The sequence below is a fragment of the Hydrogenophaga sp. GW823-FHT04C09 genome (assembly GCF_058796355.1).
In genome coordinates, this window is sequence record NZ_JBXAIO010000001.1 from 461,732 (window position 1) to 681,394 (window position 219,663).

The 219,663-nt window shown below is 68.0% G+C and carries 227 protein-coding genes, 2 tRNA genes and 1 pseudogene (1 of these 230 running past the window's edge); 141 read left to right on the top strand and 89 right to left on the bottom strand.

The features are described from left to right. Window positions 1-87: 87 nt before the first annotated feature. The 4 genes from AC1Q9M_RS01975 to AC1Q9M_RS01990 are packed head-to-tail and all read left to right on the top strand — an operon-like array spanning window position 88 to window position 3,576. The gene (locus AC1Q9M_RS01975; RefSeq protein WP_382158542.1) at window positions 88-897 is read left to right on the top strand and encodes an ABC transporter ATP-binding protein; all 810 of its coding nucleotides are present in this window, start codon (window positions 88-90) and stop codon (window positions 895-897) included. Next, on the top strand, window positions 894-1,706 hold the full coding sequence (locus AC1Q9M_RS01980; protein WP_382158544.1) for an ABC transporter permease: 813 nt from the start codon (window positions 894-896) through the stop codon (window positions 1,704-1,706). The genes AC1Q9M_RS01975 and AC1Q9M_RS01980 overlap by 4 nt, the downstream gene beginning before the upstream one ends. Before the next feature lie 26 nt (window positions 1,707-1,732). Beyond that, complete coding sequence (locus AC1Q9M_RS01985; protein WP_492432157.1) at window positions 1,733-3,091, top strand: FAD-binding oxidoreductase; 1,359 nt, start codon at window positions 1,733-1,735, stop codon at window positions 3,089-3,091. Between the two features lie 29 nt (window positions 3,092-3,120). Continuing rightward, window positions 3,121-3,576 (top strand): RidA family protein, encoded by a 456-nt coding sequence (locus AC1Q9M_RS01990; protein WP_382324343.1) that lies wholly within the window; start codon window positions 3,121-3,123, stop codon window positions 3,574-3,576. A 168-nt stretch (window positions 3,577-3,744) separates the two neighbouring features. Here AC1Q9M_RS01990 and AC1Q9M_RS01995 read toward each other — a convergent pair whose 3' ends face one another. Together AC1Q9M_RS01995 and AC1Q9M_RS02000 are read right to left on the bottom strand one after the other, a co-directional pair. Then, complete coding sequence (locus AC1Q9M_RS01995) at window positions 3,745-4,947, bottom strand: HD-GYP domain-containing protein (RefSeq protein ID WP_492432159.1); 1,203 nt, start codon at window positions 4,945-4,947, stop codon at window positions 3,745-3,747. Window positions 4,948-5,049: 102 nt separating this feature from the next. Next, window positions 5,050-5,730: a TetR/AcrR family transcriptional regulator gene (locus AC1Q9M_RS02000; protein ID WP_492432161.1), complete on the bottom strand. Its 681-nt coding sequence runs from the start codon at window positions 5,728-5,730 to the stop codon at window positions 5,050-5,052. A gap of 169 nt (window positions 5,731-5,899) precedes the next feature. Between AC1Q9M_RS02000 and AC1Q9M_RS02005 the strand changes: the two genes are divergently transcribed. From AC1Q9M_RS02005 to AC1Q9M_RS02020, 4 genes are read left to right on the top strand one after another with little or no spacing between them, the layout of a single operon-like run. Further along, window positions 5,900-7,483: a gamma-glutamyltransferase gene (locus AC1Q9M_RS02005; protein ID WP_492432163.1), complete on the top strand. Its 1,584-nt coding sequence runs from the start codon at window positions 5,900-5,902 to the stop codon at window positions 7,481-7,483. Window positions 7,484-7,500: 17 nt separating this feature from the next. Next, window positions 7,501-8,022: a cupin domain-containing protein gene (locus tag AC1Q9M_RS02010; protein ID WP_382326825.1), complete on the top strand. Its 522-nt coding sequence runs from the start codon at window positions 7,501-7,503 to the stop codon at window positions 8,020-8,022. A 36-nt stretch (window positions 8,023-8,058) separates the two neighbouring features. After that, on the top strand, window positions 8,059-9,033 hold the full coding sequence (locus AC1Q9M_RS02015; RefSeq protein WP_382324336.1) for a Bug family tripartite tricarboxylate transporter substrate binding protein: 975 nt from the start codon (window positions 8,059-8,061) through the stop codon (window positions 9,031-9,033). Further along, window positions 9,034-10,368: an amidase gene (locus tag AC1Q9M_RS02020; RefSeq protein ID WP_492432166.1), complete on the top strand. Its 1,335-nt coding sequence runs from the start codon at window positions 9,034-9,036 to the stop codon at window positions 10,366-10,368. It abuts the gene before it with no gap. A 59-nt stretch (window positions 10,369-10,427) separates the two neighbouring features. Here the strand turns inward: AC1Q9M_RS02020 and AC1Q9M_RS02025 are convergent. From AC1Q9M_RS02025 to AC1Q9M_RS02075, 11 genes are all read right to left on the bottom strand, one after another. Next, a tRNA-Val gene (locus tag AC1Q9M_RS02025) sits at window positions 10,428-10,502 on the bottom strand. A 56-nt stretch (window positions 10,503-10,558) separates the two neighbouring features. After that, complete coding sequence (gene dnaQ / locus AC1Q9M_RS02030; protein ID WP_382158552.1) at window positions 10,559-11,266, bottom strand: DNA polymerase III subunit epsilon; 708 nt, start codon at window positions 11,264-11,266, stop codon at window positions 10,559-10,561. Next, entirely contained in the window at window positions 11,266-11,604 is a 339-nt protein-coding gene (gene fdx / locus AC1Q9M_RS02035; RefSeq protein WP_382158553.1) for an ISC system 2Fe-2S type ferredoxin, read from the bottom strand. Before fdx ends, dnaQ begins: the two co-directional genes overlap by 1 nt. Window positions 11,605-11,618: 14 nt before the next feature. Further along, window positions 11,619-13,490 (bottom strand): Fe-S protein assembly chaperone HscA, encoded by a 1,872-nt coding sequence (gene hscA, locus AC1Q9M_RS02040; RefSeq protein WP_492432168.1) that lies wholly within the window; start codon window positions 13,488-13,490, stop codon window positions 11,619-11,621. Window positions 13,491-13,521: 31 nt separating this feature from the next. Further along, complete coding sequence (gene hscB, locus AC1Q9M_RS02045; RefSeq protein WP_492432688.1) at window positions 13,522-14,040, bottom strand: Fe-S protein assembly co-chaperone HscB; 519 nt, start codon at window positions 14,038-14,040, stop codon at window positions 13,522-13,524. Window positions 14,041-14,104: 64 nt separating this feature from the next. Then, window positions 14,105-14,428: an iron-sulfur cluster assembly protein IscA gene (gene iscA / locus AC1Q9M_RS02050; protein ID WP_066272849.1), complete on the bottom strand. Its 324-nt coding sequence runs from the start codon at window positions 14,426-14,428 to the stop codon at window positions 14,105-14,107. Between the two features lie 16 nt (window positions 14,429-14,444). Then, window positions 14,445-14,831, bottom strand: a complete 387-nt coding sequence (iscU, locus tag AC1Q9M_RS02055; protein WP_382324333.1) for a Fe-S cluster assembly scaffold IscU — start codon at window positions 14,829-14,831, stop codon at window positions 14,445-14,447. Window positions 14,832-14,844: 13 nt separating this feature from the next. Continuing rightward, window positions 14,845-16,062, bottom strand: coding sequence for an IscS subfamily cysteine desulfurase (locus AC1Q9M_RS02060; protein ID WP_382158559.1), 1,218 nt, complete (start codon window positions 16,060-16,062; stop codon window positions 14,845-14,847). A 71-nt stretch (window positions 16,063-16,133) separates the two neighbouring features. Further along, window positions 16,134-16,670 (bottom strand): Fe-S cluster assembly transcriptional regulator IscR, encoded by a 537-nt coding sequence (iscR, locus tag AC1Q9M_RS02065; protein ID WP_066272853.1) that lies wholly within the window; start codon window positions 16,668-16,670, stop codon window positions 16,134-16,136. Window positions 16,671-16,887: 217 nt separating this feature from the next. Continuing rightward, the gene (uvrB, locus tag AC1Q9M_RS02070; protein ID WP_444691235.1) at window positions 16,888-19,008 is read right to left on the bottom strand and encodes an excinuclease ABC subunit UvrB; all 2,121 of its coding nucleotides are present in this window, start codon (window positions 19,006-19,008) and stop codon (window positions 16,888-16,890) included. Then, complete coding sequence (locus AC1Q9M_RS02075) at window positions 18,962-19,336, bottom strand: DUF6172 family protein (protein ID WP_444686384.1); 375 nt, start codon at window positions 19,334-19,336, stop codon at window positions 18,962-18,964. Before AC1Q9M_RS02075 ends, uvrB begins: the two co-directional genes overlap by 47 nt. Before the next feature lie 40 nt (window positions 19,337-19,376). Between AC1Q9M_RS02075 and AC1Q9M_RS02080 the strand changes: the two genes are divergently transcribed. Then, window positions 19,377-19,979, top strand: a complete 603-nt coding sequence (locus tag AC1Q9M_RS02080; RefSeq protein WP_382324328.1) for a 3'-5' exonuclease — start codon at window positions 19,377-19,379, stop codon at window positions 19,977-19,979. A 3-nt stretch (window positions 19,980-19,982) separates the two neighbouring features. Here AC1Q9M_RS02080 and AC1Q9M_RS02085 read toward each other — a convergent pair whose 3' ends face one another. Together AC1Q9M_RS02085 and AC1Q9M_RS02090 are read right to left on the bottom strand one after the other, a co-directional pair. Next, complete coding sequence (locus AC1Q9M_RS02085) at window positions 19,983-20,195, bottom strand: DUF3820 family protein (protein ID WP_291118552.1); 213 nt, start codon at window positions 20,193-20,195, stop codon at window positions 19,983-19,985. Continuing rightward, window positions 20,192-21,019, bottom strand: a complete 828-nt coding sequence (locus AC1Q9M_RS02090; RefSeq protein WP_382326831.1) for an alpha/beta fold hydrolase — start codon at window positions 21,017-21,019, stop codon at window positions 20,192-20,194. Before AC1Q9M_RS02090 ends, AC1Q9M_RS02085 begins: the two co-directional genes overlap by 4 nt. A gap of 155 nt (window positions 21,020-21,174) precedes the next feature. Here AC1Q9M_RS02090 and AC1Q9M_RS02095 point away from each other — a divergent pair, with 155 nt between their 5' ends. Further along, complete coding sequence (locus tag AC1Q9M_RS02095; protein ID WP_382326833.1) at window positions 21,175-22,878, top strand: AMP-binding protein; 1,704 nt, start codon at window positions 21,175-21,177, stop codon at window positions 22,876-22,878. Here the strand turns inward: AC1Q9M_RS02095 and chrA are convergent, their stop codons facing one another. Further along, on the bottom strand, window positions 22,879-24,222 hold the full coding sequence (chrA, locus tag AC1Q9M_RS02100; protein WP_492432174.1) for a chromate efflux transporter: 1,344 nt from the start codon (window positions 24,220-24,222) through the stop codon (window positions 22,879-22,881). It abuts the gene before it with no gap. 68 nt (window positions 24,223-24,290) lie between these two features. Next, the gene (locus AC1Q9M_RS02105; RefSeq protein WP_492432176.1) at window positions 24,291-24,416 is read right to left on the bottom strand and encodes a hypothetical protein; all 126 of its coding nucleotides are present in this window, start codon (window positions 24,414-24,416) and stop codon (window positions 24,291-24,293) included. Between the two features lie 339 nt (window positions 24,417-24,755). Between AC1Q9M_RS02105 and AC1Q9M_RS02110 the strand changes: the two genes are divergently transcribed. The 4 genes from AC1Q9M_RS02110 to AC1Q9M_RS02125 all read left to right on the top strand — a co-directional run bounded on the left by AC1Q9M_RS02110 (window position 24,756) and on the right by AC1Q9M_RS02125 (window position 29,188). Beyond that, window positions 24,756-26,840, top strand: coding sequence for a PAS domain S-box protein (locus AC1Q9M_RS02110; RefSeq protein WP_492432178.1), 2,085 nt, complete (start codon window positions 24,756-24,758; stop codon window positions 26,838-26,840). Between the two features lie 21 nt (window positions 26,841-26,861). Further along, window positions 26,862-27,503: a response regulator gene (locus AC1Q9M_RS02115; protein ID WP_382158573.1), complete on the top strand. Its 642-nt coding sequence runs from the start codon at window positions 26,862-26,864 to the stop codon at window positions 27,501-27,503. A 142-nt stretch (window positions 27,504-27,645) separates the two neighbouring features. Next, complete coding sequence (locus tag AC1Q9M_RS02120; protein ID WP_382158574.1) at window positions 27,646-28,044, top strand: response regulator; 399 nt, start codon at window positions 27,646-27,648, stop codon at window positions 28,042-28,044. 25 nt (window positions 28,045-28,069) lie between these two features. Further along, entirely contained in the window at window positions 28,070-29,188 is a 1,119-nt protein-coding gene (locus AC1Q9M_RS02125) for a saccharopine dehydrogenase family protein (protein ID WP_492432181.1), read from the top strand. A gap of 11 nt (window positions 29,189-29,199) precedes the next feature. Here the strand turns inward: AC1Q9M_RS02125 and AC1Q9M_RS02130 are convergent, their stop codons facing one another. Further along, a complete protein-coding gene (locus AC1Q9M_RS02130) occupies window positions 29,200-30,744 on the bottom strand; it encodes a methyl-accepting chemotaxis protein (RefSeq protein WP_382324318.1) in 1,545 nt (514 codons plus the stop codon). Between the two features lie 161 nt (window positions 30,745-30,905). Between AC1Q9M_RS02130 and AC1Q9M_RS02135 the strand changes: the two genes are divergently transcribed. Together AC1Q9M_RS02135 and AC1Q9M_RS02140 are read left to right on the top strand one after the other, a co-directional pair. Next, entirely contained in the window at window positions 30,906-31,157 is a 252-nt protein-coding gene (locus tag AC1Q9M_RS02135; RefSeq protein ID WP_382324316.1) for a hypothetical protein, read from the top strand. A 29-nt stretch (window positions 31,158-31,186) separates the two neighbouring features. Then, window positions 31,187-31,813, top strand: coding sequence for a LysE family translocator (locus tag AC1Q9M_RS02140; protein ID WP_492432184.1), 627 nt, complete (start codon window positions 31,187-31,189; stop codon window positions 31,811-31,813). Between the two features lie 30 nt (window positions 31,814-31,843). Here the strand turns inward: AC1Q9M_RS02140 and AC1Q9M_RS02145 are convergent, their stop codons facing one another. Next, on the bottom strand, window positions 31,844-32,260 hold the full coding sequence (locus AC1Q9M_RS02145) for an NYN domain-containing protein (protein WP_382324315.1): 417 nt from the start codon (window positions 32,258-32,260) through the stop codon (window positions 31,844-31,846). A 500-nt stretch (window positions 32,261-32,760) separates the two neighbouring features. On the opposite strand from AC1Q9M_RS02145, the gene AC1Q9M_RS02150 reads away from it, so the two are divergent. Next, window positions 32,761-33,477, top strand: coding sequence for a hypothetical protein (locus AC1Q9M_RS02150; RefSeq protein WP_492432186.1), 717 nt, complete (start codon window positions 32,761-32,763; stop codon window positions 33,475-33,477). A 447-nt stretch (window positions 33,478-33,924) separates the two neighbouring features. Here the strand turns inward: AC1Q9M_RS02150 and AC1Q9M_RS02155 are convergent, their stop codons facing one another. After that, window positions 33,925-34,737 carry a hypothetical protein gene (locus AC1Q9M_RS02155; RefSeq protein ID WP_492432188.1) on the bottom strand — a complete coding sequence of 271 codons (813 nt, stop codon included), beginning with the start codon at window positions 34,735-34,737 and terminating at the stop codon, window positions 33,925-33,927. Here AC1Q9M_RS02155 and AC1Q9M_RS02160 point away from each other — a divergent pair. Both AC1Q9M_RS02160 and AC1Q9M_RS02165 read left to right on the top strand, forming a co-directional pair. Beyond that, on the top strand, window positions 34,736-35,749 hold the full coding sequence (locus AC1Q9M_RS02160) for a phosphotransferase enzyme family protein (RefSeq protein ID WP_492432190.1): 1,014 nt from the start codon (window positions 34,736-34,738) through the stop codon (window positions 35,747-35,749). The genes AC1Q9M_RS02155 and AC1Q9M_RS02160 overlap by 2 nt on opposite strands. Window positions 35,750-35,885: 136 nt before the next feature. Further along, a complete protein-coding gene (locus AC1Q9M_RS02165; RefSeq protein WP_492432192.1) occupies window positions 35,886-36,881 on the top strand; it encodes an alpha/beta hydrolase family protein in 996 nt (331 codons plus the stop codon). A gap of 24 nt (window positions 36,882-36,905) precedes the next feature. Here the strand turns inward: AC1Q9M_RS02165 and AC1Q9M_RS02170 are convergent, their stop codons facing one another. From AC1Q9M_RS02170 to AC1Q9M_RS02190, 5 genes are all read right to left on the bottom strand, one after another. Further along, complete coding sequence (locus tag AC1Q9M_RS02170; protein ID WP_382158590.1) at window positions 36,906-37,487, bottom strand: malonic semialdehyde reductase; 582 nt, start codon at window positions 37,485-37,487, stop codon at window positions 36,906-36,908. Between the two features lie 31 nt (window positions 37,488-37,518). Next, window positions 37,519-38,538 (bottom strand): Bug family tripartite tricarboxylate transporter substrate binding protein, encoded by a 1,020-nt coding sequence (locus AC1Q9M_RS02175; RefSeq protein WP_492432194.1) that lies wholly within the window; start codon window positions 38,536-38,538, stop codon window positions 37,519-37,521. Between the two features lie 64 nt (window positions 38,539-38,602). Beyond that, the gene (locus tag AC1Q9M_RS02180; RefSeq protein ID WP_492432196.1) at window positions 38,603-39,238 is read right to left on the bottom strand and encodes a nuclear transport factor 2 family protein; all 636 of its coding nucleotides are present in this window, start codon (window positions 39,236-39,238) and stop codon (window positions 38,603-38,605) included. Between the two features lie 29 nt (window positions 39,239-39,267). After that, window positions 39,268-39,570 carry a Dabb family protein gene (locus tag AC1Q9M_RS02185; protein WP_382158596.1) on the bottom strand — a complete coding sequence of 101 codons (303 nt, stop codon included), beginning with the start codon at window positions 39,568-39,570 and terminating at the stop codon, window positions 39,268-39,270. Further along, window positions 39,567-40,421, bottom strand: a complete 855-nt coding sequence (locus tag AC1Q9M_RS02190; protein ID WP_492432198.1) for an intradiol ring-cleavage dioxygenase — start codon at window positions 40,419-40,421, stop codon at window positions 39,567-39,569. Before AC1Q9M_RS02190 ends, AC1Q9M_RS02185 begins: the two co-directional genes overlap by 4 nt. Window positions 40,422-40,524: 103 nt before the next feature. On the opposite strand from AC1Q9M_RS02190, the gene AC1Q9M_RS02195 reads away from it, so the two are divergent. The 3 genes from AC1Q9M_RS02195 to AC1Q9M_RS02205 are packed head-to-tail and all read left to right on the top strand — an operon-like array spanning window position 40,525 to window position 42,503. Next, window positions 40,525-41,454, top strand: coding sequence for a LysR family transcriptional regulator (locus AC1Q9M_RS02195; protein WP_382158600.1), 930 nt, complete (start codon window positions 40,525-40,527; stop codon window positions 41,452-41,454). Window positions 41,455-41,479: 25 nt separating this feature from the next. Next, on the top strand, window positions 41,480-41,962 hold the full coding sequence (locus tag AC1Q9M_RS02200; protein ID WP_492432200.1) for a GNAT family N-acetyltransferase: 483 nt from the start codon (window positions 41,480-41,482) through the stop codon (window positions 41,960-41,962). A gap of 22 nt (window positions 41,963-41,984) precedes the next feature. Further along, window positions 41,985-42,503, top strand: a complete 519-nt coding sequence (locus tag AC1Q9M_RS02205; RefSeq protein ID WP_492432202.1) for a class IV adenylate cyclase — start codon at window positions 41,985-41,987, stop codon at window positions 42,501-42,503. A gap of 2 nt (window positions 42,504-42,505) precedes the next feature. Here AC1Q9M_RS02205 and AC1Q9M_RS02210 read toward each other — a convergent pair whose 3' ends face one another. Continuing rightward, entirely contained in the window at window positions 42,506-43,564 is a 1,059-nt protein-coding gene (locus AC1Q9M_RS02210) for a maleylacetate reductase (RefSeq protein WP_492432204.1), read from the bottom strand. A gap of 172 nt (window positions 43,565-43,736) precedes the next feature. On the opposite strand from AC1Q9M_RS02210, the gene AC1Q9M_RS02215 reads away from it, so the two are divergent. Both AC1Q9M_RS02215 and AC1Q9M_RS02220 read left to right on the top strand, forming a co-directional pair. Next, on the top strand, window positions 43,737-44,453 hold the full coding sequence (locus AC1Q9M_RS02215) for a 3-oxoacid CoA-transferase subunit A (RefSeq protein ID WP_444686366.1): 717 nt from the start codon (window positions 43,737-43,739) through the stop codon (window positions 44,451-44,453). Then, window positions 44,450-45,094, top strand: coding sequence for a 3-oxoacid CoA-transferase subunit B (locus tag AC1Q9M_RS02220; protein WP_382326845.1), 645 nt, complete (start codon window positions 44,450-44,452; stop codon window positions 45,092-45,094). The genes AC1Q9M_RS02215 and AC1Q9M_RS02220 overlap by 4 nt, the downstream gene beginning before the upstream one ends. 7 nt (window positions 45,095-45,101) lie before the next feature. On the opposite strand, the gene AC1Q9M_RS02225 is transcribed toward AC1Q9M_RS02220, so the two are convergent. Further along, window positions 45,102-46,025, bottom strand: a complete 924-nt coding sequence (locus AC1Q9M_RS02225; protein ID WP_382324293.1) for a LysR family transcriptional regulator — start codon at window positions 46,023-46,025, stop codon at window positions 45,102-45,104. A gap of 131 nt (window positions 46,026-46,156) precedes the next feature. Between AC1Q9M_RS02225 and AC1Q9M_RS02230 the strand changes: the two genes are divergently transcribed. Together AC1Q9M_RS02230 and AC1Q9M_RS02235 are read left to right on the top strand one after the other, a co-directional pair. Beyond that, entirely contained in the window at window positions 46,157-47,149 is a 993-nt protein-coding gene (locus tag AC1Q9M_RS02230) for a tripartite tricarboxylate transporter substrate-binding protein (RefSeq protein ID WP_492432207.1), read from the top strand. Window positions 47,150-47,151: 2 nt separating this feature from the next. Then, a complete protein-coding gene (locus AC1Q9M_RS02235) occupies window positions 47,152-48,789 on the top strand; it encodes an FAD-dependent oxidoreductase (RefSeq protein ID WP_492432209.1) in 1,638 nt (545 codons plus the stop codon). A gap of 10 nt (window positions 48,790-48,799) precedes the next feature. On the opposite strand, the gene AC1Q9M_RS02240 is transcribed toward AC1Q9M_RS02235, so the two are convergent. Genes AC1Q9M_RS02240 through AC1Q9M_RS02250 form a run of 3 tightly spaced genes read right to left on the bottom strand, consistent with a single transcriptional unit; the run spans window position 48,800 to window position 51,959 of the window. Beyond that, window positions 48,800-49,636 (bottom strand): shikimate dehydrogenase family protein, encoded by an 837-nt coding sequence (locus AC1Q9M_RS02240; RefSeq protein WP_492432690.1) that lies wholly within the window; start codon window positions 49,634-49,636, stop codon window positions 48,800-48,802. A 2-nt stretch (window positions 49,637-49,638) separates the two neighbouring features. Next, the gene (locus tag AC1Q9M_RS02245) at window positions 49,639-50,943 is read right to left on the bottom strand and encodes an FAD-dependent oxidoreductase (RefSeq protein WP_382324287.1); all 1,305 of its coding nucleotides are present in this window, start codon (window positions 50,941-50,943) and stop codon (window positions 49,639-49,641) included. 2 nt (window positions 50,944-50,945) lie between these two features. Beyond that, window positions 50,946-51,959, bottom strand: coding sequence for a Bug family tripartite tricarboxylate transporter substrate binding protein (locus AC1Q9M_RS02250; protein ID WP_444686362.1), 1,014 nt, complete (start codon window positions 51,957-51,959; stop codon window positions 50,946-50,948). 115 nt (window positions 51,960-52,074) lie between these two features. Here AC1Q9M_RS02250 and AC1Q9M_RS02255 point away from each other — a divergent pair, with 115 nt between their 5' ends. From AC1Q9M_RS02255 to AC1Q9M_RS02355, 21 genes are all read left to right on the top strand, one after another. Continuing rightward, complete coding sequence (locus AC1Q9M_RS02255) at window positions 52,075-52,998, top strand: LysR family transcriptional regulator (protein ID WP_444686361.1); 924 nt, start codon at window positions 52,075-52,077, stop codon at window positions 52,996-52,998. Window positions 52,999-53,089: 91 nt separating this feature from the next. Next, on the top strand, window positions 53,090-54,103 hold the full coding sequence (locus AC1Q9M_RS02260; RefSeq protein WP_382324281.1) for a sulfate ABC transporter substrate-binding protein: 1,014 nt from the start codon (window positions 53,090-53,092) through the stop codon (window positions 54,101-54,103). 57 nt (window positions 54,104-54,160) lie between these two features. Next, complete coding sequence (gene ssuE / locus AC1Q9M_RS02265; RefSeq protein ID WP_444686360.1) at window positions 54,161-54,745, top strand: NADPH-dependent FMN reductase; 585 nt, start codon at window positions 54,161-54,163, stop codon at window positions 54,743-54,745. Between the two features lie 123 nt (window positions 54,746-54,868). Continuing rightward, complete coding sequence (locus AC1Q9M_RS02270; RefSeq protein ID WP_382158630.1) at window positions 54,869-55,903, top strand: sulfonate ABC transporter substrate-binding protein; 1,035 nt, start codon at window positions 54,869-54,871, stop codon at window positions 55,901-55,903. A gap of 142 nt (window positions 55,904-56,045) precedes the next feature. After that, complete coding sequence (locus AC1Q9M_RS02275; RefSeq protein ID WP_382325576.1) at window positions 56,046-57,008, top strand: sulfonate ABC transporter substrate-binding protein; 963 nt, start codon at window positions 56,046-56,048, stop codon at window positions 57,006-57,008. A 14-nt stretch (window positions 57,009-57,022) separates the two neighbouring features. After that, window positions 57,023-58,288: an FMNH2-dependent alkanesulfonate monooxygenase gene (ssuD, locus tag AC1Q9M_RS02280; RefSeq protein ID WP_382326854.1), complete on the top strand. Its 1,266-nt coding sequence runs from the start codon at window positions 57,023-57,025 to the stop codon at window positions 58,286-58,288. Then, entirely contained in the window at window positions 58,285-58,665 is a 381-nt protein-coding gene (locus AC1Q9M_RS02285) for a VOC family protein (RefSeq protein WP_382324279.1), read from the top strand. The genes ssuD and AC1Q9M_RS02285 overlap by 4 nt, the downstream gene beginning before the upstream one ends. Then, window positions 58,662-59,552 (top strand): aliphatic sulfonate ABC transporter permease SsuC, encoded by an 891-nt coding sequence (gene ssuC / locus AC1Q9M_RS02290; protein ID WP_291115351.1) that lies wholly within the window; start codon window positions 58,662-58,664, stop codon window positions 59,550-59,552. Before AC1Q9M_RS02285 ends, ssuC begins: the two co-directional genes overlap by 4 nt. Window positions 59,553-59,577: 25 nt before the next feature. Next, window positions 59,578-60,540 carry an aliphatic sulfonate ABC transporter substrate-binding protein gene (locus AC1Q9M_RS02295; protein WP_382324276.1) on the top strand — a complete coding sequence of 321 codons (963 nt, stop codon included), beginning with the start codon at window positions 59,578-59,580 and terminating at the stop codon, window positions 60,538-60,540. Window positions 60,541-60,544: 4 nt separating this feature from the next. Further along, window positions 60,545-61,381: an ATP-binding cassette domain-containing protein gene (locus AC1Q9M_RS02300; protein WP_382324274.1), complete on the top strand. Its 837-nt coding sequence runs from the start codon at window positions 60,545-60,547 to the stop codon at window positions 61,379-61,381. A gap of 34 nt (window positions 61,382-61,415) precedes the next feature. Continuing rightward, window positions 61,416-61,631, top strand: a complete 216-nt coding sequence (locus AC1Q9M_RS02305) for a TOBE domain-containing protein (protein WP_382158642.1) — start codon at window positions 61,416-61,418, stop codon at window positions 61,629-61,631. Between the two features lie 14 nt (window positions 61,632-61,645). After that, the gene (locus tag AC1Q9M_RS02310) at window positions 61,646-62,686 is read left to right on the top strand and encodes a methionine ABC transporter ATP-binding protein (protein ID WP_382324272.1); all 1,041 of its coding nucleotides are present in this window, start codon (window positions 61,646-61,648) and stop codon (window positions 62,684-62,686) included. Continuing rightward, window positions 62,679-63,356 (top strand): methionine ABC transporter permease, encoded by a 678-nt coding sequence (locus tag AC1Q9M_RS02315; RefSeq protein ID WP_382324270.1) that lies wholly within the window; start codon window positions 62,679-62,681, stop codon window positions 63,354-63,356. The genes AC1Q9M_RS02310 and AC1Q9M_RS02315 overlap by 8 nt, the downstream gene beginning before the upstream one ends. 166 nt (window positions 63,357-63,522) lie before the next feature. Continuing rightward, a complete protein-coding gene (locus AC1Q9M_RS02320; RefSeq protein WP_492432215.1) occupies window positions 63,523-64,320 on the top strand; it encodes a MetQ/NlpA family ABC transporter substrate-binding protein in 798 nt (265 codons plus the stop codon). A gap of 1 nt (window position 64,321) precedes the next feature. Beyond that, on the top strand, window positions 64,322-65,683 hold the full coding sequence (locus tag AC1Q9M_RS02325; protein WP_492432217.1) for an LLM class flavin-dependent oxidoreductase: 1,362 nt from the start codon (window positions 64,322-64,324) through the stop codon (window positions 65,681-65,683). A 26-nt stretch (window positions 65,684-65,709) separates the two neighbouring features. Then, window positions 65,710-67,005, top strand: coding sequence for an O-acetylhomoserine aminocarboxypropyltransferase/cysteine synthase family protein (locus AC1Q9M_RS02330; protein ID WP_382324264.1), 1,296 nt, complete (start codon window positions 65,710-65,712; stop codon window positions 67,003-67,005). Window positions 67,006-67,040: 35 nt separating this feature from the next. Continuing rightward, window positions 67,041-67,349, top strand: a complete 309-nt coding sequence (locus AC1Q9M_RS02335; RefSeq protein ID WP_492432219.1) for a c-type cytochrome — start codon at window positions 67,041-67,043, stop codon at window positions 67,347-67,349. 30 nt (window positions 67,350-67,379) lie between these two features. Next, window positions 67,380-68,648, top strand: a complete 1,269-nt coding sequence (locus AC1Q9M_RS02340) for an FCSD flavin-binding domain-containing protein (protein ID WP_492432692.1) — start codon at window positions 67,380-67,382, stop codon at window positions 68,646-68,648. A gap of 10 nt (window positions 68,649-68,658) precedes the next feature. Then, entirely contained in the window at window positions 68,659-69,597 is a 939-nt protein-coding gene (locus AC1Q9M_RS02345) for a CysB family HTH-type transcriptional regulator (RefSeq protein ID WP_382158650.1), read from the top strand. Between the two features lie 70 nt (window positions 69,598-69,667). After that, complete coding sequence (locus tag AC1Q9M_RS02350; protein ID WP_492432221.1) at window positions 69,668-70,510, top strand: phosphodiesterase; 843 nt, start codon at window positions 69,668-69,670, stop codon at window positions 70,508-70,510. 29 nt (window positions 70,511-70,539) lie between these two features. Next, entirely contained in the window at window positions 70,540-70,683 is a 144-nt protein-coding gene (locus AC1Q9M_RS02355) for a hypothetical protein (RefSeq protein WP_492432223.1), read from the top strand. A gap of 189 nt (window positions 70,684-70,872) precedes the next feature. On the opposite strand, the gene AC1Q9M_RS02360 is transcribed toward AC1Q9M_RS02355, so the two are convergent. The 5 genes from AC1Q9M_RS02360 to AC1Q9M_RS02380 all read right to left on the bottom strand — a co-directional run bounded on the left by AC1Q9M_RS02360 (window position 70,873) and on the right by AC1Q9M_RS02380 (window position 77,136). Further along, window positions 70,873-72,045: a reverse transcriptase family protein gene (locus AC1Q9M_RS02360; RefSeq protein WP_492432225.1), complete on the bottom strand. Its 1,173-nt coding sequence runs from the start codon at window positions 72,043-72,045 to the stop codon at window positions 70,873-70,875. Between the two features lie 171 nt (window positions 72,046-72,216). Next, window positions 72,217-73,449 carry a phosphoribosyltransferase-like protein gene (locus AC1Q9M_RS02365; RefSeq protein ID WP_492432694.1) on the bottom strand — a complete coding sequence of 411 codons (1,233 nt, stop codon included), beginning with the start codon at window positions 73,447-73,449 and terminating at the stop codon, window positions 72,217-72,219. Window positions 73,450-73,475: 26 nt separating this feature from the next. After that, window positions 73,476-75,440: a DUF3732 domain-containing protein gene (locus AC1Q9M_RS02370; protein WP_492432227.1), complete on the bottom strand. Its 1,965-nt coding sequence runs from the start codon at window positions 75,438-75,440 to the stop codon at window positions 73,476-73,478. Next, window positions 75,437-75,925, bottom strand: coding sequence for a three component ABC system middle component (locus AC1Q9M_RS02375; protein WP_492432229.1), 489 nt, complete (start codon window positions 75,923-75,925; stop codon window positions 75,437-75,439). Before AC1Q9M_RS02375 ends, AC1Q9M_RS02370 begins: the two co-directional genes overlap by 4 nt. Further along, the gene (locus AC1Q9M_RS02380) at window positions 75,922-77,136 is read right to left on the bottom strand and encodes an ABC-three component system protein (protein ID WP_492432231.1); all 1,215 of its coding nucleotides are present in this window, start codon (window positions 77,134-77,136) and stop codon (window positions 75,922-75,924) included. The genes AC1Q9M_RS02375 and AC1Q9M_RS02380 overlap by 4 nt, the downstream gene beginning before the upstream one ends. 906 nt (window positions 77,137-78,042) lie before the next feature. On the opposite strand from AC1Q9M_RS02380, the gene AC1Q9M_RS02385 reads away from it, so the two are divergent. The 4 genes from AC1Q9M_RS02385 (at window position 78,043) to AC1Q9M_RS02400 (ending at window position 79,419) form a co-directional block, all read left to right on the top strand. Then, a complete protein-coding gene (locus tag AC1Q9M_RS02385) occupies window positions 78,043-78,321 on the top strand; it encodes a hypothetical protein (protein WP_382324250.1) in 279 nt (92 codons plus the stop codon). Window positions 78,322-78,347: 26 nt separating this feature from the next. Beyond that, window positions 78,348-78,710, top strand: a complete 363-nt coding sequence (locus tag AC1Q9M_RS02390; RefSeq protein ID WP_382324248.1) for a hypothetical protein — start codon at window positions 78,348-78,350, stop codon at window positions 78,708-78,710. A 22-nt stretch (window positions 78,711-78,732) separates the two neighbouring features. Further along, window positions 78,733-79,095: a hypothetical protein gene (locus tag AC1Q9M_RS02395; protein ID WP_382326864.1), complete on the top strand. Its 363-nt coding sequence runs from the start codon at window positions 78,733-78,735 to the stop codon at window positions 79,093-79,095. 153 nt (window positions 79,096-79,248) lie between these two features. Then, entirely contained in the window at window positions 79,249-79,419 is a 171-nt protein-coding gene (locus tag AC1Q9M_RS02400) for a hypothetical protein (RefSeq protein WP_382324246.1), read from the top strand. A gap of 12 nt (window positions 79,420-79,431) precedes the next feature. Here AC1Q9M_RS02400 and AC1Q9M_RS02405 read toward each other — a convergent pair whose 3' ends face one another. From AC1Q9M_RS02405 to AC1Q9M_RS02415, 3 genes are read right to left on the bottom strand one after another with little or no spacing between them, the layout of a single operon-like run. Then, window positions 79,432-80,376, bottom strand: coding sequence for a hydroxyacid dehydrogenase (locus AC1Q9M_RS02405; RefSeq protein ID WP_382324244.1), 945 nt, complete (start codon window positions 80,374-80,376; stop codon window positions 79,432-79,434). After that, window positions 80,373-81,059, bottom strand: a complete 687-nt coding sequence (locus AC1Q9M_RS02410; RefSeq protein WP_382158670.1) for an RraA family protein — start codon at window positions 81,057-81,059, stop codon at window positions 80,373-80,375. The genes AC1Q9M_RS02405 and AC1Q9M_RS02410 overlap by 4 nt, the downstream gene beginning before the upstream one ends. Window positions 81,060-81,082: 23 nt before the next feature. Continuing rightward, window positions 81,083-82,054, bottom strand: coding sequence for a Bug family tripartite tricarboxylate transporter substrate binding protein (locus tag AC1Q9M_RS02415; protein ID WP_382324242.1), 972 nt, complete (start codon window positions 82,052-82,054; stop codon window positions 81,083-81,085). 105 nt (window positions 82,055-82,159) lie between these two features. On the opposite strand from AC1Q9M_RS02415, the gene AC1Q9M_RS02420 reads away from it, so the two are divergent. Both AC1Q9M_RS02420 and AC1Q9M_RS02425 read left to right on the top strand, forming a co-directional pair. Next, on the top strand, window positions 82,160-82,918 hold the full coding sequence (locus AC1Q9M_RS02420) for an IclR family transcriptional regulator (protein ID WP_382324240.1): 759 nt from the start codon (window positions 82,160-82,162) through the stop codon (window positions 82,916-82,918). Further along, entirely contained in the window at window positions 82,918-84,093 is a 1,176-nt protein-coding gene (locus AC1Q9M_RS02425) for a putative sulfate/molybdate transporter (RefSeq protein WP_444686346.1), read from the top strand. The genes AC1Q9M_RS02420 and AC1Q9M_RS02425 overlap by 1 nt, the downstream gene beginning before the upstream one ends. Before the next feature lie 10 nt (window positions 84,094-84,103). On the opposite strand, the gene AC1Q9M_RS02430 is transcribed toward AC1Q9M_RS02425, so the two are convergent. Continuing rightward, window positions 84,104-84,742 (bottom strand): response regulator transcription factor, encoded by a 639-nt coding sequence (locus AC1Q9M_RS02430; RefSeq protein WP_382324236.1) that lies wholly within the window; start codon window positions 84,740-84,742, stop codon window positions 84,104-84,106. A 90-nt stretch (window positions 84,743-84,832) separates the two neighbouring features. Then, a complete protein-coding gene (locus tag AC1Q9M_RS02435; RefSeq protein ID WP_382324234.1) occupies window positions 84,833-85,729 on the bottom strand; it encodes a LysR family transcriptional regulator ArgP in 897 nt (298 codons plus the stop codon). 72 nt (window positions 85,730-85,801) lie between these two features. Here AC1Q9M_RS02435 and AC1Q9M_RS02440 point away from each other — a divergent pair, with 72 nt between their 5' ends. The 3 genes from AC1Q9M_RS02440 to AC1Q9M_RS02450 all read left to right on the top strand — a co-directional run bounded on the left by AC1Q9M_RS02440 (window position 85,802) and on the right by AC1Q9M_RS02450 (window position 87,431). Then, a complete protein-coding gene (locus tag AC1Q9M_RS02440; RefSeq protein ID WP_382324232.1) occupies window positions 85,802-86,422 on the top strand; it encodes a LysE/ArgO family amino acid transporter in 621 nt (206 codons plus the stop codon). A gap of 9 nt (window positions 86,423-86,431) precedes the next feature. Beyond that, complete coding sequence (locus AC1Q9M_RS02445; protein WP_382324230.1) at window positions 86,432-87,073, top strand: FMN-binding negative transcriptional regulator; 642 nt, start codon at window positions 86,432-86,434, stop codon at window positions 87,071-87,073. A gap of 64 nt (window positions 87,074-87,137) precedes the next feature. Further along, a complete protein-coding gene (locus AC1Q9M_RS02450; protein WP_382158686.1) occupies window positions 87,138-87,431 on the top strand; it encodes a DUF1330 domain-containing protein in 294 nt (97 codons plus the stop codon). 15 nt (window positions 87,432-87,446) lie between these two features. Here the strand turns inward: AC1Q9M_RS02450 and AC1Q9M_RS02455 are convergent, their stop codons facing one another. Next, complete coding sequence (locus AC1Q9M_RS02455; protein WP_382324226.1) at window positions 87,447-88,316, bottom strand: hypothetical protein; 870 nt, start codon at window positions 88,314-88,316, stop codon at window positions 87,447-87,449. A 414-nt stretch (window positions 88,317-88,730) separates the two neighbouring features. Between AC1Q9M_RS02455 and AC1Q9M_RS02460 the strand changes: the two genes are divergently transcribed. The 13 genes from AC1Q9M_RS02460 (at window position 88,731) to AC1Q9M_RS02520 (ending at window position 104,463) form a co-directional block, all read left to right on the top strand. Next, window positions 88,731-90,245, top strand: a complete 1,515-nt coding sequence (locus tag AC1Q9M_RS02460) for an ATPase domain-containing protein (protein WP_492432238.1) — start codon at window positions 88,731-88,733, stop codon at window positions 90,243-90,245. After that, window positions 90,242-91,789 (top strand): ATP-binding response regulator, encoded by a 1,548-nt coding sequence (locus tag AC1Q9M_RS02465; protein WP_492432240.1) that lies wholly within the window; start codon window positions 90,242-90,244, stop codon window positions 91,787-91,789. The genes AC1Q9M_RS02460 and AC1Q9M_RS02465 overlap by 4 nt, the downstream gene beginning before the upstream one ends. A gap of 81 nt (window positions 91,790-91,870) precedes the next feature. Further along, the gene (locus AC1Q9M_RS02470; protein ID WP_492432242.1) at window positions 91,871-92,914 is read left to right on the top strand and encodes a phospholipase D-like domain-containing protein; all 1,044 of its coding nucleotides are present in this window, start codon (window positions 91,871-91,873) and stop codon (window positions 92,912-92,914) included. Window positions 92,915-92,974: 60 nt separating this feature from the next. Beyond that, window positions 92,975-93,211, top strand: coding sequence for a hypothetical protein (locus AC1Q9M_RS02475; protein WP_382324217.1), 237 nt, complete (start codon window positions 92,975-92,977; stop codon window positions 93,209-93,211). Between the two features lie 31 nt (window positions 93,212-93,242). Continuing rightward, a complete protein-coding gene (locus AC1Q9M_RS02480; RefSeq protein ID WP_492432244.1) occupies window positions 93,243-94,526 on the top strand; it encodes a PQQ-dependent sugar dehydrogenase in 1,284 nt (427 codons plus the stop codon). Window positions 94,527-94,546: 20 nt separating this feature from the next. Then, complete coding sequence (locus AC1Q9M_RS02485) at window positions 94,547-96,025, top strand: superoxide dismutase family protein (RefSeq protein ID WP_492432246.1); 1,479 nt, start codon at window positions 94,547-94,549, stop codon at window positions 96,023-96,025. After that, window positions 96,016-98,484, top strand: a complete 2,469-nt coding sequence (locus AC1Q9M_RS02490) for a ligase-associated DNA damage response DEXH box helicase (protein WP_492432248.1) — start codon at window positions 96,016-96,018, stop codon at window positions 98,482-98,484. The genes AC1Q9M_RS02485 and AC1Q9M_RS02490 overlap by 10 nt, the downstream gene beginning before the upstream one ends. Beyond that, window positions 98,477-99,142, top strand: coding sequence for a ligase-associated DNA damage response endonuclease PdeM (gene pdeM, locus AC1Q9M_RS02495; protein ID WP_492432250.1), 666 nt, complete (start codon window positions 98,477-98,479; stop codon window positions 99,140-99,142). Before AC1Q9M_RS02490 ends, pdeM begins: the two co-directional genes overlap by 8 nt. 130 nt (window positions 99,143-99,272) lie before the next feature. After that, window positions 99,273-100,154 carry a TauD/TfdA dioxygenase family protein gene (locus AC1Q9M_RS02500; protein WP_382324207.1) on the top strand — a complete coding sequence of 294 codons (882 nt, stop codon included), beginning with the start codon at window positions 99,273-99,275 and terminating at the stop codon, window positions 100,152-100,154. A gap of 11 nt (window positions 100,155-100,165) precedes the next feature. Further along, window positions 100,166-101,173 carry an ABC transporter substrate-binding protein gene (locus AC1Q9M_RS02505; RefSeq protein ID WP_492432252.1) on the top strand — a complete coding sequence of 336 codons (1,008 nt, stop codon included), beginning with the start codon at window positions 100,166-100,168 and terminating at the stop codon, window positions 101,171-101,173. A 1-nt stretch (window position 101,174) separates the two neighbouring features. Further along, window positions 101,175-102,071 carry an ABC transporter ATP-binding protein gene (locus AC1Q9M_RS02510; protein ID WP_492432254.1) on the top strand — a complete coding sequence of 299 codons (897 nt, stop codon included), beginning with the start codon at window positions 101,175-101,177 and terminating at the stop codon, window positions 102,069-102,071. Next, entirely contained in the window at window positions 102,068-102,943 is an 876-nt protein-coding gene (locus AC1Q9M_RS02515; protein ID WP_444686325.1) for an ABC transporter permease, read from the top strand. The genes AC1Q9M_RS02510 and AC1Q9M_RS02515 overlap by 4 nt, the downstream gene beginning before the upstream one ends. Continuing rightward, window positions 102,940-104,463 (top strand): FAD/NAD(P)-binding protein, encoded by a 1,524-nt coding sequence (locus tag AC1Q9M_RS02520; protein ID WP_492432256.1) that lies wholly within the window; start codon window positions 102,940-102,942, stop codon window positions 104,461-104,463. The genes AC1Q9M_RS02515 and AC1Q9M_RS02520 overlap by 4 nt, the downstream gene beginning before the upstream one ends. Here AC1Q9M_RS02520 and AC1Q9M_RS02525 read toward each other — a convergent pair. From AC1Q9M_RS02525 to AC1Q9M_RS02540, 4 genes are read right to left on the bottom strand one after another with little or no spacing between them, the layout of a single operon-like run. Continuing rightward, window positions 104,382-104,816 carry a tetratricopeptide repeat protein gene (locus tag AC1Q9M_RS02525; RefSeq protein WP_444686323.1) on the bottom strand — a complete coding sequence of 145 codons (435 nt, stop codon included), beginning with the start codon at window positions 104,814-104,816 and terminating at the stop codon, window positions 104,382-104,384. The two genes, AC1Q9M_RS02520 and AC1Q9M_RS02525, sit on opposite strands and share 82 nt — an antisense overlap. Then, window positions 104,817-105,611 carry an ABC transporter ATP-binding protein gene (locus AC1Q9M_RS02530; protein ID WP_492432259.1) on the bottom strand — a complete coding sequence of 265 codons (795 nt, stop codon included), beginning with the start codon at window positions 105,609-105,611 and terminating at the stop codon, window positions 104,817-104,819. 5 nt (window positions 105,612-105,616) lie between these two features. Next, window positions 105,617-106,456, bottom strand: coding sequence for an ABC transporter permease (locus AC1Q9M_RS02535; protein WP_492432261.1), 840 nt, complete (start codon window positions 106,454-106,456; stop codon window positions 105,617-105,619). Between the two features lie 7 nt (window positions 106,457-106,463). Continuing rightward, on the bottom strand, window positions 106,464-107,555 hold the full coding sequence (locus tag AC1Q9M_RS02540) for an ABC transporter substrate-binding protein (protein ID WP_382324195.1): 1,092 nt from the start codon (window positions 107,553-107,555) through the stop codon (window positions 106,464-106,466). Window positions 107,556-107,730: 175 nt separating this feature from the next. Between AC1Q9M_RS02540 and AC1Q9M_RS02545 the strand changes: the two genes are divergently transcribed. The 4 genes from AC1Q9M_RS02545 (at window position 107,731) to AC1Q9M_RS02560 (ending at window position 111,522) form a co-directional block, all read left to right on the top strand. After that, complete coding sequence (locus AC1Q9M_RS02545; RefSeq protein WP_444686321.1) at window positions 107,731-108,576, top strand: amino acid ABC transporter substrate-binding protein; 846 nt, start codon at window positions 107,731-107,733, stop codon at window positions 108,574-108,576. Continuing rightward, complete coding sequence (locus AC1Q9M_RS02550; RefSeq protein ID WP_492432264.1) at window positions 108,573-109,583, top strand: cytochrome-c peroxidase; 1,011 nt, start codon at window positions 108,573-108,575, stop codon at window positions 109,581-109,583. The genes AC1Q9M_RS02545 and AC1Q9M_RS02550 overlap by 4 nt, the downstream gene beginning before the upstream one ends. Before the next feature lie 117 nt (window positions 109,584-109,700). Next, entirely contained in the window at window positions 109,701-110,474 is a 774-nt protein-coding gene (locus AC1Q9M_RS02555) for an SDR family oxidoreductase (RefSeq protein WP_382324189.1), read from the top strand. A 148-nt stretch (window positions 110,475-110,622) separates the two neighbouring features. Further along, entirely contained in the window at window positions 110,623-111,522 is a 900-nt protein-coding gene (locus AC1Q9M_RS02560; protein ID WP_492432266.1) for a LysR family transcriptional regulator, read from the top strand. On the opposite strand, the gene AC1Q9M_RS02565 is transcribed toward AC1Q9M_RS02560, so the two are convergent. After that, window positions 111,523-112,875 carry an LLM class flavin-dependent oxidoreductase gene (locus AC1Q9M_RS02565; protein WP_382324185.1) on the bottom strand — a complete coding sequence of 451 codons (1,353 nt, stop codon included), beginning with the start codon at window positions 112,873-112,875 and terminating at the stop codon, window positions 111,523-111,525. A 339-nt stretch (window positions 112,876-113,214) separates the two neighbouring features. Between AC1Q9M_RS02565 and AC1Q9M_RS02570 the strand changes: the two genes are divergently transcribed. The 4 genes from AC1Q9M_RS02570 to AC1Q9M_RS02585 all read left to right on the top strand — a co-directional run bounded on the left by AC1Q9M_RS02570 (window position 113,215) and on the right by AC1Q9M_RS02585 (window position 117,429). Next, window positions 113,215-113,682 (top strand): rhodanese-like domain-containing protein, encoded by a 468-nt coding sequence (locus tag AC1Q9M_RS02570; protein ID WP_291112364.1) that lies wholly within the window; start codon window positions 113,215-113,217, stop codon window positions 113,680-113,682. Next, window positions 113,667-114,602: a serine O-acetyltransferase EpsC gene (epsC, locus tag AC1Q9M_RS02575; protein WP_492432269.1), complete on the top strand. Its 936-nt coding sequence runs from the start codon at window positions 113,667-113,669 to the stop codon at window positions 114,600-114,602. The genes AC1Q9M_RS02570 and epsC overlap by 16 nt, the downstream gene beginning before the upstream one ends. Before the next feature lie 108 nt (window positions 114,603-114,710). Beyond that, entirely contained in the window at window positions 114,711-115,640 is a 930-nt protein-coding gene (locus AC1Q9M_RS02580) for a family 2A encapsulin nanocompartment shell protein (protein WP_291112362.1), read from the top strand. Then, window positions 115,615-117,429, top strand: a complete 1,815-nt coding sequence (locus AC1Q9M_RS02585; protein ID WP_492432271.1) for a family 2A encapsulin nanocompartment cargo protein cysteine desulfurase — start codon at window positions 115,615-115,617, stop codon at window positions 117,427-117,429. The genes AC1Q9M_RS02580 and AC1Q9M_RS02585 overlap by 26 nt, the downstream gene beginning before the upstream one ends. A gap of 9 nt (window positions 117,430-117,438) precedes the next feature. Here AC1Q9M_RS02585 and tam read toward each other — a convergent pair whose 3' ends face one another. After that, window positions 117,439-118,203 carry a trans-aconitate 2-methyltransferase gene (gene tam / locus AC1Q9M_RS02590; protein ID WP_492432273.1) on the bottom strand — a complete coding sequence of 255 codons (765 nt, stop codon included), beginning with the start codon at window positions 118,201-118,203 and terminating at the stop codon, window positions 117,439-117,441. Between the two features lie 169 nt (window positions 118,204-118,372). Here tam and AC1Q9M_RS02595 point away from each other — a divergent pair, with 169 nt between their 5' ends. Next, window positions 118,373-119,335 (top strand): tripartite tricarboxylate transporter substrate-binding protein, encoded by a 963-nt coding sequence (locus tag AC1Q9M_RS02595; RefSeq protein WP_382324176.1) that lies wholly within the window; start codon window positions 118,373-118,375, stop codon window positions 119,333-119,335. A gap of 3 nt (window positions 119,336-119,338) precedes the next feature. Here AC1Q9M_RS02595 and AC1Q9M_RS02600 read toward each other — a convergent pair whose 3' ends face one another. The 3 genes from AC1Q9M_RS02600 to AC1Q9M_RS02610 form a co-directional block, all read right to left on the bottom strand. Continuing rightward, window positions 119,339-120,259 (bottom strand): MBL fold metallo-hydrolase, encoded by a 921-nt coding sequence (locus tag AC1Q9M_RS02600; protein ID WP_492432275.1) that lies wholly within the window; start codon window positions 120,257-120,259, stop codon window positions 119,339-119,341. A gap of 82 nt (window positions 120,260-120,341) precedes the next feature. Beyond that, the gene (locus AC1Q9M_RS02605; RefSeq protein WP_492432277.1) at window positions 120,342-121,679 is read right to left on the bottom strand and encodes an LLM class flavin-dependent oxidoreductase; all 1,338 of its coding nucleotides are present in this window, start codon (window positions 121,677-121,679) and stop codon (window positions 120,342-120,344) included. After that, the gene (locus AC1Q9M_RS02610; protein WP_492432279.1) at window positions 121,676-122,242 is read right to left on the bottom strand and encodes a cupin domain-containing protein; all 567 of its coding nucleotides are present in this window, start codon (window positions 122,240-122,242) and stop codon (window positions 121,676-121,678) included. The genes AC1Q9M_RS02605 and AC1Q9M_RS02610 overlap by 4 nt, the downstream gene beginning before the upstream one ends. A 183-nt stretch (window positions 122,243-122,425) precedes the next feature. On the opposite strand from AC1Q9M_RS02610, the gene AC1Q9M_RS02615 reads away from it, so the two are divergent. Together AC1Q9M_RS02615 and AC1Q9M_RS02620 are read left to right on the top strand one after the other, a co-directional pair. Continuing rightward, complete coding sequence (locus tag AC1Q9M_RS02615; RefSeq protein ID WP_382158746.1) at window positions 122,426-123,073, top strand: peroxiredoxin; 648 nt, start codon at window positions 122,426-122,428, stop codon at window positions 123,071-123,073. A gap of 11 nt (window positions 123,074-123,084) precedes the next feature. After that, a complete protein-coding gene (locus AC1Q9M_RS02620) occupies window positions 123,085-123,651 on the top strand; it encodes an RBBP9/YdeN family alpha/beta hydrolase (RefSeq protein ID WP_492432281.1) in 567 nt (188 codons plus the stop codon). A 66-nt stretch (window positions 123,652-123,717) separates the two neighbouring features. Here AC1Q9M_RS02620 and AC1Q9M_RS02625 read toward each other — a convergent pair. The 3 genes and pseudogenes from AC1Q9M_RS02625 to AC1Q9M_RS02635 all read right to left on the bottom strand — a co-directional run. Beyond that, a pseudogene (locus AC1Q9M_RS02625) lies at window positions 123,718-124,047 on the bottom strand (hemagglutinin repeat-containing protein); the annotation flags it as partial. 111 nt (window positions 124,048-124,158) lie between these two features. Next, entirely contained in the window at window positions 124,159-125,460 is a 1,302-nt protein-coding gene (locus tag AC1Q9M_RS02630) for a hemagglutinin repeat-containing protein (RefSeq protein ID WP_492432283.1), read from the bottom strand. Continuing rightward, entirely contained in the window at window positions 125,405-125,908 is a 504-nt protein-coding gene (locus AC1Q9M_RS02635; protein ID WP_492432285.1) for a response regulator, read from the bottom strand. The genes AC1Q9M_RS02630 and AC1Q9M_RS02635 overlap by 56 nt, the downstream gene beginning before the upstream one ends. On the opposite strand from AC1Q9M_RS02635, the gene AC1Q9M_RS02640 reads away from it, so the two are divergent. The 6 genes from AC1Q9M_RS02640 to AC1Q9M_RS02665 all read left to right on the top strand — a co-directional run bounded on the left by AC1Q9M_RS02640 (window position 125,889) and on the right by AC1Q9M_RS02665 (window position 131,239). Further along, on the top strand, window positions 125,889-126,521 hold the full coding sequence (locus AC1Q9M_RS02640) for a hemagglutinin repeat-containing protein (protein WP_492432287.1): 633 nt from the start codon (window positions 125,889-125,891) through the stop codon (window positions 126,519-126,521). The genes AC1Q9M_RS02635 and AC1Q9M_RS02640 overlap by 20 nt on opposite strands. A gap of 53 nt (window positions 126,522-126,574) precedes the next feature. Further along, window positions 126,575-127,105 carry a hypothetical protein gene (locus tag AC1Q9M_RS02645; RefSeq protein WP_492432289.1) on the top strand — a complete coding sequence of 177 codons (531 nt, stop codon included), beginning with the start codon at window positions 126,575-126,577 and terminating at the stop codon, window positions 127,103-127,105. A 125-nt stretch (window positions 127,106-127,230) separates the two neighbouring features. Beyond that, window positions 127,231-128,229: a sulfate ABC transporter substrate-binding protein gene (locus AC1Q9M_RS02650; protein ID WP_382324166.1), complete on the top strand. Its 999-nt coding sequence runs from the start codon at window positions 127,231-127,233 to the stop codon at window positions 128,227-128,229. A gap of 129 nt (window positions 128,230-128,358) precedes the next feature. Beyond that, window positions 128,359-129,240 carry a sulfate ABC transporter permease subunit CysT gene (gene cysT / locus AC1Q9M_RS02655; protein WP_382158758.1) on the top strand — a complete coding sequence of 294 codons (882 nt, stop codon included), beginning with the start codon at window positions 128,359-128,361 and terminating at the stop codon, window positions 129,238-129,240. After that, window positions 129,237-130,154, top strand: a complete 918-nt coding sequence (cysW, locus tag AC1Q9M_RS02660; RefSeq protein ID WP_382158760.1) for a sulfate ABC transporter permease subunit CysW — start codon at window positions 129,237-129,239, stop codon at window positions 130,152-130,154. The genes cysT and cysW overlap by 4 nt, the downstream gene beginning before the upstream one ends. Next, a complete protein-coding gene (locus AC1Q9M_RS02665; RefSeq protein ID WP_492432291.1) occupies window positions 130,151-131,239 on the top strand; it encodes a sulfate/molybdate ABC transporter ATP-binding protein in 1,089 nt (362 codons plus the stop codon). Before cysW ends, AC1Q9M_RS02665 begins: the two co-directional genes overlap by 4 nt. Before the next feature lie 60 nt (window positions 131,240-131,299). On the opposite strand, the gene AC1Q9M_RS02670 is transcribed toward AC1Q9M_RS02665, so the two are convergent. After that, complete coding sequence (locus AC1Q9M_RS02670; protein ID WP_382158764.1) at window positions 131,300-131,512, bottom strand: hypothetical protein; 213 nt, start codon at window positions 131,510-131,512, stop codon at window positions 131,300-131,302. Window positions 131,513-131,675: 163 nt separating this feature from the next. On the opposite strand from AC1Q9M_RS02670, the gene AC1Q9M_RS02675 reads away from it, so the two are divergent. Next, window positions 131,676-131,924, top strand: a complete 249-nt coding sequence (locus AC1Q9M_RS02675; protein ID WP_382324164.1) for a hypothetical protein — start codon at window positions 131,676-131,678, stop codon at window positions 131,922-131,924. 71 nt (window positions 131,925-131,995) lie between these two features. Then, window positions 131,996-132,769 carry a hypothetical protein gene (locus tag AC1Q9M_RS02680; protein WP_382324162.1) on the top strand — a complete coding sequence of 258 codons (774 nt, stop codon included), beginning with the start codon at window positions 131,996-131,998 and terminating at the stop codon, window positions 132,767-132,769. On the opposite strand, the gene AC1Q9M_RS02685 is transcribed toward AC1Q9M_RS02680, so the two are convergent. From AC1Q9M_RS02685 to cadR, 3 genes are all read right to left on the bottom strand, one after another. Then, window positions 132,744-133,508: a Crp/Fnr family transcriptional regulator gene (locus AC1Q9M_RS02685; RefSeq protein WP_382158768.1), complete on the bottom strand. Its 765-nt coding sequence runs from the start codon at window positions 133,506-133,508 to the stop codon at window positions 132,744-132,746. The two genes, AC1Q9M_RS02680 and AC1Q9M_RS02685, sit on opposite strands and share 26 nt — an antisense overlap. A 133-nt stretch (window positions 133,509-133,641) precedes the next feature. Continuing rightward, entirely contained in the window at window positions 133,642-133,974 is a 333-nt protein-coding gene (locus tag AC1Q9M_RS02690) for a YnfA family protein (RefSeq protein ID WP_382158770.1), read from the bottom strand. 35 nt (window positions 133,975-134,009) lie between these two features. Beyond that, complete coding sequence (gene cadR, locus AC1Q9M_RS02695) at window positions 134,010-134,441, bottom strand: Cd(II)/Pb(II)-responsive transcriptional regulator (RefSeq protein ID WP_382324160.1); 432 nt, start codon at window positions 134,439-134,441, stop codon at window positions 134,010-134,012. 67 nt (window positions 134,442-134,508) lie between these two features. Here cadR and AC1Q9M_RS02700 point away from each other — a divergent pair, with 67 nt between their 5' ends. The 6 genes from AC1Q9M_RS02700 to AC1Q9M_RS02725 all read left to right on the top strand — a co-directional run bounded on the left by AC1Q9M_RS02700 (window position 134,509) and on the right by AC1Q9M_RS02725 (window position 137,589). Beyond that, entirely contained in the window at window positions 134,509-135,165 is a 657-nt protein-coding gene (locus AC1Q9M_RS02700) for a cation efflux transmembrane domain-containing protein (RefSeq protein WP_492432294.1), read from the top strand. After that, a complete protein-coding gene (locus AC1Q9M_RS02705; RefSeq protein ID WP_492432296.1) occupies window positions 135,155-135,532 on the top strand; it encodes a DUF3703 domain-containing protein in 378 nt (125 codons plus the stop codon). Before AC1Q9M_RS02700 ends, AC1Q9M_RS02705 begins: the two co-directional genes overlap by 11 nt. Further along, window positions 135,532-135,867: a hypothetical protein gene (locus AC1Q9M_RS02710; RefSeq protein WP_444686308.1), complete on the top strand. Its 336-nt coding sequence runs from the start codon at window positions 135,532-135,534 to the stop codon at window positions 135,865-135,867. Before AC1Q9M_RS02705 ends, AC1Q9M_RS02710 begins: the two co-directional genes overlap by 1 nt. Before the next feature lie 140 nt (window positions 135,868-136,007). Continuing rightward, window positions 136,008-136,523 carry a signal peptidase II gene (lspA, locus tag AC1Q9M_RS02715; protein WP_492432299.1) on the top strand — a complete coding sequence of 172 codons (516 nt, stop codon included), beginning with the start codon at window positions 136,008-136,010 and terminating at the stop codon, window positions 136,521-136,523. Next, window positions 136,520-136,936: a disulfide bond formation protein B gene (locus AC1Q9M_RS02720; RefSeq protein ID WP_492432301.1), complete on the top strand. Its 417-nt coding sequence runs from the start codon at window positions 136,520-136,522 to the stop codon at window positions 136,934-136,936. The genes lspA and AC1Q9M_RS02720 overlap by 4 nt, the downstream gene beginning before the upstream one ends. After that, window positions 136,933-137,589 carry a DsbA family protein gene (locus AC1Q9M_RS02725; protein WP_492432303.1) on the top strand — a complete coding sequence of 219 codons (657 nt, stop codon included), beginning with the start codon at window positions 136,933-136,935 and terminating at the stop codon, window positions 137,587-137,589. The genes AC1Q9M_RS02720 and AC1Q9M_RS02725 overlap by 4 nt, the downstream gene beginning before the upstream one ends. A gap of 18 nt (window positions 137,590-137,607) precedes the next feature. Here the strand turns inward: AC1Q9M_RS02725 and AC1Q9M_RS02730 are convergent, their stop codons facing one another. Continuing rightward, a complete protein-coding gene (locus AC1Q9M_RS02730; protein WP_492432305.1) occupies window positions 137,608-137,919 on the bottom strand; it encodes a high-potential iron-sulfur protein in 312 nt (103 codons plus the stop codon). A 95-nt stretch (window positions 137,920-138,014) separates the two neighbouring features. Here AC1Q9M_RS02730 and hpnD point away from each other — a divergent pair, with 95 nt between their 5' ends. The 3 genes from hpnD (at window position 138,015) to AC1Q9M_RS02745 (ending at window position 140,828) form a co-directional block, all read left to right on the top strand. Beyond that, window positions 138,015-138,881, top strand: coding sequence for a presqualene diphosphate synthase HpnD (hpnD, locus tag AC1Q9M_RS02735; protein WP_382158787.1), 867 nt, complete (start codon window positions 138,015-138,017; stop codon window positions 138,879-138,881). A 37-nt stretch (window positions 138,882-138,918) separates the two neighbouring features. Beyond that, window positions 138,919-140,280: a hydroxysqualene dehydroxylase HpnE gene (gene hpnE, locus AC1Q9M_RS02740; RefSeq protein WP_492432307.1), complete on the top strand. Its 1,362-nt coding sequence runs from the start codon at window positions 138,919-138,921 to the stop codon at window positions 140,278-140,280. Window positions 140,281-140,366: 86 nt separating this feature from the next. Further along, a complete protein-coding gene (locus AC1Q9M_RS02745) occupies window positions 140,367-140,828 on the top strand; it encodes an SH3 domain-containing protein (RefSeq protein WP_382324147.1) in 462 nt (153 codons plus the stop codon). 10 nt (window positions 140,829-140,838) lie between these two features. Here the strand turns inward: AC1Q9M_RS02745 and AC1Q9M_RS02750 are convergent, their stop codons facing one another. Then, window positions 140,839-141,489: a glutathione S-transferase family protein gene (locus AC1Q9M_RS02750; protein ID WP_382326902.1), complete on the bottom strand. Its 651-nt coding sequence runs from the start codon at window positions 141,487-141,489 to the stop codon at window positions 140,839-140,841. Window positions 141,490-141,491: 2 nt separating this feature from the next. Then, window positions 141,492-142,208 (bottom strand): HAD family hydrolase, encoded by a 717-nt coding sequence (locus AC1Q9M_RS02755; RefSeq protein ID WP_382324145.1) that lies wholly within the window; start codon window positions 142,206-142,208, stop codon window positions 141,492-141,494. 19 nt (window positions 142,209-142,227) lie between these two features. Between AC1Q9M_RS02755 and hemH the strand changes: the two genes are divergently transcribed. The 3 genes from hemH to AC1Q9M_RS02770 all read left to right on the top strand — a co-directional run bounded on the left by hemH (window position 142,228) and on the right by AC1Q9M_RS02770 (window position 144,067). Then, a complete protein-coding gene (hemH, locus tag AC1Q9M_RS02760) occupies window positions 142,228-143,319 on the top strand; it encodes a ferrochelatase (protein ID WP_382158797.1) in 1,092 nt (363 codons plus the stop codon). A gap of 27 nt (window positions 143,320-143,346) precedes the next feature. Next, complete coding sequence (locus AC1Q9M_RS02765) at window positions 143,347-143,697, top strand: DUF2200 domain-containing protein (protein WP_382324143.1); 351 nt, start codon at window positions 143,347-143,349, stop codon at window positions 143,695-143,697. 109 nt (window positions 143,698-143,806) lie between these two features. Next, window positions 143,807-144,067, top strand: coding sequence for a hypothetical protein (locus tag AC1Q9M_RS02770; protein ID WP_444691233.1), 261 nt, complete (start codon window positions 143,807-143,809; stop codon window positions 144,065-144,067). Here the strand turns inward: AC1Q9M_RS02770 and AC1Q9M_RS02775 are convergent. Continuing rightward, entirely contained in the window at window positions 144,064-144,957 is an 894-nt protein-coding gene (locus AC1Q9M_RS02775) for a YihY/virulence factor BrkB family protein (protein ID WP_492432311.1), read from the bottom strand. The genes AC1Q9M_RS02770 and AC1Q9M_RS02775 overlap by 4 nt on opposite strands. Before the next feature lie 134 nt (window positions 144,958-145,091). Between AC1Q9M_RS02775 and AC1Q9M_RS02780 the strand changes: the two genes are divergently transcribed. Then, window positions 145,092-145,550 (top strand): nuclear transport factor 2 family protein, encoded by a 459-nt coding sequence (locus AC1Q9M_RS02780; RefSeq protein WP_492432313.1) that lies wholly within the window; start codon window positions 145,092-145,094, stop codon window positions 145,548-145,550. Window positions 145,551-145,559: 9 nt separating this feature from the next. On the opposite strand, the gene AC1Q9M_RS02785 is transcribed toward AC1Q9M_RS02780, so the two are convergent. The 7 genes from AC1Q9M_RS02785 to AC1Q9M_RS02815 all read right to left on the bottom strand — a co-directional run bounded on the left by AC1Q9M_RS02785 (window position 145,560) and on the right by AC1Q9M_RS02815 (window position 153,046). Continuing rightward, on the bottom strand, window positions 145,560-146,447 hold the full coding sequence (locus AC1Q9M_RS02785) for an alpha/beta fold hydrolase (RefSeq protein ID WP_492432315.1): 888 nt from the start codon (window positions 146,445-146,447) through the stop codon (window positions 145,560-145,562). Then, window positions 146,444-147,547, bottom strand: a complete 1,104-nt coding sequence (locus AC1Q9M_RS02790) for a branched-chain amino acid ABC transporter permease (protein WP_291112288.1) — start codon at window positions 147,545-147,547, stop codon at window positions 146,444-146,446. The genes AC1Q9M_RS02785 and AC1Q9M_RS02790 overlap by 4 nt, the downstream gene beginning before the upstream one ends. Before the next feature lie 14 nt (window positions 147,548-147,561). Continuing rightward, the gene (locus AC1Q9M_RS02795; RefSeq protein WP_382158812.1) at window positions 147,562-148,548 is read right to left on the bottom strand and encodes a branched-chain amino acid ABC transporter permease; all 987 of its coding nucleotides are present in this window, start codon (window positions 148,546-148,548) and stop codon (window positions 147,562-147,564) included. Continuing rightward, entirely contained in the window at window positions 148,545-149,282 is a 738-nt protein-coding gene (locus AC1Q9M_RS02800) for an ABC transporter ATP-binding protein (RefSeq protein ID WP_382158814.1), read from the bottom strand. The genes AC1Q9M_RS02795 and AC1Q9M_RS02800 overlap by 4 nt, the downstream gene beginning before the upstream one ends. Continuing rightward, window positions 149,279-150,040 (bottom strand): ABC transporter ATP-binding protein, encoded by a 762-nt coding sequence (locus AC1Q9M_RS02805; RefSeq protein WP_382158816.1) that lies wholly within the window; start codon window positions 150,038-150,040, stop codon window positions 149,279-149,281. The genes AC1Q9M_RS02800 and AC1Q9M_RS02805 overlap by 4 nt, the downstream gene beginning before the upstream one ends. Window positions 150,041-150,182: 142 nt before the next feature. Next, the gene (locus AC1Q9M_RS02810; protein ID WP_382158817.1) at window positions 150,183-151,391 is read right to left on the bottom strand and encodes a substrate-binding domain-containing protein; all 1,209 of its coding nucleotides are present in this window, start codon (window positions 151,389-151,391) and stop codon (window positions 150,183-150,185) included. Between the two features lie 167 nt (window positions 151,392-151,558). After that, a complete protein-coding gene (locus AC1Q9M_RS02815; RefSeq protein WP_382158819.1) occupies window positions 151,559-153,046 on the bottom strand; it encodes a sigma-54 interaction domain-containing protein in 1,488 nt (495 codons plus the stop codon). A gap of 300 nt (window positions 153,047-153,346) precedes the next feature. On the opposite strand from AC1Q9M_RS02815, the gene AC1Q9M_RS02820 reads away from it, so the two are divergent. Next, window positions 153,347-154,561: a hypothetical protein gene (locus AC1Q9M_RS02820; RefSeq protein WP_492432319.1), complete on the top strand. Its 1,215-nt coding sequence runs from the start codon at window positions 153,347-153,349 to the stop codon at window positions 154,559-154,561. A gap of 19 nt (window positions 154,562-154,580) precedes the next feature. Here AC1Q9M_RS02820 and AC1Q9M_RS02825 read toward each other — a convergent pair whose 3' ends face one another. From AC1Q9M_RS02825 to AC1Q9M_RS02845, 5 genes are all read right to left on the bottom strand, one after another. Beyond that, window positions 154,581-155,450 carry a DUF6882 domain-containing protein gene (locus AC1Q9M_RS02825; RefSeq protein ID WP_492432321.1) on the bottom strand — a complete coding sequence of 290 codons (870 nt, stop codon included), beginning with the start codon at window positions 155,448-155,450 and terminating at the stop codon, window positions 154,581-154,583. A gap of 348 nt (window positions 155,451-155,798) precedes the next feature. Further along, window positions 155,799-157,298: a tripartite tricarboxylate transporter permease gene (locus AC1Q9M_RS02830; protein ID WP_382164011.1), complete on the bottom strand. Its 1,500-nt coding sequence runs from the start codon at window positions 157,296-157,298 to the stop codon at window positions 155,799-155,801. A gap of 22 nt (window positions 157,299-157,320) precedes the next feature. Further along, window positions 157,321-157,851, bottom strand: a complete 531-nt coding sequence (locus AC1Q9M_RS02835; RefSeq protein ID WP_291112259.1) for a tripartite tricarboxylate transporter TctB family protein — start codon at window positions 157,849-157,851, stop codon at window positions 157,321-157,323. 93 nt (window positions 157,852-157,944) lie between these two features. Continuing rightward, window positions 157,945-158,904 (bottom strand): tripartite tricarboxylate transporter substrate binding protein, encoded by a 960-nt coding sequence (locus tag AC1Q9M_RS02840; protein WP_382158825.1) that lies wholly within the window; start codon window positions 158,902-158,904, stop codon window positions 157,945-157,947. A gap of 116 nt (window positions 158,905-159,020) precedes the next feature. Continuing rightward, window positions 159,021-160,037, bottom strand: a complete 1,017-nt coding sequence (locus AC1Q9M_RS02845; protein WP_444686299.1) for a porin — start codon at window positions 160,035-160,037, stop codon at window positions 159,021-159,023. A gap of 140 nt (window positions 160,038-160,177) precedes the next feature. Between AC1Q9M_RS02845 and AC1Q9M_RS02850 the strand changes: the two genes are divergently transcribed. From AC1Q9M_RS02850 to AC1Q9M_RS02860, 3 genes are read left to right on the top strand one after another with little or no spacing between them, the layout of a single operon-like run. Further along, a complete protein-coding gene (locus tag AC1Q9M_RS02850; protein ID WP_382158829.1) occupies window positions 160,178-160,852 on the top strand; it encodes a response regulator transcription factor in 675 nt (224 codons plus the stop codon). A 56-nt stretch (window positions 160,853-160,908) separates the two neighbouring features. Beyond that, complete coding sequence (locus tag AC1Q9M_RS02855) at window positions 160,909-162,300, top strand: sensor histidine kinase (protein WP_444687464.1); 1,392 nt, start codon at window positions 160,909-160,911, stop codon at window positions 162,298-162,300. Then, window positions 162,297-162,755 (top strand): RNA-binding S4 domain-containing protein, encoded by a 459-nt coding sequence (locus AC1Q9M_RS02860; RefSeq protein ID WP_444686298.1) that lies wholly within the window; start codon window positions 162,297-162,299, stop codon window positions 162,753-162,755. The genes AC1Q9M_RS02855 and AC1Q9M_RS02860 overlap by 4 nt, the downstream gene beginning before the upstream one ends. Window positions 162,756-162,758: 3 nt before the next feature. Here the strand turns inward: AC1Q9M_RS02860 and AC1Q9M_RS02865 are convergent, their stop codons facing one another. From AC1Q9M_RS02865 to cysS, 8 genes are all read right to left on the bottom strand, one after another. After that, window positions 162,759-163,673: a DMT family transporter gene (locus AC1Q9M_RS02865; protein ID WP_382158833.1), complete on the bottom strand. Its 915-nt coding sequence runs from the start codon at window positions 163,671-163,673 to the stop codon at window positions 162,759-162,761. 28 nt (window positions 163,674-163,701) lie between these two features. Continuing rightward, a complete protein-coding gene (locus AC1Q9M_RS02870; RefSeq protein WP_492432324.1) occupies window positions 163,702-165,453 on the bottom strand; it encodes a tetratricopeptide repeat protein in 1,752 nt (583 codons plus the stop codon). Between the two features lie 121 nt (window positions 165,454-165,574). Continuing rightward, window positions 165,575-165,667 (bottom strand) — tRNA-Ser (locus AC1Q9M_RS02875). A 53-nt stretch (window positions 165,668-165,720) separates the two neighbouring features. Then, the gene (locus tag AC1Q9M_RS02880; protein WP_444686296.1) at window positions 165,721-167,001 is read right to left on the bottom strand and encodes an aspartate kinase; all 1,281 of its coding nucleotides are present in this window, start codon (window positions 166,999-167,001) and stop codon (window positions 165,721-165,723) included. A gap of 92 nt (window positions 167,002-167,093) precedes the next feature. After that, the gene (gene tilS / locus AC1Q9M_RS02885; protein WP_492432697.1) at window positions 167,094-167,984 is read right to left on the bottom strand and encodes a tRNA lysidine(34) synthetase TilS; all 891 of its coding nucleotides are present in this window, start codon (window positions 167,982-167,984) and stop codon (window positions 167,094-167,096) included. Between the two features lie 91 nt (window positions 167,985-168,075). Further along, window positions 168,076-169,062 (bottom strand): acetyl-CoA carboxylase carboxyltransferase subunit alpha, encoded by a 987-nt coding sequence (locus AC1Q9M_RS02890; RefSeq protein ID WP_382324119.1) that lies wholly within the window; start codon window positions 169,060-169,062, stop codon window positions 168,076-168,078. 52 nt (window positions 169,063-169,114) lie between these two features. Continuing rightward, window positions 169,115-169,765, bottom strand: a complete 651-nt coding sequence (locus AC1Q9M_RS02895; protein ID WP_382158841.1) for a DNA-3-methyladenine glycosylase family protein — start codon at window positions 169,763-169,765, stop codon at window positions 169,115-169,117. Beyond that, on the bottom strand, window positions 169,765-171,150 hold the full coding sequence (cysS, locus tag AC1Q9M_RS02900) for a cysteine--tRNA ligase (protein ID WP_492432327.1): 1,386 nt from the start codon (window positions 171,148-171,150) through the stop codon (window positions 169,765-169,767). The genes AC1Q9M_RS02895 and cysS overlap by 1 nt, the downstream gene beginning before the upstream one ends. Before the next feature lie 340 nt (window positions 171,151-171,490). Between cysS and AC1Q9M_RS02905 the strand changes: the two genes are divergently transcribed. The 6 genes from AC1Q9M_RS02905 (at window position 171,491) to AC1Q9M_RS02930 (ending at window position 176,843) form a co-directional block, all read left to right on the top strand. Beyond that, entirely contained in the window at window positions 171,491-172,528 is a 1,038-nt protein-coding gene (locus tag AC1Q9M_RS02905; RefSeq protein WP_492432329.1) for a tetratricopeptide repeat protein, read from the top strand. Window positions 172,529-172,611: 83 nt separating this feature from the next. Beyond that, window positions 172,612-174,012 carry a L,D-transpeptidase family protein gene (locus tag AC1Q9M_RS02910; protein ID WP_492432331.1) on the top strand — a complete coding sequence of 467 codons (1,401 nt, stop codon included), beginning with the start codon at window positions 172,612-172,614 and terminating at the stop codon, window positions 174,010-174,012. Continuing rightward, window positions 174,012-174,614, top strand: coding sequence for a peptidylprolyl isomerase (locus AC1Q9M_RS02915; RefSeq protein WP_291112228.1), 603 nt, complete (start codon window positions 174,012-174,014; stop codon window positions 174,612-174,614). Before AC1Q9M_RS02910 ends, AC1Q9M_RS02915 begins: the two co-directional genes overlap by 1 nt. A gap of 2 nt (window positions 174,615-174,616) precedes the next feature. Continuing rightward, window positions 174,617-175,123, top strand: a complete 507-nt coding sequence (locus AC1Q9M_RS02920) for a peptidylprolyl isomerase (protein WP_291112226.1) — start codon at window positions 174,617-174,619, stop codon at window positions 175,121-175,123. Between the two features lie 30 nt (window positions 175,124-175,153). Then, window positions 175,154-175,972 (top strand): UDP-2,3-diacylglucosamine diphosphatase, encoded by an 819-nt coding sequence (locus AC1Q9M_RS02925; protein ID WP_444686292.1) that lies wholly within the window; start codon window positions 175,154-175,156, stop codon window positions 175,970-175,972. Window positions 175,973-175,994: 22 nt separating this feature from the next. Then, window positions 175,995-176,843 carry a M90 family metallopeptidase gene (locus AC1Q9M_RS02930; RefSeq protein WP_382324107.1) on the top strand — a complete coding sequence of 283 codons (849 nt, stop codon included), beginning with the start codon at window positions 175,995-175,997 and terminating at the stop codon, window positions 176,841-176,843. Window positions 176,844-176,846: 3 nt separating this feature from the next. Here the strand turns inward: AC1Q9M_RS02930 and AC1Q9M_RS02935 are convergent, their stop codons facing one another. Together AC1Q9M_RS02935 and AC1Q9M_RS02940 are read right to left on the bottom strand one after the other, a co-directional pair. Next, on the bottom strand, window positions 176,847-179,579 hold the full coding sequence (locus AC1Q9M_RS02935) for a DUF349 domain-containing protein (RefSeq protein WP_492432334.1): 2,733 nt from the start codon (window positions 179,577-179,579) through the stop codon (window positions 176,847-176,849). A 112-nt stretch (window positions 179,580-179,691) separates the two neighbouring features. Further along, window positions 179,692-183,384: a DUF748 domain-containing protein gene (locus AC1Q9M_RS02940; protein WP_492432336.1), complete on the bottom strand. Its 3,693-nt coding sequence runs from the start codon at window positions 183,382-183,384 to the stop codon at window positions 179,692-179,694. 709 nt (window positions 183,385-184,093) lie between these two features. Between AC1Q9M_RS02940 and AC1Q9M_RS02945 the strand changes: the two genes are divergently transcribed. From AC1Q9M_RS02945 to tolA, 25 genes are all read left to right on the top strand, one after another. Further along, window positions 184,094-184,990 (top strand): transglycosylase SLT domain-containing protein, encoded by an 897-nt coding sequence (locus tag AC1Q9M_RS02945; RefSeq protein ID WP_382324103.1) that lies wholly within the window; start codon window positions 184,094-184,096, stop codon window positions 184,988-184,990. 242 nt (window positions 184,991-185,232) lie between these two features. Then, window positions 185,233-186,477 (top strand): serine hydroxymethyltransferase, encoded by a 1,245-nt coding sequence (glyA, locus tag AC1Q9M_RS02950; protein ID WP_492432338.1) that lies wholly within the window; start codon window positions 185,233-185,235, stop codon window positions 186,475-186,477. Between the two features lie 34 nt (window positions 186,478-186,511). Then, a complete protein-coding gene (gene nrdR, locus AC1Q9M_RS02955) occupies window positions 186,512-186,961 on the top strand; it encodes a transcriptional regulator NrdR (RefSeq protein WP_291112203.1) in 450 nt (149 codons plus the stop codon). Window positions 186,962-187,070: 109 nt separating this feature from the next. Next, complete coding sequence (locus tag AC1Q9M_RS02960) at window positions 187,071-187,640, top strand: GspH/FimT family pseudopilin (protein WP_382326926.1); 570 nt, start codon at window positions 187,071-187,073, stop codon at window positions 187,638-187,640. Window positions 187,641-187,667: 27 nt separating this feature from the next. Next, window positions 187,668-188,252 carry a type IV pilus modification protein PilV gene (pilV, locus tag AC1Q9M_RS02965; protein ID WP_382324099.1) on the top strand — a complete coding sequence of 195 codons (585 nt, stop codon included), beginning with the start codon at window positions 187,668-187,670 and terminating at the stop codon, window positions 188,250-188,252. An 11-nt stretch (window positions 188,253-188,263) separates the two neighbouring features. After that, window positions 188,264-189,058: a PilW family protein gene (locus AC1Q9M_RS02970; RefSeq protein ID WP_444691505.1), complete on the top strand. Its 795-nt coding sequence runs from the start codon at window positions 188,264-188,266 to the stop codon at window positions 189,056-189,058. Then, window positions 189,055-189,816 (top strand): pilus assembly PilX family protein, encoded by a 762-nt coding sequence (locus AC1Q9M_RS02975; RefSeq protein WP_382158869.1) that lies wholly within the window; start codon window positions 189,055-189,057, stop codon window positions 189,814-189,816. Before AC1Q9M_RS02970 ends, AC1Q9M_RS02975 begins: the two co-directional genes overlap by 4 nt. 17 nt (window positions 189,817-189,833) lie before the next feature. Continuing rightward, window positions 189,834-193,142: a pilus assembly protein gene (locus tag AC1Q9M_RS02980; protein WP_492432342.1), complete on the top strand. Its 3,309-nt coding sequence runs from the start codon at window positions 189,834-189,836 to the stop codon at window positions 193,140-193,142. 8 nt (window positions 193,143-193,150) lie between these two features. Continuing rightward, a complete protein-coding gene (locus AC1Q9M_RS02985) occupies window positions 193,151-193,609 on the top strand; it encodes a type IV pilin protein (protein ID WP_444686285.1) in 459 nt (152 codons plus the stop codon). Between the two features lie 12 nt (window positions 193,610-193,621). Further along, complete coding sequence (ribD, locus tag AC1Q9M_RS02990; protein WP_492432344.1) at window positions 193,622-194,779, top strand: bifunctional diaminohydroxyphosphoribosylaminopyrimidine deaminase/5-amino-6-(5-phosphoribosylamino)uracil reductase RibD; 1,158 nt, start codon at window positions 193,622-193,624, stop codon at window positions 194,777-194,779. A gap of 107 nt (window positions 194,780-194,886) precedes the next feature. After that, a complete protein-coding gene (locus AC1Q9M_RS02995; RefSeq protein WP_382324089.1) occupies window positions 194,887-195,462 on the top strand; it encodes a GspH/FimT family pseudopilin in 576 nt (191 codons plus the stop codon). Next, a complete protein-coding gene (pilV, locus tag AC1Q9M_RS03000) occupies window positions 195,462-196,046 on the top strand; it encodes a type IV pilus modification protein PilV (RefSeq protein ID WP_382326934.1) in 585 nt (194 codons plus the stop codon). The genes AC1Q9M_RS02995 and pilV (AC1Q9M_RS03000) overlap by 1 nt, the downstream gene beginning before the upstream one ends. Continuing rightward, window positions 196,043-196,831 (top strand): PilW family protein, encoded by a 789-nt coding sequence (locus AC1Q9M_RS03005; protein WP_492432347.1) that lies wholly within the window; start codon window positions 196,043-196,045, stop codon window positions 196,829-196,831. Before pilV (AC1Q9M_RS03000) ends, AC1Q9M_RS03005 begins: the two co-directional genes overlap by 4 nt. Next, a complete protein-coding gene (locus AC1Q9M_RS03010; RefSeq protein WP_444686283.1) occupies window positions 196,828-197,595 on the top strand; it encodes a pilus assembly PilX family protein in 768 nt (255 codons plus the stop codon). The genes AC1Q9M_RS03005 and AC1Q9M_RS03010 overlap by 4 nt, the downstream gene beginning before the upstream one ends. A 20-nt stretch (window positions 197,596-197,615) precedes the next feature. After that, the gene (locus AC1Q9M_RS03015; protein WP_444692118.1) at window positions 197,616-200,918 is read left to right on the top strand and encodes a PilC/PilY family type IV pilus protein; all 3,303 of its coding nucleotides are present in this window, start codon (window positions 197,616-197,618) and stop codon (window positions 200,916-200,918) included. Then, window positions 200,915-201,367 (top strand): type IV pilin protein, encoded by a 453-nt coding sequence (locus AC1Q9M_RS03020; RefSeq protein WP_382324083.1) that lies wholly within the window; start codon window positions 200,915-200,917, stop codon window positions 201,365-201,367. The genes AC1Q9M_RS03015 and AC1Q9M_RS03020 overlap by 4 nt, the downstream gene beginning before the upstream one ends. A 61-nt stretch (window positions 201,368-201,428) precedes the next feature. Next, entirely contained in the window at window positions 201,429-202,073 is a 645-nt protein-coding gene (locus AC1Q9M_RS03025; protein ID WP_382324081.1) for a riboflavin synthase, read from the top strand. Next, the gene (gene ribBA, locus AC1Q9M_RS03030; RefSeq protein WP_291112133.1) at window positions 202,070-203,200 is read left to right on the top strand and encodes a bifunctional 3,4-dihydroxy-2-butanone-4-phosphate synthase/GTP cyclohydrolase II; all 1,131 of its coding nucleotides are present in this window, start codon (window positions 202,070-202,072) and stop codon (window positions 203,198-203,200) included. The genes AC1Q9M_RS03025 and ribBA overlap by 4 nt, the downstream gene beginning before the upstream one ends. Before the next feature lie 47 nt (window positions 203,201-203,247). Further along, a complete protein-coding gene (gene ribH / locus AC1Q9M_RS03035) occupies window positions 203,248-203,712 on the top strand; it encodes a 6,7-dimethyl-8-ribityllumazine synthase (protein WP_291112129.1) in 465 nt (154 codons plus the stop codon). A gap of 5 nt (window positions 203,713-203,717) precedes the next feature. Continuing rightward, entirely contained in the window at window positions 203,718-204,236 is a 519-nt protein-coding gene (gene nusB / locus AC1Q9M_RS03040; RefSeq protein ID WP_382158889.1) for a transcription antitermination factor NusB, read from the top strand. Continuing rightward, window positions 204,233-205,453, top strand: coding sequence for a pyridoxal phosphate-dependent aminotransferase (locus tag AC1Q9M_RS03045; protein WP_492432351.1), 1,221 nt, complete (start codon window positions 204,233-204,235; stop codon window positions 205,451-205,453). The genes nusB and AC1Q9M_RS03045 overlap by 4 nt, the downstream gene beginning before the upstream one ends. A 95-nt stretch (window positions 205,454-205,548) precedes the next feature. After that, window positions 205,549-205,977 (top strand): tol-pal system-associated acyl-CoA thioesterase, encoded by a 429-nt coding sequence (gene ybgC, locus AC1Q9M_RS03050; protein WP_382324075.1) that lies wholly within the window; start codon window positions 205,549-205,551, stop codon window positions 205,975-205,977. Window positions 205,978-206,025: 48 nt separating this feature from the next. Continuing rightward, window positions 206,026-206,724: a protein TolQ gene (gene tolQ / locus AC1Q9M_RS03055; protein ID WP_291112121.1), complete on the top strand. Its 699-nt coding sequence runs from the start codon at window positions 206,026-206,028 to the stop codon at window positions 206,722-206,724. 1 nt (window position 206,725) lies between these two features. Continuing rightward, window positions 206,726-207,169 carry an ExbD/TolR family protein gene (locus AC1Q9M_RS03060; RefSeq protein WP_291112118.1) on the top strand — a complete coding sequence of 148 codons (444 nt, stop codon included), beginning with the start codon at window positions 206,726-206,728 and terminating at the stop codon, window positions 207,167-207,169. A 16-nt stretch (window positions 207,170-207,185) separates the two neighbouring features. Next, entirely contained in the window at window positions 207,186-208,085 is a 900-nt protein-coding gene (tolA, locus tag AC1Q9M_RS03065) for a cell envelope integrity protein TolA (protein WP_492432353.1), read from the top strand. Here tolA and dnaE read toward each other — a convergent pair. The 5 genes from dnaE to AC1Q9M_RS03090 all read right to left on the bottom strand — a co-directional run bounded on the left by dnaE (window position 208,082) and on the right by AC1Q9M_RS03090 (window position 214,324). Beyond that, window positions 208,082-211,645, bottom strand: coding sequence for a DNA polymerase III subunit alpha (gene dnaE, locus AC1Q9M_RS03070; protein ID WP_492432355.1), 3,564 nt, complete (start codon window positions 211,643-211,645; stop codon window positions 208,082-208,084). The two genes, tolA and dnaE, sit on opposite strands and share 4 nt — an antisense overlap. Before the next feature lie 35 nt (window positions 211,646-211,680). After that, window positions 211,681-212,394, bottom strand: coding sequence for a DUF599 domain-containing protein (locus tag AC1Q9M_RS03075; protein WP_444686277.1), 714 nt, complete (start codon window positions 212,392-212,394; stop codon window positions 211,681-211,683). A 158-nt stretch (window positions 212,395-212,552) separates the two neighbouring features. After that, on the bottom strand, window positions 212,553-213,107 hold the full coding sequence (locus tag AC1Q9M_RS03080; RefSeq protein ID WP_382326940.1) for a flavodoxin family protein: 555 nt from the start codon (window positions 213,105-213,107) through the stop codon (window positions 212,553-212,555). Window positions 213,108-213,166: 59 nt separating this feature from the next. Then, entirely contained in the window at window positions 213,167-213,577 is a 411-nt protein-coding gene (locus tag AC1Q9M_RS03085; RefSeq protein ID WP_382324069.1) for a DoxX family protein, read from the bottom strand. Window positions 213,578-213,622: 45 nt separating this feature from the next. After that, window positions 213,623-214,324 carry a pirin family protein gene (locus AC1Q9M_RS03090; RefSeq protein ID WP_382158905.1) on the bottom strand — a complete coding sequence of 234 codons (702 nt, stop codon included), beginning with the start codon at window positions 214,322-214,324 and terminating at the stop codon, window positions 213,623-213,625. A gap of 137 nt (window positions 214,325-214,461) precedes the next feature. Between AC1Q9M_RS03090 and AC1Q9M_RS03095 the strand changes: the two genes are divergently transcribed. From AC1Q9M_RS03095 to AC1Q9M_RS03115, 5 genes are all read left to right on the top strand, one after another. Beyond that, window positions 214,462-215,409, top strand: coding sequence for a LysR family transcriptional regulator (locus AC1Q9M_RS03095; RefSeq protein ID WP_444686276.1), 948 nt, complete (start codon window positions 214,462-214,464; stop codon window positions 215,407-215,409). A gap of 77 nt (window positions 215,410-215,486) precedes the next feature. Continuing rightward, window positions 215,487-216,623, top strand: a complete 1,137-nt coding sequence (locus tag AC1Q9M_RS03100; RefSeq protein WP_444686275.1) for an NAD(P)/FAD-dependent oxidoreductase — start codon at window positions 215,487-215,489, stop codon at window positions 216,621-216,623. 20 nt (window positions 216,624-216,643) lie between these two features. Continuing rightward, complete coding sequence (gene gluQRS / locus AC1Q9M_RS03105; protein ID WP_444686274.1) at window positions 216,644-217,525, top strand: tRNA glutamyl-Q(34) synthetase GluQRS; 882 nt, start codon at window positions 216,644-216,646, stop codon at window positions 217,523-217,525. Window positions 217,526-217,556: 31 nt separating this feature from the next. Further along, window positions 217,557-218,285, top strand: a complete 729-nt coding sequence (gene trmB, locus AC1Q9M_RS03110; RefSeq protein WP_492432358.1) for a tRNA (guanosine(46)-N7)-methyltransferase TrmB — start codon at window positions 217,557-217,559, stop codon at window positions 218,283-218,285. Window positions 218,286-218,301: 16 nt separating this feature from the next. Next, window positions 218,302-219,255, top strand: coding sequence for a pseudouridine synthase (locus AC1Q9M_RS03115; protein WP_492432360.1), 954 nt, complete (start codon window positions 218,302-218,304; stop codon window positions 219,253-219,255). On the opposite strand, the gene AC1Q9M_RS03120 is transcribed toward AC1Q9M_RS03115, so the two are convergent. Further along, a protein-coding gene (locus AC1Q9M_RS03120; protein WP_492432362.1) for a transglutaminase-like domain-containing protein crosses the window boundary here: on the bottom strand, window positions 219,245-219,663 show its 3' portion. 706 nt of this gene lie beyond the right edge of the window; only the last 419 of its 1,125 coding nucleotides appear in the window; its start codon lies beyond the right edge, outside the window — the gene reads right to left on this strand; it ends in the stop codon at window positions 219,245-219,247. The genes AC1Q9M_RS03115 and AC1Q9M_RS03120 overlap by 11 nt on opposite strands.

The following is a 219,663-nucleotide window of genomic DNA, read 5'->3' on the forward strand; positions in this document are numbered from 1 at the left end:
CGCCCACCGCGGCGCCCCCACACCACGCGCACCAATGCGAGTTCCACGCCCGCATCGGCCCGCCCCGCCTTCACCCACAAGTACCCCATGAAGACTGACCAACCGTCCGCCACCCTGGCCATTGACATCCAGGGCGTCCAGAAAACCTACCCCAACGGCACCGTGGCCTTGCAGCCGGTGGACCTGACGGTGCGCGAAGGCGAATTCGTCACGCTGCTCGGCCCCTCGGGCTGCGGCAAGAGCACGCTGCTGAAAATGGTGGCCGGCCTGCTCGAACCCAGCAGCGGCAGCCTCAAGCTCTGGGGCCAGGGGGTCAGCCAGCTAGAGAAGTCGGGCCACCGCCTGGCCTTCGTGTTCCAGTCGCCCACGCTGATGCCCTGGGCCAGCGTGCAGACCAATGTGCGCCTGCCGCTGGACCTGGCCGGCGTGCCGCGCGCCGAGGCCGACGCCCGCGTGGCCGATGCGCTGGCCCTGGTGGGCCTGTCCAGGTTCGCCAAGGCCCTGCCGCGCGCCCTCTCCGGCGGCATGCAGATGCGCGTGTCGATCGCGCGCGGCCTGGTGGTCGAGCCCACGCTGCTGCTCATGGACGAGCCCTTCGGCGCGCTCGATGAGATCACCCGCCACAAGCTCGACGCCGACCTGCTCGAACTCTGGCAGAAGAAGAACCTCAGCGTCGTCTTCGTCACCCACTCCATCCACGAGGCGGTGTTCCTCTCCAGCCGCGTGGTCATGATGGCCGCGCGCCCGGGCCGCATCGTCGAGGAATTCCAGATCGACCAGCCCTACCCGCGCACGCCGGACTTCATGGTCTCCACCGAATTCAGCCACTACGCCAAGCAACTGCAGGACAGCCTGCTGCGCGCCAGCCGCGACACGACCGAAAGCGCACACGCATGAACCCCACCGTCAACACCCCCTTCCTGAAACAGCCTCGCGTGCAGCGCGTGCTGTACCCGGCCCTGGTCGCCATCGTGCTGGTCGCGCTCTGGCACGGCCTGGTGGTCGGCCTCGAACTGCCGCCCTACCTGGTGCCCTCGCCCGGCCTGATGATGGAGACGCTGGTCAAGGACTGGTCCACGCTCTTCAACTCGCTGGTGATCACCATGAAGATCACCGTGCTGTCCTTCGTGGTGGCCGTGGTGGTCGGCGTGCTGATCTCCTTCCTGTTCGTGCAGAGCCGGCTGATCGAGACCGCGCTGTTCCCGTACGCCGTGCTGCTGCAGGTCACGCCCATCGTGGCCATCGCCCCGCTGATCATCATCTGGGTCAAGCAGCCCACCGCCTCGCTGGTGGTGTGCGCGGCCCTGGTGGCCCTGTTCCCCATCATCTCCAACACCACGCTGGGCCTGCGCAGCGTCGACCCCGACCTGCAGAGCTACTTCAAGATGAACCGCGCCACGCGCGGCCAGATGCTCTGGCGCCTGCGCATCCCCAGCGCGCTGCCCTACTTCTTCGGCGGCCTGCGCATCTCCTCGGGCCTGGCGCTGATCGGTGCCGTGGTGGCCGAGTTCGTCGCCGGCACCGGCGGCACCAACACCGGCCTGGCCTACCAGATCCTGATGGCCGGCTACCAGCTCGACATCCCGCGCATGTTCGCCGCGCTGCTGCTGATCTCGCTCGCCGGCGTCTTCCTGTTCGTGCTCATGGCCTGGCTGACCAAGGTGTCGCTGGGCTCCTGGCACGCCAGCGAAATCGCGCAGGACTGAACCGCATTGAAAGAAGACCACACGCCATGACCGTTTCCAGCACCTCCATCGAACAAATCCAGCAGGAACTGCCCGGCCTCGACTGGATCACCGATCCCCTCAAGATCGGCCGCCTCTCGCAGGACTTCTCCTGGTTCAGCCCGGTGCTCAAGCGCCAGCTGCTCGGCAAGCGCGCCGACATCGTCGTCAAGCCCCGCACCGAGGACGAGATCCGACAGGTGGCCTCGGCCTGCGCGCGCCACCGCATCCCGCTCACCGTGCGCGGCAGTGGCACCGGCAACTACGGCCAGTCCACCCCGCTGCACGGCGGCGTGATCCTCGACATGAGCGGCTACAACGCCTTCCTGTGGTCGCGCCCCGGCGTGGGCCGCGCGCAGGCCGGCATCCGCCTGGCCGAGTTCGACAACGCCGCGCGCCCCACCGGCTGGGAGCTGCGCTGCATCCCCTCGACCTTCCGCAGCGCCTCGCTCGGCGGCCTGTTCAGCGGCGGCTTCGGCGGCGTGGGCTCGATCAACTACGGCCCGATCGGCGCGGCCGGCAACATCCTCGGCATCCGCGCGATGAGCATCGAGGCCGAGCCGCAGGTGGTGGAACTGCGCGGCCCCGAAGCCCTGCTGATGCACCACCTCTGGGGCACCAACGGCCTGGTGCTGGAAGTGGAGATGGCGCTGGCGCCCGCCCACGACTGGATGGAAATGATCGTCACCTTCGACGACGCCGACCGCGCGCTGGACTTCGGCAACGCGCTGGCGCACGCGCCCGGCATCGTGAAGAAGAACATCGCCCTGCTGGCCGACCCCATCCCCGCCTACATGGTGCCGCTGGCCGAATATCTGCCCAAGGGCTGCCACGCCGCGCTGCTGCTGGTGGCCGAGTTCTCGGAAGCCGCGGCCCTGCAGGTGATCACCGCCCACGGCGGCCAGGTCACCTACCGCCGCACGGCCGACGAGGTGCGGGCCCAGCACCACACGCTGGCCGAGTACTGCTGGAACCACACCACGCTCAACGCCCTCAAGGTGGACAAGGGCCTGACCTACCTGCAGACCACGTTCACGCCGGGCAAGCACCTGGACCAGGTGCGCCGCATCCGCGAGCTGTTCGGCGACGAGGTGCTGATGCACGTCGAGTTCCTGCGCAGCATGGACGGCTTCACCACCTGCACTTCGCTGCCGCTGGTGCGCTTCACGACGGAAGAACGCCTCAACGAGATCATCCAGATCTTCCGCGACAACGGCATCCGCGTGAACAACCCGCACACCTTCATCATCGAGGAAGGCAAGGTCGGAGGCGACCTGCCGCAGAACGTGATCGACATGAAAAAGCGCTTCGATCCGGCCGGCCTTCTCAACCCCGGGAAGATGCGCGCCTGGGGCCTGCCCGACTGAGCCACCCACCCTTGCACCGGAGACACCACATGAGCACAGGCAAACCCATGGCCCACTACGCCGCCGCCAAACGCGTCGGCGACTTCGTGTTCATGAGCGGCGTCGTGGCCGTGGACCCGGCCAAGCGACGCACCGTGAGCAGCTACGAGGACATCCCCACCAAGGCGCTGGCCGCCCTGCGCAAGCAGGGCTTCGTCACCGGCCAGATGTCGGTGGACGTGTTCGAGGCGCCCATCGTGTCGCAGAGCTGGTTCGTGCTGGACCGCATCCGCCAGCTCGCCGAGGAACACGGCGGGAAGATGTCCGACGTGGTCAAGCTGGTGCAGTACTTCCGCCACCTGCCCCACTACGCGCCCTACAACCGGGTGCGCGGCCTGTTCTTTCCGGGGGAGCCGCCGGTGAGCACGGTGGTCGAGGTCTCGCGCTTCCTGCCCGGCGACGAGGTGCTCGTCGAGGTGGAGGCCACGATGTACCTGCCGCAGTGATATGAAACACCCCCCTGCGCCGCTGCGCGGCTTCCCCCCTCCGTGGCGCGCCTTCGGCGCTTCGAGGGGGAACGGCATCTCGGGCCGGCGCAGCCGGACCCTTGATGCCTCTGGAGGGTGCACTTCTTTCGTTGCGGGTCGCGCTGCGACGCGTTGAGGAACTGATCCCTAGCGTCTGCTCAGCAGGCGCGGCACGTTCACCACCACCCGCACGTCGCCCGGCGGCAGGCTGGCCTTGATCTCGTGGGCCGGGTCCTGCGTGTCGCGCCAGGTCGGCTCGCCCAGCGGCATGCCCTGGCGCCCGACGATGGCGAACACCTGCGGCGCATTCGCCTTGGCGCCGCGCCGCGTCACCACGGCCACCTCGCCGCTGGCCAGGCGCACATAGCTGCCCGGCGGATAGAACCCGATGTGTTTGACGAACAGCGCGCCCAGCGCGTCGGGTTGCTGATCGGGCCCGAGGTACAGCTCGCGCGCCACCTGCTGCGAGAGCAGGCCGCCCCGGCCCATGCGCGGGCTGATGCAGGCCACGTACACGTCGGCCATCTGCAGCAGGCGCTGCGCGAGGTCGGCCACCGGTTTGCCCGCCGGGTAACCGCTGCCGTCGGGCCGCTCGTGCTGCTCTTCCACCAGGCGCAGCCACAGCGCGTCCGCCACACCCAGTTCGCGCAACATCGCCGCGCTGCGCAAGGGGTGCTCGCGCACCGTCTGGCGCTGGGCGTCGGTCAGGGGACCGGTCTGGCGGGCCATCGCGTCGTGCGTGCGCGTCATGCCCATGTTCATGGTCAGCGCGGCGCGGAACAGCGTGGCCTGCTCGGCGGGCGACACCCCCGTGGAGGGCGACACCAGCGCGCACAGGCCCGCGGAAAGCAGCGCGTGCGTCGCGCTGTAGCCCATGCGGGCATCGAAGAGCAATTGCACCAACACCAACAGGCAGTCGTCCGGCGCCGAGTGCCACAGGCGCTGCGCACGCGCGGCCAGCCGCTCGAGCTTGTCGTTGAACTGGGTGGCGGCCGTGCCCTGGTGCAACAGGCTGTTGAGCGACGCGTGCAGGTCGGCCCAGAGCTCCACCGGCCCGGCCTCCTCGCGTGCCTCAACATGGGGCACCTCCACCGCGTGGCTCACACCCGCGATGCGGTTGAGCGGCGCGTTGTCGCGCACCATGCGGTCGAGTTCGGTGGTGTAGCTGTACGACCAGGCGCGCCAGTCGGCCTCCAGCACCACGGGCGAGTGCAGCATCAGCAGCCCCCGGTGCTGTTCCGAGGTGATCGCTTCGCCCTTGCGCAGCAACAGCACGCCCTTCGGGTCCCACACGTTCACGGGAACCGGCTGCTGCAGGGCGATGGCGTCCAGAGGAAGCGACTTGTACATTCCGATGAATCTACGCCTCGCCCGGGCCGCCAAAGCCGGGAATAAACGCAGAAAAGCCCGCAAGTTCGGGCGCTCGCCAGGGGCACCGGCGCGCCGTGGCCCTCAGCGCCGCAGACCGGCCAGGACGAATTCAACGACATGCCGGCGGCGCTCGGCCACCGCCTCTGGCGTTGAAAAATCCCGGTCGAACACCGCGCTCAGGGTGTGGTTGTTCGAGAAGAACAGAAAGATGAGCGAGGTCATCGAGATGTAGAACTGATAGGGATCCACGCCCGAGCGGAACAGGCCCGCGCGCTCGCCCCGCTCAAGCATGGCCGCGACCTTCTCGATGAGGGGCGTGTACAGCGCCCGCAGCTTGGTGGACTGCTGGATGTGGCGCCCGTTGTGCATGTTCTCGTCGGACAGCAGCCGGATGAGCTCCTGGTGTTTCTGCACATGGTCGAAGGTGCTCAAAACCAGATGCTCCACCGCCTCGACCGGCCCGCCGCTGGAGAGCTCCACGTCTTCGTCGTGCATCCGGAAGGACAGATAGGCCCGCTCCAGCACCTCGACAAACAGGGCCTCCTTCGACCCGAAATGGTGGGCGAGCATCTGCTTGCTGACGCCCGCGCGTTTGCAGATGGCGTCCACCCGGGCGCCCTGGAAACCGTTCTCGGAGAACTCCACGTAGGCAGCGTTCAGCAGATTGCTCTTGGTTCGCTCCGCGTTCCGCTTGCCATCGGAGGGTTCGCGCGACCGGCTCGCCGAGATGAGCGGTGCTGGGGACTTGTTGGGGCTCTCCATGGTTTCGATTATGCAGATTCGACATCTTGGTTTTTAACCAACCATCCGGATGGTTGACTAAATGGATTTTGTTTTCTAGACTGCGCGTGCCGCGGGTGCTGACCCGTGGCGCTGTCTGCAACTCAACGGGAAGTGTCGAATGTCCAAACGGCGGCTGGAAATCGGTGAAATGAATCAGCACTGGGTGCTGAACAAGCAGGTCAACACCTCGCGCAAGGGCATCGTGGTGGCGGCCAGCGCCCGCGCGGCGGAGATTGGCGCGACCGTGCTCGCGGAAGGCGGCAACGCGGTCGATGCGGCCGTCGCGGCCGCCTGTGCGCTGCATGTGGTCGAGCCCTGGTCCAGCGGGCTGGGCGGCGGTGGCTGCATGCTCGTCCACCAGGTCAGCGAGAACCGCTGCCACGCGATCGACTTCTCGATGAAATCGGCGTCCGACATCGATGCCCGCGACTACCCCCTCCTCCCGGGCAAGGAGCGCTTCGGCACCTTCCGCTGGCCTCGGGTCGAGGGCGGCCGCAACATGTCGGGGCCCACGTCGATGCTCATCCCCGGGGCGGTCGATGGGCTCGGGCAGGCGCTGGAGCGTTTCGGCACCTGGGAATGGCGCCGCGCCCTGGCGCCGGCGGTTGAACTGGCCGAGCGGGGCTGGCCGGTGAACTGGTACACGACCCTGGCCATCGGCACGGAAGCCCGTGGCCTGGCGCGCTTCCCCGGCACCCGGGACGTGTTCCTGCGCGACGGGCACTACGCACCGACGGTGGAGGAAGCCGATGGCGTCGACGCCATCCGCAACCCGCGCGACGCCGCGATGCTGCGGCGCCTGGCCGAGCGCGGCTACCGCGACTTCTACGAAGGCGAAACCGCCCGCGACCTCCTGGCCGACGTGGCCGCCTGCGGTCGGACCTGGACGGCGGCGGAACTCGCGGCCTACCGCGCGCGCGTGGCCGAACCGATGGCGCTCGACCACGCCGGCGTGCGCCTGATGGTGGTGCCCGGCCTTAATGGCGGACCGACCGCGCTGCGCTTCTTCGAACGCCATCTTCACGATCACGCGCCCGGGCTCGGCCAGCCCACGCCGGACGACTACCTGCGCATCGCCTCGGTGATGCGCGACTGCTGGGCCGAACGCTACGCCAGCCTGGGCGACACCGGCCCGCGCGACAAATGCACCACGCACCTCAACGTCGTCGACGCGCAGGGCAACATGGTCTCGCTGACCAACACCCTGGGTGCACGATTCGGCTCACGCGTCATGCTCGAACGCCTCGGGCTCCTGATGAACAACGGCATGTTCTGGTTCGACCCCGAACCAGGCAAGCCCAACTCCATCGGCCCGGGCAAATGGCCGCTGACCAACGCCTGTCCCATGATGGTGGCGCGCGACGGCCAGCCCTGGCTGGCACTCGGCGCCTCGGGCGGGCGGCACATTCCCCCCGCCGTGGTCCAGTTGCTGTCCTTCATGGTCCACCACGGCCTGAGCCTCGCGCAGGCGTTCAACACGCCCCGGATCGATGCCTCGGACCCGGCGCAGGTGCTCTGCGACCACCGCCTCAGCCCAGCGGTGATCGAGCGCATCGCCGGGCACCACGAGGTCACCCTGCTCGAACACACCGCGTACCCCATGCCTTTCGCCGTGCCCTCGGCCGTCATGCGCGTCGACGGCCAGAACAGCGGCATGGCGTCCATCGACGTGCCCTACAGCGTGGCGATCAGCGAAGAACAGCTCGCACGCCCCTCCAACGCAGCAACCTGAAAAGGAAACCAGCCATCATGAGCCACCCCATCGTCACCCGCGAGCAGATGCTCAAACGCGTGGCCTTCTTCAACCAGCTGGTGCCGAGCACGATGCCGCTGATCGACGCGGTGCTGCCCGAGTACCAGCGGGAGAACTACAACATCATCGGCATGGGCGTGTGCGAAGACGCGTCCATGGAGATCCCGATCACCGACGTGGAGAACTTCCATGTCACCCTGGTGAAGGCCCAGCCGGGCAAAGGCTCGGGCCTGCACCTTCACCAGACCGTCGAAGTCTTCATCCCGCTCTCGGGCACCTGGACGCTCATCTGGGGCGACACCGGCGAGCACGAGATGACCCTGGGCCAATGGGATGCCGTGTCGGTGCCGCCGCACATCATGCGCGGCTTCCGCAACGACGGCGACCAGGAGGCCTACATCCTCGCGATCCTCAGTGGCACGGACCCCGGCAAGGTGGAGTGGGCCAAAAACGTGCTCGACACCGCCCGCCAGGCCGGCTTCGAGCTGGACGCGCAGGGCCACATCACCCGCACCTGACGCACAGACCCTCTTTCGTCGAAAGGACATCCCATCATGATCCAGCTGCTTCTCTCCAAGATCCTCGTGGTGGCCTTGACCGCCGCTGCCGCCCATGGCGCGGCGGCGCAGTCGGCCTACCCCAGCAAGCCCATCCGCATCGTCACGCCGATCGCCCCGGGGGGTTATGAGTGGATCGCGCGGCTTCTCGCGCCCAAGCTCATGGCCAGCCTCGGCCAGCCCATCGTCATCGAGAACCGGGTCGGCGCGAACGGCAACATCGCGATGGACCTCGTGGCCAAGGCACCCGCCGACGGCCACACCCTGCTGTTCGCCTCGACGGGCGCACTCACGATCAACTCGTCCATCTACGAGCGCATGCCGATGGACCCGATGAAGGATCTGGAGCCGGTGGCGCTCGCGGGCACGACGGCCATGCTGTGGGTCGCGAACCCCAATGGGCCGATCCGCACGCTGGGCGACTTCGTTCAACAGGCCAAGGCCGCCCCGGGCAAGCTCGATCTGTCGATGGGCGCCAGCGGATCGCTCAACCACCTGGTCTTCGAAGGCATGCGCCAGCGCCATCGCCTCGACGTGACCGTCGTCCCCCACAAGACCGCGCCCGAGGCGCAGCTGGCGGTCATCAGCGGCATGCTCCCCATCATGGTCGATGCGGTGTCCACCGGTGCGCCGCACGTCAAATCGGGCAAGCTGCTGCCGCTGGCGGTGACCTCCGCGACCCGGGTGGAGGCCCTGCCCAACGTGCCGACCGCGAAGGAGCTGGGGCTGGACGATCGGGAGTACCTCGGCTGGTACGCGTTCATGGCGCCCCGCGGCACGCCGCCCCAGGTCATCGCGCAGCTGAACCAGGCCATCAACGAGGCCTTGAAAGCGCCCGACGTGCAGGAAAAGATGCGCGGCGCCGGCACCGAACCCACGCAGCGCACGCCCGAGGAGTTCCGCCACTTCATGGTGGACGAGCAGAAGAAATGGGGCGGCATTGCCAAGGCCGGCAACGTGAAGGTGCAATGAGTGGACGCATTCGCCCAGGGCATCAAGGGGTTCGGCGAGGCATTGCGGCGCGGCGCGGTCACGAGTGAGCAGGCGACGCAGCAGTACCTTGCCCGCATCGCCCAAAGCCAGCCGAAACTCGCGGCATTCCGCCGCGTGAGGGCCGAGGAGGCGCTGGCGGAAGCCCGTGCCCTGGATGCGGCGCTGTCCGAGGGAGACGACCGTGGCCCCCTGATGGGTGTGCCCATCGCCATCAAGGAGATCATCGCCGTCCAGGGACTGGGCTGCAGCGTCAACTCGTCGCTAGCCGTCGCCGACCTGCTGCCGGCGGAGGGCCCTCTCGTCCGCGCGCTTCGCGCCGCGGGCTGCGTCATCCTGGGCACGACGGTCTCCACGGAATTCGCCCTGGCGACGATCAACTGGAACGACCCGGGCCCCTGGAACCCGGTGGATGCCGCCACGCGCCGCCTGTGCGGCGGGTCCAGCCATGGTTCGGCGGTGGCCGTGGCGGCGCGCCTGTGCGCCTTCGCCGTGGGCACGGACACCGGCGGATCGGTCCGGGTGCCGGCGGCGCTGTGCGGCGTGGCCGGGTACAAGAGCACCCGGGGCACCTGGTCGACCGAGGGTGTTTTTCCAGCGGCACCGTCCCTGGACTCGATGGGCGTGCTGGCCACGAGCGTGGCCGATTGCGCCACGGTGGCGAACGCGATCAAGCCTTCGCCACGCGCTCTGGCCATCCCTCTGCTCGGCTTGCGCCTGGGTCTGCTGCGCGAGCGCGATGGCGAGCCCTTGGACGCAGCGGTCCAGGAAGCGCTCGACGACACCATCGAGTGGCTGCAGAAGGCCGGTGTGGTCGTGTCGCCCATCGAGCCTCCGGGAGCGGAGGACGTCGCGGCACTGTTCTCACGGCTCATGCCGGCGGAGTTCGCGCGGGTGTTGGGCAAAGAGCGGTTGCGCGCCGGCCTCGGCTCGCTCGACCCGGTGACCGCCGCTCGCGCCGCGGCCGAAATCGACATGGACCCTGCGGAGCTGGACGCCTTGCGGCGACACACCGCGCAATGGCGGCGCCAGGCGCAAGCACAGATGGGGGGATTCGACGCCTGGATGGGTGCCACGACCCCGATGTTGCCCGGCCCCCGCAACGCGTTGCGCTCGCTGGAGGAGGCCTTGCAATGGAACCGGCGCGTCGGGCGCCACACCCGGCCCGTCAACCTGTTCGATCAATGCGCGATCAGCATGCCCATCCCGACGCGGGAAGGCTTCCCGGCCGGCTTGCAACTGATTGGCAGGCACGGTGAAGACCCGCACTTGCTGGCCATCGCCCACGCCATCGAAAAGCTGCTCCACCCTGGCTGACAGGCAAGAAAAAAGGACTGGCGATTTCTCGCAAGTCCTTGTTTCTCCAGCGTCTTGTCTGGTGGGCGGTGCAGGGTTCGAACCTGCGACCCCTGCCGTGTGAAGGCAGTGCTCTACCACTGAGCTAACCGCCCGATTGATCTGACCGATCTCTCGGAAGCCTCAAATTATAGCCGGTTTTTGGGCCGTTTCAGGCGGCTTGCACCGAACGCCACAAGGTTTTGCCTTTGCTCGCCTTGTCCAGTTCGGCCAGCACCCCTTCGTGGGCCTGGCTTTCCTGCTCGTTGGCCAGCAGCACCGGCAGCTCGAAGCGGCTCAGGTCCAGCGCCTCGGTCTGCCCGTCCTCGCCCGGCGCATCGCCCAGGTCCATGAGCAGCGCGTCCTGGCCGCGCGTCATGTTGATGTAGACGTCGGCCAGCAACTCGGCATCGAGCAAGGCGCCGTGCAGCGTGCGGCCCGAGTTGTCCACGCCCAGGCGGTCGCACAGGGCGTCGAGGCCGTTGCGCTTGCCAGGGAACATTTCCTTGGCCATCACCAGGCTGTCGGTCACCTGGCCCAGGATGGTGGTGATGGGCGGGTGGCCCAGGCGCTCCATTTCCTTGTTGAGGAAGCTGATGTCGAACGGCGCGTTGTGGATGATCACTTCCGCGTCGCGCAGGTAGTCCAGCAACTGGTCGGAAATGGCCGCGAACTTGGGCTTGTCGCGCAGGAACTCGTTGCTGATGCCGTGCACCTTGAGCGCGTCCTCGTGGCTGTCGCGCTCGGGGTTCACGTAGAAGTGCAGGTTGTTGCCGGTGAGCTTGCGGTTGAGCAGCTCGACGCAACCGATCTCGATGATGCGGTCGCCGTTCTCGGCCGACAGGCCCGTGGTTTCCGTGTCGAGGACGATCTGGCGCATCAGTGGTTTTCCTTCGCGTGGTTGATCGAGTACTTCGGGATCTCCACCGTGAGGTCCTTCTGCGCCACGATGGCCTGGCACGACAGGCGCGAGTTGGGCTCCAGGCCCCAAGCGCGGTCGAGCAGGTCTTCCTCGGTCTCTTCCAGCTCGTTGAGGCTGTTGAAGCCTTCGCGCACGATCACGTGGCAGGTGGTGCAGGCCGCGCTCATGTCGCAGGCGTGTTCGATGTTGATCTTGTTGTCCAGCAGGGCTTCGCAGATCGAGGTGCCCGCGGGCGCCGTGATGCTGGCGCCCTGGGGACAGTATTCGGGATGGGGCAGGATCTTGATCGTGGGCATGGGACGTTGTGTTTTCAGACTTCTTCGAGTTTCTTGCCAGACAGGGCCTGCTGGATGCCCCGGTTCATGCGCAGCGCGGCGAAGGGCTCGGTGGCCTTGGCGAGTTCGGTCGTGGCGTTCTCGATCGCGTTGGCGTCGTCGCCCTGCGCGGTGGCCGCCAGCGCCGCCATGAGGTCGTCGATCTGTTGGCGTTCGGTGGGCTGCAGCAGGTCGGCGTCGGCGGCCAGCGCGGTGCGCGTGGCGGCGATCATGCGGTCGGCGTCCACGCGGGCCTCGACCAGCGCGCGCGCCTGGATGTCCTGTTGCGCGGTGGCGAAGCTGTCCTGCAGCATGGCGGCGATCTGCTCGTCGCTCAGGCCGTAGGCGGGCTTCACGTCCACGCGGGCTTCCACGCCGCTGCCCTGCTCTTTCGCGCTCACCGACAGCAGGCCGTCGGCGTCCACGGTGAAGGTCACGCGGATGCGCGCAGCACCGGCCACCATGGGCGGGATGCCGCGCAGCTCGAAGCGCGCGAGGCTGCGGCAGTCGGCCACCAGGTCGCGTTCGCCCTGCACCACGTGCAATGCCAATGCGGTCTGGCCGTCCTGGTAGGTGGTGAAGTCCTGCGCCAGCGCGGTAGGGATGGCGCTGTTGCGCGGCACGATGCGCTCGACCAGGCCGCCCATGGTCTCGATGCCCAGCGACAGCGGGATCACGTCCAGCAGCAGCAGGTCGCCGTCGCGGCTGTTGCCGGCAAGCGCGTTGGCCTGGATGGCGGCGCCCAGCGCCACCACTTCGTCCGGGTTGAGGTTGGTCAGCGGCTCGGTGCCGAAGAACTCGCCCACCGTGCGGCGGATCACCGGCATGCGGGTCGAACCACCGACCATCACCACACCTTGCACCTCGTCCTTGGCCGTGCCCGCGTCGCGCAGCACCTTGCGCACCGCGGTCATCGTGCGCGCGGTGAGCGCGGCGGTGCAGGCCTCGAAATCGCCCGGCGTGACCGCTTGTTCGATGGCCTGGCCCGCCACGCTGGCGCGGAAGGTCTCGCTCGCGGCCGACGACAGTGCCTCTTTCACGCGGCGCGCCTCGGCATGCACGGCGGCCCGCTCGGAGGCATTGAGCTCGGCACTCACGCCCTGCTGGGCCAGCACCCAGGCGGCCAGCGCCTGGTCGTAGTCGTCACCGCCCAGGGCCGAATCGCCGCCGGTGGCCATCACCTCGAACACGCCCTTGGTCAGGCGCAGGATGGAGATGTCGAAGGTGCCGCCGCCCAGGTCGTAGATGGCGTAGACGCCTTCGGAGCCGTTGTCCAGGCCATAGGCGATCGCGGCGGCGGTGGGCTCGTTGATCAGGCGCAGCACGTTGATGCCCGCGAGCTGGGCCGCGTCCTTGGTGGCCTGGCGCTGCGCATCGTCGAAGTACGCGGGCACGGTGATCACCGCGCCATACAGGTCGTCGTCGAAGCTGTCCTCGGCGCGAAAGCGCAGCGTGGCCAGGATCTCGGCGCTGACTTCCATCGGCGTCTTGCGGCCGGCCACGGTCTCCACCACGGCCATGCCGTCCTGCTCGACCACGGTGTAGGACAGCTTGTCCACGTCGGCCACCTGCGCACGGCGGCGGCCCATGAGGCGCTTGACCGAACTCACGGTGTTCGCCGGGTCCTGCACCTGCGCGGCCAGTGCCTCGAAGCCGATCTGCCGGCCCGAGCCGCCCTGCGCGGGATCGAGGTAACGCACCACGCTGGGCAGGATCACGCGGCCATCGGCCGCCGGCAGGCATTCGGAGACGCCGTGGCGCACAGCGGCCACCAGCGAATGCGTGGTGCCCAGGTCGATGCCCACCGCCACGCGCCGCTGGTGCGGGTCGAGCGACTGGCCGGGTTCGGAGATCTGCAGAAGCGCCATGGGTCAACGGTCATTCATAAGGGGGAACCGGCTATTGTCCCAGCAGATCGAGCCGGTTCTCCACATCGCTGGCAAAGCGCTCAACGAACATAAGGGCTCTGACCTGTTGGGCCAGCGCGGGCCAGTCCCGCAGGTCGTCGGCCGTGGTCTGCACTTCCTGCAGCATCGCGCGCCGCGCGGTGGCCACGTCGTCGGCCATGCGCTCCAGATCGTCCTGGCCTTGGGCCTCGTCCAGGTCTTCGCGCCACTGCATCTGCTGCATCAGGAAGGCGGCGGGCATGGCGGTGTTGTTCTCGGCCTGGATCGGCGCGCCGTGCAGTTCACACAGGTAGGCCGCGCGCTTGAGCGGGTCCTTCAGGCGCTGGTAGGCCTCGTTGATGCGCACCGACCACTGCATCGCCTGGCGCTGGGTCTGGGCATCGGCGGTGGCGAAGCGGTCCGGATGGGCTTCGCGCTGCAGGTCTTTCCAGCGCGCGTCGAGCGCGGCGCAGTCCACCGCGAAGCGCGGGCTCAGGCCGAAGATCTCGAAGTCGGTCGATTGCAAATTCAGGTTCATCGCGTGAAAAAGCCGCCAGCACTGGACAGCACGGGCGGCTTGGTGGGGGAACGCAGCATCAGATGCGGAAACTTTCGCCGCAGCCGCAACGGTCGCGCTCGTTCGGGTTGTTGAAGCGGAAGCCCTCGTTGAGGCCTTCGCGCACGAAATCGAGCTGCGTGCCGTCGATGTAGGCCAGGGCCTTGGGATCAACCAGCACCTTCACGCCGTTGTCCTCGAACACCACGTCTTCCGGCGCGATCTCGTCGGCGTACTCCAGCTTGTAGGCCATGCCGGAGCAGCCGGTCGTCTTCACGCCCAGGCGCACACCCACGCCCTTGCCGCGTTTGGCGATGTAGCGGTTGACGTGCCTGGCGGCGGCTTCAGAAATCGAGATGGCCATGGGAACGCGGTGCTCCTCAGTTGACGTGTTTCTTGCGGTAGTCGTCCACCGCGGCCTTGATGGCGTCTTCGGCCAGGATCGAGCAGTGGATCTTCACCGGCGGCAGGGCCAGTTCTTCGGCGATCTGGCTGTTCTTGAGCGCGGCAGCCTGGTCGAGCGTCTTGCCCTTGACCCACTCGGTCACCAGCGACGACGAGGCGATCGCCGAGCCGCAGCCGTAGGTCTTGAAGCGTGCGTCCTCGATCACGCCCGTGGTCGGGTTGACCTTGATCTGCAGCTTCATCACGTCGCCGCAGGCAGGGGCCCCCACCATGCCGGTGCCCACCGAGTCGTCGCCCTTTTCGAAGGAGCCGACGTTGCGGGGGTTTTCGTAGTGGTCAACAACTTTTTCTGAATAAGCCATGGTGTCTTCTCCTTCAATGCGCTGACCACTGGATGGTGGACAGGTCGATACCGTCTTTGAACATTTCCCACAGCGGGGACAACTCGCGCAGCTTGGCCACGTTTTCCTTGATGGTGGCGATCGCGTAGTCGATTTCTTCTTCGGTCGTCCAGCGGCCGATGGTCATGCGCAGGCTGCTGTGCGCCAGTTCGTCGCTGCGGCCCAGGGCGCGCAGCACGTAGCTGGGCTCCAGGCTGGCCGAGGTGCAGGCCGAGCCCGACGACACCGCCAGACCCTTGATGCCCATGATGAGCGACTCGCCTTCGACGTAGTTGAAGCTCATGTTGAGGTTGTGCGGCACACGGCGCGTTTCATGGCCGTTGATGAACACCTCTTCCACGTCCTTGAGACCCGCGACCATGCGGTCGTGCAGGGCCTTGATGCGCTGGTTCTCTTCGTGCATCTCGGCCTTGGCGATGCGGTAGGCCTCACCCATGCCCACGATCTGGTGGGTGGGCAGCGTGCCCGAGCGCATGCCGCGCTCATGGCCACCGCCGTGCATCTGCGCCTCGATGCGGATGCGCGGCTTGCGGCGCACGTAAAGGGCACCGATGCCCTTGGGGCCGTAGGTCTTGTGCGAGGTCAGGCTCATCAGGTCGACGGGCAGCGTCTGGAGGTCGATGTCGACCCGGCCGGTGGCCTGCGCGGCGTCCACGTGGAAGACCACGCCCTTCTCGCGGCAGATCGCGCCCAGGGCCGCGATGTCCTGGATCACGCCGATCTCGTTGTTCACGAACATGACCGAGGCCAGGATGGTGTCGGGGCGGATCGCGGCCTTGAAGGCTTCCAGGTCGACCAGGCCATCGGCCTGCACGTCGAGGTAAGTGACTTCGAAGCCCTGGCGCTCCAGCTCGCGCATGGTGTCGAGCACGGCCTTGTGCTCGGTCTTCACCGTGATGAGGTGCTTGCCCTTGGTCTTGTAGAACTGCGCCGCGCCCTTGAGCGCGAGGTTGTTGGACTCGGTCGCGCCGCTGGTCCAGACGATTTCGCGCGGGTCGGCGTTGATGAGGGCGGCGACCTGCTCGCGCGCGGTCTCCACGGCCTTCTCGGCCTCCCAGCCCCAGGCATGGCTGCGCGACGCCGGGTTGCCGAAATGTTCACGCAGCCAGGGAATCATGGCGTCCACCACCCGCGGATCGCAGGGGTTGGTGGCGCTGTAGTCCATGTAGATGGGGAAGTGCGGAGTGCTCATGGAAGGACGGTTCGTGGGCTTGTCGGTGAAAAGAGGTGGCGGCGGGGTCGAGCGCCCCGGTCAGGCCGGGTTCATTTCGAGAACGCGGCGCCTCCGAGGGCAAAGACCGAGTTGGGGGCGTTCACGCGGATCGGCTTGACCACCGGCGCGCTGGAAATCGCCCGCTTGATCAGGGGTGCGTTCTCCACCACCACGCCCTTGGCGAGCTGCTCGTCCACCAGCGACTGCAGGGACACCGAGTCGAGGAAATCGACCATCTTGGCGTTGAGCTGCGCCCACAGTTCGTGCGTCATGCAGCGGTGGCCTTCGCCCAGGCAGTTTTCCTTGCCGCCGCACTGGGTGGCGTCGATGGGCTCGTCCACGGACACGATGATGTCGGCCACGGTGATGTCGGCCGCCTTGCGGCCCAGCGTGTAGCCGCCGCCGGGGCCACGGGTGGATTCCACCAGTTCGTGGCGGCGCAGCTTGCCGAACAGCTGTTCCAGATAGGACAGCGAAATCTGTTGCCGCTGGCTGATAGCCGCGAGCGTGACGGGACCATTGTTCTGGCGCAGGGCCAGATCGATCATGGCGGTGACCGCGAAGCGGCCTTTGGTCGTGAGGCGCATATTCAAGCTCCTTGAGATGTTGGCTTGACCGTCGTGGCATGGTCCAACGGGTAAGAACCCCCCTGAACCCCTTCTCCACCCACCCCGATCCGTTGCGGATCTGTTATCGAAGGCTTTCCCGACTGTTTTCGTCGAGTATACCTCAAAAGCCTAGTGTTTTGCTCAGCATTTTACTGGTAAACCCTTCCCCCGTTCCCCGGGGGCACCAGTTCGGTGCTCAGGGAATGTTGTCGGTACCCGGGGCACCGAACACCTGGGCCTTGAGGTGGGCGAGTTGGTCGCGCACGCCGGCGGCCTTTTCGAACTCCAGGTTGCGGGCGTGTTCGAGCATGAGCTTTTCCAGCCGCTTGATCTCGCGCGCCACGTCCTTTTCGCTCATCTCCTCGACGCTGGCGCGCTGGGCGCTCTCGGCAGCCAGGCGATCGGCCTCCCGGCCCGCCTTCTCGCTGTAGACCCCGTCGATCAGGTCCTTGATGCGCTTGTTGATGCTGCGCGGCTCGATGCCCATGGCCAGGTTGTGGGCGATCTGCTTGTCGCGCCGGCGCTGGGTCTCGTCCATCGCCCGCTTCATCGAGTCGGTGATGCGGTCGGCGTACAGGATGGCCTTGCCGCCCAGGTTGCGCGCGGCGCGGCCGATGGTCTGGATCAGGCTGCGCTCCGAGCGCAGGAAACCTTCCTTGTCGGCGTCCAGGATGGCCACCAGCGACACCTCGGGAATGTCCAGCCCTTCGCGCAGCAGGTTGATGCCCACCAGCACGTCGAAGGCGCCCAGGCGCAGGTCGCGGATGATCTCCACACGCTCCACGGTATCGACATCGCTGTGCAGATAGCGAACCTTGACGCCGTTTTCCGTCAGGTAGTCGGTGAGCTGCTCGGCCATGCGCTTGGTCAGCGTGGTGATCAGCACGCGTTCGTTTTTCTCGACGCGGATGCGGATCTCCTGCAGCACGTCGTCCACCTGGTGGGTGGCCGGGCGCACCTCCAGCTCCGGGTCCACCAGACCGGTGGGGCGCACCAGTTGCTCCACCACCTGACCGGCGTGGGTTTTCTCGTAGTCGGCCGGCGTGGCGGAGACGAACACCACCTGCCGCATGCGCTGTTCGAACTCCTCCAGCTTGAGCGGGCGGTTGTCCAGCGCGCTGGGCAGGCGGAAACCGTATTCCACCAGTGTGGTCTTGCGAGCGCGGTCGCCGTTGTACATGCCGCCGAACTGGCCCATGAGCACGTGGCTCTCGTCCAGGAACATCACCGCGTCCTTGGGCAGGTAGTCGGTCAGGGTGGACGGCGGCTCGCCCGGGGCGCTGCCCGCGAGGTGGCGCGAGTAGTTCTCGATGCCCTTGCAATGGCCCACCTCGCTGAGCATCTCCACGTCGAAACGGGTGCGCTGCTCCAGCCGCTGGGCCTCCACCAGCTTGCCCTCGCCCACCAGCTGCTTGAGCCGGTCGGCCAGCTCCAGCTTGATGGCCTCTACCGCGTGCAGCACCTGCTCGCGCGGCGTCACGTAGTGGCTGCTGGGGTAGACGGTGAAGCGCGGGATCTTCTGGCGCACCTTGCCGGTGAGCGGGTCGAACAGCTGCAGCGTCTCCACCTCGTCGTCGAACAGCTCGATGCGGATCGCCATTTCCGAGTGCTCGGCGGGAAACACGTCGATGGTGTCGCCGCGCACGCGGAACTTGCCGCGCGAGAAGTCCTGCTCGTTGCGCGCGTACTGCATGCGCACCAGCTGGGCGATCAGGTCGCGCTGGCCGATCTTGTCGCCGGTGCGCAGCGTCATCACCATCTGGTGGTAGCTCTCGGGCTTGCCGATGCCGTAGATGGCCGAGACCGTGGCGACGATCACCACGTCGCGCCGCTCCAGGATGCTCTTGGTGCAGCTGAGCCGCATCTGCTCGATGTGCTCGTTGATCGCGCTGTCCTTCTCGATGAACAGGTCGCGCTGCGGCACATAGGCCTCGGGCTGGTAGTAGTCGTAGTAGCTGACGAAGTACTCCACCGCGTTCTTCGGGAAGAACTCCCGGAACTCGCTGTAGAGCTGCGCGGCCAGCGTCTTGTTGGGCGCGAACACGATCGCCGGGCGGCCCAGCCGCGCGATCACGTTGGCCATGGTGAAGGTCTTGCCCGAGCCGGTCACGCCCAGCAGGGTCTGGAACACCTCGCCGTCGTTCACCCCCTCCACCAGCTGGCGGATGGCCTCGGGCTGGTCACCCGCTGGCGGGTAGGGCAGGAAGAGCTCGAACGGGGAACCGGGAAACGTGAGGAACTCGCCCTCGGGGGGCGCGTCGCTCACCCCTTCAATCAGCGGGTCTTTCGGCGTCGGAGGCAGGGTCGTCTGGGGCATCGGACGATTGTGCCGGATGGTCGCTTTCGGCGCTGGCGCCCGGGGGGCGCGGGCGGCGCACGCCGGGTTTGGCCAGGATTTCCACGTAGGCCTGCGCCCCACCCTCGCGCGCCACGGCGTCCAGCTGGCCGATCAGGGCGGAGAGGTGCACCACCTCGGCGGTTTCCTTGGTGGCGCCGAGGCGGCAGTCGAAGTCCAGGAAATCGGCACCCTCGGGCAACTCGCGGCGGCGCTCGCGCTTGAGGTATTTGCGGATCTCGTGCTTCACGGCTTCCAGCACGCGATCGCGGTGACGGCCTTCTTGGGTCAGGGGGAAGATTTTTCTCATGGAGGGCGCGATTATGCGCGCCGGGGTATCCTGCCCCGCGATGACCTCCCGAGAACACCACCCCACCCCCAGCAAGGACGAGATCGCCCTGCTCGCCCCGTTCGAGCAGTTGCGGCTCGACCGCATCACATTGGTGAACACCGCCGCCCAGGCCCGAGAGGCCTGCGCCGCCCTGCGCGACCACCGCGCCTGGGGCTTCGACACCGAGTCCAAGCCCACCTTCTTCAAGGACCAGGTGTCCGACGGGCCGCACATCGTGCAGCTCGCCACGATGCAGCACGCCTGGGTGTTCCAGCTGCACGAACCCGACTGCCGCGCCCAGGTGGCCGCGCTGCTGGCCGACGGCGGCCACACCAAGGCCGGCTTCGGCCTGGGCGACGACACCCGGCGCATCGTGGCCAAGCTCGGCGTGGAGCCCGGCGGCGTGCTGGAACTCAACACCGTGTTCCGCGAACGCGGCTACCGCAAGGACATGGGCGTCAAAGGCGCGATCGCGGTGCTGTTCAACCAGCGCTTCATCAAATCCAAGAAGGCGGCCACGTCCAACTGGGCCAACCCGCGGCTGACGGAAGCCCAACTCATCTACGCCGCCAACGACGCCTGGGGCGCCATGCGCGTGCACCACGCGCTGGGTCTGGGCTGAGTTTCAGCGCCGCCGCAATGGCGTGAGCAGCTCGCTCAGCCCGTTGTGGTCGATCTCCCGCATCAGCGCCAGCAGGCGGCCGATCTCGCCGGGCGGAAAGCCTTCGCGCGCGAACCAGTGCAGGTAGTTGCCCGGCAGGTCCGCGATCACGTGGCCCTTGTATTTGCCAAAGGGCATTTCCACGGTGACGAGGCGTTCGAGGTCTTCGGGTTTCATACCAGGGAAGTGGATCGGTCCAGCCAGGCGCGCACGCAGGCGTTGAATTCGGCCGGCTTCTGGCGCATCACCCAGTGGCCGGTGTCCAGCGCGAGCACCTCGCAACCCGGCGCGCGGGTGAGCTGGTCCAGCCAGCGCTCGGAATGGAACATGAAGGGCTTGCGCCGCCCATAGATGAACAGCGCGGGCATGCCCACGCCCAGCAGCTTGTCCACACGGCCCACGCCGCGCAGGCCGCCATGGGCGCCGAACCAGCCCATGGCATACGGGTAGTTCATCTGCCAGCCGATCCGGGACGGTTCGTTGCGGCAGCCGATGGTGCGCGCCATGTAGCGCGTCATGCGGTTCGCCAGCCAGGGCCACCACGGCCCGATCTTCCAGGCCACCGCGAGCCAGATCTGGTAGCCCGCGATCATCCGTTTTTCCTTGCCACTCAAGCCCCTGAGGTAGGCGCCCGAGCTGGTGTCGCCGATGTCCACGCCCACCACGCGGGCGACCCGGTCCGGGTGGCGCGCGGCGAACTCGTAGCCGAAGAAACAGCCCCAATCGTGCACCAGCAGCGTGACCGACTGGTGCGGGCTGACCGCGTCGACGATCTTGCGGATCAGGCCGGTCATGGCGTCCACCGACGCCGCCCTGGGCGGTTTGGCCAGGTCGTAGCCCGGCAGGCAGAAGCGCACACAGCGGTAGCCCTCGCGCAAGGCCACCACGGTGCTGTCCCACAGGGCCGGGGTGTCGGGCCAGCCGTGCAGCATCACCACCGTGTGCGGGCCCTCGCCTTCCACCACCACATCCACGTCATCGATCTGCAAAGCTTCCTTCATGAGCGAGAGCCTCCGGCGGTTGGGTGATGAATGGGCAGCGCGCATCGTACTGGAATGGAACACATGGCGTCAGGGAAATCCCGGGCGTGCGGGCGGCGCGGCGGGCGTTCATGATGGCCGGCGAACCTTTGCACCCCCGCACCGCCGAGACCGACATGAACCCAGCATCCGCCCCCACCTCTTCCTACGCCCAGGGCCCGCAGAGCCCGGCCCTGCACGACATCACCATCGGCGAGGCGCTGGCCCGCGCCGCCCACCAGTGGGGCGAGCGCGAAGCCCTGGTGATCCCGCACCAGAACGTGCGCTGGAGCTGGCGCGAGCTGCTGCAACGCAGCGACGCCGTGGCCGCCGGCCTGCTCGCGCTGGACCTGCAACCCGGCGACCGCGTGGGCATCTGGGCACCCAACTGCGCCGAATGGACGCTGATGCAGTTCGCCACCGCGCGCGCCGGCCTGATCCTGGTCAACATCAACCCCGCCTACCGCGCCAGCGAACTGGCCTACGCGCTCAACAAGGTCTCGTGCAAGGCCCTGGTGCTCGCGCCCGCGCTCAAGACCAGCAACTACATCGAGATCCTGCGCAGCCTCGCCCCCGAGCTCGACGCCGCCGCCCCCGGCCAGCTCCATGCCCAGGCCCTGCCGCACCTGCGCTGGGCGATCCGGCTCGGCCAGGAAAAAACCGCGGGCATGCTCAATTTCGACGACCTGCCCGCGAAAGCCGGCGACGCCCAGCGCGAGCAACTCGCGGCCATCGGCCCCCGGCTCGCGCCCACCGACCCGATCAACATCCAGTTCACCTCGGGCACCACTGGCTTCCCCAAAGGTGCCACGCTGACCCACCGCAACATCCTGAACAACGGCTTCTTCGTCGGCGAGGCCATCCGCCTCACGCCGGAAGACCGCCTGTGCATCCCCGTGCCGCTGTACCACTGCTTCGGCATGGTCATGGGCAACCTCGCCTGCGTCACGCACGGCTGCGCCATGGTCTACCCCTCCGAGGCCTTCGACCCCGCCGCCGTGCTGCAGGCCGTGCAGGCCGAGCGCTGCACCGCGCTCTATGGCGTGCCCACCATGTTCATCGCCGTGCTCGACCACCCGCAGTTCGGCGCCACCAACCTCTCCAGCCTGCGCACCGGCATCATGGCCGGCTCGCCCTGCCCCATCGAGGTCATGAAGCGCGTGCAATCGCTGATGAACATGCGCGAAGTCACCATCGCCTACGGCATGACGGAAACCTCCCCGGTCTCCACCCAGAGCGCGGTGGACGACCCGGTGGACCGCCGCGTGTCCACCGTGGGACGGGTACAGCCCCACCTGGAGGTGCAGATCGTCGACACCGACAACCGCGCCGTGGCGCGCGGCCTGGTGGGCGAACTCTGCACGCGCGGCTACTCGGTGATGCAGGGCTACTGGGACGACGCCGAAAAAACCCGCGAAGCGATCGACCCCGAGGGCTGGATGCACACCGGCGACCTCGCCACCATGGACGCCGAGGGCTACGTCAACATCGTCGGCCGCCTGAAAGACATGGTGATCCGCGGCGGCGAGAACGTGTACCCGCGCGAGATCGAGGAGTTCTACTACCGCCACCCCAAGGTGCAGGACGTGCAGGTGGTCGGCGTGCCCGACCCGCGCTTTGGCGAGGTGCTCTGTGCCTGCGTGGTGCTCAAGGCCGGCGAGAAGGCCACGGTGCAGGAACTGCAGGACTTCGCGCGCGGCCAGATCGCCCACTACAAGGTGCCGGCCTACATCGAGTTCGTCGACGCCTTCCCCATGACCATCACCGGCAAGATCCAGAAGTTCCTGCTGCGCGAGGCCATGGTCAAGAAACTCGGCCTCAAGGCGGCAGCAACGGCCTGACTAGCGCAGCAGGGTCAGCGCCAGCCCGGCCAAGGCGCACACCCCCAGCAGCGGCATCACGCCCCACTTGAGGCGGAACAGCGCCACCAGCGCCAGCAGCGTGATGACCGCCGAAGCAAGGTCGAACGGCCCGCCGAAGCCCTTGGGCCACCACACGTGGTACGCGAAGAACAGCGCGAGGTTGAGGATCACCCCCACCACGGCGGCGGTGATGGCCGAGAGCGGCGCGGTGAAGCCCAGCCTGCCGTGCGTGGCCTCCACCAGCGGGCCACCCGCCAGGATGAACACGAACGACGGCAGGAAGGTGAAGAAGGTCACCACCGTCGCCGCGAGCGCCGCGCCGAGGAACAGCGCGTCCGGCCCCAGCACGGACTTTGTCCATCCACCGACAAACCCCACGAAGGCCACCACCATGATGAGCGGGCCGGGCGTGGTCTCGCCCAATGCGAGGCCATCGATCATCTGCGCGCCGGTGAGCCACTGGTGCGTGTCCACCGCGCCTTGGTACACGTAGGGCAGCACCGCGTAGGCCCCGCCAAAGGTGAGCAGCGCCGCCTTGGTGAAGAACCAGCCCATCCGGGCCAGCGTGCCCTCCCAACCCTGCGTGGCCACCAGCGCAGCCATGCCCAGCAGCCACAGCGCCAGCCCCACGCCAAGCACGTTCGCCAGATGGCGTTTCGAGAAACGCGCGTGCGCCGGCGTGGGCGTGTGGTCGTCGATCAAGGCCGGCCCATGGCCCGCCGCCTGGGCACCGTGGCCACCGCCCAGCGCGAAGACCTGGGGCCAGCGCCGCGCGCCGAAGTGGCCGATCAGGCCGGCGGCCAGCACGATGGCGGGGAACGGTGTGTCGAACCCGAAGATGGCCACGAAGGCGGCGGCGGCGATGCCCCACATCCAGGGGTTGCGCAACGCGCGCGTGCCGATGCGGTGCGCCGCGTGCAACACCAGCGCCGTCACGGCCGGCTTGATGCCGTAGAAAATGCCCGCCACCACCGGCACGTCGCCAAAGCGCAGGTACACCCAGGACAGGCCGATCAGGATGAACAGGGAGGGCAGCACGAACAGCGCGCCGGCCACGATGCCGCCCCAGGTGCGGTGCATCAGCCAGCCGATGTAGGTGGCGAGCTGCTGCGCCTCGGGGCCGGGCAGCAGCATGCAGTAGTTCAGCGCGTGCAGGAAGCGGCGTTCGCTGATCCAGCGGCGGCGCTCCACCAGCTCGGTGTGCATGATCGCGATCTGCCCGGCCGGCCCGCCGAAGCTGATGAAACCCAGCTTGAGCCAGAAGCGCAGGGCCTCGCCAAAGCCGACGGCGGCGGGGGGTTCGGGGGTGGCGGGTTCGGGCATGGGAACTGGGGTGAAGCAACCGCCCGCAATGTAGCCCATCCCCTTGAAACCGCGGTGACGGCCCGCCTCTATTTCGCCAGCATCCACGCCACCGTCTGGCCCACCACCTCGGCCTCGATGCCGTTGAAGCCGTGGTGGCTCTGCGTCCGGCCCCTGGGGCGCGGCCAGGCGATGACGGCCTGAACATCGACCACATGGTCAGCTTGCTGGCGAAACCCGCTCAGGTACGGAGGGCGCTGCTTCTCCGAAGGCGCGTCCACCACCGCGACCGTCACGCCCTGCTGCGTAAACAGCGCGCGAGATCGCACCAGGGAGTTGCCGCCACCCCAACCACCCGCTCGACCACCTGCGCATGCAAATCTGTGTGCCACAGAACAGCGCCAATGATCAACAAGGGGATGCGCATGAAGGGCCTCGTGCAAGTGAAGTCATATTCGCCACGGACAGGCCCGTTGTCGAGTGATATTTCACACGAAAGACCTCGCAAGCTCTGATACGCTGGCAGGGCGCCACCCAAAAGAAGAGGGAGCCCCTTGACGACCGCTGCACCCCGCGACCGAGTTCTGACCTGGATACTGCCGCTGCTGCCCGCGGTGGTGGCCTTGGTGTTGCTGGTTCTCTCGCTGCTGCTGGCCGAGATCATCGTGGCCAAGGAACTGGAACAGCGCGCGGGCACCCGTGTCGAGCAATCCGCCCAGCTGTACGCGGACCAGATTTCGCGCTCGCTGGCCCGCCGCACCGTCGAACTCCAGCTGCTCGGCGAAATGGCCCGGGCCGACATCCACACCGACACCTGGCGCGATCAGATACAGCGCCTGAAGATCAGCACCAACAGCTACGTGTGGATCGGTGTGACCAATGAGCACGGCGAAGTGGAAGTGGCCAGCGATCGCCTGCTCGAAGGCACTTCGATCGCCCATCGCGGGGTGTTCACCAACGGCCGGGACGGCCTGTGGTTCGGCAGCCTGCACCCGCCGGTGGCGCTGCGCGACCCCCTGAGCAAACGGGGTCTGCAGGTGCCGGAAGAGCTCGCCGACATCGCCATGCCCGTTTACGACACCCAGGGGCTGACCCGTGGGGTGATCGCCGCGCACCTCGACGCCCGCTTCTTCGACCAGTTGCGCCAGCAGGTGCTGGGGCCGCCAGAGGTCCGCCGGTCCCTGAACCTGGCCCTGGTCGACGCCGACGGGCGCGTGCTGATCGGGGAGCGGCCGACGGTGACCGACAGCGAATGGAACGTTCTGCTGACCGGCCCTGAAGAAGACGCCCACACCGTGCAGGACGACAAAGGCAGGCACTACCTCCTCTCGCACGTGGCCATTCAGCCCCGGGACTCGGAACTGCGCACCCCATGGCAGGTGGTCGGCTACCAGCCGCTGAGCGCCGCGGTCGAGCCCGTGCGCCAGCTCGAGCGCAGCCTGCTGACCTGGGGCGGCATCACCACGCTGCTGCTGGGCCTGGCCGGTTTCGCGATCTCGCGCCACCTGGCGCGGCCTTACAGCCAGTCCGAGCAGCACCTGCGCGAACAGGGCGAGGTGCTGAGCGCGGTGATCAACTCCGCGAGCGATGCGGTGATCAGCGTGGATCTGCAGGGGCGCATCAGCCTCTTCAACCCCGCCGCCGCCCGCATCTTCGGCCACCCCGAGAGCAGCATGATCGGGCAGCCACTGGACGTCCTGCTGCCGGAGATGCAACGCGCCCAGCACCTCGGCCACCTGCAGCGTTTTGCGGAATCCCACACCACCACACGCCCCATGGGTGTGGGGCGCGTGACCGGCCTGCGGGCCGACGGCCAGACGCTGAATCTCGAAGCCTCGATCTCGCAGATCACCGTGCGCGGCAACAAGGTGCTCACCGCCATCCTGCGCGACGTGACCGAGCGCGTGCGCGCCGAGCGCGCCGTGGCGCAGTACCAGCTCGAGCTCTCCGAACTCACGCGCCGCCTGCTGCATCAGGAAAAACAGACCACGCGCCGGCTGGCCCAGATCCTGCACGACCAGCTCGGACAGACGCTGGGCGCGATCCGGCTGTCGTTCGACGCGCTCACGGGCATGATCCCGCTCGGCCTGCCCGACAAGGCCAAAGAGCGCGCCTTCAAGCTGGGCAACATGATCGACACCGCCAACACCGAGGTGCGCCAGGTGCTGGTGGAGCTGCGTCCACCGCTGCTGGATGAACTCGGCCTGCAGGCGGCGCTGGAAAACGAGGTGCACACGCGCACCCCCGATGCCGAGCCGGTGGCGCTGCTGCTGAAAATCTCGCCCACCGCAAGCGACGTGCGCTGGCCCGCCGACGTGGAATACGCCGCCTTCATGGTGGCCCGGGAAGCCCTGGCCAACGCCGTGATGCACGCCAACGCGAGCCAGGTGGTGGTGCGTGTCGATGGCGAAGCCGAGTGGTTGCACCTTCAGGTGACCGACGATGGCAAAGGCCTGACGCCCAAGATGGCCGCTGGCCGGCCCGGGCACCTCGGCATCGTGGGCATGCGCGAACGCGCGCTGGCCATCGGTGCGCGCATGGAAGCCAAGGGCCTGCCCAAAGGCGGCACCGTCATCTCTCTCACCTGGGGAACCCCACCGGCCATCCCCCCCGGAGAACTGTCACCCGCAAGACCCTGATTGCGCCACCTTGAGACTGCCATGAGCGACATATACCTGGTAGACGACCACGCGATGATGAGGGACGGCCTGCGCGCGGTGCTCGAAGGCGCCGGGCACCACGTGGTCGGCGAATCGGATCAGCCCACCCCCGCGCTCGCGGACATCGTGCGCCTGGTGCCCACCGTGCTGCTGCTCGACCTGCACCTGTCCCACCGCTCCGGCTTCGAACTGCTCGAACAGCTGCAGCGGCGCAAACTCAGCACCCGCACCATCCTGCTGACCATGTCGGCCCAGCCCAGGCACGTGGCCGAAGCGATGCGCCTGGGCGCCTTCGGCTACGTGCTCAAGGGCTCGCCTTCGCGGGACGTGATCGACGCGGTGGCGGCGGTGAGCGAGGGCCGCAAGTACCTGGGCATCGGCGTGGCCGAACTGGCGGTCGAAGGGCTCATGGGCGACGCCCCGCCCAGCAGCATCGAATCGCTCTCGGCGCGCGAACAGCAGGTCATCCTGCTCGTGGTGCGCGGCCTGACCAGCGTGGCCATCGGCGAACAGCTGCACCTCTCGCCCAAGACGGTCGAGTCCTACCGCAGCCGGCTCATGGCCAAGCTCGGCGTGAGCGACCTGCCCGCGCTCGTGCGCCTGGCCATCCGCGAAGGCCTGATCAGCGCCGAAGACGACTGAGGACTTTCGCACAGGCGCCCTGGGCTTGCGGGTGATTCCGCCCCGCACCGTCCAGTTTTCCCCGCAGGCACGCGCCCCCGATGCGCTGCACAGTCTCTGCATGGCGGCGCGGCTTCTCGCGTCCAGCCGACAGGAGCCTGAGATGACCGTTTCCCTCCCCGCGCCGCTCGACACCCAGCCCCTGCAGGTGCTGGTGGTCTGCCCGCGTGGCGAATACCTGGACACGGTGCGGGGCCTCGTCGGCGACTGGGTGCGCAGCACCCAGATCTACTGGACGGTTGACCCCGTCGCCGCCCTGCGGCGCGCGCAGCAATCGCCCCCGGCCCTGGCCATCCTGGACGCCCGCATCGACCGCGCCAGCGGCTGCATGCTCAGCCGCGAACTCGCGCTCGCCCACACCGACTTCGACGTGTTGAGCTTCGACGACCCCGGCGCCAACTGCGTGCAGTGCCAGCCCAGCACCTGGCACTGGTCCGAACTGCCCCGCGCCATCGGCTGGTGGGTGCAACGCCACCTGGTGCTCGCGCCCCCGGCCCACTGAACCTGCGCCCGCACTAGACTCCGGTATGCACAGCGGCTACCGGGTGTTGGTGACAGGGGGATACGGCTTCTTCGGCAGCCGCCTCGTCGAGCGCCTGGCGCGGCTTGAAGGCCTGAGCATCGTGGTCGCTGGCCGGCACGCGGCCTCCGCGCAAGCCCTGGTTCAAACGCTCCAGGCCTCCGCCGCCGCGGAGCTTCATGCCGCGGCGCTGGACGTCCATACCCCCTCTCTCGAACAGACCCTGGCGCAGTGGACCCCGGATGTGGTGGTGCACACCTCGGGCCCCTTCCAGGGCCAGAACCACCACGTGGCCGAGACCTGCATCCGCCACGGCACGCACTACATCGATCTGGCCGACGGCCGTGACTTCGTCGCCGGCATCGGCGCCCTGGACGCCTCGGCCAAAGCGGCCGGTGTGCTGGTGCTCAGCGGCGCCAGCTCCGTCCCCGCGCTGTCGGCTGCGGCCGCGGACCACCTCAGCCGAGGCATGGCGCTGGTGCGCTCCATCGACATCGGCATCAGCCCGGGCAACCGCACCGAGCGTGGGCTCTCCACCGTGCAAGGCATCCTGAGCTATTGCGGGCAAACCATCGCGCACGCCGACGGCCGCAGCGAACTCGGCTGGGGGCGGTCGTACCGCCATCGGTATGGCGCACCGGTCGGGGCGCGGCTGCTCTCACCCTGTGAGGTGCCCGACCTGAGCCTCCTCCCCGCGCGCTACCCGGGCGCACCCACGGTGCGGTTCGGCGCGGGCCTGGAACTGGCCTTCCTGCACCGGGGCATGAACCTCATGGCGCTGGCCCGGCGACTGAGCCTGGTGCGCGACTGGTCGGCCCACGCCAGGCTGCTCACCCGCGCGGCGGACCTGTTCAAGACCTGGGGCAGCGATGCCGGGGCCATGCACGTGCGGGCCAAAGGGGTGGACCACCGCGACCAACCCATCGCGCGCACCTGGGAACTGATCGCTACCGAGGGCCACGGGCCCTATGTGCCCACCCTCGCGGCCTGGGCCCTGGTGAAGAAACTGGCGGCCGGCGAGCCCTTGCCGAGCGGCGCCCGGCCGTGCACCGGCCTGCTGTCCCTGGAGGACTTTGATGAAGCCGCCACCGGCCTGCGCATCACCACGCGGGTCGAGGAGGCATGACGGCGCCGGTTTCAGCGGAACACGCTCACCGCCTCCACCAGCCGCTTCGTCTGCTGCTGCAGGCTTTGTGAGGCGGCGGCACCCTGCTCCACCAGGGCCGAGTTCTGCTGCGTCACCTGGTCGAGGTGGCCCACGGCCTGGCTCACCTGCTGGATGCCGCCGCTCTGCTCGATCGTGGCCGCGCTGATCTCGCTGATGAGGTCCGACACGCGCTGCACCTGCTGCACGATCTCGTCCATCGTCTTGCCCGCGTCGTCCACCAGTCGCGTGCCGGCCTCCACCTTGCCCGCGCTGGCGCCGATCAGCTGCTTGATTTCCTTGGCCGCCTCGGCGCTGCGCTGCGCCAGGCTGCGCACCTCACCGGCCACCACCGCGAAGCCCCGACCCTGCTCACCGGCCCGAGCGGCTTCCACCGCCGCGTTCAACGCCAGGATGTTGGTCTGGAAGGCGATGCCGTCGATCACGCCGATGATGTCGCTGATCTTGCGCGAGCTCTCGGTGATCTCGCTCATGGTGTGCACCACCTGGGACACCGCATGGCCGCCGCGCGAAGCCGCGTCGCTGGCCGTGCCCGAGAGCTGGTTGGCCTGGCTGGAGGTCTCGGCGTTCTGGCGCACGGTGGCGGTCATCTGCTCCATGGACGCCGCCGTCTGCTGCAGGCTGGACGCCGCCTGCTCGGTGCGCTGGCTCAGGTCGTTGTTGCCCTGGGCGATCTCCGTCACCGCCGTCTGCACCGTCAGCACCTGCTGGCTCACGTCGTCGATCAACCAGCGGAACATCAGGCCCAGCTGGCTGATGGTGCGCATGGTCATGCCGATTTCGTCCACCCGGTCCATATGCGCCACCTTGTGGGTGTCGCCCGTGGCCACGCGCAGGGCCTGCTCGCGCAGGTACTCCAGCGGGCCGGCCAGCTGTGATTCGAGGAACCAGCCCGCCAGGCCCACGCCCACGGCGGACAGGCCGGCGAACTGCGCCCACTCCATGCCATGCAGCCCCAGCGCCCAGGCGCCGCCAGCAAGAGCGGCCAGCAACACCGCCAGCGGCAGGCGGATGCGGCTGCGCACGCCCATGGTCTTGAACACGGTCGTCAGCCCCATCAGCCCGGTGCGCAGCAGCAGGCCCTTGTGCAGCTTCAGGTGGCGGGCGCGGCCCTCGCGCATGTCGGCGTAGAGCCGCTCGGCGCCGGCAATCTCTTCGCGGCTGGCCTTGGTGCGCACCGACATGTAGCCCACGGTCTGGCCGTTGCGGATCACCGGCGTGGCGTTGGCCCGCACCCAGTAATGGTCACCGTTCTTGCGGCGGTTCTTCACCAGGGCCGTCCAGGGCTCACCGCCCTTGAGCGTGGCCCACATGTCGGCGAACGCCTCCTTGGGCATGTCCGGGTGCCGCACCAGGTTGTGCGGCTGGCGCTGGATCTCCTCCAGCGTGAAACCGCTCACGTCCACGAACGCTGCGTTGGCGTAGGTGATGTGGCTCTGGGTGTCGGTGGTCGACATCAGCGTGGCATTGTCGGGGAACTCGTATTCACGCTGGGTAACGGGAGAGTTGACGCGCATGGCGGATACCTTGAATGTGTGGACAGATGTCTGCTGTATCGACGCCCCCGGGGCCGTCTTGTGTGGGGAAACCATGTCTTTTTTGCTCACCCCGGCCCGCCCGCTTGCGCTAAGCTCCCGTTCATCGGCCCCCCAAAGCCAGCCAGCCCAAGGAGACACCCATGAGCCCATCGAGCTTGCGCACGGTCCTGGTGTTCAGCGCGGAAGACCAGGCCTGGATCCGCCGCACCCCCATCACCGTGCCCGCCTTCTGGCAAGGCCACTCGGTGCAACCGGCCCAGGGCGACCTGGTCCGCCTGGGTGGCCGGCAATTCCTCATCCGTGGCCGCGTGTGGGAACACGACGGCGAAGGCCCCATCCTCAAGCTCTACATGGGCGACGCCCACGCCCAGAGCGACACCACCCTCGGCTAAACCACGCTCGGACCAACCGGAACGCTTCCATGCCCATCGAACTCTGGCTCGCCTTCGTCGCCGCATCGGCCGTCATGCTGATCATTCCCGGCCCGACCATCCTCACCGTCATCAGCTACTCCATGGCCCACGGCCGGCGCGCCAACGTGCCGCTGGTGGCGGCCGTGGCGCTGGGCGACTCCACCGCGCTGGCGGTCTCGCTGCTCGGCCTGGGCGCGCTGCTCGCCACCTCGGCCTTCTGGTTCACCCTCATCAAATGGGCCGGCGGCCTGTACCTCATCTACCTGGGCGTCAAGCTGCTGCGCGCGGGCATCTCGTCCACCGAACTGGCCGCCCCACCCGCGCCGCAATCGCGCTGGCGCCTGTTCGCCAACACCTACCTGGTGACCGCGCTCAACCCCAAAGGCATCGTGTTCTTCGTGGCCTTCCTGCCCCAGTTCATCAGCCCCTCGGTGCCGGTGGCCCCGCAGCTGTGGGTGCTGGCCATCACCTTCGTGGTGCTGGCCACGCTCAACGCCACGCTGTACGCCGTGTTCGCGGCCTCGGCGCGCCGGGTGCTCACCTCGCCGCGCGCGCAGCGGCGCTTTCACCTCGCGGGCGGCTCGCTGCTGACGGCGGCGGGCGTGTGGGCCCTGATGGCCCGGCGCGCGGCCTGAATCAACGAACGAACGAACGAGCGGGCAGGCTCAGGCCGCGATGGCGATCGACTCCGTGTAGATGAAGCTGTTGCACGCCGCCACGAAGGCCCGCGGCGTCTGGCGCGCGCCAAAGCCGTAAACGCGCAGACCCTCGCGCCGCAGGCAGAAGGCCAGTGGTGTGAGGTCGCTGTCCGACGACGCGAGGCACACCCCGTCGAACTGGCCCGTGTTCGCCAGCGACATCGCGTCCAGGCTGAGCACGATGTCGGCGGCGTTCTTGCCCATGGCGTAGGGAAAGAGTTGCACCGGCTCGATCGCGTTGTGCAGCAGCACGTTCTTGCAGCGGCTCATGCCCGGCCGGGACCAGTCCGCATACGCGCGCTTGACCGCCAGCACGCCATAACTCGCGGCGCGCAGCAGGATGGGACGGGTGAGTGTGTAGGAGACGTTTTCCGCGTCAAACAAGACGGCGAGTCTCTGTTGCTTGTGCTGCAGCCGGGGCATGTGGTGGCTTCCCTGTTCGTTGGTGAACAGCCGCCGCCCTGGATAAGGGCGGCGGCCTGAACGGGGTGAGAACCGGGATCCACGGAAAACCGGTAGGCCTCGCGGCCTCCCGTCCAGGCCGCCAAAAAAACATCGGTCTGGATCGACAGAGGCCGCATTCCTTGTCGGTATTTACGGCCTCTGCCGTGGATATACAGGTTCTCACACCCGGCTCACCTTTTTCGTGAGCGGAAAAGACTTTATGCCAATCCCCGCAGGTGCAGCGGACTGTTTCATTGTCAGATCAGCTGCAACTGGACGTTCGACGAGCGGTCCGCAGCAAGCCCTTTCTTCCGGGCCGCAGACCAGGACATACGCCTGCGCAGCAACGCAGGACTCCTTCGAACACAGGCCGCCTGCATAGAATGGCCGCCATCGGCCACACCCCGGAGAACCTTTCTCCTTTCTACCCCTTCTCTACCATGCGCCTGCTTCGTGCCCTGCTGATCGCGGCCCTTTTCGCCACCTCCTTCGTGGCCCGCGCGGCCGACACCTTTCCGGTGCGCAGCGTCGCCCTCGTTCCCGCTGCCGATCCCATCGAGTACACGCTCACCAGCCGCACAGCCGCCGTCTTCATCTTCCCGATAGCCTCTGCGGGCGCATGGGCCGACTCACGCGACAAGACCCGCGCTTTCACCGCCCTCACGAAGTCTCGCCAGCCCGCTTACGGGGCCTACCTCAGCAAGCTGGTGGCCGACCGGCTGCGCGCGGCGGGCTACCAGGTTCGGCTGATCGAGCCTGAACACCGCGACCCGGCCGACCCGGATGGGGTGGACCTCGAAGCCCTGGTGTTCGATGAAGACATCGGCATGCAACTGCAGTTCGACACCATGGGCTTCTTCTCCGACATGGGGACCATGGGCTTCGCGCCCAAGGTCAACGTCGACGCGCACTCCTTTCTGCGCAGCGGTGCCGAAAACCCGTTCAGCACCACGATCTACTACGGGGTGGATGCCCGACCCAACAAGGACTGGGCGATCATGGCCCCCGACACCGCGAACATCCCCTCGTTCGAGGTCTTGATGGGCGAGCCCGAGCGTGTCGACGCGGTCTACCGCGGCGCCTTGAACCTGCTGGCCGAACGCATCGCCACCCAGTTCATGGCGTCCTCCCCGCTCAAGGCCGCTGCAGCGCCCTGACACAGGCACGCCGATTGCGCCCTGCGGCCTCCGTTTCCAGGACATGCCTGCCACAGCGGACGAGCGTGTTCGGTTTCATTCGAGCAACAGCGCAATGCCGAAGACGATGGCAGCCAAACCGGCGATACAGAAAACAATCGCCATCAGTTGCGCGAGCGATGAGCCTTGAATCAGCGCTCGGGTTCTAGCGTAGTGCTCCGCCTGCTCGGACAGATCTGGAGCACCCGGTCCGAACACCCTCTCCGCCACTTCACGTCTCGTCAACTGGCGAGTGACAAGTGACCCGAGAGCATCCCATCCAACCCATGGGAGGGAAGCGCCGAGCACGATCCAAAACCACCCCATAAACGTTCTCCACGAATGCCTGCTTATGGCAGAAAAGAGCCATCGTTGCCCCGCAGGAACGGCCTAAAAAAGCCTGTCGCCGACCAACCACTGCCATCGGAATCACTTCGCGCACTGCCTGAGTTTCTCAATCACCGCCGCGCCGCCCGTCCATTGAATGCCCATCAGCGTTTTCCCATCCAACGACAGTTTGAAGCTCTGTTGATCGCGCATGCCATCGAGCGCCGCAGCCAGCCCGGGCACAGCGAACATCACCGTGCCCACCTCCCTGGACTCCCTGTAATTGAATACCTGAAGGGTCTGGGCAGGTTCGTCGTCTTGCTGAAGGGTGATTCTCAATTTCTCGACTTTCTGGGGTTTGGGCAGCCCTGCACCCTGAAAAATCAGCCATGCATCGGTCTTGGGCTTCTGGAACCCCACGATGGTCACGACGCCACCTTCGTCGAGCTTGTATTTGGAAAACACCGCCGCGCACAGGTTGCCCTCGGGCGTGGCTTTCGTCTCCACATGCCATAGGCCTTTGGCATGCGCCCGCCGTTTTTCCTGTTGCTCTTTTTCCTGCTCCGCCAGTCCTTTTTGCAAGGCGCGGCTTTCCTCCAGCGTGAGGCCTTGAGCGGGAGGCCCCTTCGGCCCGAGGGAATCCACGTAGTCTCTTTGCTGACGGATCCAGTCGTCCATGCTGTATTGGTACGGCGGACTGCAGCCATTCCCGTTGAACTGCATACCAATCGGGCAAGCCGTTGCGGTGAGCGGCAACGAAAGTGCAAGGAAAAACAGGATCGCTGGTGTTTTCATGGGGTGTTCTCCCGCATCGGCAAGCTGGTGAAGTGCTGACTGCTCTGGCGCCTTGCATTCTGCTTCATCGTGCAGCGACGGGTGCTTGCGAGGCGCCGCCCCGCGCAGACAATGCGCCATGGCCCACGATCCCGACCTGATCCCCACCCACACGACCACAGCCCCCTCCTCCATCGCGCGCTGGGTGGCGCGGCACCACGGGCTGGAGGTGCGGCAATGCCACCTGATCCGCCGGGGCCTGAACGACAACTACGCCCTGCGGTCCACCGACGGCAGCCGCTGCGTGGCGCGCCTCTATTCCATCCGCCCGCGCGGCGACTTCAACGTCGAATTCGAAGCCTCGCTGCTCATGCACCTGAACGCCCAAGGCGTGGGCGTGGCCGCGCCGATGCTCACGGCGGACGGGCAAACGCACATCCCGCTTCAGTTCCCGGAAGGGCCGCGCGCGCTGGCGCTGTTCCGCCATGCCGAAGGCACCGTCCCCGACACACTGGAAGACATCGAGCTGACCGGCCGCACGCTGGCCCACATCCACGGGGTGGCTCGCGAATACGCAGGCCCGCCCAGCCGCTATACGCTGGACGGCCACCACCTCGCCGGCCGAACCCTGGGCTACCTGCAGGCCTACCCGGACCTGGACGCCGGTTTGCTCGAAACCTACAGCCAGCTGGTGCACCGCCTGCTGGACGAGCTGGCCGCCGCCGAAGGCGGGCTCACGCGCGTCGTCTGCCACGGCGACACGCACGGCTTCAACAACCACGTGCACACCGACGCGGCCGGCACCCGCAAGACGGTGTTCTTCGACTTCGACGATGCCGGCCCCGGCTTCCTGGCCTACGACCTGAGCGTGCTGCCCTGGTCGCACATGGTCCGCAAAAACCTCAAGGAGCCCGACGACACCCTGCGCGAGCGCTGGACGCACTACCTGCGCGGCTACCGCGAAGGCGGCGGCGAGGTGAGCGAGGCGGACCTGGCGGCATTGCCGCTGTTCCTGCAGCTGCGGCACCTCTGGAACCTGGGCGAGGCCGCCGGGCGGCTGCACCACTGGGGAACGAATTCGATGCCGGTGGACTGGATGCAGAAGCAGGGAGAGGTGTTCGAGGCCTGGCGAGGGCTGGACATGCGCACCTGATGGACTGCGCTGGTTCCGCTGGCGCAGCACCGAGGGTGTTTGGCGAAGAGAATCCGCACTTCGTCGCAAGACGCGAGACCCGTGGACGCCCCGTCCAGATAATCGCGAACGTCATTCCAACCGAGGCTCGCGCCACATGAAAACGCTCAACACAAAACGGTTCTCCGTGGTCCTCACCCTGGCGCTGACCGGTGCCTGCGCCCACGCCGCCGGTTTTCAGCATGGATTTGCCGCGGACCCGGACGGCAAGCCACTCGAAATCGGCATCTGGTACCCGAGTTCGGCCGCGGTCCTGCCCGTGGCGATGGGCCCGACAACGATGAGCGTGGCCGTCAAAGGGCCGGTGCAAGGCAAGGCACTGCCGCTGGTGTTGATCTCGCATGGCACTGGCGGCTCGTTTCTCGGGCACTTCGATACGGCCATGGCGCTGGCCGACGCCGGCTTCGTGGTGGCGGCCGTCACGCACACGGGCGACAACTACGCCGATCAGAGTCGCGCCGTCGACATCATGGACCGCCCCCGGCAGATCAGCCAGGTGATCAACCACATGCTGGCGAGCTGGGATGGTCGTGCGGCGATCGACCCGGCGCGCGTCGGCATGTTTGGCTTCTCCGCCGGCGGCTTCACCACGCTCGCGAACATCGGTGGGGTGCCCGACTTTTCAAAGATCGAGCCGGTGTGCCGCCAATACCCCGGCGACTTTGTATGCCAGCTCCTGGCGAAGAACGGCGGCAGCAACGTCTCCCCGCCCACCGCGTCCGCCATCGCCAACGCGGCAGACCCTCGGATCAAGGCCGCTGTGGTGGCCGCGCCTGCGCTCGGCTTCAGCTTCGCACCCGATGGGCTCAAGAACGTCAAGGTGCCCGTACAGCTCTGGCGCGCCGAGGACGACGCCATCCTTCCACATCCGCGCTACGCCGAAGCGGTCCGGCTCGCATTGCCGCAGGCACCGGAGTACCACCTCGTCCCCAAGGCCGGCCACTTTGACTTCCTGGCACCGTGCAGCAGCGCGCTGGCGTCGATCGCACCCCCCATTTGCACCAGCGCTCCTGGTTTCGATCGGGTCGAATTTCATGCACGCTTCAATGCAGCGGTCGTCGGTTTTTTCAGCAAGACACTGCGGGCACATTGATTCCGTGCGCGACGACCGCCGCGCTCAAAGCACCTGACAAGCCTGCTCGAAACTCAACCTCGCATTGCGGTCGAACACCTTGCCATCCCCGTACCCGAGGTTGATCAGGAAGTTCGCGCGCCAGCGCCCGTCGGGGAAGAACTCGGCGTTCACCTTGGCCAGGTCCACGCCGCTCATGGGTCCGCAGTCCAGACCCAGCGCGCGCGCCGCGATGATGAAGTACGCCCCGCCCAGCGTGCTGTTGCGGGTGGCCGTGGCTTCGCTCAGCGCGGGGTTGCTCTCGAAGTTTTCCTTCGCGCCTTCACGGTGCCACACCTGGGGCATGAACTCGTGGAAGCGGGTGTCGGCACACACGATGACCGTGACCGGCGCCACGCGCGTCTTGTCCAGGTTGCCCGGCGAGAGCGCGGGCAGCAGGCGCGCGCGCGCCTCGGGCGTCTTGAGGAACACGTAGCGCGCCGGCTGCGTGTTCATCGAGGTGGGCCCCATGCGGGCAATGTCGTACACCTGCTTGAGCAGCTCGTCGGGCACGGGCTTGTCGAGGAAGGTGTTGGCGGTGCGCGCCTTGAGGAAGATCTGGTCGAGGGCTAACGCGTCGAGGGTCATGGTGTGAGGCAGAAAGTAGAAGAAGAAAAACTCAGTCCAAACTGATGTTGGCGGCTTTGATGAGGCCGGTCCAGCGCTGCACGTCCCGTGCCAGCATGGTCTTGGTGTCGGCCACGCTGATTTTCATGGGCGAACCGCCCGCCTTGCGGAAGGTGTCCTGAAGCTCAGGCGTGGCGATGATTTTCGCCAGTTCCGTGCGCAGCCGCGCCAGCACCTCGGGCGGGGTCTTGCTGGGCGCGAAGTAGCCGAACCACGATTCCAGTTCGAGCTTGACGGTGCCGGACTCGTTGATGGTCTGCACCGTGGGCTGCATGGGGTTGCGTTCGGCGCTGGAGACCGCGATGGCCTTGAGCTTGCCGGTGTCCACGTGCGCGCGGGTGGTGGGCGTGAGGTCGAAGAACAGGTCCACGCGGTCGCCGAGCAGGTCGGCGTACGCCGGCTGCGCGCCCCGGTAGGGCACGTGCACGATGTCCACGCCCGCCAGGCTCCACAGCGCCGCGGCGATGACGTGCTGGCCCGAGCCGTTGCCGGCCGAGGCGTAGGTGAGCTTGCCGGGGTTGGCCTTGGCATAGGCCACCAGGCCGGCCAGGTTGTTGAACGGCAGGCTGTTGCGGCCGAGCAGCGTGTAGCTGTAGCTCACGGCCAGGCCCACGGGTTCGAAGTCCTTGAGGCTGTCGTACGAGAGGTTCTTGTACAGGCCCATGTTCAGGACCATGTTCGACACCGAGCCGGTGAGCAAGGTGTAGCCGTCGGGCGCGGCCTTGGCGGCGGCGTCGGTGCCCACCACGGTGCCCGAGCCGGTGCGGTTCTCCACCACCACGGGCTGGCCGAGCGGCTGGGCGAGGCGATCGGCGAGCGCGCGGCCCACGAAGTCGAAGCCACCACCGGGCGGTTGCGGCACGATCACGCGCAGGGGCCGGTTGGGGTAGTCGGCCTGCGCCCAGGCGGCGGCCGGGGCCAGGGAAGCGAGGGCGGCGGCCGGCACGGCGGCGAGCAGTTGGCGGCGAAGCGGCGAAGCCGGTCCCCCGCACGTCGGATCGAGTGCGTTCATGTCTTGTCTCCTTGTTGTGGTGTCTGACGCGGTTGGACAGCGGCCCGCGCCCGCCGCATGAAACTCAGCCCGGGTTCACTTCGCGCTCCAGCTCGCCGCCGGCCAGCCAGCGCGCGCCACGGCGGTAGAGCTCGTCCACCTCGTGGCCCTTGAGCATGGGCATGTCCATCTTCACCGTGTAGCCGATGCGGGTCTGGATGTAGGCCAGGTGGCGGTAGCCCTCGGGCATCCTGGCCAGGGCTTCCTGGTCGAGCGCGAGCACGGCGGTGGAATCGATCGGGTCGATGCGGTCTTTTTCGTAGATGGGCTGGCGGTGCAGCAGCTTCCACTCGCCTTTTTCGCGCACCACGAAGTCGTAGAAGCGGCCGGTGCAGACCACGTCGCACATCACGGGGCCGTTGGCGCCGTCGACCATGCCGCGCTGCGAGATGGTCATCTTGGTCTGGGCGATGGCGCGGTCGCCCGCCACCTCGATCGCCGAGCCGCCCAGGAAGTGCAGGATGCTCACGCCCTTGGCCCAGCCTTCCTGCGTGACGCGGATGAAGTCGGCGAACGGTCCCTGGAACCAGGTGGCCATCATCACGCCCCGGGGGTGCCACACGGTGGCGAAGCGCTCCCAGTCGCCGGCGTCGCGCCACACGGCCCAGCGCTCCACCATCTGCCGGATCAGCAGTTCGTCTTTGAGTTGTTGTTCGATCATGGCTTGTCTCCTCGGGGGGTTGCGGTGATTCAAAGGGTTTCGAAGTCGACCTGGTGGCGCGCGGTGCGCACGCCCTCCAGTTCGTGGCGCACGCGGGTGTGCGCGGGGTGGTGGGCGTAGTCGTCGAGCGCCTGGCGCGACTCGAATTCGGCGTAGAGCACGGCGTCGCAGGCGTAGTCCACGCCGCTTTCGTCCAGGCCGATCTCCAGCCGCAGCAGGCCGGGGATCTGCTCGCGCAGGCCCTCGAAGGCCCGTTTGAGCCGCTGCGCGTTGTGCGCCTTGGCCACGGCGGTCTCGCCGTGCACGTTCCACATGACGATGTGTTTGATCATGTGGCGCGTGCGGCGGTGGCGGGCTGGGCCCGGTTGAGCACGAAGTCGAAGTCCAGCGTGTGGGTGCCATCGGGCTGCCGCACCCAGTCGGCCACCAGGGACTGGCGCACGCCGAACACCACATCCGAGTCGAGGTACTCGCCCCCGTCGCGGAACACGTGCGTCACCAGCGTTTCGTAGCCGGGCGCCTGGATCATGAAATGCAGGTGCGCCGGGCGCCAGGGGTGGCGGCCGGTGGCGCGCAGCATGTCGCCCACCGGGCCGTCGTCGGGAATCGGGTACGGCTCGGCCACCACGCTCTGGAAGTGGAAACGCCCGTCGGGGCCGCTGCGCAGCACGCCCCGGCCCTGGGCCTCGGGCAGGTCGGTGCGCTGCACGTCGTACATGCCATCGGCGTCGGCCTGCCACACGTCGATCACGGCATCGGCCACCGGCGCGCCGTCGAGCCCGCGCACGCTGCCGCGCACCAGGCAGGGCGTGCCGGCCGCGCCGTTGGCCACGTCGGCGCCATGCTCGTAGTGCGGCGCGCCTTCCACGTGGAAGGGCCCGAACACCGTGGCCTCGGTGCAGCCGGCGGGCTTGTCGTTGTTCTGCGCCACCGTCAGCATGGACAGGCCGAGCACGTCCGAGAGCAGGATGAATTCCTGCCGCTGGTTGGTGCATTTGTGGCCGGTGGCGGTGAGGAAGTCGATGCCGGCCTTCCACTCGGCCTCGGTCAGCTTCACTTCGCGCGCGAAGGCGTGCAGGTGCTGCACCAGGCTGGTCATGATCTGTTTGAGGCGCGGGTCTGGCGTGTTCGCCATGCGCGCGAGCACCGCCTGGGTGATGTTGTACTGGTCAAGGTTTCTCAAGCGTGGTCTCCGGGAGTGCCGGCACAATGTACGGCCTTGGGAGACCCCGAAAAAGACCTGAGACAAAAATGACTTTTTCGTCAGGCGCAACAAAGAGGAGACCATGGACCGCTGGACCGAGATCGAACTGTTCGTGCAGGTGGCCGAGACCGGCAGCCTGAGCCGCGCGGCCGAGCTGCTCAATTTGTCCAACGCCAGCGCGAGCCGCCACCTGGCCGCGCTGGAGACGCGCCTGGGCGTGCGCCTGGTGGAGCGCAACACGCGCCGCCTCTACCTCACCGACACGGGGCAGGAGTTCTTCCAGCGCTCGCGCGCCATCCTGGCCGACCTGCGCGACGCCGAGTCCACCGTGAACGCGGCCGCGCTCAACCCCACCGGCGTGCTGCGCGTCACCGCCTCGCTCTCGTTCTCCATGCACCACATCGCGCCGCTGCTGCGCGAGTACACCGAGCGCTACCCCAATGTGTCGGTGCACGTGGAAGCGGCCAACCGCTACCTGGACATCATCGACAACAACATCGACGTGGCGATCCGCAACCGCGAATACGAGCCCGACTCCAACATCACCATCCGCCGGCTCGCGGGCACGCGGCGCATCCTCACGGCGTCGCCAGCCTACCTGTCGCGCCACGGCGTGCCGCGCACCATCGACGACCTGCACCGGCACAAGCTGCTGATCTACACGCACGCCAACAACCCCAACGAACTGCGCTTCACGCGCGGCGACGAGCAGCAGACCGTCAACGTGAAGGGCCTGCTGGAGAGCAACGACGGCCAGATCCTGCGCGCCGCCGCGCTCGACGGCATGGGCATCCTGGTCCAGCCCAGCTACATCGTCTACGACGACATCGTCGCCGGCCGCCTGGTGCCCATGCTCGACGACTGGGATCTGCCCCGCCTCACCGTCAACCTGGCCTACCCCAGCCGCAAGCACCTCAGCGCCAAGGTGCGCACCTTCATCGACTTCATGGCCGCGCACTTCGAGAAGATGGACTACGAGCGCAAGTGGACGGGCCGCTTCTCCGTCTACTGACCGTCTCGCAGAGCGCCATCGCACGATGAACATCCGCCCTTTCCAGCCCGGCGACGAAGCGGCCCTCTACCGCGTGCACCGCGAGGCCATCCACCGCGTGGCTTCGCGCGACTACACGCCCGAGCAGGTCCAGGCCTGGGCGCCGGACCGGCAGGACCCGGGGCCGTGGGCCATCAAGATGCGCCACCTTCGGCCCTTCGTGGCCGAGGTCGATGGCGTGATCGCCGGTTATGCGGACCTGCAACCCAGCGGCTACATCGATCACTTCTTCGTGTCCGCCGACTTTCCTCGCCAGGGGGTGGGCCGCCGCCTCATGGCGCGCATTCACGAAGAGGCGGCCCGCCAGGGCATCACCGAACTCACGGCGGACGTCAGCCGAACCGCACAGCCCTTCTTCGCCCGCTTCGGGTTCGAGGTCGTGGAGCAGCGCTTTCCCGTGCGCGCGGGTGTCATCATCCCGAACGCCTTGATGCGCAAACTCCTTGCACCACCCCAGGCCGCGGCCTGACCACCCCGCCATCGCCCCCACCATGCCGAGAAACGTCGAGATCAAAGCCCGCCTGGACAACTTCAGCGCCGTCGCCGCCAAAGCCGCCGCCATGGCCGACCATGGCCCCATCGCCATCGCGCAGGACGACACCTTCTTCCGCTGCGACAACGGCCGCCTCAAGCTGCGCGTGTTTTCAGAAACGGAGGGTGAGCTGATCTTCTACCGCCGCACCGACCGGCAAGGCCCCAAGGAATCGTTCTACGTGCGCTCACCCACCGCCAGCCCGGCCAGCCTGCGCGAAGCCCTCACGCTGGCGCACGGCGAGATCGGCCGCGTCATCAAGGACCGCACGCTGTACCTGCTGGGGCGCACCCGCATCCACCTCGACAAGGTGCAAGGCCTGGGCGACTTCCTCGAACTGGAGGTGGTGCTCGAAGACGGCGAAGCGCTGGAAGCGGGTGTGCAGGAGGCGCACCGCCTGATGAAGGAACTGGGCGTGGCGCCGTCGCAGTTGGTGGGCGGGGCGTATGTGGATCTGCTGGCGCAGGGCCAGCGCTAGCCTCAGGAAGGCCGCGTGCCCTCGAACGCATCCTGCAACAAGCGCCGGATCGCCCCCGCCTCCAGCGGCCTCGGGTTCGGGTACTGGTTGCTCATCGCGATCTCGCAGGCCTTGTCCAGGTCCTCGGCTTTCATGCCGATGTCCTTCAGCGCCACCGGCGCACCGTTGGCCTTGGCGAGGTCGTGCACGGCCTGCGCCGCGCTCGCGCCGCCCAGGGCGCGGCGGATGCGTTCCATCGCTTGCGGGGCCGCCGCCGCGTTGTAGGCCAGGGCGTGCGGCAGCACGATGGTGTGCGTCTCGGCGTGCGGCAGGTTGAAGCTGCCGCCCAGGGTGTGGCAGAGCTTGTGGTGCAGGGCCATGCCCACCGCGCCGAGCACGGTGCCGCAGAGCCAGGCGCCGTACAGGGCGTCGGACCGCGCCTCGGCGTCCGCCGGCTGCGCGCGGATGCGCGGCAGCGCACGGCCCAGTGCGGCGATGCCCTCTTCGGCCATGAGGTCGATGATGGGGTTGGCGTCGGTCGCGTACAGGCCTTCGGCCGCGTGCGCGATGGCGTTGATGCCGCTGGTCACGCTCATTGCCACGGGCAGGCCCAGGGACAGCTCGGGGTCGTAGATCACCGTGCGCGGCAGCACGCGCGGGTCCTTGCCGGTTTTCTTCAGGCCGGCTTCGGTGATGCCGTAGATGGGCGTCATCTCCGAACCCGCGTAGGTGGTGGGGATGGCGACGATGGGCAGGCCCGAGTCGAGCGCGATGGCCTTGCCCAGGCCGGTGGTGGAGCCGCCGCCGATGGCCACGGCGCAGTCCGCGCCCAGCTGGCGCGCCACCTCGCGGGCTTCGCGCGCGGTCTCGATCGGCACGTGCATCACCGCGCGGTCGAAGATGCCGGCGGCGCGCGCGCCGAGCAGTTCGGCCACGCGTTCGGCCGAGGCGCGTTGCTCGGGCGTGCTGAGCACCAGCGCGCGCGCCGCCCCCAGGGCGTCCATTTCGCGCGGCAGCTGGGCCAGCGAGCCGGCACCGAAGACCACGCGCGCCGGCAGGTTCTGGTAGACGAATGATTTCATGCCTTTTTGTCCCTATCTTGATGCGTCGTTCCCCGCGATGATCGCAGCCTATCCGGGCCCGGGTGCCTTTCGGGTCACCTGAAAATCAGTTTTCCGCAGAGGGAAATGTGGACACGAAATGGCGGGCCTTTCGCTGACAAAATGCGCGGGCACCCCCTGAAGGAGAACTTCCGTGATCAACAAGATCGCCGCCTCGGTCGCCGAGGCGCTCACCGGCATCGAAGACGGCGCCACCGTGCTCATCGGTGGTTTCGGCACCGCCGGCATTCCCGGTGAACTCATCGACGGCCTGATCGACCAGGGCGCGCGCGAGCTCACCGTGGTCAACAACAACGCCGGCAACGGCGACACCGGCCTGGCCGCGCTGCTCAAGGCCGGGCGCGTGCGCAAGGTCATCTGCAGCTTCCCGCGCCAGGCCGACAGCCATGTGTTCGACGCGCTCTACCGCAGCGGCCAGCTCGAACTCGAGCTGGTGCCGCAAGGCAACCTGGCCGAGCGCCTGCGCGCCGCCGGCGCCGGCATCGGCGCCTTCTTCACGCCAACGGGCTTCGGCACCGAACTCGCGAAGAACGCCGACGGCAGCGCGAAGGAAACGCGCGTGATCAACGGCAAGCCCTATGTGCTGGAGTACCCGATCTTCGGCGACGTGGCGCTCATCAAGGCCGAGCGCGGCGACCGCTGGGGCAACCTCACTTACCGAAAGGCCGCGCGCAACTTCGGCCCGGTGATGGCCACCGCCGCGAAGCGCACCATCGCCAGCGTCTACGGGATCGCCGAACTCGGCAGCTTCGACCCCGAAGCGGTGGTGACGCCCGGCATCCACGTGAGCGCCATCGTGCAGATCCCCCGCGTGGCCACGCAGGCCGGTGGTTTCAAGGAGGCCGCATGAGCTACACGAGAAGAACCAAAGACGAACTCGCGCGCCGCGTGGCGCAGGACATCCACGACGGCGCCTACGTGAACCTGGGCATCGGCCAGCCCACGCTGGTGGCCAACCACCTGCCCCCGGGCATCGAGGTGGTGCTGCACAGCGAGAACGGCATCCTGGGCATGGGCCCGGCGCCGGCCGCGGGCGAGGAAGACTACGACCTGATCAACGCCGGCAAGCAGCCGGTGACGCTGCTGCCCGGCGGCGTGTTCTTCCACCACGCCGACAGCTTCGCCATGATGCGTGGCGGCCACCTGGACATCTGCGTGCTCGGCGCCTTCCAGGTCTCGGCCACCGGCGACCTGGCCAACTGGAGCACCGGCGAAGCGGGCTCCATTCCGGCCGTGGGCGGCGCGATGGACCTGGCCATCGGCGCCAAGCAGACCTGGGTGATGATGGACCTGCTCACCAAGCAGGGCGCGAGCAAGGTGGTGGCGCAGTGCAGCTACCCGCTCACCGGCATCGGCTGCGTCAAGCGCATCTACAGCGACCTCGCCACGCTGGCGTGCACGCCGCAAGGTCTGAAGCTGATCGACAAGGTCGAGGGCCTGGACCACGCCGAACTCGAAAAGCTCGTGGGCCTGCCGATCGCGGCGGCCTGAACGTCCTTCAGCGCAGCGCGGCCTTGTGCAACGGCAGGGGCGCCGCGCGCAGGGCCTCCAGCTGCTCGCGCGCGATCTGCAGGAACGCGGTGCCCAGGCGCGAGAGCGGACGGTGCCGGTTGCGCACCGCGAAGATCGGAAACGTGGGTGAACCCGGCAGCGCCGTGAACACCAGGCCTTCGGGCCGGTGGGCGCGGGCCGAGAGGTCGTCCACGAAGGCCACGGCCGCGCCGGTGGCCGCCACCGAACACGCGGCCAGGCCCGAGCGCACCTCGGCCGCCACGTTGCGCGCCACGCCGTGCGATTCGATCCAGTGGTCGATCACCGCGCTTTGCGGTGCCTCCGGGCTGTAGACCACGAGGCGGCCGGCCAGCACCTCGGCCAACGACGGCTTGGCCCTCTTCAGCAGCGCATGGTCGGCGGGCAAGGCGCAGAGCAGCTCCCAGCGGCCGATCTCCTCGATGTCCAGCGCCGGGTGGTCCAGCGGCGCGCTGGAGATGGCCACGTCGGCCTCCTCCGTCACCAGCAGCTTGACGATCTCGCGCGTGGGCAGCGACTCGAACAGCACGCGCGCGGTGGTGGCCTGGCCGACCAGCGCGGCGATGCAGCGCGGCACCAGCTGCAGTGCGGTGTTGGCGCTGGAGAGCACGCGCAACGTGGTGCGCGTGCCGAAGCGCAGGTGAGCCGCCACGTCGCGCACGTGCTGCACGCCCCGGTAGACCTTCTCGATTTCCTCCTGCAACTCGCGCGCCTCGGCCGTGGGCACCAGCCGGCCGCTGCGGCGCTCGAACAGGGCCACGCCCAGCTGCAGCTCCAGGTGGCGCACCAGGCGGCTGATGCCCGGCTGCGAGACGTGCAGCAGCCGCGCGGCCTCGGTGGTGGAGCCGGTGGTCATGACGGCGCGGAACACCTCGATCTGACGCAGGTTCATGGGTCGCATTGTCGCCCACGCATAACCCCGTGTTATTCAGAACTGGCGGAAAAGTATTGGATCGTATGGAGCGGCCCTCCTAGCATCCCCCCACTCGGCCCGAACACCGGGATTCATTCAGGAGACAAGACATGTTCAAGCTTCACCGGCGCGCCCTGGCGCGCACCGCCCTCGCCGCCGCGCTGTGCTCGACCGCCCTGCTGGCCCAGGCCCAGGCACCGGCGGCCTGGCCCAGCAAGCCCGTCACCCTCACCGTGGGCTTCGCCGCCGGCGGCTCGGCCGACATCCTGGCGCGCGCCATCTCGCAGAAACTCACCGGCGCGCTCGGCCAGCCCGTGGTCGTCGACAACAAGCCCGGCGCGGGCGGCACCATCGCCGCCGCCGCGGTCGCCTCGGCCACGCCCGACGGCCACACCCTGCTGCTGGTGACCAGCGGCCACGCCGGCAGCGGCGCGCTCTACCCCACGCTGCGCTACGACCCGATCAAGGCCTTCACCCCGGTGATCAAGCTCGCGGCCACGCCGGTGGTGGTCGTGGTCCCGGCCGCCCAGCCCTGGAAATCGCTCAGCGAACTGCTCGACGCCGCGCGCAAGGCGCCCGGCACGCTGAACTACGCCGCCGGCGGCGGTGGCGCGACCACCACCGCGCTGGCGGCCGAGTTCCTGAAGAAGGACACCGGCACCGACATGGTCCAGGTGCCCTACCGAGGCTCCGGCCCGGCGCTCACCGCGCTGCTCTCGGGCGAGGTGCAGGTCGGCTTCGAGATTCCCTCCAGCGCCCTGCCCCACATCCAGTCGGGCAAGCTGCGCGCGCTGGCCGTGACCACCCGCACCCGCAGCACCGCGCTGCCGGACGTGCCCACGGTGATCGAACAAGGCATCCGCGACTTCGAGGTGATCGGCTGGTTCGGCGTGCTGGCGCCGGCGGGCACCCCCGCCGCCGTGGTGGAGCGCCTGAACCGCGAGCTCAACGCCGCGCTGCAACAGCCCGAGCTGCGCGAGCGCCTGAGCGGCCTGGGCCTGGAATCCGGCGGCGGCACACCCGCCGAGTTCCAGAAACTGATCGGCTCGGACACGCAGCGCTACGGCGAAGCGATCCGCCGCATGGGCATCAAGGTGGAATGAGCATGGCGGTGGTGGCAGGCGGTTGGACAACGGAGGTCGCCATCGTCGGTGGTGGCCTGGGTGGGGTGTCGGCGGCGCTGGCCGCGCTGCGGCTGGGCCGGCGCGTGGTGCTGGTGGAGGCGCTGCAGTGGCTCGGCGGGCAGCTCACGGCCCAGGCCGTGCCGCCCGACGAGTACCCCTGGATCGAATCGCTGCAGGCCTCGCAGAGCTACGCGCAGCTGCGCCTCGCCATCCGCGAGCACTACCGCCTGCACCTGCCCCTCACCCCCGAGGCCCGGCGCGCGCTGTGCCTCAACCCCGGTCAGGGCAATGTGAGCACCCTGTGCCACGAGCCCTGGGTGGCCGCGAAGGTGATCGACGAACTGCTCGCGCCCTGGGAACACGATGGCCGGTTGCGCGTGCTGCGCCAGCACCGCGTGCAACGCGCGCACAGCGAAGGCGACCGGCTCAGGGCGCTGGAACTGCGCAACCTGCGAACGGGCCGCGAGAGCGTGCTGCAGGCGCCGCTGTTCATCGACGCCACCGAAACCGGCGAGCTGCTGCAACAGGCCGGCGTGGAACACGTGCTGGGCGCCGAGGCGCAGTCGGCCACGCAGGAGCCCCATGCCCTGGCGCAGGCCGACCCCATGGACCAGCAGGCCGTGACCTGGTGCTTCGCCATGGAGCACCGCCCGGGCGAGCACCACGTGATCGACCAACCCGAAGGTTACGAGCGCTTCCGCACCCTGCAGCTCGACTGCTGGCCCAACGCCCAGTACAGCTGGACGCTGTCGGACTTCGTCACCCACCAGCCGCGCACCCGCGCCCTGTTCGCGGGCGACACCGACGCGCCCGGCGTGTACGACCTCTGGCACGCGCGCCGCATCGCCTGGCGCGGCCACTTCCAGCCGGGGGCCTACGAGAGCGACATCACGCTGGCCAACTGGCCGCAGATGGACTATTGGGAGAAGCCGCTGATCGGCGTGTCCGAGGCCGAGGAGCAGCACGCGCTGCGGCAGGCCAAGCAGTTCAGCCTGGGCTTCTTCTACTGGATGCAGACCGAGGCCCCGCGCCACGACGGCGGCGTGGGCTACCCGGGCCTGCGCCTGCGCGGCGACGTGCTGGGCACCGAAGACGGCATGGCCCAGCAGGTCTACTGGCGCGAAGGCCGGCGCATCCAGGCCGAGTTCACCGTGCTCGAACAGCACATCGGCGTGGCCGCGCGGCCGGGGCAGGACGGCGCGGAGCGCTTCTTCGACAGCGTGGGCATCGGTGCCTACCGCATCGACCTGCACCCCAGCACGCGCGGGCGCAACACGGTGGACATCGACGCGTACCCGTTCCAGATCCCGCTGGGCGCCCTGCTGCCGCAGCGGGTGGACAACCTGCTGCCGGCCTGCAAGAACCTCGGCACCACGCGCGTCACCAACGGCGCCTACCGCGAACACGCCACCGAATGGAGCATCGGCGAAGCCGCCGGCTCGCTCGCCGCCTTCGCCTTGCAACGGGCCGAGCCACCGCGCGCGGTGCGCGCCAAGCCGGAGCTGCTGCAGGACTTCCAGCGGCTGCTGCAAGCGCAAGGTGTGCTGCTGGAGTGGCCGCGCTTCGGCGCCCTCACCCCGCTGCTGCGCACCGGCTACCAGCACGCAGCCCGCGCGTGAGCGGCGGGCCTCAGTAGGCCAGCCGCGCGGTCGCGCGCAGCTGGTCCGCCGTCGCCGTGGGCAGGCCGAAGAATTCCAGGTAGGCCGGGATCTGCTCGAACAGCATGTCGGTGCCGATCTGCACCGGGCAGCCCCGGGCCCGCGCGGCCTGCAGCAGCGGCGTCATCTCGGCTTTCATCACCACCTCGCCCACCAGCGTGTCGGGTGAGAGGCGGTCCACGTCCAGCGGCAAGGGGTCGCCCGCGTTCATGCCCAGCGGCGTGGCGTTGACCACGAGGTCGAAGCCTTGGGGGTCCTTGCTGCCCACAAGCACCCGCAGCGCCGGGTGGTGCTGGCGCAAGCGATCGGCCAGGGCCTGGGCCGAGGCGGCGTTCGCGTCGAACAAGGCCAGCGTGGCCACGCCCGCGCCGGCCAGCGAGGCCGCGATGGCGCAGCCCACGCCGCCGCTGCCCACCACCAGCGCGCTCGCGCCCGCCAGCGGCAGACCCTTGCGGCGCACGCCGCGCACGAAGCCTTCGCCGTCGAACATGTCGCCCACCAGACGGCCGTCTTCGGTGCGTTTGACCGCGTTGCAGGAGCCCGCCACCTTCACGGCCACGCTGGCCTCGTCCAGCAGCGCCAGGGTGGCGACCTTGTGCGGCATGGTGATGAGCGCGCCGCGCGTGTTCTCCAGCGCGAACAGGCTGCGCATCAACGCGGCGAAGTGCTCGGGCCGGCAGCCCATGGGCATCACCAGGGCGTTGATGCCGGCTGCTTCGAAATGCGGGTTGTAGATCATCGGCGACTTGACCGTGTGGGTCGGGTGGCCGATGAGGGCGATCAGCTCGGTGCGGCCATCGATGCGCACGCTCAACCGCCCACCAGGGAACCCTGCGCGACCAGGCTGGCGCGCAGCGCCGCCGCGTCCACCGCGCGCACGTCGGGCGCGCCCTCGGCCTGGCAGGCCATGGCGGCGGCGGTGCCGGCCGCCTGGCCGACCGCCATCGAGATCGTCATCACGCGGATCGCGGCCAGCGCCGCGTGCGTGGCCGAGATGCCCCGCCCCGCCACCAGCGCGTTCGACAGGCCGGTGGGGATCAGGCTGCGGTAGGGAATCTGGTACGCGTGGTCTTCGCCCAGGCCCGAATAGATCAGCTCGCCGCCGGCGGCGGGGTGGATGTCGATCGGGTAGGCGCCACAGGCGATGCCGTCGGCGAAGCTCGTGGGCTGCAGCAACTCCTCGGCGGTGAGCACGTGGTCGCCCTGCACGCGCCGCGTCTCGCGGATGCCGACCTGGGTGGCGAAGGCCTGCAGGCGGCCGCCCTCGCAGCCGGGCACGGCGCGGCGCAGGTAGGCCGCGGCCTTCCAGGCCTGGCGGCGGCCGTCGATCTCGGCGCGGCTGAGCGCGCTGGCGTCGGTCGCGTCGATGCCCAGGCGGCTGATGTTGAACCAGCCGTCGTGGGAATACGGGTCGCGCGACGAGTGCAGCGCGGCCCGCGCCAGCTCGCCGCTTTCATAACCCTGGCGCGCCAGGGCCTGCACCTCGGCCGGCGCCAGCGCGTCGAAGCGCGCGAAGTCGATCGGGCCAAAGCGGAACATCATGGTGGCCGGCTGCAGGGCATCGCCCGCGTCCAGCTCCAGGAAGTCCGCGCCCGCGCGGTGCAGCACGTCGATGTCGCCCGAGGTGTCGATCACCACGCGCGGGTTCACCTCGATCACGCCGCTCTTGGTGAGCAGGCGCACGGCCTGGATGCGATCGCCTTCGCGCACCACGTCGCACACCTGGGCGTGCAGCATGGGCTGCACGCCGGCTTCGGTCACGAGGTCGTCGAGCACCAGCTTGAGCACCTCGGGCGCGTACTCCACCCGGTCCATGCGGTGGCCGGTGGACATCACGAAGACCTCGTGCTCGCCGGCCGCCTGGTAGGCGCGCAACCGCTCCACCACCTCGCTGGCCAGCCCGGCGATCACGCGGCGGCCGTTCTCGGTCTGCCAGCTGTTGAACTGGGCCACGGCCCCGCCGGTGGCGTTGCCGCCCAGGAAGCCGTAGCGCTCCACCAGCAGCACCGAAGCGCCCTGGCGCGCCGCGGCCACGGCCGCCATGGTGCCGGCGACACCGCCGCCGCACACCAGCACATCCACCGTCATCGGTGCCCGTCCGTTGGCAGGGCTCACGTTCACTCCGCCTTGATGCCACGCGCCTTGATCACGGCGGCGTAGCGCTCGGTCTCGGCCTTCATGAACTTCACGGTCTCCGCGCGGCTCTGGCTCACCGGCGACACGGCCAGCGTGGCGAAGCGGCTCTTCACCGCGTCCGAGGCCAGCGCCTGGGCCAGCAGCTTCTCGAGCTTGGCCAGGCCGTCGGCGGGGATCGAGTCCTTGGGCGCGAACAGCGCGGCCCAGCCCTGCACTTCCAGGCTGGGCTGGTTGAGCGAGCGGAAGGTGGGCACGCCCGGCAGCTCCGGCACTTCCTTCGGCGAGGACACGGCCAGCGCGCGCAGGCGGCCCGAGCGGATGTTCGCGATCACGCTGGGCAGGTTCAGGAAGCCCAGCGAGACCAGGCCGCCCATCAGGTCGGGCATGAGCGCGCTCTCACCCTTGTAGGGCACGGGGGTGATCGTGGTGCCGGTCTGGCTGGCGAAGATTTCCGAAGCCAGGTGGGCCAGCGTGCCGTTGCCGCTGTTGCCCGCCATGAGCTGGCCGGGCTTGGCCTTCGCTTCGGCGACCACGTCGGCGAAGCTCTTGAGCGGCGAGTTGGCCGGCACCACCAGCACCAGCGGCTGGGCCGAGACCATGCCCACGGCGTCGAAATCGCGCGCCACGTCGTAGCCGATGTTGGGGATCAGCGAGGGATTGATCACCATGCTGTTGCTGCCCATCAGCAGGGTGTGGCCGTCCTTGCTCTGCGCGGCGGCGTTCACGCCCACGGCGCTGCCCGCGCCGGGCTTGTTCTCCACGATCACGCCCTGGCCCAGCTGGGCGGCGAACAGCTCGGCCAGCACGCGCGCCGAGCTGTCGGCACCGCCACCGGGGGCGAAGGGCACGATGATGCGCACGGGGCGCGAAGGCCAGGCCGACTGCGCGAGCACGCCCTGTGGCCAGACGGCGGCGGCACAGCCCAGGGCGGCGGCGCCCGAGAGCAGCGTGCGGCGGCGGACGAGGGGCGAGGAAGAAGCGGAAGGCGAGGTCATGTGTTGTCTCCAGGATCGGTGTCGGAAGCCGGCATCGTAGAAACGGACCCCCTAACAGGCAAATACCAATTCGATGGCATGCAATAACATGCTGTTATCGATTGGAAGGAAGGCCATGAACCTGCGACAGATTGAGGTGTTCCGAGCCACCATGTTGACCGGATCCACCGCCGACGCGGCCCGGCTGCTGCACGTCTCGCAACCCGGCATCAGCCGCATGATCGGCCACATCGAGCTGCAGCTCGGCGTGAGCCTGTTCGAGCGCGGCAAGGGCCGGCTCAAGCCCACGCCCGAGGCCCACGCGCTGTACGCCGAGGTGGAGCAGGTCTACCGGGGCGTGCAGCGCATCGACGCGCGAGCCCAGGCCCTGAAGTCCGGCGGCGGCCTGGCCGTGCGCGTGCTGGCCACGCCCAGCCTGCTGCTGGAAATCATTCCCGAGGCGGTGTCCTCGCTCTCGGCCCGCTACCCGGACTCGCGCTTCTATGTGGAATCGCAGCTGGTGCGCGAGATGGTGCGCCTGCTCTCCATCGGCGAGGCCGACGTGGGCTTCAGCAGCCTGCCCATCGACCACCCGCCCCTGGTCACCGAAGCCATCGGTTCGTGGTCGCTCAGTTGCGTGTTCCAGAAAGGCCACCGCTTCGAGCAGGAAAGCGCGGTCTCGCTGCGCGAGATCGTGAAGGAGCCGCTGATCGCCTTCAGCCCCGACACGCCGCAGGGCCGCATGGTGGCCCAGGCCTACCCGCGCGCGATCGACCCGGGCCGTCAGCGCATCGAGGTGCGCTCGGGCCAGGTGGCCTGCGCGCTGGCGGCGGCCGGCGCGGGCGTGGCGGTGGTCGACAGCCTGACCGCGCGCGCCTGGCCGCACGACCGGCTGGCCTTCCGCCCGGTGCGCAAGGCGCCGTCGACCCAGGTCTTCATGGTGCGCAACCCCCACTTCCCGGCCTCCACGCTGGAGCAGGCCCTGGTCGAGCGCGTCCGCCAGGGCTTTCGCGCGCTCCGGCGCGGCCCGGCGGAAGGAAAAACCGGCTCAGATGTTTAAGTAATAAACAACCAAAAAACCATTCGTTCCTTATCCGTGGCTTTGAAAGGATCATCCGGCATCCCTTCAACGCATCCCCATGAGGAACGACATGACCACCCGCCGCCAACTGATCCAGGCCTTCGCCGCCACCGCCCTCACCGCCAGCGCGCTTTCCGCCGTGGCCCAGCCGGCGCCGGTGACGCTGCTCAACGTGTCGTACGACCCGACGCGCGAGCTCTACGTCGAGTACAACGCCGCCTTCGCCAAGGCCTGGAAGGCCAAGACCGGTCAGGACGTGACCATCAAGCAAAGCCACGGCGGCTCGGGCAAGCAGGCCCGCTCCATCATCGACGGCCTGGACGCCGACGTCGCCACCCTGGCCCTGGCCGGTGACACCGACGCCCTGCACGACAACGGCAACTGGATCCCCAAGGACTGGCAGAAGCGCCTGCCGCTCAACAGCTCGCCCTACACCTCCACCATCGTGCTGGTGACCCGCGCGGGCAACCCCAAGAACATCAAGGACTGGGACGACCTGATCCGCCCCGACGTCAAGGTCATCACCCCCAACCCCAAGACCTCCGGCGGCGCGCGCTGGAACTACCTGGCCGCCTGGGAATTCGCCAAGCGCAAGTACGGCAGCGACGACAAGGCCAAGGAGTTCGTGGGCAAGCTGTACGCCAACGTGCCCGTGCTCGACACCGGCGCGCGCGGCTCGTCCATCACCTTCGCGCAGCGCAACCAGGGCGACGTGTTCATCTCCTGGGAAAACGAGGCCTACCTGCTGGAGAAGGAATTCGGCAACAAGGTGGACTTCGTCTACCCCTCGCTGTCCATCCTGGCCGAGCCCGCCGTGACGGTCGTGGACAAGAACGTGGACAAGAAGGGCACGCGCGCCGTGGCCCAGGCCTACCTGGAGTTCCTGTACACCGAAGAGGCGCAGGACATCATCGGCAAGCACTTCTACCGCCCGACCTCGGCCAAGGCCCAGGCCAAGTACGCCAAGCAGCTGCCCAAGCTCAACCTGTTCAAGATCGAAGACGCCTTCGGCGGCTGGGACAAAGCGGCCAAGGTGCACTTCGCCGACGGTGGCAGCTTCGACCAGATCTACACCAAGAAGTAAGAAGAAGCCTTCGCGCTGCCACCCACAAGAACGAACGACCCTTCAGGGAAACACACCGTGTCCATTCTCTTGATCGCAGGCAGCCCGTCCGAGCACTCGCGCTCGGCGGCGCTGCTCGATGCGGTGTCCCAACGGCTGGGCCTGCGCCACGCGCTGATCGAACGCCTGCACATCCGGGACCTGTCTCCCCAGGCCCTGCTGCTGGCGGACGTGGGCCACAAGTCCATCCGCTCCGCGCTGAGCCAGGTGGAGACCGCGCGCGCCGTGGTCGTGGCCACCCCGGTCTACAAGGCCGCCTACAGCGGCGTGCTCAAGGTCTTCCTGGACCTGCTGCCGCAATCCGCCCTCAAGGGCAAGGTGGTGCTGCCGCTGGCCACCGGCGGCAGCCCGCACCACATGCTCGCGCTCGACTACGCGCTGCGCCCCGTGCTGCAGTCGCTCGCGGCGCGGCACATCCTCCCCGGGGTCTACGCCACCGATGCGCAGATCCCGAAGGACACCGAAGGCCAGTACCACGTCGGCACCGAAATCGGTGACCGGCTGGACGACGCCGTGAACACCCTCCTCCACGAAGGCCTGCGAATGCCGGTCACGGCCGGGTTCGCGCCCGTGCCGTTCGCCCAGGTGCGATGTAGCGTCTGAGCCGCCGCGAGCCGGGACCACCCGGCCGATCTCGCCCGCATCCCCATTCGTTTTTTTCAGCCACCGCGCGGGTGGCCTGGACGGCCGTTGCCTGCGCCTTCGTCACAGACAGAGGAATTGATCATGAGTGAACTGTTTCAACACCACCCCGAGGCCGGCGTGCCGGTCGAGCCCACGCGTTTCAGCCGCCTGAAGCAATGGGCCATCGGCTTCCTGGTCTTCGTCATCGCCGCCTTCGGCCTGGCCCTGCTGTTGCTGCCGGTGCCCGAAGCGAAAGCGCAGACCAAGGGCGAGCTGCGCATCGGCTACCAGAAGTCGGCCAGCCTGTTCGTGCTGCAGAAGGCGCAAGGCACGCTGGAGAAGAAGCTCGCCCCGCTGGGCTTCGGCGTGAAGTGGGTCGAGTTCCCGGCCGGCCCGCAGCTGCTCGAAGGCCTCAACGTCGGCGCGGTGGACGTGGGCTACGTGGGTGAAGCCCCGCCCATCTTCGCGCAGGCCGCCGGCGCGCAGTTCGTCTACTTCGGCTACGACCCGGCCGCGCCGCGCGCCGAAGCCATCCTCGTCACCAAGGACTCGCCCATCAAGTCGGTCGCCGACCTCAAGGGCAAGAAGGTCGCGCTCAACAAGGGCAGCAACGTGCACTACCTGCTGGTGAAGCAACTGGAAAAACACGGCCTGAAGATCACCGACATCACGCCGGTCTACCTCGCCCCGGCCGATGGCCGCGCCGCCTTCGAAAGCAAGAACGTGGACGCCTGGGTGATCTGGGACCCGTTCCAGGCCGCCGCCGAAAAAGCCACCGGCGCCCGCGTGCTGGCCGACGGCACGGGCAACGTGGTCAACAACTACCAGTACTACCTGGGCGCGCGCAACTTCGTCAGCAAGAACCCCAAGGTGATCGAAGCCCTGTTCGAGGACTCCGTGGCGCAAGGCATCTGGCTCAAGAAGAACCTGCGCCAGGCCGCCGAACTCATCGCGCCGCTGCAAGGCCTGCCGGTCGAAGTGGTCGAACTCGCGCTGCAGCGCTACGAGTTCAACGTCAAGCCGATCACGCCCGCCGTGGCCGCCGACCAGCAAAAGATCGCCGACACCTTCTTCGAACTCAAGCTGATCCCCAAGGCGATCAAGGTCAACGAAGCCGTCGTCGTCGCCCAGCCCTGAGACCTGCGCCATGTCCAAGCCCTTCAGTGCGGCCGACCTGCGCCGCCACATCGCCCAGCTGCTGGCCGTCACCGCGGCCTCCTGGAGCATCGCCGCCGCGAAAGCGCGCAGCGTCCTGACCCCTTCAACGAACACCACCGCCATGACCTTCGATGTCTCCAACCGCCGCCGCTTCGTCCTCTCGGGCGTGGGCGCCGCCGCCCTCGCCTCACTGCCCAGCCTGCCCGCGCAGGCCCAGCAGACCAACCGCGTGTTCCGCGTCGGCCACCAGAAAGGTTTCCTCAGCCTGCTCAAAGGCCGGGGCACGCTGGAACAGCGTCTCGCCCCCCTGGGCGTGAAGATCAGCTGGACCGAATTCACCGCCGGCCCGGTGCAGCTCGAAGCGCTCAACGTCGGCTCGATCGACTTCGGCGACGTGGGCGAAGCCCCGCCCATCTTCGCGCAGGCCGCCGGCGCGCCGCTGGCCTACGTGGCCGCCACCGTGCCGCGCCCCGCCACCGAAGCCGTGCTCGTGCCCAAGGACTCGGCCATCAAGAGCGTGGCCGATCTCAAGGGCAAGAAGGTCGCCTACAACAAGGGCTCCAACGTGCACTACTTCCTGGTCAAGCTGCTGGAGAAGAACGGCCTGAAGTACGAGGACGTGCAGTCCGTCTTCCTGCCGCCGGCCGATGCGCGCGCCGCCTTCGAGAAAGGCGCCGTGGACGCCTGGGTGATCTGGGACCCGTTCCTGGCCGCCGCCGAAGTGGGCCTGAACGGCCGCATCCTGGCCGACGCCACCGGCGTGGTGAACAACCGCGCCTACTACTTCTCCACGCTGGACTACGCGGCGAAGAACGCCGACGTGATCAAGATCGTGATCGAGGAGATCAACAAGCTCGACCAGTGGGGCAGCGCCAACCGCGACGCGCTGGCCGCCGAGTTCGCGCCGCTGTGGGGCCTGCCCAAGCCGGTGGTGGACCGCTCGGTGACCCGCCAGGTCTACGGCACCGGCCCGATCACCAAGGCCATCCTGCAGGAACAGCAGGTCATCGCCGACACCTTCTTCAACCTCAAGCTGATCCCCAAAAAGATCAACGTGCTCGAGGCTGCGGTCAACGCAAGTTAAGGAGCAACACGGTCATGGGTCTCAACATCTTCTGGTTCATCCCTACCCACGGCGACAGCCGTTACCTCGGCACGGCGCAGGGCGGGCGGCAGCTCAACCACGACTACCTCAAGCAGGTGGCGCAGGCGGCAGACAGCCTGGGCTACGAAGGCGTGTTGATTCCCACCGGCCGTTCCTGCGAAGACCCCTGGGTCGTCGCCGCCAGCCTGCTGCCGGTGACGCAGCGGCTCAAGTTCCTGGTGGCCGTGCGCCCCGGCCTGCACCAGCCGGCGCTGGCCGCGCGCATGGCCGCCAGCTTCGACCGCCTCTCCAACGGCCGCCTGCTCATCAACCTCGTCACCGGCGGCGACCGCGCCGAGCTCGAAGGCGATGGCGTGTTTCTGGACCACGCGCAGCGCTACGAGCAGTCGGCCGAGTTCATCCGCATCTGGCGCGAGATCCTCACCCGCAGCCACGAAGGCGAGACCTACGACTTCGACGGCCAGCACCTGCAGGTCAAAGGCGCCAAGCTGTTCTTCCCGCCGCTGCAGCACCCCCACCCGCCGGTGTACTTCGGCGGTTCCTCGGAAGCCGCGCACGAACTCGCGGGCGAACAGGTGGACACCTACCTCACCTGGGGCGAGCCGCCGGCCGAGGTGGCGAAGAAGGTGGCCGACGTGCGCGCCCGCGCCGCGAAACACGGCCGCACGGTGAAGTTCGGCATCCGCCTGCACGTGATCGTGCGCGAGACCGACGCCGAGGCCTGGGCCGCCGCCGATGCGCTCATCAGCAAGCTCGACGACGACGTGGTGAACCGCGCGCAGGCCGCGTTCGCCAAGATGGATTCCGAAGGCCAGCGCCGCATGGCCGCATTGCATGCCGGTGGGGCCAAGCGCACCCGCGCCGACCTGGAGATCAGCCCCAACCTGTGGGCCGGCGTAGGCCTGGTGCGCGGCGGTGCCGGCACCGCCCTGGTGGGCGACCCCGAGACCGTGGCCGCGCGCATCCAGGAGTACGCCGAGCTGGGCCTGGAGAACTTCATCTTCTCGGGCTACCCGCACCTCGAAGAAGCCTACCGCTTCGCCGAACTCGTGTTCCCGCTGCTGCCGCGCAAGCTGCGCGAGAAGCTGCCCGGCCCCGCGCTCACCGGCCCGTTCGGCGAAACCGTGGCCAACGTATTCGTTCCCACCCCTGCGGCGCTGCGCGCCACCCCCTCCAGGGGGCAACACCAGCGGCCCGGCGAAGCCGGTTCCGCGGTGTCTCTGGAAGAGACCTCTGCAAGCGTCACGGAGCTGCCATGACCATCCATTCCATCCACCACGTGCAGCTTGGCTTCCCCGCCGGCCAGCAGTCGCTGGTGCGGCACTTCTACGGCGAACTGCTGGGCTTGAAGGAATTCCGCCTGGGCGGCACCGGCAACGCGCTGCGCTTCTACGCCGCCTCGCAGCGCGTGGACCTCGTGCCCGTGCCGAACTGGGCCCCGCCGCCCTCGCCTTCGCGCCTGGCCTTCGAAGTGCAGAACCTGCCCGGCTTTCGCGCCAAGCTGCTCGACGCCGGGCTGGAGCTGGACGAAACCCGTCCGCTGCCCGGCCACCTGCGCTTCTTCGTCAACGACCCCGCGGGCAACCCGCTGGAGTTCCTCGAACCCGACCATTCGCCACAAGGGAGCGCCGCATGACGCAGGCCCAGGCCCAAACCCTCCGCGAGGCCCCGGTGACGCCGGTGCCCGACACCATCGACGCGCCCGGCTGGGGCCTGCTGCCCGGCCGTGGCGCCGGTGCCTTCCTCGGCCCGCTGCTGCGCGGCCTCTGGCAGCGCTTCCTGCCCTGGCTGGTGCCAGTGCTGCTGGTGGTGCTGTGGCAGCTCTCGTCCTCGCTGGGCTGGTTGTCCACGCGCGTGCTGCCCGCGCCGCTGGACGTGGTCGCCGCGTTCTGGACACTGGCCGTCTCGGGCGAACTCTGGACCCATGTGAAGGTGAGCGCCGGCCGCGCCCTGATCGGCCTGGCCGTCGGCGGCGGCCTGGGCCTGGCGCTGGGCCTGCTCACCGGCTCGGTGCGCTTCTTCGAAACGCTGCTGGACTCCAGCATCCAGATGGTGCGCAACATCCCGGCGCTCGCGCTGATCCCGCTGGTGATCCTGTGGTTCGGCATCGACGAGGTGGCCAAGCTCTTCCTCATCGCAGTGGCCGTGTTCTTCCCGATCTACCTCAACACTTTCCACGGCATCCGCAACGTGGACCCGGGCCTGATCGAGATGGGCCGCACCTACGGCCTCTCGCGTTGGGGCCTGTACACGCAGATCATCCTGCCCGGCGCGCTGTCCTCCATCCTGGTCGGCCTGCGCTTCTCGCTCGGCCTGATGTGGGTGATCCTGATCGTGGCCGAGACCATCTCGGCGCAGGCCGGCATCGGCTACCTCACGATGAACGCCCGCGAGTTCCTGCAGACCGACATCGTGCTCGTCGGCATCCTGCTCTACGCCGCGCTCGGCAAGCTGGCCGATGTCTTCGCGCGCGGCCTCGAACGTTACTGGCTGCGCTGGCACCCCGGTTACCAGAACCCCTGAACCCCATCCAACGAGAACGACCACCATGACGCACTCCCTCTTCAACCGCCGCGCCGCGCTGGGCGCCCTGGGTTCCCTCGCCGCCGGTGCCGCCCTGGCCCAGGGCAACGCGCCGCGCGCCGTGCGCCTGGGTTACCAGAAATCGTCCACGCTGATCGCCGTGCTGCGCCTGCAGGGCACGCTGGAACAGCGCCTGGAGCCGCTGGGCGTGAAGCTCAGCTGGCACGAGTTCACCAGCGGCCTGCCGCTGCTCGAAGCGCTCAACCTCGACAACCTGGACTTCAGCGCCGACGTGGCCGACACCGTGCCGGTGTTCGCCCAGGCCGCGGGCGCCCAGCTCACCTTCGTGGCGCAGGAAGCGCCTTCGCCCACGGCCCAGGCCATCGTGGTGCGCGCGGACTCGCCGCTCAAGAGCGTGGCCGAGCTCAAGGGCAAGCGCGTGGCCTTCGCCAAAGCCGCCGGCGCGCACTACCTGCTGATCGCCGCGCTGGAAAAAGCCGGCCTGTCCTTCGCCGACATCGAACCCGCCTACCTCACGCCGGCCGATGGCCGCGCCGCCTTCGAGAAAGGCGCGGTGGACGCCTGGGTGGTCTGGGACCCGTTCCTCTCCGCCGCTCAGAAGCAGGCCGGCGCGCGCGTGCTCGCCGACGGCACGGGCCTGGCCTCGTACCAGCGCTACTACCTGGCCAGCACCCGCTTCGCCCAGGCCCGGCCCGACGTGCTCGGCGTGATCTACGCCGAGCTGGAGAAGACCGGCCGCTGGGTCAAGCAGAACCCCAAGGACGCCGCCGCCCTGCTCGCGCCCTTCTGGGGCCTGGACGCGGCCATCGTCGAACAGGCCAACGGCCGCCGCAGCTACGCGGTGCGCCCGGTCACGCCGCAGAACATCACCGAGCAGCAGAAGATCGCCGACGCCTTCCTGGCCGAGAAGCTGCTGCCGCGCCGCGTCAACGCGGTGGACGTGGCGCTGTTCAAGCCGCAGGGGTGAACGCATGAGCGAGAAGACCGACACCCACGGCGTGCGCGTGCAGCTGCGCCACCTGAGCAAGCGCTACGGCGCGCGCGAGGTGCTGCGCGACAACCAGCTCACCATCGAACCCGGCGAGTTCGTCGCCATCGTGGGCCGCAGCGGCTGCGGCAAGAGCACGCTGCTGCGCCTCATCGCCGGCCTGGAGCCGGCCAGCGGCGGCGAGCTGCTGCTCGACGGCAAGAACGTGGACGGCCTGCACGACGACACCCGCATCATGTTCCAGGACGCGCGCCTGCTGCCCTGGAAGCGCGTGGTCGACAACGTGGCCCTGGGCCTGCCCAAGGACCGCCGGGCCGACGCCGAGGCCGTGCTCGGCCAGGTGGGCCTGGGCGACCGTCTGAACGACTGGCCGGCCAAGCTCTCGGGCGGCCAGCGCCAGCGCGTCTCGCTGGCCCGCGCGCTGGTGCACCGGCCCCAGCTGCTGCTGCTCGACGAGCCGCTGGGCGCGCTCGACGCGCTCACCCGCATCGAGATGCACGAACTCATCGAAGGCCTGTGGAAACGCCACGGCTTCACCGCCCTGCTCGTCACGCACGACGTGCAGGAGGCCGTGGCCCTGGCCGACCGCGTGATCCTGATCGAGGACGGCGCCATCGCGCTCGACGAGCGCGTGCCGCTGGCCCGCCCGCGTTCGCGCGGCGATGCCACCTTCGCCGCGATCGAGAAACGCATCCTCGACCGCGTGTTGAACACAACTCCCCCCCGCGTCGCCTACGGCGCCACCCCCCAAGGGGGGCAACGCCAGCGGCCCGGCGAAGCCGGTTCCGCGGCGTTCCCCGCCTGGCATTGGGCCATCTAAGTCATCTCCTCCACTTCAAACCAAGGAAAACACCATGTCCATCCAAGCCATCAACGTGCGCAACCAGTTCAAGGGCAAAGTCAAGGAAATCATCAAGGGCGATGTCGTCTCCGAAGTCGATGTCGAAACGCCCTGGGGCATCGTCACCTCCGTCATCACCACCCGCTCGGTGAACGACCTGGACCTGCAGATCGGCTCCGAGGTGGTCGCGCTCGTGAAGTCGACCGAAGTGTCGATCGCCAAGCTCTGAAGGCCGGCGCCGACGTGATCCTTCTCGACAACATCCACCAGACCTACCGCGGCCCGAAAGGGCCGGTGCACGCCCTGCGCGGCGTGGACCTGCAGATCCGCGGCGGTGAGGTCTTCGGCGTGATCGGGCGCAGCGGCGCGGGCAAGAGCTCGCTGGTGCGCACCATCAACCTGCTCAACCGGCCCAGCCAGGGCACGGTGACGGTCGCCGGCCGCTCCCTCACCACGCTGAACGCCGCCGGCCTGCGCGAAGCCCGGCGCGACATCGGCATGATCTTCCAGCACTTCAACCTGCTGACCTCGCGCACGGTGTTCGACAACGTGGCGTTGCCGCTCGAACTCGCCGGCCTCTCGCGCCACCAGATCCGCGCGCGCGTGAACCCGCTGCTCGAACTCGTGGGCCTGGGCGCGCTGGCCGACCGCTACCCGGCCCAGATCAGCGGCGGGCAGAAACAGCGCGTGGGCATTGCCCGCGCCCTGGCCAGCCAACCCAAGGTGCTGCTGTCGGACGAAGCCACCTCCGCGCTCGACCCCGAAACCACCCGCTCCATCCTCGCGCTGCTGCAGCAGATCAACCGCGAGCTGGGCCTGACCATCGTGCTCATCACGCACCAGATGCAGGTCATCAAACAGGTCGCCGACCGCCTCGCGGTGATGGAGGCCGGCCAGATCGTCGAACAGGGCGAGGCCCTGCAGGTGTTCAGCCACCCGGCGCACGAGGTCACGCGCAGCCTGCTCGACGATGTGGTGCCGCGCGAACTGCCGGCCAACGTGCTGGAGCGCGTGCGCGCGCTGCTCGGCGCGCCGGGCCAGCCGCCGGCCAGCCTGCTGCGCCTGGTGTTCGCCGGCGTCGAGTCCGACCAGCCCCTGCTCTCCGACCTGGTGCGCCGCTTCGGCCTCGACCTGAACATCGTGCACGGCCAGATCGACGAGGTGCAGGGCCACCCTTTCGGCACCCTCGCCGTGCTCGCCAGCGGAGCGCGCGAACAGCTCACCGCCGCCATCGGCCACCTGCGTGGCGTGGGCGTGCAGGTGCAGGAGGTGGCCTATGCTTGAACAGCTGCAAACCTGGTTCCCGCCGGCCCTGCTCGACCTCTTCGTGCTCTCCTTCTGGGAGACGCTGGTGATGGTCGGCATCTCGGGCTTCGTGGGCGCGCTCATCGGCGTGCCGCTGGGGGTGCTGCTGCGCCTCACCGACCACGGCGGCGTGCTGCAGAACGCGGCCTTCAACCGCACCGTGGGCGGCATCGTCAACGCGGTGCGCTCCACGCCGTTCATCATCCTGCTGGTCGCGATCATCCCGTTCACGCGCCTCATCACCGGCTCGTCCATCGGCACGGCCGCCGCCGTGGTGCCGCTGACGATCGCCGCCGCGCCCTTCATCGCGCGCCTGGTGGAAACCTCGCTGCGCGAGGTGGACAGCGGGCTGGTCGAGGCCGCGCAGGCCATGGGCGCCACCACCTCGCAGATCGTCTTCAAGGTGCTGCTGCCCGAGGCCTTCCCCGGCATCGTGGCCGGTTTCACCATCACCCTCGTCAGCCTCACCGGCTACTCGGCCATGGCCGGCGCCATCGGCGGCGGCGGCCTGGGCGACCTCGGCATCCGCTACGGCTACCAACGCTTCCTGCCCGAGGTGATGCTGGCCGTGGTGCTGCTGCTCATCGTCTTCGTGCAGGCCGTGCAAAGCCTGGGCGACTGGCTGGTGCGCCGCCTGAGCCACAAATGATGAACACCCCCCTGCGCCGCTGCGCGGCTTCCCCCCTCACTTGCGCGCCTTCGGCGCTTGGAGGGGGGACGGCATCTTGGGCCGGCGGAGCCGTCCCTTGATGCCTCTGGATCGAGAGATGCGCTCCGGCGCGATGAACAATTTTTCAACCACAAGGAACCCTGAAATGATCAAACGGCAACTGCTGCAATCCACCCTGGCCCTCACGCTGGCCGCCGCCTTCGCCGCTCCCGCGCTCGCGCAGGACAAGCCGCTCAAGATCGGCGTCACCGCCGGCCCGCACGCGCAGATCTTCGAACAGGTGAAGAAGATCGCCGAGAAGGACGGCCTGAAGATCCAGATCGTCGAGTTCAGCGACTACGTTCAGCCCAACGCTGCGCTCGCCGCCGGCGACCTCGACGCCAACAGCTACCAGCACAAGCCCTACCTGGACAACCAGATCAAGGACCGCGGCTACAAATTCACCGCCGTCGGCTACACGGTGAACTTCCCGATCGGCATCTACAGCAAGAAGGTCAAGAGCCTGAAAGACCTGCCCGAAGGCGGCAAGGTCGGCATCCCGAACGACCCCACCAACGGCGGGCGCGTGCTGCTGGTGCTGCAGGACCAGGGCCTCATCAAGCTCAAGCCCGAAGCCGGCCTGAAGGCCACGCCGCTGGACGTGGTGAGCAACCCCAAGAAGCTCAAGTTCGTGGAGCTCGACGCCGCGCAACTGCCGCGCTCGCTCGATGACCTCGACGCCTCGGCCATCAACACCAACTACGCGCTCTCCGCCGGCCTGAACCCGGGCAAGGACGCCATCGCGCAGGAAAACGCCAAGAGCCCGTACGTGAACCTGATCGCCGTGCGCGAAGCCGACAAGGACAAGCCCTGGGTCGCCAAACTCGTGAAGGCCTACCAGTCGGCCGAGGTCAAGGCTTTCATCCAGACCGAGTTCAAGGGCTCCGTGCTCGCCGGGTTCTGACATGACCGCACCTCGCCAGATGCACCTCGGTGCCTTCTTCTTCGGCGTCGGCCACCACCTGGCCGCCTGGCGGCACCCGGACGTGGTGCCCTCGGCCGGCGGGCAGATCGCCGCGCTCACCGAATGGACGCAGCTGGCCGAGGCGGCGAAGTTCGACGCCATCTTCTTCGCCGACAACGTGGGCCTGCCCGGCCCGCCCGACGAGGTGGTGGCGAAGAACGCGCTCTGGTACCCGCTGGACCCGCTGCTCACCCTGGCCGCGCTGTCGCAGAACACCACGCACATCGGCCTGGTGGCCACGGTCTCCAGCACCTACCTGCCCCCTTACCACCTGGCCCGCAAATACGCCTCGCTCGACCAGCTGAGCGGCGGTCGCGCGGGCTGGAACCTCGTCACCTCCGGCAGCGACTTCGAGGCCCGCAGCTTCGGGCTGGACCAGCAGATCGCCCACGCCCAGCGCTACGAGCGCGCGCGCGAGTACGTGCAGGTCGTCAAAGGCCTGTGGAACACCTGGGAAGACGACGCCTTCATCGAAGACAAGGCCCGCAACCGCTTCTTCGACCCCACCAAGCTGCACCGCGTGGCGCACGACGGCGCGCACTACAAGGTGCACGGCGGCCTGCAGACCCGGCGCTCGCCGCAAGGCCACCCGGTGCTGGTGCAGGCCGGTTCGTCCGGCGACGGGCAGGACCTCGCCGCCGCCAGCGCCGAGGTGGTGTTCACCGCGCAGCAGACGGCCGACGAGGCGCGCAAGTTCTACAACAGCCTCAAGGGCCAGCTGGCCGGGTATGGCCGCTCCACCGACGCGCTGAAGATCCTGCCCGGCATCTCGCCCTTCGTGGGCCGCAGCGAGGCCGAAGCGCGCGAGAAGTTCGAGGAACTGCAATCCCTCATCGACCCGGTGCTCGGCGTCGGCCTGCTCTCCACCTTCCTCGGCAACGTGGACCTCTCGAAGTACCCGGTGGACGGCCCCTTCCCGCAAGACCTGCCGGTGACCGAAGGCTGGCAAAGCCGCCAGGAACTGTTCGCCGGCCTCGCGCGCCGCGAAGGCCTGAGCATCCGCCAGCTCTACGAGCGCGTGGCCGGCGCGCGCGGCCACTGGACGGTGGTGGGCACGCCCGAATCCATCGCCGACCAGCTCGAACACTGGTTCACCACCGGCGCGGCCGACGGCTTCAACGTGCTCGCGCCCACGCTGCCGCACGGCCTGAAGGATTTCGCGCAGCTCGTCGTGCCCGAGCTGCAGCGGCGCGGCCTGTTCCGCACCGAATACACCGGCCGCACCCTGCGCGACCACCTGGGCCTGCCTCGCCCCGCGCACCCGGCCACCGTGCAAGCCTCGCGCGAGCTCGCCACGGCCTGATCAACCACAACAAGGAGAAGACCCTCATGTCCGCCCACTGGAAATTCGAAACCCGCTCGGTGCACGCCGGCTACAAGCCCGACCCGACCACCAAGGCCGTGGCCGTGCCGATCTACCAGACCGCCGCCTACGCCTTCGACAACGCGCAGCACGGCGCCGACCTGTTCGACCTGAAGGTGCCGGGCAACATCTACACGCGCATCATGAACCCGACGCAGGACGTGCTGGAACAGCGCATCGCCTCGCTCGAAGGCGGCATCGCCGCGCTGGCGCTGGCGTCGGGCCAGGCTGCCGTGACCTACGCCATCCAGACCATCGCCGAGTCCGGCGACAACATCGTCTCCAGCACCGCGCTCTACGGCGGCACCTACAACCTCTTCGCGCACACGCTGCCGCAGTTCGGCATCACCACGCGCTTCGCCGACCACCGCGACCCGGCCAGCTTCGAGCCGCTGATCGACGCGCGCACCAAAGCCATCTTCGTCGAGTCCATCGGCAACCCACAGGGCAACATCACCGACATCGCGGCCGTCGCCGCCATCGCGCACAAGCACGGCGTGCCGCTGATCGTGGACAACACCGTCGCCTCGCCCTACCTGTTGCGCCCGATCGAACACGGCGCCGACATCGTGGTGCAGTCGCTCACCAAATACCTCGGCGGCCACGGCACCAGCATCGGCGGCGCCATCATCGATTCCGGCAAGTTCCCCTGGGCGGAGCACAAGGCCCGCTTCAAGCGCCTGAACGAACCCGACCCGAGCTACCACGGCGTGGTCTACACCGAGGCCCTGGGCCCGGCGGCCTACATCGGGCGGGCGCGCGTCGTGCCGCTGCGCAACACCGGCGCGGCCATCTCGCCCTTCAACGCCTTCCTGATCCTGCAAGGCATCGAAACCCTCTCTCTGCGGCTGGACCGCATCAACAGCAACACGCTGCGCGTGGCCAAGCACCTGGAGCAGCACGCCAAGGTGGGCTGGGTGAACTACGCCGGCCTGCCCAACCACCCGGACCACGCGCTCGCCCTGAAATACCTGGGCGGCCACGCCTCGGGCCTGCTCACCTTCGGCGTGAAAGCCGCCGCCGGCGAAGGTCGCGCGGCCGGCGCGCGCTTCCTCGATGCGCTGCAACTCTTCACCCGCCTGGTGAACATCGGCGACGCCAAATCGCTCGCCACCCACCCCGCCTCCACCACGCACCGCCAGCTCTCGCCCGAGGAACTGGCCAAGTCCGGCGTGCCCGAAGACGCGGTGCGCCTGTCCATCGGCATCGAACACATCGACGACCTGCTGGCCGACCTCGACCAGGCCCTGGCCGCCGTCTGAACGAACGAACGAACCCATCACAACAAGAGACCACGATGAACCAGAAGAGACTCCTCGGCATCGCCGCCACCCTGATGCTGGGCGGCGCCGCGCAGGCGCAGACCGCGCCCGACCTCCAGGCCCGCGCCTGGGCCGCCTCGTGCGCGGCCTGCCACGGCACCGATGGCAAGAGCAACAGCGCCATTCCCGCCATCGCCGGGCAGGACAAGGCCGTGCTGCTGCAGAAGCTGCTGGCCTACAAGCAAGGCACGCTGCCCGCCACCGTGATGCACCAGCACGCCAAGGGCTACACCGACGCCGAGCTCGAACGCCTGGCCGCTCACTTCGCGCGCCAACCCAAATAACAACAAGGAGCCCACCCCATGAAGCAACTGCTGCAACGCCGCCACTTCCTCGCCTCCGCCGGCGGCACCGTGGCCGCCCTGGCCCTGCCGGGCTGCGCCTCGGTTTCGTCCGCGCCCAAGGCCCGCGTCGTCGTCATCGGCGGCGGTTTCGGTGGCGCCACCGCCGCCAAGTACATCCGCCAATGGGCGCCCGAGATCGAGGTGGTGCTGGTCGAGCGCGAAGCCGCGTTTGTCTCCTGCCCGCTGAGCAACCTCGTGCTCGGCGGCACAGAAAAGATCGAGAACCTCACCACCGGCTACGACGCGCTGCAGAAAAAGCACGGCGTGCGCGTGGTGCGCGACGAGGCCACCGCCATCGACGCCGCGAAGAAGGAAGTGCGCCTGGCGCGCGGCGACACGCTGAAGTACGACCGCCTCATCGTCTCGCCCGGTGTGGACTTCCAGTTCGACCAGGTGCCCGGCCTGCAAAGCGCCGAAGCGCAAAGCCAGGTGCTGCACGCCTGGAAAGCCGGCCCGCAGACCGTGGCCCTGCGCAAGCAGCTCGAAGCCCTGCCCGACGGCGGCGTGTACGCCCTGCACATCCCCAAGGCGCCCTACCGCTGCCCGCCCGGCCCCTACGAACGCGCCGCGCAAGTGGCCTTCTACTTCAAGCAGCACAAGCCGCGCAGCAAGGTGCTGGTGCTCGACGCCAACCCGGACATCACCTCCAAGAAGGCCCTGTTCCTCAAGGCCTGGAACGAGCTCTACCCCGGCATCGTCGAATACAAGCCCAACAGCGAGATCGTGCGCGTGGACGCGGCCAACCGCACCGTGGAACTGCAGTTCGAAACCGTGCGCGCGGGCGTGCTCAACGTGGTGCCGCCGCAGCAGGCCGGGCGCATCGCGCAAACCGCCGGGCTCATCACCGCCAACAACAAGTGGTGCGGCGTCAACTTCCAGACCTTCGAATCCACCGTGGCCCCGGGCATCCACGTGCTGGGCGACGCCACCCTGTCGGCCCCCGGCATGCCCAAGTCCGGCTTCATGGCCAACAACCACGCTAAGGTGGCGGCCGACGCGGTGATCGCGCTCATCCAGGGCCGGCCGGTGAACGCCGAACCCATCATCGCCAACACCTGCTACAGCTTCGTGAGCGACACCGACGTGGTGCACGTGGCCTCGGTGCACAAATGGAACGCCGAACAGAAAACCCTCGTGGCCGTGAACGGCGCGGGCGGCCTCACGCCCACCGCCAACGCGCTCGAAGGCCAGTACGCCCGGTCCTGGGCCAAAAACATCTGGGCAGACTCCTTGCTCTGACGACAACGCCATGAACTTCCAGCAACTCAGATCGGTTCGAGAGACAGCGCGCAGCGGCTTCAACCTCACCGAGGTTGCCGCCATGCTCTACACCTCGCAACCCGGCGTGAGCCGGCAGATCCGCGAGCTGGAAGACGAGCTGGGCGTGACCATCTTCGCCCGCGCGGGCAAGCGCCTCACCGGCCTCACCGGGCCGGGGCAGACGCTGCTGCCCATCGTGGAACGCCTGCTGCAGGAAGCCGACAACCTCAAGCAGGCCGGCAAGGAATTCGTCTCGCGCCTCGAAGGCGGCCTCTCCATCGCCGCCACCCACTCGCAGGCGCGCTACGCCTTGCCGCACGCCGTGCGCGACTTCCGCGCGCTGTTCCCGCAGGTCACGCTCAACCTGCACCAGGGCTCACCCAAACAGGTGGCCGAAATGCTGATCGCGGGCGAGGCGGACATCGGCATCGCCACCGAAGCGCTGGCCAACTACCCGCAACTCGTCACGCTGCCCTGCTACCGCTGGACGCACAGCGTCGTGGTGCCGCACGGCCACCCGCTGCTGCGCGTGGAGGGCCCGCTGTCGCTGCAACAGCTGGCCGAACACCCCATCATCACCTACGACCAGGGCTACACCGGCCGATCGCACATCGACGACGCGTTCGACAAAGAAGGCGTGCGGCCCAACGTGGTCATCACCGCGATGGACGCGGACGTCATCAAGACCTATGTGGAACTGGGCATGGGCGTGGGCATCGTCGCCAGCATCGCGGTGGACCCCGACCGCGACCGCCACCTGCACGCGCTGGACGCGCGGCACCTGTTCGAAATCAACGTGACCCGCCTTGCGGTGCGGCGCGGCACCTGGCTGCGTGGGTATGCGTACAGCTTCATCGAGAACTTCGCGCCGAGCCTCACGCGGCAGATCGTGGAAGAGGCGCTGAATGATGAGATCGTGACGGTGTAGCCGGGCGTCATCTTGCGTGAGAATGAGCGCGTGTTTCGCCAGCACCGCCACCCCACCCGAGCCCCACGCCATGAACCAGGAAACACCGCGCCTGAACCTTGTGCAACTCTCCGACCCCCATGTGGTGGCGCGGGGCAAGCGCCTGATGGGGCGCATCGACACCGCGAAGTACCTCGCCCAGGCCGTCGAGCGGGTCAACCAGATCACACCACGACCGAGCCATGTGCTAATCACGGGCGACCTCGTGGACCAGGGTTCGCTTGACGAATACCAGCACCTGCGCGAGTTGCTCAAGCCACTGCCCTGCCCCTACTGGCTGATGCCCGGCAACCACGACTCGGTGCCCCAACTGCGGGAAGCGTTTCCCGACCATGCGTACCTGCAAGACAACCCCGAAGACGACGGCACGATCGCGGCGTTCGTGCTCTATGAGGTTGACCTCGGCAGCCATCGCCTGCTCTCAATCGACACGACCGTGCCGGGCAAGCCGTTCGGCACCCTGTGCGCCGCGAGGTTGAACTGGCTGAGCAAGCGCCTGGACGCCCAGCCCGAAACGCCCACCCTCATCGCCCTGCACCACCCGCCCTTCACCACCGGCATCGCCTTCATGGACGGCATGGGTCTGCGCGAAGGCGCCGAGGAACTCGAACGCATCGTCTCGCAGCACCCACAGGTGGAGCGCTTGCTGTGCGGTCATCTGCACCGCACGATCCTGCGGCGCTTCGGCGGCACGCTGGCGATGACCGCGCCCTCCACCGCCCACCAGATCGCCCTGGGGTTGCTGCCGGAAAGCGAACCCGCCTTCATCTTCGAGCCGCCAGGCTTCTACCTTCATGGTGTGCAAGCCGATGGCAGCCTCGTCAGCCACTTGCAGCCGATCGGCAACTACGGCCCTGCGCAGCAGTTCAGCTGAGGCCTGCTACAGCCCGCGCCGGACGCGCCTTGTTCGAAATCAACGTGACCCGCCTCGCGGCGCGGTGCGGGACGTGGCTGCGTGCGTACGCGTACAGCTTCATTCAGAACTTCGCGAGCCTCACGCGGCGGATCGTGGAAGAGGTGCTGAATGATGAGACCGTGACGGTTTGAGCGTCTTCACAAAAGCGGCGCGTCACTAGCCCCCATCGTCATCCGTTCCTATGGGACTGCTACAGACTGGGTGCTGTCGTTCGCTTCTCGGTGGCGAATGTCGGCCCGCGCTGGAACCGGCCATTCATGGCTCCCGTCCTCTTGACATGCATGTAAGGCGCCTCCCATCAAAAGAGGCACTCTGTCCAGCTAGCGGGGTGGCTCGCCAGTCCCCTGCGCACCGCGATCCTCTCCCAGCCAAGGAAGCGCGTCCAGCCTTCCCCTGACGGCTTTTGCGTACTCAGGATCGACCGAGTTCGCATAGTCGATGAGGCCGCGAAGATGCCTGTACAGCCCTCCTGCGGAGTCAAATGACCTGGCCGCCACATGGGCCGCGATGCCCCGCGTCTCTAGGTAGTAGAGATGCTGACGCAGACGGTCTCTGAACGTCTTCGTGAGCCTAGGCTCTATGCCATCTACAAGCAAACCCAGGACCACGCGACGCGCTCCAGGGTGACTCACCGAGGTCTTCTTGCGGTTTAGATAGAGACCGCGCGCCTTCAGCACCTGGGCGACTTCCTCAATTACTTGACTCGCGAGGCGCCGTGAGAATGCTCCGCAAGTCGACAGCGTGATGTCGTCGCTGTACCGGGTATAGGTCAAGCCGTAGCTGCAGGCAATTTTCTCGACTGCTGCATCGATGTCAGCGACCGCAAGATTCGCCAGCATCGGGCTGCTCGGTGCGCCCTGCGGGAGCCGCCCAAGGAAACGCTGCTGGTACCCAGGTATGCGTGGCCACTTGCGCTTTGCCTGCCACGCCTGAAAGCGGTACTTCTCGGACACACGCGGCGTATCGGTACACAGGCGCGCCAGCTCCATGGAAACGAGCCGGTTGTAGCCCATCCTCGTAAACGCACGGAAAACCTCAATCTCCGTGATGCTGCCGAAGAAGTCTGCAATGTCCAGCTTGACCAGCCAACGCGCGCCCGCGTGCTCCTCAGCGCAGGCACGAATGCTGTCGCCAGGGCGGAAGGCTTTGCTGGCAGGGTGAACCGGTACGTGTCGAAGTAGATGAGCCGACAGCCACTTCTGCACCGTGTGCAGCGCCTCGGACGGTACGGAAATCCAGCGTCTCCCGCCAGACCGCTTTCGGATGTGGAAGCGCCGGTACGGGTTCTCGGCACTTCGAGTGATGTAGTTGCGGAGCGTCTCAAGCGGTACCTTAGTACGACGGGCAAGGTGTCCCAAGGTCAACAGCGCAGGCAATGCGACTGGCCGCCTGCGCTGGAAGGTACGAATCTGCCGATAGGCCTCCTGAAGCGCCTCGACGTCCTCTCGACCTCGCGCAAGACCTTCTCTGAGGAAGCGTTGAGAAGACAGCATCAGCAGCTACTTTGACTCCGCGACGCGGAGGGGAGACGCGAGTCGAGCCCGAGGCCCCGATGGTTGCCGAGACTCGCGTCTCTCATCCGCCGAGGCGTTGGCTGATTCGAAGAGCTGCGGAAATCCAGAGCCCCAACCATTGCCGCTGTAAAACATTGGTCTAGGTAAGCACTAACCACTGATGCGGCTTCTCAACGCAACCGGATAATAGACGTCATTCCCAACGGGAGGTACAGGGTTTAGCCTCAGACCTCGCGCATTTATGGCGCCTTTCACCTCTGCGATACCAGCCGAAGTAATTCGCCGCAACGGGCTGATGAAACCAGCGGCGATACAGGTTTCCAGAAGCTCATTGCAATCATTGACGGTCAGCCCAGTGGCGTGAGCCAGTGTCTCCGACCTTCGCCTGCCCTTCCATACGAGCGATAGGACCAGAAGCATCCTTGCGCTCAGCGGCCGGTCCACGACTGAGGAAAGAGCTGCGGCCAGCCGATGCTGACCTGCCGAAATCAAAGCACTGACAGGCGTGCTGGCCTCGAATTCCCCGGGAAATGCTGTGGATGTACCTCCTGCTGTGCTTCGGCCCTCAAAGATTGCTCGCCAGTCTTCAGGTCCCTTTACTGCCTGGCCCCAGAAAATTGAGGGCACGTTATTGGGGCAGCCATGCTCGAAGACCAGAAGGGAGGCGGTCTTCTTGTATCCAAGCGGATACCGAATCCGCCATTGATTTGCGTACTTGTTGCATACCGCAAGAGCAGCTGTCCGTCGTTGAGGCGGCCACGGCAGCGATGAGATGGTCGGGCAGTAGCGGTGCACGTGAACTTGAGGCTGACACCTGTGACGCTGCACAAGTCGAATGGCGTCCTCCGTCCCGGCATAGGCAACTACCGAGAACTTGATGAGCTTGTAGGACCACCAGGACTTGATGGTTGCGTACTTCCAAAGCTGGTCGAGGTAGGCCGAACAGCGGTTCCCCGTGCCCAGGATGTCGTCAATCACGACGATGTGGTCAACGGTCCCGTCGCGCAGCTTAGAAATTGAAGGGTGCACCACGAACTTGGTCGATGCACTTCTCCTAATCTGCCTCGCGATATGTGCGGTCCGCCCCTCGCTTCCTATGTCGCCACCGCGTGGCGTGGCGTCCAGACCGCTCTCGCAGTCGTCATCCTCTCCATCAAAGCTGAGACACTCCTCGAACTCTCGCGCCGAGTAGATCGCCACCGTCCGCGACTCGGCAACCACCTCGAAAACCAACTTGGCCAGTGAGCGCTCAAACTCAGTCAGGGACACAAGGGACAGCGCGCCGGTGAGCTCTCGAATGAGCGGCCTATCGGGTTCATCGAAGAACTCAAGCCACGCTTCCCCCTGTCGGGTGAGCAGCAGATGATGGGCAGATAGTTTCATCTCGGCCAACCTCTCGCTTCTGAAAATTACTGACCGCTCTGCAACGGCAGGTCGGGCCACTCCTCTGGCACCAGGGATGGAGGCTTGCTCCAAGGCTTCTCGACCAAGGCCTTTTGAAACCAATCATCGCGAAGGTTGGCGTGCTCGGTGACGATGATCTGAAACCCCGGCACCTCTTCCTGTGTGAACTGGAGCAGGAAGGCGAACAGCCGACGCACAGCGGTCAGGTCAGCGTCTTCCTCAGTCTTCTCCACAGAGCCGTCGGCAGCTTTGTAGGTGTCCTCCGACGGAAAGTAGACCTGGGTCGGCTGGTCGATGAGTAGGAATCGTGGGATGGGGCATTTGTTCTTGGCTGCAAACCAGTGAAGCGCGAGCAGCGCCGATAGGTGATAGGCCAAGTGGTTCTCGCCACCGCCAGTGCGGCTCATCGGAACGAAGCGTTCCGGTCGGTCGAAAACAACCGTCATCTTCACAAGGTCAAGGCGCACCGGAACCTTCCTGAATTCGGCCTCGAACATATCGATGAACCGGAAGACTTGAGCAGAGATATTGTTCAGGATTGAGGTGAGTCGCTCTTGGCTGCTATCGGCGTCGATTTTCTTCTCAAGACCTTCCACCTTGGCTTTCAGCCGACGGTGCGCTGCCTCACGTTCAAGAAGCTCTTGGTTCGACACTTGGTTCTCAAGGAACAAGCTTATGCGGCCGACGACGCGCGCGGCAGCGTTGTTGCGCGAGCCCATTTGGGCCAGCAGCTCGTTCGCCGAGATGGCAGCGGCAAGCTCAACCTCTTTGTCGCGGATGTCGTTGGTCAGCGCGTCAACCGCTCTCTCCAGATCCACGACGTACGCGTCCAGCTTGGGCTTCTCGCCAACGACCACCTTCAGCTCTTCGTCGAGACTGCGCAGTTCACTCAGCAGTACTTCAGCCAGCGGCGAGTCCATGGCAAGGTTCTGCTCGCAGAACGGCCACTGCCATTCGCCCGTGGCCTTGTTCTTTGGAAATGCCTTGATGGACGCGAGGCGGTCCTTTTGCTCTGCTGCTTCCGTCTCGAACCCCCCCGCCTTCTTGGCGAACTGCCGAGCAGAGTCGATTCGGGTTTGGACTTCGCGGCGCTCACCGCGCTGCTCCCCAATTTCCCTTTCCAGGCGCCCGATGCGGCCGTTGTCGCCGTCTGGAATCGAGGTCGGCTTCCATGTCAATGCCGCACGCAGGGTCTCGACCAAGTCGCCTTGCGGGCCCTCGACCGCTTGGCTGGCCAGCACGCCGACCGCCTTGGCCTCCGAGTAAAGGCCAATTGCCTTTTGCTGAGCGACATCGATGGTTTCACGGGCCTGCTCCAGCAGCTTGGTTGCAACTCGTAAGTCGCGCTGTGCGGCCCGAAGCTTCGCCTCCATTTCGTAGCGTTCGCTGGAGGAGACACCTAGAAGAATTGGCAGCGTGTCGCGGATGGTCTGCGACTGGAAGGTCTCGTTTTGGCGATAGAAGAGCTGGTCCTTGTTCGCAACTAGCGTCTGCTTCTGGAAAAGGTAGAAGTGCGTGTGCTTGATGTTGGCGTCGTAGCTGACGCGCGAGTTGTTGGCCGGCACATCGGTCCGGTTCTCTGGAATACCGAGCAAGCGCGACAGGAGCGACTCGACCGCATCGTCGTCGGACGTAGCGACGAGGTCTTTGAACTCCGGTACGTCAATCGCCACCCCACGCCGGTACATGGCCATGCTGCAGCTTTCACCGCCGTTCGGAGGTGTCGGCTTAGCGACCAGCACCTGTTCGTCGGCGAACTGGAAAATCACAGCGAACCAGGCTACCTTGTCCCGGATGACGCCTTCTGGGACGTTGAAGGTGGACCGTCCCATGCAGTACTCGATGATGTCTGAGATTGCCGACTTCCCGGTTGACGAGCGGCCTGTGATGACATTCAGTCCGTCCAGCTTGAACGCTACGTCACGCCGTTGCCCGTCTCTGCCGTAGAGGTGAATTGATTTGATTTTCATGGCCGAACTCCCAGGGTCGTGTAGACCGTGACACGGTCATCAATGCGCGCAAACTCTTTTCCTATAAACCTCGCGACCCGCTGACAAGAGACTGATTCCGTCGTACCAACATCCGACTTTCGAACGCCTTCTGAGACAGTCTTGATGCGCCCGTCCTTTGAAACCTCGATGCAGCCACGCGCCATCAGCATGCCGAACGCTTCGAGCGCAAATGGCAAGAGGTTTGAAGCTCGCCCAGCGAAGCCAACCAAGATGCCTGGATTGGCTTCGAGTACTCGCAGGAAGTAGCTTCTTTTGCCGCTCTCCAGTGCCTCACGAGAGTCTTTGTGCAGCGACAGCGGGAGGACCAAGAGCGCGAGTGAAAAAGGCATTCCCTTCTCGTCGTGTTCTTCATAGCCGCGCAGCGCCTTGAACAGAACGAGGCCGCAGAAGGCCGGGTTGAAGAGGTTCCGGACCTCGAACGGTCTTTGATTCCAGGCCTTCACTTCTTAGTCTCCAACGCTTGTTCAATGCGCTTCAAAAAATGTGGATGCCAATAGACCTTCGGTACCGGCGCGAAGTTGGCAAGAATGTGGAAGCCACCTCGCACCACATACGGTTCGACGACACGCTCGCGAATGCGAAGCGCAGGAATGTTTCCACTTTCCAGGTCCGCCCAGCGATAGAGTGCCTTCCCCGCACTCAACAGGACGTCTTCGGCACTGGCCACATCCAGCTCCTCGAACACGACGTCGCGATAACGAGACCACTCATCGATAAGCCTGTCTTCGTACTGGTCCAGCTCTCCGGTGACTAGCAGGTTCTCCCTAGCCCAAGATGAGCGCTGCTGCCAGGCCCGGTAGTAGTCAAGAATCGCATTGCGTATGCGGTCCGACGAAATCCCGATGGCCCGCAGTTGACGTACGAACAGTCGGGGGTCGCCTTCTGCATCCACCTCTTCGGCTGGCTCTGCCTGGCGGAACGTGATGGGCAGGTTGTCGGCCTGGTACTCCTCCGCAATCGCGGATAACTTGTCGGAGAGTTCAATCCCGCTGAGCGCCTCGGCTCGGTTTCCGACCAGCAAGCTAACAATCTCCTCGTTCCACCACCCTTCAAGCCGCTCGAACACTGCGTCTCGATACTCGCGGCGAACACTGCGCATCCGGTCCTTGACCAGCGCCGGCAGGTCCTCGATGCGAGGCGTTCCGTCGAACACGACGACTCTGGAGAAGAAATCGTCCCGGTCCTCTTCGGTGAGCTTGCCGAATTCACCCTTGACGAGCTCAGCGAGCTTTGTCGTTCCATACGACAGCGCCTCCATAGCCTGGCTTGGCGCGAGCTGTCTGGCATCAAGGGCGGCGCCGTCCCGAAGGGATGCCACGAAAGAGCTCGGCGAGACAGTTGCGGTCGTGAACATGTAGAAGCTCAGGTTTGACGCCTGACGACCATCCCGGTCGTACCTCGCAAGCCATATCCGAACGGACTTCCAGAAGTCGGTTGACAAGTCGGTGACTCGGTCGCCTTCGGCCTTGTGCTTCAGCGAACCGAGTGTCTTGGCCCCTCTCTTGTCGACGAAGTCCAGATCATCGTCCTTCTCGATGAAGACGGAAGTGCTCTCCGGCGACTCAAATAGGCGAAGTAGGGCGAAGCGAGGCTGAAAGATGTAGCCGAGCCCCTGCTCACCCGCAGCGAACTGGTCCCCTGAACTTCCACTCATCGAGTTCCTCCCTGTGGAAAGCCGGTTTGGCACCAAGGTCTGTTAGCAAGCTGCAGCGGAGGCAAGCGGGACAGAATCCGCGAGATAGCCCGACGTATCGGTTATTGTTGCCCGCCGCGCTGCATGCGGCATGCCTCCATAAGAATTTTCCCTTGACTATAAACGGCTCGCGCTCGGCCGCCGATTGACCGGTGCAAGAGATAGGGCTGCACGAAGGAGTTGGCGCCAGCGCCAAATCAAGATGCGAAAGCGCAGTGCTTCGACAAGGTTGCTCTGCGGCGGGAAGCGTTAAGGCTTCCGACGCAAGATTTGCGCGGTTGGTCGGCGCCGGTGACCTCAGCCGGGCATAAGGGTGTTGGTGCGAATGAAAGTAGACCAAGCTGCTGCCACAAGTATCCAACCTGTCATCCCTGCACACAGAACCGCGAGTCCAACGCCTAGACTGCAATATTCCGGCGGCACCCAGTTTCGGCTTGTGCCCAAAAGACCGACCGTCCTGCCAGTGCTCGCGGGCGCGCTGAGTGGCTGCTTGATAGCGGCCAGCAGGCATCGGGCCAACGGGAGGGACAGACTGCAACCGCTGCAGACTGGACACCCCTGCAACCATGCGATGGCGCAAGGCCAAACTCGGCCATTTGCTTTACATGTCCCTAGCTATACTCCGCCGGACTCGCCAAAAAAAGGCGAGTCCGGGATTGGCGTCCCGTTGAAGTCCTGTGGCGAAAGCCACGGTTATCGCAGCTCTATGCGGTTTCCCGCGTGCCTCCAGATATGGCGGCTCGAATGGGGTGATCGCAAGATCCGCCGATTCCGCGAGGACTTCTCGGTACGCCAACCTGTTCGGGCCGCCGCCCCTCCACAAGAGGGGCGGCGGTTGTAGCAAACCGAATCCGGGGGAGCCCCTACATGGCCATCAACCTTCGTCTCTCTTTCCAACACGCGCTCGCTCGCCTGCGCCCCAAGAGCTTCGCCCACGAAGTCTCCGACCTCACCGCTCAAGCCTTCCACCGGCTCAACCGGCTGGGCCTGTCCCTGGAAAGCCAGGTCGATGACGACATCGTCCATGCCGTCCACGACGAGCGACGCAAGGCGCTTCACGACGAGGCGAGCCGCCGCTATATCGACCTGTTCGACACGTTGCTGGCGCTGCAGGCGCTGGCCGACAAGAACAACGGCCGCCGCTGAAGCGCCTGCCATTCAGGCAAGCCCTCATGGCAGAACAACGCACCATCCCCACCAGAAAGCCGCGCGGCGTGCGCGTTCTTGGCGCTGCCGCATCGGCCGATGCGACCGAGGCGCGGGTCTCGTCGCTCGCGCTGCAGGCGGCCAACCAGGTGACCGAGCTGTCGATCACCTTCAAGGCCTATCAGGCGCTGGAGCGCTTCATCTCGCCGGAGTACGAGCACGAGGTGGACGACGCTGTGCCACCTTCGCGCTCGGAGCTGGGCTCGCTGCTGCACACGCTGAATGCCGAGATGCAGCGGCAGCTCGGCGCGCTGGCGGACACCACCACGGTGCTGCAGGCGCAGGTGGAGAGGAAGTCAGCGGCGGTGTCTTCTTCTTCGCCGCCGTAGCGCCACCTACAATCCGGCGGCCATGTCGATGAACCGTGCGTTCACTGCCGCGCTGCTGTCTTTGCTGGTTCTTCTGGGTGTTTCCCTGGGGAACCCGGCGGCGCGCCTGAGCGAGCACGCGCCCCACACCTACGCCCAGGGCGATGGCACGCCGTTGCGTCAGGCGGTGATGACGGCGGCGGGGCGGTCTGCGATGGCGGCCCTGCGCCCCTTTGCCAAGAAGATGGGGGCGAAGGGGGCCGATGGCGCGCTGCCGGTGGTTAGCGTCACGTTCACCACGCTCGACACCCCCGGGGGCGAGGCCCCCGACCGCCATGGCCCGAGGCTGCCCGAGCCCGCGCCCCACGGCTACCTGGCCCGCGCGCCACCTGCCGCCCTGGCGTGACGCCTGGCGCACCGGTTGGTGCGCCACCCCCCCTCTTCCTCGCCTGACGACGCCGCTGCCGCGTTGCTTCGCCGTGCCCTCCTGGCCCAGGAGGCCGCGCGGCGCGCCGCAGCCGCGCGTGCCCTTCCCTATTTCTCTATCGGACGCATCTTCATGACTTCATTGGATTACGCCTTGACCATCGGCGCCATCGCCGCCCTGCTGCTGTGGCTGGCCTGGAACGAGCGCAAGGCCGACAACGCCCGCGATGCCGGGCTGCTGTTCACGCTCGGCTCCATCGTGGGGGTGGTGGCCGGCGCGGTGGCGCTGTTTCTTCCGGCTTGAACCCGATCGGGCTCAGCGGTCCGCCGAGACCTCTGCCTCGCGCAGCACGGCGAGCAGGTTTTCGCTGGCCGCCAGGCCCATCTTCACGTAGGCGTCAGCCGTGACGCCGCCGATGTGCGGGCTGAGGATGATGCGGTCTTCGTCGCGGAACGGGTGGTCGGCCACCATGGGCTCCATGGCGAAGCTGTCCAGCCCGGCCGAGGCCACGTGGCCCGAGCGCACGGCGTCCAGCAGCGCGGCTTCGTCCACCAGGCCGCCGCGCGCGGTGTTGACGATGAGCACGCCGGGCTTGCAGCGCGCCAGGGTGTCGCGGTTGAGCAGGCCCCGGTTGTCGTCGGTCAATGGGCAGTGCAGCGAGATCGCGTCGGACTCGCGCCAGAGCGTGTCGAGGTCCACCACCTCGATGTCGGCCGGCACCTTGCTGGCGTAAGGGTCGAAGCCGATCACCCGCATGTCCAGCGCCTTGGCCATGCGCGCGAAGCGCTGGCCGATGGCGCCCAGGCCGATGAGGCCGATGGTGCGGCCGGCCAGTTCCACGCTCTTGTGCGTGGCCTTGTCCCAGTGGCCCGAGTGCATGCGGGCGTTCAGGGCCGGCACGGACTTGGCGCAGGCCAGCAGCAGCGCCATGGCCTGCTCGGCCACGGCCGCCGCGTTGGCGCCCACGGCGGCGCGCACTTCCACGTGGCGCGCTGTCGCGGCCACCTTGTCGATGGTGTCGGTGCCGCTGCCGTGCTTGGAGATCACGCGCAGCGAGGGCGCGGCGTGGATGGCCTCTGCCCCCACCTTGCCGTAGCGCACGATGATGGCGACGGGGTCGTGTTGCTGGCAGAGCGAAACGATGTCCTGCTCGCTGGGGGTCTTGCCGGCATAGACGATGTCGAAATCGGTCAGCAGCGCGAGCGCTTGTGGGGCCAGGTCGGCGGCGGTGACGAGGATGGCGGGCCTGGTGGAGCTCACAGCCGCTCCCCTTCCTTGAGCACGCCGGCCGAGCGCAGCGCGGCGTCCAGCCATTTGGCGGCCGTGTCGCCCTGCTGGATGGCGGCGATGCGCGCGGCTTCGTCTTTCACCTTTTTCTCGGCCAGGGGCAGCAGGGCTTCGATCTTCTCGCGCTCGACGATCACCACGCCGTCGGCATCGCCGAGCACGAGGTCGCCGGGGTGCACGGTGACGCCACCGATGGAGATGGGGTGGCCGATGCGGCCGGGCACGAGCTTGGTGGGGCCGTTGGGGTTGGTGCCCACGCTGAACACGGGAAAGCCCATTTCCTCGAGTTCGAGCGAGTCGCGCACGGCGCCGTCGAGCACCACGCCGGCAATGCCGAGTTTCTGGCACGCGGTCATCATGATGGTGCCCATGAGCGCGGCGGTCTGGTCGCCTTTGCCGTCCACCACCAGCACGTCGCCGGGTTGGGCGAGCGACATGGCGGCGTGGATCATGAGGTTGTCGCCGGGACGCACTTCCACGGTGAATGCGGTGCCCACCACTTTCATGCTGGGGCGAAGGGCGGTGATGCGGCCGTGCAGCGCGCCGCGCCGGCCGGCCACGTCGGCCAGGATGGCCGCCTGGTAGGCGCCGGCCTGCTGCACGATGTGCGGGGGAACGCGCTCGAAGTCGCGGAGGATGTCGGGGGTGGTGGTCACGGTGAGGTCCTGAAGGAAGTGAATCAGTCGAGCTTGGCGCCGGAGTCCTTGACGACCTTGCCCCAGCGCACGATGTCGTCGCCGATGAGCTTGGCGAAGGCTTCGGGGGTGCTGCCGGCCACGTCAGCGCCCTGGTCGCTCAGCTGTTTCTGCAGGGCGGGCAGTTGCAGGGCCTTGTTGATCTCGGTGTTGAGGCGGGCCGTGACGTCCTTGGGCAGGTTGGCCGGGCCGAGGATGCCGAACCAGGTGACGGCCTCGAAGCCCTTGTAGCCGGACTCGGCGATGGTGGGCGTCTGCGGCAGGTCGTCCACGCGCTTGAGCGAGGTGACGGCCAGGGCGCGCATCTTGCCGTTCTTGATGTGGCCGATGAGCGTGGGGATGGACGACACATAGACCTCCACGCGCTCGCTGATCACGTCGTTGATGCCCTGGGCCGCGCCTTTGTAGGGCACGTGCATGAGCTTCACGCCGGCTTCTTTCTGGAACATCTCCATGGCCAGGTGGGCCACGGTGCCGTTGCCCGAGGTGGCGAAGTTCAGCGCGCCGGGTTTGGCCTTGGCCGCCGCGACGAGGTCGGCAAACGTCTTGTAGGGCGAGGTGGCCGAGACCACGAGCGCCAGCGGCGCGCTGGCCACCATGGAGATCGGCGTGAGGTCCTTGACGGGGTCGTAGGGCAGCTTGCTGTACAGGCTGAGGTTGATGGCGAGGTTGCTGGTCTGGCCGAGCACCAGGCTGTAGCCGTCGGCGGGCGACTTGGCCACGTTGTCGATGCCGATGTTGCCGCCCGAGCCGGGCTTGTTGTCGATGATGAAGGACCACTTGGTGGTCTCGCTGATCTTCTGCGTGACCTCGCGGCCGATCAGGTCGGTGCCGCCGCCCGCGGGAAAGGGCACGACCAGGCGCACCGGCTTGTTGGGCCAGGCCTGGGCATGGGCGGTGGTGACGAAAACGGATGCCAGCGCGAGGCCGGCGAGGATGCGGCGGGAAATGATCACGGTGCTTGTCTCCAGTTGTTCAGCCAACCACGTTGGCCGTGGGACCGGACTGTAGGGAGGAGTTGCGTTCAGTACAATGCCGTTTCACGGAACGAAACGAGGTGCATGGTGCGCAATCCTCCCAAAGACGATGATGAACCCGCTGCCGGGGGTGTCAACGCGGTGACGCGGGCACTCTCGCTGATGGAGACTTTCCAGGCCGGCGAGGCCACGCTGTCGCTCGCGGAAATGAGCCGGCGCGCGGGCATGCACAAGACCACGGCGCTGCGGCTGGCGCGCACGCTCGCGCTCTCCAGCTACATGGTGCAGGCCGAGGACGGCCAGTGGCGCCTGGGGCCGGCCACGGGCTGGCTGGGCGCGCGCTACCAGCGCGGCTTCGACGTGAACTTCGCGGTCGAGCCGGTGTTGCGCGAACTCGTGCAACTCACCGGCGAGAGCGCGACCTTCTACGTGCGCGAGGGCAACATCCGCGCCTGCATCGCCCGTGTGGAAGGCGCGCAGGCGGTGCGCCACCACGTGCGCATCGGCGAGCGCCTGCCGCTGGACAAGGGCTCGCCCGGCCGCGTGATCCTGGCGTTCAGCGGGCAGCGCGGCGAGCCCTACGAAGAGATCCGCAAGCGCGGCTACCACCTCTCGCTGGGCGAGCGCGAGCCCGAGGTGTCGAGCGTGTCGGCGCCGGTGTTCGGCCTGAACTGGCGGCTGCTGGGTTCCATGTGCATCTCGGGGCCGGGCTCGCGGCTCACGAAGCCCAAGCTGGAGAAATACGCCAAGCACGTGATCCGCGCGGCCAACGAACTGTCGTATGCGCTCGCGGGCAGCCGCTCGGCGAACACGCCACCGGTGGTGTCAAACTGGCACCCCTGATGAGCACCGAACCTTCCGCCAACACCACCGCGCCGCTGGCACGACCGGCCAACCGATTCGACCGCATGGAATGGGCCGGTGCGTTCGGCGACCTGGGCACGCTCATTCCCTTTCTGGCGGCCTACATCGGCGTGCTGAAGATGGACCCGACGGGCGTGCTGTTCGCGTTCGGCGTGGCCATGCTGGTCTGCGGTCTGTACTACCGCACGCCGTTCCCGGTGCAGCCCATGAAGGCCATTGGCGCGGTGGCGGTGGCGCAGGCGGCGCAGACGGCGGTGATCACACCCGGCACCGTGGTGGCGGCGGCGCTGGTGACGGGCGCGGTGTGGCTCGTGCTCGGGCTCACGGGCGCGGCGCGCACCCTCTCGCGCCTGGTGCCGCCCACGGTGGTGGCGGGCATCGTGCTCGGGCTGGGCCTGGGCTTCATGCTCGAAGGCGTGCGCATGATGCAGACGGCCTGGGTGCTGGCCGCCGTGGCGGGCGCCGTCACCCTGGCGCTGATGTGCACCCGGGCCATTCCCGCCATGTTCGTGCTGCTGGCCCTGGGCGCGGCGGTGGGCCTGTACCAGAACCCGGCCCTGGGCTCGGCGCTGGCGAATGCGAGCGTGCAACTGACCACGCCCACCTTCGCACTGGGCTCGCTCTCGTGGAACGACCTGTTCATCGGCGTCGTGTTTCTCGCCTTGCCGCAGATCCCGCTGACGCTGGGCAATGCGGTGATCGCGATCAAGGAGGAGAACAACCGCCTGTTCCCTCACGCGCCGGTGACGGAGAAGAAGGTGGCGGTGTCGACCGGCCTCATGAACGTGTTCAGCTCAACCGTGGGCGGCGTGCCCATGTGCCATGGCGCGGGCGGCATGGCCGGCCACGTGGCCTTCGGCGCGCGCACCGGCGGGGCCGTGGTCATTCTGGGCGCCGTGCTGCTGGCGCTGGCGCTGTTCTTCAGCGACTCGGTGCACGTGCTGTTCCAGCTCTTCCCGCCGGCGGTGCTGGGCGTCATCCTGTTCTTCACCGGCGCGCAGCTGGCCCTGGGCGCGGGCGCGCTGGGCGCGGCCAGAAACGACCGCCTGGTGGTGCTGGCCACGGCCGGCCTGTGCCTGTGGAACGTGGCCATCGGCCTGGCCGTGGGGCTGGTGCTGCACCACCTCGCGCGGCGCGGGTGGTTGCGGTTCTGAGCGCGCAGGCTCAGTCCTCGACGCCGATCAAGCCCTCGCGCACCGCCAGGCGCACCAGGGCGGGCACGTCGTCCACGCCCAGCTTGGCCATGATGCGGGCGCGGTAGGACTCCACGGTCTTGGGCGAGAGGTCCAGCTTCGTGCTGATGACGGCGCTGGTGAGGCCCCGAACCACCATGAGGATGACCTGCCTTTCCCGCGCCGACAGGGAGAGCACGGCGGCCGATCGGGATTCGGCCATCAGGCCTTCCACCGCCAGCGTGGATGCCCGCCGGCAAAGGTACCGGTGGCCGTTGGCGACCACCTCCACGGCGTTGAGCAGCTCGAGGGATGCCGAGTCTTTCAGCACGTAGCCCAGGGCGCCGCGCCGCAAGGCTTCGACCACGTGCCGGGGGTTGGCCGACATGGTGAGCATGACCACGCGCGACGGCAGCTTGCGGCGCTGCACCTCCTCCAGCACGTCAAAGCCCGAGTCGGGCTCGAGGTGCAGATCGAGCAGCACCACCGAAGGCTGGAGGCGGGCGATGTCGGCGATGGCCGCCGCCGGGTGGCCGGCTTCGCCCACGACGCGGTGCCCGGCTTTCTCCAGCACATTGCGCAGGCCTTCACGCAACATCACGTGGTCATCGACCAGGAAGATGTCAGCCATGGTGGCAACCGGTTGAGGCGTCCATCAGACCAGTATTGGCCTGGGTGACCAGGTCGTCTGTTGGGTAGCGAACACAGCCCCAGGGGTTGGTCAGTGGGGCAACAGCGCTGCCGCGGCGGCGCGCGTGAGGTGCCGCGTGAGTTCGTCGAGCAAGGTGGAGGCCGCGCGCGCCTGCTGCCAGTGCAACGGCACATCGAGCGGGGTGCCGGGCACCAGTTCAACGAGGTGGCCGGCCTTGAGATGGGCACGCACCATCACCTCGGGCTGCAGGCCCCAGCCCATGCCCGCGAGGGCCGCCGTGACAAACGCATGCGGCGACGGCAAGGTGTGCCGGGGCAGCTCCACGTGCCGGTGGCACTGGCGGCGCGCCCAGCGCGCCTGCAGCTGGTCCTTGGTGTTGAAGACGAGGCTGGGCGCCTTGCCCAGGCTGCCGGCCCCCACGCCCTGGGGAAAGTGGCGCTGCACGAATGCGGGGCTGGCGGTGGCGAGGTAGCGCATGGTGCCCAGCGGGCGGCTGTTGCAGCCCACGGCCGGGCGCGCGGTGGCCGTGACGGCGGCGAGCACCGCGCCGCTGCGCAGCCAGTCCGAGGTGTGGTCTTCGTCGTCCACGGCCACCTGCATGAGCACGGGCGCCTGGGCCGCGAACGCGGCCACGGCGGGGGCGAACCAGGTGGCCAGGCTGTCGGCGTTCACCGCCACGGGCAGCGCCACGCGCGCGACGCCTTCGGGTGCGAGCGCGGGCAGCGTGCCTTGCAGTTCCTGTTCCAGCAGGCTCACGCGGTCCACGTGCTGGCACAGGCGCCGGCCGGTTTCGGTGGCTTCGCAGGGTTGGCCGCGCACCACCAGCGCGCAGCCCACGCGCTCTTCCAGCAGCCGGATGCGCTGCGAGACGGCCGAGGGCGTCACATGGAGCGCGCGCGCGGCGCGCTCGAAGCTGCCTTCGCGCACGACGGCGGCCAGGGCGGACAAGGAGGCGTAGTCCAGCATGATTCAGTTTTGCTTCATCGGATGTAGTGAAGACAGTTTGCCTTCACAACCCCGCACTGGCAATCTCGGGGCATGACGACAACTTTCATTCAAGGCCTGGTGCTGAGCCTGGGCCTGATCGTGGCGATTGGCGCGCAGAACGCGTTTGTGCTGCGGCAGGGCCTGCGCCGGGAGCACGTGGGCAGCGTGGTGCTGTTCTGCGCCGTGGCGGACGCGGTGCTGATCACGGCCGGTGTGCTGGGCATGGCGCAGGCGCTGGGCGAAAGCCCCGGCCTGGCGCGGGCGCTGGCGCTGGCGGGCGCGGCCTTCCTCGCGGTGTACGGCTGGCGGGCCTTGCGGCGCGCGCGCCTGCCGCAGCAGCTGACTGCCGCCGATGGGGGTGAGGGTTTGAGCCGAGGCGCGGCCGTGGCGCAGGCGGCGGCGTTCACGCTGCTCAACCCGCATGTGTACCTGGACACGGTGCTGCTGGTGGGCAGCATCGGCGCCCAGCAGCCGGCCGCGCTGCGCGGCTGGTTCGTGGCCGGGGCGAGCACGGCCAGCCTGTGCTGGTTCGGGCTGCTGGGCTTTGGCGCGCGCTGGCTGGCGCCCTGGTTCGCGCGGCCGCGCGCGTGGCAGGTGCTGGACGGGCTGATCGGCATCACCATGTGGGTGCTCGCGGCGCTGCTGGTGCGCCATGCATTCACCACTTCCTGAGGATGGACCATGTACGTTTCAAAGCACCACGCCCTCGATGACAGCGAGGCGATCTTCGGCCTGGTGGAGGCACACCCGCTGGGCGCCTGGGTGTGCCATACCGCGGGCGGCCTGGTGGCGAACCATGTGCCCTTCTTGCTGGACCGCAGCCGAGGCGAATTCGGCACGCTGGTGGGCCATGTCTCGCGGGCCAACCCGATCTGGCGCGCGCTGGGCGCGGCCGCGCCTTCGGTGGTGATGTTCCAGGGGCCGCAGGCCTACATCTCGCCCGGGTGGTACCCGGGCAAGGCGGCCCACGGCAAGGTCGTGCCCACCTGGAACTACACAGTGGCGCATGCGCACGGCGTCGCGCGCGCGGTGGACGACCGGGACTGGCTGCTGGACATGCTGAACCGGCTCACGGCCACGCACGAGGCCGACCGGCCCGCACCGTGGCGCGTGGACGATGCGCCCGCGGACTACGTCGACCGCATGCTGCGCGCCATCGTCGGGGTGGAGCTGCCCATCCAACGTCTCGAAGGCAAGCTCAAGGCCAGCCAGGACGAAGACCTGCCCGACCGGCTGGGCACCGTGTGCGCCTTGCGAGCGGACCCGAGCGACGAAGCTCAGGCCCTGGCCGGGCTGGTCGAAAAGGCCCTGGGTGGCATGTGAAAAAGACGCGGCCTGTACATTGCGGGCTTCATCCCTGCTCTCAACAACCACACGAGGAAATCACATGCCCAAGGCTTACTGGATGGCCACCTACCGTTCGATCAGCGACCCCGCCGCCCTGGCGGAATACGCCAAGCTGGCCGGCCCTGCCATTCAGGCGGCGGGCGGGCGCTTCCTGGCGCGCGGCATGCCCGCGCAGGTGTACGAAGCGGCGGTCCACCAGCGCGCCGTGCTGATCGAATTCGACAGCGTGGCGCAGGCCACCGGGGCGCACGACAGCCCGCAGTACCAGCTGGCGCTCAAGGCCCTGGGCAATGGCGCGGAGCGCGACATCCGCATCGTGGAAGCGGTCGAATAAAAAGCCCTGAGCCGGTCAGTGCGTGAGTTGACGAACGCAGCTGACCGCAGTGGGAACGCCTTTGAACATCCCGGCGGAACCACCACCGGGGGGCGCGAACGCATGGAACCAGGCGAGGGCCACCGGGCCCACGCTCCATTGCGTGGAACTCCAGCTCGTGGGAAAGCTGACATGGCCGGGCCTGTGCAGCCTCTCCTGCACCGACTCCCCGCTGGTGCATCCGGTGGAAGCGCTGTCGCTGAGCTCGCAGATGGCGGGCAGGTACCAGTCGGCATAGCCATTGATGGTGGCGCGGCAGGCGCCCGCCGCGTAACCCGTCAAGGGAACACCCACATGCTCGGGTGCCGACACGATCCGCTGCGTGTTGCAGGCGCCGTCGAACTTGCCGTTGCAGAAGGGCAGCGGCCCCGCCGAGTTGTCGGTCACGCCGGGGATTTCGAACACGGCGCCGGGCGCGACGTTGTGCTGGCTCCAGTTGTAGAGCGCGGTGCTGTCGCCGGCAATGGCCACCTTGCCGCCGATGCTCGCGCTGGGGGGCGTGGCGTCGTCGAGGGCAAAGACATGACCACCCTGGTAGACGCTGCCGTAGTCAAGCACATGGACCTGAACCGTTGGCGTGTTGGTGTTGCTGCCCCGCACGGCCATGGACACCGGAACCGGCGCCAGGGCACCGGGCGGCGCGCTGGCCACCGCACCGGGCGTGATGGTGATGGTGCACGTGGCGCCGGGTGCCAGCGTGGCGCAGTGGTTGAGGTAGGTGGTGCCCGCCGGGAACACCACCGCCGGATCGACCTCCACCAGCGTCGCGGGGTGGGCACCGGTGTTCACCACGCTGACGCTGCGCGAGGCGCCAGAGACCTTGAGCGCCAGGACGCTGAGGCTCACGCTCAGGGTGGTCGCGGCGGCGGGCGAGGTGAGAACGGGTGGTGGGGGTGGCGGGGGCACGGGCGGCGGGGCTGCCTCGGGAGAGCCTCCGGAACCACCGCCGCAAGCGGTGAGAAGTGCCAACAGATTCAGGACGCAGAATTTCCGATTCGTGATGGCAGACAGCATGGATGGCTAGGGTGATTGGATTTTGTAACTGGCAGTGGACCTTAGCAGTTTCGGTAGTCGTCCTTCGCACGATCAGGCCATGGAAAACCGGCCATTCCGTTGGTATGGCGCCCAATTCAACTTTCGTTTCTTCAAGGCGTTGTCCGGTGGTGCCACCGCCTGATGGGCGCGGTGGCTTGGTGCATCCGGGCGCCTGTGGGAAGATGGGTTAAGCCCCCCTCCCCCCCTCTCTTCACGCGGCCCGCCATGACCCGACCCTCACTGCCTATCGACGACACCACCACCTCCCCGTTGCTGCGCACCGGCGTGCCCGGCCTGGACGACGTGCTCGGTGGCGGATTGACGCCGGGCCGCCTGTACCTGGCCGAGGGTTCGCCGGGTTCGGGCAAGACCACCATCGCGATGCAGTTCCTCATGGAAGGGGTTCGCATGGGTGAGGCCGTGTTGTACGTCACCCTCTCGGAAACCGCCGACGAACTGCAGGGCGTGGCCCGCTCCCACGGCTGGGATCTCAATGGCGTGGAAATCCGCGAGATGCTGCCCGCGCAGGAATCGCTCTCGCCCGAGGAGCAGTACACGGTGTTCCACCCCTCCGAGGTGGAGCTGGGCGAGACGACCATCCGCATCCTGGAGGACGTCAAGCGCATCAACCCTTCCCGGGTGGTGTTCGACTCCCTGTCCGAACTGCGGCTGCTGGCCGGCAATTCGCTGCGGTATCGGCGACAGATCCTGGCGCTCAAGCAGTTCTTCGCGGGGCGCAACTGCACCGTGGTGCTGCTGGACGACATGACCGCCGTGGAACACGACCTGCAGGTGCAGAGCATTTCGCACGCGGTGCTGCGCCTGGAACAGCTCAACCCCGACTACGGCGACGCCCGGCGCCGGCTGGTGGTGCTCAAGTACCGGGGCCAGTCGTTCCGGGGTGGGTACCACGACTACAAGATCACGCGCGGCGGCCTGATCGTCTTTCCCCGGCTGGTGGCGGCCGAACACGTCGAACCCGTGAGCCAGACCAAGATGCCCAGCGGCCTCAAGGAGCTGGACGACCTGCTGGGCGGCGGCATCGAGCGCGGCACCAGCACGCTGCTGGTGGGCGCACCGGGCACCGGCAAGTCCAGCGTGGCGGTGCAGTTCGCCATGGCGGCGGCCGAGCGCGGCGAGTGCACGGCCCTGTTCATCTTCGACGAGAGCATCGCGACCATGCGCACGCGCTCGGAGGGCATGGGTCTGCCGGTGTCCAAACACATGGCGTCGGGCCGCATCCGCGTGCGGCAGATCGATCCGGCCGAACTCTCGCCCGGCGAGTTCGTGCACGAGATCCGGCAGGCGGTCAAAGAACACGGTGCCAGCGTGGTCGTGATCGACAGCCTCAACGGCTACCTCAACGCCATGCCGGACGAGCGTTTCCTCATCGTGCAACTGCACGAGCTGCTCACCTTCCTCGGTCAGGCCGGCGTGGCCACCTTGCTCATCGGCGCGCAGCACGGTTTGATCGGCATGCAGATGCACTCGCCGGTGGACGCGAGCTACCTGGCCGATGCCGTGGTGCTGCTGCGCTACTTCGAGGCCGAGGGCGAGGTGCGGCAGGCGATTTCCGTGATGAAAAAGCGTGGCGGCCAGCACGAGCGCAGCATCCGCAGTTTCAAGATCACTGCAGAGGGGCTGTCCCTCGGCCCGCCCTTGCGCCAGTTCCGCGGCATTCTCACGGGCGTTCCGATTCCCCTGGAAGGCGTGGTCGCACCCGACACGCCCACTGCATGACCGAGGTGTCAACGCGGTCGCACGATGTGCGTGTGCTGCTCAGGATGGTCACGGCGAAGGACGCCGCGATGACCATCCAGCTCCTGGAGCGCGCTGGCATCGCGGCCGAATCCTGCGCGGATGCCGCCGAGTTGGCGAAAGAGATGGCGGTGGGCGCCGGGGCCGTGCTGATCGCGGAGGAGGTCCTGGCCGACCAGGGCTTCGGGCGCGTCATGCTGGCCTTGCGGGCACAGCCCGCCTGGTCCGACATGCCGATCATCGTGCTGGCACGCTCGGGCCTGGATTCGGTGGCGATCACCGAGGCCCTGGAGCAGTTGGCGAACCTCACGGTGCTGGAGCGGCCGATGCGGGTGTCTTCGCTGGTGAGTTCGGTGCGCACGGCGCTGGCCGCGCGCAGGCGGCAGTACCAGCTGAGGACCACGCTGGAAGGCCTGCGCGAGGCGGACCAGCGGAAAACCGAATTCCTGGCCACGCTCGCGCACGAGCTGCGCAACCCCCTGGCGCCGCTGCGCACGTCCTTGAGCATCCTCACGGAAAAGCAACCGGACGAAGCCACCGCCCAGCGCCTCTACGCCATGATGGACCGGCAGGTGACGCACATGGTGCGGCTGATCGACGACCTCATGGAGGTGTCGCGCATCACGCGCGGCAAGATCGAGTTGCGCCTGGCGCCCATCTCGCTGGACCGTGTGGTGCGCGATGCCGCCGAACTCAGCAAACCCCTGCTCGCGGCGGGCCGCCACGAGCTGGAGCTGGACCTGCCCCCGATGCCCTGCACCGTGCAGGGCGACGGCGTGCGACTGACCCAGGTGTTCGCCAACCTGCTCAACAACGCCGCCAAATTCACCCCGCCGCAAGGCCGCATCGTGGTGAGCCTGCGGTCGGACGGGCGCACCGCGCGCGTGCAGGTCCGCGATTCGGGCGTGGGCATTCCGCCGGCCATGCTGGGCTCGGTGTTCGACATGTTCGTGCAGATCAGCGACACGTCCCGCGTGGCGCAGGGCGGCCTGGGCATCGGTCTCACGCTGGTGCGCAGCCTGGTCGAACTGCATGGCGGGCGGGTGACGGCGAGCAGCCCTGGCGTCAACGAGGGGACCACGATGATGGTCGAACTCCCGTTGGTGTCCGATGAAGCACAGCAGGTGACCGCCGATACCCTGGCGGCCCATCGGCGCGCCGGCCAGGGCCACCGCGTCCTGGTGGTGGACGACAACCGCGACGCGGCCGACTCCCTGGCGGAGCTGCTCGGTCTGATGGGCGCGAGCACCTCGGTGGCCTATGGCGTCGACGAGGCTCTGGCCGCGATGGAGGCGTGTCCACCGACCATCGCGTTCGTCGACATCGGCATGCCCGTGCGCGACGGGTACGAGCTGGCTGGCCTGGTGCGCGCGGACAGCGCGCTGGCCGACACGGTGCTGGTCGCGCTCACCGGCTGGGGACAGGCCACGGACCGCGAACGCATCATGGCCGCGGGCTTCGACCACCACCTCATCAAACCTGCGGACCTTGAACAGCTGACCGAGCTGCTGGCCACCCGCCGCTGAAGAGGCGGTCGGGAACGCCGCTTGCCCTGGGGGGGCATGAAACAGCCTGCCTTCACGCCATTTGGCCCTGAGCGTGCCTCCGTGGCCGCCACCGACGCGGACGACGAGCCGGGCGAGCGGCTGCTGGAGGGCAACCAGGCCGACCTCTTCGACCACACCGAAGACGTCCGGGCCGCGCTGATCGGCACGCTGGAGCGCGCGGTGGACCACATCAACCTGGACGCCGCGCTGCTGCACACACCCGGGCTGGGCGCCGACATCATCGGCTGCCTGGGCGAACAATGCCGCAAGGGCGTGCGCGTGCAGGTCATCGCGCACACGCTGGACATGGCGCGCGCGACCGACGAGCTCTCTCGCCTGTGCGAGGCGGGCATCACCCTGAACGAAGACCACCCCCGGCGCGGCTGGCGCGGCTGGCTGGACCGCCGTCTGCGCGCCACGCACCGCCAGCTGGCGGTGGTGGATGGCGAGGTAGCCTGGTGCGGGCCGGGCATCCGCTCCCCGGACCTCTGCAGTTTCGGTCCCCACGTGCGGATGCGCGGGCCGGTGGTGCAGCGCCTGCAGCGGCTCTTTCTGGAGGCCTGGCACGCCTCCAGCTCCGCCGCCCGCCTGCCCCAGGCGAACTACTTTCCGCCCTTGATCGCGGTCGGGCGCGCGCACATGGGTCTGTCGGCCGCGCCCGCCACGGGCGGTGTGCCGCTGCAGGCAGGCCACTCCCTCGTCGAGCAGATCGAGAAAGCGCGCGCCCAGGTGTTCGTGAGCATGGTCGAGCGAGCGCCCTCGCGCCGCCTGATGAAGGCCCTGCTCGCGGCGAGCGCCAGCGGCGTGGGTGTGACCGTCGTGGTGCACCGGCATGCGCTGGGTTGGCGGTGGCAGGAACGCTGCGCCGACCTTCTGAGCGTCGGGGCCCGCGTGTACCGTGTGGACGACAGCTGCCCCTTCCCCTGCCACGCCGTCGTGGATGGCCACTGGTCGAGCCTGGCGGTCGACGGGCCGCGCGCCAAGGTGGGCGAAGGCGCCGAGCTGATCGTGATGGACACCGAGTTCGCCGCGTCGCTGGAAGCGGTCTTCCACCAGGCGACGGGGCACGCGGTGCAACTGCACGAAGCGACCGTGCCCGCTTGAAGGCACGGCGCGGGTACGCGCCTTGCCCCCGCCTTTGCACACCAACGGAAAGGACCGACCATGACCCGACTCGAAGACAGCAAGCGCCCCGCCGCCGTGCGGGCCTCCTCGCGCCAGCCCCAGGGCGACTTTGGCCGGGGCCGCGACCACGCGCCGCTGGGCAGCAGCGACGCCCCCCACCTCGAACAGAACCAGCGCGGCGCCTACCGCGACGCGGAAAAGCCCGAAGAAGACCACGCGCCGGCCGAGGTGCCGTACCGCCCCGCGCCCGACAAGCCAGAGCCGAGCGGCGACTGATGCCCCCTGGCGCAACCCTTTGGAGATTTTCATGAACCCTTGGCGCTCCGCCGTGCTGACAGTGACCCTGGGCGGCGCGCTGCCCGCCCTTCTGCTGGCCCCGTCGATGGTCCACGCGCAGCTGCCACCAGGCGATGGCCCCCTCACCACGACGGTGACGGTGCTCGAGCCCAGCCCGGTGAAGTTCCAGGACGAGCTGCTCTCGCGGCTCACGGTGCCGCCGGGTTTCCGCATCACGGTTTTCGCCAAGGACCTGCAGAACGTGCGCTGGCTCCTGCCCATGCCCAATGGCGATGTGTACGCCAGCCGCCGCGAACAGGGCGACGTGCTGCTGCTGCGCGACAGCAACCGCGATGGCACGGTGGATGAGCGAAAGATCGTCGCGCAGAACCTCAAGGCCGCGCACGGCCTGGCGCTGCGGGGCAACCAGCTCTACATCACCGCCGACAAGAAGGTGCTGGTGGCCGACATCCAGCCCGACGGCTCGCTCTCGACCCCGCGCGTGCTCATCGACGACCTGCCCGACGCGGGCCAGCACCCGAACCGCACGCTGGCCTTCGGGCCGGACGGCATGCTCTACATCACCGTGGGCTCCACCTGCAACGACTGCCGCGACGCCAACCCGGAAAACGCCACACTGCTGCGCGCCCTGCCCGATGGCAGCGCGCGCGCCGTGTACGCGAGCGGCCTGCGCAACACCATCGGCTTCGGCTGGCACCCGGGCAGCGGCCTGCTTTACGGCTTCGACCACGGCTCGGACTACCACGGCGACGACACGCCGCCCGAGGAGCTCAACCAGCTGCGGGCCAACAAGCACTACGGCTGGCCGTACTGCTACGGCACCCGCCAACCCGACCCCCAGGTGTTCAACGATCCGCCGGGCACCACCAAGGCCGACTTCTGCCCGGGCACCGAAGCCCCCGTGCTCACCTACACGGCGCACGCCGCCCCGATCGGCTTCGCGTTCTACACCGGCAGCCAGTTCCCGGCGGAGTTCCGCAACGACGCCTTCGTCGCGTTTCGCGGTTCGTGGAACCGCGCCCAGCCCAGCGGCTACCGCGTCGCGCGCGTGCGCTTCGACGCGGCCGGGCACGCCACCGCGGTGCAGGACTTCGCCACCGGCTGGCTCATGGACACGCCGCCGCCCAGCTTCACGCAAGTGGGCCCGAACGCGCCGCCTTCCGAGCAGAACCGGGCCAGGCGCCCGGCGCAGTTCGGCCGGCTGGCCGGGCTGGCCATGGCGGCCGACGGCTCGCTGCTGGTGGCGGAAGACCAGAACGGGGTGATCTACCGCATCACCCACACCGGCCGTTGAACCCTTTGAAGGATCCCTCCATGCCACGCCATTTGTCTTCCTGTGTGTCGCTCGCCGCCGTCCTTGTGCTGGGCGCCGTGGCGGGCTGCAGGACCACCCCCTCGCCCGCCGATCCGGGCGGGCCCACGCAGAGCGGGCCTGAGCGCCAACCCGCCGTGGCCCAGCTGGTCACGGCCTCGGGCCAGTCAGCGGGCCGGGCCGAGCTCGTGCAGACACCCGCCGGGGTGGAGATCGCCATCACCGTGCAGGGCCTCACACCCGGCCTGCATGGTTTCCACATCCACGCCCACGGCGCCTGCGCCCCGGGACCGGACCCGGCCACAGGCCAGACCGTGGCCTTCGGCGCGGCGGGCGGCCATTTCGACCCTGGCCAGTCGCACAACCATGGGCAGCCGGGGCAACCCGCGCACCAGGCGCACGCCGGTGAACTGCCCAACATCACCGTGGGCGCGGACGGCACGGGATCGCTGCGTTACCTGAACCCCAACGTCACCCTCTCGCGCGGGCCCGACTCGGCGTTCGGCCGCGCGCTGGTGGTGCACCAGAACCCCGACGACCACGCCACCGACCCGGCCGGCAACTCCGGCGCGCGCGTGTTGTGCGGCGTGATCCAGGCGGCCCGGCCCAGTGCCGCGACCGCTCGCACCACCTTCGATGGCGCGAGCGTGTTTCCCGAAGGCATCGCCATCGATCAGCGCACGGGCGATGCCTACGTGGGCTCGACCAACGACGGCAACATCTGGCGCCTGCCAGCGGGCGCGAACAAGGCGGAGCTGTTCCAGGCCGGTGGCGCCGTGGGGCGGCAGGCGGCGTTCGGCATGAAGGTGGACGTGGCCGGGCGCCTGTGGGTGGCGGGCGGGCCGCAGGGCAACGTGGCGGTGATCGACCTCAACACCGGCATGACCGTGGTCAACCTCAAGAGCCCGAAGGACTCGCACACCTTCCTCAACGACCTGGTGCTCGCGCCCGACAACCATGTCTATGTGACCGACTCGTTCCGCCCCGTGCTGTTCCGCGCCCGGCAGGTGATGGACGGGCCGCCCCTGCTCGACCCCTGGCTGGACCTCTCCACCACGCCCATCCGCTACCAGCCCAACCAGATCAACCTCAACGGCATCGTCGCCTCGCCCGATGGCCGCTGGCTGATGGTGGTGCAGCTGATCACGGGACAGCTCTGGCGCATCGACATCGCCTCCAAGGCGGTCACGCCGGTGGCGGTGGACGGCGGCGACCTGCGCTACGGCGACGGCCTGGCGCTGCGGGGGGCGAATGAACTCTACGTGGTGCGCAACCAGGCCAACGAGGTCGCCCGGCTCACCCTCAGCGACGACTGGAGCCGCGCGCGCGTGACGCAGCGCATCGCCGAGCCTGGCTTCAACTTCCCCACCACCGCCGCCGTGGGCCCGCGCGGGCTGATGGTGGTGAACGCGCAGCTGGACAAGGTGAAGCAGCCGCCGCCGTTGCTGCCGTTCGACGTCCTGACGATCGGGTGGCCCTGACCCAGCGGGTTCCGGTTGCTCGCGCCCGCGCGGCGGACGCGGCGCTGCTCGCGTGGTTCGCTGCCCAGGGTTGGTCCCCCGCCCCCTTCCAGCGGCAGGTGTGGCGCCATTGGCAGCGCGGAGAGTCGGGCCTGCTCGTCACGCCCACCGGCAGCGGCAAGACCTTGGCGGCGCTGGGCGGCGCCTTGCTCGACGGCCTGCGCGAGGCGGCCCCCGCGTCCCCCACCTCGCGCCTGCGCCTGCTCTGGGTGACGCCGCTGCGCGCGCTGGCCACCGACACCACCCAGGCCCTGAGCGCGCCACTGGAAGCCCTGGGCCTGCCCTGGACGGTGGCCAAGCGCACGGGCGACGCCAGCTCGCGCGACCGGCGCCTGGCCCGCCAGGGCCTGGCCGAGGTGCTGGTGATCACGCCCGAGTCGCTGGCCCTGATGCTGTCCTATCCCGAGACGGCGGCCCTGCTCGCGGGGCTGCGGGGCGTGATCGTGGACGAGTGGCACGAGCTGCTGGGCAACAAGCGCGGCGTGCTGCTGCAACTCACGCTGGCGCGCATCCGCGCGCTGGCGCCCACGGCCGTGACCTGGGGCCTCTCGGCCACGCTGGGCAACCTGGACGAGGCGCGCGACGTGCTGCTGCCGCACCGGCCCGGCGCGCCGGTGGTGCGCGGCGCGCGGCGCCGGGGCCTGGTGCTCCAGACGCTGCTGCCCGAGCACGGCGAGCGCTTCGCCTGGGCCGGCCACCTGGGCCTGTCGCAGCTGGAGCGGGTGATGCAGCTGATTGCCGGCGCGCGCAGCGCCATTCTGTTCACCAACACGCGCGCGCAGGCCGAGCTGTGGCACCGCGCGCTGTCGTCGATCTGGCTGGAAGCGCCGGGCACCCTGGCCCTGCACCACGGCTCGCTGGACACGGCACTGCGCCTGGCCGCCGAGCAGGGCTTGCGCGACGGCAGCGTGCGTTGCGTGGTGGCCACCTCCAGCCTGGACCTGGGCGTGGACTTTCCCGCCGTGGAGCTGGTGATGCAGGTGGGCAGCCCCAAGGGCCTGGCGCGCCTGCTGCAGCGCGCCGGCCGCGCCAACCACCGGCCCGGCGAGGCCGGCGTGGTCCACGGCGTGCCCACGCACGCGCTGGAACTGGCCGAGTTCGCCGCCGCACGCAAAGCCATCGCGGCCGGGGAGATCGAGGCCCGGCGGCCGCCACGCCTGTCGCTGGACGTGCTGTCGCAGCACTGCGTGACGCTGGCGCTGGGCGGCGGCTTCGAGCCGGACGCGCTGCTCGCCGAGGTGCGCGGCACACACGCCTTCGCCGCCTTGAGCGACACGCAATGGGCCGGCGTGCTGCGCTTCATCGAACGCGGCGGCCAGGCGCTGGAGAACTACCCCGACTTCCACCGCGCCGTGCGCGGCGACGACGGCGTGTACCGCGTGACGGACCGGCGCGTGGCGCTGCGCCACCGGCTCTCCATCGGCACCATCACGGCCGACGGCGCGGTGGCGGTGCGCTTTCTGCGCGGCGCCTCGCTGGGTTCGGTGGAGGAGAGCTTCATCAGCCGGCTGCGCCCGCGCGACCGTTTCCAGTTCGCCGGCCGCACGCTGGAGCTGGTGGCGGTGGACCAGATGACGGCCTATGTGCGCAAGGCCAAGGGCCTGAGCGCCGCCGTGCCGCGCTGGCAGGGTGGGCGCATGCCGCTGTCCACCGAACTGGGCGCGGCCATGGAGGCGGTGCTCGACGGCCCGCGCGACAGCCCGGAACTGCGCGCCCTGGCCCCCTTGCTGGACCTGCAGGCGCGCGTCTCGGCCCTGCCCACGCCGCGGACCCTGTTGGTGGAGACGGTGCGCACGCGCGGGCGCGCGTCGCTGTTCGTCTACCCCTTCGCCGGGCGCACCGTGCACGAAGGCATGGCCGCGCTGTTTGCCCTGCGCTGGGGGCGCCTGGCGCCCAACACCTTCCTGTACGCGGTCAACGACTACGGCTTCGTGCTCAACGCCTCGCAGCCCGCGCCGGTGGACCCGGACCTCATCGCCCGGCTGCTCGCACCGGCGGATCTGCTGGACGACCTGCACGAAGGCCTGAACCTCACCGAGATGGCGCGCCGCCAGTTCCGCGAGATCGCGCGCGTGGCCGGCATGCTGGTGCCTTCGCTGCCCGGCGGCGCGCAGCGCAGCGCGCGGCAGCTGCAGGCTTCCAGCGGCCTGCTGTTCGACGTGCTCCAGCGCTACGACCCCGATCACCTGCTGCTGGCCCAGGCGGTGCGCGAGGTGTTCGAGGCGCAGATGGACGTGCAGGCCCTCACGGCCGCGTTCAAGCGCTGCGCGGCGCGCACGATCGACCTGCGCCAGCCCCGCACGCTGACCCCGCTGTCGTTTCCGCTGTGGGCGGAGACGGTGCGCGGCGAGCTGAGCACGGAAGACTGGTCGGCCCGGGTGCGGCGCGCGGCCGAGCAACTGCAGGCGCGCCATGGCTGAGGCCATCGACCTGGTGCTGGCCGGCGAGCCCGTTCGCCTGTTCGCCGACCGCGCGCTGTACTGGCCGGCGCGGCGGCGCCTGCTGGTGGCCGACGTGCACCTGGGCAAGGACGACGCGTTCCGCGCCGCCGGCATCGCCCTGCCCACCGGCGGCACGCGCCACGACCTGGAGCGACTGACGGCGCTCATCGAACGCAGCGGCGCGGATTCGCTGTGGGTGCTGGGCGACCTGCTGCATGGCCCGCGCGTGGATGCGCGCTGGCGCGAGGAATGGGCGCGCTTTCGCGCTCGCCACGCGGGCGTGCGCATGCTGCTGGTGGAGGGCAACCACGACCGCGCGGCGGCGCGCGCGGGGCTGGACATCGAGCACCGCCGCGAGCCCGTGGACGAAGGCCCCTTCGGCTTCGCGCACGCGCCGCGCCCCGCACCCGAAACCACCGGTGCCCGGTTCGTCGTCTGCGGCCATGTGCACCCGGTGGTGAGCGTGCCGGGCTTCCGGGGCCGTTTTCCGGCCTTCGCCCTGACGGAACGGCAGCTGGTGCTGCCCGCCTTCTCCCTCTTCACCGGCGGCTGGCTGGTGCGGGAGGCGCAGGCGCGCTTCGCCTGCATGGGTCCGCAGCTGCTGGACATGGGGCCCACACCCACCGGGAATCGGTAAAAACGTCGGTCAGATTCACCAGGGGGCGGCGGTTTTTCCCTCCACCGGGTGCCGATATCCGTTTTCCGCATATCGCTGCTCGATAAGGATCGTTCCCTGCGCGCGATGGGCTGCCTAGCATGGGCGGACCATGATTCTTGTAGAGCTTCCCCCCGTGCGGCAGGACTTTCACATCCAGCCCCTGAGCGACGCGCTCGGCGCCGAGGTGCTGGGCCTGGACCTCGCCGCGCCCCTGTCCGACGAGGACTTCGCCCGCCTGCACCGCGCCCACCTCAGGCACCACGTGCTGGTGTTCCGCGACCAGCGCATCACCCCCGCGCAACAGGTCGCCTTCAGCGCGCGCTGGGGCCCGCTGCAGCGCCATGTGCTGCACCAGTTCGCCCACCCCGAACAGCCCGAGGTGCTGATCGTCAGCAACATCGTGGAGAACGGCAAACCCATCGGCCTGGGCGATGCGGGTGTGTTCTGGCACTCGGACCTGTCGTACAAGGAGCGGCCCAGCCTGGGCTCCTTCCTGCACGCGCAGGAACTGCCCGCCGAGGGCGGTGACACCCTGTTCGCCAACCAGCACCTGGCCTGGGACGAACTGCCCGAGCGGCTGCGCGGCGCGGTGCAGGGCGAGCGCGCCGAGCACAGCTACCTCAAGGTGTACGCCGAGCTGCAACGCCGCAGCCCCTGGCGGCCCAACCTCTCGCCCGAGCAGATCGCCGCCGTGCCCACCGTGAGCCACCCCATCGTGCGCACGCACCCGGAAACCGGCCGCCAGGCGCTGTTCGTCAGCGAACACTTCACCACCCGCGTGGTCGGCCTGCCCGACGACGAAAGTGAGGCGCTGCTGCAGGCCCTGTACGCCCACAGCACGCAGGAGCGCTACATCTACCGCCACCGCTGGCTGCCAGGCGACATGGTGTTCTGGGACAACCGCTCGGTGCTGCACCTGGCCGCGGGTTGCCCGCCCGACCAGCGCCGCCGCCTGTTCCGCACCACGATCGAAGGCCACGTGCCGTTCTAGAAGGAAACACCATGAAAAAACACACGTTCATCCACGGCCTGCTGGCCGCCGCGCTGACCGCTGGCGCGTCGCTCGCGGCCCACGCCGAAGGCCAGATCCGCATCGCCCAGCAGTTCGGCGTGGTCTACCTGCTGCTCAACGTGGCGGAAGAACAGAAACTGATCGAGAAACACGGCAAGGCCGCCGGGCTGGACGTGAAGGTGGAATTCGTGCGCCTCTCGGGCGGCAGCGCGGTGAACGACGCGCTGCTCTCGGGCCAGATCGACATCGCCGGCGCGGGCGTGGGCCCGCTGCTGACCATCTGGGACCGCACCAAGGACAAGCAGAACGTGCGCGGCGTCGCCTCGCTGGGCAACTTCCCGTATTACCTGGTGAGCAACAACCCGGCCGTGAAGACGATTGCCGACTTCAGCGACAAGGACCGCATCGCCCTGCCCGCCGTGGGCGTGTCGGTGCAGTCGCGCGTGCTGCAGCTGGCCTCGGCCCAGCGCTGGGGCAACGACCAGTACAACAAGCTCGACAAGCTGCAGGTGGCCGTGCCCCACCCGGACGCGACGGCCGCGATCATCAAGGGCGGCACCGAGATCACGGCGCACTTCGGCAACCCGCCGTTCCAGAACCAGGCGCTGGCCGGCAACCCGAACGCGCGCATCGTGCTCAACAGCTACGACGTGCTCGGCGGCCCCTCGTCGGCCACGGTGCTGTACGCGACCGAGAAATTCCGCAACGACAACCCCAAGACCTACCGCGCCTTCACCGCCGCGCTGCAGGAAGCCGCGCAGTACATCACCGCCAACCCCGAGGGCGCGGCCGACATCTACCTGCGCACCGGCCAGGGCGCGATCGACCGCCAGCTGCTGCTCTCCATCATCAAGAACCCCGAAGTGCAGTTCAAGCTCGCGCCACAGAACACCTTCAAGCTCGCGACCTTCATGCACGGCATCGGCGCGATCAAGAACAAGCCCGCCTCGGCGAAGGACTACTTCTTCGACGACGCCCACAGCGCGGCCGCGAACTGACATGAACCCGGCCCACGTGCTGCAGCGCCACGCCATCGGCACGCCGATGCAGGACCTGCTGCGCGCCACGCGCGAGCAGGAGGGCGGCGCGGTGTTCGGCCCCGAGAAAGTGCCCACGGCCGCCCTGCCCCGGCCGCTGCTGGACTTCGATGGCGTCTCGCTGGAGTACGCGACCGACCAGCAGGTGGTGCGCGCCACGCACCGCGTGAGCCTGTCGGTGTTCGAGGCCGAGCGCTATGTGCTGCTCGGGCCTTCGGGCTGCGGCAAGAGCACGCTGCTGAAGGCGGCGGCCGGTTTCATCGCACCGCGCGAGGGCCAGATCCGGCTCGACGGCCAGGCCATCACCGGCCCGGGGCCGGACCGCATCGTGGTGTTCCAGGAATTCGACCAGTTGCCGCCCTGGAAGACGGTGCTGGGCAATGTGATGTTCCCGCTGCGCGCCACCGGGCGCCTGGCCCGCGCCGAGGCGCTGGAGCGCGCGCACGCGGTGCTCGAACAGGTGGGCCTGGCCGATTTCGCGAACGCCTACCCGCACCAGCTCTCGGGCGGCATGAAGCAGCGCGTGGCGATCGCCCGCGCCCTGGCCATGCAGCCGCGCGTGCTGCTGATGGACGAGCCCTTCGCCTCGCTGGACGCCCTCACGCGCCGGCGCATGCAGGAAGAGCTGCTCGCGCTGTGGGAGACGGTGCGCTTCACGCTGCTGTTCGTCACGCACTCCATTGAAGAAGCCCTGGTGGTGGGCAGCCGCATCGGTGTGCTCTCGCCGCACCCGGGCCGCCTGCGCGCCGAGATCCAGGCGCACGAATTCGGCCTGGGCAGCAGCGGCGGCCCCGCCTTCCAGGCCGCCACCCAACGCATCCACGGCCTGCTGTTCGGGCCCGAGACCCTCCACCCATGAGCCTGGCCGACGCCCTGCCCCCGATCCGGCCCGAGGCCGAATACCCGCTGCCCGCGCTGGGCGACACCCCGGCCGAGCGCCCCCTGCCCTGGCAGCGCCGCGTGTGGCAGCAGGCCTGGGTGCGAAAAACCCTGATCCTGCTCGCGCTGGCACTGCTGTGGGAAGTGCTCGCGCGCTGGCAGGACAACGACCTGCTGCTGCCCACCTTCGCGCAGACCGCGCGCGCCTTCGCCGAGGGCCTGGCGGGCGGCGAGCTGCTGCTGCGCGCCCGCGCTTCCTTGGCCGTGCTGCTGCAGGGCTACCTGCTCGGCATCGTGGCTGCCTTCGTGCTCACCACGCTGGCCGTGTCCACCCAGATCGGGCGCGACCTGCTGGCCACGCTCACCTCCATGTTCAACCCGCTGCCGGCGATCGCGCTGCTGCCGCTGGCGCTGCTCTGGTTCGGTCTGGGCAACGGCAGCCTCGTGTTCGTGCTGGTGCATTCGGTGCTGTGGCCGCTGGCCCTGGCCACCTTCGCGGGCTTCCAGGCCGTGCCCGAGACCCTGCGCATGGCCGGGCGCAACTACGGGCTGCGCGGTGTGCGCTACGTGCTGCTGATCCTGGTGCCCTCGGCCCTGCCGGCCATCCTCTCGGGCCTGAAGATCGGCTGGGCTTTCGCCTGGCGCACCCTGATCGCCGCCGAGCTGGTGTTCGGCGTGTCCTCCGGCAAGGGCGGCCTGGGCTGGTACATCTTCCAGAACCGCAACGAGCTCTACACCGACAAGGTGTTCGCCGGCCTGGTGATGGTGATCCTCATCGGCCTGCTGGTGGAGAACGTGGTGTTCCAGACGGTCGAAAAACTCACCATCCGCCGCTGGGGTGTGGCGCGATGAGCGCGCCGCGCCGCATCACCATCGTCGGCGGTGGTTTCTCGGGCGTGAGCGCGGCCGTGCAGCTGGTGCGCCACAGCCCGGTGCCGCTGGCGGTCACGCTGATCGAATCGCGCGACCGCGTCGGCCCCGGCCTGGCCTATGCCACGCACGACCCCGACCACCGCCTCAACGGACCGACCTGGGTGCACGCGGTCGACCCCGTCGACGGCGAGCACTTCACGCGCTGGTGCGAAACGCACGGCGTGTTCGAGGCCGACCCGCAGGCCGTGCAGGCCAATGGCACGGCCTTCGTGCGCCGCGCGGTGCTGGGCGCCTACCTCGAAGCCATGGTGCGCGGCCACGCCAGCTGGGCGGCCACGGGCTCGACCATCCGCACCCTGCAGGACCGCGCCGTGCACGCCTGGGAGGCCGACGGCGAGGTCACCACCGTCACCGAACACGGGCAGACGCTGACGGCCGACCTGCTGGTGCTCGCCACCGGCAACGCCGAGCCGCGCCTGCAGGCCCCGCTGGACCCGGCGCTGGCGCAACACCCAGGCGTGATCGAGAACCCGCTGGTGACCGCTCGGCTGCTGGGCATTCCGCGCGAGGCGCGCGTGCTCATCATCGGCAGCGGCCTGACCTCGCTGGACGTGGTCTCCACGCTGCAGCGGCAAGGCCACGCGGGTGGCGTCACGGTGGTTTCGCGCCGGGGCCTGCGCCCACGCGCGCAACCGCTGGCCAGCGGCGTGGTGGCCCACCCGGTCGGGCGCCAGAACCTGGACCGCCTGCTCGGCCCCGCGCCCGCTTTCCTCACCGAGGTGAAGCCCGAGCTGCGCACCTGGATCAAGACCCTGCGCGCGCGCATCCGCGACAGCGTGGCGCGCGGCGAGAACTGGAATGTGCCCTTCGACGAGCTGCGCGACGCCGTGTGGCAGCTCTGGCCCACGCTGCCGCCGGCGCAGCAGCGCCGCTTCCTGCGCAGCGTGCGCCCCTGGTACGACGTGCACCGCTTCCGTTCGCCACCGCAGACGGAAGCCATCCACCGCGAAGCCCTGGCCGCCGGCCGGGTGGTGCACCTGGCGGCGCGGCTGCGCTCGCTGGCGGTACAGGCGGGCACGCACCGCATCGACGCCGTGCTGCAGCCCTCGGGCGGCGGCGCGCCGCGCACCGAGGCCTTCGACGTGGTGGTGAACTGCACCGGGCTGGACGCCACCGGGCGCACCGCCGGCAACCCCCTGCTGCAGGCCCTGGTGTCGCACGGCACGCTGCGCGCCGACGCCTGCGGCATCGGCTACGCGGTGGATCCGAACTGCCGCGTGATCGACAGCGAAGGCGAAGCGCTGTCGCGCATCCGACTGATCGGCCCGCCCACGCTGGGCACCTTCGGCGACCCGGGCGGGGCCATGTTCATCGCGGCGCAGATCCACCGCATGCTGCCGGACGTGTTCGGGACGCTTCAGCGCCCGGCCTTGTCGACCGCCTTCTTGAGCAGCTCGTATTCCGCGCAGGGCTTGGCGGTGCAGAGCAATTCCAGGTAACGCAGGTTCTTGCGCGCGCCGGCCACGTCGCCCAGCGCCAGGAACAGCTCGCCCTGGTACTCCAGCGCGGGCCGGTGCTCGGGGTCGTACAGCAGGGCTTCGCGGTACCAGCGCCCCGCTTCCTCGTAGCGCTTGAGCTGGCGCAGGCTGTAGCCGAGCAGGTTGTAGACCTCGGCGTGCTGCACGGTCTCGCTCAGCGCCGTGAGCCGCTGCACTGCCTTCGTGTACTCGCCGGCGTACACCAGCGCGCGCACGGCGGAGAGGTCGGGCAGGTCGGACGACGGCGGAGCGCCCGCCGCGCCCAGCGCCAGCGGCGCGGCCGCCAGGGCGGCGGTGATGAGCCACCGCCTCATTCAGACCTCCGCCAGTTGCGCGGCCGCGTGCGGCACCACCTCGCCCATGGCCACCAGGATCTCGCGCTTGAGCGCCGCGAACGCCGGGCTCACGCGGTCGCGCGGGCCGGGTGGCAGGTCCACCTTCACCTGTTTGACGATGCGGCCGGGGTTGGCGTTCATCACGATCACGGTGTCGCTCAGGAAGATGGCCTCGTCCACGTCGTGCGTCACCAGGATCATGGTCACGCCCTCGGCGCGCCAGATGCGCAGCAGCTCTTCCTGCAGTCGCACGCGCGTGAGCGCGTCCAGCGCGCCCAGGGGTTCGTCGAGCAGCAGGATCTCGGGCTGGCCGACCAGGCCGCGCGCGATCGCGCCGCGCTGCGCCATGCCGCCCGAGAGCTCGTGCGGGTAGGCCTTCTCGAAGCCCTGCAGGCCCACCAGATCGATGTGCGACTGGATGGTGCGGCGCTGCTGCTCGGGCGGGAGCGTGGAATTGGTCAGCGCCAGGCCGATGTTCTGCTCCAGCGTCATCCAGGGCAGCAGGCGGTGGTCCTGGAACACGATGCCGCGCGAGAGGCTGGTGCCGGCGATCCGCTCGCCGTGCAGCAGGATGTCGCCCTCGTAGTCCCTGTCCAGACCGAGGATGAGCCGCAGCAGCGTGGACTTGCCGCAGCCGCTGGGGCCGACCAGCGTCACGAAGGCGCCGGGCTCGACGTCGAAGCTGGCGTTGACCAGCGCGTCCAGGCGCGGGCGGCCTGGCACGGCATAGCTTTTGGAGACGGCCTTGACTTCAAGGCGACCGGGTTCTGCCATGGTGTTTATCCTTCAAAGCCTTGTTTCCAGCGCAGCACGCGGCGCTGCAGCAGGTACATGGTGCGGTCGATGCCGAAGCCCACCAGGCCGATGATCACCATGCAGACCAGCAGCTGGTCGGTGAGCAGCAGGCCCTGCGCGCGAAAGATCAGGAAGCCCAGGCCTTCGAGGCCGCTCAGGCCTTCGGCCACCACCACCAGCGCCCAGGCCAGGCCGGCCGCGTAGCGCAGCGAGACCATGATGGTCGGCGTGGCGGCGGGCAGGATGATCTTGCGCACCAGCTGCCAGCGGGTGAGCGTCATCACCTCGGCCAGCTCGATGTAGCTCTTGTCCACGCTGCGGATGCCCTGCAGCGTGTTGAGAAAGACCGGGAAGAACACGGTCTTGGCGATCACCAGGATCTTGGCCGGCGCGCCCAGGCCCAGCCACAGCACGATCAGCGGAAACCAGGCGATGCCGGGGATGTGGCGGATGGTGTCGAAGGTGGGCGAGAGGAATTGTTCGAAGCGCTTGGAGAGGCCCGCGCCGACGCCCAGCACCACGGCGGCGAAGGCGCCGTACAGGAAACCCTGCGCGACGAGGGACAGGCTGACGGCGAAGTCCCAGAGCAGCTTCTGCTCCGTCAGCATCTTGAAGAAGGCCTCCACCACCTTGATGGGGGCGGGCAGGAAGACCGGGTCGATCCATTCCAGGCTGGCCGCCGTCTGCCACAGCAGCAGCACCCCGGCCGGCAGCAGGAAGCCGATCGCGCGGCTGGGCGCCAGCCATTGCTGGAGCTTCGTCGCGAAGGACGAAGCTTCCGACGCTGGCGCCGTGGAGGGAAGGGTTTGCGTCAGCGTGTTCATGGCGCACTCAGTGGTAGATCGAGTGCGAGCCGCCGGCGAAGAAGCGGCCGTCCACGAAGGCGTCCACCTGCGCGTCGGTCAGGCGGCGTTCGCTCAGGATGTCGTCGCCCTGCTTCACGTACCAGTCGATGAAGGTCTTGATGGAGTTGCGCGCGCGCTGGGCATTGGGCTCGCCGGCCATGAACTCCCATTGGCCCAGGTGGGTGATCTGGAACTTGGCCACTTCCACCGGCACGCGGGTTTCGCGCGAGACGATCTTGGCGGCCTCGTCCACGTTGTCCAGCGTCCAGGCCATGGCGCGTTCGCGCGAGGCCAGGAAGGCTTTGACCGCGTCGGGGTACTTGTTGACGAACTCGCGCTTGGCGAAGTAGGTCACGCGGCCGGCGTGGTTCACGTACACGCCGTCGTCCGGCACGTGGCCGATCACCTTGAGCTTGCCCGAGAGCCAGGCGCCGGTGGCGTTGCCCGCGGCCAGGTGGGTGGTGGTGGCATCGAGCGCGCCGGAGATCACCGCGGAGATCGCCACGGTGGGGTTGTCGATCGATTCGTAGCGCACGCGGCCCTTGGTCTGGCGCGTGTCCAGCGGCAGGCCCACCGAGTTCAAGGCCTCGGTGGGGGCGGACCAGTAGCAGCTGATGCGGCTGCTGCCGAACTTCTTGCCGTCCAGATCGGCCAGCGTGTTCACCGACTTGTTCGACACGGCGGCGAGCACCGGCGCGCGGTAGCGGTTGGAGGTCTCGGAGGCCCAGATGATCACGCCGTCCAGGCCGTTGGCGCGGTGCACCGTGGCCGGGTAGATCATGCGCTGCGCGATCGAGATCGCGCCCTTGCTGAGGGCGCCCGTTTCGGCGCCCACCAGCTCCGCACCGCCCGAGGCGATGAGGTTGACTTCCTTGGTGCCCACCTTGCTGAACTCTTCCTTGAAGATGCCCTTCTCGCGGGCGATCACCGTCCACGGTGTGAGCTGCAGGTTGATCGCCGGCAGCACCTCGGCGGCGGCGGTGCCGGCCTGGCCGATCAGGCCCAGGGCCAGGGCGGCGGCGCTGCTCAGGGCGCGCAAGCGGTTGCGGGGGCTTCTGTGTTTCGTCACGACGGTCATGAGGTTCTCCAAGGTTCGTCTGTCAGGTGGTGTGAATGACGCGCCGATTCTTGGGGCGCGGCGCGCGCCGGCCAACGAAGGAAAACGGACACCGATATGCGGCCGCAAATGGCGCAGATGCTTATGCGCATTTCGAGCCACACGAACGCGGGGGCGCGCCCAGAATGCCCTTCCCATGAGTTCCCTCGACGCTTCCCCCGAACGCCCGCTGCGCCCGCTGGCCTGGCTCACCGCGCTGGGCATCGGCGCGCTGTGCGCGGCGGTGTTCATGGCGATCGAATCGCGCGCCGCCGCGGCCGCGCCCTTGCCGCTGAAGCAGCTGCGCATCGGCGTGGCGCCCACCACCCTGCCCGTGAGCACCGGCGAGCGCGACTACACCAACGCCGGCTTCGAGGCGGTCTACGCGCAGGAACTGGCGCGGCACCTGGGCGTGGACGCGCTCATCGTGCCGCTGCCGCCCGGCGCGCAGGCGCAGGCCTTGCGCCAGGGCGACGTGGACCTGGTGCTGACGCGCGCCGACGAGGCGCGCCAGAAGGAAGACGGTCTGCGCGTGCTGGCCACGGGCTACCAGTCGGGCCTGAGCGTTTCGATGCGCTCGGACACCGACGTGCGCGCCTGGACCGACTTGGCCGGGCGCGTGGTGTGCGTGACGGCCGACAATCCGCGCGCCCACGCGCAGGCGGCGCGCATCCAGGGACAACTCAAGGTCTTCGACGCGCCGGCCCAGGCCCTGGTGCAGGTGCGCACCGGCGAGTGCGCGGCGGCCATCCTCGACGGCTCGCAGCTGGAGCCGCTGCTGGCGCAGAAGGAATGGCGCAAGTTCTCCGCCACCCTGCCCGCCACGCGCGACAGCGCGCTGCAAGCCTGGCTGGCCGAGGGCCGCGACGAGCTGGCCGCGCCCATCCGCGCCGCGGTGCAGGAGATCGGCTCGACGGCCGCCTGGGCGCAGCGGCGCCAGAAGTGGGCGGCCAACGTCGCGTTCGAGGTCTATTTCGACCAGACGGGGCCGGACTGCCATTGAGCCGGCGGTGGCTCACGGCGCTGGCGATCGCGCTCGGCCTGAGCGGCCCGGCGGTGGCGGGCGATCCGCTGCGCGCCTTGTACGAGAAACCGGCCAGCCAATGGCCCGCACCCTGGGTCGATGAAGGCGTGGCCTTCGTGGAGCTGGGGGCCTTGCCGCCACCGCCCGCGCCACCCAACCACCTCGTGCAGCTGGGCCAGCGCCTGTTCTTCGACGCCCGCCTCTCCGCGAGCGGCCACGTGGCCTGCGCCAGCTGCCACCGGCCCGACCAGGGCTGGACCGTGCGCACGCCCACGGCCACCGGTGTGAGGGGCGCGCCGGGCCGGCGCAACCCGCCCGGCCTGCAGGACGTGGCCACGCGGGCGCACTGGGCCTGGGACGGCGCGGCCCGCTCGCTCGCGGAACAATCGCTGCGGCCCCTGACCGACCCGCGCGAGATGGCCAACGCCTCTCTCCACGCAGTCGGCCGGCGCATGGCCCTGTCACCCGCCCGGATCGGCGAGGCCCTCGCGGCCTTCCAGCACACGCTGCACGAACGCAGCCGCTTCGACCGCTTCGCGCAGGGCGAACACCGCGCGCTGACCGACCTGGAACTCCAGGGCCTGCACCTGTTCCGCACCAGCGCGCGCTGCGCCAACTGCCACTTCGGCCCCAACCTGAGCGACGGCCGCTTCCACAACCTCGGCATCGCCTTCTTCGGCGAGCCTTCGCAGGACCTCGGCCGCTTCGAGGTGACGCGGCGGTGCGAGGACGTGGGCCGCTTTCGCACCGCCAGCCTGCGCGGGGTCTCGCGCACCGCGCCCTACATGCACCACGGCCTGTTCGATTCGCTGCAAGGCGTGTTGAACCTCTATGCTCGCGGCGGCGGCAACCCGCGCAATGGCCGCGCGGGCGTGGCGGCCGACCCGCTGTACGCCTGCGCGCAGCGCCGCTCGCCCCACCTGAAGCCGCTGCCGCTGAGCGCGGCGGACATCGCCGCGCTGCAGGCCTTTCTGCGGACCCTGTGACCCCGGCATTGGACCGGTTTCCTGAACAATGCATCCAGCCCGCACGGGCTGATCTCCCGCCTGCGGCTGCCTAGACTGGGTGTTCCTTCCATCCATCCTTCACAGGGAAACATGACCATGGCACAGCACTCCATCGACGGCAAGGTGGTCCTCATCGCCGGCGGCGCCAAGAACCTTGGCGGCCTGATCGCCCGCGACCTCGCCCAGCACGGCGCCCGCGCGGTCGCCATCCACTACAACAGCGCCGCGAGCAAGGCCGATGCCGACGCCACGGTGGGCGCCATCCGCGCCGCGGGCGCGCAGGCGGTCGCGATCCAGGCGGACCTCACCACGGCCGGTGCGGTCGAGAAACTGTTCGCCGACACCATCGCGGCCGTGGGCCGGCCCGACATCGCCATCAACACGGTGGGCAAGGTGCTCAAGAAGCCGTTCGCCGAGATCAGCGAGGCCGAGTACGACGAGATGGCCGCCGTCAACGCCAAGTCCGCCTTTTTCTTCCTCAAGGAAGCGGGCCGGCACGTCAACGACAACGGCAAGGTCTGCACCCTGGTGACCTCGCTGCTGGGGGCCTTCACGCCCTTCTACGCGGCGTACGCGGGCACCAAGGCACCGGTGGAGCACTACACCCGCGCGGCGGCCAAGGAGTTCGGCGCGCGCGGTATCTCGGTGACGGCCGTGGGCCCGGGCCCGATGGACACGCCCTTCTTCTACGGCCAGGAAGGCAGCGACGCGGTGGCGTACCACAGGACCGCCGCCGCCCTCTCGCCCCGTTCGAAGACGGGCCTGACCGACATCGAGGACGTGGTGCCCTTCATCCGCCATCTCGTGAGCGACGGCTGGTGGATCACGGGCCAGACGATCCTGATCAACGGCGGCTACACCACGAAGTAATGACACCCCCCTGCGCCGCTGCGCGGCTTCCCCCCTCCGTGGCGCGCCTTCGGCGCTTCGAGGGGGGACGGCATCTCGGGCCGGCGCAGCCGGACCCTGGATGCCTCTGGACGATACCAACCCCGCTGCCGTGGGCTAAATTCGGTCCATGGACAAGCTTGAGCAGTACCGGGTGTTCGTTCAGGTCGCGGAGATGAGCAGCTTCATCAAGGCCGCGCACGCGCTGGAGCTGCCGCGCGCCTCGGTGTCGGCGGCCGTCCAGCAGCTCGAGGCCACCCTGGGCACGCGCCTGCTGCACCGCACGACCCGGCAGGTGCGGCCCACGGCCGATGGCCTGCAGCTGCTGGAGCGTGCGCGCGCGCTGCTGGCCGAGGCCGAGGACATCGACCAGCTGTTCCAGGCCGGCCAGCGCAAGGTCTCGGGGCGGCTCAAGGTGGATGTGCCCAGCCGCATCGCGCGCCGGCTGGTCGCGCCGGCCCTGCCGGGCTTCCTGCGCCGCTACCCCCGGCTGCAGGTGGCGCTGGGTTCGACCGACCGCGCCATCGATCTGGTGCAGGAAGGGGTGGACTGCGCGGTGCGCTTCGGCACCCTGCAGGACAGCAGCCTCGTGGTGCGCCCGCTCGGGCAAGTGGCGCTGATCAACTGCGCCAGCCCCGACTACCTGGCCGAGCATGGCGTGCCGGCGCAGCCCGACGATCTGGCGCGAGGGCACTGGGCGGTGGGCTACGCCTCCGCCTCCAACGGGCGCGAGCTGGCCTGGGAGCTCCCGCCCTCGGCCCGGGCGCTGCAGGTGCCCAGCCGCGTGCTCGTCAACAACGCCGAGAGCTACATCGCCTGCTGCGCGGCGGGCCTGGGCCTGATCCAGATCCCGCGCTTCGACGTGCAGCACCTGCTGGACCGGGGCCAGCTGGTCGAGGTGCTGCCCGGGTTCCGCGCGGCGGCCATGCCGGTGTCGCTGGTCTACCCGCACCGGCGGCAGCGCTCGCGCCGGCTCATCGCGTTCATCGAGTGGTTCGAGGGGCTGATGCAGCCGCACCTCGACCGCTGATCAGGCCGCCAGGCGCGCGGCCGCCGCGTGGCGGCCGACCGGCCGCTCCAGGCCGAGGTTCTCGCGCAGCGTGCGGCCTTCGTAGGCGGTGCGGAACAGGCCACGGCGCTGCAGCTCGGGCACCACCAGGTCCACGAACTCGTTGAGCGAGGCGGGCAGCACCGGCGGCATCACGTTGAAGCCGTCGGCCGCGCCGTTCTCGAACCATTCCTGCATGCGGTCGGCGATGGTCTGTGGCGTGCCGATCACCACCCAGTGCCCGCGCGCACCCGCCAGGTATTCGTAGAGCTGGCGCACGGTGAAGCGCTCGCGGCGCGCGAGCTCGATCACCACGTGCGCGCGGCTGTTGATGCCCTTGGGCGGCTCGGGGTAGTACGGCGGCGGCGCATCCAGGTTCCAGCGGCGCAGGTCTTCGCCGGGCCAGAACGGCACCAGGGTGGAGAGGCCCACCGAGGGGTGGATCAGCGCCTGCAGCTCGGCCCATTTGGCCTGCGCCTCGGCCTCGGTGCGGCCGATCACGGGCGAGATGCCGGGCAGCACCAGCAGCTGCTCGGGCCGGCGGCCGTACTTGGCCATGCGGCCCTTCACGTCCTGGTAGAAGGCCTGGGCTTCGGCCAGGCTGGTCCAGGCGGTGAAGATGGCCTCGGCGGTGGCGGCCGCGAGTTCCTTGCCGTCTTCGGACGAACCGGCCTGCACGATCACCGGGTGGCCCTGCGGCGAGCGCTCCAGGTTGAGCGGCCCCTTGACCTTGAGGTGCTTGCCGATGTGGTTGAGCTCGTGCAGCTTGGCCGGGTCGAAGTACACGCCGGACTCGCGGTCGCGCACGAAGGCGTCGTCCTCGAAGCTGTCCCACAGGCCCTTGACCACGTCCACGAACTCGGTGGCCTTGGCGTAGCGCTCGCCGGGCGAGGGGTGCGCGTCCAGGCCGAAGTTGCCGTGCACGCTGTCGTTGCTGGTGGTCACCACGTTCCAGGCCGCGCGGCCCTTGCTGATGTGATCCAGCGAGGCGAACTTGCGCGCGAGCAGGTAGGGGTCTTCGTAGGTGGTGGACGCGGTGGCGACGAAGCCGATGTGTTTCGTCACCGCCGAGAGCGCGGCCCACAGCGTGACCGGTTCGAAGTGCGAGATGCGGCCCTGGCGGCTGAAGGACTCGTCGTCGCCCGTGCCCCAGATGCCCGGGCTGTCGGCGACGAAGACCTGGTCGAACAGGCCGCGCTCGGCCGTCTGCGCGACCTCGATGTAGTGGTCGATGTTGGTGCCCGAGTCGATCTGCGAGCCCGGGTGGCGCCAGGCGGCGACGTGGTGGCCGGTGGCCATGATGAAGGCGCCAAGGCGCAGTTGTCGTTTGCTCATGCGGGTGTGCTCCCAGTGGATCGAGCCCGCCAATCTAGGCGCGCATGCGGCCCCGAGGAAGGAAACAAACCGCATATCCATAGCCGTTCTGATTCGTTGCGGCAACGCAGCATGCGGCCTAGCATTCATGCACCGGTGTTGGAAACGACTGGTCCGGCCGATGCGGGGATGCAGAGAACCCTGGTTGTCTCCTGGGGGGAGGATTGCATCGGCCGGTTTTTTTTTGGAGCGTGACCCTGGCTCAGATGTTTGGGCAATTAAGAAACAAAAAAACAATGGTTTGTGTGTTGAAGCGGCGCTTTTAGAGTGCATTCCAACTTCACACCAAGGGTCTCCAACATGACGGTTGCCATCGAATCCCCCACGCTGCTCGACGCCCTGGACGCCATCGGGCGCGACGCCCAGGCCCGGGGCCTGCCCTACGCGGGCGGCATCCCGCCCGAACTCGCCTGGTCGCTGGTCTCGGCCGGCGAAGCCCGGCTGGTGGACGTGCGCAGCGCGGAAGAGCGCAAGTTCGTGGGCCATGTGCCCGACAGCCTGCACGTGCCCTGGGCCACGGGCACCAGCCTCACGCGCAACCCGCGCTTCGTGCGCGAGCTCGAAGCCAAGGTGGGCAAGGAAGCGCGCGTGCTGCTGCTGTGCCGCAGCGGCAAGCGCTCGGCGCTGGCGGCCGAGGCCGCCACCAAGGCCGGCTTCACGCAGGTGTTCAACGTGCTCGAAGGTTTCGAGGGCGAGATCGACGCGCAGCAGCACCGCGGCGGTCAGGACGGCTGGCGCTTCCACGGATTGCCATGGGTGCAGGACTGATGGCCGACGCGCACCTGTTCGACCTGCAGCAGGTCGTGCGCGACCTCGCCGACGTGCGCCAGCGCTGGCGCACCGCGCAGAAGCGCTCGCGCGAACCGGGCGGGCGCGAGCTGCCTTCGCGCGACGCGCTTGGCAATATCCTCGACGGGCTGCGCGGCGCGCTGTTCCCGATGCGACTGGGCCCGCCCGACCTGCGCCAGGAGAGCGAGGACTTCTACATCGGCCACACGCTGGATGCCACGCTGCATGCGCTGCTGGGCCAGGTGCGGCTGGAGCTGCGCTACCAGCACCGCCACGCGGGCGGCACCGACGAAGCGGCCACCGAACAGCAGGCGCGCGAACTGGTGCGCGACTTCGCGCACTCGCTGCCCCGGCTGCGCGAGCTGCTCGACAGCGACGTGGTGGCGGCCTACGAGGGCGACCCCGCCGCGCGCAGTGTGGACGAGGTGCTGCTGTGTTACCCCGGCATCCAGGCCATGATCCACCACCGTGTGGCGCACCGCTTCTACCAGCTGGGTGTGCCGCTGCTCGCGCGCATCGTGGCCGAACTCGCGCACGGCGCGACCGGCATCGACATCCACCCCGGCGCGTCCATCGGCGCGGGCTTCTTCATCGACCACGGCACCGGCGTCGTGATCGGCGAGACCGCCGTCATCGGCCAGCGCGTGCGCGTGTACCAGGCGGTCACGCTGGGCGCCAAGCGTTTCCCCACCGATGAGAACGGCCACCTGAGCAAGGGCCTGGCGCGCCACCCCGTGGTGGAGGACGACGTGGTGATCTACGCCGGCGCCACCGTGCTCGGGCGCGTGACCATCGGCCGCGGCGCCACCATCGGCGGCAACCTGTGGGTCACGCACGACGTGGCCGCCGGCGCCAACCTGAGCCAGGCCCGATCGCGGGAGGTCACCGCCAGCCCCTGATCGACCGCCACCGAGCTTTCCCCGCCCTTCCCCCTTCGCCGCGTCGCTTCGGCCGCACGCGTGGGGCCTTCTTTTGCCTTTTTTCAACCACCGAGCCACGGAGCCTTCATGTCTGACCCAACCCCCTCGCAACTGGCGCTGAGCGACAACGCCGCGCGCCAACTGGCCAATGCCACCAAGACGGCCCCCGTGCTGTCGACCATCAGCCCGCGCTGGCTCACGCATCTGCTGCAATGGCAGCCGGTGGAGGCCGGCATCTACCGCCTCAACAAGGTGAAGAACCCGCAGGACGTGGAGGTGCTGTGCGCCAAGCGCGACGAGAGCGAGCTGCCCTCGACCTACGTGGACTACGAAGACCAGCCGCGCGAGTACTTCCTGAACGCCGTCTCCACGGTGCTGGACGTGCACACCCGCGTGTCCGACCTCTACAGCAGCCCGCACGACCAGATCAAGGAACAGCTGCGCCTGACCATCGAGACCATCAAGGAAAAGCAGGAAAGCGAGCTGATCAACAACGCCGACTACGGCCTGCTGGCCAGCGTGCACCCGGACCAGATCGTCTACCCGCTCACCGGCGCGCCCACGCCCGACGACCTGGACGAACTGCTCACCAAGGTGTGGAAGGAGCCGGCCTTCTTCCTCACGCACCCGCTGGCCATCGCCGCCTTCGGCCGCGAGTGCACGCGCCGGGGCGTGCCGCCGCCCACCGTGAGCCTGTTCGGCTCGCAGTTCCTCACCTGGCGCGGCATCCCGCTGATTCCGAGCGACAAGGTGCCCGTGGCCGATGGCAAGACCAAGATCCTGCTGCTGCGCGTGGGCGACAAGCGCCAGGGCGTGGTGGGCCTGTACCAGCCGGGTCTGGCCGGCGAGCAGAGCCCGGGCCTGTCGGTGCGCTTCATGGGCATCAACCGCAGCGCCATCGCCTCGTACCTGATCTCGCTGTACTGCTCGCTCGCGGTGCAGACCGAGGACGCACTGGCCGTGCTGGAAGACGTTGAAGTGGGCAAGTTCCATGACTATCCAGACACCTACAAGTGAGCGGCCGCCGGCCGGCCTGCCCGACCTGGCGGCGCTGAACCAGCTCGCGGGCGCGTTCTTCGCCGCCCTGCCCGGCTCGCCGCCCACGCTGCCCACCACCCCATTGGGTGGCGTGCCGGCACCGGTGAACGTGTTGCCTGGCGGCAGCTCGCTCGGGCCTTTGGCCCAGGGCCCGCAGCTGCCCGGCACGCTGGCGCCCGGCGCGAACCTGGCGCCCACCTCGCCACAGAGCGTGCTCTCGCTGGGCGCGTCCGCGCCTTCGCTGGTGCCGCACTCGACCGCGCCCAACGGCCTTCCCGACCACGCCGCGATCGTGCCGCCCGCACTCGACGGCCGCGTGGGCACGCAGGCCCTGGGCGTGCCGCCCTCGGACCGCGTGACCGCGCAGTCCTTCGGTCTGCCGGGCGCGGACGACCTGCGCGAGCTGCTCGCCACGCCACCGCGCCACAGCGCGGCACCGGGCCACGCCCCCACCGACACAGCGGGCGCGTTCTACTTCACGCAGGGCCTGCAGACGCCGCAAGGCTTCGCCACCCAGGCGCCGCAGGCCGACGCGGCGCGCCACCCGCCGTTCGACGTGAACGCGGTGCGGCGTGACTTCCCCATCCTGCAGGAGCGCGTGAACGGCCGGCAGCTGGTGTGGTTCGACAACGCGGCCACCACGCACAAGCCGCAGTCGGTGATCGACCGCATCGCCCACTTCTACGAGCACGAGAACTCCAACATCCACCGCGCCGCGCACGCGCTGGCGGCCCGCGCGACCGACGCCTACGAGAGCGCGCGCGAGAAGGTGCGCGCCTTCCTGGGCGCGTCGTCGGTGGAGGAACTCATCTTCGTGCGCGGCGCCACCGAGGCCATCAATCTGGTGGCGAAAACCTGGGGCGCGAAAAACGTGGGCGCAGGCGACGAGATCATCGTCTCGCACCTGGAGCACCACGCCAACATCGTGCCCTGGCAGCAGCTCGCTGCCGAGAAGGGCGCGGTGATCCGCGTGATCCCGGTGGACGACAGCGGCCAGGTGCGGCTGGACGAGTACCAGAAGCTGCTCAACAGCCGCACGAAGATCGTGGCCGTCACCCAGGTCTCGAACGCGCTGGGCACGGTGGTGCCGGTGCGGGAGATCGTGGCGCTGGCGCACCGCGCGGGCGCGAAAGCGCTGGTGGACGGCGCGCAGTCGGTGAGCCACCTGCGCGTGGACGTGCAGGCGATCGACGCCGACTTCTTCGTGTTCTCCGGCCACAAGGTGTTCGGCCCGACCGGCATCGGCGTGGTCTACGGCAAGCGCGAACTGCTGGACGACATGCCGCCCTGGCAAGGCGGCGGCAACATGATCGCGGACGTCACCTTCGAGCGCACCGTGTTCCAGCCGCCGCCCAACAAGTTCGAGGCCGGCACCGGCAACATCGCCGACGCGGTGGGCCTGGGCGCGGCGATCGACTACGTGCAGCGCATCGGGCTGGAGAACATCGCGCGCTACGAGCACGACCTGCTGGCCTACGCCACGCACCACCTGCAACCCATTCCGGGCGTGCGCCTGATCGGCACCGCGCGGGACAAGGCCAGCGTGCTGTCCTTCGTGCTGCAGGGTTACAGCACGGAGGAAGTGGGCCAGGCGCTGAACGAGGAAGGCATCGCGGTGCGTTCGGGCCACCACTGCGCGCAACCCATCCTGCGGCGCTTCGGCGTGGAGGCCACGGTGCGGCCCTCGCTGGCGTTCTACAACACCTGCGAAGAGGTGGACCGCTTCATCGCGGTGGTGCGGCGGCTCAGCTCGGGCCGGCGGCGGTAGCCCGAAGCCTCAGCGGCTGGCCACGATGAACAGCCGCGGGAAGGGCAGCAGCACCGTGCCATCGGCCAGCGCGGGGTAGGCCTCGGTGATGGCGGCGAGGTAGCGGGCGAGGAAGGCCGCTTTCTCGCCGCCGTCCAGCGGTGCCAGGTAGGGCCGCAGGGCCGAGCCCTTGAACCACTCCACCACCGCCTCGGGGCCGCCCGAGAGCGGGTGGAAGTAGGTGGTGCGCCAGACATCGACCGCCGCGCAGCGCGGCTTGAGCAACTGGTAATAGAACGCGGCGTCGTGCCGCGCGGGGTGCTTCACGCTCCCGATCTTGCTCGCCCAGGGCCCTTGCGCCGCGACCTCGCGCGCGAGGCGGTGCGCCGGCTCTTCAAGGTTGTCGGGCGTCTGCACGGCCAGGCTGCCGCCGGGCGCCAGCCGGCTCAGCAGGCGCGGGTAGAGCGTGGCGTGGTCGGGCAGCCATTGCAGCGAGGCGTTGGCCAGGATCACGTCGAACGACTCGACCGGGCTCCAGGCCTCGATGTCGGCGAGTTCGAAGCGGATGCCGGGCAGGCGCTCGCGCGCCGCGGCCAGCATGTCGTCGGAGCTGTCCAGGCCCGTCACCCGGGCCTGCGGAAACCGGTCGGCCAGCACCTCGGTGGAATTGCCCGGGCCGCAGCCCAGGTCGATCGCGACCTGCACGCCGCGCGCCGGCAAGGCGGCCACCAGGTCGCGCACCGGGCGCGTGCGCTCTTGTTCAAAGGCCGAGTAGGTGCGGGCGGACCACGTCATCGTGTGTGCTCTCCATGGGTGGGATCGGCCTCCATTGTGCGCAGGAAGCCATGCCCCTGGCGAAGACCGAGTATCGATCTGCGAAAAGCGCATTGGCGCGGATGCGGGCGCCTGCCTACGCTGCCGGGTTCGCCGTCATTCGACGGCCTTTCAACCCAAGGATGTTTGCATGAACTCGAAGGTGCTCCAAGTCACCGCCCTCTCGCTGGTTTCCCTGGTCGCCGCGGTGGCCCCCGCCCTGGCGCAGACGCCGGCCTACCCCACCAAGCCCATCACCCTGGTGGTGCCCTACCCGCCCGGCGGGCCGAACGACACGATCGCCCGCGCCCTCGGGCCGGAGCTGGCCAAGGCGCTCGCGGTGCCGGTGGTGATCGAGAACAAGCCGGGCGCCGCCGGCAACATCGGCACCGGCCACACCGCCCGCGCCGCGGCGGACGGCTACACCATCGCCCTGCCCGGCTCCGCGCTGTCGATCAACACCGTGATCTTCGACAACGCGCCTTACAAGATCGGCGACTTCCGCGCGGTCGGCATGGTGGCGCAGGGCCCGGTGGTGGCCGTGGCCCACCCGTCGCTGAACATCAAGACCATCGCGCAGCTGGTGGCCCACGCCAAGGCGAACCCGGGCAAGCTGTCTTTCCCCTCGGGTGGCAAGGGCACCTCACCCTACCTGGCGGGCGAGCTGCTCAAGAACACCGCGAACATCGACATGGTGCACGTGCCCTACAAGGGCACGGGCGAGTTCATTCCCGACCTGCTCGCGGGCCGGGTGCCGGTGGCCTTCGTGAGCCCGCTGATCGCGCGCCAGCACGTGGACACGGGCGCCCTGGTGCCACTGGCCACCACCGGCACCAAGCGCCTGCGCGGCTGGGAGACCCTGCCCACGGTCGAAGAAGCGGGCGTCGCCGGGTTCCGCGTGCTGCCCTGGTACGCCGTGGTCGTGCCCGCGGCCACGCCCACCCCCGTGGTGAACAAGCTCAACGCCGCGCTGCAGCAGGCCCTGGCCTCGGCCGAGATCCAGAAGAAGCTGGTGGACCTGGGCCTGGACGCGCTGCCCGGCACCGCCGACGACGCGCAGGCCGTGGTGGTGCAGGAAGTGCAGCTCTGGAAGAACGTGAAACTCAGCGACTGACCGTCAACGCCGGACCACCTGGCCGCCCGGCAGCACCGAGAAGGTCTCGAAATGCCGGGGCAGCACCTGCGCCGCCGCGGGTGCCACCCGGCGCACCTCTTCCTGGAAGATCTCGGCGTGCGCCAGCGCGCTGCTCTGGTCCGCGCCGTAGGGAAAGGTCTGCACGTCCCAGTGCGTGGCCACCACCACCTTGGGCAGGCCGGTGGCGCGCAGCAGGCGCTCGGTGTAGCGGAAGATCTGCAGACGCGGCCGGGCCGAGGGCACCAGCACGATGGACGGTGTGAGGCCCTGCACCTCGCGCTCGATGTAGTTCATGGAGCCGAACATCAGGATCTCGTGGTGCCGGAAACGCACCAGGTAGCCGAAGGTGCCGCCTTCGGAAAACGCCTTCAGCGGCAGCGGCCCCTGCAGGCCCTCGGGCACGATGCCGGCGTCGAAATAGCACTTGTCGCACAGGGCGGAATGCAAGCTGGGAATGACGCGGATCGAGAGCTCGCCGAAGTCGTAGTCCTCGCCACCGCGCACCGGCACCAGCTGCGGTTCGGCCACGCCGTAGGCGCGGGCGATGTTGGTGGCGCTGTAGGAGCCGACCACGTGCGCGCCGGTCTTCTTCGCGATGTGCGGCATGTCCATGCAGTGGTTGAAGTGCGCATGCGACAGCAGGATGTGCGTGGCTTCCTGGATGTGCCGGTCGATGGTCTCGGTGTCGCTGGGCACGATCTCGTCGAAGCTGTAGGCGGGGCGCTCGTCGCCCGGCGCGGCGTTCGCGGGCAGCATGCCGAAGCGGTTGCCGCTGTAGCGCAGGCGGGTGAAGTACGGGTCCAGCAAGACGGTGTGTTTGCCGTCGGTGATCTTCCAGGCCGCTGATCCGTAGTGGGTCAGCTCGATTCTTCCATCCTCGAAATAGGTGCGGTCAACGCTCACGAACAATCCTCGGCTTCTTGGGTTAAACCGGCCATCATGCGAGGCCTGCCCCTCGGTGCGCAAAGAAGGTTTTCGCGATTGCTTATGCGTTCGACGGCGATGGGAAGAAGCGGTTGTCGGGCCGGGGCAGGCCGAGGTTCTCGCGCAGGGTGCTGCCTTCGTACTCGCGGCGCAGCAGGCCGCGCTGCTGCAGCTCGGGCACCACGTGGTCCACGAAGGCGTCCAGCCCGCCGGGCAGCCAGGGGAACATCACGTTGAAGCCGTCGCTGCCCTCGGTGTCCAGCCATTCCTGCATCTCGTCGGCAATGGTCTGCGCCGTGCCCACGAAGGCCAGGCCGGCGTAGCCGCCCAGCCGCTGCGCCAGCTGGCGCACGGTGAGGTTTTCGCGCCGGGCCAGGTCGATGGTGCGCTCGCGCGTGCTCTGGCTCGCGTTGGTGGGCGGCACCTCGGGCAGCGGCGCATCGAGATCAAAACCCGAAACATCGTGGCCCAGCGCGATGGACAACGAGGCGATCGCGCTGTCGATGTGGACCAGGCCGTCGAGCCGCGCGCGGATCGCTTTCGCCTCGGCCACGGAATCGGCCACCACCACGAAGGCCCCGGGCAGCACCTTGAGGTGGTCGCGGTCGCGACCGATCTTTTCCATGCGGCCTTTCACGTCCGCATAGAAGCGCCGCGCGTTGTCCAGCGTGCCCGGGGCGGAGAACACCACTTCGGCCGTTTCGGCCGCGAGCTGGCGCCCGGCTTCGGAGGCGCCGGCCTGCACGATCACCGGCCAGCCCTGCACCGGCCGCGCGATGTGCAGCGGGCCGCGCACCGAGAAATACGGCCCCTTGTGGTTGAGCACGTGCAGGCGCTCGGGGTCGAAGAAGCGACCACTCTGCGCATCACGGACAAAGGCGTCGTCGGCCCAGCTGTCCCACAGGCCGGTGACCACGTCGTGGAACTCGCGGGCGCGCACGTAGCGCTGGTCGTGCTCCATGTGATCTTCAAGACCGAAGTTGCGCGCCGCGTCCGGGTTGCTGGTGGTCACGATGTTCCAGCCCGCGCGGCCGTGGCTCAGGTGGTCCAGCGACGCGAAACGGCGCGCGATGTGAAACGGTTCCTCGAACGTGGTGGACGCCGTGGCCACCAGCCCGATGTGGCGCGTGTGCTGCGCCAGGGCCGAGAGCAGCGTGAAGGGCTCGAACGATGTCACCGTGTGGCTGCGCTGCAGGGCCTCGATCGGCATGTTCAGCACGGCCAGGTGATCGGCCATGAAGAAGGCGTCGAAGCGCGCGGCCTCCAGGCGCTTGATGAGGTACTTCAACCGCTCGAAGTTGAAGTTCGCGTCGGCCCAGGCGCCGGGGTAGCGCCAGGCACCGGTGTGAATGCTGACGGGGCGCATGAACGCGCCCAGCCGCAGCTGGCGCCGGCTCATGCCTCGCTGCCTTCGATGTCCTCGCCCAGCTCGTGCAGCAGGTGTTCGACGAAGGCCTCCATCGGCGGCAGGCTCGGTGGCAACGAGCGGCCGGTGTGCAGCGGAAACCAGCCGCGCCGGCCCGCGCTCAGCCGCAGGAAGACCACGTCGGGCGACTCGCCCGCGTCGAACACATGCGGCACGCCCGCCGGCAGCCACACCCAGTCCCCAGCCTCGCACAACACACCGGTGAAGCCGGCCGAGGTGCGCACGCTCAGCAGCGCCGTGCCCTTCAGGAAGACGCAGGCCACGGCGTCCTCGCTGGTGAGTTCCTGAGGGCGCGGGTGCGCGCCGTCGTAACCCGGGTGGCTGAAGCGCACGCGCTCCGACACGTGCGCGCCGAGTTGTCGCCGCAACTCGACCAGCGCTTTCGCATGATCCACCACGGCATCGCCCGGCTCGGGCCCGTCCACCCAGCGCCCCCAGCGCACGCCCACCGACGCGGCGGCCGGGCAGGCAGCGCCTTCGCACACCGAAGTGGACAACCAGAGACCGTCGGCATCGAACGTCGCAACAGCAGCCATGCGGGCCAGTGTCCGCGCGCTCCGCCACCCACACAACGACGCATTCGGACTTAGCTCATGCGCTCAGCGTCTATGCGCACCCATATGCCCACAAGCCATAAACAAACTACTTCATAGTCGTTTGGTTATTTGGACGGCGTCAACAGAATGCAGTTTTGCATTTGAACAACCAGGAGCCTTCTCATGAGCAACACCACCCTTCGACTCGGCGACACCGCTCCCGACTTCACGCAAGACTCCACCGCCGGCCCCATCCACTTCCACGACTGGGCGGGCGACAGCTGGGTCGTGCTCTTCTCGCACCCGGCCGACTTCACACCCGTGTGCACCACCGAACTCGGCAAGACCGCCGCGCTCTCGGGCGAATTCGCCAAGCGCAACGTCAAACCCATCGCCGTCAGCGTCGACCCGCTGGACTCGCACGGCAAATGGGTGCTCGACATCAACGAGACCCAGAACACCACGGTGAACTTTCCCATCCTCGCCGATGCGGACAAGAAAGTCGCCACGCTCTACGACATGATCCACCCCAACGCATCGGCCACCGCCACCGTGCGCAGCGTGTTCATCATCGACCCCAAGAAAGTGATCCGCACCACGCTGACCTACCCCGCCAGCACCGGCCGCAACTTCGACGAGATCCTGCGCGTCATCGACTCGCTGCAACTCACCGACAGCCACAAGGTGGCCACGCCCGCCAACTGGAAAGACGGCGACGATGTGGTGATCGTGCCCAGCCTGCAAGACCCGGCCGAGATCGCACAACGCTTCCCCAAGGGCTTCAAGGCCGTGCGGCCCTACCTGCGCCTCACCCCGCAGCCCAACCGCTGAGGGTTCGCCGCATGTCGTCCTCACCCACCGTCATCATCATTCCCGGCTGGCGCAACTCCGGCCCGGGCCACTGGCAGACGCTGTGGTCCGACAGCCTGCCCTCGGTGCTGCGGGTGGAGCAGGACGACTGGGTGGCGCCGGTGCGCCAGTCGTGGGTGGCGCGGCTGAGCGAAACCATCGAACGCGCGCCCGGCCCGGTGGTCGTGGTCGCGCACAGCCTGGGCTGCATCACCACCACCCACCTGCCGCCCAAGATCGCGCAGCGCATCCAGGGCGCGCTGCTCGTGGCCCCGGCCGACCCGGAGCGCCGAGGCGTGCTCGCCGACTTCGCGCCCGTGCCCTACCAGCGCCTGCCGTACCGCAGCATCCTCGTGGCCAGCAACAACGACCCGTATTGCCCGGTGCGCACGGCCGGCGCGTATGCCCGGGCCTGGGGCAGCGAATTCGTGCGGCTCAACGACGCGGGACACATCAACGTGGACTCGGGCCATGGGGCATGGCCGCTGGGGTTGGCGTTGTTGCAGTCGTTGGGGGCGGAGGTGCCGGTGGGGGTTCGGCAGGTGTCTGAGGCGGCTTGACGAGATCGAACCGCCCCGGTTGTTGATATCCCGCTGAGCAACCACCAGCGTGCTCTGCCCGCCGGCCGCGACCGTGATGCTCACGTTGCCGGTGATCGCCCCCACGGTGCTGGCCGCCGCGCCCATGCCCTGGCTTTGCTGGTCCTTGCTCCGGTCCTGGCTGCCCCAGGCGACGCTGCCGTCTCCGAAGGAGAGGCCGCTAGTCTCCACCTCCTTGAAATCGCTCTGGCTGAAGCGGGTCTGTGCGGCCTGGATGCTCACGTCGCCCACGGCCGAGATGTCCACGCCCTGGTCGCCGATGACGCTGGAGCCCACAAGGGTGGCATCCTGGTCGCTTCGGATTTTCACCGTCTGGCCAAGGATGCGCCGGCCGGCGACTTGATCACCATGGTCGATGGCCCTTCGGCGTGATCTCGGTAGCTATGCCGCTCTCCACATCCAGCCGATACCACTGAGTTCCGATGCCCAGGTTCACCAAATCTACTTGGCACCCCGGTATCCACTCGATCAAATCAACCGGGTTGCCTTCCGGGTAGCGCGTCCCATCGGGCAGTCGCAGCACGAACTCAATGAACGGCTCGATACATCCAGGCAATCCATCTTCACGCGCAGCAGCTCGATGTCCCCTTCGGCGTTCAGGCTGGCGGTGTGCCCCGCGTTGACCTCGCTGCCCCGGATGACGATATCGCTGTCTTTCCCCTTACCGCTGGCGGTGATGCTCACGCTGCCGCCCGCGCTCACGGTGCTGCCCCTCGCCGTATCGCTGGTCTCCAGCGTATTGCTTTCGCTGGAGCTTGCCCCGATGCTGATGGAGAAGTTGACCCCACCGGCTTGTTGGGCGTTGCTGGCGTCCGGCTTGCTCGAGCCCTCCGCAGCCTGGTTCAACGCGTTGTTGACCGCAAAGACACTGTTGGCCACCGCCAGGCCCTGCATGCGGCCGTCCTTGGTGTCGTTGGCGGCCTCCATCTGGCCCGCGACACTCTGCATGGCCGTGAGCAGCGGCGTGCTTACACCCAGCGTGATGCCGCTTTGCTCGAGGGTTTCTTTGGTTTCCGTGCGACGGGTCTCTCGCGCTTCCGCGATCCGCACTTCCTGCGCATTGATGGTGATGTCTCCGCCCGGGGCCATCACGTCGGAGCCGACTTGGGTGTAGGTCTGCCCGGCGGTGATGTTCACATTCCCCGCAATGGCGCCCACCGTGCTGGCTGCGGCGCCCGTGCCCTGGCTTTGCTGGTCGCGGCCCTGGTTCTGGGTGCCCCAGGACACGCTGCCCTCGCCCAACGAGAAGCCGCTGGTCTCCACCTCCTTGTAGTCGCTCTGGCTGAAGCGGGTTTGTGCGGCCACGATGTTCACGTCACCCACCGCCTGCACGGTGACACCCTGGTCGCCAATGACGTTAGAGCCGACGATGCCCACGTCCTGGTCGCTGCGGATGCTCACGGTCTGCCCGCCCAGGCTGCTGGCCAGGGCGTCGGTGGTGCTGGCGGCGTTGCGTGTGGTGCTGCTGGAGCTGGAGAGCCAGCCGCTGCTCTCAACATGGTGGGCCTCGTCGTGGGCCTGGGTGCGTTCACCCGCTTCAATGAGCACGGAACCACCGGCCTGCAGGGCCAGGTCGCCATCGGCCTGCAGGTTGGCCGCGCGGGCGGTGATGCCACCGCCGGCTTGCAGGATGATCTGGCCCGCCGCTGTCACGGTGCTGCCGATCTCGATGCGTTCGGTCAGGCTGAGGTGGTTCTCCTCGTCCCAACGGGCTTCATCCCGGGCCTCGGTGTTGAGCGTGCTCAGGGCGATATCGCCCAGGGCTTGCAAGGTCGGGCATGTGAATGTCCGTGATCATCGCATCGACATGCATCGAGGCATCGTTCAAAAAACTCAAGGCGATCTGTCCGTTGGGGGCCTCAAGCACCTGGAACCCCTGCGTCATCAACACCGTGCGCACGTACTTGCGGCTGAAGTCCTCGTCGTCGACCAGCAGGATGGTCTTGCCTGAGTGCTTCGCGCAAGCCTCCATGGTTTTCGACTGGCTTTTCGACGAGGCGTGGGCGCGACACAGCACCTCGATCAACTCCTCTGGCGAGCACCCTTTCGAAAGAAATTCCTTCACCCCGATCCGGTCCAGCCTGACCCTGGCCGCATGGGGAGACTCCGATGAATGGGCCACGATGGTCAGGTTCTCCAACCCGGGGATGGCACCACGGCGCACCTTCTCGGCCGTGGCGTAGCCGTCCAGCTCGGGCATGCACAGGTCCAGCAGCATCGCGTCGTACTGCTGGGCGGCCACCTTTGCACAAGCCTTCCAGCTGCGCCCGGGCATTGCGCTGTCCGCCGCGCAGGTGGCCCGGCTCACCAGCGACATCGTCTGGCTAGTCGAACGCCCGGTCCTGATGCCCGACGGCAGCACCGTCATGGCCCTGGTGCCCCAGGTCTACCTCATGCCCCGAGAGGGCGACCTGACTCCCACAGGCAGCCTGCTGGGCGGGGCACAGGTCCAACTCGACCTCAGCGGCGACCTCATCCACGCCGGCACCATCGCCGGTCGCGACGTGGTTCAGATCACCGCCCAGAACATCCATCTGCTTGGTGGGCGCACCAGCGGCGAAACCGTCAACCTCAGCGCCCGAGAAAACCTCAACGTCATCGGTGGGCAGGTTGTCGCGCAAGAACAGTTGGGCCTGCAGGCCGATGGCGGCATCAACATCCGCAGCACTACCCAGACCACGGGCAACGCCTCTACGTCCTCCAGCCGCACCAAGCTGGACCGCGTGGCCGCGCTGTACGTCACCAACCCCGGCGGCACGCTGGTGGCGATGGCCGGTGGCAACCTCACCGCGCAGGGCGCGACCATTCGTTCCGAAGCCAACGTGACCTGAGCGGGATCGAGATCGCACACACCCTGCGTGCACGCCCCCGCCCTCGGGGCACCATGCCCGTGATCGCGCTGAGCGCCCGTTCCGATGAGGCCATGATGTCGGAGGCACGCGAGGCGGGCATCAACGACTTTCTCATCAAGCCGGTGCAGTCGATAAAACTCCTTGAGTCGCTGAGCCGGCAACTGGGTATCGCCATCAAGGATGTGAGGGTGGATGCCTTGCCGACCCCACAGGCGTCAGCGGCGGTGCACGCGCTCATCGATGTCGCCAGGCTGGACAGCTTGCGCCGGCTGGGCCTGATCAAGGCGGATCTCGCCCATGCGCTGGAGGACATGCGCACCAAGTTTGGCCAGTTGGCCGGCTATGTCGCGGCCAACGACATGGGGCGGGCGAAGACGTTGATGCATGCTTTGATGGGTCTGGCCGGGCATTTGGGGGCCAGGGCGTTTCATGATGAATTGCGGGCGAGGTACGCCCTGATGGTGGAGACGGGGCAGTGGCCAGCAGATGGGGACTGGCTGCTCAAGCTGCGCCAGATTTTCACCGACACGGACCGGCTGCTGCGAGCCCGCACGGGCGTCTGAACGCGAGAAAGGTCCGAGCCGTCTTTATTCCCATCTGGAATAAAGAAACAAGAACAAAGTCGTTTGGATTCTCAGGGTGGGCGCCCAGAATCTGACACATCCTGTTTCTTGCTTGGAGCTTTCCCATGAAAAACACCTTGCGCGCGGCGCTTGCCGCCGTCGCCCTGTCCACTTCTGCCCTGGCGGGCGCACAGACCACGCTGCTGAACGTCTCTTACGACGTGGCCCGTGAGTTCTACAAGGACATCAACGTGGCGTTCGCCGCGAGCTACAAGAAATCGACCGGCAAGGACATCAAGGTGGACCAGTCGCACGCCGGCTCGAGCGCCCAGGCGCGTGCCGTGGCCGATGGCCTGGAAGCGGATGTGGTGACCTTCAACACGACGACGGACGTGGACTTCCTGGCGGAAAAGGGTGTGGTGGCCAAGGACTGGCGCCAGAAATTCCCGAATGGCGCAGCCCCCACGACCTCGACCATGCTGTTCCTGGTGCGCAACGGCAACCCTAAGGGCATCAAGGACTGGGACGATCTGATCAAGCCTGGTGTGCAGGTGGTGGTGGTCAACCCCAAGACCGGTGGCAATGGCCGCCTGGCTTACCTGGCCGCCTGGGGCTATGTGCGCAGCAAGGGCGGCAGCGATGCCGACGCCGCCGAGTTCGTGGGCAAGCTTTACAAGAACGTGCCGGTGCTGGCGCGTGGTGGCCGTGACGCCACGGGCGTGTTCCTGCAACGCAATATTGGTGACGTGCTGATCACCTTCGAATCCGAGGTCGTGTCGGTGGACGCCGAGTTCGGCGCCGGCAAGGTCGATGCGATCCACCCGAGCGCGTCCATCGTGGCGGAGAACCCGGTGGCGATCGTGGAGCGCACGGTGAACAAGAAGGGCTCGGCCGCCGAGGCCAAGGCCTACCTCGATTTCCTCTACAGCCCGGAAGGCCAGGAGATCGCGGCCAAGCACAACATCCGCCCGCGCAACGAAGCGGTGCTGAAGAAGTACGCCTCGGCTTTCAAGCCGATCAAGCTGTTCAACGTGAGCGACTATTTCGGTTCGCTGGCTGAGGCGCAGAAGGTGCACTTCAACGACGGCGGTCAGTTCGACAAGCTGTACACGGTCGGCAAGTAACAAGGAAACACCCCCGCCACGCTGCGCGCGTCCCCCTCGAGGGGGCGGTGCCTGCGGCCCGGCAAAGCCGGTTCCGCGGCACCTCTTGAAAAAGCCACTTCTCGCGTTGCAGCGACCTGGACCCACGACATGACCACCGCCACGCTGCCAACCGCAGCCGCTCCAACTGAAACCCGTCGCCGCACGCGCCGCCGCGTGCTGCCGGGCTTCAACATCACGCTGGGTTTCACGGTTTTCTACCTGAGCCTGATCGTGCTGATCCCGTTGTCGGCCCTGTTCTTCAAGACGTTTTCGCTGACCTGGCCGCAGTTCTGGGAAGCCGTTACCGCGCCTCGCGTGCTGGCGTCGTACAAGCTGACCTTCGGCGCTTCGCTGATCGCCGCCACGGTGAATGCCGTGTTCGGCCTGCTGGTGGCCTGGGTGCTGGTGCGCTACAGCTTCCCCGGCAAGAAGATCGTGGACGCCTTGGTGGACTTGCCGTTTGCGCTGCCCACCGCTGTGGCGGGCATCTCGCTCACCGCGATCCTGGCGGGCAACGGCTGGATCGGCCAGTACACGGAGCCGCTGGGCCTCCAGCTGGCCTTCAACCCGAATGGCGTGGTGATCGCGCTGATCTTCATCGGCCTGCCCTTCGTGGTGCGCACGGTGCAGCCGGTGCTCGAAGACTCCGAAAAGGAACTCGAAGAGGCCGCCACCTGCCTGGGCGCCACGCGCTGGCAGACCTTCAGCCGCGTGATCTTCCCGAGCATCGCGCCCGCCCTGCTCACCGGTTTCGCGATGGCGTTCGCCCGCGCGGTGGGTGAGTACGGTTCGGTGATCTTCATCGCGGGCAACATGCCCATGGTGTCGGAGATCACGCCGCTGATCATCATCAGCAAGCTGGAACAGTACGACTACGCGGGTGCCACCGCCGTGGCGCTGGTGATGCTGCTGTTCTCGTTCGTGCTGCTGTTGCTCATCAACGGCCTGCAGACCTGGCAACGCAAGCGCTCCGGGGGGAACCTGCAATGAGCACCGCCACCTCTCCGCGCACCGCGCGCAAGGGCACGACCGAAGCGGCCTGGGTGCGCCGCACGCTGATCGGCATCGCGCTGCTGTTCATGGCGCTGTTCCTGGTGTTGCCGCTGGCCGCGGTGTTCACCGAGGCGCTGCGCAAGGGCTTCGACGCCTATTGGGAAGCGCTGAAGGACCCGGACGCGTGGTCGGCCATTCGCCTGACGCTGCTCACGGCCGCGATCGCCGTGCCGCTGAACCTGGTGTTCGGCGTGGCGGCGGCCTGGGCCGTGGCGAAGTACGAGTTCCGGGGCAAGTCCTTCCTCACGACGCTGATCGATCTGCCGTTCTCGGTGTCGCCGGTGGTGGCGGGCCTGATCTACGTGCTGGTGTTCGGCGCGCAGGGCTGGCTGGGCCCCTGGCTGGCCGAGCACGATATCAAGATCGTGTTCGCCGTGCCCGGCATCATCCTGGCCACGATTTTCGTCACCTTCCCCTTCATCGCGCGCGAACTCATTCCGCTGATGCAGGCGCAGGGCAATGACGAGGAGCAGGCCGCGATCGTGCTCGGCGCCTCGGGTTGGCAGACCTTCTGGCACGTGACCCTGCCCAACATCAAGTGGGGCCTGATCTACGGCGTGATTCTCTGCAACGCGCGCGCCATGGGCGAGTTCGGCGCGGTGTCGGTGGTGTCGGGCCACATCCGGGGCCAGACCAACACCATGCCGCTGCACGTGGAGATTCTCTACAACGAGTACCAGTCCGTCGCCGCCTTCGCCGTGGCGTCGCTGCTGGCTTTGCTGGCCCTGGTCACGCTGGTGATCAAGTCGGTCGCCGAATGGCAGATGGAGCGCGAACTGAAGGCGCTGGCCGAGCTGCCTCCCGAACGGCCCACGCCCGCCCACCCAACCCTGCTGGGACAGACACCATGAGCATTGAGATCCGCGACATCAACAAGAACTTCGGCACCTTCCAGGCGCTGAAGAACGTCAACCTGGACATCCACTCGGGCGAGCTGCTGGCCCTGCTCGGCCCTTCGGGCTGCGGCAAGACCACGCTGCTGCGCATCATCGCGGGGCTGGAGACGCCGGACACGGGCAGCATCCTGTTCAGCGGCGAGGACACCACCGACGTGCACGTGCGCGAGCGCAACGTGGGCTTCGTGTTCCAGCACTACGCGCTGTTCCGCCACATGACGGTGTTCGAGAACGTGGCCTTCGGCCTGCGCGTGAAGCCGCGCGGCCAGCGCCCGAGCGACGCGCAGATCAAGACCAAGGTGCTCGATCTGCTCAAGCTGGTGCAGCTGGATTGGCTGGCGGACCGCTACCCTTCGCAGCTCTCGGGCGGCCAGCGCCAGCGCATCGCCCTGGCGCGCGCGCTCGCGGTGGAGCCCAAGGTGCTGCTGCTCGACGAGCCTTTCGGCGCGCTCGATGCCAAGGTGCGCAAGGAACTGCGCCGCTGGCTGCGCCGCCTGCACGACGAGCTGCACGTGACCAGCGTGTTCGTCACCCACGACCAGGAAGAGGCCCTGGAAGTGGCCGACCGCGTGGTGCTGATGAACCAGGGCCAGGTGGAACAGATCGGCGCGCCGCAGGAGGTGTGGGAACACCCGGCGAGCCCGTTCGTGTACGGCTTCCTGGGCGACGTGAACCTGTTCCATGGCCGCGCCAACGAAGGCCAGTTGCACCTGCAAGGCGTGTCCATCGATTCACCCGAACACGCCGGTGCCCAGGACGCGAAGGCCTTTGCCTATGTGCGCCCGCATGACCTGGACGTGCAGCGTTATGCGGCCGGCCTGCCTGGCATCGTGGCCAAGCTGGAGCGTGCGGTGGTGGTGGGCCCGATCGCCCGGCTCGAACTGCTGCCGGTGGACGCACAGGCCCCGGGTGGGTACGACCCGCTGATCGAGGCGCGCATGTCGTCGGAGCGTTTCCGGGAACTGGGTTTCGAGGAGGGCGATACGCTGGTGGTCTCGCCGAAGAAGGCCCGGGTGTTCCTGCAGCCGCAGGCGGCCTGAAGCACAAGATTTACGCCGCTTACATCGGGTATCACAGCCCGGTGCAGGCGGCGTTTTTCATCATGCGGCGAGCTTGATCTTGCCCTCCGTCACGTAGCGCTTGAAGTCGGTCAGCGGCATGGCCGCCGAGCCGCGCACTTCCTCGTCCACCCAGCTGAGAGTGGCGTCGTTCAAACCCGTTTCCACCTTCACGGGACCGGGGCGAATGACGATGTTGGGGCCATCGCCTTCGCGGTACTCGACCTTGCCAACAATGTGTGCGGTTTGTGCCATGGCGTGCTCCTCGATATGGAGTCTTCAGGATCGCGGGCATGCGCCCAGGGGTCTGTGCGTTGACGTACAGAACTTCGCCCACGTGAGGCTTAGTCTGGACTCAGCCGCTTTTTCCGGCTGTTGTCTCCCCCCTGCCCCGTGCAGCTTTCCAAAGGACCCCATCATGAAGACTTCCAAACTCCTCACCACCTCCGTGGCCGCGCTGACCGTCGTTGGCGCTGGCCTCGTGTACGCGCAGACCACCACCCCGAGCACGCCAGCGCCCATGACGCAGGACTCGACCACCCAGGCACAGCCTGCCACGCCCACCGCGCCCGCACCGTCGACCACGATGCCTGCGACGCCCAGCCAGGACACCACGCAACGCAGCACCGTGCCGATGACCACGGATGCCCAGGCTGATCGCAACTGACCCTTGATGAAACAGGCCCCCATGAGCCCGATGAGGCTCCGGGTGCCGCCCATTTCCAGAACACGACCGTCATGCGCATCCCCTCTTCCCTCGCGCAGGACATCCGCAACGGCGTGCTGATCGGCGCGGCGGTGCTCACCTTGCTCATGCCGCCGGCCAAGCTGGTGCAGGGCCCCGACGGCCCACAGGCTGGTGCCGCCATCGCGGTGCCGCTCGCGCCCCTGTCTGCGCCGGAGCCGGACTTCGGCGGCGTCGAGGCCACCGCCAACGCGCACGAACTCGTGCAGTGGATCGCCCGCACGGGCGACAACGCGGGCATGCCTTTCGTGCTGGTGGACAAGCCAGCCGCCCGGTTGCATGTTTTCAATGCCAACGCGAGCCTGCGAGACAGCACCCCGGTGCTGCTCGGATTTGCGCCTGGCGACGACACCGTGCCAGGCATCGGCAACAGGCCGGTGGAACAAGTGAAACCGCATGAGCGCACGACACCAGCCGGCCGCTTTGTCGGGCATCTGGGCCACAACCTCACGGGCGAAGACGTGGTGTGGGTCGACTACGACGCCGCCGTGTCGATGCACCGCGTGCGGCCCACGCTGCAGCCCAAGGAACGGCGCGCCGAGCGGCTCGCGTCAGCGACCATCGACGACAACCGGATTTCCTATGGGTGCATCAATGTGCCGGCCGCGTTCTACGAAGCGCAGCTGAAGCCGGTGTTCTCGACCATGTCGGCCGTGGTGTACGTGTTGCCCGAGCACAAGAGCCTGAGCGAAGTGTTCGGCCTGACCACGGCGCCCGCACCGTTGCCGCAGGAGGCGCGGGTCAGGCGCTCTGCAGGGTCCGTTTGACGATCCGCGTGGGAAGCGAAGGTGTGCCGTGGCCGCAGGAGAGCTTGTCGTACGCGCGGCGCACCACACCGTAGCATTCGCAGCTGCGCGCTTCGAGCCCGTCGCGGTCCAGGATGGAGATATGACCCCGGTGGTACTCGATCAAACCGGCTTTCTGCAGCTTCAGCGCGCCGCTGGTGACGCCTTCGCGCCGCACGCCGAGCAGGCTGGCGATGCGCTCCTGCGTGGCCTGCATGTCGCTGTTGTCCTGCCGGTCCAGGTGCTGGAGCAGCCAGCGGCAGAGTTGCTGGTCGAGCGCGTGGTGGCGGTTGCAGGCCGACGACTGCGCCATGTGCGTGAACAGCGCCTGGGTGTAGGCCAGCAGGTGCTGCAGCAGTTCGGGCGAGCGGCGAGTGTGGTGCAGCAGCGCCTGCACACCCATGCGGCCAGCGTGGCCGGGGCGTTGCACGACGGCGTCGCACAGGGCGCTGGTGTCGCCCATGAAGGCGCACACACCCACCATGCCCTCGTTGCCGACCACCGCCACTTCGGACGATGCGCCGTCTTCCAGCGAGGACACCAGCGACACGGTGGCGCTGACGGGAAAGTACACGTGCCGCACTTCGGCGCCGGCCTGGTGCAGCAAGGCGCCGGCCCGCAGCTCTTCCCATTCGAGGTCGGGCTCCAGAAGCTCCCATTCGGCGCTCGACAGCATGGCCAGCAAGTGGTTGCTGGGCAGCGGAGACGGATTGGTGGTCATGGCAGTTCCCTTTCAACAGGTCGTTCGATTCGCGGGCCCACCCGGGGGGTGAGCCGAGCCCAAATTAGGCCGGGGATCGCACGAACACCGTGTCAGACGAAGTGCCCTTTTCGCCGTAGGAGAACGAGAGGGATCAGGCGCCCTGAGGCTGCAGTGCGATCACCGCCATCCCGGTCAGGGCAATTACCGCTCCCGCCACGTCCCAGCGGGTGAGGGAGACGCCGTCCACCAGCCGCAGCCAGACCAGGGCCACGGCGATGTACATGCCGCCATAGGCCGCGTAGGTGCGGCCGGCGGCGGCGGGATGCAGGGTGAGCAGCCAGGCGAACAGGCCCAGCGCCAGCGCCGCCGGCAGCAGAAGCCAGGCGACTTTTTCCTGTTTGAACACCAGCCAGGTGAGGTAACAACCCACGATCTCGGCGAGCGCGGTGACGGCGAAGAGGAAGGTGATGCGCAGGGCGTCCATGGGAGTGAACCGGTAAAAAACGGCGTCAAAAGGCATCAATGGCCGGGATGGCAGGCGCAGGCTTCCCCGTGCGCGGCCGAGACCAGCTCGGTCAGGATGCCGCAGGGCGCCCCGCCCTCGTGCTCGCCGTCGCAGCGCGAACGAAGTTGCAGCAATTGTTTCTCCAACGCCCGCATGCTCTTGAGGCGGGCGCGCACGCGGCTGAGCTGCTCGTCCACCAGTTGGTCCACATTGAGGCAATGGCCCTCGGGGTCGTCCACGAAGCCGAGCAGGCGTTTCACGTCGGCCAGGGGCATGTCCAGCGCGCGGCAATGGCGGATGAACGACAGCCGCTCCAGGTGCGGCTGGTCGTAGTTGCGGTAGCCGTTGTCCAGCCGCGCGGGCTCGGGCAGCAGGCCTTCCTTCTCGTAGAAGCGGATGGTTTCCACGTCCACGCCCGTGGCACGGGCCAGCTCCTTGATCTGCATGGTTTTTCTCCTTGTTGACACTGTAGCCGCTTTAGGGTTTTCAATACAGGCATCGAAAGGAAAAACCATGTCAGCCCATTGCCATACGCACGACACCCCTAAGCCCACCGAGGTCGCCAACCTGGACCGCTACCGCCGCATTCTCTGGATCGCACTGCTGGTCAACGCGGCCATGTTCCTGGTCGAGATCGTCGCCGGCTGGCGCGCCGGCTCGCTCGCGCTGCTGGCCGACGCGATCGACTTCGCGGGCGACGCGCTGAACTACGCCATCTCGCTCGCGGTGCTCGCCTCCGCGCTGGCCTGGCGGGCCCGCGCGGCCGTGCTCAAGGCGGTGAGCATGATCGGCTTCGGCCTGTACATCCTGGGCAGCGCGGCGTGGGCGGCCTGGAACGGCCAGGTGCCCGATGCCACCACCATGGGCGTGATCGGGGTGCTGGCGCTGGTGTCCAACGTGGCCGTGGCCTGGATGCTCTACGCCTTCCGCGAGGGCGACGCCAACATGCGCAGCGTGTGGCTGTGCTCGCGCAACGATGCCATCGGCAACGTGGCCGTGATGCTGGCCGCGCTCGGCGTGTTCGGCACCGGCAGCGCCTGGCCCGACCTGATGGTGGCCAGCCTGATGGCCGCGCTGGCCCTGCACGGCGGCTGGCAGGTGCTGCGCCAGGCGCGCGGCGAGCTCGCCGGTGAAAGCGAAGCCCACGGGCACCACGACCATGCGCACTGAGCCCACCGCCGTGCCGGGCTTCGACCCGGTGACCTACGCCCGCCTGCTGTCGCGCTTGCACGCCCTGCCCACCACCGCGACCCGCGAGCGCTGGCTGCTGCTGGAGGCGGCCCATGTGGTCGGCCAGACCCGTTTCCGGCCCCACCTGGAGACCCATTGCCTGATGCTCGGCCAGGCCTGGCGCACTCGGGACGCGCGCGAGATGGCCGGGCAGGTGCTGCGGCTGCTGCTCGTGCCCCTGGGCCACCTCACAGGGCGCCTGCCGATCGGCAACCCGGGCCGGTCGCAGGTCAGCGCCTTCCGGCCCATGGCCGTGCGCGCGGACATCGCCGAGGCCATCGCCCAGGCCACTCCTACAATCCCCTGATGCGTTCGTGGCTCGCCGTCTTCCTGTTGGTGCTCTTGCCGTTGCAGTTCTCCTGGGCTGCGATGGGCACGCCCGCCCCGCATGAACGCGAGCCTCAGGTGGGGGTGCACTGCCCCCATCCCCATTGCGCCACCCGCACGCCGGGGCTGGATGCCAGCACGGCGCACCACGCCGATTGCGGCACCTGCCACAACGGTTGCCCCCTGGCCTTGTTCCACGAACCGCGCCGCCCCTTCGCGAGCGCACCGGCCTTCCCGCTGACGGGGGCCGCCGTGGTGCCGGCGTCGAGACCGGCCGACCTGCCCGACCGGCCTCAGTGGAGCGCCCGGGGCTGACCCCGGGCAGCGGCCTCATCCGCCTGTGGCAGCGCCGTTCGGCGCCGCGCCCGCGTCTCCCCCTCCTCACGCAGCGGCGAGCGGCCTTCCGGGTCGCCCGCTCTTCTCTCATTCTTGCGCTCTTCGAAGAGGTGCACCCCATGCCACTCCATTGGCTCCGCCGATCCCCCCGTTGGGCCTGGCTGGTTCTCGTCGTCGCGCTGGTGGGCGCGGACCAGGCCACCAAGGCCCACTTCGCCGCCACGATCCCGCTGGGCACGGGCATCGAACTCACCCCCTGGCTGAACCTGGTCCATGTGCTCAACACCGGCGCGGCGTTTTCGCTGCTGGCCGATGCCGACGGCTGGCAGCGCCCGTTCCTCATCGCCGTCGGCCTGATCGTGGTCGTGGCCATCAGCTTCGTGAGCATGACGCGCCACGTCGAGCCGATGGAGCGCTGGCTCGGCGCGGTGATCGTGGCCGGCGGCGCGGGCAACCTCATCGACCGCGTGCAGACCGGCGCGGTGGTGGACTTTCTCGACCTCCACTGGCGCGGCCTGCATTGGCCGGCCTTCAACCTGGCCGACGTGTTCGTCGTGACCGCCGTCATCGCCTGGGCCCTGCTCTCGCTGCGGCGGCCTGCCGCGCCCGTCGCCACACCGGACGCCCGCCCATGAAGAACCCCTGGACGCTTCTGCTCCTGGCCTGGCTGGTGGCGATCGCCGCGACGGCCGGCGCGCTGTTCATCGGCGAGGTCATGTTGATGGTGCCCTGCCAGCTCTGCTGGTACCAGCGCATCTTCATGTTCCCCCTGGCCCTCATCCTGGGCATGGCCTGCTTCGCCGAAGACCGGCGCGGCGCGGTCTACGCGCTGCCGCTGGCACTGGGCGGCACCGCCATGGCGGGGTACCACACGCTGCTGGTGGCCGGCCTCATCCCCAAGGCCTGGCTGCCGTGCAGCGCCGGTGTCTCGTGCGCGGACCAGCGGCTCGAGATCCTCAACGGCCTCCAGATTCCCTGGCTCTCCCTGGCCGCCTTCGCGGCCATCAGCCTTCTGCTCACCCTGTTCCTTCGAAAGACCTCCCGATGACCTCCAAGAAAATCACCGTGATCGCGCTCGTCGCCGTCGTGCTCGCCGCGTTCGGCCTGGGCGCCTACCTGTACCAGCAGCGCGTGCAGAACTCGCAGATGGACAAGGTCACCCAGCAACAGGCGCGCCTCGTGCGCATGCATTCGCCGGTGTTCGGCCCGCAGGGCGCGCCGGTGACCATCGTCGAGTTCTTCGACCCGGCCTGCGAGACCTGCCGCGCCTTCCACCCCGTGGTCAAGGGCCTGCTGGCGCAGTACCCCAACGAGGTGCGTGTGGTGATCCGCTATGCGCCCTTCCACCAGGGCTCGGACCAGATCGTCCTGCTGCTGGAAGCGGCCAAGCGGCAGAACAAGTACGCGTCCGTGCTCGACGCCGTGCTGGCGGCGCAACCGCAGTGGGCCGACCATGCCCAGCCCAACTTGCGCGTGGCCTTCCAGGCCGCCGAACAGGCCGGGCTGGACATCAACCAGGCCATCGAGGACGCCCAGCGGCCCGAACTCGCGGCCGCGCTGCGGCAGGACATCGAAGACCTCACCGCGCTGGAAGTGACCAAGACGCCCACCTTCTTCGTCAATGGCCGGGGCCTGCCCAGCTTCGGGCGCGAGCAGCTCCTCGCACTGGTGGCCGAGGAAGTGGCCAAGGCCCGCAAGTGAGCCCGGGCGGTGCCCGCGTCAACCCTTGGGCACGTGGGCGCTGCACCAGCCGTTGGCCACCACCATCTTGCCGGTGAAGATGGTGCAGCCCCCCACCGCGTCACCGGGCTTGCCGGTGTAGAGCTGGCAGTTGCGGCAGGTCTGCGCCGGGGTGTGCCTGGGGAACTTGCGCGGATCCACCTTCTGGGTGTCGGGCGTGTAGCCCAGGGCCAGGGCGGTGGGGTCCTTGTCGCTCACCATGGCGGGCTGGGCCGCCGCCGAGGCGGCCCAGCCGGCCGCGCCGGTGGCGGCCGCTCGCAAGAGAAAGACGCGACGGTTCGAATCGTTCATGGGGCACCTCGTGGGGACGGGCTGGATCGCCAGCCCATCCTACCCGCAGGCGATGGCCCCGGGTGCGTACACTTGGGCCCCGGATCGCACCACGCATGAGCCCTCAAGACTACGTCCAGCAAAAAGCCGCTGCCTCAGGCAGCAGCTTCTACTACGCCTTCCTGTTCCTGCCGGCCGAGCGCCGCGCGGCCATCACCGCCTTCTACGCCTTCTGCCGCGAGGTGGACGACGTGGTGGACGAGGTCAGCGACCCCGCCGTGGCCCAGACCAAGCTGGCCTGGTGGCGCCGCGAGGTGGCGCAAGCCTATGCCGGCGAGCCCAGCCACCCGGTGATGCAGGCGCTGATGCCGCTGGCCAAGACCTACGAGATCGAGATCCGCCACCTGCTGGCCGTGATCGACGGCTGCCAGATGGACCTGGAGCAGAACCGCTACCTCGACTTCGCCAACCTGCAGCGCTACTGCCACCTGGTGGCCGGCGTGGTGGGGGAAGTGGCGGCGCGCATCTTCGGCCAGACGCAGATCGCCACCACCGAATACGCCCACCGCCTGGGCCTGGCCTTCCAGCTCACCAACATCATCCGCGACGTGGGCGAGGACGCCACTCGCGGGCGCATCTATCTGCCTGTGAACGAGCTGCAGAGCTTCAACGTGCGGGCCCACGAGCTGCTGCAGCGCGGCGCCGCGCCCGGCACCGATGTGGCCGACTTCCAGCGCCGCTTCCACGCGCTGATGCAGTTCCAGTGCACGCGCGCCCTGCAGACCTACGACGATGCCCTGGCCCTCTTGCCCGCGGCCGATCGCCGTGCCCAGAAACCGGGCCTGATGATGGCCAGCATCTACCGCACCCTGCTCAAGGAAATCGCGGCCGACCCGCTGCTGGTGCTGACCCAGCGCGTGAGCCTGACGCCTTTGCGCAAGTTCTGGCTGGCCTGGAAAGTCCAGGCCCTGGGCAGGCTATGAGCCCCACGCTCCACCGCCGCGCGGGTCTTCGCGTCCTATGAAGCTCGCCGTCGTCGGTGCCGGCTGGGCCGGCATGGCCGCCGCGGTGGAAGCCGCCTCGCGCGGCATCGATGTGACGGTGTTCGAATCGGCACGCACGCTCGGGGGCCGCGCGCGCGCCCTGCCCGCGCAACTGCCCGACGGCACGCCGCTCACGATCGACAACGGACAACACATCCTCATCGGCGCCTACAGCGACACGCTGGCGCTGATGCAGCGCGTGGGGCTGGACCTGTCCCAGGCGCTGCTGGCCCTGCCCCTCGCCCTGCCGCACACCGACGGCTCGGGCCTGCAGACGCCGGCCTGGGCCGCGCACTGGCCCGCGCCGCTGGACGCGCTCGCCGCCATCGCCACCACGCGCAGCTGGCGCTGGCGCGAGCGGCTCGCGCTCGTCAACGCCTCGCTGCGCTGGCAGCGCCAGGGCTTCCAATGCGATCCCCAGCTCACCGTGGCCGAGCTCTGCGCCCGCTTGCCCGCGCGCGTGGTGCAGGAGCTCATCGAACCGCTGTGCGTGTCCGCGCTCAACACGCCCACGGTGGACGCGAGCGCGGCCGTGTTCCTGCGCGTGCTGCGCGATGCCCTGTTCGGCAAGGGCTTCGCGGGCTTCAGCGCGTCCAGCCTGCTGCTGCCGCGCACCGATCTCTCGCGCCTGTTCCCCGATGCGGCGGCCGAGTGGCTGCTGCGCCATGGCGGCTCGACCCAGATGCGCATCGGCACCCGCGTGAGCACCCTGCGCCCGCTGGCCACGCAATGGATGCTGGGCCACGAAGGTGGCGAAGAGGCCTTTGACCGCGTGATCTGGGCCACCGCCGCGAGCCCCGCCGAAAAGGCCATCCGCCAGGCCGCCGACGCCTGCGACGAAAGCACCGAGCCCATCCTCAAGACCTGGGCGCGCTCGGCCCGCGCGCTGCCCTTCACGGCCATCACGACCGTGTATGCCTGGGCACCCGGCGCGCGCCTGGCCTCGCCCATGCTGGCCCTGCGCGCCGAGCCCGACGCCCAGACCGCCCCCGCGCAGTTCGTGTTCGACCGGGGCCAGCTCAGCCCCGCGGACCCGGCCGCGCAAGGCCTGCTGGCCTTCGTGGTGAGCACCAGCGGCGAGGACCGCGACGACCTGCAGACCCAGGTGCTCGAACAAGGCCGGCGCCAGCTCGGCCTGCCCGCGCTGCAGGCCGTGCAGACCGTGGTGGAAAAGCGCGCCACCTTTGCCTGCACGCCCGGCCTGGTGCGGCCGGTGCAGGCCATCGCCCCCGGGCTCTGGGCCGCAGGCGACTACGTGGAAGGGCCCTACCCCGCCACGCTCGAAGGCGCGGTGCGCAGCGGCCTCGCGGCGGCCCGGCTCGCCACCGAAGCCCACTGATCCACGCATCTGCGGAACCTCTGGGGCGCACGGGGTTCACACCGTGTGACATTTTTTTCAACCCCGACCCGAAGGAGACCTCGCGGATGAACGCCCCCCACCCCGCCCGACACCTCATCGCCGCCGCCGGCCTGTGCCTGCTCGCGCTCAGCACGAGCGTGGCGCAGGCGCAAAGCATGGTCAGTGTGCAGGGCAGCACGCTCAACATGCGCGAAGGCCCGAGCACCAAGGCCGCCGTGCTGTGGGAACTCAAGCGGGGCTACCCGCTGCAGATCACCGAGCGCAAGGGCAGCTGGGTCAAGGTGCGCGACTTCGAGGGCGACACGGGCTGGGTCGCGCGCTCGCTCACCGGCAACACGCCGCACCATGTCGTGAAGGCGAAGGTCGCCAACATCCGCAGCGGCCCGGGCGCACAGCACCGCATCGTGGGCAAGGCGGAATACGGCGAGTTGCTGCGCACGCGCGAGAAGCGGGCCGACTGGGTGCGCGTGGAACGCGAAGAAGGCGTGGGCGGCTGGATCGCCAAACAGCTGCTCTGGGGCTTCTGAGCCCCGGCGCTCAGCCGTTCTCGCGCACCGCGAGGTAGGCCGGGCGCGCCATGCAGCGCCGGATCCATTCGTGCGTGAGCGGGTGGGCGTCCATCAGCGCCCTGGACGGGCGCGCCCAGTTCAAGACGCTGGCCACGCACAGGTCGGCCACGGTGAAGCGCGCGGCGGCGAGGTGGGCCTGGTCCGCCTCTTTCTGGCGCTGCAGGTGCCGCTCGATCACGCGCAGCGGCACCGCCAGGCGGCGCTCGGCCGCGTCGGCCAGCTCGGGCTTGCGCCGCTCCATGGGCATCACCAGCCGGTGCATCAGCACCGTGAGCGCATCGGCCTCGGTTTCGGTCATGGCCCAGAAGCTCCAGCGCAGGGCTTCGGCGTCTTCGTGCGGTGTGGCCGGCGTGATGCTTGCGCCGTCGGCCGGGCCGTGGTGGCGCGCGATGTACAGCGCGCAGGCCATGCTCTCCCACACCACCACATCGCCTTCGGGCCGGGCATCCACCACCGCCGGCACGCGGCCGTTGGGGTTGATCGCGAGGAACTCGGGCGTGCGCGTGCCGCGGTCCTGGTAGGCCAGCTCGACGTGCTTGAAATCCAGGCCCAGTTCGGTGGCGGCCCAGAGCGGGCGGACAGCGCGGGAAGCGGGAATGCCGTAGATCGTGAGGCCCATGCTCAGCCCAGCTGGCGGCACAGGGCCATCAGGTCGGCCACGGTGACATGGGGTTGCAGCGGCGCGTGCTCCCAGGCGTGGCCGGCGCGGTTGAGCCAGGCCACCTGCATGCCCGCGCCCAGCGCCCCCACCACGTCGAGCTGCGCGTCGTCACCGATGTGCAGCACCTCGGCGGCGCCCACGCCCGCGCTGCCGGCGGCCGCGTGGAAGATCCGCGCATCGGGCTTGCCCACGCCGAACTCGTGCGCGCTGAACGCCGCATGGAAATGCTGGCCCAGGCCCACCGTGTGCACATTGGCATTGCCATTGGACAGGGCCACCACCGGGTAGCGCTTCGCCAGAAACTCCAGCGCCGGCAAGGCGTCCTCGAACAGCTCCACGCGCTGGCGCTCGGCAAAGAAGATGTCGAAGGCCGGCTCGGCCAGCGCCGGGTCGTCGCCCGCGCGCGTCAGCACCAGGCGGATCGCCTCGCGGCGCAAGGCACTCATGTCGTGCGCCAGGTCGGGCCGCAGGGCGTGCATTTCGTTGCGCACCGCGCGCAGGGCTTTGGGGTCGCCCCACTGCGCGGCGGTGGCCGGCGCGTGCTCCAGCAGCCAGGCGGCCAGCACGGCCTCGGCGCGCTCGATGATGGGCCAGATCGGCCACAGCGTGTCGTCCAGATCGATGGTGATGGCGCGGATGCGGCTGACGTCCAGCGCCGTGGGGAGGGGGGTATTCATGTCTGCGGGAGAATAGCGCATGCCCTTCCGCCCCGAACCGACGATCCCCCATGGCCAACCTGCGCGCACGGCCATCGTCTATTGCAACCTCGGCACGCCCGACGAAGCCAGCGCCCCCGCCCTGCGCCGCTACCTCGCCGAGTTCCTCGGCGACCCCCGCGTGGTGGAGATTCCCCGGCTGGTCTGGTGGCCCATCCTGCACGGCATCATCCTGCGCACGCGACCGAAGAAGTCCGCCGCCAAATACGCCAGCGTCTGGCTGCCCGAGGGCTCGCCGCTGAAGGTGTGGACCGAAAAACAGGCCACGCTGCTGCGCGGCTACCTGGGCGAGCGCGGCCACCAGGTGACGGTGCGCTATGCCATGCGCTACGGCAACCCGTCCATCGCGTCCGTGCTCGACGAGCTCAAGGCCCAGGGCGTGGCCCGCGTGCTGGTGCTGCCGGCCTATCCGCAGTACAGCGGCACCACCACCGCCAGCGTGATCGACGCGGTGACGGCCTGGAGCCAGCCCGTGCGCAGCCTGCCCGAGCTGCGCTTCGTCAACCGCTACCACGACGACCCGGGCTACATCAAGGCGCTGGCCCGGACCATCCGCGCGCACTGGACGGCGCACGGCCAGGGCGACCACCTGGTGATGAGCTTCCACGGCGTGCCCGAGCGCACCCTGCACCTGGGCGACCCCTACCACTGCGAATGCCGCAAGACCGCGCGCCTGCTGGCCGAGCAACTGGGCCTGGCGCCCGAGCGCTACACCCTCACCTTCCAGTCGCGCTTCGGCAAGGCCAAATGGCTGGAGCCCTACACCGAGCCCACGCTGGTGGCAATGGCGAAGAAGGGTTTGAAGAACGTGGACGTGGTCTGCCCCGGCTTCACCAGCGATTGCCTGGAGACGCTGGAAGAAATCAACATGGAGGCGCGCGAAGCCTTTCTGCACGCGGGCGGCCAGCAGTTCCAGTACATCCCCTGCGTGAACGACTCGCCCGAGTGGATTCGCGCACTGGCCGATCTGGCCGAGCGGCACCTGCAAGGCTGGCCCACCAAGACAGCGGACAACCCGATGGAGCTGCAGGCCAGTCGTGAACGGGCCCTGGCGCTGGGCGCGAAAGACTGATCCTGCTGGTTTACACGAGGGAAGACCATGCCCGCCCACCCCATCTTCAAGACGGCGTTTGCCAAGGTCTACCCGCTGTATGTGCAGAAAGCGGAGCGCAAGCACCGGACGAAAGCGGAAGTGGACGACGTCATCCGCTGGCTGACGGGCTACGACCAGGCGGGCCTGGAGCGGCAGATCGCGCAGGGGCACGACTTTGAAACCTTCTTCGCCCAGGCCCCGGCGATGAACCCGAAGACCTCACTGATCACCGGCGTCGTCTGTGGCGTGCGCGTCGAGGCGGTGGAAGACCCACTGATGCAGCGCATCCGCTATCTGGACAAGCTGATCGACGAGCTGGCCAAGGGCAGGACGATGGAGAAGATCCTGCGGCAATAGCGCCGCTGGGAGCGGCCCGCGCGGCCATGAGGACGCGAAGTCGTCCTACATCGCCTCGTGTCCTGGCGCGATAAGGTGGAGCCTCGATCACTGTAGGAGATGCACCGTGGTGACCAGAAGAAAAACCCAAGGCTCGCTCGTCGAGCGAGCCAAAGCGCAAGACGGCGCCCGCGACAGTTTTCCCGGCGAGCACTGGCTGGTGCTGGGCGCGGGCATTGCGGCATGGGCGCTCACACGCACGAGCCCTTCGGTGGTCGTGCGCACGGCAGGCATGCTGGCGGCCACCGCCCTCGTGGGCCGAGCCGCCAGCGGCCGCGATGGCTTGAGCAAGCTGCTGCGCTACACGCCGTTGGGCCGGCGCATCCGCTAAGGCGGGGAGGTCTTGCCGTCTGGCTCCACCGAGCCGCGCAGCACCCCGTTGATCTCGGCACCGAAGATCAGCGTGGTGGCGCTGATGTACAGAAACACCAGCGTGGCCACCACGCCCGCGAAGCTGCCGTAGAGCAAGGCCAGCTTGCCCGCGGTGCGCAAGGTGTACGACAGGCTCGCGGCCGCCCCCACCCAGAGGGCCGCCCCCACCACGGCACCGGGGATCACGGTGTAGAGCCGCTGGCGAATGTCCGGCAGCCAGCCGTACATCAAGGCATACAACATCACCAGCACCAGGAACGCCGAGCCATAGCGCACGCTGTTGCGTGCCCAGAGGGTCTCCTGCCCCACGCCCACGTTCTCGGCCAGCAACAGCCACACATACGGCATCACCACCACCGAACTGAAAGCCAGCAGCACGCCCGAACCCACCACCACCGTGAACAGCGTGACCTTGATGCGCGCCTTCCAGAACGGCAGCCCGCGCTCGATGCCATAGGCGCGGTTCAGCGCCGAGCGGATCGCCTGCATGCCCGACGAGGCGGTCCACAGCGTCACCAGCACGCCCACGGCCAGCAAGGCCTGGTTGCGCTGGGCCAGCACCTGCTCGATGACCGGCTGCATCACGTCGCGCACCACTTGCGGCGTGTACCCCACCACGCGCCCCACCAGCGCCGCCGCGTCGCCAGGCTTGCCCAGGTAACCGGCCGAAGCGGACAACAGGATCAGGAGCGGAAACATGGCCAGCACCGACGAGAACGCGAGGCTGCCGGCCTGGTTGGCGCTCTGGTGCAGGACGTAATTGCGGATGGCCAGCAGGATCACGCGCAACCCTGGTGTGTTCAGCGCGGCGTGCCGAATGCGGCGCCCGGCTTCGCGAAGGCGGCTCATGGGTGGAGAAGGAAAATGCCGAACTCAAGACGCATCACGCCACTCCAAGGTTCACGGCCAAACGACAGTCGCCATGGTAGTTGAACCCCATCGATCGGGTGCGATGCCCTTTTTCTCCCTGCAGCGAGGAGCCCATGACCCACCAGACCGGATCTCCATCCATGGAATCGTTGGTGAATGAATTGTTCCAGCGCTATGAGCGCGAGTTCAACCGATCCCTCCGCGGTGATTCAGACCTCGTGGCGGTCGCGAATCTCTACGCCAAGGCATTCATCGCGGCGACCCCGTCGGGCGTGGTCACGGGGCAGAACGACGAGCAGCTGAAGAAGGTGATGGCCGACGGCTTCGAGCGCTACCGACAGATCGGCATGAGCGGCATGAAGCTCCAGCGCCTGGACATCTCCGGCATCGACGATCTTCACGCGCTGGCGCGCGTGGACTGGACGGCGACCTATGCCATCGGCAACGAGAAGAAGACCATCGACTTCACCAACGCGTACCTCGTCCGCCGGGAAGGCGACACGGCCACGGTGTTTGGCTGGATCACGGGCGACGAGGAAGCCGTGATGAAGGCGCATGGGATCGTTCCGTGAGTGCCCGGCTCAGTGCCCCGCCAGAAACCGCTGCACCAGCTCGAACTGCTCGGGCACGTTGAGCGCGGGCGCGTGTCCGCAGCCGGCAATCGTCACCACCAGCGCGCGCGGCCCGCGGTCGCGCATGGCCTCGGCCGTGTCGGCCAGCAGCAGGTCCGACTCCGCGCCGCGCAGGCACAGCACGGGCACGTCGATGCGGTCGTAGGTGGGCCAGAGGTCGTAGTCCGCGGGGTGGTGGCTGAACTGCATCACCATGGCCGGGTCGTAGTGTGGCGTGACGCGGCCATTGGCCAGTCGGCGCGCCGAGCTTTCGGTGAGCAGGCGCCACTGCGCGTCACTCAGGTAGCCGTACGGCTTGTAGACGGTGCGGAAGTACTGTTCCAGCTCGCTCATGGTGTGGAACGCGGCCGGGTTGCCCGCGTAGCTGCGGATGCGCTGCACCGCCGCGTCGGCCAGCTTGGGGCCGATGTCGTTGAGCACCAACCGCTCGATGCGCCCGTGCAGCGGGCCGGCGGCGCACACCATGCCGATGGCGCCGCCCATGGAGGTGCCGACCCAGTGGAAGCGTTTGATGACGAGCTGGTCCACCAACGCGGTGGCGATGCGCGAATAGAAGTCCAGGCAGTACTCGGCTTCGGGCTCGGGGCTCCATTCCGAGAGGCCGCGCCCGATCGTGTCGGGGCAGATCACGCGCCAGCCCTGCGCGCTGAGGTGCGCGGCCAGCGGGTCCATGTCGCGTCCGGTGCGGGCCAGGCCGTGCCAGGCGACCACCGTCTGACCGTTGGGCGTCTCGGGCGCCCAGTCCATGAAGTGGATTTCGCGGCCTGCGCAGGTGAGGTAGCGCGAGCGCGGGGTCACGGCGGTGGCCGCGGGCGCGAGGGTGGTGGCGGTGTTCATGGCCGGCCTCCTTTCAGGCGCGCGAGCGAGGCCCGCTCTCGCAGCTTGCCCACGATACCCGTGGGGAAGTAATACACCGACAGGACGAAGAGCACACCCAGCCAGAGCAGCCAGCGGTCGGGCGTGAGCAGCGCGGGCAACAGCGGCAGGCCTTCGGTGGCGCTGCCGGCCATGCGCAGCAGGTCCTGCAGGTAACTTTGCGCCACCACGAAAAGCACGCTGCCGATGAAGGCGCCGTAGAGCGTGCCCATGCCGCCGATGACGACGATGAGCAGGATGTCCAGCATGATCTCGAACGAGAGCGAGGTGTCCGGTCCGTTGTAGCGCAGCCAGAGCGCAAGCAGGCAGCCCGCGAGGGTGGCGAAGGAGGCGGAGAGCACGTTGGACAGCGTGCGGTAGACGACGGTGCGGTAGCCCAGGGCCTCGGCACGGAAGTCGTTCTCGCGGATGGCCTGCAGCACGCGGCCGAAGGGCGAGTTCACGATGCGCAGGATGGTGAGGAAGATCGCGGTGACGGCCAGGAAGATCAGGTAATAGGTGATCAGCCGGCCGTTCAGATCGACCTCGCCCAGCGGCGTCTGCAGCGGCTCTTCGGTCAGCGTGAAGCCGGGCGAGAGCAGCTCGGGCACGCGGAAGGTCAGGCCGTCTTCACCACCGGTGAAATCCGACAGCTGCGAGGCCAGCGTGAGAAAGGCCGAGGCCACCGCGAGCGTGATCATGGCGAAGAAGATCGCGCGCACCCGCAGCGAGAACAGGCCGATGAGCAGCGAGAGCACCAGCGAGACCAGCAGCGCGCAGAGCACACCCAGTGCAATGGCGCCCCAGGACGGTGACTCCGCCGCGTTGAGCGCGATGGCCACGCCGTAGGCCCCGATGCCGAAGAACATGGTGTGCGCGAAGCTCACGATGCCGGTGTAGCCCAGCAGCAGGTCGAAGCTGGCCACCAGCGCCACGAAGATCAGCACCTTGGCGGCCACGTTGAGCGCCTTCACGCCCGGGAACAGGAAGGGCGCGAAGGCCAGGCCCAGGAAGAGCACGATCAGCAAGGCGACCAGCCAGCGGCTGCGCGGCAGGTCGTTGGAGAGGAGACGGGACAACATGCTTCGGCTCCTTCTTATCGGTTCGTGACCGGGTACACGCCCTGGGGCCGCCACAGCAGGATGGCGACCATGAGCGCGATGTTGGAGAACAGCGCGACCTTGGGTGCCAGGAAGCCGGTGTAGTTGGCCATCAGCCCCACCAGCAGCGCGCCGATGAGCGCGCCCAGCGTGGAGCCCAGGCCGCCGATGATGATGACGATGAAGATCAGCACGTTGACCTGCGCGCCCATCTGCGGCAGCACGGTCTGCTGGTACAGGCCCCACATCACGCCGCCCAGGCCGGCCAGCGCACTGCCCACCACGAACACGCCGATGAAGAGCTGCCGGATGCGGTAGCCGAGGGACTCGACCATCTCGCGGTCCTGCACACCGGCGCGCACCAGCAGGCCGACCTTGGTGCGGTTGAGCGTCCACACCATGGCCGCGAACACGGCCGCGCCCACCAGCACGGCGAGCAGGCGGTACTTCTCCACCGCGGCATCGCCGAAGATGAAGGAGCCGCGCAGGCTCTCGGGCAGCGGCAGCGCGATCTGCTCCGGGCCCCAGATGACCTTGATCATCTCCTCGCCGATGATCATGCCGCCCATGGTGATGAGGATCTGCTTGAGGTGCATGCCGTACACCGGGCGGATGATGAGCCGCTCGAACACCCAGCCCAGCGCGCCGGCCACGGCCATGGCCACCAGCATGGCGGGCAGCAAGGCCACGAGGTTGAGCCAGAGGCTGTTGGCCGTGGTGTAGCTGCCCATGCTGGCCAGCACGGTGGTGGCCACGAAAGCGCCCAGCGCGATGAACACGCCGTGGCCGAAGTTGAGCACGTCCATGAGGCCGAAGACCAGCGTGAGGCCGGAGGCGATGATGAAGACGATCATGCCCATGGCCAGGCCGGCCACGGTGAGCGTGATCCAGGTGGACGGGCTGCCCACGGCGGGCAGCGCGAGCAGCGCCAGCGCGGGCACCAGGGCCAGCGGCTTCCAGTCGAAGTCGGCGTTGAGTTTCATTGGTGTGCTCCGAGGGACAGGCCCAGCAGCTTGGATTGCAGCGATTCGTCGGCCGCGAGTTCGGCCATGGAGCCGCTGTGCACGACGCGGCCGTCGTCCATCACGGCCACGGTGTCGCCGAGCTGGCGCGCGAAGTTGAAGTTCTGCTCGACAAGCAGGATGGTGGTCTTGGCGGCCTTGAGTTCGCGGAAGGCCGCGATCATGTTCTGGATGATCGCGGGCGCCAGGCCTTTGCTGGGCTCGTCGATCAGCAGCAGCTTGCGCGGCTCGACGATGGCGCGCGAGACGGCGAGCATCTGCTTCTGCCCGCCGCTCAACTTGCCGGCCGGGTGCAGCCAGAATTTCTTCATGGCCGGGAACAGGCCGAAGATCCATTCGAGGCGGTTGGTGTCGATGTCGTCCAGGCTGCGCGCGCCGCGCGCGGCCAGCAGCATGTTCTCGCGCACCGAGAGGTCCGCGAAGATGCCCATGCTCTCGGGCACGTAGGCCACGCCGCTGCGCGCGATGTCGGGCGTGGGGCGCTGGGTGATGTCCTGGCCGTCGAGCGTCACCGTGCCCTGGCTGGCGTGCCACAGGCCCATGATGGTGCGCAGCGTGGTGGTCTTGCCCGCGCCGTTGCGGCCCAGCAGCATGGTGAGCTGGTTGGCCGGCACGGCGAGGTCCACGCCGTGGAGGATGTGGTACGCGCCGATGTGGGTGTGAACCCCTTTCAGCGTCAACAGGTCCTGGCTCATGCGCTCACCTCTTCTTCCGGGTTGATGCCAAGGTAGGCCTGCTGCACCACGGGCGAGGCAATCACGGTGGCGGGTTCGCCATCGGCCACGAGCTCACCGTTGTGCAGCACGATGATGCGGTCCGAGAGTTCGCGCACCACGTCCATCTTGTGTTCGACCAGCAGGATGGTCTTGCGCTTGTCTTCCTTGAGCTTGCGGATGAGGTTCAGGATCACGGGCACCTCGTCCACGCTCATGCCGGCCGTGGGTTCATCGAACATGAAGACCTGCGGCTCCAGTGCCATGAGGATGCCGACCTCCAGCTTGCGCTGGTCGCCGTGCGGCAGGCTGGAGGCGAGCGCGTCGCGCTTGTCGGCCAGCGCCACGGTTTCCAGCACCTCGTCGGCGCGCTGCAGCAGGTCGCGCCGGTCGCTCCAGATGCGCCACAGGTTCAGCCCCGCGCCCGCCCTCGCCTGCACCGCCAGCCGCACGTTCTCCTGCACCGTGAGGTTGGGGAACAGGTTGGTCAGCTGGAACGCCCGGCCCAGCCCGGCCTGCGCGCGCGCCGGCGCGCCCAGCGCCGAGATGTCCTTGCCACCGAGCCGCACACGGCCCGCGCTGGCCCTGATCTGGCCCGAGATGAGGTTGAAGTAGGTCGTCTTGCCCGCGCCGTTGGGGCCGACGATGGCGGTGAGCGTGCCCGGTGCGAACGCGCACGAGACGGCATTCACCGCCACGTGCCCGCCGAAGCGGACCGTGAGGTCTTGGGTTTCAAGCATGAAGGGACTCTCCGCAGAAGGCAGCGGTATGCCGTGAGCCGCAAGTGCGGCGAACTTCCAGAAACACCGCGGAACCGGCTTTGCCGGGCCGCAGGTGTTGTCCCCCTTTTCAAGGGGGAAGCCGCGTCAGCGGCGCAGGGGGTTACCGGCCATTCCGAATAGGAATGGCAAGGTCCCCGGGTTTGATCTCGCGCACCAGCTCGGGCACACCCCAGGCAAACGCCGGGTCGGCCTTGATCTTGAAGTGGTACATGCTCTGCATGGCCTGGTGGTCTTCCTTGCGGAAGGTCATCGTGCCCTTGGGCGTGTCGAAGCTCATGCCTTCCATGGTCTTGATGAGCGTGTCGGTCTTGGTGTCGCCGTTGGTCTTCTTCAGCGCGGTCACCACGGCCATCGCGGCCGAGAAACCACCGGCGGTGAAGAAGTCCGGCGGCGTCTTGAACTGCTTGTAGTGCTCGGCCACCATCGCGTCGTTCACCGGGTTCTTGGGGATGCCGAAGTAGTAGTACAGCGCGCCCTCCATGCCCGGGAACTGCTTGTAGGCCACCATCGCGGGCAGGATGTTGCCGCCGGTGGCGAGCTTGATGCCGTAGCGCTTGTCCAGCTCCATCTCGGCGATCTTGCCGAAGGGCGTGGGCGCGCCCGACCAGCCCACCGAGATGTACTTGGTGCCCGGCTGGTCCTTGAGCTTGTCGACGATGCGCAGCAGGCCGGCGGTGAAGTCCGTCGTGCCCACAGGCAGGTATTCCTCGTGAACGATCTTGGCCTTCTTGGTGAAGTCCTTGGCGGCCTTCACGCCGTCGCGGCCGAAGGCGTTGTCGTTGGCCAGCATGGCGATCACGTTGCCCGGCTGGTCCAGCGCCACGGCGTTGGCGGCGGCGTCCTGGCTGCTGTTGCGGCCGGTGCGGAAGATGTACTTGTTCCACTTGTCGCCGGTGATCGAGTCGGCCACGGCGGGCTCGACCAGCAGGATCTTCTTGTACTCCTCGGCCACGGGCAGCATGGCCAGGGCCACGGGCGAAGCGGTCGGGCCGATGGCCAGATCCACCTTGTCGTCGGCGTAGGCGGCGGCCAGCAGGCTCTTGCCCACATCGGGCTTGCCCTGATCGTCCTTCTCGATCACGACGATCTTCTTGCCACCCACCATCATGGTGCCGCCGGTGGCGTAGCTCAGGCCCATCATCAGGCCGGCCTGGGTCTGCTTGGCATAGGCCTCGAGCGGGCCGGTCTTGCTGTGGATGTGGGCGATGCGGATCTCGCCCTTGTTGGCCTGGGCCGAAACGAGCGAGGTGCCGAGCGCCGCAGAGCAGGCGAGCGCGATGACCGCCAGGCGGCGGGTGGTGTGAGTCATGTCTTGTCTCCTGGTTGGAAGGATCGTGACAGCGCGGTGCGCCGTGTCTTCCTTATCGCAGACTTCGTGCCAGCGGTACAGGCCTTTGATTTCAAAGGGTTTTGTTCAGACCGCCCTGGCGATTGTCCATATTTCAGACAATCCCGAATCGTGAAATTGTCTGAAATTCAGACAATCGTCTGAATTTCAGACGCATCGCCCAAGGCCGCCAAACGGTCGTACAGACTGGCGCGCGAGATGCCGAGCAGCTTCGCGGCTGCGGTGCGGTTCCCACCGGTGCGGGCCAGGGCCTGCGCGATCGCGCGCTGCTCCAGCTCGGCGATCTGCTCGGGCAGCGGGCGCAGTTCGTCGCCCTCTTCCATCGCACGCGCGACGGCCTTCGGCAACGTGGCCGCCGGCGCAAGGGCGGGCAGGCCGGCTTCTTGCAGCACCGCCCCCACCTGCGCGGCGGCGATGTGGTGCGAGTCGCTGCGCAGCGCAAGCTGTTCCAGCACGTTGCGCAGTTCACGGATGTTGCCGCGCCAGGGCTGTGCGGCCAGCAGGGCCTGGGCGTCGGCGGTCAGCTCCAGCTGCGCGCCGCCGCCACGCGCGGCGATGTCTTCGCACAGGGCCTCGATCAGCAGCGCGATGTCGTCCTGCCGCTCGCGCAGCGGCGGCACGCGGATGGGCAACACGTTGAGGCGGTAGTAGAGGTCTTCCCTGAAGCTGCCTTCGCGCACCATCTGCTGCAGGTCGCGCGAGGTGGCGGCGACCACGCGCACGTCGAAGCGCACCAGCTTGTTCGAACCCAGCGGCTCGATCTCGCCTTCCTGCAGCGCGCGCAGCAGCTTGACCTGAACCGACATCGGCATGTCGCCGAGTTCGTCCAGGAACAGCGTGCCGCCATCGGCCAGCTTGAACTTGCCGTCGCGCCCTTTCTTGTCGGCGCCGGTGTAGGCCCCGGGGGCCACGCCGAAGAACTCGGCTTCGAGCAGCGTGTCGGGCACGGCCGCCATGTTCACGCTCACGAACGAGCGGCCCGCGCGCGGCGAGGCCGCGTGGATGGCGTGCGCGAGCAACTCCTTGCCGGTGCCGGTCTCGCCCAGCAACAGCACCGGGCTGGCCGACTGCGCGGCGCGCCGGGCCTGGCGCTTGACCTCCAGCGCGGCGGCGCTGCTGCCCACGAAGCTGGCGAAGGTGTACTTGCTGCGGCGCTGGCTCGCGAGTTCGCGCCGGGCTTCGCTCAGGTCCTGCTCCAGCCGCGCGAACTTGCTGATGAGGGGTTGCAGCGTGGTCTCGGGGTGGTCGAACAGCACGATGCCCAGCACCCCGATCACCTCCCCCGCGTCGTCGCGCAGCGGGATGCGGCTCACCACGAAGGTGCCGGCGCGGTTGGTCAGCAGGTCGATGAGGATGGGCTTGCCGGTGGCCAGCACCTGGTGCATCTGCGTGTTCTGCACCACGCGCGAGACCGGGTGGCCGACGAAGTCTTCCTCGCGCTCGAAGCCCAGCGCGGGCAGGAAGCGGCGGTACTGGTCGTTGATCCAGACCACGCGCGCGTCGCGGTCCACCAGCATCATGCCCTCGCTGGCGTTGGCGAACAGATCGAACATCGACCTCGCGGCGAGTTCGAGGATGCTTTGCGCGTCACGCGGCAGGCGGTTGTCCCGGGTCATGGCGGGATGGTAACCCTGCACTTCTCCGCGCCTGCGCTGTCATTGAAGAGTAATAAGTAAGAACTACGATTCGCCGCGATGACGCACATGGTTCTTTCCTCTGTCCTTGGTTTTCCGACCCGCCCGCCCTCTTCCCGTAGCGAAATGAATGGGCCGACGGGCAGCCCACGCCACCACGGCCACGCGCACGCAGACGTGTGGGTGTTCAGGGACACCCCACTCGCCTCCACGGACCCGGGGCACCTGGAGGGGGCGGTGACAGCCCGACGGCTGCACTCCCAACTCGATGCCGTGTGCGGCATGGCCTACCTCACCCGTGCGCCGCAAGGCGTGGCCTCGGGGTTGAGCAAGGCGCCCCTGGAAAAAACCGGGCACGAGAACAGCGCACCGATCGGGGATGGTTTTCCTTTGGAAGCGCTGGGCGCCTTCCAGGCCCTCCAGGGTGCGGGCGGTGCCATCGAAACGGGCGCGGCGATCAAAAACCTGTCCAACACCTGCCAGGCTTTGTCGCACCGACAGGCGACCCACGCCGCATTCGCACAGGGCCAACTGGCGCTGGACGAGGCCCACCGCCGGTGGGCGCATTCAGAGGCACATCCCTCTCAGGCGCGGCGACTGTGCGACGCCGCCAAGAAGGCCTGGCAGGCGCGCGCCTCCAAGGTGCAGCTGGAGACGGCCATGCGGCACGCGCCGGAGCAGATCGTGGATGTGGTTCGCTACACCGTCGTGTCGTGGACATCGCGCCTGTTTTCCGCCCTGAAGCTGGCCTTCAAGGCCAGTGCGTGGCTCTCGTTGGCCGCCAGCATCGTCGGCATCGTGGGCTCGGCGCTTCAAGCCTTGGCGGGCATCTTCAAATGGCATTCGTCGAGCAAGCTGGTCGAACAGGCCAAGCGCGCGCTGCGCTTGATCGAAAGCGGCTCACCCGCCGCCAGCCCGACATCGCTGCAAGCCCATGTGATCCGACACGCCCGCAGCCAACGCAAGGACGCGCTGCAACAAGCCCGAGACAAGCGGACCAAGGCAAGGATAGAAACCATCACCGGCATCGCGGCCACCCTCTTCAGCGCCTTGGCATTCCTCTTCCCCCCGCTGGCGTTCATCGCCATCGCCACAGGCCTGGCCTATGCCGGCTACCGGGTGTACCGAGGCATCCGATCGTTTTTCTCGACGCGCGAACTGAACCGGCGGGAGACGGCCTGGCGCGTCGACTTCCATTCCCCCGCGTTCGTCGAGACCTTGAACCGCTCTGCCCGCTCGGAGGGATGGACGGCCGCCAAGCTGAACATGGCGGCGGAAAACCCCTGCTACGCCATCCATTGCCTGATCGAACGGATTCAGCAGGATGACGCGGCATGGCTGCACGGTCTGCTGGAGCAACTCGGTGTCTCGCGGTCGGATCGAGACGCCGTCTTCTTGCTGGCCCAGACCCATGACGTGCCGCAGGCCAGCCACGGCCTGGAGAGGATGCTCTTCGGGGGCGAGTGGTCCCCTTCCGAGCGAACGGGCACCGCCTGAGGTCACGCCACCTGAGGCATCACAGCGTCACGGCCCTGGGCTCATCGAAACTCAGGTACATCCACGTCCCATCGTTGTCGCCCCGGTAGGCTCCGGCGGCCCCGTCGTGCTGCGCGGCCATGGCGGCGAATTGCCAGGCCTCATCCTGCGAGCAGTTCACGACGCGCGTGACCCACCGATCAAAGCCGAGGGTGCGCACCTGCTGTGCGGCCCGTTGCAAGGCGTCGGGCACCGAAGGGTGCTCCCAACCCCAGGTGAAGCGGCTCTCCTTCGTGCAGTAGACCCCCACCACCTGCGCGGCGGCCTGCATCACGCGACCGTCCGCGAAACTCCAGCGCAACCAGCCTTCTTCCATGTCGAGGTGCCATTGGGTTTCGCTGCCCAGGCCCCATGCCTGGCGGTGCTTCGTCGTCTGCTGCTCCAGCCAGGTCATGGCGGTGACGAGCCATTGGTCTTCGAAGGATTGGTGAGCGGACAGCGCCGCGGCCATCCTGTCCCAGGCCTGAGGCAGTCTCTCGGCGACAGACAAGGCTTCGCCTGGCGTGGATGCGGCTTCGTGGCCCTTGGGCTGGTGGCAGTCGAACTCGATGTTGAACCTGCCGTCGGGATACAGCGTGAAGGTCAGGCCCCACATGCGCTCCCCGGTGGTGCTCAAAAGATCGTCGCGCAGGAACAGCACGGCGTCTTCGGGTGCCGTGAAAGCCCCAGTCCCCACGAGCCTTTTTCTTTCGATCTGGTTCTCGTGAACCAGATAGATGCTGATTCGGGCCATCTTGTTCAGGATGACCGCATGGCAAGTGACCGAGTCCCACGGCCGCCCACGAATGAAGGCGAGACAGGCGTCTTTCAATTCTTGATGCGCCTGTTCAACAGATCTGGAAGTGTTCATTGCAGAAACCCGAACCTCACGAAGTTGGCATGACTCAACGGGCGAAGACGGGCTCGCCGCCCCACGCTTTTCATGGGCGGCCATGCTGTCTTGGGGGAAAAGCGGCGTCCAACGCCTGTCAAGGCTGACAGGCTTGACGACTCGGGAGGACTTTGACCTCAGGGCCGGACGCGCTTCGTTGCCGCCATCCGGCTTTTCATTCCAGATACCTGCACCTGACTCCTGCGCGGGCAGGAATCGTGGTGGGCCTGCCGGGAAACTGGGTGCCTGCCGCGTTGTATGCAGGTGACAACCCAGGTCTTCCAGGCCAGGGATTCCCCCTAGCCGAGAGTCGGTTTCGGATCGAGGCTAGGCCCCCGCAGGCCCTTTGAGCCGTGCCAACAGGCGCGGCAACACCAGCACCACGAGCACCACGGCCAGCAGCGTGGCCGACATGGGGCGCTGCAGGAACACCATGAAGCTGCCTTCCCCGATGGACAGGGCGTTGCGCATCTGCGCTTCGGCCATCGGGCCGAGGATGAGGCCCACGATCACGGGAGCGGTGGGGAAGTCGTAGCGGCGCATCACCACACCGAGCAGGCCCAGGCCGTACATGAGGAAAAGGTCGAACGCGCTCTGGCGCATGCCGTACACGCCCACGGTGGCGAAGATCAGGATGCCGGCGTAGAGCTGCGGGCGCGGAATCTTCAGCAGCTTGACCCACAGGCCCACCATGGGCAGGTTGAGCACCAGCAGCATGACGTTGCCGATGTAGAGCGAGGCAATCAGCGCCCACACGAGCGCGGACGAGGTCTGGAACAGCTGCGGGCCGGCGTTGATGCCGTAGTTCTGCAGCGCGCTCAGCAGGATGGCGGCGGTCACCGAGGTCGGAATGCCCAGCGTGAGCAGCGGCACCAGCGTGCCGGTGACGGCCGCGTTGTTCGCGGCCTCGGGCCCTGCCACGCCTTCGATGGCGCCGACGGTGCCGAAGTCGGCCTTGTGCTCGGGTGCGGCCAGTTTGCGCTCGGTGGCGTAGCTCAGGAAGGTGGGGATTTCGGTGCCGCCAGCGGGGATGGTGCCGAAGGGAAAACCGATGGCCGTGCCGCGCAACCAGGCGGGCCAGGAGCGGCGCCATTCGCTGCGCGTCATGTGGGCCTTGTTCATCTTGTTCATGCTGGCTTCGCTGCGGCCTTCGTAGAGCGCGTTGTAGAGCGCTTCGGCCACGGCGAACAGGCCCACGGCGACCAGCACCACCTCGATGCCGTCCATGAACTCCAGGATGCCGCCGGTGTAACGCACCTGCGCGGTGATCTGGTCGATGCCGATGAGGCCCAGCGCCAGACCGAAGAACAGCGCGGTGAGGCCGCGCAAGGTGCTCTGGCCGAGCACCGCGCTCACGGTCGTGAAGGCCAGCAGCATCAGGCAGAAATACTCGGGCGGGCCGAGCTTCACGGCGAATTCGGCCAGCATGGGCGCGAACAGCGTCACCAGGATGGTGGCGATGGTGCCGGCCACGAAGGAGCCGATGGCGGCGGTGGCCAGGGCCGCGCCTGCGCGCCCGCTCTTGGCCATCTTGAAGCCTTCGAGCGCGGTGACCATGGTGCCGGTCTCGCCCGGCGTGTTGAGCAGGATGGAGGTGGTGGAGCCCCCGTACATGGCGCCGTAGTAGATGCCGGCGAAGAAGATCATGGAGGCCGTGGGTTCGACCTGGCCGGTGATGGGCAGCAGCATGGCGACCGTCACGGCCGGGCCCAGGCCGGGCAGCACGCCGATGGCGGTGCCCAGGGCACAGCCCGCGAAGGCCCACAGCAGGTTGATGGGGGTGCCGGCGGTGGCGAAGCCCGCGAGCAGTTGGTTGAGGGTGTCCATCATGTCGGTTCCGCCTTCGGGTTCAGATCCAGCCGCTGGCGGTGACGCCGGGCAGGTTCACGGCCAGCAGCTTGGTGAACAGCCAGTACACGGGCGCCGCGATGACGATGCCGGTGACCGCGTCCTTCACGGTCTGGCGCAGGTCGCCGATGGGCTTGCCCTCGCTGGCGCGCAGACCGCGCACGGCCAGCGCGAAGCACAGCGCACAGCTCAGGATGAAACCGATGGTGGTGATGAGTGCCGCGTTGAGCAGCACGCCGGCCGAGACCCAGGCCAGCGCGCGCCAGTCGCCGCGCGCCGCGCCCGAAGGCTCCTCCATGTGCCGGTAGCCGCCGGTGCGCACCTCCCAGATGAGCATCACGCCGCAGATGGCGAGCGCCGCGCTCACCACCCAGGGCAGAAAGTCGGGGCCGACGCCGGCGTAACCCGCGTCGGAAGGAATCGCTGCCGCGCCATAGGCAAGCACGGCGGCCACGATCAGTGCGCCGATGCCCATGGCCAGTTGGCCGGGGCGGTGGTCGGGCGCGGCGGCGGCCTGGGGAGTGGGGTTCATGACGGGTCCTTATCAAAACGAATCACCCTGGTGCGCGAACACACCAGGGTGAGGGCATGGCGCTCCCGGCGGGAGCGCACCGAGAAGGCAGGCTCAGACCATGCCGGCACGCACCATGGTCGCGCGCAAGGAGGAGAAGTCCTTGTCGACGAACTCGTCGAAAGCCTTGCCGGTCAGCAGCGCGGGCGTCCAGTTGTTTTTCTCGACGGCGGCCGCCCACGACTTGCTCTGCGTGGCCTTGACGATCATGGCGGTGAGCGCGTCGCGCTGGGCCTGGGTGATGCCGGCCGCGCCGTAGACACCGCGCCAGTTGCCGATCTCCACGTCGATGCCCTGCTCTTTCAGCGTGGGCACATCGATGCCCTTGACGCGCTGGGCCGAGGTGATGGCGATGGCGCGCATCTTGCCGCTCTCGATGTACTGCTGGAATTCGCTGTAGCCGCTGCCGCCCACGGTGACGTTGCCACCCAGGATGGCGGCCGTGGCCTCGCCACCGCCCCGGAACGGCACGTAGTTGATCTTGGATGCGGGCACGCCCACCAGCTGCGCGATCTGCGCCGCGGCGATGTGCTCGGTGGCGCCGCGCGAACCGCCGCCCCACTTGATGCTGCCCGGGTCCTTCTTGAGCTGCTCGACCACGTCCTTCATGGTCTTGAACGGCGAGTTGGAAGGCAGCACGAACACGTTGTACTCGGTGCTCAGACGCGCAATGGGCGTGAGCTGCGTGATGGACACCGGCGGCTTGCCGGTGATGATGCCGCCGAGCATGACGGCGCCCATGACCATCAGCGCGTTCGGGTCGCCCTTGCTCGCGTTGTAGAACTGGGCCAGGCCGATGGCACCGGCCGCACCGCCCTTGTTCTCGTAGGTCACCGAGGCGGCCACGCCGGCATCGCGCATGGCGTCGCCCAGCGCGCGGCCGGTGCCGTCCCAGCCACCGCCGGGGTTGGCGGGGATCATCATCTTGATGTTGGCACTGGCCCACGCGGCGTTGGGCAGCGCGCCGGCGGCGGCGAGGGCCGCAAGGGATTTGAGGAAGGTGTCGCGACGCATGGCTTGTCTCCTAGGGAATGGCTGAACCGATGTGCGTATCTTCTGCCCGCACGCTGTCAGTTCGCTGTCCTTCTGATTGGGGGAAACCCTAGGAGACAGACCGGCGCCGCGCGGGCTCAGAAGCGGTGGCGAATGCCCACCTGAATGCCGTTGGAGCTCGAACCGGCCACCGGGCTGTTGAAGCCGAGCGCCGCCGCCGTGTCGTTGGAGACGGCGGTAAGGTGACCATAGAGCGCCGTGCGCTTGGACAGGTTGTGGGTGGCCTGCAGGGTGTAGATCTTCGCGTCGTCGCTGGCCGCGGCGGCCGAGCCGTTGACGTTCTTGGCCTGCGCCGCGCCCACCGACACCGTGGTCTCGCCGAACTTGAAGGCCGCCGCCAGGCCGAACAGCTTGAGCTTCTCCACGGCCTTGTCTTCCACGTCGTAGTAGCCGGTGAGCTTGACCGGGCCGAAGTCGTACGCCCCCACGAACAGCAGCGCGTCCTTGCCCTGCTTGCCGGCCAGCACGCCGTCGGCATCGGCCACCTGCATCAGCGACAGGCCCAGCGTCCAGGGGCCTTGCGCGTAGAGCGCGTGCGCGCTGACCTGTTTGCCGAAGTCCGCGCTGGCGTTGTTGCTGGCGCGCTCCTCACCCAGGCTGTACTGCAGCTGGAACACGGTGCTGGCCACGGTGGGCGACACGTAGGTGATGGCGTTGTCCACACGGTTGTAGTCCCCGTTGCCGATGATGGGCACCACGCTCACCACGTCGTAGACCTTGGTGCCGATGATGCTGGCGATGTCGTCCATCGGCGTGTACTGGCGGCCCAGGCGCACCGTGCCCCAGTTGCCGCCCAGACCCACATAGCCCTGGCGCCCGAACAGCCGGCCACCCTGGCCGAGCGTGCCCACGTCGGCGTTGAAGCCGGACTCCAGCAGGAAGGTGGCCTTGAGCCCGCCGCCCAGGTCCTCCGTGCCGCGCAGGCCCCAGCGCGAACCCTGCTGCTGCCCCGAGGTCACGCGCGTGACCGAGGTGGCGCCCTTGACGCGCTCAAGCGCCACGTCCACCACACCGTACAGCGTCACGGACGACTGCGCGCTCGCGTAACCGCTGACCAGACCCAGTGCCGCCAAGGCGATGGCATGTTTTTTCATGATGACTTTCAGAAGTGAATGGGAGAGGCCATGCTCGTTTTGGTGGCTGTCAGTTCGCTGTCCAACCGATCGGGACAAACCCTAGGCCGGGCGCGGACGCGGACCGGCGGGCGTTCACCCCACGCCCATAATCGGAGGCCATGAAGCTGCTCCTGATCGAAGACAACGCCACGATGCAGACCACCTTGCGGCGCAGCTTCGAGCGGCGCGGCATGCAGGTGCTGGGTTGCGAAGACGGCGCCCGTGCCCTGGCGCTGTGGCAGGCCAGCCTGCCCGACGCGGTGCTGCTCGACCTGAGCCTGCCGGGCGTGGACGGACTGGAGGTGTTGAGCCAGGCGCGCGCCGCCGGCCTGAGCACCCCGGTGATCGTGCTGACCGCGCGTGGCACGGTGGGCGACCGCATCCTCGGCCTGAACACGGGCGCCGACGACTACATGCCCAAGCCCTTCGACCTCGACGAACTCGAAGCCCGCGTGCGGGCCCTGGTGCGGCGCTCCAGCAACGCCGACCAGGCCGCGCGCGGGCCCGTGTGGTGCGGCATGCACGTGGAGAAGGACAGCGGCGCGGTCTACTTCGATGGCCGGCCGATGGAACTCGCCCCGCGCGAACTGGCGCTGCTGCAAGCCCTGCTCGGCAAGCCGGGCCACGCCATCGCCAAGGAGCGCCTGTTCGAGCTGGTGTTCCCGGGCGAGAGCCAGGTGCAGCCCGAGGCCATCGAGGTGGTGGCCTACCGCCTGCGCAAGAAGATCGCCCACACCGGCGCGCAACTGGTCACGCTGCGCGGCCTGGGTTATCTGCTGAAGGCCACGGCGTGAACCCCACCACCGAGACCCCACGCCCGCGCGCGGTGTCGCTGCGCCGCACACTGCTCATGGGCATCCTGCTGCCGGTGTTCGCGTTCGTGATCATCAACACCGTCGTGCTGTACCGGCAGGCCCTCGACGCCGCCGACACCGCCTACGACCGCACCCTGCTGGCCACCGCGAAGTCGCTCGGCGAACAGCTGCGGGTGACGGGCGCGGGCGACGAGGTGCGGGTCGAATCCACCCTGCTCTACTCGGCGCTCGAAGCCTTCGAGGCCGACAACCGCAGCCGCATCTTCTACCGCGTGAGCGGCCTCAAGGGCGAGATGGTCTCGGGCTTTCGCGACATGCCCGACTGGCGCCGCGACATCCCGCAGAAGAACCTCTACGCCGCCCTGGTCAACTTCTACGACGACGAATACCGCGGCGTGCCGGTGCGCATGGCGGTGCTGCTGCAACCAGTGTCCGGTGTGTACGAGCAGGGCATGGCCACCATCCAGGTGGCGGAAACGCTGGAGCTGCGCGAGACGCTGGCACGGCAGATCCTGCTCGACACGCTGTGGCGGCAGGCCGCGCTGGTGGTGGTGATTGCGCTCGTGGTGGTCTTCGTGGTGCAGCGCGCCACGCGCCCGGTGCGCGCGCTCAGCCAGGCGCTGGGCATGCGCAGCGAGAACGACCTCTCGCCGCTGTCCACCGAAGGCGCGCCGCGCGAGCTGCTGCCGCTGCTGGACGCCACCAACCAGCACATGCAACGGCTCTCGCACCTGCTGGAACACCAGAAGCGCTTCGTTCGCGACACCTCGCACCAGTTGCGCACGCCACTGGCGGTGCTCAAAACCCAGGTGCAGTCGGCGCGGCGCGGCGACGTCCCGCCCCAGCAGGCGCTGGAGGAGATCGGCCACACGGTCGAGCGCGCCACGGAGCTGGCCAACCAGATGCTGGCGCTGGCCAAGGTGGAGCAGTTGCGCCAGGATGGCAAGCCGCCGGTGATCGACTGGTCCCAGGTGGTGCGCGCGGTGGCGCTGGACCTCTCGGCGCTGATTGCGGAGCGTTCGATCGACTTCTCGATCGACACCCAGGCCGCGCCGGTGCAGGCACACGAATGGGCCTTGCGCGAACTCAGCCGCAACCTGCTGCACAACGCGATCAAGAACACACCCGCGGGCTCCAGCCTGTCGGTGGTGCTGGTGGTGGACCTGCAAACCGCGGCGCTCACCGTGCGCGACGAGGGCCCGGGCATCTCGCCCGCGCTGCGCGAACGCCTGTTCCAGCCCTTCGTCACCGACCAGCAGCATGCGCCCGGCGTGTCGGGCTCCGGCCTGGGCCTGGCGATCTGCCGGGAAATCGTGCTGTCCCTGGACGGCCGCATCGAACTCAACAACCGCACCCACCAGGGCCAGGTCATCGGGCTGGAAGCGATCGTGCGCCTGCCCCTGGCCACACCTGCCAGCCACTCATGAAACCCGACACCGACGACGCCACCGACAAGGTCCGCCTGGACAAATGGCTCTGGGCCGCGCGCTTCTACAAGACCCGAAGCCTGAGCAGCGAAGCCATCGACAAAGGCCATGTGCGGCTCAACGGCCTGCCGGTCAAACCCTCGCGCGACGTGAAACCGGGCGACACCCTGGAGCTGCGCATCGGGCCGGACACGCGCACCGTGGTCGTGAAGGGCCTGAGCGGCGTTCGCGGCCCCGCGCCGGTGGCCGCCCTGCTCTACGAAGAAACCGCGGCCTCGCTCCTGCAGCGCAGCCAGGCCGCCGAGCAGCGGCGCCTGGCGCCCGAGCCGGCCCACAGCCTGCCGATGGGCCGCCCCACCAAACGCGACCGGCGCCAGATCGAGGACCTGCGCGACGCGCCGCCGCGCGGGGAATGGAACGAGCGCTGGAGCGCGTCGCTCGACGACGGGGAATAAGGCCTAGGCCTTGCGCAGGCCCAGCCACATCACCGTGGCCACCACCACCAGGCCGCCCACCACCTGCACGGCGGCGATGGACTGCCCCAGGATCGCCCAGGCCAGCACCAGCGCGAAGATGGGTTCGATGTTCATGATGGCCGAATTGCCCACCACCCCGAGCTTGGGCAGCACGGTGAACATGATGGTGAAAGCGGTGCCGTAGAGGAAGGTCAGGCCCAGCAAGCCCCACCAGCCCGTGGGCGCGGTGGGCAGGGACAGGCCGCCCTGCGCGGTGGCCGCGATCATCGCCATCACGGCGACGATGGCCATGGTGGTGGCCGTGCGCAGCCGGCCATCGAGTTCACTGGTTTCGTGCTGCGTCAACACCAGCGCCATGCCGAAGGTGGCGGCCGCGGCCAGCGCGAACGCCACGCCCACACCGATCTGTGCCCAATGGCCCGAAGCGCCCAGGCCCGATGCCGCGCCGAACACGTCGAGCGCGAGCGCCAGACCAAGGAGCATCACCGGCATGGCCTTCAGCACGCGCGGCTGCGGCCGCTGGCCGTAGACCAGGCGCGCCCAGAGCGCCGTCCACAAGGGGTAGGTGTTGAACGCGAGCAGCGCCAGCGCCACGGGCAGGCGCGCCACGGCGGCGTACAGGCACAGGCTTTGCACACCCACCAGCAGGCCGATCGCGGGCAAGGCCTTGCGATGCCGCGCCTGAAGGCGCATGGGCACGCGGTAGACCAGCAGGATGGCCGCGACCACCAACGCCGTCACGCTGCTGCGGAAGGCCACGGCCGTGGCCACGCTCACGCCGTGGTCGAACGCGAGCCGCGCGGCGACGTGGTTGGCGCCCATCATGAATGCGATGAGCAACAGGGTAGCGAAGGCGGCGCGGCTCAGGGCCGCAGGGGAATGGGCGGAGGACGTCATGCCTCGATTGTCGGTCAGGCCTTGCTTGCTATCGCAACTGCTGGCCGAACAGGTAGGTCATGTTGACCCGCCGGGCTTCGTAGCGGTCCACGAAGCGAATGGTGTCGGTCTCGTGGAACAGCGCCGAGTTGAACAGCACCGCGCGGTTGCAGCGGTGCGGCACCGTCACGCAACCCGCCTTGTGTTGCGCCAGGAACTCGTAGATGCGGGCACTGTCTGCGTTGTACTGCTCGAAGGTCCAGTCGGCCGGCGCCGGCACGTCGTAGACCTTGAGGCCGCCGCTCTCGGGATCGAGGTTGTGTTCGCTCGGTGCGATCCAGAAGTTCAGGTTGACCTTGGCGAAGTCGGCGTGCACGTTGATGCCGCGCGTCACGGCCGGCTCGTACTTGAAACCCCAGAGCTGGGTCAGCAGGTAGTCCTTGAACACACGCGGCATGCGCTGCTTGAGCTCGCGCGCGAGCTGCAGGTGCAGCGGGCTGTTGAAGCCCCGGTTGGCGAAGGCCCCCAGGTAGCTGTTGGCGTACTCGCCGTGCCACACGCGCGAGGCGTGGGCAAAGTCCTGAAAGGCCTTGAGCGCCGGCTCGGACAGGAAGTGGTCGATGGTCAGGATTTCGGGCGTGCCCGCAAGGTAGGCCTCTTCCAGCGCGAGCCAGTCGTTCTCCGGGTTGAGCACGTCGGGCATGGCATCGGGCATGGCATGCAGCCAGGGCGTGGCCAGAAATTCCTGCAGGCTCGACAGCTCCTTGGCCGAGGCGCGCAGCGTGCCGCCGGGCGGCCAATCTTTCGCCTGTTGCAGCAGCGCGCTGCCGGTCTTGAGAAACGGCGCCAGGCCGGGCACGGCGTGGCCGTGCGCCTGCAGCCACTGCGCCTGCTGCACATCGTGTTTGAGGCGGAAGGCACTGAGCGCCAGACCCGCGTGCCGCAAGGCCGGCGCGCGGTACACGCTCTGCAGGAACACCTCGAGGCTCCTGCGGCCGGCGGCGATGACACGGGGCGTGTCCACGCTGTCGCTGAGCACCGTGGCCGCCAGGTTGGTGTGCGCCTGGACCATGGCCGGATCCAGCGCGATGGCCTTCTCGCAACTGGCCACGGCCTCGGGGATGCGGCCCAGTTGCTTGAGCGCATTGCCGCGCTCCACCCAGGCCTGGGCGTGTTTCGGGTGCGCCTCGGTGGCGCGCTCGGCGCGGGCCAGGGCCTCGTCGTACCGGGCCAGTTCGTTGAGCGCGTTGCTGAGGTTGCACAGCACCACGGGGTTGTCGGACTCGACCGCCAGCGCCCGCTCGTAGCTGCTCAGCGCCTCCGGCTGGCGCCCCAGGCGTTGCAACACATTGCCCTGGTTGCACAGCAGCGCGGTGTGCGCCGGATGGGCCTGCAAGGCCCGTTCGAAGCAGGCCAGGGCCTCGGGCAACTGCTGCAGCTTCTTGTGCAACAGACCGAGGTTGATCGCGATGTCCGCATCGTCGGGCAGCAGCGCCCGCGCCTGCTCATACGTGGCCAGCGCCTCGGTGTCACGGCCCAGCTGCTGCAGCGTGAACGCCAGGTTGTTCAGCGCATCGGCATTCTGCGGCGAGGACTGCACGGCACGGCCGAAATAGCCCGCTGCGCGTTCAGGATGGCCGGCCTGCGACTCCAGCAGGCCCAGGTGGTACAGCACCGCGAATTCGGTCGGGAACTGCTTGAGCACGCCTTCGTACAGCGAACGGGCCGCGTCCAGCAGGCCTTGCGAGTGGTAGTGCACCGCCAGCTGCATCTGCTGGGCGGGCGCGAGGGAAGCGTTCATCGCGGCTCCTTGACGATCAAAACGGCCACGGCCGCCACGCGGCGGGACGTGAAAAAGCCCCACGGCCATGGGCGGTGGGGCTTGGTGTTCAGAAGCCCGCGTCTGGGGCGCCTGGCATAACTGGCGGAGCGAGAGGGATTCGAACCCTCGATGAGGCTCTACACCCCATACTCCCTTAGCAGGGGAGCACCTTCGGCCACTCGGTCATCGCTCCGGAAGCTGCGTATTATGCCTCAACTCGGGAGGCATTTCCCTCTGGTGGAGGGTTCAACCAGTGATGGTGTCGGCGGTCTGGTCGAGATCGAACTCGCGGTGCAGCGAACGCACGGCCAGCTCCATGTATTTCTCGTCGATGACCACCGAGGTCTTGATCTCGGAGGTGGAGATCATCTGGATGTTGATGCCCTCCACGCTCAGGCACTTGAACATGCGGCTGGCCACGCCGACGTGGCTGCGCATGCCGATGCCGACGATGCTCACCTTGCAGATGCGTGCATCGCCCACCACCTCGGCCGCACCCAGCGCGGGCACGACCTTGGTCTTGAGCAGGTCCAGCGTCTTCTGGAATTCGTTGCGGTGCACCGTGAAGCTGAAGTCGGTCTTGCCGTCCTTGCTCAGGTTCTGGATGATCACATCGACCTCGATGTTGGCATCGGCCACCGCACCCAGGATCTGGTAGGCGATGCCGGGGGTGTCGGGCACGCCGAGCACCGAAATCTTGGCTTCGTCGCGGTTGAAGGCAATGCCGGAAACGACGGCTTGTTCCATGTCTTCGTCTTCCTCAAAAGTGATCAGGGTGCCGGAGGCGGCTTCTTCATTCAGGTCGATGTCCCAGGGCGTGAAGCTGGAGAGCACGCGCAAGGGCACCTTGTACTTGCCGGCGAATTCCACCGAACGGATCTGCAGCACCTTGCTGCCCATGCTGGCCATCTCCAGCATTTCCTCGAAGCTCACGCGCTGGAGGCGACGTGCTTCGGGCACCACGCGCGGGTCGGTCGTGTACACGCCGTCCACATCGGTGTAGATCAGGCACTCGGCCGCCTTGAGCGCTGCGGCCACGGCCACGGCAGAGGTATCGCTGCCGCCACGGCCCAGCGTGGTGATGTGGCCTTCGGGGTCCACGCCCTGGAAACCGGTGACGATGACCACCTTGCTGGCGGCCAGGTCGGCGCGGATGCGCGCGTCGTCGATCGACTCGATGCGCGCCTTGGTGAAGGAGCTGTTGGTCTTGATCGGCACCTGCCAGCCGGCGTAGCTCACCGAGCCAACGCCCTCGGCCTGCAGCGCGATCGCCAGCAGGGCCGACGAGGCCTGCTCGCCGGTGGCGGCGAGCATGTCGAGTTCGCGGTTGTAGGCGCTGTCGGTCTTGCCCGGGGCCAGCTCCTTGGCCAGACCGAGCAGGCGGTTGGTTTCACCGCTCATGGCGCTGGGCACCACGACGAGCTGGTGGCCGGCACGGTGCCATTTGGCGACGCGTCGGGCCACATTGCGGATGCGCTCGGTCGACCCCATGGAGGTGCCGCCGTACTTGTGAACTATCAAGGCCATCGGGAGGGATTGGATTGGGTTGATTGCGGCCGCGCAACCGGTGTTCCACGCGGCATGCCAGGCCCCAAAGGGCCGTTCAGGGCAACCGGGAATTATATCGGCGCCACGAAACGCAGATCCCCACCCTCGCGAGTGACCGAGCCGCTGGCCACCTTGAGGCGGATGCGGTGGCCGCGCGTGGTGCAGGCCGCGATCTGATCGAGCAGTTCGTCCAGCTGGGCCGCGCTGGCCGCCACGTTCGCTTCGGCGCGCAACCAGTGGCGAAGCACGTTGGCCTGGCGATCGCGCGACAGCGACTGCAGGCTCGCGATCGCGGGAGGCGTGCCCACCTGCGCGAGATCGATGCGGGCCAGGTCGTCGAGCAGCCGCTGCCCCTGGGCGGCGTGGGCCGCGCTGCGCGCAAGCATGGGCCGAAAGCCGGGAAAACAGGCCTCCCACGCAGGCATCAGCAGCGCACGGATGCGGTTGCGCGTGAAGCGCTGGTCGGCGTTGCTGGGATCGTCCACAAAGGCGTGACCAGTGGACGCCAGCCAGGCGCGCAAGGCGGTGGACGGCACGTCGAGCAAGGGCCGGCCAAACACCTGACCATGGCGTTCGAAGCGCTCGCCCATGGCAGCCAGCCCCGGCAGGCCCGCACCGCGGCTGAGCGCGAGCAGGACGGTTTCGGCCTGGTCGTCCGCGTGCTGGCCCAGCAGCACACAGGCCGCACCGGCCTCTTCGGCCATGCGCGCCAGGGCGGTGTAACGGGCTTGGCGGGCGGCGTCTTCCGGGCTATCGCCCGGCGCATGCGCAGCCCGCACACGCTCGGCGCGCAAGACGATGCCGTGCAGAGCGCAGAACGCCTGGGCGTGGTTCTGAAAGGAGTCGGCCGCCGCCTGCAAACCGTGATTCACATGCAAGGCGATCACTTGGCCCGGCCAACGCCGATGCGCCGCAAGCAACAAGGCCGTGGAATCGGCACCGGCACTGAAGGCCACCGCCATGGGCCCGGCTGGCTGCAGGAAGCCCCAGCGCTCGCACCACGCGGCCAACGCCCGATCGCAGGGGTTGGCCGGGGTTGGCGAGGCATTCACCTCAGCGCTTGTCCTTGCTCTCGGCCTTGGTGTCGGTGAAGCGGCCGTAGCTGTTGAGGCGCGCGTAGCGCCGATCGAGCAGCTCCTTGGCCTTGAGGTCCGTCACCTGGCGCCAGGCGTCGCCCAGGGCGCGCTTGAGGAAGGCGGCCATCTGCTTGTGGTCGCGGTGCGCGCCACCCACGGGCTCGTTGACGATCTTGTCCACCAGGCCCAGCGCCTTGAGGCGGTGCGCGGTGATGCCCAGGGCATCGGCGGCATCGCTGGCGCGGTCGCTGGTCTTCCAGAGGATGGAGGCGCAACCTTCGGGGCTGATGACCGAGTACACCGAGTACTGCAGCATGAGCACCTGGTCGGCCACCGAAATGGCCAGCGCGCCGCCCGAGCCGCCTTCACCAATGATGGTGGAGATGATGGGCACTTCCAGCTGCGCCATCTCGAAGATGTTGCGGCCGATCGCTTCGGACTGGCCGCGCTCTTCGGCATCGATGCCGGGGTAGGCGCCGGGCGTGTCCACGAAGGTGAAGACCGGCAGCTTGAACTTCTCGGCCAGCTTCATGAGGCGCAGGGCCTTGCGATAGCCTTCGGGCTTGGTCATGCCGAAGTTGCGCAGGCCGCGCTCTTTCGTGTCGCGCCCCTTCTGGTGGCCCAGCACCATGCAGGGCTGGCCGTTGAAGCGCGCCAGACCGCCCACGATGCTCAGGTCGTCCGAGAAGTGCCGATCGCCATGCAACTCCTGGAAATGCGTGAAGATCTCGCGCACGTAGTCCAGCGTATAGGGGCGGTCGGCGTGGCGGGCGATCTTGGTGATCTGCCACGGCGTGAGGTTGCTGTAGATGTCCTTGGTGAGCTGCAGGCTCTTGCCAGCCAGCTGTTCAATCTCTTCGGAGATGTCCACCGCGGATTCGGTCTGCACATAACGCAGTTCTTCGATCTTGGTTTCGAGCTCGGCAATCGGTTGCTCGAAATCGAGAAAATTCTTTTTGGCCAAGGTGTGCTCCTTTGGTCTTGTTTGCCACGACGTCCCGGCGAAGCCGGTGCGCTCAGTAACTGACCGGCAGCGGATCGAGCGACCGCCAAATATACCAAGTTGCCACGCTGCAGAACGGTGCCCAGGAGTTCGCTACCTCCCGGATCTCGCTGCGGCTGACCGGTTCACCCGAAAAATACGCCAGGCTGATGCCATTCTGCAAACCAAGGTCGTCCAGGGGTAGTACGTTGGGCCGCATCAGGTGGAAGATCAGGAACATCTCGGCCGTCCATCGGCCAATGCCTCGAATGGCCACCAGCTCGGCAATGATGGCCTCGTCGTCCATGTCGGCCCATTGGCTCACGTGGACTTGGTCGTTGGCGAAGTGCAGGGCTAGGTCCACCAGGTACTCGACCTTGCGGGCCGACAGGCCGGCCGCGCGCATGTCGTCCACCTTCAGCTTGAGCACCTGGGCGGGCACCATCTTCCGGGGCAATTGCTCGAAACGGTCCCAGACCGACTGGGCCGCCTTCACCGAGATCTGCTGGCCGACGATGCTGCGCGCCAGCGTGACGAAGGCATCCCCGCGCGACTGCAGGCAGGCACCCCCATGCTGGGGGATCAGCTTCTTCATCACGCGGTCGCGCTTCATGAGATGGCGACAGGCATCCACCCAATAGCCGGGCGCCTCCGTGTTGAGCTCGGGCAGGACGGTGGTAGCCATCAGTTGCGCTCCCAGGTGGTGCCCGTGGGGCTGTCCTTGAGCACGATGCCCTGGTCCAGCAGCTGCTGCCGGATGCGATCGGCCCTAGCGAAATCCTTGGCCTGCTTGGCCGCGCTGCGTTGGGCGATCAGGTCCAGAATGGCCGCCTCGTCCAGCCCGCCTTCGGCCCCACCGCCCTGCAGGTAGGTGGCCGGGTCGGCCTGCAGCAGGCCCAGCGTGGCGCCCAGGGCGCGCAGCAGCCCGGCCAATGCCGCGTCCTTGCTCCGGTTGACTTCACCCGCCAGTTCGAACAACACGGCAACGGCCTCGGGCGTGCCGAAGTCCTCGTCCATGGCCGCGCGGAAGCGCTGAGCGTGCGGTTGGGACCAGTCGATCTGCGTCGAAGCCGCCGGCGGCACGTGCGACAGCGCGGTGTACAGGCGCTTGAGCGCACCCCGGGCGTCGTCCAGGTGGGCATCGCTGTAGTTCAACGCGCTGCGGTAGTGCGCCCGCAGGATGAAGAAGCGCACGGTCTCGGGGTCGTACTTCGCCAGCACCTCGCGGATGGTGAAGAAGTTGCCCAGGCTCTTGGACATCTTCTCGTTGTCGACCCGCACGAAGCCGTTGTGCACCCAGAAGCGCGCCAGCGGTTTGCCGGTGGCGCCTTCGCTCTGCGCGATCTCGTTCTCGTGGTGCGGGAACTGCAGGTCGGCACCACCGCCGTGGATGTCGAAGGTCTCGCCCAGGGTGCTGCAGCTCATGGCCGAGCACTCGATGTGCCAGCCCGGCCGGCCCGCGCCATAGGCGCTGTCCCACTTGGCTTCGGCTGGTTCGTCGGGTTTGGCCGATTTCCAGAGCACGAAGTCCAGCGGGTCGTTCTTGTCGCTGTCCACCGCCACGCGCTCGCCCGCGCGCAGGTCGTCGAGCGATTTGCCGGAGAGCTTGCCGTAGCCAAGGAACTTGCGCACCGCGTAGTTCACATCACCGTTGTCGGCCTGGTACGCCAGGCCCTTGCGTTGCAAGGTGTTGATCAGCGACAGCATCTGCGGCACGTACTCGGTGGCCCGGGGTTCGAGGCTGGGCGGTTCAATGCCCAGTGCGCCGATGTCCTGGTGCATGGCGGCGGTCATCTCGTCGGTCAACGCGCGCAGCGTGATGCCGCGCTCGAGCGCGCGCTTGATGATCTTGTCGTCGATGTCGGTGATGTTGCGCACGTAGGTGACGCGCAGGCCGCTGACCTTGAGCCAGCGCTGCACCACATCGAAGGCCATCATCATGCGGGCGTGGCCGATGTGGCACAGGTCGTAGATCGTCATGCCGCAGACGTACATGCGCACATGCCCAGGCTCAATGGGCTGGAAGTCCTCCAGTCGGCGCGACAAGGTGTTGTAGATTTTCAGGGTCATGGAACGGGAACGGGAACGGGATTCCGGAGGGCAGCCGGAGGGTGAAAAACGGGGCTTCCACAGGCCGTGCGTGGCACCATCCGAAGAGCGGGCCCGTCGGCGTTCCATGCGGTCTGGCGCAACCGTCGAAAGGGACCCCTCAGATACAATCCATCGGTGTCAGTATATCCAGCCCGGTGACACTCCACAGCACGCCGCCGGGCATTCGATCAACGTGTCACTGGCCCCTTCATGAGAGGGAGCCCAGGTTTGTTTTCGAGGTGCCATGTCTCGCCACGTTCCATCACACCCCCACTGCAGCGGCCCATCCTCCCCCATCATCACCAGAAACGGTTTTTCCATGCGACTGCGCCAACTGGCCCTCGTGGCCCTGACCGCCGCCAGCCTCGGCACCTCGCTGGCCTGGGCGCAAGGCGACGACTATGCCGAGGTCAACCGGCTGGTGCGCGCCGGCCAGCTCAACGAAGCCCTGGTCAAGGTGGACCAATACCTGGTGGGCAAGCCACGCGATCCGCAGATGCGTTTCCTCAAGGGTGTGATCCAGACCGAGAGCGGCAAGTCGACCGACGCAATTGCCACCTTCGCCAAGCTCACGGAAGACTACCCGGAGCTGCCCGAGCCCTACAACAACCTGGCGGTGCTGTACGCCGGCCAGAGCCAGTTCGACAAGGCCCGCGCCGCGCTCGAAATGGCGATCCGCACCAACCCGAGCTACGCCACCGCCCACGAAAACCTGGGCGACGTCTACGCCAAGCTGGCCAGCCAGGCCTACAGCAAGGCGCTGCAACTCGATTCGAACAACCCCGCTGTCGCACCCAAGCTGAGCCTGATCCGCAACCTGTTCGCGGCCGATCCGCGCGGTGCCCGCCCGGCCACCTCCGTCGCCGCCGCGCCCCCGACGGCCGCACCGGCTCCATCGGCTCCATCGGCTCCGGTGGCCACACCTCCCGCCGCGAAGCCTCCTGTCGCGGCTGCGCCGGCCCCTGCGGCCCCTGCGGCGCCCGCCGCTCCGGCAGCGCCCGCCCCGGCCGCCGCCGATGCCCAGGTTGACGTGGAAGCGGCTGTGGCAGCCTGGGCCAAGGCTTGGTCCTCGAAGAACGTGTCCGCCTACCTGGGTGCCTACGGCCCGGCGTTCACGCCACCGGGCGGCCAGTCGCGCGCCGCCTGGGAGGCCGAGCGCCGCTCGCGCATCGAACCCCGCTCGCGCATCGGCGTCGGCATCAACGACCTCAACGTCACGGTCAACGGCGACCGCGCTTCGGCGCGCTTTCGCCAGGACTACACCTCCGACAACCTGAACGTCACCAGCCGCAAGACGCTGGATCTGGTCAAAAGCGGCAACCGCTGGCTGATCGTTCGGGAATCCACGGGCTCTTGATGGTCAGTCGGCGGTTCGCGCAACGGGGCCATGCCAGCCTCACGACCGAGCTGCTGGGGCCGGGGCCGAACAACGCTCAACGCGTGACACCGAGACATCGCACGCTCGTGGTCGCCACGGCCGTGGCGGTGGCCGCCCTGCTCGCTCTGTCGCTGCACAAGCGCCAGACGGCCGACGCCAACACCGTCGCCGAGCCGGTCAGCGAGGCCCCTGCCGTCTCACTGATCAACAGCGCCCTCACCCGCGTGCAGGATGCCGTTCAGAGAACGGCCAGTCCGCCCTCCTCGGGTCTGAGGCCCGTGAGCCTCACAGGCGAACAGCTCCAGCACGTCAAACCCATGATGGGCCGGGCCGAGGCCCGTCTGATCGAGATCTACCAGCTCATCGGGAACGCGCAACACCGCGAGGCCCTGAAACAGGCCGAGAGCCTGGTGCGCGACCACCCCAATTTCCAGCTGGCCCACCTTGTGCACGGCGATCTGCTCAGCCAGCAGACCCGCCCGGTGCGCCGGCTCGGTGACGTGCCCGACACGCAGGCCTTGGCCGCGTCGGCACAGCTCAGCGCCCTGCGCGAGGAGTCGCGCCGCCGGCTGCTGGCGCTGACCGAGCGCCCGCCCGAAGGGGCCGTGCCAACGCAGTTCCTCACCCTCGCCCCCCAGAGCCGCCACGCGATCGCGATCGATGCCTCGCGCTCCCGCCTCTACCTGTTCGAAAACCTGAACCCGGCCCGTGGCAGCGCCAGCGAAGCCGATCGCGCGCCGCGCCTGAAGCTGCTGGGCGATTTCTACATCTCGGTCGGCCTCTCGGGCATCGAGAAGACCGCGGAGGGCGACAAGCGCACCCCCCTGGGCGTCTACTACATCACCAGCACCCTCAACCCGGCGGACCTGCCCGACCTGTATGGCGTGGGTGCCCTGCCGATCAACTACCCCAATGCGCTCGATGTGCAGCGCGGCAAGACCGGCAGCGGCATCTGGCTGCACGGCACGCCCACCGAGCAGTTCGTGCGCGCGCCGCAAGCGTCCGACGGCTGTGTGGTGCTGTCCAACCCCGACCTGCAGCGCCTGCTGGGCACGGTGCAGATCCGCACCACGCCGGTGGTGATCGCGCCCTCGCTGCAATGGGTGCAGCCCGAAACCCTGGCCAGCGAGCGGACGCAGTTCGAAGCCGTGCTGGAAGCCTGGCGGCAGACCCGCAGTGCGGGCCACCTCGCCGAACTCAAAACGTTTTATTCCAACCGGTTCATGAACCAGGGCCGCGATCTGGCCCAATGGTGGCCCCGCGTCGAAAGCGAGCTGCGGGCCAATGGCTCGCGCGAGCTGCAGATGAAAGACCTGTCGGTGCTGCGCTGGCGCGACCAGGACGACACCATGGTCGTCACCTTCGGTGAAGTCGCCGCAGGCCAGAGCCGGGGAGTGACCAAGCGCCAGTACTGGGTGCGCGAGCAAGACCGCTGGACCATCTTTTTTGAAGGAACGATCTGATGACACTGTCCTCTTTGCCCCTGCGCCGACGCGCGGCCCTCTGGCTCACGGCCCTGGCGGCCGGCGCCGCCCTGCTGCCTCTGGCCGCCCAGGCCCAGGCCACCGCCGCGCCCCGCGTGAAACTGGCCACATCCCAGGGCGACATCGTGGTCGAGCTGTACCCCGACAAGGCCCCGAAAACGGTGGAGAACTTCCTGCAGTACGTGCGCGACCAGCACTACGACGGCACGGTGTTCCACCGCGTGATGAGCAACTTCATGATCCAGGGCGGCGGTTTCACGCCCGACCTGCAGCAAAAGCCCACCAAGGCGCCGATTCCGCTGGAAGCCACCAACGGCCTGAAGAACGACCGCGGTGCCATCGCGATGGCACGCACCTCCAACCCCAATTCGGCCACGTCGCAGTTCTTCATCAACACCGTGAACAACCCGAACCTGAACGCCCCCAGCCCCGACGGCTACGGTTACACCGTCTTCGGCAAGGTCGTGGCGGGGCTGGATGTCGTGGACAAGATCCGCGCCGTGCCCGTCGGCGACCAGGGCATGCACCAGAACGTGCCCAAAACCCCCATCACCATCCTCAAAGCCACCCTGGAGAAATGACCATGGCCAACCCCCAAGTCGAACTGCACATTGCCGGATACGGCGTCGTCACGCTGGAACTCGACGCTGAAAAAGCACCGCTGTCCACCAGCAACTTCCTGGCCTATGTGAACAAGGGCCACTACAACAACACCGTGTTCCACCGCGTCATCCCCGGCTTCATGGTGCAAGGCGGCGGCTTCGAACCCGGCATGACCCAGAAGCCCACCGACGCCCCCATTTCCAACGAGGCCAACAACGGCCTGAAGAACGACACCTACACCGTGGCCATGGCGCGCACCAGCGACCCGCACTCGGCCACCGCGCAGTTCTTCATCAACGTGTCGAACAACGGCTTCCTGAACCACACCGCGCCCAGCGCACAGGGCTGGGGCTACGCCGTCTTCGGCAAGGTGGTCTCGGGCAGCGAGATCGTGAAGAAGATCGAGGGCACGCCCACCGGCCGCAAGGGCTTCCACGACGACGTGCCCAAGGACGACGTCGTGATCGAAAAGGCCGTCGCGCTCTGATCGCCAGGGGCGGCAACGCCCCTGCTCCGCATGACCGCCCAACCCGTCGACCGCTTCGCCGAATGCATCGCTCCCGCGAACTGGCAAGCGGTCGATGTCATTTCAGACCTGCATCTGCAGGCCGGTGAGCCCGAGACCTTCGAGGCGTGGGCCGCCTACCTGCGCCGCCCCGCGCACGAGCGCGCCGACGCGCTGTTCATCCTGGGCGATCTGTTCGAGGTGTGGGTCGGCGACGACGTGCTCTCCACCCACACATCCCCGTCGGCCGATCACGCGTTCTGGCGCGCCTGTGCCGAGGCCTTGCAGGCCTACAGCGCGCACGCACCGGTCTACTTCATGCGCGGCAACCGCGACTTCCTCCTGGGACCGGCCGGACTCGACGCCTGCGGCATGCAAGGCCTGAGCGATCCCACCGTGCTGGTCTTTCTGGACCAGCGCTGGCTGCTCAGCCATGGCGACGCCCTGTGCCTGGCCGACACCGACTACATGCGCTTTCGTGCCGAGGTGCGCGAGCCCGCCTGGCAACACCGCTTTCTGGCACAACCCCTGGCCCAACGCGAAGCGATCGCGCGCGAGCTGCGCGCCCAGAGCGAGGCGCGCAAGCGCAGCACCGGCAACGACCCCAGCCTCTGGGCCGACGTGGACACCCAGGCCGCCAAGGCCTGGCTGCGGCACGCCGAGGCCCACACGCTGATCCATGGCCACACGCACCGGCCCGCGACCCACGACCTGGGTGACGGCCTTCAACGCGTCGTGCTCAGCGACTGGGAGCTGAGCGCGCAGCCGGCCCGCGCCGAGGTGTTGCGGCTGGACGCGAAGGGCCTGCACCGCCGGCCCTTGCGACCCTGAGCCACCGCCGCCTTCCTCCTCCATGATCCACCTGCTCCAACGCTGGCTGCCCCGCGCGCTGCGCCGCCCCACCTCCATCCCGGATGCCCTTTGGCGCCAGACCGTGGCGCACCACCCCTTTCTGGCGGCACTCGATGGGCCCGAGCTGCAGCGCCTTCGCCTGCTCTGCACGCACTTCCTGATGGAGAAGGAGTTCCACGGCGCCAACGGCCTGGCCGTGACGGACGCCATGGCGCTGGCCATCGCGGCGCAGGCCTGCCTGCCGCTGCTCCACATGCATGGCGTGTCAGGCGAACCGGTGCGCGACCCGCTCAAGCTGTTGGACTGGTACGGCGACTTCGTCGGCATCGTCGTGCAACCCGGCGCCGTGGTGGCGCGGCGCAAGACCACCGACGGCGCGGGCGTGGTGCACCATTACGACGAGGTCCTGGCCGGTGAAGCCATGGACCGGGGCCCCCTCATGCTCAGCTGGGAGGACGTCGCCCACGCTGGCGAGCGCGCGCAACACGGACACAACGTGGTGATCCACGAGTTCGTGCACAAGATGGACATGCACGACATGCAGATGGGCGAAGCGCCCGACGGGGCCCCGCCCCTCCCCTCGGGCTTCCTGGGTGCGCGCCAGCGCAGCGAGGCGCGCGCGATCTGGCAACGCACCATGCAGGACAGCTTCGAGCGTTTTCGCGAAGCGGTGGCCATGGCCGAGCGCTTCGGCGGCGAGCCGCCCTGGCTGGACGACTACGCCGCGAAGGACGCGGCCGAGTTCTTCGCCGTGACCTGCGAGGCCTACTTCGTCAACCGGCCACGTTTCGAGACCGAGTTCCCCGAGCTGATGCCGCTGTACGACGGCTTCTTCCGCCCGGGGCGTTGACGCTCAACGCTTGAGGAGCGCCTTCAGCACGTTCTGCAGGCGGCGCTCTGCCGTGGCATCGAAGCTCGAGCCCAACACCGCGGCCACATCCTCCGCCCAGGTGTCGACCGGTGCGGCGGCGTGGCGGCGCGTGAGCAATTGCAGTTGCAACATGCGGCGCTCGCTCAGGTGCTCGGCCGGCGTGGGCACTTCGGCGGCCATTTCCAGGCGCAGCAAGGTTTCACCCGGCAAGGGGGCCGCCGGCTTGGACACCGCCGACGCCCACGCACCGCGCTGGGCCGTGCTCACCCGCGGGCCCAGGGCCTGCGCGGTGGGCAGTTGCTCGGCATCGCGCTGCTGCCAGGCCGTCATGAGCTGCGTGAGCACCTCGCCGTGGGCCTGGGCCGCGAGCTTGCGCAGGCTGGACTGAGCCGCCTCGATCGCCTGGCGCTGCGCGCGGAACGCCGCATCGCCCAGCCTTGGGCCGCGCGGCTCGCGCTCTTCACGCCAGGACGGTGCGCCCGGTCCACGGGCATCGCGTCCACCGCGCGCATCGGGGCGACCCGGTGCACCGTCGCGCCGCCCCTCCGGGCGATCGCCGCGGCGACCATCGCGGCCGGCCGGCTCGGCTTTCTTCATACCGGGTCGGTCGTCACCCCGCACCGCCACCAGCTTCTTCGGCGGCGCGGCGGGTTTGGCAGGTGCAGGTGCCGTCGGCGCCGAGGCCTCGGCCTCCTCGGTGGCGGAGGCCTCTTCTGCGGCATCGGCAGGCGCCGCTTCGGCAGCGGATGCGGCTGGCTCGACGGATGCCGGCGCGGCCACAGTTGCTGGCGCAGGCGCGGGGGCCTGACCCGCCAGGGCCGCTTCCAGCTCGTTCATGGCCGCGCGGATGCGCTGCGCGTCGCCACTGGCGCTCGCCGCTTCCAGCGCGCGCGAGGCGTCAAGCACGCGCTGGTCGTGTGCGTTCAGGGCCGTGGCGGCCTTCTCACGCTCGGTGCTCTTGCGGGCGAAGGCCTCGTCGATCGGCTGGCGGAAGGCTTCCCACAGTTTCTGTTCGTGCTTGCGCTCCAGCGGCACGGCATGGGCTTCGGCCTGCCAACGTTGCTGCAGGGCCTTGACCGCATCGATGCGCAGCATGGGCGCCGCGCCCAGGGCGGTGGCTTCTTCGATCAGCGCCTTGCGCCGGGCGGTGCTCTCGGCCTGCGCCGTCTCCAGGCGCTCGTGCGCCTTGTGCATGGCGTCTTTCCAGACCGGCTGGATGTCGGCAAACGCCTTCTCGCTCAGGTGGCCGGCTTCGCGCCAGCGCTCGGAGAACGCATGCAGTTCACGCACCTGGGCTTTCCAGTCGCTGCTGTCGGCGTGCGCCAGCGTCCAGGCCTTGAGTTCTTCGATGATGGCCAGGCGCTGCGCCTTGTGCGCCTCGCTCTGCTGGCGCACCTGCGCCAGCCAGGTCTCGACCACCTTGTGCGCCTCGGTGCAGGCTTCGTCGAAGCGCTTCCACAGCGCATGGTTGGGTTGGCCGCCCTGGTCGGTGGTCTTCCACTGGTCGCGCAGGCTGCGCAGGGTTTCCTGCATCTTGCGCCCGCCCAGGCGTTGGCCCTCGGGGGCTTGCAGCAAGGCCTCTGCCTTGGCCACGAGTTCTTCGCGCAGCTGGTCGGCGCGCCAACGCTGCCAGCCTTCGAGTTCACCGGCCTGCCCCAAAGCCGCCTGGGCGCGCGCATCGAGCGCGGCCGGGACCAGCCGGCCATGGCTCTTGAGCAGGCCGCGCACGTCGGCCGCCGCCTTGGGCGTGGCCTTGCCGTGCCCTTCGGCGAGCTCGCGCTCGAGCACGCTCAGCGCCTGTTCGAGTTCGGCCGCCACGCGGGCGCGTTTTTCCTGCTGGGCCTGCGTGTCCTGCGGTGCCTTGTCGGCCAGGGCGCTCACGTCCTGGCCCCGCGCGGCGCGCAGCTCGTCGGCCCACACGGGCACGGCGGGCAATGGCGCCTGGGGGTTGGCATCGGCCGCCACGGTCTGTGTCAGCGCGGCTTCGAAGGCGTCCCACACCAGTTGCAGCTGCTGGCGCGAGGCGTCGAGCATGGGCGGGAACTTCACGTCCACGCTGGGCCATTGGGGGTCTTGCGCCAAGGCGCTCGCCTGCTGCTGCCACTGGGCCACATCGGTGCGCAGCGTCTCGGCAATCTGCTGGGCGTCGCGCCAGGGTTTGGTGGACAGCACCTCGATGCGCTGCGCGATCAGCACGGCGGCCTCACGTTCGACCTGCACCCGGTGCTGCAGATCTTCGATGGCCTTGACGCGCTCGGCCAGCGCCTGGCGCAAGGTGGCCAGCGGCTCGCGCGACAGCGGTGCGCCTGCGCGTGCCGCATCGCGTTGCCAGGCCAGTGCGTCGGCCAGGTTCAGGCGCGGCTGGTCGATCAGGCCCTGGGCCTTCTGCGCCCACTCCACCGACATCTGTTCCTGCGACTTCTGGCGCTTGAGTTCGTCGAGCTTTTCCTTCAAGGGCTTGGCGGCTCCGCGGTCGCGGTGCGAGAGCTCCTTGAACACTTCGTTCATCTGCTCGAGCGCGGGACCGGTGGCCAGCCAGTCGCGGATGCGCGCAGCGCGCTCACCCGACGTCGGCGCGGAGAACGCACCACCGGTGACGGCATCCAGGGGGTGGGCGGCGTTGGGGCTGGCCGGCTTGGGGGAGGTGGGCGTGTTCACGGCAGACTCGGAAGCGTTGGACGAAGACGGGGCTTTGCGCAGGGAAAACAGCGACATGAAGTGGGGGGCTCAATCGATTCGGTTGTCGGCACCACGACGGCGCGACCAAGGCGTATTGTCGCCGCAGTTGGCGCGCGCCCGCCTCCCCCTGCGCGCGCACGCGGAATGCTCAGCGCGGCGCCAGCTTGAGTTCGGCCTGCGGGCGCCACTTCTCACCCTGGCGGCCCAGTTGGGGCGCGCCCAGGAACATGCGGTCTTCCGGCAACTGCCGGCCTGCAAGGTAGTCCTTGACGACCACGCCGCGCGCCACCGCGAGTTCGCGGATGGCATCCGACGTGACCGGTATGGACGCCAGCAGCAAGGCTTCCATCTCGGCCTGCGGGATGTCCTTGGCCAGGCCGACCAGGTTGCGGGGTTTCGGGATGTCGGTCCGCCGGTACACCTCCTTGAGCAGGGCCGGGTACTCGGCGGGCGTCATCGCAAGCGTGTCGCTGATGGCGGCGCCATCCCGTGCCAATTGGCGGCGTTTCTCGGCCAACACACGCTCGTCCAGCCGGGCACGCTGGTAACCGCTGCGCTCGGCCTCCAGGTCGCCATGTCCCACCACGGTGATCTGCAGAGTCGGCCGATCGGCCAGGGCCTTGGCCACAGCGTCCAGCCGCTGCCTGGCCTCACCGTCCAGTGCCTTGCTGCCCGGTGTGAAGACCACCTGGCTCATTTCCTCCCCGCCCCCGCCGAAGGCCCCGGCGATCAGGGAGAACGGTGAGGTGATGGCCTTGCCGATCAGATTGAAGATGAGCCGGAAGATGAGGGGCGCCAGCTTGAACTGCGGGTCGTTGAGCGAGCCGCTGACCGGCAGGTTGATGTCGATCACCCCGTTGCGGTCGGCCAGCAAGGCCACGGCCAGCTTCACCGGCAGGTTGGGCGCCTCGCTCCCGGCCACGCGGTCGCCGAAACTGAGCTGGTTGAGGATGATCTGGTTGCTGGCCGTCAGCTGGCCGTTGGGCTCGATCTTGTAGGCCACGTCCATGCTGAGCTTGCCGCGCTCGATGCCATAGCCGGCGTACTTCACGGTGTAAGGCGACAGCGGCGGCAACTCCAGGTTGCGCACCAGCGCGCGGATGTCGAGTGCCAGTGGCTGGGCCAGCGGGTTGAGCTTGCCATCGATCTCCAGCGCCGCCGTGCCCTCGGCGCGCCCGCGCAATGTCAGGTCGGCCATCTGTGGCGCGCCGCCCGGCGGCACGCTGGCGAAAGCGCTCAGGCTGCCGGTGAGTTCACTGAGGTTGGCGGAATAGTTGGGCTTGATGAAACGGTCGGAGAACAGCACGCGGCCATTGACCAGACTGATCGGCCCGAAACGGATGTCCGGGTCGGGCACGGCGCTCGCGTTTGCAGGAGGCGGCGGTGGCGGTGGCGGAGCGGTGGCCGCCGGCGCGGCGGCGCCCGTGGGCGCGGGCGCCGCCTCATCGTGTTTCACGAGGCCTTGCAGGTTGATGCGCCCCGCCTCGTCGATGATCACGCGGGCAAAGTAGTCGCTGAGCACGGTCTCCTGCACCGCCACCCGGGTGACCTGTCCGGGCGCCATGGCGAGCCGCAGACCCCGCACCTGCAGGGACTTCCAGGCCAACAGCTCTTCGGCCGGCGACAGCGTGTTGGCGGCGAAATCGTCCAGCCCCACGTTGCCGGCGACCGTCAACCGCAAACCCGCCGGGGGCAATGCCGCCTCGACCGTGCCACGGTAGCTGGTGTCCGCGCGCAGCAGGTCCAGGTTCAGGCGGTCGCCGAAATACGGCTCCAGGGCATGCAGCGGCAGCTTGTCCGCTTGCACCTTCAGCTGGGTGCGCAGGCTGTCGGCGTCGCGCTCGCCCTTGCCGGGCAGGCGCAGCGCGCCGTCGAGGGCGAGCCGGCCGGGCTCGGCGCGGTTGCCTCGCGCCGCGCCCATGCGCAGCTGCAGGGAGACCGGCATGTCGGGCTGGCTGCGAGCCATGGGCTGCAGGTTCTTGACCTGCATCTTGATCTGACTGAGGTCGAGCCTGACCGGGCGCGCCAGCGCGAGGTCTTCGAGCGCGACGGCGCCCGCATCGATCTGCACGTCGGCCAGCGTCAGCTGCCACGAGGAGGGCTCGGCCGGTTTCGACGGGGGTGCTGCAGCGGGCGCCTCCGATGCCTTCATCCAGCCATCCACCATCCAGTGCCCCGCCTTGTCGCGCTGCGCGCGCACCTGTGGTCGATCAAGCACGACCTTGCCCACCGCCACGGTGCTGCTGGCCAGATCCACGCGCGCGTCCTGCACCTGGAGGCGGCGCAGGCTGGCCTGTGGCTGGCGAACCGTCCCCAGGCGCACCTCGCTCAGCTCGAGCCGGGAAGCGTTGACCAGCAGCGCCATAGGCTGGTCGGCCCTGGCTGCCCGCCACTCGAGATCAAAGTCGGCGGCCAGCCGTCCGTCGAGTTCGTGCGTCAGCACACTGGCGGCGTAGGGCGCGAAGGTCGACAAGGGAAGTTCGCCCACCGAGACCTTCGCCTTGGCCTCGGCGTCGGTGGCCGTGCCCTTGAGCGACAGCGGCGTCTGGCCCAGGCGCGCGGACACCTCGAAGGGCACCGGTGCCTGCATCGGCCAACTCAGCGCCTGGGCCTGCACGCTCAAGGCCTCCAGCGCCAGCTGAGCGGCCGGCTTGGTGCCGGCATCGCGCCATCGCACGGTACCGCCCTCCAGGTTCAGGCGCGCCACACTCACTTTCCACGGCGAGGCGGGCGCGGTGGATGCGCCCGGTGCCACGGGCGCAGGGGCGGGAGGAGATGCAGCACGTCGGGACTGGTCGGCCCAGGCTTGCGCCGCACGTTGCAAGTTGAGCAACCCAGCCGCATCGCGCGAGATCGACACCGTGGGCGACGTCCAGTCAATGGCGGCCAGATCCACCTGACCCGCCAGCGGCTCCACCCGATTGAGCGTCACGCCCAGGCGTTCCCAGGCCAGCAGTTCGGCCGTGGTGGACGGCCCCGTTCGCTCAACGACGCGCAGATCCGACAGGGCAGCCGTGCCGGAGAGGGAGAGGCGCGGCGTGTCCTGCTGTTCGAATGCCAGCTTGAGCGCGAGCTGGAGCACACCGGCTTCGGGCTTGACGGGCCAAGTCGCCGGCCAGTAGGGCAGGTAAGGCGCGAGATCCAGGGTGGGAATGTCCACGCTGGCATCGGTGTCCCGGGTCTGGGCGAACGGCGTGGTGCTGGCGCTCGAATCGAAAGCGCTCCCATTGAGCACGAAAGCCAGCTTGGGCTGGGTCACCACATCCCGTCGGGACGGCAGGTTGCTCAGGAAGGGCACGCCCACCGACAAGCCGCTCAGCTGGTGCGTAACGCCCACGCTGTCGTCGACGAACGTGAGTTCGCCCCCGGACAGGTTGATGTTGAACAGGGCGAACTGCGCTGGGTCGGACGGGGGCTCATCGTCTTTCGGGCGCAAGCGCTGCAGCACGTCGTCCACGTCGTACCGCCCTTCACCCAGGTGGCGCAGCTTCAACTTGGGCTGCTCCAGCACCAGGGCATCGAGCACCGGCGCGAGCCGAAACAGCGACTGCAGCTCGGCGTTGGCATAGAGGCGATCCAGCGTGAACTGCTCGCCCTCGCCTGTGGCATCGGCCACGCGCAACCCCTCGATGGCCACTTCCAGCGACCACGGCTGGAAATCAACCCGTTCCACCGTCACCTGGCGTCCCAGCGCGGCCGTGGCCTGCTTGGCCAATTGCCATTTCAGCAAGGGCGGCATGCCCATCCAGGTCACCAGCCAGAGCAGAAGGAGCCCCAGCAGACCCAGCATCAGGCGCCGAGCCCACCGACCTTGGGACCACTGGGGAAAAAAGCTGTTCATTCGTGCGTTCGCTAACCAACGGATCAACGAGTGTCGTCGAACTGAGGGGATGCGGCAGCGCACACCTATATAGAGTCCCCCAGAAACAAGAAACCCCGGCAAGCAGGGCCTGCCGGGGTTGACGGCGGGCTAGATGCTCATGCCGTCGGTTTTGGCGGAGGGAGTTGGATGTCTCTCCAGCCTGGAAGCAACAGATTGCTCCCGTTGGAAGCTGACTTGCGGTTCGCCGCGTCGTCAGCTGATGCCAGTCTTCAGACAGGCCACTGCAGGTTACTCCCCTTGCCGCCCCGGATCAAGGCCGCATGGCCCGTTCTCCATGCAGATTTTCAATCGCGCCCGAAACGACCATTTGACGACCCCAAAATCACGTTTTGGAACATGAAAGGTGGTCGCTGCCCGACAAACGGTCGTCGACGCGACATCCACCCGCAAGCCTTGCAGGCTCAAGGCTTCCCGCTAGCAAAGCCCTTTTGCTTACGTTTACTCACACTTGTTTATATCAAAAAGTAGGCTTGAATCGATTCATAAACATTGACTCGATATTAATAAGCCCATAGGATGCGCCAGCTTTGCCCGCCGAAGGGTAAACCCGAACCGCTGCCACCCAGGCTAACTCGACCGCTCCACCCTCTGGATAGGGCCGTCGATGGCGACCAATCCAGTCGGCCCAGCTCCCACGAGCGAGGCCGGCGCAGAAAGGAGCGATGACATGACCGCGCAAGACGCAACGCCACCCAAGAGCACCTCAGGTGCCGTGGCATCCTTCAAAACCGCTGTTGGCGACGCCTACCAGGGCTTCTTCGACATCACCCACAACAGCTTGGCCCTGCTGGGCACCCTGGCGGCCGTGGCACTGATCACCCTGAGTGCCCGTGCGGATCTGCGCGCCAGCGCAGAAGAGCAACTGCTCGGCTGGCTGCTGGAACGCCAGGAAGCCGCCAGCGTGGATGCGGTGTACGCCGCCGAGCCCAGCGCGGTCGACCGCGTGACCGCTGCTCAACCCGGCGACCTGCCCAAGCAGCAGGCCAATGTGACCTACTGGCTCAGCCGCAAGTACCGCGTGGCGCCCGAGCCCCTGAGCGCGCTGGTGGCGGAGGCCTTCGAGGTGGGCGAGAAAGCCAAACTCGATCCCACGCTCATCCTGGCCGTGATGGCGATCGAGTCCCGCTTCAATCCGTTTGCGCAGAGCCCGGTGGGCGCGCAAGGCCTGATGCAAGTGCTGACCCGCGTTCATACCGACAAGTACAACGACTTCGGCGGGCAGCTGGCCGCGTTCGATCCGGTGTCCAACCTCCGGGTGGGGGCGCGCGTGCTGCAGGACGCGGTCAAGCGCGCCGGCTCGGTCGAGGGTGGTTTGCGCCTGTACGTCGGTGCGGTGACCACGGACGGCAACTGGTACATCGACAAGGTGATGGCCGAGCACATGCGGATCCAGAGCGTGGCGCTGGGCAAGCCGATGCAGCGCTATGTGCCACAAGCGCGCCCGACCACGGTGGTGGCGCCCGTCACGCCGGCCCCGGTGGCCGCCCCGGCAGCCGAAATCGAGGCCGAGGGCCCGGCCGCGCCGAACGCACTCCCCCCTGGCGCGCCGCTCACCCGTTCCTGACCTCGCCAACCGGCCTCTCGGCCTCGGCTAAACTAGCCGGGTACGCAACTGGCGATAGGCGCGCACCCCGACACATCTGCGTCGGCGGCTGCCGCTGACGTGGCCCCCCTGCCCGATCTGTGATCGTCTTCAGGGACAACCACTGGGAAGCGTACCGCCCGGCCTCAAGGGGTTCGGGTGTTCAGCCGTTCGCCTGGGCAGCCCTTGTCACCGCGCAAGGTTCCACGTCTTGAAGGACTGCCATGTACGACCGCAACATCCTCATCCAGCAAACCGACCCCGAGCTGTTTGCCGCCATCCAGGCCGAGAACGCCCGCCAGGAACACCACATCGAGCTGATCGCCAGCGAGAACTACGCCTCGCCGGCCGTGATGGCCGCACAAGGCACGCAACTCACGAACAAGTATGCCGAAGGCTATCCCGGCAAGCGCTATTACGGCGGCTGCGAGTACGTGGACGTGGCCGAGCAGCTCGCAATCGACCGCGTCAAGCAGCTCTTCGGCGCCGAAGCCGCCAACGTGCAGCCGCACTGCGGCGCCTCCGCCAACGAAGCCGTCTTTCTGGCCTTCCTCAAGCCCGGCGACACCATCATGGGCATGAGCCTGGCCGAAGGCGGCCACCTCACCCACGGCATGGCGCTCAACATGAGCGGCAAATGGTTCAACGTGGTCTCCTACGGTCTCAACGACAAGGAAGAGATCGACTACGACGCCATGGAGCGCAAGGCACACGAGACCAAGCCCAAGCTGATCATCGCGGGCGCCTCGGCCTACAGCCTGCGCATCGACTTCGAGCGCTTCGCCAAGGTGGCCAGGGACGTCGGCGCCATCTTCATGGTGGACATGGCCCACTACGCCGGCCTGATCGCCGCGGGTGTCTACCCCAACCCGGTTCCCCACGCCGATGTGGTGACCTCCACCACCCACAAGAGCCTGCGCGGCCCGCGCGGCGGCATCATCCTGATGAAGGCCCAACACGAAAAGGCCCTCAACAGCGCGATCTTCCCGGGCCTGCAGGGTGGCCCGCTGATGCACGTCATCGCGGCCAAGGCCGTTGCTTTCAAGGAAGCGCTTTCACCCGATTTCACCGCCTACCAGCAACAAGTGCTGACAAATGCCAGCATCGTCGCCGAAACACTGACCTCGCGTGGCCTGCGCATCGTCAGCGGCCGCACCGAGAGCCACGTGATGCTGGTCGATCTGCGCGCCAAGGGCATCACCGGCAAGGAAGCCGAAGCGGTGCTGGGCAGCGCGCACATGACGATCAACAAGAACGCCATCCCCAACGACCCGGAAAAGCCCATGGTCACCAGCGGCGTGCGCATTGGCACGCCGGCGATGACCACCCGGGGCTTCAAGGACGACGAAGCGCGACTGACCGCCAACCTGATTGCCGACGTGCTCGACAATCCACGCGACCCGGCCAACATCGACGCCGTGCGCGCCAAGGTCAACGCCCTGACCGCCCGCTTCCCGGTCTACAAGTGATGTTCTCAGGCCGTACAACGGGAGTGCCCTCCGCATGAAATGCCCGTTCTGCGGCCATCTTGAAACCCAGGTGGTCGAAACCCGCGTCTCGGAAGACGCGGATTTCATCCGACGCCGCCGCCAGTGTGGCCACTGCGAGAAGCGGTTCACCACCTACGAACGGCCGGAAGTGAGCTTCCCGGCCGTCGTCAAGAAGGACGGCCGCCGGGTGGACTACGTGCCGGCCAAGTTGCGGGCCTCGTTCGCGCTGGCCCTGCGCAAGCGGCCGGTCAGCACCGAACAGGTCGACGCGGCCATCGAGCGCATCGAGGAAAAGCTGCTGAACCTGGGTGCCCGCGAAGTGCCCGCCGCCCGACTGGGCGAGATGGTGATGCGGGAACTGAAGAAGCTCGACAAGGTGGCTTACATCCGGTTCGCCAGCGTGTACCGGAGCTTCGAGGACATCGACGAATTCAGGGCCTTGGTGGACGAAGTCCGGCGCTGAAAGTGCCCGACCTCACGGGGCAGAAATACCCCCGTTCCGCCCGTCGGACCATTCACTAGCCCGGTCGGCCCAGCCCGGACTCTGCGACTTCCATCGATAGAGTAAGCATATGTACATTGCTGCGGCGCCCCAGAGAGCCACGCCTGCCCCCCTGCGGGCGGAAGGCGGCTTCACGATCATCGAGCTGATGGTCGTGGTCGCGCTCATCGCCATTCTGGCGGGCCTTGCTGCACCCAGCTTCACCGACCTGTTTCGCCGATTCCGGGTGGACTCGGTGCGAGAAACATTCACCTCTTCCGTGACACTGGCCCGGGAAGAGGCGATCCGGCTGGGTACGCCCGTGGTCATCCGGCGCATCACGGGCTGTGGCCTGGCCCTCGCGGACAACCAGGACTGGAGCTGCGGCTGGCGCGTGTTCGCGGATCTCGACGGCAACAACGCCATGAACGCAGCGGAAACCCCCACCCAGGAGGTGTCCTTGACGCCCGCCGTCACGGTCCGAAAAGGCAACAACACCAACCCCGAATTCATCGTGATCAACCGGTTTGGTCAGGTCACGCAGGTGGATCAGCGGTTCGAGGTTTTCCCGACGGGCATGGCGGCGGCCAATGGCCAGTTGATCTGCTTCACGGCGGGCACCCGCTTGCGCACGGTCAAGAACGCTTCCGCCTGCCCCTGACGACGGCCGAACCATGCAATTCGCACGATGAACAACAAGGCATCCTCCCAACGCGGCGTCAGCTTGATCGAAGCCCTGGTCGCCCTTCTGGTGCTCGCCCTCGGCATCATGGGCATGGCGGGCATCCAGACCCGAACGCTGGTCGAGTCCCGCACCACGAACTCCCGCGCCCTCGCTCTGCAGATGGCGGACGATCTGCTGGATCGCATGCAGGCCAACTCAGCCCTCCGGATCAATCCCCCCGCCGTCAGCCCCTATCTGGCGGCATGGGGGGCACTCGCGGCTGCGCCGGTTAACTGCTTCACCACCGGCTGCAATGGCGCCCAGCTGGCGGCCTTCGACCTCGTCCAATGGAAGGCCTCCCTGGCCCGGGTGCTGCCGGGTGGCGACGCCCGGGTGTTCCGGTCCAACACCGACGCCACCCAGTTTGGCATCCTGATCGGCTGGACCGAGACCCAGGCGAAGAACCAGGGGGAAGCGGCTGGCGCCCAGGCCACCTTGTTCACCAATGCCATTGCCATCCGCGACGCCGCCAATGCGGTGGGGACGGGTGTGGCGGGCGTTGCCTGCCCGGCAGGGCTTATCTGCCACTTGGTCTACATCCGGCCATGAGGAAGCACGGCATGGCTGTTTCACCCCGCCCCCCTTCGCGTCGTGCACGCCGTCGCCAATCGGGCGTCAGCTTGATGGAACTGCTGATCGGCATCAGCATTGGCTTGCTGGTGGTGGTGGCCGCCATCGGCAGCCTGGTGTATACCCGCACGTCAACCATCGCGGTGGGCGACAGTTCGCGACTGCAGCAGGATGCGTCCAACGCATTCCGCACGCTGGGTCACCACATCCGCCAGAGTGGTGCGCGCCGCATCGTCAACCCGACGGTAGGCGACACCAACGTGGCATTCAACGATGCCTACCTGGGCTTTGGCACGAACTCCAACACCAGTGCGCCGCTCGTGCTGCAAGGCACCGAAGGAGCCGACAACGCGCCCGACACCTTGCAGGTCAGCTACGACACAGATCCCGTGCTGCAAAGCATGGATTGCCTGGGTGCGCCGACGCTGGTGGCCAACAACATCTCCAGCACCTTCTCGGTGGTCGGCAACGAACTGCGCTGTCTGGGTTCTGGCTCGGTCACCCCTTTCGCGCTGCTCCAGGGCGTGGAGGATTTTCAGGTTCTGTATGGTTTCAGGATCGCCGATGACAGCTTCCAGTACCGGACGGCAGCGGCGATCAATGTCATGGTTCCCGCGCCTTGGGAGCAGGTGGAAACCGTTCAGGTGTGCCTGCGCCTTGTGGGTGAAATGAGCAACAACCCGGGCGCGGACATGACGGGATGCAATGGGGAAAACGTCGTCAACGACGGGCGCATCCGCCGTGTCTTTTTCCGCGTCTTCAAGGTCCGCAATCAAGGCATATGAAACACCATTCGTCTCCATCGCGGCAACACCCGCAGCGGGGCATCTCGCTCATCGTGGTGATGGTGATGCTGCTGCTCGGAACCATCGTGGTGCTGAGCAGCACGCGCCTGGGCTGGCTCAATGAGCGACTGGTGGGCGGCGAGAGCGACTACCAGCGGGCATTCGCCGCGGCTGAAGCGCTGGTCCGCGATGCGGAGCGCGACATCCGGGGGCTGCGGATCGACAACGTCACGCCCTGCAACATCACGGCGGGTTTTCTCGGATGCCGCAACTTTGCGGGCAACCAGCCCTATTTCCCTCAGGACGACGACGATCTGGATCTGCTTCAACCACGCCTGGCCACTGGCGCCAACGGCTGCCTCCAGGGCATCTGCCTCCCCGCCACGGTGACGACCCTGAACGCAGCCAACTGGACCACCAATCTGGCCGCGATGACCGCCACGGTCGGCAATGCCTCTGTGGCCGCGCGGTACGGGGAGTTCACGGGCGCCGACCCGGCCGCCGCAGGCAACCCCCTGCTGTCGTGGTCGCGCCCCGGTGTGGCTCCGGTCGTTGCGCCGCGTGCGTGGTATTGGGTGGAGGTATTCAGATACACGCCAGGGGCTGGTGTCATCACGGCCGCAGGCAACGTACCCATCCCGGACATGAAGCACCCCTTCGTGTACCGCATCACGGCTTTTGCCCAGGGCATGAAGCCCGGCACGCGGGTTTGGTTGCGTTCCATCTTCGTGCCCCGGCCACAAAACCAGATCAAATGATTTTCAGTGAGGTCACCATGACGCTGCGTCCCCCACCTTGGTTCTCCTGCACTGCCGTGGCGCTGGCATGTCTGCACGGCCCCCTGGGTGCTGCCCAGCTCAATCTGACCCAATCCCCGCCCGGCGCCGGCCGTGAGCCTTCGCCCAACATCATCGTGTCGGTCGACGATTCCGGCAGCATGGGCGCGACGGGGATCGCGACCCTGAAATCTGCCTTGCAGCAGACCTTTGCGGAAACCAACGTGCCAGACGACCGGATCCGCCTGGCCTGGCAGTCCATGAACCGCTGCCGCGGAATTCCCAGCAACAGCACAGCGTGTGGCAGTCTGAACGGCATGCGCCCACTCCTGGGCACACACCGCACCAACTTCATGACCTGGGTGAGCACGCTGACACCCAACAACGGCACACCTTCCCACCTGATGATCGACGAGGCCGGCAAGTACCTGAGCCGCACCGATCTGGGCGTCAACAGTCCGTGGGCGGCCAATCCCGGGACACAGGAAACACCGCTGCTGTCGTGCCGAAAATCCTTTCACATCTTCATGACCGATGGCGGCTGGAACAGCGCTGAGGCGAGCAACACCAACAACCATGTGGACACCTCGGGCCCGGACTACCAACGCATCACGCGCGGTGGCAACGCCGACGGCAGCGCCTTCACACTGCCCGACGGCGTGCAGTACGCCATCACATCGGATCAGACCCGGCTCTACAGGGACAACTGGGGCCACGCAAACCTGAGCACGCTGTCGGACCTGGCCTTCTACTACTGGTCACGCGACCTGCAGCCCGGGCTCACCAACAACGTGAGAAAGAGCCCCAAGGATCAGCTCCCCGCCGAGAACTTTGGCACCACTGCCAACCCCGCTTCGCTCGACTCTTACTGGAACCCGCGCAACAACCCGGCTACCTGGCAACACATGGTGAACTACACCATCGGCTTCAACGATGCCGCCACCTGGACGGGCGCCCCCACTTTCAGTGGCGACACCTTCGCTGGCCTGGGCCCACTGATCCGCGGTACCACCAACTGGCCATCGCCGTTCTGCGGCACAAGCAGCAACTCGGCCTGCGACGGCAGCTCCGGCTACAACGCCCGCGAGAACGAACGGAAAGTGGAACTCTGGCACGCCGCCCTCAACAGCCGCGGCCGTTTCGTGCCCGCCCCCAATGCCGCAGCACTGGTCTCCGCCTTTCAAGGCATTCTGGACGACATCCTGACGCAGACGGCCAACCCGATGGTCAGCATCGCCAGCAGTTCCAGCCGTTTGCGCACGGATGGCTTCGCCTATCTCGCGGAATTCAACTCCGAGCGCTGGAGTGGTGACCTGGGGGCGTACACGATCGCCGCGAACACCAATGTCGTGAATTCAACGCCCAGCTGGACCGTCGCCAGCCTGCTCGACGCGGCCACCTTCAACGTCACGAACCGGCTGGTGCTGACCAGCAACACGACCGAAGGCACCCCGTTCCTGTTCGCCAATCTTTCGGATGCCCAGAAAACCGCGATCCGCGGCGGCGATTCCGTCACCGTGGGAACGAACCGGGTGAACTACCTGCGGGGTGATCGCACGCAAGAGGTGCAGAACGGCGGCTCCCTGCGGCGACGCGATTCCCGCCTGGGCGACATCGTCAACTCCAACATCTGGCACACGGGCCGGCCCCTGCGCATGTCGGTCGAGCACGCGGGGCATGCTGCCTTCCGCACCACCTATGCCAACCGCACGGCGGTCCTGTACGTGGGCGCCAATGACGGCATGCTGCACGCCTTCAATGCCGCGACCGGCCAGGAGCTCATGGCGTATGTGCCCCTGGGGGTCTATGCCAACCTGCGCAACTACACCCTCACGAACTACGGCCACAGGTTCTTTGTCGATGGACACCCCTTCACGGGAGATGTGGACACCAGCGGCAGCGGCACCGGCAACGGCGCCACGCCCACCTGGAAGACCATGCTGATCGGCGGCCTGGGCGGCGGCGGCAAGGGCTACTTCGTGCTGGATGTGACCAACCCCGTGGCGTTCGCGAGCAATCCATCCACGTTCACGGCGACGGGCGTGGTGATGGACAAGACGGATGGCGCCGACGCCGATGTGGGCCACATCTACGCCGTCCCCGTGGTGGACCCCGTCACAGGCGCGCGTTCAGAGCAAATCGTCAAGCTCAACAATGGGCGATGGGCCGCGGTCATGGGCAACGGGGTCAACAGCACCAACGAACGCCCCGTGCTGTTGATCCAGTACCTGGATGGCGGCAAGGAGTTGCTGAAAATCGTCGCAAATTCCACAACTGGACAATCCAACGGCCTCTCCGCTCCTCGCTTGGTGGATGTCAACGGCGATGGCACGATGGACGTCGCTTATGCGGGTGATCTGCAAGGCAACCTTTGGAAATTCAACCTGACGCAGACCACCGCTTCGCAGTGGGGCGTGAGCAACTGGTCGGGAGGCACCACGACCTGCAAGAACGCCACGAACTGCGTCCCCCTCTACGTGGCGCAGGACGGTTCGTCCACGCGGCAACCCATCACCGCCGCCCCGCTCTGGATGGCGCATCCCCTGGGTGGGGTGCAAGTGCTGTTCGGGACAGGCCGGAATCTCCAGGACGCGGACCGCACCAGCACCGCCACCCAGACCATTTATTCCGTCTGGGATAAGGGCACGTATTCGTTCCCCGATGGCGTGCTGACCGCCGCAGACAGCGGCAACATCACCACGGGGCGGTCGGCGCTGGTGCAGCAGACCGTGCTGGGCGCAGTCACCAGCACGGCCAGCGGCAGCGAGGCCGCCACGGACTACTACAACACCTCTGAGAACAGCGTGGCCTATTCCCGAGCCGACAACACCGCCAAGCGCGGCTGGTACATGGATCTCCCACTTTCTCGCGAAAGGGTGCTGGCCAACCCCCAACTCTTCGAGGGCCAGAAAGTGATCATTCCCTCGACCGCACCGAAAACGGGGGTTTCCGGAGAAACCTGCGACTTCGACGCCGTGACCGAAGACAACCTGATCAACGTCTTCAACATGATCTCGGGCTCCCCCCCCGCGACCCCCGTGTTCTCCACCACGGACACGTCGATGAACATGGCCAAAGCCAGCCGCACGCGCTTTGGCAGTGGCGAGTACATCAGCATCAACAAGTCCGACGGCAACCTGGAGCTCATCTCGTTCATCAACAGTGGTGGATCAGGTGGCGGAGGTGGTGGCGGCGGAGGTGGCGGTGGTACCGCCTGCAATCCGACCACCCAGACTTGCATGGTGAACAAGACCCTGACCACGGGACGGTACCCTGGCGCCCGGGCCGACTGGCGAGAAGCCCGATAACCTCCTCAATGAACAAGGGAAACGACTTCATGAAACACGGTCACGCACGCTCCCGGACATTGGGCTTCACGCTGATCGAGGTGATGATCGTGGTCGGCGTCATCGGCATTCTTTCTGCCATCGCGTTCCCCAGCTACAACCAGTACGTGCAGCGAACACACAGGGCCAACGCGCGAGCTGCACTGCTACAAGCAGCCCAGTGGCTGGAACGTGCAGCGACCGCGCAAGGCAGCTACCCGGCCGCAGCCGCCATTCCCGCCGGCGTGCTGCAAGTGGAAGGTGGCCGCTATGCGATCACGCTTCCTGTGCTGACCGCCGGGACTTTCACCTTGCGGGCCACACCCAATGGTGCGCAAGCCACCGACCAATGCGCGATCTTCCAGATGACCCACGCCGGCGTGCGAACCCAGGTTGTCACGGCGGCCGTGCCCGCGCCCTTGACCGCGCAGGAGTGCTGGAACCGCTGATAAGCTCGGCGCATGACTGCGCCCGCCTCCAAGCATCCGCTCGATCAAGCCCTGGCCCTAGCGGGACAGGCCACGCGCTCCAGCAACCCCAACCCCCGCGTCGGCTGCGTCATCACCACGCCTGATGGCCGTGAAATCGGGGTTGGGCACACCCAACCCGTGGGCGGCCCCCATGCCGAGGTGATGGCCTTGCGCGATGCACAGGCGCGCGGCGAATCGGTGGCCGGTGCCACCGTCTACGTCACACTGGAGCCCTGCTCCCACCACGGACGCACTCCACCCTGCTGCGACGCATTGATCGCAGCGCAAGTCGGCAAGGTCGTGGTCTCCACGGGGGATCCGAACCCCCAGGTGTCTGGCCGTGGCATGGACCGCCTGCGCGCGGCCGGCATTCTGGTCGAACTGCTGCCAGACGACCACGATGCCGCCAGAGCCGCTCGCGAACTCAACATCGGATTCTTCAGCCGCATGATCCGTCGCACACCGTGGGTGCGCATGAAGGCCGCTGCGTCGCTTGACGGTATCACCGCGCTGGACAACGGTGCCAGCCAATGGATCACGGGCGAGGCCGCGCGCGCGGACGGCCATGCCTGGCGCGCCCGTGCCTGTGCGGTGCTCACGGGCATCGGCACGGTGCTGGAGGACGATCCCCTGCTGGACGTCCGCCTCGTGGACACCCCTCGCCAACCGCATCTGGTGGTGATCGACAGCCGCCTGCAAACGCCACCGGCCGCGCGCCTCTTCCAGACGCCCGCCAACGGCCAGGCACGTCAGATCTGGATCTATCACGCCAGCCGCGACGCCGACAAGGAAATCGCCTTGCAGCGCTTGGGCGCGGCCCTGGTCCACATGCCGGGTGCCCACGGCAAGGTGGATCTGCCCGGCATGCTCGCCGATCTGGCCCGACGCGAGGTGAATGAGCTGCACATCGAGGCCGGTCACAAGCTCAATGGCTCGTTCGTGCGCGAGGGCTTGGTCGACGAGATGCTGCTCTATCAGGCGCCTCAACTGCTTGGGCGTGGCGCCAGCCTGGCCGACTTCGGACCGCTGCAGCAGCTGACGGAAGGCCCTCTGCTCCGCTATGTGTCGGTGGATCCGGTGGGCACCGATCTGCGCATCCTGGCACGGGTGCAAGGCCGCGATGCCTTCCTCCTGCCCTCTGCGACCTGATCGATCACCACGAAGATACAAAAAGTCATACAAAGCAACTATCCACTGAATTCCGCCGCTCATCCATATGGTGCTTTAGTTGTATTTTTGGCTGATAGAGTGCCGCCATGCAAAAAGCGCGGCATCTCTTCATCGCTGGACCGAATAGGCCTCTGGGCGTCTCCCTGATCGAACTGCTGGTGGTGATCGCGGTGCTGGCGGTCCTGGCATCGATCGCCATTCCGTCGTTTGCCGGTATCGCCCGCCAGTACCGCGTGAATGCGGCCGTGGACGAATTCATGGCGTCGGTCCAGCTGGCCCGGGTGGACGCCATGCGCCTGGGCCAAGACATCTTGATCCAGCGCCAAACCTCGTGCGACGTGGCCTTGCCCACCACCGCCGATTGGGATTGTGGGTGGCGCGTGTTCGTCGATCTCAATGGCAATCAACTGCCGGACCCGGCCGAGGCCGAGCTGCAGTCCGTTGCGCTTCCCACCGGCATCCGCCTCGTCAAGGCGAAGGGTGGCGGCAGCCCGCAGTACATCACCATCAACCGGTACGGCCAGGTCACCGCCATAGGCCAGCGTTTCGCGGCCTTCCCCGCAGGCATGGACGAACTGAGTGGCCAGCTGATCTGCTTCTCCACGGGCACGCGCCTGCGCACGGTCAAGGGTGCAAAAACCTGCCCCGATGAAGGCAAATGATGAGGAGACCGCACCACCGCCAACGTGGCACCAGCCTGATCGAAGCGCTGGTGGCCCTGCTCGTGCTGGCCCTGGGCGTCATGGGCATGGCGGCGGTTCAGACGCGCGCCCTGACCACGGCCCGCACCACCAACCAACGGGCGGTCGCCATCCAAGCCGCCGAAGACCTGCAGGACCGCATCCAGGCCAACGCCGACCTCCGGCACAGGCCAGCCCTGGTCAACCCGTATGTGACCACCTGGGGCCCACCACCCGCCGCCGGGACCGACTGTTCCTCCACACCGTGCGGAGGAACACCACTCGCCACCTTCGATCTGATGCAGTGGAAGAAAGACCTGGCCCGAGTCCTGCCCGCGGGCGACGGACGGGTGTTTGCTTCCACGAAGGACGCCACCCAGTTGGGCATTCTGGTGAGGTGGACGGAAGCCAAGGCCAGAAACGAGGCTCAGGCCGGCAAAGAAGAGGCCGCCCTCTTCCGCCAGGCCGTCGCCGTGCGAGGTGCGGCCGATCAACCGGGCGTCGGCGTGTCGGGCGAGCTTTGCCCTGACACCTTCACCTGCCACCTGATCTTCGTCCGGCCATGACGACATCACGCCAGTCGGGCGTGAGCCTGGTCGAGCTCATGGTCGCGCTGGCCGTCGGCCTCATGGTGGTGATCGCCGCCATGGGCAGCCTGGTGTACACGCGCACGGCATCGCGGTTGATGGGCGACAGCACGCGCCTGCAACAGGACGCCGCCACCGCTTTTCGTGTCATCGGTCAGGTGGTCCGCCAGGCCGGGGCACGGCGGCTGGTGGACATGCCGGGGAGCACGGTGAGCTTCAATCCGCAGTACGAGGGAATCGACGTCAACACGAACACGTGGCAGCCCGCCGCCGTCAAGGGCGCGGATGGCGCGCTCAATGGGCCCGACACCTTGGCGCTCGCCCGGGACCACACGCTGGCGTCGGGCGCAGACAAGAAGAGCCCCTTGAACATCGACAACGTCGATTGTCTCGGCCAGCCAACCGACCCGGACCAGGTCGTCACGAGCACCTTCAGCGTGGACGCCAGTCAGCTGAAGTGCAAGGGATCAGGGAGCAGCGATGACACCTATGGCCTCATTGCCGGCGTCGAGGACTTTCAGGTCTGGTACGGGCTTCGGGAGGGCGCTGGCCTGCGCTACACCACCGCCACCGCGTTGAACCAGTTCTCTCCCGCGCCCTGGGACCAGGTCGAGGCCCTGCGAGTCTGCCTGCGCCTCGCAGGCGAGCTCACGAACGGGCCGGGTGCGGCCACGGTGGGTTGCCAGGGTGAAACCATCCAGAACGACGGGCGGTTGCGCCGCGTGTTCTTCCGCGTCTTCAAGTTGCGCAACGCCAGCCTATGAACGCTCGCTTGTCTCCATCAACAAGCGCTCGCCAACAAGGCATCGCACTGATTGTCGTGATGGTCATGCTCCTGCTGGCCACCATCGTCGTGCTCAGCAGCACGCGCCTGGGCTGGCTCAACGAACGCATGGTGGGCAGCGAAAGCGATCACCAGCGCGCCTTCGCGGCAGCGGAGGCCCTTATCCGCGACGCCGAGCGCGACATCAAGGGCGTACAGGCCGACGCCACCACGCCCTGCCAGGCCGACCCGGCCTTCATCGGCTGTCGGAATTTCGAGGCCGGCGCGCCCTTCTTTCCTCAGGATGTGGCCGATCTCGATCTGCTGCAGGCCCGTCTGAAAGCGAACGCGATCGGAGGTTGCTTGCGAGGCATCTGCCTGCCGGGCAGCACCACCACCCTGGGCCGGGAGCAGTGGACCACCAAGCTGGCGGCCATGACGGCCGGCACTGGCGACACCGCCGTGCCAGCTCGGTACGGCGAATTTACAGGGATCGACCCCGCCTCCAGCGGCAATGCCCTGCTGCAATGGTCCCGCCCAGGCGTGACGCCCGCCGTGGCCGCTCGCGCCTGGTATTGGGTGGAGGTGTTTCTGTATACCGAAGCAGCGGGCATGGCGGCCAAGTCCGGTCATACCCTGACGCCGGACATGCACAGCCACCCCTTCGTCTATCGCATCACCGCCTATGTGCAAGGCATGAAGCCGGGCACCCGGGTGTGGTTGCGTTCGATCTACGTACCCCGCCCGCAAGCCGATCTGGACTGACTTTCCAAAGGTTGCTGAACATGCGCCATGCCGCTCTGCCCCTTGCCTTCATCGCCATCGCCTGCGCCCTTCTGCCCTCGACGCTTCGCGCCGCGCCCTTGAACCTGGCGCAGTCACCGGCGGCGCTGGGGCGCGAGCCTGCTCCCAACGTGATCGTGTCCGTCGACGATTCCGGCAGCATGGGATTTGAGGGCATCGCCACGCTGCAGGCCGTCCTGCGACAAACCTTTTCGGCCGCCAACGTGCCTGACGATCGGGTGCGGCTGGCGTGGCAATCCATGAACCGCTGTGCCGGCATCCCCAGCGGCAGCGCCGCTTGCAATGGCCAGAACGCCATGGCCCGGCTCAGCGGCATCCACCGCATCAACTTCTTGAACTGGGTGGACCGCTTGACCCCGAACAACCAGACGCCTTCGCATCTCATGATCGACGAAGCGGGAAAGTACCTGAGCCGCACCGATCTCGGGGTCCACAGTCCGTGGGCGTCCAACCCTGGCGTGACGGAGGCCCCTGTGCTGTCGTGCCGGAAGTCCTTCCACATCTTCATGACGGATGGAGCCTGGAACACAGCGCCCTACAACAGCCGTGATGCGGCGGGCCTCGACGACCAGTACATCGTCCGGGGTGGCAACACGGACAACACCTCCCTCACCCTGCCCGACGGCGTCAAGTACGACACGGCATCGCCGCAGACCCGCCTGTACCGGGACAACTGGGGCACCTCCTACGTGAGCAGCCTGTCCGACCTCGCCTTCTACTACTGGTCACGCGATCTTCAGCCGGGCCTGGCCAACAACGTGCGCCCCAGCCCCAAAACGCAATGGCCTCGGCAAAACTTCGGCACGGACAAACACCCGGCGGAGCTCGACGCGTACTGGAACCCGCGCAACGATCCCGCCACCTGGCAACACATGGTCACTTACACCGTCGGGTTCAAGGACGCCGCCGGATGGACGGGGCAGCCAGTCTGGAACGGCAACACCTTCAACAACCTGGGCGGCCTCATCAACGGCGACACCAGTTGGCCTTCACCGTTCTGCCTCGTCTTTTCCGACAACAACCGGCCCTGCGACAGTGCGTTCAACCTGAGTTGGCTCACCCGCGAGAACGAACGCAAGGTGGAGCTGTGGCACGCCGCTTTGAACAGCCGCGGACGCTTCGTGCCCGCGATCAACAACACAGCGCTGCTCGACGCCTTCCAGGGCATCCTGGACGACATCCTCCATCAGACGTCACAACCCCTCGTCAGCATCGCGAGCAGCTCCAGCCGCCTGCGCTCCAACGGGCTCATCTACGTCGCCGGCTTCAACTCCAGCAGCTGGAGCGGCAACCTGAGCGCGTACACCATCAACGCTTCCACCCAGGGGATCAGCAGCGCCCCTTCATGGTCCGCGCACCAGTTGCTGGACGCCAGCACACCGGATGCACGGCAGGTGCTCACACACAACGGCAGGGAAGGCGCCGTCTTCAGCTGGAACAACCTGAACGAGGCACAGCAGGCCTCCTTGCGAGGGAGCGACAGCGACACCGAAGGCCAGCGCCGCCTGAACTACCTGCGGGGCGACCGTGCCCATGAAAACGACAAGCCCGGCGGCACGCTGCGCCGCCGCGATTCGCGCCTGGGCGACATTGCCAACGCGAACATCTGGCAGACCCGGCAGCCCGTGCGCATGGGATTCGAACACCCCGGGCATGCCGACTTCCGAGCCGCGCAGGCGAACCGCCCACCCATGCTCTACGTGGGTGCGAACGATGGCATGCTGCACGGTTTCAGCGCCGAGGACGGCCGCGAACTCATGGCCTATGTGCCCGCCGGGGTCTACGGCCACCTGCGCAGCTACACGCGGCCCGACTACAGCCACCGCTACTTCGTGGATGGGCAGGCCTTCACCGGCGATGCCGATATCAGCGGCAATGGCACCAGCAGCAACGCAGGCCGGCTCGACGATTGGCGCACCTACCTGGTCGGCGCCCTGGGCGGCGGCGGCAGGGGCTACTTCGTGCTGGACGTCACCACCCCTCGGGCGACCACGGCGGCCACTTCCTCCTTCAACCCATCGGGCGTTCTGCTGGACCGGAGCTTTCCGGGCAGCGGCCCCGCTCCCGACGAGGCGAGCAAGGACATCGGCCACCTCTACGCACCGCCGGTGGTGAGTGCGATCGACGGCGGCCGCAGCGAGCAGATCGCCAAGCTCAACAACGGCCGCTGGGCGGTGGTCATGGGCAATGGCGTCAACAGCGTCAACGAGCGCCCGGTGCTGCTCATCCAGTACCTGGACGGACCACGGGAACTGCTCAGCATCGTGGCCCACGCCACCACCCACCAAGGCAATGGCCTGTCCGCGCCTCGACTGCTCGATGTCAACGGCGACGGCAGGATGGATGTGGCCTACGCCGGCGACCTGCAAGGCAACCTCTGGAAATTCAACCTGACCGATACCGACGCCACGAAATGGGGTGTCAGCGACTGGAGCGGCGGTGGCATGCCCTGCAAGAGCGCTTCCTGCACCCCCCTTTTCACGGCCCGCGACGCGGCCTCGTCCGCCAACCTCCAGCCCATCACCACGGCACCGCTGTGGATGGCCCATCCGCTGGGTGGCGTCCAGATCCTGTTCGGCACCGGCCGCAGCCTGGAAGAGGCCGATCGCGCAAGTGCGAAAGTGCAGACCATCTACTCGGTCTGGGACTTCAGTCAATACACAGTCGACAAGGGGCGGCTGTCCGAGAGCACGGACGCGCGCTCCACGATTCCCGGCCGCAGCGCACTCGTCCAGCAATCCGTCACCGGGGCCGTGACCAGCCGCACCTCGGGCACCGAGCTGCCAACCCTGTTTTTCAACAGCTCACGCCAGCCGGTCGCGTACGCCCGAACCAACCCAAGCTCACCGCGCGGCTGGTACATGGACCTGCCCGACGCCGGTGAGCGCGTGTTGAGCAACCCCCAACCGTTCGAGGGCCAGAAGGTGATCGTGACCACCACCGTCCCTGCGCAGGGCAGCAACGAAGAAACCTGCGCGTTCGAACAGGCCCAGGAAGGGGGTGCGATCACCGTCCTCAACATGATCACGGGGCAGCCTGGCAAAGCGCCGGCATTCGCCAGCACCGATGCCACCATGTCCATGATCAACGCCTCGCGCGCGCGCTTTGGCAGCGGTGAATTCGCCAGCATCCACACATCCGGTGGTGACCTCAACCTGCTGTCGCTTTCCAATGCGTCGGGCGACCCGACCTGCGATCCCGCCAAAGCGACGTGCATCAGGAAGCTGACCTTGACAGCCGGCAAGGTCGAGGGCCGGCGCGCGGACTGGCGGGAATTCGAATGAGCACGCGGCTTTCCCCAGGCGTGCGGCGGCCGCTGGCGCAGCGGGCTTTCACGCTGATCGAAATCATGATCGTGCTGGCGATCGTCGCCGTGCTCGCCACCATCGCATTGCCGCAATACACCTCGCATGTGCAGCGAACCCACCGGGCCCACGCCCGGGCCGCCCTGCTGCAGGCCGCCCAATGGTTGGAGCGCGCGGCCACCGCGCAGGGCACCTACCCCGCACGGGCGGCCATTCCCGCCGGCGTGCTGGCGGTGGAAGGCGATCGGTACACGGTCGGCTTCAAAACGCTGAACGCCAGCGCCTTTGTGCTGCAAGCCACCCCGCGCGCCGCGCAAAGCGCGGACGAATGCGGCGTTTTCGAACTCAGCGAGGCGGGGCTGAGAACCCAGTCCGCCTCGGCGCTCGTGACGGCCCCCTTGTCGGCTCAGACCTGCTGGAACCGCTAGCGCCAGAGCCCACCAAAGAGGGCTCCAGGCCCGGTTTCCGAAACCCTGCGAAAATAGCGGGATGTTTACCGGCATCATCACCGGCGTGGGGCGCATCGCCGCCCTCCACGACCTGGGCAGCTCTTTGGACCATGGCAAGCGACTCACCCTGGAGGCGCCGCCTGGCTACCTCGACGACGTCGGTCTGGGCGACAGCATCGCCCTCAACGGCGCCTGCATGACCGTCACCTCGCTGGACCTGCCCCAGCACCGCTTCACGATCGACATTTCCGCCGAATCGCTGGCCCGCACCACCGGCCTGGCGCAAACGGGCCGTCGCATCAACCTGGAGAAGGCGCTTCGCGCCCATGACCGGCTGGGTGGGCACATCGTCGCGGGCCATGTGGACGGCGTGGGCACGGTCACCCGCTTCGCCCGGGTGGGCGAAAGCTGGGAGCTGCGCGTGATGGCGCCCGCCGAACTCGGCAAATACCTCGCCTACAAGGGCTCGATCACGGTCAACGGCGTCAGCCTCACCGTCAACGAGGTGGCCGACAGCGCCGCAGGTTGCGAATTCAGCATCAACCTCATCCCCCACACGGTGGACAACACTTCATTGGGCGAGCTGGCCGAGGCAAGCACGGTCAATCTCGAAATCGACACCGTCGCGCGCTATGTCGAGCGCATGCTCAGCGCCGGCACGCACCCCACCAAGGAACCCGCATGAACGCCCCTGAAACCCTGGCCCCGGTGGCCATCTCGCCGGTCGAGGACATCGTCGCCGACATGCGCGCCGGGCGCATCGTCATCCTGGTCGACGAAGAAGACCGCGAAAACGAAGGTGATCTGGTGCTGGCCGCCGACCACGTCACGCCTGAAGCGATCAACTTCATGGCCCGCTTCGGCCGCGGCCTGATCTGCCTCACCCTCACGCGCGAGCGCTGCGAGCGCCTGCGCCTGCCGCCCATGGTGCCGCGCAACGGCACCAAGATGGGCACGGCCTTCACCATCTCCATCGAAGCCGCCGAAGGCGTCACCACCGGCATTTCGGCCGCCGACCGCGCGCGCACCGTGCAGGCCGCCGTGGCGCCCGACGCGCAGGCCGGCGATCTGGTTCAGCCCGGCCACATCTTTCCCCTGCAAGCGGTCGAAGGCGGCGTGCTCATGCGCGCCGGCCACACCGAAGCGGGTTGCGACCTCGCCGCCATGGCCGGTTGCAGCCCCGCGTCGGTGATCTGCGAAATCATGAAGGACGACGGCACCATGGCGCGCCTGCCCGACCTGCAGGTCTTCGCCGCCGAGCATGGTCTGAAGATCGGCACCATCGCCGACCTGATCGAACACCGCAGCCGCACCGAATGCCTGGTGAAGAAGCTCGGCACGCGCAGCATGAACACCGCCTTCGGTGAATTCCAGGTCACGGCCTTCAGCGACCAGCCCAGCGGCGCCTTGCACCTGGCCCTGGTGAAGGGCGAGTGGAAGCCCGAAGACAGCGTGGCCGTGCGCGTGCACGAACCGCTGTCGGTGCTGGATGCGCTGGAAGTCGGCCGCTCCATGCACTCCTGGAGCCTGGAAGCCAGCCTGCGCCACATCGCCCAGGCCGGCGCGGGCGTGGCCGTGCTGCTCAATTGCGGTGAAACCGCCAGCCAGCTGCTGGCCCAGTTCGAAGGCACGGCGCGCTCCGCCCAGGCGCCCGAGCGCGGTCGCATGGACCTGCGCACCTACGGCGTGGGCGCGCAGATCCTGCGCGACTGCGGCGTGCACCGCATGCAACTCATGGGCAACCCGCGCCGCATGCCCAGCATGACCGGCTACGGCCTCGAGATCACCGGCTACCTCAGCCGCAACGGCTGATCCCTTTTTCCCCCTTCCCTCCTCCATCCCAAGAAACGGACCCCCACATGTTCGGCGCAGACAAAGGCACCCCCAGCGTGCTCGACGGCAGAAAACTCAGCATCGGCATCGTCCAGGCCCGCTTCAACGAATCCATCACCGACGCCTTGTTCAACGCCTGCCTGGCCGAGCTGCTCGCCCTGGGCGTGCAGGACAAGAACATCGCCCACGTGAAGGTGCCCGGCGCGCTGGAAGTGCCGGTGGCCCTGCAGGCCATGGCCGAGCGCGACGACTTCGACGCGCTGATCGCCCTGGGCTGCATCATCCGCGGCGAGACCTACCACTTCGAACTGGTGGCCAACGAATCGGGCGCCGGTGTCACGCGCCTCTCGCTGGACTACCAGATCCCCATTGCCAACGCCATCCTGACCACCGAAAACCTGGACCAGGCCGTGGCCCGCCAGACCGACAAGGGCCGCGATGCGGCCCGCGTGGCGGTGGAAATGGCGCACCTGCTGCAAGAGATCGGTTGAACACCATGTCCGCTGACACCCCCACCCCGGCCACCGCCAAGAGCGGCGGCACCGCGCGCAAGGCGGCCGACAAGTCCGCCCGCACCCGCGCCCGCGAATTCGCGCTGCAGGGGATCTACCAATACCTGGTGGGCCGCAACGCCGCCATCGACATCGACACCTTCACGCGCGACCTGGCCGGCTTCCACAAGGCCGACAGCGTGCACTTCGACGCCCTGCTGCACGGCTGCATCGCCGAGGCCACGGCGCTGGACGCGCTGATCACGCCGCGCCTGGACCGCCCGCTGGCGGAACTCTCGCCGATCGAACACGGTGTGCTCTGGATCGGCGCCTACGAATTCCAGCACTGCCTGGACGTGCCCTGGCGTGTGGTGCTCAACGAGTGCATCGAACTGGCGAAGTCCTTCGGCGGCACCGACGGCCACAAATACGTCAATGGTGTGATGCACCAGCTGGCCTCGCAGCTGCGCCCCGCGGAAGTGGCCGCATCACCGGCGCCGGCCGCGCGCAAGCCCGCTCCATGAGGATTGCCCAGCGCGCGCAGCGCGTCGAACCGTTCTACGTGATGGAGCTGGCCAAGGCCGCCTCCGCCATGGCGGCCCAGGCCGGCGCCGGCGACCGGTCGATGATCTACCTCAACATCGGTGAACCCGACTTCACCGCACCGCCGCTGGTCACCGCCGCCGCCGAACGCGCCATCCATGCCGGCCGCAGCCAGTACACGCAGGCCACGGGCCTGCCTCCATTGCGTGAAGCCATCAGCGGCTGGTACGCCTCGCGCTTCGGCCTGCGCATCGACCCGGCTCGCATCGTGGTCACCGCCGGCGCCTCGGCCGCGCTGCAGCTGGCCTGCCTGGCGCTCATCGAAGCCGGCGACGAAGTGCTGATGCCCGACCCGAGCTACCCGTGCAACCGGCAGTTCGTGCAGGCCGCCGAAGGCCGCGCGGTGCTGATCCCCTCCGGCCCCGAACAGCGCTTCCAGCTCAGCGCCGAACAGGTCGAAGCCGCCTGGGGCCCCGCCACGCGCGGTGTCCTGCTGGCCTCGCCCTCCAACCCCACGGGCACCAGCATCGCCCGCGAAGAGCTCGAACGCATCGCGCGCTTGGTGCGTGGCCGCGGTGGCATCACCCTGGTGGACGAGATCTACCTCGGCCTGAGCTTCGAAGACGAGTACGGCCACAGCGCGCTGGGCCTGCCCGATGGCCTCGGCGACGAGGTCATCAGCATCAACAGCTTCTCGAAGTACTTCAACATGACCGGCTGGCGCCTGGGCTGGCTGGTGCTGCCGCCCGCCCTTGTTCCGGCGGTGGAGCGCCTGGCGCAGAACCTGTTCATCTGCGCCAGCACCATCGCGCAACACGCCGCGCTGGCCTGCTTCGAGCCCGACAGCCTGGCCGAGTACGAGCGCCGCCGCGCCGCCTTCAAGGCCCGGCGCGACTTTTTCATCCCCGAACTCAACCGCCTGGACCTGAACGTCCCCGTGATGCCCGACGGTGCCTTCTACGCCTGGGCCGACGTGCGCGGCCTGTGCGAGCGCTGGGGCATCGCGCCGCAGGGCACACGGCCCGACGAGGGCGGCAGCTGGGCGCTGGCGTTCGAACTCATGAAGCGCTGCCAGCTCGCCACCACACCGGGGCGCGATTTCGGCCAGGCCGAGCCCGGCCGCTACCTGCGCTTCTCCACCGCCAACTCGATGGCCCAGCTCCAGGAAGCCGTGGCCCGCCTGGAGCAGGCCCTGTGAGCGCGCCCCCCACCACAGCGCCGACCCCGCCGCCGGGCCGCCCCAAGGCGGGGGCAGCCCCCACGGGGGGCAGCGAACGACGCGCAGCGGGGAGCGTGGGGGCGCCATTCACCTGGCCGGTGCGCGTGTACTGGGAAGACACCGACGCGGGCGGCATCGTCTTCTACGCCAACTACCTCAAGTTCTTCGAGCGCGCGCGCACCGAGTGGCTGCGCCACCTGGGCCTGGGACAGCAGGCCTTGCGCGACGAGGTCGGCGGCATGTTCGTCGTGAGCGAAACCCAGGTGCAATACCACCGCCCGGCCCGCCTGGATGATTTGCTTCTGGTTACAGCCCGCGTGCGGGAAGCGGGCCGGGCCTCCCTGACAATCGAGCAGCGCGCGCTCCTGCAGCCCCCGCTGGCTGGCGAGGCCCCCCTGCTGCTGTGCGAGGGCACGATCCGGATCGGCTGGGTCGATGCCCAAAGCCTGCGCCCCCAGCGCATCCCGGTTCAGGTGCAGAGCGCGCTGCAAGGCCCGGCCTGAGCGGCCGCCTACCGAAACTTTTTTCCCACCTACCGCATCCGAACACCCATGACCCAAGATCTCTCCATCGTTCAATTGATGCTCAACGCGAGCTGGGTGGTCCAGGCCGTCGTGGCGCTGCTGGTGGTGGTTTCCGTGGTGAGCTGGGCCGCCATCTTCCGCAAGGTGTTCGCCCTGAGGCGCGTGCGCAGCTACAACGAAGACTTCGAACGCGAATTCTGGTCGGGCACCAACCTCAACGACCTGTATGCCTCCGCCGCCCAGAACGCCAAGCACGGCGGCCCGATGGAACGCATCTTCGCCAGCGGCATGCGCGAGTACCAGAAGCTGCGCGAGCGCCGCATCACCGACAGCGGCGCCCTGCTCGACGGCGCGCGGCGCGCCATGCGGGCCAGCTTCCAGCGCGAGCTCGATGCCCTGGAAACCAACCTCTCCTTCCTCGGCTCGGTCGGCTCGGTCTCGCCCTATGTGGGCCTGTTCGGCACCGTCTGGGGCATCATGCACGCCTTCACCGGCCTGGCCGCGCTGGCCCAGGTGACCCTGGCCACGGTGGCCCCCGGCATCGCCGAAGCCCTGGTGGCCACCGCCATCGGCCTGTTCGCCGCCATCCCGGCGGTGGTGTTCTACAACCGCTTCTCGCACGACATCGACCGCGTGGCCAACGCCATGGAGACCTTCATGGAAGAGTTCTCCAACATCCTGCAGCGCAACCTCGGCGTGCACACCCAGACGCCGTCGGGACACTGACATGCCAGCCGTCTCCTCCCGCGGCCGGGGCCGCCGCACCATCAACGAGATCAACATGGTGCCCTTCATCGACGTGATGCTGGTGCTGCTGATCATCTTCATGGTCACCGCGCCGCTGATCACGCCGAGCCAGATCGCCCTGCCCAGCGTGGGCCAGGCGGGGCGCCAGCCCGACCGCTTCGTGGCCGTGGTGATCGACAAGGACGAGCAGATCAAGGTGCGCGAAGGCTCCTCCAGCGCCGAACCGCAACCGGTCTCCATGGGCCAATTGGTCGCGCGCGTGCAGCAGCTGCAGGCCAGCCGGGGCAGCCCGCCCGAAGGCGGCGTGCCGGTGGTGATCAGCGCCGACAAGAACGTCAAGTACGAAGCCGTTGTTCGCGTGATGGATACCTTGCAGCGCGCGGGCATTGCGCGCGTCGGCCTCTCCGTGCAAACCTCGCGCTGAGCCCCGTCCACGCCCCATGCAATCGACTGCCGACCACCTCGACCTCGCCCCGCCCCGGAATGGGCGCTGGCTCGGCCCCATGGGGCTGGCCCTGGTTGCCCATGGCCTGCTCGTGATCGCCCTGACCCTGGGCGTGCAGTGGCAGAACGACGGCGAACCGGTCACCGTGGAGGCCGAACTCTGGTCCCGCACCCCGCAGCAGGCCGCGCCGCGCGCGGTGGAACCGCCGCCACCCCCGCCCGCGCCCACCCCGGCGCCCACGCCGGCACCGGCCCCGAAACCGGCACCCGCGCCCACCCCCGCACCGCCGCCCCCGGGCCCGACCCAGGCCGAGATCGCCACCGCGCAGGCCAAGAAGAAGGCCGAGGCGGAAAAGAAGGAGCGAGAGGAAGAGGCGAAGAAAGTCGCCGCCGCGAAGGCCGCGGAAAAGGCGGCCGCCGAGAAAAAGGCCGCAGCGGACAAAGCCGCCGCCGAGAAGGAGCGCCAGCAGAAACTGGCGGCCGAGAAGCGCGAACAGGAACGCAAGGAAGCCGCCGAGGAAAAACGCCTGGCGCAGATCCGCGAAGACCAGATCAAACGCATGATGGGCCAGGCCGGCGCCAGCGGCGGGCCGCAGAGCACCGGCACGGCCCAGCAGTCCAGCGGTCCGACACCGGGCTACGCCGGGCGCGTGGCCGCGCGCATCAAGCCCAACGTGGTGTTCACCGACGTGGCACCGGGCAACCCGCGCGCCGAGGTCGAGGTTCGCACCTCGCCCGATGGCAGCATTGTCTCGCGCCGGCTCGTCAAGAGCAGCGGCAACCCGGAGTGGGACGAGGCGGTGCTGCGCGCGATCGACCGCACCGCGACCCTGCCCAAGGACACCAACGGCACCGTGCCGTCGCCGCTGGTGATCGGGCTTCGACCCCTGGACTAAGCCCCCCTGCGCCGCTGCTCGTGGGCCTGCGCCATCCAGCTCGCCAGCGCGGCGTCCGTGGGGAAGAACAGCGCCCGGTCGTCCAGCTGCAGCTCGCACTGCGCGCCCTCGCGCAGCAAGGCCAGCCGCACCGGCAGGCCGCGCACCAGCTCGCCCTGCTCGGTGATCTCACGCTTGGGTGGGAACTCGCGCACCAGCTCGGCGATCGATGGCGCCGTGCCGTTCACCGCCACGCGCAAATACTTGCCGAAACGGCAGCGCGCCGCCGCCAGGTCCCAGATCTGCTGGATCTTCAACCGCACACCGCCTGAGAAACGGTCGGGCTGCGCCACCGCCTGCACGATGATGAGCTCGTCGTCCTTGAGCAGGTTGCGATGTTGGTTGATGAGGTTCTCGTCCGCGCTGGTCTCGAACACCCCGGTCTTGTCGTCCAGCTTGAACAGCGCGAGCTTGCCTCGCTGTCCGTTGATCACGCGGAAGTCGGTCACGATGCCGGCGAGGATCACCGGGTCGCGGCTCTCCACCACATCCCCCAGCGGCGTGCGCGCGAAGCGGCGTACCTCGCGCTGCACCTCGTCGAACAGGTGGCCCGAGAAGTAGAAGCCCATCGCGGTCTTCTCCAGCGTGAGCCGCTCCTTCACGCCCCAGGGCATGGTGGCCACGAGGTCGGGCTCCTGCTTGCTCGAACCGTGGTCGTCGTCGCCCATCATGTCGAACAGCCCGCCCTGGTTGGCGTTGGCCAGGGTGGCGGCGGCGAACTCGAAGGCGCGGTCCACCGAGGCCAGCATCTCGGCGCGGTTGAGGTTCAGCGAATCGAAGGCACCGGCCTTGATCAGCGCTTCCACCGTGCGTTTGTTCAGGCGCGTGCGGTCCACGCGCACGCAGAAGTCGAAGAGGCTCTTGAACGGACCCTTCTCGTCGCCGCGTGGGCCTTCGCCCCGGCCTTCACGGGCCGCCACGATGGCCTCGATCGCCTGTTGGCCCGTGCCCTTGATGGCGCCCAGGCCGTAGCGGATGGACTTGTTGGTGATCGGCTCGAAGCGGTGGAAGCCCCGGTTCACGTCCGGCGCTTCGAAAGCGATGCCCATCTTCTGCGCGTCTTCGAACAGCACCTTGAGCTTGTCGGTGTCGTCCATTTCCACCGTCATGTTGGCGCAGAAGAACTCGGCGGTGTAGTGCACCTTGAGCCAACCAGTGTGGTATGCGAGCAGCGAGTAGGCGGCGGCGTGCGACTTGTTGAAGCCGTAGCCCGCGAACTTCTCCATCAGGTCGAAGACCTCGTCGGCCTTGTCCTGGGGGATGTTGTGCGTGGCAAGCGCACCGGCGCGGAACTTCTCGCGGTGCTCGGCCATCTCCTCGGCCTTCTTCTTGCCCATGGCGCGGCGCAACAGGTCGGCACCGCCGAGTGAGTAGCCGCCCAGGATCTGCGCGGTCTGCATCACCTGTTCCTGGTAGACCATGATCCCGTAGGTCTCGGACAGCATCTCCGCCACCGCCGGGTGCGGGTACTCCACCTCCTCGCGCCCATGCTTGCGGTTCACGAAGCTGGGAATCAGGTCCATCGGGCCCGGGCGGTACAGCGCGTTGAGCGCGATCAGGTCTTCCAGGCGCGAGGGCTTGGCGTCCTTCAGCATGCCCTGCATGCCGCGGCTTTCAAACTGGAACACGGCTTCGGTCTGACCGCGCGAGAACAGCGCGTACACGCGCGCGTCGTTCAGCGGCACGTCCTCGAAACGGAAGTTCTCCTGCCCCGGGTGGCGCTTCATGATGAGCTCGCGCGCGATCTCCAGGATGGTCAGCGTGGCCAGTCCCAAGAAGTCGAACTTCACCAGGCCGATGGCCTCCACGTCGTCCTTGTCGTACTGGCTCACCGCCGATTCGCTGCCGGGCTGTGCGTACAGCGGGCAGAAGTCGGTGAGCTTGCCCGGTGCGATGAGCACGCCCCCGGCGTGCATGCCGATGTTGCGCGTCATGCCTTCGAGCTTCTGCGCCAGCTCGATCAGGGTCTTGACGTCGTCTTCCTTCTGGATGCGATCGGCCAGCACCGGCTCCATCTCGATCGCGTAGTTGTTCTTGTCGCCTTCCTTCTTCTGCGCCGGCGGGTACTGCAGCGTGACCGACATGCCCGGCTTGTTCGGGATCAGCTTGGAGATGCCGTCGCAGAAGCCGTAGGAGAAGTCGAGCACGCGGCCCACGTCGCGGATGGCCGCGCGCGCGGCCAGCGTGCCGAAGGTGGCGATCTGGCTCACCGCTTCCTTGCCGTACTTGTCCTTCACGTAGTCGATCACGCGATCGCGGTTGGTCTGGCAGAAGTCGATGTCGAAGTCGGGCATGGACACCCGCTCCGGGTTCAGGAAGCGCTCGAACAGCAGGTTGTATTGCAGCGGGTCGAGGTCGGTGATCTTCAGCGCGTAGGCCACCAGCGAGCCGGCGCCCGAACCCCGGCCCGGCCCCACCGGGCATCCGTTGTTCTTGGCCCAGTTGATGAAGTCGCCCACGATCAGGAAGTAGCCCGGGAACCCCATGTTCAGGATGGTGTTGATCTCGAACTCGAGGCGCTCCACGTAGCGCGGGCGCTCGGCGTCGCGCTTGGCAGTTTCGGGGTACAGGTGCGCCAAGCGCTCTTCCAGGCCTTCGAACGACGACTGCCGGAAGAAATCGGCCATCGGCATCGGCACGCCATCGATCAGCGGTGTGGGGAAGTTGGGCAGCTGCGGCTTGCCCAGCACGAGCGTGAGGTTGCAGCGTTTGGCGATCTCCACCGAGTTCGCCAGCGCGGACGGGATGTCGGCGAACAGCGCCTGCATCTGCGCCGTGCTCTTGAAATACTGCTCGCGCGTGAAGCGGCGCACGCGCCGGTTGTTGCCCAGGATCTCGCCCTCGGCGATGCAGACGCGGGCCTCGTGCGCCTCGTAGTCGTCGGGCTCGAGAAACTGCACCGGGTGCGTGGCCACCACCGGCAGGTGCAGGCGCGCGGCCAGTTGCACGGCCTGCGCCACGTGGCGTTCATCGTCCACGCGCCCGGCGCGCTGCAGCTCGATGTAGAAACGGTGCGTGAAGATGCTGGAGAGCTGCAGCGCCACGTCGGCCGCGCGCTGCGCATCGCCCTGCATCAGCGCCTGGCCCACCGGGCCGGCCTGCGCGCCCGAGATCAGAATCAGGCCCGCATTGCATTCCTGCAGCCAGTCGCGCTGCACCAGCGCCTGGCCCCGGCCGTCGTTGCGCGTCCAGGCGCGGGCGAGCAGCTCGCTCAGGTTCAGGTAGCCCTGTTTGTCCTGCACCAGCAGCAGCGCACGCGGTACCGGCGCCTGCTGGCTGCCCGGCATGGCACCGGGCGTTTCTTCGGTGAAGCCCTGCAGCAGCACCTCGGCGCCGATGATGGGCTTGACGCCCGCGCCACGGGCTTCCTTGTAGAACTTGACGGCGCCGAACAGGTTGCTGAGATCGGTGATGGCCAGCGCGGGCTGGCCGTCGGCGGCGGCCGCGGCCACCACGTCATCGATGCGGTTGGTGCCGTCGACGACGGAGAATTCGGTGTGCAGGCGCAGATGAGTGAACATCGGGCCATTTTAGAAGGCGCGGGGCCTTCTTCCTCTCAAGCGGGCGGTGGCATTTCGTCCTTGAGGATGCTCAGCACCTCGGAGCGGAACTCCCGGCTGTAAAGAATGGCCACCACGGCCAGCGTGGCGACCACCATCGCCACCGGAGAGATGAACCAGGCCAGCGCAGCGAACGAAAAGTAATAAGCGCGCAGGCCGTCGTTGAAGGTGTCGGCCGCGGCGCCCACCATGGCTGCGGCGCGGTCCGCGAAGGCCCGGCGGTCGTGCTTGCCGGACTCGAAGTCCTCGGCCGGCGGCATGGCACCGATCACCAGCGCCACGAAGGTGTACTGCCGCATGCACCAGGAAAAGCGGAAAAACGCGTAGACGAAGATCGCCACCATCACCAGGATCTTGAACTCGAAGACGATCAGCGAGGTGGTCTGGGCGAACGGGATCTCGCTCATCAACTCCGTCGCCTTGTCGGTCGTGCCGAGCAAGGCGAACAGACCACCGATGACCAGGATGGAGGTGGATGAGAAAAACGTGGGCGTGGCCGACAAGGCCTGGGTGATGAGGCCGTCGAGCATGCGGGGGTCGCGCGCCGTGGTCTGCGTCATCCAGTAGCCGCGGTAGCGGTTGGTGGTGTGGAGCAGCGAGCCCATCTTGCGGCCCCATTCGCGGGCGAACCAGGCGTAGCCGACCCACAGGGCCAGAAAGCAGACCAGGGCCAGCCAGTCGGCCCAGGGGATGATGCTGAGGAACTTCATGGAGCTGGATGGTACGCCCCCACTGCGCCGCTGACGCGGCGTCCCCCCTCGGCGTGCCGTCGGCGCTGGGAGGGGGAACGGCATCTCGGGCCGGCGGAGCCGGGCCCTGGATGCCTCTGGACCGCGGCACGCTCGCCGGATCGGCGCGTGCTACCGCCTCAGCCCGTGAATCGCGCCGCCACGCTGGCCACGCGCTCGCCGAAAAGGCGCGCGGTCTCCAGGTCGCCCGGCAGCATGTCCTGCGCACCGGCATCGGACGGCGACTGGGCGATCGCGCCGCTGTAGCTCACGAGGTAGTTCACGTCGTTGCGCTGGGCGCCCTTGGTGTTGCTGGGCATCAGGCCCTGGCTGACCCAGATCATGCCGTGCTGCATGGCCAGGGTGAACATCGTGTTCAGCGTGGCGAGCTTGTCGCCGTTCATGCCGGCGCTGTTGGTGAAGCCGGCGGCGATCTTGTCCTTCCATTTCTGGGCGAACCAGGGCTTGCTGGAGGCGTCCGCGAACTTCTTGAACTGCCAGCTCACGCTGCCCATGTAGGTGGGCGAGCCCATGATGATGGCATCGGCCGCATCGAGGGTGTCCCAGCCGCCGTCGGGCAGGTTGCCGTCGGCGTCGATGGCGAGCAGTTCGGCGTCGGCGCCCTGGGCGACCGCTTGCGCCATGCGCTGGGTGTGACCGTAACCGGAGTGGTAGACCACGACAACTTTGGACATCTTGTGTTCCTGAAAAAAAAGCGGCGCCCAGGCGCCGCGAAGGAGAAAACCAATGAAGCTCAGGCGGCCGGGCGGCGCGCGTCGAGGCTGAAGGCACCGGCGCCGAAGGCGGCGAAGGCGAGCAGGCCACCGGTGATGGCGATGTTCTTGAAGAACAACAGCTGCTGCATCATCTGCTGCTCGGCCGGCACGGCCCAGTAGGCGTGGAAGAAGAAGCTGGCCACCAGCGTGAACACGGCCAGGGCAATGGCGGCAACGCGGGTGCGGTAGCCGATCAGCAGCGCCAGGCCGCCGAAGAGCTCGATCACCAGGGCGATGGCCACGCCCACTTGCGGCGCAGGCAGGCCCATGGCCGTGGCGTAGCCGACCGTGCCGGCAAAGCCGGCGATCTTGCCAAAGCCTGCCGGCACGAAAAGAATGGCCAGCAGGATGCGGCCGATCAGGGCCAGGGGGTTTTGCAGAGCGTTCATGGTGAGTCCTTGAAAAAATGGAAGTTGAAAGGATGGAAAAAACGTTCAGGGAGCAAGATCGAACACAAGCACCTCGGCATCATCGCCGTTCGAGAGCTGCAGGCGGCTTTCGCCGGCCAGCACGGCAGCGTCCCCCGCCTTGAGGTGTTGGCCGTTCACGTCGAGCGCGCCACGCACCAGGTGCACATAGGCCTTGCGGGCCGGGTCGAGCGCCAGCTCGGCGGCTTCCTGGCCATCGAGCAGGCCGGCGTACATGGCCGCGTCGGCATGAATGGTCACCGAGCCCTCGGCCCCGTCGGGGGATGCCACCAGGCGAAGTTGACCACGCTTCTCGGCCTCGGCAAACCCCTTCTGCTCATAGCCCGGCTCGATGCCCGTCACATTGGGCTCGATCCAGATCTGCAGGAAATGCGTGGTGGCGTCGGGTGCGTGGTTGAACTCGCTGTGGCGCACGCCGCTGCCCGCGCTCATGCGCTGCACGTCGCCGGGCGGAATGCCCTTGACGTTGCCCATGCTGTCCTTGTGTGCCAGGTTGCCCTGCAGCACGTAGCTGATGATTTCCATGTCGCGGTGGCCGTGCGTGCCGAAACCGGTGCCCGGGGCAATGCGGTCTTCGTTGATCACGCGCAGGTTGCCCCAGCCCATCCAGGCAGGGTCGAAGTACTCGGCGAAGGAGAACGAGTGGTGGCTCTTGAGCCAGCCGTGGTCGGCATAGCCGCGGGCATCGGAGCGTCGAATCTGAAGCATGGTGTATTCCTTTCCATCTTCCGTGGGGCCGGCCCGAATGGCTGGCATGGGGTGAATTCTGAGCGGACCAGCCCCCTTTGTGACTGCACGGTTTTGATGGCATCATTCAAATCATTTGAACGATCAGAGTCACCGCCATGGCCACTTCCAGCCCCCGGGCCGCCCTCTCTCCTGAAAACCTGGGCCTGCTCGATGCCGTCGCCCGCCTGGGCAGCATGGCGGCCGCCGCGCGCGAACTCGGCATGGTGCCCAGCGCCCTGACCTACCGCATCCGCCAGATCGAGGACGCGCTGGACGTGCTGCTGTTCGACCGCAGCGCGCGCCGCGCCGTGCTCACCCCCGCCGGGGCCGAGCTGCTGCGTTCCGGGCAATACCTGCTGAGCGAACTCGACGCCGTGGCCCAGCGCGTCAAGCGCGTGGCCACGGGTTGGGAACCGCAACTCACCATCGCCGCCGACGCCATCATCGCGCGCGCCACCCTGTTCGAGCTCTGCGAGGCCTTCTATGCCGAAGGCGCGCCCACCCGGCTCAAGCTGCGGGCCGAAACGCTCTCGGGCACGGTGGAAGCCTTGCAGAGCGGCCAGGCCGACCTCGCCCTGGGCGTGCCCAGCGAGATGGCGCTCACCGAATTCCAGTCCGCGCCCATGGGCACGCTGAGCTTCGTCTACGCGGTCGCACCGCACCACGCCCTGGCCGCCGCCACCCACAGCCTGTGCGACGAGGAACTGCGCGAACACCGCGCCGTGGCCGTGGCCGACAGCACGCAGCGCGGGCGCGGTGTCACGCACAACCTGCTGCCGGGGCAAGATGTGCTCACCGTGCCGACCATGCAGCACAAGCTCGAAGCGCAGTTGCGCGGCCTCGGTGGGGGTTTCCTGCCGCTGTCCCTCGCACAGCCTTTCATCAACGCCGGGCGGCTGGTGGTGAAAACCGTGCAGCGGCCCAACCGCACGCTGCGCGTCTCGTATGCCTGGCGCCAGCCCCGCAGCTCGGGCGACACCGGCCGCGCGCTGCGCTGGTGGCTGGACCGCCTGCAGCATCCCAAGACGCGCGGCGCGCTGCTGAACAACCACCATCAGATCTGATCCATGGGAAAGCGGCGCGAACGATGAAGCAACTGATACAGTCAGCCACACACCCATCACCCAACGCGCCAAGAGACATGACGAACACCAGAAGCCCACGCGCAGCCCCAGCCACGAAGAACACCCGCTCCAAGGCCCGCGGCGCGGCGGCCAAGCCTCTGCACTTCGCCGTGGTCGGCGGTGGCATGGCGGGGGTGGTGTGCGCGCGCACGCTGGTGCAGGCGGGTCACCGCGTCACCCTGCTCGAGAGAAGCCGTGAGTTCGGTGGCCGCATGGCCACGCGGCGCACCGAGTTCGGCGGTTTCGACCACGGCGCCCAGTACTTCACCGTGCGCGACGCGCGTTTCGAGACCGCGCTGCGCAGCAACGCCACCGCCGTCGTGCGCCCCTGGAGCGCCAGCACCGTGCGCGTGCTCGACGAACTGGGCCGCGTGCTGGCCAGCGCGCCGCCCCCCACCGAACCGCATTTCGTGGCCTCGCCCGGCATGAGCGCCCTGGTCAACCTCTGGGCGCAGCCCCTGGCGCACCCCGAGCTGCACGGCGGCCTGCTGGCCCGCACGCTGCTGGACACCTGCGTGACCCGCATCGAGCGCGATGCGCTGCATCCCGAACAATGGCAACTGCGCGCCGAAGACGCTCAGGGCGGCCAGCAGGTGCTGGGCGGCTTCGACCGCGTGGTCCTCGCCATGCCGCACCCGCAGATCCACGACCTGCTGCTCGCCTCCGGCCTCGCGCCCGAGTTGCGCAAGGCACTCACCCCCGTGCACGTGGCGCCCTGCTGGACGCTGATGGTCGCCTACCCCCAGGCCATGCAGCCCGGCCTGCCGCACCTCGGCCCGCAGTGGAACGCCGCGCGCAGCACGCACCACCGCATCAGCTGGCTGGCGCGCGAATCCAGCAAGCCCGGGCGCGACCCCATCGAGCGCTGGACCGTGCAGGCCAGCCCCGCCTGGTCCACCAAGCACCTGGAAGACGACGCCGAGCGCGCCAAGGCCAAGCTGCTCAAGGGCTTTGCCGAAATCACCGGCATCCGCGCCACGCCCACCCATGCCGTGGCGCACCGCTGGCGCTTTGCCCAGACGCAGACGCCGCTGGGCCAGAGCCACCTGCTCGACAAGGCACTGGGCATCGGCGCCTGCGGCGACTGGTGCCTGGGCCACCGCGTCGAAGACGCCTTCGTCTCCGGCCTGGAAATGGCGCTCGCCATCGCCTGAGTCTTCCGCGTCTGCGGGCCATGGCGGCCATGTACAGAGGACGTTTCGCCCCTTCGCCCACCGGCCCGCTGCATGCGGGCTCGCTGGTCGCCGCACTCGCCAGCTGGTTGGATGCGCGCGCCCACGGCGGCGTCTGGCTGGTGCGCATGGAAGACGTGGACACGCCACGCTGCGTGCCCGGTGCCGACGGCACCATCCTGAGGCAGCTTGAAACCTGCGGCCTGGTCAGCGACGAGCCCGTGCTCTGGCAATCGCAGCGCGGCGCCCATTACCAGCAGGCGCTGGACCGGCTGGTGGCCGCGGGCCGCGCCTACCCGTGCGCCTGCTCGCGCAAGGACATCGAGGCCGCGCTGCAGGCCCAGGGTGTGGTGCGCGAGCGCCACCACAGCGCCGTCTACCCCGGCACCTGCCGGCCCGAGCGTGGCGGCCTGCGCGGCAAGCCCGCCAGAGCCTGGCGATTCGCCGTGCAGCCCCTGCGCAGCGAAGTGCGCTGGACCGATCGCCAGCTCGGCCCGCAGGCGCAGGACGTGGCCACCGAGGTGGGCGACTTCGTGCTCAAGCGCGCCGACGGCCTCTGGGCCTACCAGCTCGCCGTGGTGGTGGACGACGCGGCGCAAGGCATCACCCACGTGGTGCGTGGCGAAGACCTGGCCGACAACACGGCGCGCCAGATCCTGCTGCAACAGGCGCTGGGCCTGCCCACGCCGGCCTACCGCCACACCCCGCTGGTGCTCGGTGACCACGGTGAAAAGCTCAGCAAGCAGAACGGCGCGCAGGCGCTGGACCTGAGCGATCCCCCCACCGCGCTGATGCAGGCCGCCCAAGTGCTCGGCCTGCCCACGCCAGGGCGCGACACGGTGACCAACCTGCTGGCGGCGTGGACGAAGGCCTGGCCCGCCTAAAATCCACCCCTTCCCCGACCGACCGCTCCCGATGACCGACCCCCGCCACGCCCAACCGCGCCCTGCCCCCGCCGACACCACCTTCATGCGGGCGGTGAAGAGCTATGTGCTGCGCGCGGGCCGCATGGGCCCGGGCCAGGCTCGAGCCTTCGAACAGCACGGCCCCCGCTTCCTGCTGAACTACGCCCCCGGCGCGTTCGACGCGGCTGCGGCCTTCGGGCGCGCCGCGCCGCTCATCATGGAGATCGGCTTCGGCATGGGCGGCGCCACCGCCCACATCGCCGCCGTGCGCCCGCAGGACAACTTCCTCTGCTGCGAAGTGCACGAGCCCGGCGTGGGCGCCCTGCTCAAGCTCGTGGGTGAGCAAGGCCTGGAGAACATCCGCATCTTCCGCCACGACGCGGTGGAGGTGCTGGACCACATGCTGGGCGAAGCCAGCCTCGATGGCGTGCACATCTTCTTCCCCGATCCCTGGCACAAGAGCCGCCACCACAAGCGCCGCCTGATCCAGGGCCCGTTCGTGAACCGCCTCGCGCGCCACCTCAAGCCAGGCGGCTACCTGCACCTCGCCACCGACTGGGAACCCTACGCCCAGCAGATGCTGGAGGTGCTCCAGGCCGAGCCCCTGCTGAGCAACATCGCCGAAGCGGGTGGCGACGGCTTCGTGCCCAAGCCCGACTACCGGCCGCTCACCAAGTTCGAGAACCGCGGGCTCAAGCTCGGCCACGGCGTCTGGGACCTGGTGTTCCGCCGCGTCTGATCCGCAACGGGCCACCATGGGCCGTCCCCCGAAAAACCCGGCGATTCCCTCGCGGCAGGGCGTGTCCGCCAGCTGCATCGCCCTGCCCTACGGCAAGGCCGCGCCCTGGCCGCTGCTGCTCGACTTCCTGGCCGAACGCCTGAGCGCCGTCAGCCGCGAGGCCTGGGCCCAACGGCTCGCGCGCGGCGAGGTGCTTGACGACGCGGGCCAGGCCCTGCCACCCGATGCGGCTTTCACGCCGGGGGTGCGGGTCTACTACTACCGCGAACTCGACCACGAACCCGTGGTGCCGTTCGAGGAAACCGTGCTGCACCTGGACGAGCACCTGCTGGTGGCGGACAAACCGCATTTCCTGCCGGTGACACCCGGTGGGCGCTACGTGCAGCAAAGCCTGCTGGTGCGGCTGAAGAACCGGCTGGGCATCGACACGCTGAGCCCCATCCACCGCATCGACCGCGAGACAGCGGGCCTGGTGGTGTTCAGCCTGCGCCCGCAGGACCGCGACGCCTACCAGTCGCTGTTCCGCGACCGCGCGGTGCACAAGGTGTACGAAGCGCTCGCCCCCTCCGGCGATGCGTCCCAGGCCTGGCCCGTGGTGCGGCGCAGCCGCATCGAGGAAGCGCACGACGCCTTCTTCCGCATGAACGAGGCCGAAGGCGAGCCCAACAGCGAGACGCGCATCGAGCGGCTGGAGGTGCGCGGCCCGTGGGCGCGCTACCGCCTGGAGCCCGTCACCGGCAAGCGGCACCAGCTGCGCGTGCACATGAACGCGCTGGCGCGGCCCATCGTGGGCGATCAGTTCTACCCGAGTGTGCAGCGCGGGCCACACGAAGCCGAGGATTTCTCGAACCCGCTGCGCCTGCTGGCCCGGGCCATCGCCTTCACCGACCCCGTGACGGGCGAAGCACGGGCCTTTTCCAGCCAGCAATCGCTGAGCTGGCCCGAGCCGCAGGAAACGGTCAGGCCTTGATCTCGCGCGCCGTGATCTGGTACTTGAAGTCGTCCGGCGCGTAGGAATCCAGACGCTGGCCGCCGGTCTCGCCCACGGGGTACATGAAGAAGCCCAGCTGCGGGCCCTGTGCCTGCGGCAGCTTCACGTCGTGCGCCATGTTCCAGGCCATCCAGTTGCCCTCCCAGCCGCCGAACAGCGCGCGGTTCACCGGCGTGACCACCGGGTGCTGCGTGGTCTTGATCCACTCGGGCGTCTCCAGGCGCATGACCTTGGCCACATCGGCCGGGTCCATCGCCACCCAGCCGTGGCCGGCCAGGTGCACCTCGGCGCGGCAGTGCTGCGCGCCCTTGAGGCTGGCGGAATTGCCGCTGAGCTCCTTGTAGCCGAAGGCCGAGGGCGCCAGGCGGATGCCGTACACGTCGCGCG

Bases quoted from the DNA above. Each gene is read 5' to 3' on its own strand.
- AC1Q9M_RS02225 (WP_382324293.1), bottom strand. From the start codon at position 46,025: ATGAACCTGCGTCAGATCGAGGTGTTCCGCGCCGTCATGACCACCGGC.
- AC1Q9M_RS02945 (WP_382324103.1), top strand. From the start codon at position 184,094: ATGACCGCGCAAGACGCAACGCCACCCAAGAGCACCTCAGGTGCCGTG.
- AC1Q9M_RS02605 (WP_492432277.1), bottom strand. From the start codon at position 121,679: ATGAGCCGGCGCCAGCTGCGGCTGGGCGCGTTCATGCGCCCCGTCAGC.
- AC1Q9M_RS02115 (WP_382158573.1), top strand. From the start codon at position 26,862: ATGAGCGACATATACCTGGTAGACGACCACGCGATGATGAGGGACGGC.
- AC1Q9M_RS02725 (WP_492432303.1), top strand. From the start codon at position 136,933: ATGACCTCCAAGAAAATCACCGTGATCGCGCTCGTCGCCGTCGTGCTC.
- tam (WP_492432273.1), bottom strand. From the start codon at position 118,203: ATGACGTGGTCCGCCCGCACCTACTCGGCCTTTGAACAAGAGCGCACG.
- AC1Q9M_RS02220 (WP_382326845.1), top strand. From the start codon at position 44,450: ATGAGCTACACGAGAAGAACCAAAGACGAACTCGCGCGCCGCGTGGCG.
- AC1Q9M_RS02015 (WP_382324336.1), top strand. From the start codon at position 8,059: ATGATCCAGCTGCTTCTCTCCAAGATCCTCGTGGTGGCCTTGACCGCC.
- AC1Q9M_RS02465 (WP_492432240.1), top strand. From the start codon at position 90,242: ATGACCGAGGTGTCAACGCGGTCGCACGATGTGCGTGTGCTGCTCAGG.
- AC1Q9M_RS02445 (WP_382324230.1), top strand. From the start codon at position 86,432: ATGTACGTTTCAAAGCACCACGCCCTCGATGACAGCGAGGCGATCTTC.
- AC1Q9M_RS02160 (WP_492432190.1), top strand. From the start codon at position 34,736: ATGGCCCACGATCCCGACCTGATCCCCACCCACACGACCACAGCCCCC.
- AC1Q9M_RS01995 (WP_492432159.1), bottom strand. From the start codon at position 4,947: ATGTACAAGTCGCTTCCTCTGGACGCCATCGCCCTGCAGCAGCCGGTT.
- AC1Q9M_RS02980 (WP_492432342.1), top strand. From the start codon at position 189,834: ATGACGCTGCGTCCCCCACCTTGGTTCTCCTGCACTGCCGTGGCGCTG.
- AC1Q9M_RS02255 (WP_444686361.1), top strand. From the start codon at position 52,075: ATGAACCTGCGACAGATTGAGGTGTTCCGAGCCACCATGTTGACCGGA.
- ribBA (WP_291112133.1), top strand. From the start codon at position 202,070: ATGAACGCCCCTGAAACCCTGGCCCCGGTGGCCATCTCGCCGGTCGAG.
- AC1Q9M_RS02515 (WP_444686325.1), top strand. From the start codon at position 102,068: ATGAGCCTGGCCGACGCCCTGCCCCCGATCCGGCCCGAGGCCGAATAC.
- tolA (WP_492432353.1), top strand. From the start codon at position 207,186: ATGCAATCGACTGCCGACCACCTCGACCTCGCCCCGCCCCGGAATGGG.
- AC1Q9M_RS02085 (WP_291118552.1), bottom strand. From the start codon at position 20,195: ATGAAACCCGAAGACCTCGAACGCCTCGTCACCGTGGAAATGCCCTTT.
- AC1Q9M_RS02930 (WP_382324107.1), top strand. From the start codon at position 175,995: ATGATCCACCTGCTCCAACGCTGGCTGCCCCGCGCGCTGCGCCGCCCC.
- AC1Q9M_RS02155 (WP_492432188.1), bottom strand. From the start codon at position 34,737: ATGGCGCATTGTCTGCGCGGGGCGGCGCCTCGCAAGCACCCGTCGCTG.
- AC1Q9M_RS02260 (WP_382324281.1), top strand. From the start codon at position 53,090: ATGACCACCCGCCGCCAACTGATCCAGGCCTTCGCCGCCACCGCCCTC.
- AC1Q9M_RS02510 (WP_492432254.1), top strand. From the start codon at position 101,175: ATGAACCCGGCCCACGTGCTGCAGCGCCACGCCATCGGCACGCCGATG.
- AC1Q9M_RS02360 (WP_492432225.1), bottom strand. From the start codon at position 72,045: ATGCTGTCTTCTCAACGCTTCCTCAGAGAAGGTCTTGCGCGAGGTCGA.
- AC1Q9M_RS02530 (WP_492432259.1), bottom strand. From the start codon at position 105,611: ATGGCAGAACCCGGTCGCCTTGAAGTCAAGGCCGTCTCCAAAAGCTAT.
- AC1Q9M_RS02895 (WP_382158841.1), bottom strand. From the start codon at position 169,765: ATGGCTACCACCGTCCTGCCCGAGCTCAACACGGAGGCGCCCGGCTAT.
- AC1Q9M_RS02370 (WP_492432227.1), bottom strand. From the start codon at position 75,440: ATGAAAATCAAATCAATTCACCTCTACGGCAGAGACGGGCAACGGCGT.
- AC1Q9M_RS02805 (WP_382158816.1), bottom strand. From the start codon at position 150,040: ATGCTTGAAACCCAAGACCTCACGGTCCGCTTCGGCGGGCACGTGGCG.
- nusB (WP_382158889.1), top strand. From the start codon at position 203,718: ATGTCCGCTGACACCCCCACCCCGGCCACCGCCAAGAGCGGCGGCACC.
- AC1Q9M_RS01985 (WP_492432157.1), top strand. From the start codon at position 1,733: ATGACCGTTTCCAGCACCTCCATCGAACAAATCCAGCAGGAACTGCCC.
- AC1Q9M_RS02920 (WP_291112226.1), top strand. From the start codon at position 174,617: ATGGCCAACCCCCAAGTCGAACTGCACATTGCCGGATACGGCGTCGTC.
- AC1Q9M_RS02995 (WP_382324089.1), top strand. From the start codon at position 194,887: ATGCAAAAAGCGCGGCATCTCTTCATCGCTGGACCGAATAGGCCTCTG.
- cysT (WP_382158758.1), top strand. From the start codon at position 128,359: ATGACCACCGCCACGCTGCCAACCGCAGCCGCTCCAACTGAAACCCGT.
- hemH (WP_382158797.1), top strand. From the start codon at position 142,228: ATGCCCTTCCGCCCCGAACCGACGATCCCCCATGGCCAACCTGCGCGC.
- AC1Q9M_RS02235 (WP_492432209.1), top strand. From the start codon at position 47,152: ATGGCGGTGGTGGCAGGCGGTTGGACAACGGAGGTCGCCATCGTCGGT.
- AC1Q9M_RS02285 (WP_382324279.1), top strand. From the start codon at position 58,285: ATGACCATCCATTCCATCCACCACGTGCAGCTTGGCTTCCCCGCCGGC.
- AC1Q9M_RS02180 (WP_492432196.1), bottom strand. From the start codon at position 39,238: ATGATCGAACAACAACTCAAAGACGAACTGCTGATCCGGCAGATGGTG.
- AC1Q9M_RS02975 (WP_382158869.1), top strand. From the start codon at position 189,055: ATGAAACACCATTCGTCTCCATCGCGGCAACACCCGCAGCGGGGCATC.
- AC1Q9M_RS02095 (WP_382326833.1), top strand. From the start codon at position 21,175: ATGAACCCAGCATCCGCCCCCACCTCTTCCTACGCCCAGGGCCCGCAG.
- AC1Q9M_RS03085 (WP_382324069.1), bottom strand. From the start codon at position 213,577: ATGAACGCTCTGCAAAACCCCCTGGCCCTGATCGGCCGCATCCTGCTG.
- AC1Q9M_RS02400 (WP_382324246.1), top strand. From the start codon at position 79,249: ATGACTTCATTGGATTACGCCTTGACCATCGGCGCCATCGCCGCCCTG.
- AC1Q9M_RS02185 (WP_382158596.1), bottom strand. From the start codon at position 39,570: ATGATCAAACACATCGTCATGTGGAACGTGCACGGCGAGACCGCCGTG.
- AC1Q9M_RS02425 (WP_444686346.1), top strand. From the start codon at position 82,918: ATGAGCACCGAACCTTCCGCCAACACCACCGCGCCGCTGGCACGACCG.
- AC1Q9M_RS02330 (WP_382324264.1), top strand. From the start codon at position 65,710: ATGTCCGCCCACTGGAAATTCGAAACCCGCTCGGTGCACGCCGGCTAC.
- dnaQ (WP_382158552.1), bottom strand. From the start codon at position 11,266: ATGCGCCAGATCGTCCTCGACACGGAAACCACGGGCCTGTCGGCCGAG.
- cadR (WP_382324160.1), bottom strand. From the start codon at position 134,441: ATGCAGATCAAGGAGCTGGCCCGTGCCACGGGCGTGGACGTGGAAACC.
- AC1Q9M_RS02125 (WP_492432181.1), top strand. From the start codon at position 28,070: ATGCACAGCGGCTACCGGGTGTTGGTGACAGGGGGATACGGCTTCTTC.
- AC1Q9M_RS02915 (WP_291112228.1), top strand. From the start codon at position 174,012: ATGACACTGTCCTCTTTGCCCCTGCGCCGACGCGCGGCCCTCTGGCTC.
- AC1Q9M_RS02210 (WP_492432204.1), bottom strand. From the start codon at position 43,564: ATGAAATCATTCGTCTACCAGAACCTGCCGGCGCGCGTGGTCTTCGGT.
- AC1Q9M_RS03100 (WP_444686275.1), top strand. From the start codon at position 215,487: ATGACGAACACCAGAAGCCCACGCGCAGCCCCAGCCACGAAGAACACC.
- uvrB (WP_444691235.1), bottom strand. From the start codon at position 19,008: ATGCCCCAGACGACCCTGCCTCCGACGCCGAAAGACCCGCTGATTGAA.
- AC1Q9M_RS02750 (WP_382326902.1), bottom strand. From the start codon at position 141,489: ATGGGCCTCACGATCTACGGCATTCCCGCTTCCCGCGCTGTCCGCCCG.
- AC1Q9M_RS02250 (WP_444686362.1), bottom strand. From the start codon at position 51,959: ATGACCTCGCCTTCCGCTTCTTCCTCGCCCCTCGTCCGCCGCCGCACG.
- AC1Q9M_RS01990 (WP_382324343.1), top strand. From the start codon at position 3,121: ATGAGCACAGGCAAACCCATGGCCCACTACGCCGCCGCCAAACGCGTC.
- iscR (WP_066272853.1), bottom strand. From the start codon at position 16,670: ATGCGCCTCACGACCAAAGGCCGCTTCGCGGTCACCGCCATGATCGAT.
- ribH (WP_291112129.1), top strand. From the start codon at position 203,248: ATGTTCGGCGCAGACAAAGGCACCCCCAGCGTGCTCGACGGCAGAAAA.
- ssuC (WP_291115351.1), top strand. From the start codon at position 58,662: ATGACGCAGGCCCAGGCCCAAACCCTCCGCGAGGCCCCGGTGACGCCG.
- AC1Q9M_RS02850 (WP_382158829.1), top strand. From the start codon at position 160,178: ATGAAGCTGCTCCTGATCGAAGACAACGCCACGATGCAGACCACCTTG.
- AC1Q9M_RS03075 (WP_444686277.1), bottom strand. From the start codon at position 212,394: ATGAAGTTCCTCAGCATCATCCCCTGGGCCGACTGGCTGGCCCTGGTC.
- hscA (WP_492432168.1), bottom strand. From the start codon at position 13,490: ATGGCGCTTCTGCAGATCTCCGAACCCGGCCAGTCGCTCGACCCGCAC.
- AC1Q9M_RS02505 (WP_492432252.1), top strand. From the start codon at position 100,166: ATGAAAAAACACACGTTCATCCACGGCCTGCTGGCCGCCGCGCTGACC.
- AC1Q9M_RS02960 (WP_382326926.1), top strand. From the start codon at position 187,071: ATGTACATTGCTGCGGCGCCCCAGAGAGCCACGCCTGCCCCCCTGCGG.
- AC1Q9M_RS02595 (WP_382324176.1), top strand. From the start codon at position 118,373: ATGAACTCGAAGGTGCTCCAAGTCACCGCCCTCTCGCTGGTTTCCCTG.
- ribD (WP_492432344.1), top strand. From the start codon at position 193,622: ATGACTGCGCCCGCCTCCAAGCATCCGCTCGATCAAGCCCTGGCCCTA.
- iscA (WP_066272849.1), bottom strand. From the start codon at position 14,428: ATGGCCATCTCGATTTCTGAAGCCGCCGCCAGGCACGTCAACCGCTAC.
- AC1Q9M_RS02940 (WP_492432336.1), bottom strand. From the start codon at position 183,384: ATGAACAGCTTTTTTCCCCAGTGGTCCCAAGGTCGGTGGGCTCGGCGC.
- AC1Q9M_RS01980 (WP_382158544.1), top strand. From the start codon at position 894: ATGAACCCCACCGTCAACACCCCCTTCCTGAAACAGCCTCGCGTGCAG.
- AC1Q9M_RS02670 (WP_382158764.1), bottom strand. From the start codon at position 131,512: ATGGCACAAACCGCACACATTGTTGGCAAGGTCGAGTACCGCGAAGGC.
- AC1Q9M_RS02935 (WP_492432334.1), bottom strand. From the start codon at position 179,579: ATGTCGCTGTTTTCCCTGCGCAAAGCCCCGTCTTCGTCCAACGCTTCC.
- cysW (WP_382158760.1), top strand. From the start codon at position 129,237: ATGAGCACCGCCACCTCTCCGCGCACCGCGCGCAAGGGCACGACCGAA.
- AC1Q9M_RS03005 (WP_492432347.1), top strand. From the start codon at position 196,043: ATGACGACATCACGCCAGTCGGGCGTGAGCCTGGTCGAGCTCATGGTC.
- AC1Q9M_RS02525 (WP_444686323.1), bottom strand. From the start codon at position 104,816: ATGAGGCGGTGGCTCATCACCGCCGCCCTGGCGGCCGCGCCGCTGGCG.
- AC1Q9M_RS02635 (WP_492432285.1), bottom strand. From the start codon at position 125,908: ATGCTGCTGGACCTGTGCATGCCCGAGCTGGACGGCTACGCCACGGCC.
- AC1Q9M_RS02535 (WP_492432261.1), bottom strand. From the start codon at position 106,456: ATGAACACGCTGACGCAAACCCTTCCCTCCACGGCGCCAGCGTCGGAA.
- AC1Q9M_RS02335 (WP_492432219.1), top strand. From the start codon at position 67,041: ATGAACCAGAAGAGACTCCTCGGCATCGCCGCCACCCTGATGCTGGGC.
- AC1Q9M_RS02710 (WP_444686308.1), top strand. From the start codon at position 135,532: ATGCGTTCGTGGCTCGCCGTCTTCCTGTTGGTGCTCTTGCCGTTGCAG.
- AC1Q9M_RS02325 (WP_492432217.1), top strand. From the start codon at position 64,322: ATGACCGCACCTCGCCAGATGCACCTCGGTGCCTTCTTCTTCGGCGTC.
- lspA (WP_492432299.1), top strand. From the start codon at position 136,008: ATGCCACTCCATTGGCTCCGCCGATCCCCCCGTTGGGCCTGGCTGGTT.
- hpnD (WP_382158787.1), top strand. From the start codon at position 138,015: ATGAGCCCTCAAGACTACGTCCAGCAAAAAGCCGCTGCCTCAGGCAGC.
- AC1Q9M_RS02440 (WP_382324232.1), top strand. From the start codon at position 85,802: ATGACGACAACTTTCATTCAAGGCCTGGTGCTGAGCCTGGGCCTGATC.
- AC1Q9M_RS02820 (WP_492432319.1), top strand. From the start codon at position 153,347: ATGGCCTACCTCACCCGTGCGCCGCAAGGCGTGGCCTCGGGGTTGAGC.
- AC1Q9M_RS02765 (WP_382324143.1), top strand. From the start codon at position 143,347: ATGCCCGCCCACCCCATCTTCAAGACGGCGTTTGCCAAGGTCTACCCG.
- AC1Q9M_RS02205 (WP_492432202.1), top strand. From the start codon at position 41,985: ATGCCGAGAAACGTCGAGATCAAAGCCCGCCTGGACAACTTCAGCGCC.
- AC1Q9M_RS02120 (WP_382158574.1), top strand. From the start codon at position 27,646: ATGACCGTTTCCCTCCCCGCGCCGCTCGACACCCAGCCCCTGCAGGTG.
- AC1Q9M_RS02810 (WP_382158817.1), bottom strand. From the start codon at position 151,391: ATGACTCACACCACCCGCCGCCTGGCGGTCATCGCGCTCGCCTGCTCT.
- ssuD (WP_382326854.1), top strand. From the start codon at position 57,023: ATGGGTCTCAACATCTTCTGGTTCATCCCTACCCACGGCGACAGCCGT.
- AC1Q9M_RS02665 (WP_492432291.1), top strand. From the start codon at position 130,151: ATGAGCATTGAGATCCGCGACATCAACAAGAACTTCGGCACCTTCCAG.
- AC1Q9M_RS02295 (WP_382324276.1), top strand. From the start codon at position 59,578: ATGACGCACTCCCTCTTCAACCGCCGCGCCGCGCTGGGCGCCCTGGGT.
- AC1Q9M_RS02270 (WP_382158630.1), top strand. From the start codon at position 54,869: ATGAGTGAACTGTTTCAACACCACCCCGAGGCCGGCGTGCCGGTCGAG.
- tolQ (WP_291112121.1), top strand. From the start codon at position 206,026: ATGACCCAAGATCTCTCCATCGTTCAATTGATGCTCAACGCGAGCTGG.
- AC1Q9M_RS02845 (WP_444686299.1), bottom strand. From the start codon at position 160,037: ATGAAAAAACATGCCATCGCCTTGGCGGCACTGGGTCTGGTCAGCGGT.
- AC1Q9M_RS02555 (WP_382324189.1), top strand. From the start codon at position 109,701: ATGGCACAGCACTCCATCGACGGCAAGGTGGTCCTCATCGCCGGCGGC.
- AC1Q9M_RS02200 (WP_492432200.1), top strand. From the start codon at position 41,480: ATGAACATCCGCCCTTTCCAGCCCGGCGACGAAGCGGCCCTCTACCGC.
- hpnE (WP_492432307.1), top strand. From the start codon at position 138,919: ATGAAGCTCGCCGTCGTCGGTGCCGGCTGGGCCGGCATGGCCGCCGCG.
- AC1Q9M_RS01975 (WP_382158542.1), top strand. From the start codon at position 88: ATGAAGACTGACCAACCGTCCGCCACCCTGGCCATTGACATCCAGGGC.
- AC1Q9M_RS02300 (WP_382324274.1), top strand. From the start codon at position 60,545: ATGAGCGAGAAGACCGACACCCACGGCGTGCGCGTGCAGCTGCGCCAC.
- AC1Q9M_RS02320 (WP_492432215.1), top strand. From the start codon at position 63,523: ATGATCAAACGGCAACTGCTGCAATCCACCCTGGCCCTCACGCTGGCC.
- AC1Q9M_RS02580 (WP_291112362.1), top strand. From the start codon at position 114,711: ATGTCTGACCCAACCCCCTCGCAACTGGCGCTGAGCGACAACGCCGCG.
- AC1Q9M_RS02690 (WP_382158770.1), bottom strand. From the start codon at position 133,974: ATGGACGCCCTGCGCATCACCTTCCTCTTCGCCGTCACCGCGCTCGCC.
- AC1Q9M_RS02560 (WP_492432266.1), top strand. From the start codon at position 110,623: ATGGACAAGCTTGAGCAGTACCGGGTGTTCGTTCAGGTCGCGGAGATG.
- AC1Q9M_RS02925 (WP_444686292.1), top strand. From the start codon at position 175,154: ATGACCGCCCAACCCGTCGACCGCTTCGCCGAATGCATCGCTCCCGCG.
- AC1Q9M_RS03095 (WP_444686276.1), top strand. From the start codon at position 214,462: ATGGCCACTTCCAGCCCCCGGGCCGCCCTCTCTCCTGAAAACCTGGGC.
- AC1Q9M_RS02650 (WP_382324166.1), top strand. From the start codon at position 127,231: ATGAAAAACACCTTGCGCGCGGCGCTTGCCGCCGTCGCCCTGTCCACT.
- AC1Q9M_RS02500 (WP_382324207.1), top strand. From the start codon at position 99,273: ATGATTCTTGTAGAGCTTCCCCCCGTGCGGCAGGACTTTCACATCCAG.
- AC1Q9M_RS02675 (WP_382324164.1), top strand. From the start codon at position 131,676: ATGAAGACTTCCAAACTCCTCACCACCTCCGTGGCCGCGCTGACCGTC.
- trmB (WP_492432358.1), top strand. From the start codon at position 217,557: ATGACCGACCCCCGCCACGCCCAACCGCGCCCTGCCCCCGCCGACACC.
- pilV (WP_382324099.1), top strand. From the start codon at position 187,668: ATGAACAACAAGGCATCCTCCCAACGCGGCGTCAGCTTGATCGAAGCC.
- AC1Q9M_RS03025 (WP_382324081.1), top strand. From the start codon at position 201,429: ATGTTTACCGGCATCATCACCGGCGTGGGGCGCATCGCCGCCCTCCAC.
- AC1Q9M_RS03045 (WP_492432351.1), top strand. From the start codon at position 204,233: ATGAGGATTGCCCAGCGCGCGCAGCGCGTCGAACCGTTCTACGTGATG.
- AC1Q9M_RS02830 (WP_382164011.1), bottom strand. From the start codon at position 157,298: ATGGACACCCTCAACCAACTGCTCGCGGGCTTCGCCACCGCCGGCACC.
- AC1Q9M_RS02645 (WP_492432289.1), top strand. From the start codon at position 126,575: ATGCCCGTGATCGCGCTGAGCGCCCGTTCCGATGAGGCCATGATGTCG.
- AC1Q9M_RS02395 (WP_382326864.1), top strand. From the start codon at position 78,733: ATGTCGATGAACCGTGCGTTCACTGCCGCGCTGCTGTCTTTGCTGGTT.
- AC1Q9M_RS02230 (WP_492432207.1), top strand. From the start codon at position 46,157: ATGTTCAAGCTTCACCGGCGCGCCCTGGCGCGCACCGCCCTCGCCGCC.
- AC1Q9M_RS03015 (WP_444692118.1), top strand. From the start codon at position 197,616: ATGCGCCATGCCGCTCTGCCCCTTGCCTTCATCGCCATCGCCTGCGCC.
- AC1Q9M_RS02840 (WP_382158825.1), bottom strand. From the start codon at position 158,904: ATGCGTCGCGACACCTTCCTCAAATCCCTTGCGGCCCTCGCCGCCGCC.
- AC1Q9M_RS02970 (WP_444691505.1), top strand. From the start codon at position 188,264: ATGGCTGTTTCACCCCGCCCCCCTTCGCGTCGTGCACGCCGTCGCCAA.
- AC1Q9M_RS02880 (WP_444686296.1), bottom strand. From the start codon at position 167,001: ATGGCCTTGATAGTTCACAAGTACGGCGGCACCTCCATGGGGTCGACC.
- AC1Q9M_RS02060 (WP_382158559.1), bottom strand. From the start codon at position 16,062: ATGAGCACTCCGCACTTCCCCATCTACATGGACTACAGCGCCACCAAC.
- AC1Q9M_RS02195 (WP_382158600.1), top strand. From the start codon at position 40,525: ATGGACCGCTGGACCGAGATCGAACTGTTCGTGCAGGTGGCCGAGACC.
- AC1Q9M_RS02745 (WP_382324147.1), top strand. From the start codon at position 140,367: ATGAACGCCCCCCACCCCGCCCGACACCTCATCGCCGCCGCCGGCCTG.
- dnaE (WP_492432355.1), bottom strand. From the start codon at position 211,645: ATGTTCACTCATCTGCGCCTGCACACCGAATTCTCCGTCGTCGACGGC.
- AC1Q9M_RS02800 (WP_382158814.1), bottom strand. From the start codon at position 149,282: ATGAGCCAGGACCTGTTGACGCTGAAAGGGGTTCACACCCACATCGGC.
- AC1Q9M_RS03060 (WP_291112118.1), top strand. From the start codon at position 206,726: ATGCCAGCCGTCTCCTCCCGCGGCCGGGGCCGCCGCACCATCAACGAG.
- AC1Q9M_RS02520 (WP_492432256.1), top strand. From the start codon at position 102,940: ATGAGCGCGCCGCGCCGCATCACCATCGTCGGCGGTGGTTTCTCGGGC.
- pdeM (WP_492432250.1), top strand. From the start codon at position 98,477: ATGGCTGAGGCCATCGACCTGGTGCTGGCCGGCGAGCCCGTTCGCCTG.
- AC1Q9M_RS02700 (WP_492432294.1), top strand. From the start codon at position 134,509: ATGTCAGCCCATTGCCATACGCACGACACCCCTAAGCCCACCGAGGTC.
- AC1Q9M_RS02865 (WP_382158833.1), bottom strand. From the start codon at position 163,673: ATGACGTCCTCCGCCCATTCCCCTGCGGCCCTGAGCCGCGCCGCCTTC.
- AC1Q9M_RS02570 (WP_291112364.1), top strand. From the start codon at position 113,215: ATGACGGTTGCCATCGAATCCCCCACGCTGCTCGACGCCCTGGACGCC.
- AC1Q9M_RS02855 (WP_444687464.1), top strand. From the start codon at position 160,909: ATGGGCATCCTGCTGCCGGTGTTCGCGTTCGTGATCATCAACACCGTC.
- AC1Q9M_RS02130 (WP_382324318.1), bottom strand. From the start codon at position 30,744: ATGCGCGTCAACTCTCCCGTTACCCAGCGTGAATACGAGTTCCCCGAC.
- cysS (WP_492432327.1), bottom strand. From the start codon at position 171,150: ATGACCCTGAAAATCTACAACACCTTGTCGCGCCGACTGGAGGACTTC.
- AC1Q9M_RS02615 (WP_382158746.1), top strand. From the start codon at position 122,426: ATGAGCAACACCACCCTTCGACTCGGCGACACCGCTCCCGACTTCACG.
- AC1Q9M_RS02730 (WP_492432305.1), bottom strand. From the start codon at position 137,919: ATGAACGATTCGAACCGTCGCGTCTTTCTCTTGCGAGCGGCCGCCACC.
- AC1Q9M_RS02420 (WP_382324240.1), top strand. From the start codon at position 82,160: ATGGTGCGCAATCCTCCCAAAGACGATGATGAACCCGCTGCCGGGGGT.
- AC1Q9M_RS02755 (WP_382324145.1), bottom strand. From the start codon at position 142,208: ATGAATACCCCCCTCCCCACGGCGCTGGACGTCAGCCGCATCCGCGCC.
- epsC (WP_492432269.1), top strand. From the start codon at position 113,667: ATGGGTGCAGGACTGATGGCCGACGCGCACCTGTTCGACCTGCAGCAG.
- AC1Q9M_RS02610 (WP_492432279.1), bottom strand. From the start codon at position 122,242: ATGGCTGCTGTTGCGACGTTCGATGCCGACGGTCTCTGGTTGTCCACT.
- AC1Q9M_RS02010 (WP_382326825.1), top strand. From the start codon at position 7,501: ATGAGCCACCCCATCGTCACCCGCGAGCAGATGCTCAAACGCGTGGCC.
- AC1Q9M_RS03090 (WP_382158905.1), bottom strand. From the start codon at position 214,324: ATGCTTCAGATTCGACGCTCCGATGCCCGCGGCTATGCCGACCACGGC.
- AC1Q9M_RS02780 (WP_492432313.1), top strand. From the start codon at position 145,092: ATGACCCACCAGACCGGATCTCCATCCATGGAATCGTTGGTGAATGAA.
- pilV (WP_382326934.1), top strand. From the start codon at position 195,462: ATGAGGAGACCGCACCACCGCCAACGTGGCACCAGCCTGATCGAAGCG.
- AC1Q9M_RS02365 (WP_492432694.1), bottom strand. From the start codon at position 73,449: ATGAAACTATCTGCCCATCATCTGCTGCTCACCCGACAGGGGGAAGCG.
- AC1Q9M_RS02430 (WP_382324236.1), bottom strand. From the start codon at position 84,742: ATGGCTGACATCTTCCTGGTCGATGACCACGTGATGTTGCGTGAAGGC.
- AC1Q9M_RS02870 (WP_492432324.1), bottom strand. From the start codon at position 165,453: ATGAACGCTTCCCTCGCGCCCGCCCAGCAGATGCAGCTGGCGGTGCAC.
- AC1Q9M_RS02150 (WP_492432186.1), top strand. From the start codon at position 32,761: ATGCGCCTGCTTCGTGCCCTGCTGATCGCGGCCCTTTTCGCCACCTCC.
- AC1Q9M_RS02135 (WP_382324316.1), top strand. From the start codon at position 30,906: ATGAGCCCATCGAGCTTGCGCACGGTCCTGGTGTTCAGCGCGGAAGAC.
- AC1Q9M_RS02315 (WP_382324270.1), top strand. From the start codon at position 62,679: ATGCTTGAACAGCTGCAAACCTGGTTCCCGCCGGCCCTGCTCGACCTC.
- AC1Q9M_RS02620 (WP_492432281.1), top strand. From the start codon at position 123,085: ATGTCGTCCTCACCCACCGTCATCATCATTCCCGGCTGGCGCAACTCC.
- AC1Q9M_RS02000 (WP_492432161.1), bottom strand. From the start codon at position 5,730: ATGGAGAGCCCCAACAAGTCCCCAGCACCGCTCATCTCGGCGAGCCGG.
- AC1Q9M_RS02165 (WP_492432192.1), top strand. From the start codon at position 35,886: ATGAAAACGCTCAACACAAAACGGTTCTCCGTGGTCCTCACCCTGGCG.
- AC1Q9M_RS02175 (WP_492432194.1), bottom strand. From the start codon at position 38,538: ATGAACGCACTCGATCCGACGTGCGGGGGACCGGCTTCGCCGCTTCGC.
- fdx (WP_382158553.1), bottom strand. From the start codon at position 11,604: ATGCCCACGATCAAGATCCTGCCCCATCCCGAATACTGTCCCCAGGGC.
- glyA (WP_492432338.1), top strand. From the start codon at position 185,233: ATGTACGACCGCAACATCCTCATCCAGCAAACCGACCCCGAGCTGTTT.
- AC1Q9M_RS03010 (WP_444686283.1), top strand. From the start codon at position 196,828: ATGAACGCTCGCTTGTCTCCATCAACAAGCGCTCGCCAACAAGGCATC.
- AC1Q9M_RS02275 (WP_382325576.1), top strand. From the start codon at position 56,046: ATGACCTTCGATGTCTCCAACCGCCGCCGCTTCGTCCTCTCGGGCGTG.
- AC1Q9M_RS02720 (WP_492432301.1), top strand. From the start codon at position 136,520: ATGAAGAACCCCTGGACGCTTCTGCTCCTGGCCTGGCTGGTGGCGATC.
- AC1Q9M_RS02350 (WP_492432221.1), top strand. From the start codon at position 69,668: ATGAACCAGGAAACACCGCGCCTGAACCTTGTGCAACTCTCCGACCCC.
- AC1Q9M_RS02680 (WP_382324162.1), top strand. From the start codon at position 131,996: ATGCGCATCCCCTCTTCCCTCGCGCAGGACATCCGCAACGGCGTGCTG.
- tilS (WP_492432697.1), bottom strand. From the start codon at position 167,984: ATGGCGGTGGCCTTCAGTGCCGGTGCCGATTCCACGGCCTTGTTGCTT.
- chrA (WP_492432174.1), bottom strand. From the start codon at position 24,222: ATGCCCGAACCCGCCACCCCCGAACCCCCCGCCGCCGTCGGCTTTGGC.
- AC1Q9M_RS02790 (WP_291112288.1), bottom strand. From the start codon at position 147,547: ATGTTGTCCCGTCTCCTCTCCAACGACCTGCCGCGCAGCCGCTGGCTG.
- AC1Q9M_RS02435 (WP_382324234.1), bottom strand. From the start codon at position 85,729: ATGCTGGACTACGCCTCCTTGTCCGCCCTGGCCGCCGTCGTGCGCGAA.
- AC1Q9M_RS02305 (WP_382158642.1), top strand. From the start codon at position 61,416: ATGTCCATCCAAGCCATCAACGTGCGCAACCAGTTCAAGGGCAAAGTC.
- AC1Q9M_RS02705 (WP_492432296.1), top strand. From the start codon at position 135,155: ATGCGCACTGAGCCCACCGCCGTGCCGGGCTTCGACCCGGTGACCTAC.
- AC1Q9M_RS02815 (WP_382158819.1), bottom strand. From the start codon at position 153,046: ATGACCCGGGACAACCGCCTGCCGCGTGACGCGCAAAGCATCCTCGAA.
- AC1Q9M_RS02640 (WP_492432287.1), top strand. From the start codon at position 125,889: ATGCACAGGTCCAGCAGCATCGCGTCGTACTGCTGGGCGGCCACCTTT.
- AC1Q9M_RS02475 (WP_382324217.1), top strand. From the start codon at position 92,975: ATGACCCGACTCGAAGACAGCAAGCGCCCCGCCGCCGTGCGGGCCTCC.
- AC1Q9M_RS02460 (WP_492432238.1), top strand. From the start codon at position 88,731: ATGACCCGACCCTCACTGCCTATCGACGACACCACCACCTCCCCGTTG.
- AC1Q9M_RS02905 (WP_492432329.1), top strand. From the start codon at position 171,491: ATGCGACTGCGCCAACTGGCCCTCGTGGCCCTGACCGCCGCCAGCCTC.
- AC1Q9M_RS02485 (WP_492432246.1), top strand. From the start codon at position 94,547: ATGCCACGCCATTTGTCTTCCTGTGTGTCGCTCGCCGCCGTCCTTGTG.
- AC1Q9M_RS02785 (WP_492432315.1), bottom strand. From the start codon at position 146,447: ATGAACACCGCCACCACCCTCGCGCCCGCGGCCACCGCCGTGACCCCG.
- AC1Q9M_RS02540 (WP_382324195.1), bottom strand. From the start codon at position 107,555: ATGACCGTCGTGACGAAACACAGAAGCCCCCGCAACCGCTTGCGCGCC.
- AC1Q9M_RS02345 (WP_382158650.1), top strand. From the start codon at position 68,659: ATGAACTTCCAGCAACTCAGATCGGTTCGAGAGACAGCGCGCAGCGGC.
- AC1Q9M_RS02385 (WP_382324250.1), top strand. From the start codon at position 78,043: ATGGCCATCAACCTTCGTCTCTCTTTCCAACACGCGCTCGCTCGCCTG.
- AC1Q9M_RS02075 (WP_444686384.1), bottom strand. From the start codon at position 19,336: ATGAGAAAAATCTTCCCCCTGACCCAAGAAGGCCGTCACCGCGATCGC.
- AC1Q9M_RS02835 (WP_291112259.1), bottom strand. From the start codon at position 157,851: ATGAACCCCACTCCCCAGGCCGCCGCCGCGCCCGACCACCGCCCCGGC.
- AC1Q9M_RS02685 (WP_382158768.1), bottom strand. From the start codon at position 133,508: ATGACCACCAATCCGTCTCCGCTGCCCAGCAACCACTTGCTGGCCATG.
- AC1Q9M_RS02775 (WP_492432311.1), bottom strand. From the start codon at position 144,957: ATGAGCCGCCTTCGCGAAGCCGGGCGCCGCATTCGGCACGCCGCGCTG.
- AC1Q9M_RS03020 (WP_382324083.1), top strand. From the start codon at position 200,915: ATGAGCACGCGGCTTTCCCCAGGCGTGCGGCGGCCGCTGGCGCAGCGG.
- AC1Q9M_RS02380 (WP_492432231.1), bottom strand. From the start codon at position 77,136: ATGAGTGGAAGTTCAGGGGACCAGTTCGCTGCGGGTGAGCAGGGGCTC.
- AC1Q9M_RS02170 (WP_382158590.1), bottom strand. From the start codon at position 37,487: ATGACCCTCGACGCGTTAGCCCTCGACCAGATCTTCCTCAAGGCGCGC.
- AC1Q9M_RS02860 (WP_444686298.1), top strand. From the start codon at position 162,297: ATGAAACCCGACACCGACGACGCCACCGACAAGGTCCGCCTGGACAAA.
- AC1Q9M_RS02140 (WP_492432184.1), top strand. From the start codon at position 31,187: ATGCCCATCGAACTCTGGCTCGCCTTCGTCGCCGCATCGGCCGTCATG.
- nrdR (WP_291112203.1), top strand. From the start codon at position 186,512: ATGAAATGCCCGTTCTGCGGCCATCTTGAAACCCAGGTGGTCGAAACC.
- iscU (WP_382324333.1), bottom strand. From the start codon at position 14,831: ATGGCTTATTCAGAAAAAGTTGTTGACCACTACGAAAACCCCCGCAAC.
- AC1Q9M_RS02080 (WP_382324328.1), top strand. From the start codon at position 19,377: ATGACCTCCCGAGAACACCACCCCACCCCCAGCAAGGACGAGATCGCC.
- AC1Q9M_RS02585 (WP_492432271.1), top strand. From the start codon at position 115,615: ATGACTATCCAGACACCTACAAGTGAGCGGCCGCCGGCCGGCCTGCCC.
- AC1Q9M_RS03115 (WP_492432360.1), top strand. From the start codon at position 218,302: ATGGGCCGTCCCCCGAAAAACCCGGCGATTCCCTCGCGGCAGGGCGTG.
- AC1Q9M_RS02985 (WP_444686285.1), top strand. From the start codon at position 193,151: ATGAACAAGGGAAACGACTTCATGAAACACGGTCACGCACGCTCCCGG.
- AC1Q9M_RS03080 (WP_382326940.1), bottom strand. From the start codon at position 213,107: ATGTCCAAAGTTGTCGTGGTCTACCACTCCGGTTACGGTCACACCCAG.
- AC1Q9M_RS02005 (WP_492432163.1), top strand. From the start codon at position 5,900: ATGAATCAGCACTGGGTGCTGAACAAGCAGGTCAACACCTCGCGCAAG.
- AC1Q9M_RS02795 (WP_382158812.1), bottom strand. From the start codon at position 148,548: ATGAAACTCAACGCCGACTTCGACTGGAAGCCGCTGGCCCTGGTGCCC.
- AC1Q9M_RS02545 (WP_444686321.1), top strand. From the start codon at position 107,731: ATGAGTTCCCTCGACGCTTCCCCCGAACGCCCGCTGCGCCCGCTGGCC.
- AC1Q9M_RS02090 (WP_382326831.1), bottom strand. From the start codon at position 21,019: ATGAAGGAAGCTTTGCAGATCGATGACGTGGATGTGGTGGTGGAAGGC.
- AC1Q9M_RS02450 (WP_382158686.1), top strand. From the start codon at position 87,138: ATGCCCAAGGCTTACTGGATGGCCACCTACCGTTCGATCAGCGACCCC.
- AC1Q9M_RS02390 (WP_382324248.1), top strand. From the start codon at position 78,348: ATGGCAGAACAACGCACCATCCCCACCAGAAAGCCGCGCGGCGTGCGC.
- gluQRS (WP_444686274.1), top strand. From the start codon at position 216,644: ATGGCGGCCATGTACAGAGGACGTTTCGCCCCTTCGCCCACCGGCCCG.
- AC1Q9M_RS02825 (WP_492432321.1), bottom strand. From the start codon at position 155,450: ATGAACACTTCCAGATCTGTTGAACAGGCGCATCAAGAATTGAAAGAC.
- AC1Q9M_RS02565 (WP_382324185.1), bottom strand. From the start codon at position 112,875: ATGAGCAAACGACAACTGCGCCTTGGCGCCTTCATCATGGCCACCGGC.
- AC1Q9M_RS02480 (WP_492432244.1), top strand. From the start codon at position 93,243: ATGAACCCTTGGCGCTCCGCCGTGCTGACAGTGACCCTGGGCGGCGCG.